At 63.4% G+C, this 230,686-nt stretch carries 179 protein-coding genes, 1 tRNA gene, 3 pseudogenes and 1 riboswitch (1 of these 184 cut by a window edge); of the genes and pseudogenes, 119 read left to right on the top strand and 64 right to left on the bottom strand.

All coding sequences use genetic code 11. From position 1 onward, the window contains the following. On the bottom strand, positions 1–530 hold the 5' portion of the coding sequence (locus tag GC162_02060) for a TetR family transcriptional regulator (GenBank protein MBI1367417.1). It extends 409 nt beyond the left edge of the window; the window shows 530 of its 939 coding nt (coding positions 1–530); it begins with the start codon at positions 528–530; the stop codon falls past the left edge of the window. Between GC162_02060 and GC162_02055 the strand changes: the two genes are divergently transcribed. From GC162_02055 to GC162_02015, 9 genes are all read left to right on the top strand, one after another. Then, positions 442–828, top strand: coding sequence for an aminoacyl-tRNA hydrolase (locus tag GC162_02055; GenBank protein MBI1367416.1), 387 nt, complete (start codon positions 442–444; stop codon positions 826–828). The two genes, GC162_02060 and GC162_02055, sit on opposite strands and share 89 nt — an antisense overlap. Further along, entirely contained in the window at positions 825–2,012 is a 1,188-nt protein-coding gene (locus GC162_02050; GenBank protein MBI1367415.1) for a hypothetical protein, read from the top strand. The genes GC162_02055 and GC162_02050 overlap by 4 nt, the downstream gene beginning before the upstream one ends. A gap of 35 nt (positions 2,013–2,047) precedes the next feature. Continuing rightward, positions 2,048–2,755: a ComF family protein gene (locus GC162_02045; GenBank protein ID MBI1367414.1), complete on the top strand. Its 708-nt coding sequence runs from the start codon at positions 2,048–2,050 to the stop codon at positions 2,753–2,755. A gap of 124 nt (positions 2,756–2,879) precedes the next feature. Then, on the top strand, positions 2,880–4,706 hold the full coding sequence (locus GC162_02040) for a hypothetical protein (GenBank protein MBI1367413.1): 1,827 nt from the start codon (positions 2,880–2,882) through the stop codon (positions 4,704–4,706). 21 nt (positions 4,707–4,727) lie between these two features. Then, positions 4,728–5,342: a sigma-70 family RNA polymerase sigma factor gene (locus tag GC162_02035; GenBank protein ID MBI1367412.1), complete on the top strand. Its 615-nt coding sequence runs from the start codon at positions 4,728–4,730 to the stop codon at positions 5,340–5,342. Then, positions 5,335–6,765, top strand: a complete 1,431-nt coding sequence (locus GC162_02030; protein MBI1367411.1) for a hypothetical protein — start codon at positions 5,335–5,337, stop codon at positions 6,763–6,765. The genes GC162_02035 and GC162_02030 overlap by 8 nt, the downstream gene beginning before the upstream one ends. A 29-nt stretch (positions 6,766–6,794) precedes the next feature. After that, on the top strand, positions 6,795–7,922 hold the full coding sequence (locus GC162_02025) for a hypothetical protein (GenBank protein ID MBI1367410.1): 1,128 nt from the start codon (positions 6,795–6,797) through the stop codon (positions 7,920–7,922). Positions 7,923–8,125: 203 nt separating this feature from the next. Next, positions 8,126–9,049, top strand: coding sequence for a prepilin-type N-terminal cleavage/methylation domain-containing protein (locus tag GC162_02020; protein MBI1367409.1), 924 nt, complete (start codon positions 8,126–8,128; stop codon positions 9,047–9,049). Positions 9,050–9,291: 242 nt separating this feature from the next. After that, complete coding sequence (locus tag GC162_02015) at positions 9,292–10,479, top strand: hypothetical protein (protein ID MBI1367408.1); 1,188 nt, start codon at positions 9,292–9,294, stop codon at positions 10,477–10,479. A gap of 524 nt (positions 10,480–11,003) precedes the next feature. Here GC162_02015 and GC162_02010 read toward each other — a convergent pair. After that, on the bottom strand, positions 11,004–11,951 hold the full coding sequence (locus GC162_02010; GenBank protein MBI1367407.1) for a phosphoribosylaminoimidazolesuccinocarboxamide synthase: 948 nt from the start codon (positions 11,949–11,951) through the stop codon (positions 11,004–11,006). Positions 11,952–12,073: 122 nt separating this feature from the next. Here GC162_02010 and GC162_02005 point away from each other — a divergent pair, with 122 nt between their 5' ends. Continuing rightward, positions 12,074–13,714: a hypothetical protein gene (locus GC162_02005; GenBank protein MBI1367406.1), complete on the top strand. Its 1,641-nt coding sequence runs from the start codon at positions 12,074–12,076 to the stop codon at positions 13,712–13,714. A gap of 67 nt (positions 13,715–13,781) precedes the next feature. Next, on the top strand, positions 13,782–14,174 hold the full coding sequence (locus tag GC162_02000; GenBank protein ID MBI1367405.1) for a hypothetical protein: 393 nt from the start codon (positions 13,782–13,784) through the stop codon (positions 14,172–14,174). Positions 14,175–14,184: 10 nt separating this feature from the next. Here GC162_02000 and GC162_01995 read toward each other — a convergent pair whose 3' ends face one another. After that, positions 14,185–14,637 (bottom strand): Rrf2 family transcriptional regulator, encoded by a 453-nt coding sequence (locus tag GC162_01995; GenBank protein MBI1367404.1) that lies wholly within the window; start codon positions 14,635–14,637, stop codon positions 14,185–14,187. A 219-nt stretch (positions 14,638–14,856) separates the two neighbouring features. Between GC162_01995 and GC162_01990 the strand changes: the two genes are divergently transcribed. Then, positions 14,857–16,305 carry a DEAD/DEAH box helicase gene (locus GC162_01990; GenBank protein MBI1367403.1) on the top strand — a complete coding sequence of 483 codons (1,449 nt, stop codon included), beginning with the start codon at positions 14,857–14,859 and terminating at the stop codon, positions 16,303–16,305. A 186-nt stretch (positions 16,306–16,491) separates the two neighbouring features. Further along, positions 16,492–18,069 (top strand): sulfatase-like hydrolase/transferase, encoded by a 1,578-nt coding sequence (locus GC162_01985; protein MBI1367402.1) that lies wholly within the window; start codon positions 16,492–16,494, stop codon positions 18,067–18,069. Between the two features lie 46 nt (positions 18,070–18,115). Here the strand turns inward: GC162_01985 and GC162_01980 are convergent, their stop codons facing one another. Together GC162_01980 and GC162_01975 are read right to left on the bottom strand one after the other, a co-directional pair. After that, positions 18,116–19,567: a DUF1501 domain-containing protein gene (locus tag GC162_01980; protein MBI1367401.1), complete on the bottom strand. Its 1,452-nt coding sequence runs from the start codon at positions 19,565–19,567 to the stop codon at positions 18,116–18,118. Between the two features lie 1,939 nt (positions 19,568–21,506). Next, positions 21,507–22,655: pseudogene (locus GC162_01975) on the bottom strand (DUF1549 domain-containing protein). Between the two features lie 204 nt (positions 22,656–22,859). On the opposite strand from GC162_01975, the gene GC162_01970 reads away from it, so the two are divergent. Further along, a tRNA-Ser gene (locus GC162_01970) sits at positions 22,860–22,947 on the top strand. A gap of 114 nt (positions 22,948–23,061) precedes the next feature. Here GC162_01970 and GC162_01965 read toward each other — a convergent pair. From GC162_01965 to GC162_01955, 3 genes are all read right to left on the bottom strand, one after another. Beyond that, on the bottom strand, positions 23,062–23,754 hold the full coding sequence (locus tag GC162_01965; protein ID MBI1367400.1) for a tyrosine-type recombinase/integrase: 693 nt from the start codon (positions 23,752–23,754) through the stop codon (positions 23,062–23,064). A 520-nt stretch (positions 23,755–24,274) separates the two neighbouring features. Then, complete coding sequence (locus GC162_01960; GenBank protein ID MBI1367399.1) at positions 24,275–25,873, bottom strand: diguanylate cyclase; 1,599 nt, start codon at positions 25,871–25,873, stop codon at positions 24,275–24,277. Between the two features lie 91 nt (positions 25,874–25,964). Then, positions 25,965–27,137, bottom strand: a complete 1,173-nt coding sequence (locus GC162_01955) for a response regulator (GenBank protein MBI1367398.1) — start codon at positions 27,135–27,137, stop codon at positions 25,965–25,967. A 161-nt stretch (positions 27,138–27,298) separates the two neighbouring features. Here GC162_01955 and GC162_01950 point away from each other — a divergent pair, with 161 nt between their 5' ends. From GC162_01950 to GC162_01855, 20 genes are all read left to right on the top strand, one after another. Beyond that, a complete protein-coding gene (locus GC162_01950; protein ID MBI1367397.1) occupies positions 27,299–30,592 on the top strand; it encodes a response regulator in 3,294 nt (1,097 codons plus the stop codon). A 189-nt stretch (positions 30,593–30,781) separates the two neighbouring features. Further along, positions 30,782–31,459, top strand: coding sequence for a response regulator (locus tag GC162_01945; protein ID MBI1367396.1), 678 nt, complete (start codon positions 30,782–30,784; stop codon positions 31,457–31,459). Then, entirely contained in the window at positions 31,460–31,936 is a 477-nt protein-coding gene (locus GC162_01940; GenBank protein ID MBI1367395.1) for a response regulator, read from the top strand. It begins immediately after the preceding gene. Between the two features lie 341 nt (positions 31,937–32,277). Further along, entirely contained in the window at positions 32,278–33,621 is a 1,344-nt protein-coding gene (locus tag GC162_01935) for a PAS domain-containing protein (GenBank protein ID MBI1367394.1), read from the top strand. Between the two features lie 191 nt (positions 33,622–33,812). Next, a complete protein-coding gene (locus tag GC162_01930; GenBank protein MBI1367393.1) occupies positions 33,813–34,313 on the top strand; it encodes a hypothetical protein in 501 nt (166 codons plus the stop codon). Then, on the top strand, positions 34,310–35,761 hold the full coding sequence (locus tag GC162_01925; GenBank protein MBI1367392.1) for a hypothetical protein: 1,452 nt from the start codon (positions 34,310–34,312) through the stop codon (positions 35,759–35,761). The genes GC162_01930 and GC162_01925 overlap by 4 nt, the downstream gene beginning before the upstream one ends. Then, complete coding sequence (locus tag GC162_01920; protein MBI1367391.1) at positions 35,752–36,399, top strand: hypothetical protein; 648 nt, start codon at positions 35,752–35,754, stop codon at positions 36,397–36,399. The genes GC162_01925 and GC162_01920 overlap by 10 nt, the downstream gene beginning before the upstream one ends. A gap of 28 nt (positions 36,400–36,427) precedes the next feature. Then, positions 36,428–38,038, top strand: a complete 1,611-nt coding sequence (locus tag GC162_01915) for a HAMP domain-containing protein (protein MBI1367390.1) — start codon at positions 36,428–36,430, stop codon at positions 38,036–38,038. After that, positions 38,038–40,626, top strand: coding sequence for a response regulator (locus GC162_01910; GenBank protein ID MBI1367389.1), 2,589 nt, complete (start codon positions 38,038–38,040; stop codon positions 40,624–40,626). Before GC162_01915 ends, GC162_01910 begins: the two co-directional genes overlap by 1 nt. 55 nt (positions 40,627–40,681) lie before the next feature. Continuing rightward, a complete protein-coding gene (gene cheB, locus GC162_01905) occupies positions 40,682–41,740 on the top strand; it encodes a chemotaxis-specific protein-glutamate methyltransferase CheB (GenBank protein MBI1367388.1) in 1,059 nt (352 codons plus the stop codon). Continuing rightward, positions 41,737–44,712 (top strand): response regulator, encoded by a 2,976-nt coding sequence (locus GC162_01900; GenBank protein ID MBI1367387.1) that lies wholly within the window; start codon positions 41,737–41,739, stop codon positions 44,710–44,712. Before cheB ends, GC162_01900 begins: the two co-directional genes overlap by 4 nt. Positions 44,713–44,781: 69 nt before the next feature. Beyond that, positions 44,782–46,467, top strand: coding sequence for a response regulator (locus GC162_01895; GenBank protein ID MBI1367386.1), 1,686 nt, complete (start codon positions 44,782–44,784; stop codon positions 46,465–46,467). Next, entirely contained in the window at positions 46,464–46,853 is a 390-nt protein-coding gene (locus tag GC162_01890; GenBank protein ID MBI1367385.1) for a response regulator, read from the top strand. The genes GC162_01895 and GC162_01890 overlap by 4 nt, the downstream gene beginning before the upstream one ends. Then, the gene (locus tag GC162_01885; GenBank protein ID MBI1367384.1) at positions 46,853–47,953 is read left to right on the top strand and encodes a response regulator; all 1,101 of its coding nucleotides are present in this window, start codon (positions 46,853–46,855) and stop codon (positions 47,951–47,953) included. The genes GC162_01890 and GC162_01885 overlap by 1 nt, the downstream gene beginning before the upstream one ends. Continuing rightward, entirely contained in the window at positions 47,950–48,990 is a 1,041-nt protein-coding gene (locus tag GC162_01880) for a diguanylate cyclase (protein MBI1367383.1), read from the top strand. Before GC162_01885 ends, GC162_01880 begins: the two co-directional genes overlap by 4 nt. After that, positions 48,987–50,780 carry an HDOD domain-containing protein gene (locus GC162_01875; protein MBI1367382.1) on the top strand — a complete coding sequence of 598 codons (1,794 nt, stop codon included), beginning with the start codon at positions 48,987–48,989 and terminating at the stop codon, positions 50,778–50,780. The genes GC162_01880 and GC162_01875 overlap by 4 nt, the downstream gene beginning before the upstream one ends. Positions 50,781–51,003: 223 nt before the next feature. Then, complete coding sequence (locus GC162_01870) at positions 51,004–51,738, top strand: hypothetical protein (GenBank protein ID MBI1367381.1); 735 nt, start codon at positions 51,004–51,006, stop codon at positions 51,736–51,738. A gap of 54 nt (positions 51,739–51,792) precedes the next feature. After that, the gene (locus tag GC162_01865; GenBank protein MBI1367380.1) at positions 51,793–52,263 is read left to right on the top strand and encodes a hypothetical protein; all 471 of its coding nucleotides are present in this window, start codon (positions 51,793–51,795) and stop codon (positions 52,261–52,263) included. Between the two features lie 45 nt (positions 52,264–52,308). Continuing rightward, complete coding sequence (locus GC162_01860; protein ID MBI1367379.1) at positions 52,309–55,302, top strand: protein kinase; 2,994 nt, start codon at positions 52,309–52,311, stop codon at positions 55,300–55,302. After that, positions 55,299–55,976 carry a prepilin-type N-terminal cleavage/methylation domain-containing protein gene (locus GC162_01855; protein MBI1367378.1) on the top strand — a complete coding sequence of 226 codons (678 nt, stop codon included), beginning with the start codon at positions 55,299–55,301 and terminating at the stop codon, positions 55,974–55,976. The genes GC162_01860 and GC162_01855 overlap by 4 nt, the downstream gene beginning before the upstream one ends. Here the strand turns inward: GC162_01855 and GC162_01850 are convergent, their stop codons facing one another. After that, positions 55,977–56,693, bottom strand: a complete 717-nt coding sequence (locus GC162_01850) for a PEP-CTERM sorting domain-containing protein (protein ID MBI1367377.1) — start codon at positions 56,691–56,693, stop codon at positions 55,977–55,979. A 107-nt stretch (positions 56,694–56,800) separates the two neighbouring features. After that, entirely contained in the window at positions 56,801–58,225 is a 1,425-nt protein-coding gene (locus GC162_01845) for an MBL fold metallo-hydrolase (GenBank protein ID MBI1367376.1), read from the bottom strand. Between the two features lie 67 nt (positions 58,226–58,292). On the opposite strand from GC162_01845, the gene GC162_01840 reads away from it, so the two are divergent. Both GC162_01840 and GC162_01835 read left to right on the top strand, forming a co-directional pair. Next, entirely contained in the window at positions 58,293–59,729 is a 1,437-nt protein-coding gene (locus tag GC162_01840; protein ID MBI1367375.1) for an aldehyde dehydrogenase family protein, read from the top strand. Between the two features lie 68 nt (positions 59,730–59,797). Further along, entirely contained in the window at positions 59,798–61,153 is a 1,356-nt protein-coding gene (locus tag GC162_01835; GenBank protein ID MBI1367374.1) for a hypothetical protein, read from the top strand. A gap of 18 nt (positions 61,154–61,171) precedes the next feature. On the opposite strand, the gene GC162_01830 is transcribed toward GC162_01835, so the two are convergent. After that, entirely contained in the window at positions 61,172–62,026 is an 855-nt protein-coding gene (locus GC162_01830; protein MBI1367373.1) for a hypothetical protein, read from the bottom strand. Positions 62,027–62,326: 300 nt separating this feature from the next. Between GC162_01830 and GC162_01825 the strand changes: the two genes are divergently transcribed. Further along, positions 62,327–63,061 carry a hypothetical protein gene (locus GC162_01825; GenBank protein ID MBI1367372.1) on the top strand — a complete coding sequence of 245 codons (735 nt, stop codon included), beginning with the start codon at positions 62,327–62,329 and terminating at the stop codon, positions 63,059–63,061. Positions 63,062–63,155: 94 nt separating this feature from the next. Here GC162_01825 and GC162_01820 read toward each other — a convergent pair whose 3' ends face one another. From GC162_01820 to rnr, 6 genes are all read right to left on the bottom strand, one after another. After that, positions 63,156–63,872: a PEP-CTERM sorting domain-containing protein gene (locus GC162_01820; GenBank protein MBI1367371.1), complete on the bottom strand. Its 717-nt coding sequence runs from the start codon at positions 63,870–63,872 to the stop codon at positions 63,156–63,158. 116 nt (positions 63,873–63,988) lie between these two features. Then, a complete protein-coding gene (locus GC162_01815) occupies positions 63,989–65,380 on the bottom strand; it encodes a glycine--tRNA ligase (protein MBI1367370.1) in 1,392 nt (463 codons plus the stop codon). 104 nt (positions 65,381–65,484) lie between these two features. After that, the gene (locus tag GC162_01810; GenBank protein ID MBI1367369.1) at positions 65,485–67,665 is read right to left on the bottom strand and encodes an ATP-binding cassette domain-containing protein; all 2,181 of its coding nucleotides are present in this window, start codon (positions 67,663–67,665) and stop codon (positions 65,485–65,487) included. Beyond that, entirely contained in the window at positions 67,662–68,693 is a 1,032-nt protein-coding gene (locus tag GC162_01805; protein ID MBI1367368.1) for an HlyD family efflux transporter periplasmic adaptor subunit, read from the bottom strand. Before GC162_01805 ends, GC162_01810 begins: the two co-directional genes overlap by 4 nt. Before the next feature lie 129 nt (positions 68,694–68,822). Further along, positions 68,823–69,383 carry an NUDIX domain-containing protein gene (locus GC162_01800; protein ID MBI1367367.1) on the bottom strand — a complete coding sequence of 187 codons (561 nt, stop codon included), beginning with the start codon at positions 69,381–69,383 and terminating at the stop codon, positions 68,823–68,825. Next, a complete protein-coding gene (gene rnr / locus GC162_01795; protein ID MBI1367366.1) occupies positions 69,380–71,740 on the bottom strand; it encodes a ribonuclease R in 2,361 nt (786 codons plus the stop codon). Before rnr ends, GC162_01800 begins: the two co-directional genes overlap by 4 nt. Positions 71,741–71,799: 59 nt before the next feature. On the opposite strand from rnr, the pseudogene GC162_01790 reads away from it, so the two are divergent. Further along, positions 71,800–72,271: pseudogene (locus GC162_01790) on the top strand (pirin family protein). Next, positions 72,268–72,495 carry a hypothetical protein gene (locus GC162_01785; protein ID MBI1367365.1) on the top strand — a complete coding sequence of 76 codons (228 nt, stop codon included), beginning with the start codon at positions 72,268–72,270 and terminating at the stop codon, positions 72,493–72,495. Before GC162_01790 ends, GC162_01785 begins: the two are co-directional and overlap by 4 nt. 59 nt (positions 72,496–72,554) lie before the next feature. On the opposite strand, the gene GC162_01780 is transcribed toward GC162_01785, so the two are convergent. The 3 genes from GC162_01780 to erpA all read right to left on the bottom strand — a co-directional run bounded on the left by GC162_01780 (position 72,555) and on the right by erpA (position 75,400). Then, positions 72,555–73,871 carry a hypothetical protein gene (locus tag GC162_01780; GenBank protein MBI1367364.1) on the bottom strand — a complete coding sequence of 439 codons (1,317 nt, stop codon included), beginning with the start codon at positions 73,869–73,871 and terminating at the stop codon, positions 72,555–72,557. Further along, the gene (locus tag GC162_01775; GenBank protein MBI1367363.1) at positions 73,858–74,817 is read right to left on the bottom strand and encodes an NAD-dependent epimerase/dehydratase family protein; all 960 of its coding nucleotides are present in this window, start codon (positions 74,815–74,817) and stop codon (positions 73,858–73,860) included. Before GC162_01775 ends, GC162_01780 begins: the two co-directional genes overlap by 14 nt. A gap of 250 nt (positions 74,818–75,067) precedes the next feature. Further along, on the bottom strand, positions 75,068–75,400 hold the full coding sequence (gene erpA, locus GC162_01770; protein ID MBI1367362.1) for an iron-sulfur cluster insertion protein ErpA: 333 nt from the start codon (positions 75,398–75,400) through the stop codon (positions 75,068–75,070). A 159-nt stretch (positions 75,401–75,559) separates the two neighbouring features. Here erpA and GC162_01765 point away from each other — a divergent pair, with 159 nt between their 5' ends. Both GC162_01765 and GC162_01760 read left to right on the top strand, forming a co-directional pair. Continuing rightward, positions 75,560–76,087 (top strand): hypothetical protein, encoded by a 528-nt coding sequence (locus tag GC162_01765; protein MBI1367361.1) that lies wholly within the window; start codon positions 75,560–75,562, stop codon positions 76,085–76,087. Positions 76,088–76,151: 64 nt separating this feature from the next. After that, positions 76,152–78,050, top strand: coding sequence for a hypothetical protein (locus GC162_01760; protein MBI1367360.1), 1,899 nt, complete (start codon positions 76,152–76,154; stop codon positions 78,048–78,050). A 382-nt stretch (positions 78,051–78,432) separates the two neighbouring features. Here the strand turns inward: GC162_01760 and GC162_01755 are convergent, their stop codons facing one another. The 5 genes from GC162_01755 to GC162_01735 all read right to left on the bottom strand — a co-directional run bounded on the left by GC162_01755 (position 78,433) and on the right by GC162_01735 (position 82,620). Continuing rightward, positions 78,433–79,179, bottom strand: coding sequence for a hypothetical protein (locus GC162_01755; protein MBI1367359.1), 747 nt, complete (start codon positions 79,177–79,179; stop codon positions 78,433–78,435). Positions 79,180–79,448: 269 nt separating this feature from the next. Beyond that, positions 79,449–79,871 (bottom strand): PIN domain-containing protein, encoded by a 423-nt coding sequence (locus GC162_01750; protein MBI1367358.1) that lies wholly within the window; start codon positions 79,869–79,871, stop codon positions 79,449–79,451. Then, on the bottom strand, positions 79,868–80,098 hold the full coding sequence (locus GC162_01745; protein ID MBI1367357.1) for a hypothetical protein: 231 nt from the start codon (positions 80,096–80,098) through the stop codon (positions 79,868–79,870). The genes GC162_01750 and GC162_01745 overlap by 4 nt, the downstream gene beginning before the upstream one ends. Before the next feature lie 270 nt (positions 80,099–80,368). Continuing rightward, positions 80,369–81,511, bottom strand: a complete 1,143-nt coding sequence (locus GC162_01740; GenBank protein ID MBI1367356.1) for a helix-turn-helix domain-containing protein — start codon at positions 81,509–81,511, stop codon at positions 80,369–80,371. Positions 81,512–81,699: 188 nt separating this feature from the next. Beyond that, on the bottom strand, positions 81,700–82,620 hold the full coding sequence (locus GC162_01735) for an N-acetylglucosamine-6-phosphate deacetylase (protein MBI1367355.1): 921 nt from the start codon (positions 82,618–82,620) through the stop codon (positions 81,700–81,702). A 54-nt stretch (positions 82,621–82,674) separates the two neighbouring features. On the opposite strand from GC162_01735, the gene GC162_01730 reads away from it, so the two are divergent. Beyond that, complete coding sequence (locus tag GC162_01730; protein MBI1367354.1) at positions 82,675–83,718, top strand: LacI family DNA-binding transcriptional regulator; 1,044 nt, start codon at positions 82,675–82,677, stop codon at positions 83,716–83,718. Positions 83,719–83,943: 225 nt separating this feature from the next. Here the strand turns inward: GC162_01730 and GC162_01725 are convergent, their stop codons facing one another. Next, complete coding sequence (locus tag GC162_01725; GenBank protein ID MBI1367353.1) at positions 83,944–88,713, bottom strand: hypothetical protein; 4,770 nt, start codon at positions 88,711–88,713, stop codon at positions 83,944–83,946. 298 nt (positions 88,714–89,011) lie between these two features. Between GC162_01725 and GC162_01720 the strand changes: the two genes are divergently transcribed. The 7 genes from GC162_01720 (at position 89,012) to GC162_01690 (ending at position 103,478) form a co-directional block, all read left to right on the top strand. Continuing rightward, positions 89,012–89,611 carry a sigma-70 family RNA polymerase sigma factor gene (locus tag GC162_01720; protein MBI1367352.1) on the top strand — a complete coding sequence of 200 codons (600 nt, stop codon included), beginning with the start codon at positions 89,012–89,014 and terminating at the stop codon, positions 89,609–89,611. Positions 89,612–89,663: 52 nt separating this feature from the next. Beyond that, complete coding sequence (locus tag GC162_01715; protein ID MBI1367351.1) at positions 89,664–93,074, top strand: DUF3520 domain-containing protein; 3,411 nt, start codon at positions 89,664–89,666, stop codon at positions 93,072–93,074. Between the two features lie 226 nt (positions 93,075–93,300). Then, complete coding sequence (locus GC162_01710) at positions 93,301–99,765, top strand: hypothetical protein (GenBank protein ID MBI1367350.1); 6,465 nt, start codon at positions 93,301–93,303, stop codon at positions 99,763–99,765. Between the two features lie 54 nt (positions 99,766–99,819). After that, the gene (locus GC162_01705) at positions 99,820–100,407 is read left to right on the top strand and encodes a hypothetical protein (GenBank protein MBI1367349.1); all 588 of its coding nucleotides are present in this window, start codon (positions 99,820–99,822) and stop codon (positions 100,405–100,407) included. After that, a complete protein-coding gene (gene cax / locus GC162_01700) occupies positions 100,404–101,501 on the top strand; it encodes a calcium/proton exchanger (protein ID MBI1367348.1) in 1,098 nt (365 codons plus the stop codon). Before GC162_01705 ends, cax begins: the two co-directional genes overlap by 4 nt. Beyond that, positions 101,498–102,097 carry a paraquat-inducible protein A gene (locus GC162_01695; protein MBI1367347.1) on the top strand — a complete coding sequence of 200 codons (600 nt, stop codon included), beginning with the start codon at positions 101,498–101,500 and terminating at the stop codon, positions 102,095–102,097. The genes cax and GC162_01695 overlap by 4 nt, the downstream gene beginning before the upstream one ends. Beyond that, positions 102,069–103,478, top strand: coding sequence for an MCE family protein (locus tag GC162_01690; GenBank protein ID MBI1367346.1), 1,410 nt, complete (start codon positions 102,069–102,071; stop codon positions 103,476–103,478). The genes GC162_01695 and GC162_01690 overlap by 29 nt, the downstream gene beginning before the upstream one ends. An 86-nt stretch (positions 103,479–103,564) precedes the next feature. Here GC162_01690 and GC162_01685 read toward each other — a convergent pair whose 3' ends face one another. The 9 genes from GC162_01685 to GC162_01645 all read right to left on the bottom strand — a co-directional run bounded on the left by GC162_01685 (position 103,565) and on the right by GC162_01645 (position 117,005). Continuing rightward, positions 103,565–105,139, bottom strand: a complete 1,575-nt coding sequence (locus tag GC162_01685; GenBank protein MBI1367345.1) for a flotillin family protein — start codon at positions 105,137–105,139, stop codon at positions 103,565–103,567. Positions 105,140–105,203: 64 nt separating this feature from the next. Continuing rightward, positions 105,204–105,818, bottom strand: coding sequence for a hypothetical protein (locus GC162_01680; protein ID MBI1367344.1), 615 nt, complete (start codon positions 105,816–105,818; stop codon positions 105,204–105,206). Positions 105,819–105,984: 166 nt separating this feature from the next. Continuing rightward, positions 105,985–107,397 carry a hypothetical protein gene (locus tag GC162_01675; protein ID MBI1367343.1) on the bottom strand — a complete coding sequence of 471 codons (1,413 nt, stop codon included), beginning with the start codon at positions 107,395–107,397 and terminating at the stop codon, positions 105,985–105,987. Position 107,398: 1 nt separating this feature from the next. Further along, entirely contained in the window at positions 107,399–110,830 is a 3,432-nt protein-coding gene (locus GC162_01670) for an MFS transporter (protein ID MBI1367342.1), read from the bottom strand. Positions 110,831–110,846: 16 nt separating this feature from the next. Continuing rightward, positions 110,847–114,050: a DUF2339 domain-containing protein gene (locus GC162_01665; protein ID MBI1367341.1), complete on the bottom strand. Its 3,204-nt coding sequence runs from the start codon at positions 114,048–114,050 to the stop codon at positions 110,847–110,849. Positions 114,051–114,062: 12 nt separating this feature from the next. After that, positions 114,063–115,394, bottom strand: coding sequence for a radical SAM protein (locus tag GC162_01660; protein MBI1367340.1), 1,332 nt, complete (start codon positions 115,392–115,394; stop codon positions 114,063–114,065). Further along, the gene (locus GC162_01655; protein MBI1367339.1) at positions 115,391–115,783 is read right to left on the bottom strand and encodes a hypothetical protein; all 393 of its coding nucleotides are present in this window, start codon (positions 115,781–115,783) and stop codon (positions 115,391–115,393) included. Before GC162_01655 ends, GC162_01660 begins: the two co-directional genes overlap by 4 nt. A gap of 447 nt (positions 115,784–116,230) precedes the next feature. Further along, positions 116,231–116,602 (bottom strand): hypothetical protein, encoded by a 372-nt coding sequence (locus tag GC162_01650; GenBank protein MBI1367338.1) that lies wholly within the window; start codon positions 116,600–116,602, stop codon positions 116,231–116,233. Positions 116,603–116,642: 40 nt separating this feature from the next. Further along, a complete protein-coding gene (locus GC162_01645) occupies positions 116,643–117,005 on the bottom strand; it encodes a hypothetical protein (GenBank protein MBI1367337.1) in 363 nt (120 codons plus the stop codon). A 183-nt stretch (positions 117,006–117,188) separates the two neighbouring features. Here GC162_01645 and GC162_01640 point away from each other — a divergent pair, with 183 nt between their 5' ends. Then, entirely contained in the window at positions 117,189–118,751 is a 1,563-nt protein-coding gene (locus tag GC162_01640) for a sigma-54-dependent Fis family transcriptional regulator (GenBank protein MBI1367336.1), read from the top strand. 20 nt (positions 118,752–118,771) lie between these two features. Here GC162_01640 and GC162_01635 read toward each other — a convergent pair whose 3' ends face one another. After that, positions 118,772–119,197: a hypothetical protein gene (locus tag GC162_01635; GenBank protein MBI1367335.1), complete on the bottom strand. Its 426-nt coding sequence runs from the start codon at positions 119,195–119,197 to the stop codon at positions 118,772–118,774. 22 nt (positions 119,198–119,219) lie between these two features. Further along, on the bottom strand, positions 119,220–120,377 hold the full coding sequence (gene dusB / locus GC162_01630) for a tRNA dihydrouridine synthase DusB (GenBank protein ID MBI1367334.1): 1,158 nt from the start codon (positions 120,375–120,377) through the stop codon (positions 119,220–119,222). Between the two features lie 73 nt (positions 120,378–120,450). On the opposite strand from dusB, the gene recQ reads away from it, so the two are divergent. Continuing rightward, positions 120,451–122,280, top strand: coding sequence for a DNA helicase RecQ (gene recQ / locus GC162_01625; protein ID MBI1367333.1), 1,830 nt, complete (start codon positions 120,451–120,453; stop codon positions 122,278–122,280). Continuing rightward, positions 122,277–123,050 carry a hypothetical protein gene (locus GC162_01620; GenBank protein ID MBI1367332.1) on the top strand — a complete coding sequence of 258 codons (774 nt, stop codon included), beginning with the start codon at positions 122,277–122,279 and terminating at the stop codon, positions 123,048–123,050. The genes recQ and GC162_01620 overlap by 4 nt, the downstream gene beginning before the upstream one ends. A 141-nt stretch (positions 123,051–123,191) precedes the next feature. On the opposite strand, the gene GC162_01615 is transcribed toward GC162_01620, so the two are convergent. Both GC162_01615 and GC162_01610 read right to left on the bottom strand, forming a co-directional pair. After that, positions 123,192–124,526: a hypothetical protein gene (locus GC162_01615; protein MBI1367331.1), complete on the bottom strand. Its 1,335-nt coding sequence runs from the start codon at positions 124,524–124,526 to the stop codon at positions 123,192–123,194. A gap of 33 nt (positions 124,527–124,559) precedes the next feature. Beyond that, entirely contained in the window at positions 124,560–125,441 is an 882-nt protein-coding gene (locus tag GC162_01610; protein ID MBI1367330.1) for an ATP-binding cassette domain-containing protein, read from the bottom strand. Between the two features lie 168 nt (positions 125,442–125,609). Here GC162_01610 and GC162_01605 point away from each other — a divergent pair, with 168 nt between their 5' ends. The 11 genes from GC162_01605 to GC162_01555 all read left to right on the top strand — a co-directional run bounded on the left by GC162_01605 (position 125,610) and on the right by GC162_01555 (position 137,771). Beyond that, positions 125,610–126,575 carry a 3-phosphoglycerate dehydrogenase gene (locus GC162_01605; GenBank protein ID MBI1367329.1) on the top strand — a complete coding sequence of 322 codons (966 nt, stop codon included), beginning with the start codon at positions 125,610–125,612 and terminating at the stop codon, positions 126,573–126,575. A 50-nt stretch (positions 126,576–126,625) separates the two neighbouring features. Beyond that, the gene (locus GC162_01600; protein ID MBI1367328.1) at positions 126,626–126,976 is read left to right on the top strand and encodes a four helix bundle protein; all 351 of its coding nucleotides are present in this window, start codon (positions 126,626–126,628) and stop codon (positions 126,974–126,976) included. A 66-nt stretch (positions 126,977–127,042) separates the two neighbouring features. Then, positions 127,043–128,560, top strand: coding sequence for an NADP-dependent phosphogluconate dehydrogenase (gene gndA / locus GC162_01595; protein MBI1367327.1), 1,518 nt, complete (start codon positions 127,043–127,045; stop codon positions 128,558–128,560). Between the two features lie 48 nt (positions 128,561–128,608). Then, a complete protein-coding gene (locus GC162_01590; GenBank protein ID MBI1367326.1) occupies positions 128,609–129,883 on the top strand; it encodes an amino acid permease in 1,275 nt (424 codons plus the stop codon). A gap of 102 nt (positions 129,884–129,985) precedes the next feature. Next, entirely contained in the window at positions 129,986–131,071 is a 1,086-nt protein-coding gene (locus tag GC162_01585; protein ID MBI1367325.1) for a lactate dehydrogenase, read from the top strand. A 33-nt stretch (positions 131,072–131,104) separates the two neighbouring features. Continuing rightward, positions 131,105–132,685 carry a hypothetical protein gene (locus GC162_01580; GenBank protein ID MBI1367324.1) on the top strand — a complete coding sequence of 527 codons (1,581 nt, stop codon included), beginning with the start codon at positions 131,105–131,107 and terminating at the stop codon, positions 132,683–132,685. 48 nt (positions 132,686–132,733) lie between these two features. Beyond that, entirely contained in the window at positions 132,734–133,873 is a 1,140-nt protein-coding gene (locus GC162_01575; GenBank protein MBI1367323.1) for a serine hydrolase, read from the top strand. A 52-nt stretch (positions 133,874–133,925) separates the two neighbouring features. Then, positions 133,926–134,759: an alpha/beta hydrolase gene (locus GC162_01570; protein MBI1367322.1), complete on the top strand. Its 834-nt coding sequence runs from the start codon at positions 133,926–133,928 to the stop codon at positions 134,757–134,759. A 181-nt stretch (positions 134,760–134,940) separates the two neighbouring features. Next, positions 134,941–136,026: a sugar kinase gene (locus tag GC162_01565; GenBank protein ID MBI1367321.1), complete on the top strand. Its 1,086-nt coding sequence runs from the start codon at positions 134,941–134,943 to the stop codon at positions 136,024–136,026. Positions 136,027–136,205: 179 nt separating this feature from the next. Beyond that, the gene (locus GC162_01560) at positions 136,206–136,910 is read left to right on the top strand and encodes an SGNH/GDSL hydrolase family protein (protein MBI1367320.1); all 705 of its coding nucleotides are present in this window, start codon (positions 136,206–136,208) and stop codon (positions 136,908–136,910) included. A gap of 18 nt (positions 136,911–136,928) precedes the next feature. Next, positions 136,929–137,771 carry a TIM barrel protein gene (locus GC162_01555; protein ID MBI1367319.1) on the top strand — a complete coding sequence of 281 codons (843 nt, stop codon included), beginning with the start codon at positions 136,929–136,931 and terminating at the stop codon, positions 137,769–137,771. A gap of 362 nt (positions 137,772–138,133) precedes the next feature. Here GC162_01555 and GC162_01550 read toward each other — a convergent pair whose 3' ends face one another. Continuing rightward, the gene (locus GC162_01550) at positions 138,134–139,267 is read right to left on the bottom strand and encodes a glycosyltransferase (GenBank protein MBI1367318.1); all 1,134 of its coding nucleotides are present in this window, start codon (positions 139,265–139,267) and stop codon (positions 138,134–138,136) included. Positions 139,268–139,664: 397 nt separating this feature from the next. After that, positions 139,665–141,515 (bottom strand): glutamine--fructose-6-phosphate transaminase (isomerizing), encoded by a 1,851-nt coding sequence (glmS, locus tag GC162_01545; protein MBI1367317.1) that lies wholly within the window; start codon positions 141,513–141,515, stop codon positions 139,665–139,667. Between the two features lie 274 nt (positions 141,516–141,789). Here glmS and GC162_01540 point away from each other — a divergent pair, with 274 nt between their 5' ends. The 4 genes from GC162_01540 to cysN all read left to right on the top strand — a co-directional run bounded on the left by GC162_01540 (position 141,790) and on the right by cysN (position 147,199). Then, a complete protein-coding gene (locus GC162_01540) occupies positions 141,790–142,776 on the top strand; it encodes an NAD-dependent epimerase/dehydratase family protein (GenBank protein ID MBI1367316.1) in 987 nt (328 codons plus the stop codon). Positions 142,777–142,892: 116 nt separating this feature from the next. Next, positions 142,893–144,269, top strand: coding sequence for a nucleotide sugar dehydrogenase (locus GC162_01535; protein ID MBI1367315.1), 1,377 nt, complete (start codon positions 142,893–142,895; stop codon positions 144,267–144,269). Between the two features lie 80 nt (positions 144,270–144,349). Further along, on the top strand, positions 144,350–145,261 hold the full coding sequence (cysD, locus tag GC162_01530) for a sulfate adenylyltransferase subunit CysD (GenBank protein ID MBI1367314.1): 912 nt from the start codon (positions 144,350–144,352) through the stop codon (positions 145,259–145,261). Positions 145,262–145,264: 3 nt separating this feature from the next. After that, on the top strand, positions 145,265–147,199 hold the full coding sequence (gene cysN, locus GC162_01525) for a sulfate adenylyltransferase subunit CysN (GenBank protein MBI1367313.1): 1,935 nt from the start codon (positions 145,265–145,267) through the stop codon (positions 147,197–147,199). A gap of 69 nt (positions 147,200–147,268) precedes the next feature. On the opposite strand, the gene GC162_01520 is transcribed toward cysN, so the two are convergent. Then, positions 147,269–149,569 (bottom strand): hypothetical protein, encoded by a 2,301-nt coding sequence (locus tag GC162_01520; GenBank protein ID MBI1367312.1) that lies wholly within the window; start codon positions 149,567–149,569, stop codon positions 147,269–147,271. Between the two features lie 143 nt (positions 149,570–149,712). Between GC162_01520 and GC162_01515 the strand changes: the two genes are divergently transcribed. The 3 genes from GC162_01515 (at position 149,713) to GC162_01505 (ending at position 152,794) form a co-directional block, all read left to right on the top strand. Next, the gene (locus GC162_01515; GenBank protein ID MBI1367311.1) at positions 149,713–150,384 is read left to right on the top strand and encodes a hypothetical protein; all 672 of its coding nucleotides are present in this window, start codon (positions 149,713–149,715) and stop codon (positions 150,382–150,384) included. A 104-nt stretch (positions 150,385–150,488) separates the two neighbouring features. Further along, positions 150,489–151,745, top strand: a complete 1,257-nt coding sequence (locus GC162_01510) for a nucleotide sugar dehydrogenase (protein MBI1367310.1) — start codon at positions 150,489–150,491, stop codon at positions 151,743–151,745. Positions 151,746–151,792: 47 nt separating this feature from the next. Continuing rightward, a complete protein-coding gene (locus GC162_01505; protein ID MBI1367309.1) occupies positions 151,793–152,794 on the top strand; it encodes an NAD-dependent epimerase/dehydratase family protein in 1,002 nt (333 codons plus the stop codon). Here the strand turns inward: GC162_01505 and GC162_01500 are convergent. Continuing rightward, on the bottom strand, positions 152,769–154,661 hold the full coding sequence (locus GC162_01500) for a hypothetical protein (GenBank protein ID MBI1367308.1): 1,893 nt from the start codon (positions 154,659–154,661) through the stop codon (positions 152,769–152,771). The two genes, GC162_01505 and GC162_01500, sit on opposite strands and share 26 nt — an antisense overlap. Positions 154,662–155,712: 1,051 nt before the next feature. Here GC162_01500 and GC162_01495 point away from each other — a divergent pair. Beyond that, a pseudogene (locus GC162_01495) lies at positions 155,713–155,802 on the top strand (thiopurine S-methyltransferase). Between the two features lie 861 nt (positions 155,803–156,663). Then, positions 156,664–157,773 (top strand): prepilin-type N-terminal cleavage/methylation domain-containing protein, encoded by a 1,110-nt coding sequence (locus GC162_01490; protein MBI1367307.1) that lies wholly within the window; start codon positions 156,664–156,666, stop codon positions 157,771–157,773. A 12-nt stretch (positions 157,774–157,785) separates the two neighbouring features. Here GC162_01490 and GC162_01485 read toward each other — a convergent pair whose 3' ends face one another. From GC162_01485 to GC162_01470, 4 genes are all read right to left on the bottom strand, one after another. Continuing rightward, positions 157,786–158,895, bottom strand: coding sequence for a GNAT family N-acetyltransferase (locus GC162_01485; GenBank protein ID MBI1367306.1), 1,110 nt, complete (start codon positions 158,893–158,895; stop codon positions 157,786–157,788). Further along, positions 158,844–159,962 (bottom strand): glycosyltransferase, encoded by a 1,119-nt coding sequence (locus GC162_01480; GenBank protein ID MBI1367305.1) that lies wholly within the window; start codon positions 159,960–159,962, stop codon positions 158,844–158,846. Before GC162_01480 ends, GC162_01485 begins: the two co-directional genes overlap by 52 nt. Then, the gene (locus GC162_01475; protein ID MBI1367304.1) at positions 159,761–160,822 is read right to left on the bottom strand and encodes a polysaccharide deacetylase family protein; all 1,062 of its coding nucleotides are present in this window, start codon (positions 160,820–160,822) and stop codon (positions 159,761–159,763) included. The genes GC162_01480 and GC162_01475 overlap by 202 nt, the downstream gene beginning before the upstream one ends. 127 nt (positions 160,823–160,949) lie before the next feature. After that, positions 160,950–162,446, bottom strand: coding sequence for an oligosaccharide flippase family protein (locus GC162_01470; GenBank protein MBI1367303.1), 1,497 nt, complete (start codon positions 162,444–162,446; stop codon positions 160,950–160,952). 644 nt (positions 162,447–163,090) lie between these two features. Here GC162_01470 and GC162_01465 point away from each other — a divergent pair. From GC162_01465 to rfbC, 28 genes are all read left to right on the top strand, one after another. Beyond that, positions 163,091–164,452, top strand: a complete 1,362-nt coding sequence (locus GC162_01465) for an O-antigen ligase domain-containing protein (GenBank protein ID MBI1367302.1) — start codon at positions 163,091–163,093, stop codon at positions 164,450–164,452. Between the two features lie 78 nt (positions 164,453–164,530). Next, the gene (locus GC162_01460) at positions 164,531–165,577 is read left to right on the top strand and encodes a hypothetical protein (GenBank protein ID MBI1367301.1); all 1,047 of its coding nucleotides are present in this window, start codon (positions 164,531–164,533) and stop codon (positions 165,575–165,577) included. Positions 165,578–165,622: 45 nt separating this feature from the next. Next, positions 165,623–166,615, top strand: a complete 993-nt coding sequence (locus GC162_01455; GenBank protein ID MBI1367300.1) for a sulfotransferase — start codon at positions 165,623–165,625, stop codon at positions 166,613–166,615. Between the two features lie 52 nt (positions 166,616–166,667). Continuing rightward, positions 166,668–167,714 (top strand): glycosyltransferase, encoded by a 1,047-nt coding sequence (locus tag GC162_01450; GenBank protein ID MBI1367299.1) that lies wholly within the window; start codon positions 166,668–166,670, stop codon positions 167,712–167,714. A gap of 26 nt (positions 167,715–167,740) precedes the next feature. Then, on the top strand, positions 167,741–168,895 hold the full coding sequence (locus GC162_01445; GenBank protein ID MBI1367298.1) for a gfo/Idh/MocA family oxidoreductase: 1,155 nt from the start codon (positions 167,741–167,743) through the stop codon (positions 168,893–168,895). Further along, the gene (locus GC162_01440) at positions 168,892–169,911 is read left to right on the top strand and encodes an NAD(P)H-binding protein (GenBank protein MBI1367297.1); all 1,020 of its coding nucleotides are present in this window, start codon (positions 168,892–168,894) and stop codon (positions 169,909–169,911) included. Before GC162_01445 ends, GC162_01440 begins: the two co-directional genes overlap by 4 nt. Continuing rightward, on the top strand, positions 169,911–171,182 hold the full coding sequence (locus GC162_01435) for a glycosyltransferase (GenBank protein MBI1367296.1): 1,272 nt from the start codon (positions 169,911–169,913) through the stop codon (positions 171,180–171,182). Before GC162_01440 ends, GC162_01435 begins: the two co-directional genes overlap by 1 nt. Beyond that, complete coding sequence (locus tag GC162_01430) at positions 171,179–172,177, top strand: GHMP kinase (GenBank protein MBI1367295.1); 999 nt, start codon at positions 171,179–171,181, stop codon at positions 172,175–172,177. The genes GC162_01435 and GC162_01430 overlap by 4 nt, the downstream gene beginning before the upstream one ends. Before the next feature lie 51 nt (positions 172,178–172,228). Beyond that, positions 172,229–172,816, top strand: coding sequence for an SIS domain-containing protein (locus GC162_01425; protein ID MBI1367294.1), 588 nt, complete (start codon positions 172,229–172,231; stop codon positions 172,814–172,816). A gap of 48 nt (positions 172,817–172,864) precedes the next feature. Next, positions 172,865–173,677: an FkbM family methyltransferase gene (locus GC162_01420; protein MBI1367293.1), complete on the top strand. Its 813-nt coding sequence runs from the start codon at positions 172,865–172,867 to the stop codon at positions 173,675–173,677. A 23-nt stretch (positions 173,678–173,700) separates the two neighbouring features. After that, entirely contained in the window at positions 173,701–174,822 is a 1,122-nt protein-coding gene (locus GC162_01415; GenBank protein ID MBI1367292.1) for an SDR family NAD(P)-dependent oxidoreductase, read from the top strand. A gap of 32 nt (positions 174,823–174,854) precedes the next feature. Next, positions 174,855–175,646: an FkbM family methyltransferase gene (locus tag GC162_01410; protein ID MBI1367291.1), complete on the top strand. Its 792-nt coding sequence runs from the start codon at positions 174,855–174,857 to the stop codon at positions 175,644–175,646. 29 nt (positions 175,647–175,675) lie between these two features. Continuing rightward, the gene (locus GC162_01405; protein MBI1367290.1) at positions 175,676–176,410 is read left to right on the top strand and encodes an NTP transferase domain-containing protein; all 735 of its coding nucleotides are present in this window, start codon (positions 175,676–175,678) and stop codon (positions 176,408–176,410) included. After that, complete coding sequence (locus GC162_01400; GenBank protein MBI1367289.1) at positions 176,386–176,970, top strand: HAD-IIIA family hydrolase; 585 nt, start codon at positions 176,386–176,388, stop codon at positions 176,968–176,970. The genes GC162_01405 and GC162_01400 overlap by 25 nt, the downstream gene beginning before the upstream one ends. Before the next feature lie 30 nt (positions 176,971–177,000). Then, a complete protein-coding gene (galE, locus tag GC162_01395; GenBank protein ID MBI1367288.1) occupies positions 177,001–177,993 on the top strand; it encodes a UDP-glucose 4-epimerase GalE in 993 nt (330 codons plus the stop codon). Continuing rightward, a complete protein-coding gene (locus GC162_01390) occupies positions 177,990–178,559 on the top strand; it encodes an SIS domain-containing protein (protein MBI1367287.1) in 570 nt (189 codons plus the stop codon). The genes galE and GC162_01390 overlap by 4 nt, the downstream gene beginning before the upstream one ends. Positions 178,560–178,567: 8 nt before the next feature. After that, positions 178,568–179,320, top strand: coding sequence for an NTP transferase domain-containing protein (locus GC162_01385; protein MBI1367286.1), 753 nt, complete (start codon positions 178,568–178,570; stop codon positions 179,318–179,320). Beyond that, positions 179,317–180,342 carry a GHMP kinase gene (locus GC162_01380; GenBank protein ID MBI1367285.1) on the top strand — a complete coding sequence of 342 codons (1,026 nt, stop codon included), beginning with the start codon at positions 179,317–179,319 and terminating at the stop codon, positions 180,340–180,342. Before GC162_01385 ends, GC162_01380 begins: the two co-directional genes overlap by 4 nt. A 6-nt stretch (positions 180,343–180,348) precedes the next feature. Then, on the top strand, positions 180,349–181,275 hold the full coding sequence (locus GC162_01375; protein ID MBI1367284.1) for a glycosyltransferase: 927 nt from the start codon (positions 180,349–180,351) through the stop codon (positions 181,273–181,275). Between the two features lie 131 nt (positions 181,276–181,406). Continuing rightward, positions 181,407–182,060, top strand: coding sequence for a WecB/TagA/CpsF family glycosyltransferase (locus tag GC162_01370; protein MBI1367283.1), 654 nt, complete (start codon positions 181,407–181,409; stop codon positions 182,058–182,060). A gap of 74 nt (positions 182,061–182,134) precedes the next feature. Further along, entirely contained in the window at positions 182,135–183,370 is a 1,236-nt protein-coding gene (locus GC162_01365) for an acyltransferase family protein (GenBank protein MBI1367282.1), read from the top strand. 500 nt (positions 183,371–183,870) lie between these two features. After that, positions 183,871–184,773: a hypothetical protein gene (locus tag GC162_01360; GenBank protein ID MBI1367281.1), complete on the top strand. Its 903-nt coding sequence runs from the start codon at positions 183,871–183,873 to the stop codon at positions 184,771–184,773. Beyond that, positions 184,770–185,684, top strand: a complete 915-nt coding sequence (xrt, locus tag GC162_01355; protein ID MBI1367280.1) for an exosortase — start codon at positions 184,770–184,772, stop codon at positions 185,682–185,684. The genes GC162_01360 and xrt overlap by 4 nt, the downstream gene beginning before the upstream one ends. A 16-nt stretch (positions 185,685–185,700) precedes the next feature. Next, positions 185,701–186,381, top strand: a complete 681-nt coding sequence (locus tag GC162_01350) for an exosortase-associated EpsI family protein (protein ID MBI1367279.1) — start codon at positions 185,701–185,703, stop codon at positions 186,379–186,381. After that, complete coding sequence (locus GC162_01345; protein MBI1367278.1) at positions 186,378–188,996, top strand: AAA family ATPase; 2,619 nt, start codon at positions 186,378–186,380, stop codon at positions 188,994–188,996. Before GC162_01350 ends, GC162_01345 begins: the two co-directional genes overlap by 4 nt. 9 nt (positions 188,997–189,005) lie before the next feature. Next, on the top strand, positions 189,006–190,439 hold the full coding sequence (locus tag GC162_01340; GenBank protein ID MBI1367277.1) for a hypothetical protein: 1,434 nt from the start codon (positions 189,006–189,008) through the stop codon (positions 190,437–190,439). A 3-nt stretch (positions 190,440–190,442) separates the two neighbouring features. Next, positions 190,443–194,615, top strand: a complete 4,173-nt coding sequence (locus tag GC162_01335) for a tetratricopeptide repeat protein (GenBank protein ID MBI1367276.1) — start codon at positions 190,443–190,445, stop codon at positions 194,613–194,615. Positions 194,616–194,673: 58 nt separating this feature from the next. Further along, positions 194,674–195,228, top strand: coding sequence for a dTDP-4-dehydrorhamnose 3,5-epimerase (gene rfbC / locus GC162_01330; protein ID MBI1367275.1), 555 nt, complete (start codon positions 194,674–194,676; stop codon positions 195,226–195,228). A gap of 222 nt (positions 195,229–195,450) precedes the next feature. On the opposite strand, the gene GC162_01325 is transcribed toward rfbC, so the two are convergent. Continuing rightward, positions 195,451–195,918 (bottom strand): PTS sugar transporter subunit IIA, encoded by a 468-nt coding sequence (locus GC162_01325; protein MBI1367274.1) that lies wholly within the window; start codon positions 195,916–195,918, stop codon positions 195,451–195,453. Between the two features lie 100 nt (positions 195,919–196,018). Between GC162_01325 and GC162_01320 the strand changes: the two genes are divergently transcribed. Further along, complete coding sequence (locus GC162_01320; GenBank protein ID MBI1367273.1) at positions 196,019–197,017, top strand: hypothetical protein; 999 nt, start codon at positions 196,019–196,021, stop codon at positions 197,015–197,017. Here the strand turns inward: GC162_01320 and GC162_01315 are convergent. From GC162_01315 to GC162_01300, 4 genes are read right to left on the bottom strand one after another with little or no spacing between them, the layout of a single operon-like run. Beyond that, a complete protein-coding gene (locus tag GC162_01315) occupies positions 196,996–197,832 on the bottom strand; it encodes an ABC transporter permease (protein MBI1367272.1) in 837 nt (278 codons plus the stop codon). The two genes, GC162_01320 and GC162_01315, sit on opposite strands and share 22 nt — an antisense overlap. 55 nt (positions 197,833–197,887) lie before the next feature. Continuing rightward, a complete protein-coding gene (locus tag GC162_01310) occupies positions 197,888–198,232 on the bottom strand; it encodes an anti-sigma factor antagonist (GenBank protein ID MBI1367271.1) in 345 nt (114 codons plus the stop codon). Beyond that, positions 198,229–198,750, bottom strand: coding sequence for an ATP-binding protein (locus GC162_01305; protein MBI1367270.1), 522 nt, complete (start codon positions 198,748–198,750; stop codon positions 198,229–198,231). Before GC162_01305 ends, GC162_01310 begins: the two co-directional genes overlap by 4 nt. Then, complete coding sequence (locus GC162_01300) at positions 198,696–199,046, bottom strand: hypothetical protein (GenBank protein ID MBI1367269.1); 351 nt, start codon at positions 199,044–199,046, stop codon at positions 198,696–198,698. The genes GC162_01305 and GC162_01300 overlap by 55 nt, the downstream gene beginning before the upstream one ends. A gap of 97 nt (positions 199,047–199,143) precedes the next feature. Here GC162_01300 and GC162_01295 point away from each other — a divergent pair, with 97 nt between their 5' ends. The 15 genes from GC162_01295 (at position 199,144) to GC162_01225 (ending at position 211,410) form a co-directional block, all read left to right on the top strand. Continuing rightward, complete coding sequence (locus GC162_01295) at positions 199,144–199,782, top strand: 16S rRNA methyltransferase (GenBank protein MBI1367268.1); 639 nt, start codon at positions 199,144–199,146, stop codon at positions 199,780–199,782. Positions 199,783–199,945: 163 nt separating this feature from the next. Continuing rightward, the gene (locus GC162_01290) at positions 199,946–200,521 is read left to right on the top strand and encodes a sigma-70 family RNA polymerase sigma factor (protein ID MBI1367267.1); all 576 of its coding nucleotides are present in this window, start codon (positions 199,946–199,948) and stop codon (positions 200,519–200,521) included. A gap of 3 nt (positions 200,522–200,524) precedes the next feature. Then, positions 200,525–200,998, top strand: coding sequence for a hypothetical protein (locus tag GC162_01285; GenBank protein ID MBI1367266.1), 474 nt, complete (start codon positions 200,525–200,527; stop codon positions 200,996–200,998). Then, complete coding sequence (locus GC162_01280) at positions 200,995–201,543, top strand: hypothetical protein (protein ID MBI1367265.1); 549 nt, start codon at positions 200,995–200,997, stop codon at positions 201,541–201,543. Before GC162_01285 ends, GC162_01280 begins: the two co-directional genes overlap by 4 nt. Before the next feature lie 49 nt (positions 201,544–201,592). Then, positions 201,593–202,210 (top strand): hypothetical protein, encoded by a 618-nt coding sequence (locus tag GC162_01275; GenBank protein MBI1367264.1) that lies wholly within the window; start codon positions 201,593–201,595, stop codon positions 202,208–202,210. Between the two features lie 36 nt (positions 202,211–202,246). Next, entirely contained in the window at positions 202,247–203,980 is a 1,734-nt protein-coding gene (locus GC162_01270) for a type II/IV secretion system protein (protein MBI1367263.1), read from the top strand. After that, entirely contained in the window at positions 203,980–205,191 is a 1,212-nt protein-coding gene (locus GC162_01265) for a hypothetical protein (protein MBI1367262.1), read from the top strand. Before GC162_01270 ends, GC162_01265 begins: the two co-directional genes overlap by 1 nt. Before the next feature lie 11 nt (positions 205,192–205,202). Beyond that, positions 205,203–205,646 (top strand): type II secretion system protein GspG, encoded by a 444-nt coding sequence (gene gspG, locus GC162_01260; GenBank protein MBI1367261.1) that lies wholly within the window; start codon positions 205,203–205,205, stop codon positions 205,644–205,646. A gap of 4 nt (positions 205,647–205,650) precedes the next feature. Further along, entirely contained in the window at positions 205,651–206,160 is a 510-nt protein-coding gene (gspH, locus tag GC162_01255) for a type II secretion system protein GspH (GenBank protein ID MBI1367260.1), read from the top strand. Then, entirely contained in the window at positions 206,157–206,555 is a 399-nt protein-coding gene (locus GC162_01250; GenBank protein ID MBI1367259.1) for a prepilin-type N-terminal cleavage/methylation domain-containing protein, read from the top strand. Before gspH ends, GC162_01250 begins: the two co-directional genes overlap by 4 nt. After that, positions 206,552–207,262: a prepilin-type N-terminal cleavage/methylation domain-containing protein gene (locus tag GC162_01245; protein ID MBI1367258.1), complete on the top strand. Its 711-nt coding sequence runs from the start codon at positions 206,552–206,554 to the stop codon at positions 207,260–207,262. Before GC162_01250 ends, GC162_01245 begins: the two co-directional genes overlap by 4 nt. After that, positions 207,259–208,647 (top strand): hypothetical protein, encoded by a 1,389-nt coding sequence (locus tag GC162_01240; GenBank protein ID MBI1367257.1) that lies wholly within the window; start codon positions 207,259–207,261, stop codon positions 208,645–208,647. The genes GC162_01245 and GC162_01240 overlap by 4 nt, the downstream gene beginning before the upstream one ends. Next, on the top strand, positions 208,647–210,140 hold the full coding sequence (locus tag GC162_01235) for a hypothetical protein (protein ID MBI1367256.1): 1,494 nt from the start codon (positions 208,647–208,649) through the stop codon (positions 210,138–210,140). Before GC162_01240 ends, GC162_01235 begins: the two co-directional genes overlap by 1 nt. After that, complete coding sequence (locus GC162_01230) at positions 210,137–210,706, top strand: hypothetical protein (GenBank protein MBI1367255.1); 570 nt, start codon at positions 210,137–210,139, stop codon at positions 210,704–210,706. The genes GC162_01235 and GC162_01230 overlap by 4 nt, the downstream gene beginning before the upstream one ends. Beyond that, positions 210,703–211,410, top strand: coding sequence for a hypothetical protein (locus GC162_01225; protein MBI1367254.1), 708 nt, complete (start codon positions 210,703–210,705; stop codon positions 211,408–211,410). Before GC162_01230 ends, GC162_01225 begins: the two co-directional genes overlap by 4 nt. On the opposite strand, the gene GC162_01220 is transcribed toward GC162_01225, so the two are convergent. Continuing rightward, on the bottom strand, positions 211,400–211,666 hold the full coding sequence (locus GC162_01220; GenBank protein MBI1367253.1) for a hypothetical protein: 267 nt from the start codon (positions 211,664–211,666) through the stop codon (positions 211,400–211,402). The genes GC162_01225 and GC162_01220 overlap by 11 nt on opposite strands. Between GC162_01220 and gspD the strand changes: the two genes are divergently transcribed. Both gspD and GC162_01210 read left to right on the top strand, forming a co-directional pair. Next, complete coding sequence (gene gspD, locus GC162_01215; protein MBI1367252.1) at positions 211,653–213,848, top strand: type II secretion system protein GspD; 2,196 nt, start codon at positions 211,653–211,655, stop codon at positions 213,846–213,848. The two genes, GC162_01220 and gspD, sit on opposite strands and share 14 nt — an antisense overlap. A 162-nt stretch (positions 213,849–214,010) precedes the next feature. Then, positions 214,011–215,588 carry an NCS2 family permease gene (locus GC162_01210; protein MBI1367251.1) on the top strand — a complete coding sequence of 526 codons (1,578 nt, stop codon included), beginning with the start codon at positions 214,011–214,013 and terminating at the stop codon, positions 215,586–215,588. A gap of 43 nt (positions 215,589–215,631) precedes the next feature. On the opposite strand, the gene GC162_01205 is transcribed toward GC162_01210, so the two are convergent. From GC162_01205 to GC162_01165, 9 genes are all read right to left on the bottom strand, one after another. Further along, complete coding sequence (locus GC162_01205) at positions 215,632–216,408, bottom strand: phosphoadenylyl-sulfate reductase (protein ID MBI1367250.1); 777 nt, start codon at positions 216,406–216,408, stop codon at positions 215,632–215,634. Positions 216,409–216,470: 62 nt separating this feature from the next. Further along, positions 216,471–216,746, bottom strand: a complete 276-nt coding sequence (locus GC162_01200) for a MoaD family protein (GenBank protein MBI1367249.1) — start codon at positions 216,744–216,746, stop codon at positions 216,471–216,473. Beyond that, entirely contained in the window at positions 216,737–218,020 is a 1,284-nt protein-coding gene (locus GC162_01195) for a threonine synthase (protein ID MBI1367248.1), read from the bottom strand. Before GC162_01195 ends, GC162_01200 begins: the two co-directional genes overlap by 10 nt. Before the next feature lie 90 nt (positions 218,021–218,110). Continuing rightward, positions 218,111–218,243, bottom strand: a riboswitch (SAM riboswitch). A 95-nt stretch (positions 218,244–218,338) separates the two neighbouring features. Then, positions 218,339–218,968: a peroxiredoxin gene (locus GC162_01190; protein ID MBI1367247.1), complete on the bottom strand. Its 630-nt coding sequence runs from the start codon at positions 218,966–218,968 to the stop codon at positions 218,339–218,341. A gap of 127 nt (positions 218,969–219,095) precedes the next feature. Beyond that, entirely contained in the window at positions 219,096–220,550 is a 1,455-nt protein-coding gene (gene moeB / locus GC162_01185) for a molybdopterin-synthase adenylyltransferase MoeB (GenBank protein ID MBI1367246.1), read from the bottom strand. A 2-nt stretch (positions 220,551–220,552) separates the two neighbouring features. Next, on the bottom strand, positions 220,553–220,987 hold the full coding sequence (locus GC162_01180; GenBank protein ID MBI1367245.1) for a hypothetical protein: 435 nt from the start codon (positions 220,985–220,987) through the stop codon (positions 220,553–220,555). A 54-nt stretch (positions 220,988–221,041) separates the two neighbouring features. Next, positions 221,042–221,989: a pyridoxal-phosphate dependent enzyme gene (locus tag GC162_01175; protein MBI1367244.1), complete on the bottom strand. Its 948-nt coding sequence runs from the start codon at positions 221,987–221,989 to the stop codon at positions 221,042–221,044. Between the two features lie 8 nt (positions 221,990–221,997). After that, positions 221,998–222,579, bottom strand: a complete 582-nt coding sequence (locus GC162_01170) for a hypothetical protein (GenBank protein MBI1367243.1) — start codon at positions 222,577–222,579, stop codon at positions 221,998–222,000. Positions 222,580–222,616: 37 nt separating this feature from the next. Next, positions 222,617–224,881 (bottom strand): nitrite/sulfite reductase, encoded by a 2,265-nt coding sequence (locus GC162_01165; GenBank protein ID MBI1367242.1) that lies wholly within the window; start codon positions 224,879–224,881, stop codon positions 222,617–222,619. A 400-nt stretch (positions 224,882–225,281) separates the two neighbouring features. Here GC162_01165 and GC162_01160 point away from each other — a divergent pair, with 400 nt between their 5' ends. Then, entirely contained in the window at positions 225,282–225,635 is a 354-nt protein-coding gene (locus GC162_01160) for a hypothetical protein (protein MBI1367241.1), read from the top strand. Here GC162_01160 and GC162_01155 read toward each other — a convergent pair. Further along, entirely contained in the window at positions 225,619–227,343 is a 1,725-nt protein-coding gene (locus tag GC162_01155; protein ID MBI1367240.1) for a DUF1570 domain-containing protein, read from the bottom strand. The two genes, GC162_01160 and GC162_01155, sit on opposite strands and share 17 nt — an antisense overlap. Positions 227,344–229,266: 1,923 nt before the next feature. Beyond that, the gene (locus GC162_01150) at positions 229,267–230,394 is read right to left on the bottom strand and encodes a tyrosine-type recombinase/integrase (GenBank protein MBI1367239.1); all 1,128 of its coding nucleotides are present in this window, start codon (positions 230,392–230,394) and stop codon (positions 229,267–229,269) included. Positions 230,395–230,686: the final 292 nt, after the last annotated feature.

The following is a 230,686-nucleotide window of genomic DNA, read 5'->3' as shown; positions in this document are numbered from 1 at the left end:
CGCAAGAGATCGCGCTTGTCGGTGAAGTAGCGGTAGATCGACCCGACGGAGCAGCCAAGCTGTTTGGCGATCGCCCGGATCGTCACGCCGTCGTAGCCCGTCTGATCGAAGCAGAACTCGACGGCTTCGAGAATCTGCTCCCGGCTCAGGAACCCGGTGACGGGGCTGTTGGGCGCGGGCGTTTGGGCGGGCGCGTCGGTCACCTCCGCGACGACGGGGCGCACCGGCATCGGGGCAAGCTCATCGGTCGAGCGGGTGTGAATTTCGAGGGGGACGCTGGGAGTCGAATCCGTTTCGTTTGCGTGCATGATGTTCACCTCCTTGTGAACGAGCGTCATTTTGCGACAATCGCTCGCAAAATACAAGGGGTTGTGGGAAACTTTGCGCATGGAATTTTCAGTCGGTCCATCCACGCTCGACGTCGGCGCGCTGCGCCTGCCGATGAACCTCATGACCTTCACCTTCGCGCGGAGCCGGGGACCGGGCGGGCAGAACGTCAATAAGATCAACTCCAAAGCGCAGTTGAGCATCGGGCTCGACGACCTGGCGGCGCATCTGGAACCTTGGATGCTGCGCCGACTTGTGCGCCTGGCCTGCCGGAGCGTCACCGAAGACAGCCGCCTGATCCTCAGCGCCGACGCGTCGCGCTCGCAGCGGGCGAATCGACAGGCGTGCATCGACAAGCTGCGCGAGCTGTTGGTGCAGGCCACGACGCGCCCGAAGGTCCGACGCAAGACCAGGCCCACGAAGGGATCGGTCGAGCGTCGCCTCACTGAAAAAAAACGCCGCTCGGATATCAAACGCCGGCGGTCAGGAGAGTCATCATGAAGAAGTTCATATGCATCGTCGCCGGTGGATTGTTCGTTTCGAGCGCCTTGGCCGACCCCCCGCAGCCCAAGTTCGAGCCGCAGACGATCGACCCGGCGATCAGCATCGGGTACGGGCTGGCGATCGGGGATGTGGACGGCGACGGGAAGCCGGATGTGCTGCTGGCGGATGCGAAGCAGATCGTGTGGTATCACAATCCGGACTGGAAGAAGTCGGTGATGGCGGAGAATCTCACCGAGCGCGACAACGTGTGCATCGCGGCGCGCGACATCAACGGCGACGGCAAGGTCGAAGTCGCCGTCGGGGCGCAGTGGAACCCCGGGGAGACAAGCGATCGCGACAAGAGCGGGGCGATCTTCTACCTGATTCGCCCGGAGGACCCGACGCAGAAGTGGCAATCCGTGCGGATCGAGCCGCACGATCCGACGACGCATCGGATGCATTGGGTGAACATCGGCGATCGGTACGTTCTGGTGGTGCTGCCGCTGCATGGCGTGGGCAACAAGGGGGGCGAGGGGAAGCCGGTGCGATTGGAGGTGCTCACGCCGCCGGCGGATTTGAGTGATCCGACGGCCCAGTGGTCCAGCGCGTTTTACGATACGGCGTCACACATGACGCATAACTTCGACGTGGTGCATCCGCCGGCGGGACCGGAGGCGATTTTCGTGGCGGGCAAGGAGGGCTTGTCGCCGGGGGCGATGGAGAACGGGGGATTCGCGCTGGATCATCTGCCGGGGATGTCGGACGCGGCGGGGGAGGTTCGGTTGAGCTTGACGCCGGGTTGGGCGGTGCTCGCGACGATCGAGCCGATGCACGGCAATCGCGTGGCGGTGCAGGCGGGGCCGGACAATGCCGCGTCGCCGCCGCCGCGGCGCGTGCTCGACGAGACGCTGGCGGAGGGTCATGCGCTGGCGGCGGCGGATTTGCTGGGCATGAAAGTGCCGCAGGTGATTGTCGGATGGCGCAATCCCAACGCGGACGACAAGGTCGGCATCCGCATGTACATTCCCGACGAAAACGCCGGGAAATGGACGCCTTTTACGATCGACGACAACACGATGGCGTGCGAAGATCTGAAAGTCGCTGACCTGGACGGCGACGGGAAGACGGACATCATCGCGGCGGGGCGGGGGACGAAGAATGTGGTGATCTATTGGAACAAGACGGCGATGCAGAAGCCGTGAGAGACACACGCCGCAAGCGGCGTCGCTAAACGGGTATGGCGATATTGGCGCGCATGATGGATGCGATGTTGTCGACGACGCGGCGTGCGGGGGACGCGGCGGCGGCGGCGACGGACTGGCGCGCCGATGCACCGGGCACGTACTGCCGGCGATGCGGGGCGACGTGTCACGAAGCGGCGCTGACGGCGAGCGGCTGTCCCTATTGCCGGGGCGAGCGCGTGGCGTGGCAGGGCGTCTGGCGGCTCGGGGCGTATGAGGAGCCGCTCTCGCGGTGGATCGTCGAGCTGAAGTTTCATGGCCAATGGACATGGGCGACATGGTTCGGGCGCGAGCTGGCGCGGATCACCGCCGACGTGCCGGCGGACCTCGCCGAGGGCTCCGCCGTCGTGCCGATTGCATTGCATTGGCGTCGCCGCATCGGGCGCGGCTTCGATCAGACGATGCTCGTCGCGCGGGCCTTCGCCCAGGCGAGCGGGCGCGACTTTGCGCCGCTGCTGACCCGCCGCCGCGCGACGACGCCGCAGTCGCACATTCACGAACACGCCGCGCGACTGCGCAATATCCAAGGGGCGTTCGTCATGCCCGACGTCGATCTGGCCGGGCGGACGATCTGGCTCGTCGATGATGTGAAGACGACGGGGGCGACGGCTCGTGTGGCGTCGCATCTGTTGCGACGGGCGGGGGCGAAGCGCGTGCATCTGGTGGTGCTGGCGGTGGCGGACCCGGGCAAGGGGCGGGCGTGACGCGATAAAAAGGCGATCAATTCCGGGATTTTTACGTGCATCGCCCGGCGGATCGTGGTAGATTACCGCCGGTTCCCCGCCAGAGAAAAAGGCCTCGCAGAACGAAACGCGGAAAAATCAGGAGATGCTTCGGATGAGTCGATCACCTCGACGTTATGGCATGGCGCGATCGGTAGGGATGCTCGCGATCATGATCGCCGCCGCCGCCGCCCCGGTCCGGGCGCAGAACCTCAATCGCTTCTTCGACGCCGCCAGCAGCGGGTCCACCTGGGACAGCACGTCGACCGCCAACTGGGCCTCCGCCTCTGGCGGTCCGTACAACATCGTCTTTGGCGGATCCTACAACCGCGCGATCTTCGAAGGTACCGCCGGAACCGTCAACATCGCCGCCTCCGTCAGCGTCAACGCCTTCACCTTCAACACCACCGGCTACACCATCACCGGCGGAACCATCAGCAAGGGCTCCCCCTCCGGCGGAACCTACTTCTTCGCCGGCTCCGGCGTCACCGGAACCATCAACTCCAACATCACCACCACGACCGCCGGCATTCAGAAATACGGCCTCGGCACCGTCCAACTCGGCGGCAATGTCACTTACGGCACCGGCACCACCAATGCCGACTACTGGCTCAAGGTCGACGCCGGAACGCTCCGCATCACCGCCGGCACGCACGCCAGCCCGACCTTCCTCGTCCTCGGCAACGACTCCGCCGACGCCAATGCGCAGACCTTCGCTCAAACCGGCGGAACCTTCACCCAGTCCAACAGCATCTACCTCGGCAACGCCTCCGGCTCCGGCGCGTCCACCTTCGACCTCTCCGGCGGAACCTTCATGCAGACCGCCGGATCCGTCGCCTTCGCCAATCGAAACTCCGCCACCATCAACATCTCCAACACCGCCGACGTCACTTTCGCCGCCGTCACCGCCGGCGCCAACGCCTCCAACGCACAGGCCGCTACCCTCAATCTCGACGGCGGATCCCTCACCGCCCCGAGCTTCACCAAAGCCGCCACCAACGCAACCTTCGCCTTCAATTTCAACGGCGGAACCCTGCACGCCAGCGCCTCCTCCGCCACCTACATCTCCGCACTCAACCGCCTCAACGTCCGCAACGGCGGCGCCATCATCGACACCGCCGCCTTCAACGACACCATCGTCAACGCACTCGATCACTCCAACATCGGCGGCGACGCGATCACCGACGGCGGACTCACCAAGCGCGGCTCCGGAACGCTGACCCTCTCCAATAACAACACCTACACCGGCGCGACAACCGTCTCCAACGGCTTGCTCAACGTCACCGGCTCGCTCGCCAACAACGGGTCCGACAAAATCTTCATCGCCGCCGACGCCAACGGTGACTTTTCCTCCGGGACCGACACGAAGCTCGCCCGAGCCGTCGCCGCCGCCGCGTCGTACGCCGGGTATGGATCAGCGATCAATTCGAGCTTGATGAGCGAAGCCGACCTGCTCGGCGGAACCAACACCACCGGCTCGACGAAAACCCTCGCCATGCAGTGGCGCACGCTCGCCAGCACCGCCGGCGAAATCAACGCCTCCGATCTGGCCTCCGATGTCCTGAACCTGACCGGCATCGACACCACCAAATTCGTCCTTCAGATGAGCTACGACCCCATCGACGGCGAAGCCGCCGCCGCGGCCGCCGGGCACATCTATCTCGCCTGGCTCAATACGAACACCGACACCTGGCTCAACGCCATCGCCGGGAACCACGGCTCGAACGTCGGCTCGACGAACATCCTCGGCAGTTGGGCCGGCGCCGGCGGCTCGACCCTCGCACTGGGAAGCTGGGGCGTCGACACGACCAACCACGTCGTCTGGGCCGTCCTCGATCACAACAGCCAGTTCGCCGTCGTCGCCGTCCCGACCCCCCTCGCGCTCCCCGCCGGCCTCCTCCTGCTGACGCTGGCCCCCTCACGCCGACGCTGAGCCGGCTCTGCGGCGAAGCGTCTGGTACCGCCCCCTCGAAATTATTTTCCATCCGCTGTACAGAACATCGCCCCCGCTGCGGAACAGGGTGTAGCCGGAGCACGCCCATTGAGCATTTCGCATGAACAGCTTGTCCTGATCCTCGTCCGTGACCGGGCGCGCTTCCTCTCGTACATCTGGGCGATCGTCCGCGATGAGGAACTCGCCGAGGACGTCTATCAGGAACTGTGCGTCGAAGCCGTCCGCAAGTCCAGCGACATCAAGGACGAAACCCATCTGACCAACTGGCTCCGCCGCGGGTGTCGCCACCGTTCGATCGACGCCCTGCGTCGTCAGCAGACCACCCCGCTGATCTTCGACGACCGGATTCTCGACGGCCTCGAGGACGACATGGCCGCCGACACCGCCCCGACGCCCGATGTGCAGCACGCCCTGCGTCACTGCCTTTCCGAGCTCGCCCCCAACGCCCGTCAGCTCATCGACCTGCGCTACACCGAGAACCTGACCGGCCAAGCCCTCGCCTCCCGCCTCGGCCGCCCGGTCAATACGATCTACGTCACATTGAGCCGCGCCCACCGCGTCCTCGCCGACTGCATCCGCCGCCGCCTCGCCGAAAGTGAGGCGTCTCATGGATAATCTTGACACGGTCGCCGACCTCGCCGCCCGCTACTTCGACAAGCTCATCACCCCCGATGACTTCGCCGCCCTGTGCGAACACCTCGCGACCGACCCCGCCGCCCGCCGCCACTTCAACCGCATGTCGCTCCATTCGCGCCTCCTGCGTGCCGCGGTGAAGGATCAGGGATCGGGGATCGGGGGTCAGGGATCAGGGATCCGCCTTAACGCCGACGCTGAGCCCGCCTTGGGGCGAAGCGTCTGGTACGAAAAAGGGTTCAGAGTTCAGGGGTCAGGGGTCAGCTTCAAGCCGGCAGGCGCACTCGCCGCGCTGCTCGCCCTCGCCGCCGCGCTCCTGTTTGTCTTTCTGCCTTCCACTCCGCATTCCCCACTCCCCGCTCCCCACGCCGCCGCCCCGGCATCTTTCGCGATTCTCAGCGACCTCTCCGATGACGCCGCCTTCGCCGACGGCGATCTTTCCCTCGGCGAAGGCCTCACCGCCCCGATCAAACTCACCGCCGGCAAAGCCCAGCTCATGTTCCAATCCACCGCCGTGGTCGACCTGACTGGTCCGTGCGAGTTGGAGATGACCGGACCCAACCGGGGCCGGCTCATGCGCGGGTCGCTCGATGCCTTCGTCCCCAAAGATGCTCACGGTTTTACGGTGGACCTGCCCGGCGCGGTACAGGTGGTGGATCTGGGGACCGCGTTCAACATTCATGTGGATGACCATCATCGCTCGACGATCCATGTGACGCAGGGCCGGGTCGCCGTCGAGTATCCCGACGCGTCGGGGATGCGCCCGTTGAATCTCGCCGCCGCCGATCGCCTGGTCGTCGTGACCGATGCGTCCGACCGGATCGTCACGATCGCCCGACAGCGCGTGGTGATTGACGATCCGGTGGAGCCCAACAGCGGCTGGTCCGACAACAGCCAGTTCAATGCGGGATTCGGTCTGACCCGGCCGATCAAGGGCGCGAGCGTGCTGAATATGACGCGGATCGAAGCCGAGCAGGTCCGCAAGACATTTGACGATGTTCACCTCTCGCCGGGCGTCTACACCGTCACGTTCCAGGTGCACAACTACCGCAATCACCCGTCGATGCCGCCGGGCTTGACCGCCGCGCTGCAGGCGGGACCGATGAATCTGGACGATCGGCTCGTGACTTCCGACACGCCGACGCCGGCGCCGGGACAGTGGGTCGCCTGGACGCTGACTTACGACATTGCCGCAGACGATGCGCGGCTGGGCATGCCGCTGAGCTTCGTCATCACCGATCGCGCCGGGCAGGGCAACGGCGCGATCGACCATCTTGAAGTTCTGCTCGAGCAACCTGTCAATCATTCGCCGAGGACGCCCGGTACCAGCGCCCTCGGTGATGCGGAGTCGCCAAGCGGCTCGGCGAACCGATCGGCCCGCGATGTGCGCGTCGGCGGAGAATAGGGAAACCGTTTGCGCAAGGAGCAAAGCACATGAACCGACACATCCTTCGTACCCTTCTCGTCGCCGTCACGGTCGGCGCGGGCACGGCTCAGGCCGCCGTCGTCTGGGACAACGGCGCCACGACCCTCAACTGGAAGGACGCCGCCAACTGGAACCCCGACGGCGTCCCCGCCGCCAACAGCATCATCCAGTTCAACGGCTCCGGCGTCGGCAGCGCCCAGGTCCCCGCCAGCTCCACCGTCACCATGGCCGGCGACACCACCGCCTACAACTTCGGCAATACCACCGAAATCGACTTGAACAACGGCGCGGGCTTCACCCTCGATGTCGGCGCCAAGTCCGGCTTCATCTACTTCAAAACCTTCAAAGTGCAGGACGCATTCGACTACAAGGTTCTCGCCGCGTCCACGGGGTTCATGACCATCAGCAACACGCAGGGCATGCCGGTGGATGTCGTCTCCGGCGGGTCGCTGACGATCGACGGCTGGCTGACCGTCAACGCCTTCGGCGCCGCAACGCTGACCAAAACCGGCACGGGCAATCTGATCCTCAAAGGTCCCGCCTCCGCACCCAACACCAGCACCGTCAGCGTCATCGCCAACGGCGGTACTCTCACCATCGACACCAAGGTCAACTACAAAGGCACGACCACCATCAACTCGACCGCGACGCTCGCGGGCTCCGGCGACGTCCTCGGCGCGGTCACGATCGCCAACGGCGGCAAGCTCGCCCCCGGCAATTCCGCCGGCGTCCTGACCCTCGCCAGCACGCTCAATATCTCCGGCGCCCTCGCCAATGCCGCCCCGTCCATGCTCTTTGAACTGGGTTCCAGCAGCGACAAGGTCGTACTTACTTCCGGCGTGCTGACCATCGGGTCGGGCCTGATGAATTTCGACGACTTCACCTTCACGCCCATCGCCGGGTTCGGCGCGGGCGTCTACACGCTCTTTGACACTGCGCAGACCCTCAGCGGCTCGCTCGGTTCGAGTCTCACCGGGTCGATCGGCGGCGGATATCAGGGCACGATTTCCCTGGCCAACGCCAATCAGGATGTCATCCTGACCGTCGTCGCGATCGTCCCCGCGCCCGCCGCGCTGCCGGCGGGATTGTCGCTGCTGACGCTCAGCTGCCTGCGCCGCCGCGGGGTCCGGCGCTGAATCGATTGTCGACCTGCTTGTGATGCGTCGGTGAGAGCCGGCGTATCGCATTGGACGGAACATACGGATGTCCCCGCCGCGCCGTGAAAACAAAACTCTGGCGGGTTTGGGTTCGACGGTTCGAGCCCGCGGCCGGTCGGGCACAGGCGTTCAATTCGCGAAAGCGGGTTGGGCGTTTTGATTCGACGGTGATGGAAAGCGTCATGACGCGAAACGACCACGCATCCATTTGTCATTTAGCGGCAGGGCTCGCCCCGCGCGGCGGATCCGTTTGGCCACGCGGGGCGAGCCCCGCCGCTAAATGTCGCGCCCGTCGACAACATGGTTTCTCGCTGATCGAACTGCTCGTCGTGATGACGATCATCGCGCTGTTGATCGCCATTTTGTTGCCGTCACTGAAAGCGGCGCGGGCGGTGGCGCGGTCGGCGGTCTGCATGAGCGTGCTGCATCAGTATCAGTTGACGCAGATGAACTTCAGTCTCGACAACGACTGGATGCTCTTCCGTCACATGCAGGGCAACGTCGCCACCGGCGGGAATCCGAATCTTCGATGGGCCGGTCAATTCGCCACGCAGATGTTTCCGCAGGCACAGCTTTACACGGCTCAGCGGCGCGGGATCGATCTGCCCGCCTGCCCGGAAGCGACGCAGTTGCGTCCGTCGCCGCCGTACGCGGGCTTCGGCGCGGTGCCGTATCTCTGGGGCCAGCCGGGCGTCTGGACCGATACATGGCTCGGCGACTACACCGGGTCATACGCGTTCAACGCATGGATGTACGAAATGTCGCAGTTTCCATCGGGAACGACGGGGACGCACGGCCCGGTGTCGCGCTACTACCAGCGCGTGCCCAACATTCCGCAGCCGGCGATTGCGCCGGTGTTTGTTGACGGCGCCTGGTGCGAGACATGGCCGATGCACACCGACGGCACCAACGGCAATCTGGAGGACCCGTACACGCCGTGGACCGGCATCGAGATGAGCCGCGTCACCATGACGCGTCATCCCAACGGCACGGTCAACGGCGTCTTCGCCGACGGGTCGAGCCGCAGTCTGCGGATGAAGGACCTGTGGACGCTCAAGTGGAACCAGCTTTTCAATACGAACACCGGGTTCGATCCGGGGGGGTAATACCGATCCCATGTCATCCTCGTGTGTGCGCCACTTTGTTTTGATGATCGACATCAGGCATGCAGGCGTGCGTCTATTCCAGCTTTCGGCGCAGGCCCGGTCGATCTCGGCTGCGTCCTTGAACACCCGGTTGCTCAGGTCGTACTGGCGCATCCACGCCCGCACACGCTGCCGGCGGGGGTGAATCGCCGTTCGACGGCACGCATGATCATCAACACATACACGCGAACAAAAAGGATGTCATGAAAATTCATCGTCGACACGTTCTGGGAACGATCGCCGCCACAGCGGGGGTTGCGGTTTTCGACACGCAAGCCCCCGCCCGCGCCGATGAAACCTCCGCCGCCGAGCCGTCCGCGGTGGGCAATCCCTGCCTGTTCAACCCCGACACGAACATCATCAGCGTCGTCTGGCGGGTGCATCAGCACAGCGCCGGCGCCGTCGAGTACGGCACGACCGAACAACTGGGCCAGACGGCCACCGTGATTCGGCACGGCCTCTGTCAGCGCGACGACGACGTCCTGATGGTGCATCTTCAAGACCTCGAGCCCGACACGACGTACCACTACCGCACCGTCACGATGCCGATGGACTTCGCGTCCGGACGCTACCTCAACACGCCCGCGCGAGGTCCGATTCAACGCAGCGACATCCGCCAGTTCCGCACGCTTTCGGCCAAGTCGGACGCCGCCTCCTTCGCGGTCATCAACGACACGCACGAGAACACGCCGATCATCCACGGCCTGTTCGAGCGCCTCGCGGCCGACCCGGCGGATTCGATCATCTGGAACGGCGATCTGTTCAACAACGTCCAGACGAAGGAGATCGTCACCGAGCAGACGATCGACCTGCTCGGGTCCGGGGAGTACGCCAGCCGCACGCCGATCACCTTCGTCTACGGCAATCACGACATCCGGGCCAAGTACGCGCCGGACCTCGAAAAGATTTTTCCCACGCGTGACGGTCGCCGGTACTTCACCTGGCGCAACGGGCCGATCCAGTTCATGGCGCTCGACACCGGCGAGGTCGTCGATGTGCCGGACGTGACCTCGTTCCCCGATTACCGCAGCGAGCAGATTCCCTGGATCGCCGAGCAGATCAAGCGCCCCCAATGGAAAGCCGCGCCGTTCCGCGTGGTGTTCTGCCACATCCCGCTCCACGGACCGTACAGCAGCGCCGATGCGCGTGCGAAGTGGGACGGATTGCTCAACGAGGGCAAGGTCGATCTGGTGATCAGCGGCCACACGCACAAGCGTGCGTACTACCCGCCCGCCAACGGCCGCACCTACGCGCTGCTCGTCGGCGGCGGGCCGACGGCCAACAACGCGACGCTCATCCAGGGTCGCGCCAAAGGGCGCCAGTTGGACCTGAGCATTGAAACCTACACGGGCAGACCGGCGGGCAAATGGACCTTCGAATCGCGCACCTGAGCCGCCGCCGCAAGCAGGAGCCGAAGCGCCTTGCCAATCATCACCGCCTCAGGGGTCCGAAAAGGTGTCGGGTCCGAAAAGGTGTCTGGAACCATTTTTTTGTCTGGATACCAGCCCGGAGCTGACGCGGTCGGCGGCCGGTCGTGCCTGTTGCAATCCGATCTTCCCTCGCTCGAGGTGGGTCATTTCACCCACGCTTCCCACAGCCAGCGACAACTTCCTGCGCACCGGCGATGCAAAAATCGCACGGGCGCGTCGTCGTGTTGATATAAGTCCCGCAAAAGCGCGCACGGGGTTGGCGACGCCCACCGCGCCGATGCGCACCGGGCGCGCAGCGTCGCGCCGGGGGACAATGCGGTGCGCGAAAAGTTGCGATATTGAGCGGGGAACGAGGGCGCACGAAAGTGGTGAAAATGGCGGGGTGTGCCGCGCCGGTGTGAATGGGGAATGAGGCGCAAATGAAGCCCGCCCCGCTGAAGCGGGGCGGGCCGGGGGGGCGATGGTGATCGACGATCGTGGGGGGGTCAGAGGACGTCGTCGATGGATTTGCCGGTGAGGCGGTGGTAGGCGTCCTTGTACTTGGCGAGGGTGTTCTCGATGACGTCATCGGGCAGGGCGGGGCCGGGCGGGGTCTTGTCCCATCCGCCGCTCTTGACGAGTCCTTCGAGGTAGTTGCGAACGTACTGTTTGTCGAGACTGTTCTGCTCGCGTCCGGCGGCGTACTCGTCGGCGGGCCAGAATCGGGAGGAGTCGGGGGTGAGGACTTCATCGATGAGGATCGGGCCGGCGCCTGAGCTTGGGTCGATGGGGAGGCCGAATTCGAACTTGGTGTCGGCGATGATGATCCCGCGTTTTGCGGCGTAATTTCGGGCTTCGGAGTAGATTTGCAGGGAGAGGTCACGGAGCTTGGCAGCGGTGTTTTCGCCGACGGTGGCGGCGGCGGTGTCGAAGCTGATGTTCTCGTCGTGTCCGGTTTCGGCTTTGGTGGAAGGGGTGAAGATGGGGTTCTCGATTTTGGAGGAATTGACCATGCCGGCGGGCAGGGGGATGCCGCAAACTTTGCCGGTTTTGGTGTAGTCCTTGAAGCCGGACCCGGTGAGGTATCCGCGGACGATGCACTCGACGGGGATGACGTTGGTTTTGCGGCCGATCATGACGCGGCCTTTGAGCGAGGCGGCCTGCTCGGCGGAGATGCCGGGGATGTCGGCGGGGTCGGTGGAGACGAGATGATGCGGCACGAGGTCCTTGAACATGTCGAACCAGAAGACGCTGATCTGCGTGAGGACGACGCCCTTGCCGGGGACGCCGTTGGACATGACCACATCGAACGCGCTGATGCGGTCGGTGGCGACGATCAGCAGGCCGGGCGAGCCGTCGGGGAGGGTCATGTCGTAGATGTCGCGGACTTTGCCCTGTCGGCGGTTGGGCAGGGGCAGGTCGGTCCGCATGAGGGCGTCAGTGGTGTTGACCATGGCGTTGGCTCCAGATCGGGGTGGAATCGTTGGGCGGGGAAAGGGGCTAGTGTAGCGGAGGCGGGGTTGGATGGCGAGCTTGCCGAACGTGGAAAAGTTGTCAGAATGGGGGGGCGGCGTCGATGGGGACGCCGCCGATATGGCGGAAGCTGCCAAGGGGCCACGACTCCACGGCTTGGGCGTCTCGCCCAGCCCATTGCCGCACTCATCCATACCTTTATCACAAGGGGATGTGGCCCCGCGGCCGGTTGGACATGCTCAAGTTTCACGTGTACGAGAATGGTCGGTTGGCGACCCAGTGGTCCCTGCGCAACGCTCACCTCGTGGGTGCGGAGGATCTGGGCGTGCGCTCTACTATTACCATCGAAAAGGGCGAAATCCTCTGCGAAAAGACCGCCATCGGTCCCGCCGCCCTGTGCCTTCAATTCGAGGTCGAGGGCGTCGGCGAACTGATGCTTCAGACGTGCCTGCTTCCCGAGCGCGAGGAGCCGTACCATCTGACGCTCGAGCTGGCCCGGCATCGGATCATGAAGATGATCGCCAAGCAGGAGGATTGGAATCTGTTCGATCTGCCGGACGATCACGCCGCGTCCAAACGGCTGCTCATCGCCAAGAAAAAATTCTTCGAAGCGCTCAGTGCCGTCGACGACCCCGGCGAGGCGGACAAGCTGGCGCGGATGAGTCTCGTCGCCTCCATTGACGCCTCCGAAGAGATGGCGCTGAGCCATGCCGATACGCTGCTGAAGCGCCGGCTCGAACACGGGGCGGTGTCGCGCCATGTGTTCGGGTGCGGCGTGGCGCTGGATCAGAATCTCGAACGCCTCGCCCCGACGCTGCTGGCGAATTTCGACTACGTCCGTTTCGCCACTTCGTGGCGTCACCTTGAACCCGCCGAGCAGGAATACAACTGGGGCCCGCTCGATGGATGGTGCGAGTGGGCGTTCAAGAATCGCCTGCCGATTCTCGCCGGCCCGGTCGTGAGCTTTACGCCCGATGTCGTGCCGGATTGGCTCTACATCTGGGAGCACGATTACGACACCGTCCGCGATCTGCTCTACGAACACGTCGAGCGGGTCGTGACGCGCTACCGCAGCGTGGTGAGTTTGTGGAACGTGGTCAGCGGCATTCATGTCAACGACCACTTCTCCTTCAACTTCGAGCAGCTCATGGACCTGACCCGCATGGCCATGCTGCTCGTCAAGAAGGTGCAGCCCAACGCCAAGACGCTCATCGAAATCACGCATCCGTTCGGCGAGTATTACGCCGCCAATCAGCGGTCGATCCCGCCGATGATGTACGCGGAGATGGTCTTGCAGAGCGGCATCCCGGTCGACGGGTTCGGCGTGAAACTGCTGATGGGCCAGCCCACCGAAGGCCAGTTCACGCGCGACCTGTTGCAGGTCAGTTCGCTGCTCGACCGTTTCAGCGGGCTGGGCAAGCCCATGCATGTGACCGCCGTCGCCGTGCCGTCGGAGCCGGGCGCTCAAGCGAGCGGCGACCAACCACGCGCCGGGTTCTGGCGACAACCCTGGTCGGCCCATGTGCAAAGCCACTGGCTCGAGGCCTTCTACAACATCACGCTTTCCAAGAATTTCGTCGAGTCCGTCGCCTGGCTCGATCTGGCCGATCACGACCAATCCGTCATGCCCCACGGCGCCCTGATCAAAAACAATCTCCAGCCCAAAAACGCCTTTCGCCGCCTCGTCACGCTCCGCAAGAGTTTTCAGGAGCATGGCTCGCCGACGAGCCCCGGCGCGGCGTGAGCAGGGGCATCCCCGCTCGTGCATCTTCTCCGTTTAGCGACGCCGCTCGCGGCGTGCTCCTCCCGGCATGACGTCCTCGCCGCCCCAACCCGCTGACCCGCTGCCGCATCGCCTCTTTGTCGCGCTCGCCGCCGCGCTACTGCTGACGGCGTGTCTCTACTTCGCACGCAACGGGCGCTCGACCGTTGACGCACCGATCAATTACACCATCAACCTCAACACCGCCGACGCCCCCACGCTCCAGCTCCTCCCCGGCGTCGGCCCCGCGCTCGCCCAACGCATCATCGCCGACCGCGCCGAACATGGCCCCTATCGCTCCATCGCCGACCTCGCCCGCGTCAGCGGCATCGGGCCGAAATTAACCGAACGCATTCGACCGTATGTGAGCTTCGGGGAGCAGGGATCAGGGGCTGAAGATCAGGGGGCGATCGTTCCCCGATCTCCGACCCCCGATCCCTGACCCCTGATCTTCATCTTCCCCGCACCGTGACCGTCGCCGTCTTCGCCGATTCGCACAGCGGCGTGCTGGCGGTTTTCTCCGTGAGCAGTTCGTCGATGGTCGTCGTGCCGAACGCTTTTTCGATCAGCGCGATCGCGTCGTCGAGGCGGCGGTGCAGGGGGCAGAGCTTGATGTGGCTTTTGAGATCGAGCGGGCAATGCTCGATGCGGCGAATCGGTTCGATCGCATCGACGACGTCGAGCATCGTGATCTTCTTGGGCGAGCGCGTGAGCACCGAGCCGCCGTGCAGCCCGCGCTGCGAACGGATCAGTCCCGCCCGGTTGAGCTGTTTGAGCACCTTCGCCAGATAGCCCGCCGGGACCTTGGTGAGCTTGGCCAGTTGCTGCCCCGTCTTGGGCTCCTCCGGGCTCGACGCCAGACAGACAATCGCGCGAAGGGCGTATTCGGTCGTGGTGGAAAGCACTATTTTCCGCTCCATCAGAAGGACACATGTCGATCCATCCGCTTAAATCCGCTTTTTGGATATGGACATTCTATTATCAACCCGCGACCGGTCCATCCGGGAGGCATCACCTTTCTTCAATGCAGCAATGGATATCTTGTCGATACAGCCCTAAACTGGATGCTCGACAGATACCTCCCTTTTCCGTTGGGGCTTCCCCACCGAAAGTTGAAATCGATCATGGCATTTGAAAAGCTCATGCTAATTGAGCCGCTGCTGCGGGCGATCCGCGGCAAGGGCTACGCCGCTCCCACACCCATTCAGGCCCAGGCGCTGCCGCCGATCCTCGAAGGCCACGACCTGCTCGGCTGCGCTCAGACGGGCACGGGCAAGACCGCGGCGTTCGCGCTGCCGATCCTGCAGCGCCTCCATCACCACGTCGGTTCGCACGCCCCGCAAGAGCCGCACGCGCCGCGCGGCGGGGGCAAACACTATCACCCCCGCGCCCGCCACGAGCGCGGTCCCGTCCGGCCGATCCGCGCCCTGATCCTCAGCCCGACCCGCGAACTGGCCGCCCAGATCGGCGACAGCTTCACCAATTACGGTCGCCACACCGGCCTGCGTCACACCGTCATCTTCGGCGGCGTCAAGCAAGGCAGCCAGGTCGCCGCGCTCCGCAAAGGCGTGGACATCCTCGTCGCCACGCCCGGCCGACTCCTTGATCTCATCAATCAGGGTTTCGTCAAGCTCGACCAGATCGAAATCTTCGTCCTCGACGAAGCGGACCGCATGCTCGACATGGGCTTCATTCACGACATCCGCAAGGTCGTCGCGATGGTGCCTGCCGAGCGTCAGACGCTGCTGTTCTCCGCCACGATGCCGCGCGAGATTCGATCCCTCGCCGATTCGATTCTTCGCAAACCGGTGACGATCACGATCGCCGCGCAGTCGGCGGCGGCGGACACCGTGCATCAGGTCGTCTATCGCGTCGAGCAGCCCAACAAGCCCGCCTTGCTCGAACATCTGCTGGCCGACCCCGCCATGTCGCGCACGATCATCTTCGCCCGCACCAAGCGCGGCGCCGACCGCATCGTTCGCCGCCTCAACTACCCGAACTTCGTCGCCGAGGCGATCCACTCCGACAAGTCGCAGGCCGCCCGGCTCAAGGCCCTGCACAACTTCAAGAAGGGCATGACACGCGTGCTGGTCGCCAGCGACATCGCCGCCCGCGGGCTCGACGTTGATCAGATCAGCCATGTCATCAATTACGACATGCCCAACGACGCCGAGACGTATGTGCACCGCATCGGCCGGACCGGCCGCGCGGGTCAGCAGGGCCACGCCATCTCGTTCTGCTCCGAAGAGGAGCGGGGGAGTCTGCGCGATGTGGAGCGCATGCTCAAGCGCCCGTTGGAGGTCATCGTGCATGGATTCAACGGCGGCGGCGGTTCGCCGGCGCCAGTGAAGAAAGAGCGCGTGCCGCACCCGCTGCATCAGGGTCAGGGACAGGGCCAGGGCCAGGGTCAGAATCGGGGCCACAAGAATAAGTCCGGACGCAAGCCCCGGCCCGAAGGGCACCCCGATCAGAAGAAGGCGGCGTTCTGGAAAGGCCGCCCCAAGAAAAAAGGCCGCCGTCCGAGTGGTGGTAAAGACCGCTCGACCGGCGCGGGCCGGCGCCGGGGGGCGTGAGGACAGAGGTCAGAGATCAGATTCAAAAGCCGCCGATTTCGGCGGCTTTTTTATGGGGTGATACAATCGAACCTGAGGCGTGAACGTTCAGACATCGATGGGACATCAACCGTGCATGCGCATTGCGCATGTGCACGTTTTGAAGACACCTGTGCTGACGGATATTGATCTTACGAGGAACACGATATGCTCAAGCCACGACTTACCCGGTTCGCGTTTGCCTGTGTCGCGATGCTGATCGCACGCGCGTCCGTTGGCGCTGCCGACCGGCCCAACATTTTGTTCGCCATCGCCGACGATGCGTCGTATCCGTACATGGGGGCGTACGGGTGCTCGTGGGTCAAGTCGCCGGGGTTCGATCGCGTGGCCAAGGAAGGGCTCCTCTTCACGCATGCGTACACGCCCAACGCCAAGTGCGCCCCGTCGCGCGCGTGCATCATCACCGGCCGCAACTCGTGGCAGCTCGAAGCGGCGGCGAACCACTGGTGCTACTTCCCCGAGAAGTTCAAGTCGTACGTCGAAGCGCTGGGCGAACACGGATACTTCGTGGGTAAGACGGGCAAGGGGTGGGCGCCGGGCGTGGCGGAGATCGACGGCAAGCCGCGCCAGTTGGTGGGTACGCCCTTCGAGAAGCAGCGCGCCAAGCCGCCGACGACGGGAATCAACAGTGATGATTATGCGGCGAATTTCAACGATTTTCTCGACGCCGCACCGAAGGATCAGCCCTGGTGCTTCTGGTACGGATCGACGGAGCCGCACCGCGGGTATGAGTACGGGTCAGGCATCGCCAAGGGCGGCATGAAGACGAGCGACATCGATCACGTCCCCGCCTTCTGGCCCGACAACGAAACCGTCCGCACGGACATGCTCGACTACGCCTTCGAACTCGAACACTTCGACAAGCATCTCGTCCGCATGCTCGACGAACTCGACAAGCGGGGCCTGCTGGCGAACACGATCGTCGTCGTCACGGCTGACAACGGCATGCCGTTCCCGCGCGTCAAGGGGCAGGAATACGAGATGAGCAATCATCTGCCGCTGGCGATCATGTGGCCCAAGGGCATCGCCAAGCCCGGGCGGGTCATCGATGACTACGTGAGCTTCATCGACTTCGCACCGACGTTCATCGAGGCGGCGGGATTGTCATGGGCGCAGACGGGCATGGCCGACTCGCCGGGACGTAGTCTTTTCGACATCTTCCGATCCGAGTCGGCGGGGATCGTCAATCCGTCCCGCGATCATGTGCTCATCGGCAAGGAGCGGCACGATGTCGGTCGCCCGCACGATGTGGGCTACCCCATCCGCGGCATCGTCAAGGGCGGCGTGCTGTACATCCAGAACTTCGAAACCGACCGCTGGCCCGCGGGCAATCCCGAAACCGGTTACCTCAACTGCGACGGCAGTCCAACGAAAACCGTCATTCTCGAGGGCCGCACCAACCCCCAGACGCACAAGTATTGGGAATGGTCCTTCGGCAAGCGGCAGAATGAAGAGATGTTCAAGGTCGACACCGATCGCGAATGTCAGCTCAACGTGTCGAGCGACCCGGGCGCGAAGGCGGTCAAAGAGGCGCTGTCATCGCAGATGATGACGGAGCTCAAGGCCCAGGGCGACCCGCGCATGTTCGGACAGGGCTACGTGTTCGACCAGTACCCGTGCGCGAGCAAGGGCGAGAAGGACTTCTACGAGCGATACATGAGCGGCGAGAAGATCCGTGCGGGATGGGTGAACCCGAGCGATTTTGAGAAGACGCCGATTCAGTGACGTGTATCAATTGGGCGGGGGGACTGAAGTCCCCCCGCCTCGAAATTTATGCCAGCACATCGTGCACGACGTTGCCGTGCACGTCGGTGAGTCGATAGTCGCGGCCCTGGAAGCGGAAGGTCAGCTTGGTGTGATCGACACCCATGTTGTAGAGAATCGTGGCGTGCAGGTCGTGAATATCGACGGGGTTTTCGGTGATGTTGTAGGAGTAGTCGTCGGTCGCGCCATAGGTCAGACCTCCCTTGATGCCGCCGCCGGTCATGAAGATGGTGAAGCAGCGGGGGTGGTGATCGCGGCCGTAGTTGGTGGCGGTGAGCTGGCCCTGGGAGTAAACGGTTCGGCCGAATTCGCCGCCCCAGATGATGAGTGTGTCATCGAGGAGCCCGCGCTGATCGAGATCGCGGATCAGCGCGGCGGTGGCTTGGTCGACGTCGGAGCACTGGCCGTGGATCTGCTGCGGCAGACTGCCGTGCTGGTCCCACCCCATGTGAAATAGCTGGATGAATCGCACATCGCGCTCGGCGAGGCGACGGGCGAGCAGGGCGTTGGCGGCGTACGTGCCGGGCTTGCGAACGTTCGGGCCGTACATATCGAGTACAGACTGCGGCTCATTGGAAATGTCCGTCAGATCCGGCACGGACATCTGCATGCGATACGCCATCTCGTACTGCCCGATGCGCGTGTTGATCTCGGCGTCCTGTTTGCTTTCGAAAGCGCGCTCGTTGAGGGCGGCCAGTTCATCGAGCATCTGCCGGCGCATGTCGCGCTCGATGCCGCTGGGGTTGGAGAGGTAGAGCACGGGATCGGAGGCGGAACGCAGTTTCACGCCGGCGTGCGAAGTCGGCAAAAATCCGCTGCCCCAAAGTCGATCATACAGCGGCTGGCAACTCGGGCGACCGGTGCCCCGCGAGATGAGCACGACGTACGCGGGCATGTTCTGATTGTGACTGCCCAGCCCGTAGCTCATCCACGCCCCGATGCTCGGCCGACCGGCGAGCTGGAAGCCCGTCTGAAAAAACGTGATCGCCGGGTCGTGGTTGATCTGCTGCGTCTGCATCGACTTGATGAAGCAGAGGCGATCCGCCTGCCCCGCGATGTGCGGCAGGAGTTCGCTGACCCACGCCCCGCCCTGTCCGTGCTGCGCGAATTTGAAGATCGAATTGGCAATGGGAAAGCTCTTCTGTCCGCTGGTCATGCCGGTCAGGCGCTGCCCGCGGCGGACCGAGTCGGGCAGGTCCTTGCCGCGCTCGCTGACCATCTGCGGCTTGTAATCGAACAGGTCCATCTGCGACGGGCCTCCCGACTGAAACAGATAGATGACGCGCTTGGCGCGCGGCACGAATTCGATCGTCGCCTGCGGGATGTGCTGCTTTGCCGTCGAGCCGAACGCGGACGGAGCGAGCAGCGAACCGAGCGCGATCGATCCGATGCCGGCGGCAGAGCGGCCGAGCAGTTGGCGGCGGGTCAGGAAAAGGCGACGGTGCATGGCGGGGTCCATGTGCATGGCGTTACTCCCGGTTGATCGTTTCGTCAAGGTTGAGGATGTTCAGCGCGACCGTCGTGTACGCCGCCAGATCGACGGGATCGACGTCCTTCGCCGCCGGCTTCTCGCCTTCGGCGATCAGACTCGCGGCGTCGGAGGGTTTGGACGCGAAGGTCGCCCGCCGCTGATCGAAACCGCGCCGCAGCACGGCCAGTTCCGCCGCTGCCGGCTGACGCGCCAGCAACGCGGCGAACATGAAACCGATACGCTCATCGGGTGTTTTCGCCGACTTGATCGCCCGCGTCGCCAATTCGCGCATCGCCTCGACATACGTGACGTCATTCATCAACGCCAACGCCTGCAACGGCGTGTCCGTCCGCGAGCGGCGGATCGTGCATGTCTCCCGCGTCGGCGCATCGAATGTCGCCAGCGCCGGCGGCGGCACCGAGCGCTTCCAGAACGTGTACAGACTCCGCCGGTAAAGCGCCTCGCCGTGATCCTGCACGTAAAAGTCCGTGCTGCGCTTGCGGTCCTTGAACGACACTTCCTCCCAAAGTCCCTCGGGCTGATACGGCTTGACCGACGCCCCGCCGATCTTCTCCACAAGCAGCCCGCCGGCGAACAGCGCCTGATCGCGGATCGTCTCGGCCGGCAGACGCACGCGCGTCATGTGCGAGAGCAGCCGGTTCTCCGGATCGCGCTCGATCGTTTCGGGCCGGCCCAGCGACGACTGCCGATACGTGGCGCTCATGACCATCATCTTGAGCATGCCTTTGATGTCCCACCCCGCCCGCGGCAGTTCCGTCGCCAGATAATCGAGCAGTTCGGGATGCGAGGGCCATTCGCCCTGCGTGCCGAAGTCCTCGCTGGTCTTGACGAGCCCCGTGCCGAAGAGCATTTCCCAGAGCCGATTCACCTCCACGCGAGCCGTCAGCGGGTGATGTCCGCTGACAAGCCACTGTGCCAGCGCCAGCCGATCGTGCGCCATTCCCTCGGGCAATGCGGGCAGCGCGCCGGGCACGTTCGCCGTCACCTTCTCGCGCTTCTGATCGTACTGCCCGCGATTGAGCACGAACGAATCGCGCGGCTTGTCCATCTCCTTCATGACCATCACGTACGTCGTCGATTCCTTCTCGAACTCCGTCTGCGCCTTGCCCGCGGCGGCGCGGTCGGCGACCGCCTGCTTCATGTCCGCAAGCGTTGAGAGGAAATACGCATCCAGCCGCTTGTTCTGATCCGCCGAACGCTTCTTCGCCGCTGTCGTCAACGCCGCGAACACATCCTGCGGCAGCCCGCCGTGATTGTTCAGCTCGATCTTCGGCAGGTTCGTCACACTCAGCACAAATCGCCCGATACCCTCACGCGGATAGCGCGATTCGTGCTTCATCGTGACAATCAACTGCGTGCCGGCCCGGCCCATGACCGGCGTCTTGAAGGTGAACACCGCCGATCGGTTTTCGGCGCGTGTATTGCCGTCCACCGCCCAGCCCGTGCCGGGCTTGCCGTCCAGCGTGTTCTTGATGGGCCAGCCCTTCTGCTCGTAATCCGCTTCGGCGTCGGCGATCGAAACCGGCCTGGGCTCCGCATCGCCGGGATTGCGCACCGACACTTCGAAGCCGGTCAACACGAAATTGCCGCCGGCGCTGATGCCCAGACTGCCTTTGCCCAACGACGGATGCGTCAGCGCGTCGAGCCGCAGGCCTGTGACCTTCCGCTGACCCAGATCGATCGTCACGGTGTACACCGGCTTGTCGTCCGCGTTGTCTCCCGAGGCGAGGTACGAACCGTCATCGAGCTTCGTGAAGCTCACGCCGCCCGTCGCTTCGACCTCGACCGGATCGACCGCGTCCCATCCCTTTCCGTCCGCCTTGAGCGACGCGAGCGTGTCCGATTCCCATTTCTTGCGCTCTTGAGAATGCTTGCTCGCGATCTCGTCCAGCCGCTTTTCCGCAGCCGCGACCTGTTCCTTGACCTTCTCGTACGCCGCTTCCTCGCCGCGCACCGCCACGCGCATGTACGGCGTGGCGACACCGGCCCGTCCGTCCTTGCCGTTCTCCGGCACGTTGTTGAAAAACGCGAAGAACGAATAAAAGTCCTTCTGCGAAATCGGGTCGAACTTGTGATCGTGACACCGCGCACAACCCATCGTCAGCCCCATCCAGACTTCCGACGTCGTGTCCACGCGGTCGATGACATACTCCGCCGCGAACTCGGCGGGGATGATCCCGCCTTCGTCATTGATGCGGTGATTGCGGTTGAATCCCGTCGCAATGATCTGCTCGGTCGTGGCGTTCGGTACCAGGTCGCCGGCGAGCTGGTCGATGGTGAACTGGTCATAGGGTTCATTGCGGTTGAATGCATCGATGACCCATTCGCGCCAGCGCCATTGAAACCGCTCCCAGTCCGCCTGATAGCCCATCGTGTCCGCATAGCGCGACACATCAAGCCAGACCTGCGCCATGCGCTCACCGTACCGCGGCGAAGCCAGCAGCCGATCGACCGCCTTTTCGTAAGCATTGGGCGATTGATCCGTGACGAACGCCGCGACTTGCTCCGGCGTCGGCGGCAGCCCCGTCAAATCCAACGTCACGCGCCGAATCAACGTCACACGATCCGCCGGCTCAGACGGTGTCCAACCCTCACGCTCCAACCGCGCAAGCACGAAGTTGTCGATCGCATTGACGGGCCAATCCGCATGCTCAACCTTCGGCACCTCCGGCCGCACTGGCGCGATGAATGACCAATGCGGCTCGTACTCCGCCCCTTGATTGATCCATGCCTTGAGCAACTCAATCTGCTTCGCCGTCAGCGACTTGCCCGAGTCGGCTGGGGGCATGCGGTCTTTCGGGTTCGCATTCGTGATCCGCGCGATGAGTTCGCTCTGATCCGCATGCCCGGGCACGATGGCGTGACGACCCTTATCGAGTTCAGCAATGGCCCCCTCGCGATGATCGAGTCGCAGATCCGCCTCGCGCGACGCCGAATCGGGGCCGTGGCACTTGAAGCAGTTGTCGGAAAGGATGTGCTGAATGTCGCGATTGAACCCGATTTTCCGGGCAGGTTCCGCCGCTTCGATCGGCATCGACAACTGAGCGATCAACATCAGCGCCGCCATCGGGCGGAGCACGATTGAAAGACGATGCATCATCATGTTGATTCCATCAACCGCGGCGGGTTCCAGATAATAACGTCCTCTGGCGTTCATTTATTGTACCCGCGCCGGCGGGGGCGGGCATCTTTTGATTTCGATGCCAGAGGGGTTTATCATATCGCTCCACAGGGCCGCCCAGCGCCGCCCGATCCACCCGGAGAGGTGTCCGAGCGGCTGAAGGAGCCGGTCTCGAAAACCGGTGTGGCGCACTGCGTCACCGTGGGTTCGAATCCCACCCTCTCCGCTTTCTTTTTGACGCCCTTGCAAGCGACTGATCTGACAGTCACTTACAAGGGCGTCTTTCGTAGGCACACTCAACTGTGCCTAAATTGTGCCTTTTGAGCTCTCGGATCATCATTCATGATGCCTTCTGTTCCTTTCGCGCGACTCGTTCCGTCATGTCGATCGACGTGCACTGCTCGGCGCCGAGGATGTTTTCGATGACGCTCTCTCTGGCGTGGTAGTCGTGGGCGACCATCGCCGAGTCCTGATGTCCGACCATCTGCATGACCATCTCACGCGGGATTCCTTTGTCAGAGCAGTTGCTGCAGAAGTAGTGGCGGAAGCTATGCACGCGACCGTCAGCGAATCCGAGTTCACCGTCGGATGAGGGGAACCGAGATGCCAGAGGTTTGATTACTTTCTTGATGAGCGTGTTGAGCACGGTGTTCTTACTGAGCCGGCCGCCGCAGGGACCTTGGAACACCCGCCCGTTGGCGGGCCGCGTGATGGTCTGCAGCAATTCGCGGAGCGACTGCATGATGTAGATGCATCGGCTTTGATGTGATTTGGTGGTTCGCTTCTCCTGACCAACCTTCGTGCCGCCGCGCGATGTGTCCGTGAGATGAATGTTCTTCAGGTTCGCGTCGATGTCCGACCACTTGAGGGAGCAAAGCTCGCCGATCCGCATGCCCGTGTGGCAGAGCGCGAGGATGACGTCGCCGAGCCAGTGAAGTCTGGTATCCGCGTAGCAATGCTCGAGCATGGCGTCGACCTCATTTTGCGTGTAGCAGTAGGTGGTCGTACCGGTCGGCTTCGCCGTATCGAGCATCGTGACGAACAACTACTTTGAGCAGCCGCCGCGGCTTGGTTTGGGACTGATGCTTCTGCCACATGAGAATCTCCGATCAATATAGAAGGCGTGGCCAGCGGCCACGCCGAGTCCGTGCGATCGCCCCAGCCGAAACGCTCGGCGGGTTGCGGCCGCTGATTTTGTCGGTGAAATCAAATGTCCCCGACCCCCCGGGCTGCATCGCTTCACGTCATCCAAGCGGTAAGGCACCCCAGGGGAGTGTGACGCATCGGAGGGGATTATTCAGCCCGGAGGCGTCACCGGAGCGAATCAGCAATGAAAGGAATACCTAACTGCCAACAGGCGTCCGGCATGTTCAAGTCCCCGCCCATATCCACGTCCGTCTAGTACTTGAGTTACGCATCATGTTTTATCGATGTGAATCCCTTTGCTAGGGATTGTCGCCCAGTTGTAATCTCTTACCTCGACTTGACCAGTTCTCGGGGATTTGATCAATCTACCCACAGATCCTACGTCCACCACACCTGCCTCTTGTGCGCTATGCGGCAAGATTTCGGCGCGGCAGGAAGCTTGCGGTGATCAACTCAATTACGGACGATGGCGGCAGATCATGACATTCGCGACGCAGTTCACGAATCGCGGCATCCAGGGACAGTGCCGCCCGATGCGGGCGATCAGCGACCATTGCGGCCAGCCGTTCCGCATAGAGGACAATTTGTCCGCCGAGCAGCGTATCGTTGATTTGGCATTCCCCGTCGACAAATGTCGCCGAGGTGGTGCCGGCCCATTGGGTAGTCAGACTGTCGGCGCCCAATCGTTCGGCCAGGTGAGCCGCGAAACCCGAAATGTCGCGCTTGATGGATCGCTCAACGGGTGAGAGGCCGCTCGGTTTGACCAACATGCAATCCGGGATCATCGCCTTGCCCACCGCACGAATCAACGCCGCCGCCTCCAGCCGGGAGCGGTCCGCCGGATCGAAGTCCAGCCGATCCGCAAGTTCAAGCGCAATGTGTCGAACACGCTCGCCATGCAGCACGATCTGCGACCACTGGTCATTGCTCATCGTTTGAATAATGTCGCACACCAGCGCGTCGCGCCGCCGACAGACATCCCACTGCATGTTCGCACCGGCACGCGTCGCCGCGTTGGAGATTTCGACCATCTGAGCGTGACAGACTCTGTTGCGGCCGATGCTCTTGGCCAGATACAACGCCTCATCCGCGCGGGCGATGGTGGTGTGATGAAAGCGATTGGTGCGTACGTGCGCCACCCCGACGCTTGCCGTCGGGCGAAGCGCCTGTCCGCAAACCTCCATCTGTATCTGCGCGATGGAGCGCCGAATGGCGTCGCCGACGCCCCACGCTTCCGTCAGCGTCGGCGCATCGGCGACGACCAGAAATTCCTCGCCGCCCCAGCGGACAACGGTATCGCTCAACCCGACGCTCTGGCGGATCGCCGTCGAGACGGTGCGGAGCAGACGATCCCCGACGTCGTGCCCGTAACGATCGTTGACCTGCTTGAAGTGATCCAGATCGACCATGATGCACGCGATCCAGCCGCGCCGGTCGGTTTCCCATCGCTGTTCGCTCAGGCATCGCTCAAGATGTCGCCGATTGCCCAATCCGGTCAGCGAATCGGTTTCCGCCAGGCGCACGAGAAATCGTTCACGACGCTCCGCGCGACGCCGGTTGGCCCGTCGCTGACGCGCCGCCTGAATCGCGCCTTCGATGCAGTGCCACAAGGTGTCGCCCGCCACCGCCTCCTGTTTCGGGATGAAATCGACAATGCCCGCACGGAAGCTTTCGATGGCGATCCGCTGATCGTCCCGACTCGACACGATAATGAACGGGCAGCCGTTGCGCAGAGGTTCGGCCGACTGAAGGAGCGCCGCGGCGGAAGTGTCCGGCAACATGAAGTCCATCACCACGCAGTCGTATTGATAATTCGCCAGCGCAGCCAGAAGCTCGCGCCCGCGCGACACCACGGAAATCCGCACATCCGGAGCCGCCGAACGAACCGCTCGCACCAAAAGATCCTGATGGTCGGGTTCGTCCTCGGCCAGAAGCAGGTGAACCGGTCGTTTCATTCCCATACTCTTCTCCAAAACAATGCTTACGGAATCATGCAAAATCCACATCGGAACAATGTTGAGAAAATGCGCCCGTGACAAATTGAATCGGTAGCCGCAATCTCCGGGTCCATACGCAATAGCGCGTAGCCGTGCCGATCTAAGTCGGATCCGCCAGGTCGATCTGCACCTCAATGATCTGAGGAACACAGCCGAGAAATGCGTCGAGCACCTGTCCGTCGAAATGGCGATACCGTTGTTCGTTCATGATCTCAAAGCAATGCTCCCTCGGAATCGCCGGCTTGTACGGCCGCCGCGAGCTCAGCGCATCAAAGACGTCCGCCACCGCGACAATCCGTCCCGCCAACGGAATGTCCTCACCCGCCAGCCCCAGCGGATAGCCGGTTCCGTCCCATCGCTCGTGATGTGTCAGAGAAATCTGACGCGCCAATTCCAAAAGGTCGAATCCTGTATCGCCGATGATGTCCGCCCCCAGTTCCGTATGACGTTGAACACGCTGCATTTCGGAAGGCGACATCTGCTCGAACACGCGCGACCCGCGCACCGCATGCTGCTTCATTAAATCGAACTCCTCTTCCGTGAGTTTGTCCGGCTTGAGCAGAATCGCATCGGGAATACCGATCTTGCCGACGTCATGAAGCTGCGCCGCCAATTCAATGGATTCAATAAAGTTCCGATCGCAACACATCGCTTCGGCGATAATCGTCGAGTAGCGGCCCACGCGCAGTACGTGGCGGCCGGTGTCGTTGTCCCGGAATTCACCCGCACGGGCAAGACATTCCACCACCTGCCGCCGCGTCAACGTCAACAGCTTCGTCCGGGAACGCACTTCGGATTCGAGGCGCCGCGCGCGGCGCGCCAGTCGATCATGATACAGCCGGATGGTCGCGGCATTGCGCGTACGAGCCGTCAGCTCGACGGGGTCGCACGGCTTGGTTAGAAAGTCCGTCACTCCCAATCGCAATGCCTTGGTCCGATTGGAGTGCGATCCCGACGCGGTGAGCATTAGCACCGGAATGGATGCGGTGCGTTCCTTGGCCTTAAGCTGTTGAATGATCTGCAGACCCGTGATGTCCGGCATTAGAAGGTCCACCAGAACGACGCACAGCGGATCCGCTTCGATGTCCCGCAGGCCGTCCAGCGGGTCGGTGTATCCGACGACATTGATGAATCCGCTTTCCCGCAATTGACCTGTCACGACCGAGAGCGAAATGCGATCGTCGTCAATGACGACGATGCGCAATTCATTTGCCCGGTCATCAAAACTGAAGGTCGTCGCCCGGCTTGCGGTAGACGTGTCGGCCTCACTCATGTGGCGGCTCCCGCGATATCCAATCCATCGTCATCGAGGCGATGAGTCTGTGTACGTAGTTGTGCGCTCCGTACGGTTTATCACTCAAGCGCGTTCGATCATGCGTCGAAGCACATGCGGGCCGCACGCCATGGTCATCGCGGCGTCTGTGTCGACGGAGAATGGCATTGCTTGACCTTCATGCCACATCCACGAGAACGCATGCTGAACGTCATGGACGCCATCGACGACTCTGGTCGTGGCTGTTCATCGTATTGACATTGCTGATCGGCTCAGCGGCGGCAACGGCGGCGCAACAATATGCCGGCGAAGCAGCGTCAGATCGCACATGGCGCGGCGGTTGGGACTACTTCATGAACTACGGTCGATATCTGCCGCACACGCGCAGCATACCCGGCGCTGACGGCAACCGCGACTGGACATGGATTGCCATTATCATTGGATTGAACATCTGCGTGCTTGCCGGATGCCTTCGCATATTTCTCTTCTGGCGCCGCAACTATCTGGCGGAAGCGCCACAGGACCGCAATCGGAAGATGATGGACCTGGCGTATGTGTTTCTGCTTTGCGCACTGAGTGGATGCGGCATGTCGCTGTTGATGGTCGCACAGCCGGAATATCGGCTTCAAGCCGTGTTGCTGCTCTTGCTCTGCGTGTACACATGGCGATTCAACTATCGACTCAACGAGCTGGGCGTGTCGCTTTCCGCGCTGCGCATCAACCGGCAACTCGAATACATGCAGCGGATCGCTCGGGTCGATCTCGATGCGCTCGCCAGGCATCGGCGGCAGTGGATATCCCAGACGGTGCGCTTCCGACAACCGATCGGCGTCGTGCATGTGATCGCCGTGGTGCTGAGCGTCGGAACGGCGATCGGTCTGTCGCAACTGGTGCTGGAGGACCATCTTCATAGCAATCTGCCCAGTTGGATACGTGAGCTGACCATCGCCATTTATGCGACGGCTGTGATCGGGGTGGCCATGTGGTGGTTCATGGTTCAACCGCTGCGGCGCGGTCTGGCCGAACGCAACAATTCGTTATGCGAATCACTCGTGGAGGCGGAGGAACTGAATACTCGACTGCGCCGCCTGTCGCTGGTCGCGTCCCGAACCGACAATGCAGTGGTCATGCTCTCCACCGAGGGCCGGATCGAATGGGTCAACGCCGGTTTCACCCGCCATTCCGGTTACATGCCGGAAGAAGCCATCGGCCAGTTGCCGCATCATCTGCTCCGATGCATCACGGCGGGAACGGAGCCAGAGACGATCAACGCCATTCTGGAAATGATCGAGAAGCACGAACCGGTGCAGGCGGAAGTCTGCAATTTGCGCAAGGATGGGAGGCCGTACTGGATCGCACTTGAGATTCAGCCGGTCTATGACGAGGTCGAAAAACTCGAAGGATTCGTGGCGATCGAGTTGGATATCACCGAGCGCAAATGCTACACGGCTGAACTCATTGAAGCACGTCGCGCCGCCGAGGAGGCATCCGCCGCCAAGAGCCGATTCCTCGCCAATATGAGCCACGAAATTCGTACACCCATCAACGGTGTGCTCGGGGCACTGCAACTGCTTCGACGCGGCGACTACGATCAGCGCGAGCGACGCTATTACGATGCGGCGGAAACATCGGCTCAGGCGCTACTGACACTGATCAACGACATTCTCGATTTCTCCAAGATCGAAGCTGGGCAACTCGAACTTCACGAGCATGACTGCGATCTGTCGCAATTACTCGAGAGTATCATGACGATATTCTCAATCAAGGTTCGGGAAAAAGGCATCGAACTCATCCATCGGATTGCCCCGGATGTCCCGCGGCGCTTGCGCGGCGATGAGCAGCGGCTTCGTCAGATCATCATCAACCTCGTCAACAATGCAGTCAAGTTCACCGATTCGGGTGAAATCGAAGTCGTCATCGATCTGGAGCCGAGGCTGACGGACAAACATCATGTGGGCCTGCATATGAGCGTGCGCGATACGGGTATGGGCATCAGCCCCGAAGGTCAAAAGCGGCTCTTCCGATCGTTCACGCAGGTGGACGGATCGATGGCGCGCAAGCATGGCGGAACCGGGTTGGGTCTGGCCATCTGCAAACAGCTTATTGAAATGATGGGCGGCGAGATTCATGTCGATTCCGAGACGGGTCGCGGGTCCACATTCCAATTCTGTATTCGTATGAAGCGCCGCAACGGCGACGCCGGTCTTCCCTGCGACGCCCTCACCTTCTCTGATCTGAACGTACTGGTCGTTGAGGATCGCGATACGGTGGCGACGGCGCTCCGAACGATGCTCGAATCATGGCGGTGTCGCGTCTTCGTGGCTTCGACGCTTTGCGGCGCTCGCGATGCGCTCTTGTATTCCAAAGAAGCCAACGCGCGTTACGACCTGATTCTGCTCGATGTGATGCTTGGCGACGAGGACGGCCTCACGCTGCTTCGCGAGATCCGTTCAGACGCCCATGTTCATCAGCCCCGCGTGATCGTGTGTTCGATGCGCGATCCGTCGGAACTCGGCGATCTGAGAGCCCTCGGCGCCGATGCGTTCATCGATAAGCCCATCGGCAGCTCTCGCCTGTTCGACACGATCCGTTCCGTGCTTTATGGAGACAATGCATCCGTCCACGCCGTATCGACGGACGCGTTTGCGGTAATTGATGACGCGGATGCGACGCCCGTCGGAGGCGACCTGCCGGTGCTCGTTGCCGAGGATAATCCGATCAATCAATTGGTGACGGCTGAACTTCTGCGGGAGGCCGGTTACAAACCGACAGTGGTCGAGAATGGTCAGAAGGCAATCGAGGCCATCAAGACCTCTGCATTCGCCATTGTGCTGATGGATTGTCAGATGCCCGAGATCGATGGCTTCGAAGCCACCGCCCGCGTGCGCGCCATGGAGCTGTCGGGTGAGATCAATCATCATCCGACCATCATTGCGCTAACGGCCAATGCCATCGAAGGCGATCGCGAACGGTGCATCTCCGCGGGAATGGACGACTATCTGAGCAAGCCCATCGATAAAAAGGACCTGGTCATGACGATCGAACGAGCCCGGACCGAACGAGCAAACGCGGACATCTCCATCGAGGACTTGCCGATTGACCTAGGGCAACTACTCAAGCGCATGAGCGGAAATGTGAAACTCGTACGGCTTGTCCTTGACGAGTCGTTTCGACAGATCCCGGAGGATGCGACGAAGTTGAAGGAGGCCATGTCGGCAGGCGACAGGGAACAGATCAAGAGCATCGCACACCGCATCAAAGGGGGCACGAGCCAATTGTGCGCCGGCGCGATTCAACAATGTGCCGCATCGTTGGAGGACGCAGCGCTGACGGCGGAAATCGATGCGCTCGCATCGCAATCTTCGGAATTGGTTCAACACGTGGCTGCATGCATCTCCGCCCGTTCAGAGGTGTATGCCGCGCTAGACAAAGTTGCGAGTGTGCCACAAAGCTGACACCTGTCGAGTGGACTTGTGGTCCAGGTCGTGCCGATAGATCATATGGAACAACAAGTGTCGCCCGGCAAGTCCATACGGTAAGTATTACTGCTCAGCATCATCGAAGATGTATTCGCATAAGTGCGTATTGCAAAAAACGCAACGTATTGCGGGAATGAGTCGATGTAGCAGGTATGGAAATGAAGCATGCAAAAGCAAGGGGTATTCATGGCAGTTCCTGAACAAACAACTTGCAATGTCGTGACCGTAGCCATTGTTGATGACGAACGCGAATCCAGAGAGACGTTACAGGCGATGGTGGTTGGATGGGGCTACCGTGTTGATGCCTACTCAAACGCGTGCGACTTTCTGGAATACGCGGATCCTCAGGAGGTGCAGTGTCTGATCTTCGATGTGCGTATGCCCGGGATGGATGGGATCGAACTGTATCACCGAATTGAAGAAATGGGCTGGTACAAGCCGGTGCTGTTCATTACGGCTAATGCAAATGTCGCGATGGCGGTTGAAGCGATTGAACGTGGAGCGGCAGGTTTCTTCGAGAAGCCGGTCAACCCTGAAGACCTCAAGGCCCACTTGCATACGGCGATAGAAGCCAAGCTCGCGGCCGAGCACCGCCAAAAAAAGTATGAACAGGTCGAACGACGATACAAGCGACTGACCTCGCGCGAGCGGGAGATCATGGCGTATATCGTACGGGGTCTATTGTCCAAGCAAATCGCCGCGGAACTCCAGTTGAGTGTTCGCACCGTGGAGGTGCATCGACTTCGGCTCATGCACAAGATGGAGGCGTTGACGGTGGCGGATCTGGTTCGCGATGCGGTGAAATATCAGTTGTGTAATCAACTTGATACAAGTGTTGCCTGAATGCTCTTTGTTGCATGCGTGAGGAGTCGTATCATGCAACCGACGGGGTCTCCCACGATCGTTATTGTTGAAGATGATCCTGATCATGCATTCTTTCTGCTTGAAGCGGTGAAACAGCATGACGCCGCAATAGAGGCGATCCATTTGTCGTCCAGTCGTGAAGCCATCCGATTTCTGCGTCATGAAGGCGGCTACGCTCGGGCGCCGCGCCCGTCACTCGTTACGCTCAATATTGATCCGCTTCACCACGACGGTCTGGAAGTGCTGCGAATGATCAAAACCGACGACGATCTATGCGATATCCCTGTCGTTATGATCTGCACATCTCAATCGCCCGAAGATCATCACGCGGCACGTTTGCTTCATGCCAACAGCGTGCTTATCAAACCGATCGACTACGGAGAGTTCCGTCAGATGATCGAACAATGCCTGACCTATTGGGTGCGCTGGGAGGCAAGCGAAAACCTCGCGGCATGAGCGCGAAGGGTACAGTCGTAATCCATCTCACCGCGATTGACTATGACCGAACCATGATGATGAAAAAATAAGTGTTTGTACTCATCCTGCCCAAATCCGGTCGCCTCATGTTATCAGCGGTCATATATTGACACCGAAGTGTCAAGGCGTGTTGCATCTTAAGCAATCCTGGTCAGGAAAATACAAGCGGAAAATGTCCTTGTGTGGATTGCTGATGAAATCATTGATGGTGTTTCAGATCGAGGATCACTCCGACGACACGCAGATGATGAAATGGCACCGGGTGCACTGCGCGCAGATATGCGCTCTGCGAAGGTGCCGAATATCTGAACGACGGGACCATGAACTATGACCAGGAAAGCAGCGGCCGCGATCAAGATTCTCCGAACCGGAAACTGCGATCCGGTACGGATCGTCATGGGTGGCGCGCCAACCGACCGATTCGTGCTGATCAACGGCACATCCGGAACCGCAGAGAGGGCACTCTGCTCGGTGCGTTGCGCCCGATCGTGTCAAGCGACATGCATGGGCTTAACACGCATTCTAAGGAACATGTATCGCGCAGCTGGCGCACGGGGGCTGAATATATGACTGACGAAAATCCCTCTGGGAAATTGGAGTCTACACCCGAAGCCACTGTCCCGTCCGTGGGGTCGAGTGTTGACGCCGCCGATCTTCGCCGAATTCTGCAGTTGAGTCCGGCGAGCATTTTCATCGTTGATTGCCACGGCCGCACTCGCTTCGCGAATCGTGCGGCCTCGGAGTTGTTCGGCCGGCCGATCGAGCAGTTGCATGATCATCCATTCGGCCTCGCCCTGAATGCTTCGGGCGCGACGGAAATGGATATTGTCCGTCCCGACGGCAAGACGCGTATCGGTGAAGTGCATGTCGCGCGGATCGTCTGGAACGGACTGTCCGCCAGTCTGGTGACGATTTTCGATGTCACGCAACGAATGATGGACGAACTGACGATTCGTCAGATCAATGAAGAACTGACGCAAAGGACGCGCGACATGGAACGGTTCGTCTTTGCCGCATCCCACGATCTTAAAGCTCCGCTGGTGACGATCGGCGGGTATACGGCCCACATCTGTGAGGCGCTCCAAAAGACAGACATGGAACTGGTGGGCAAATTTGTCGAACGCGTCAAGGATGCGGCGAGCCGAATGAGACGGCACGTGGATGATCTTCTGGAGGTGTGCCGCGCCGGTCACCCGGTAGAGGCGCGGTCGCAGGTTGATCTCGGTGAGGCGGCGCGGCAGGTTGTGCGTGAACGGCAGGATGAGATTTGTCGGCGTCAGGCGAGTGTGATCATCCATGAACCGATGCCGACGGTGGACGCTGTTCCGAGCCAGATGCTTCAGGTGTTCGATAATCTGCTTGGTAACGCGCTGCGGTACGGCTGCAAGGGACCGGACCGCCGGATTGAAATTCGGGGTGAGAGGCAAGCGTACCAGGTCAGTTTCTGCGTGCGTGATTACGGTCCGGGCATTGATCCGCAGCACGCTCAGACGGTGTTCGAGTTGTTCAAGAAGTTGGGGGACGATCGCGAGGGTTCGGGCGTGGGCTTGACGATTGTGCAGCGTATTGCGGAGTGGCATGGCGGTAAGGTCTGGCTCGAATCACCAACAGACCACGGCGCCGCGTTCTGGGTATCCTTACCTTGCCGCGCGCCGATGGCCTGAACGTGCGCCAGCTCCGATGCGGTGTTGAAGAGGCCTTTACGCAAAAGAACGATATGGAACTTGTCAACACGACTGCGTGAAAATGCGTATGTCGCGCGATCAGTTTCACGTCGATCTATTGATCACAAAGGATGGTCTCCCGGCGGCAGTGAGCCGCGGAGCCGGTGGAATCTGTTACCAGCGGGTGAGCGATGCAAGTGCGCAACGAAGAACGGGTGTTGTTGATCGATGTCTCGGATCGTCGGTTGGCGATCAACAGCCGGGCCGTCGTTGAGCTTCTCCTATTACCTCATCTATCCCGTCCTCCGCGGACGCCTTCGGCGCTCGCCGGATTCATGAACCTAAGTGGCGTGCCGGTGCCAGTCTTGCGCCTGCGCACGTTATTGTCATTCGATGCCAGTGACGACGGCTTGTACACCCCCGTCGTTGTTGTCGGAGACAAGTCCCGACCACTCGGGCTCATCGTTGATCGCATCAATCGTCTTGTTGCCGTGGAAGTCGACGCCCGGGCCGAACTGGAGCCGGACAGCACATTCAATCGTTGTGCGGATCATGCGATTCGAATCGGCGAAGAGATCATCGCCGTCCTCTCGCTGGATCGGTTGCTGCTTGACGCGGAGCAGTCGCGTATCCGTGAGTTCGCCCGTATCGAAGCGGAACGTCTCGCGGCGTTGGAGGCGACCACCTCGTGATTACACACCCTGCCAAAAGCATCAGCGCATTGGCGGACCCGATGTGGCAAGACCTCAAAGCGTTCGTACTCGAACGCTCCGGCCTGGAATACTACGCCGATCGGGATCAGGAACTCGCCGCGAAGATCAACGATCGCATCATCTCAGAGGGACTATCGGGCGTTGAAGCATATCTCGCCACGCTTCAATGTGCCGCTCATGGCGATCTCGAATTTGATCAGCTCGTGCAGGAGCTGACGGTGGGCGAAACATACTTCTTCCGCCATCAGGAAGTCTTTGAAGCGCTGCGTCAGACGGTGATTCCCGAAATCATGAATCGCAATCACGTTCGCCGTACGCTTCGCATCTGGTCCGCGGGCTGCTCCATCGGAGCCGAACCTTACTCCATCGCCATCCTTCTGGACCGTCACTTCCAAGATGAACTGCGGGATTGGGATGTGACGATTATCGCGACGGACATCAATCGGCGCTGTCTTGTCAACGCACGTCGCGGCGTCTTTCATGACTGGGCGATGCGTGGCGTCGAACCTTCAGTGATCCGCGATTATTTCGACATCGACGGCTCGCGGTACGAGTTGACGCCGATGATTCGTGATCGCGTTCAGTTTCAGTATCACAATCTCGCGCACGATCCGTTTCCATCGCTTCTGAGCGGATTGCACACGTTTGATCTGATCCTCTGCCGCAATGTCACCATCTACTTCAATCAAGCGCTGGTTCACTGCTGCGCCGCAAATTTTCATGCCTCTCTCGTGCCGGACGGGTGGATGGTCACCGGACCTGCGGAGCCGAATGACGATACGTATCGACAGTTTCGCTCCACCACGCTCTCCGGGGCGGTGTTCTACCAGCGTTCCAACACGATCAAGCCCTCCATACCCATGTGCTCGGCCAACCCTCCAGTTCGCCCAGGGCTGGCTGGGTTGGCCGGCACGAGGGATTCGGCGCATCGCGGCCGGGCCGATACGGCACCTTCAATACGGAAGCGCCCCGGTCTTGAGCCGATGGTTCCCCGTGATGTCGCTCCGGCACGCACCATGGAGGCGCGCTTCGGCATACATGGCCGTGCCGACGACCTGGCGCGACGGGGTGATCTGCGGACGGCTTTGGAACTGGTGCAGCGCCAACTCGACAAGGATCGATTGAACGCGGCCCATCATCTCAGCGCTTCGCTTCTGTACAGCGGCATCGGTGAGGAAGCGGCGGCGGAACATTCTCTGCGGCGCGCCATCTACCTCGATCGCAAAAATGCCGCCGCACACTACCTGCTGGGTCTGCGCCAACAGGCGATCGGCGACATGCGGGCCGCCGTGCGCTGCTATCACACCGCCATCGGCATAGCCATCGGCCTGGCGCCCGAAAAGCTCGTGCTCGAAATCGAACCCATGACGGCGGCCGAACTCATCGGCCTCGTCGAAAAGCAACTGGAAGTGGCGCAATGCTCATGAGCGAGATCACTGAACGTATTGACTGGGAAGACGTCAAGGCACGTCTGGCTGCCACCCGGGAAAACCTCGAGCGCATCGGAACGGTGGATGGCAAGGTGCTTGACAAGGTCTACCGCGAGCGCGCCCGACGGTTGGCAGCCCGTTCTGATGATGATGAGCAGCGCGCCAATCAGGCGAGACCGATGCTTCGATTTATGGTTTGCGGGCAGATGTTCGCCATCAGCTCCGCGGCGGTCGTCGAAGCGCGGTCTGTTCCTGTGATGACGATCGTTCCCGCCGCATCCGGCGATCTCGCAGGCCTCGTGGGTATCCGCGGTGAGATATGGACGATGCGCGACGCCGCGGTGCTGTTGGACCTGACACGCTCCGAGTCCCCCTCGCGCGCTTTATTGCTACATCCGATGGAACGAAGGATGGGCCTGCTGATCGATAACTACGATCGGCTTGAAATGATCGATCCGACCCGACTCATCCCGATGCCCGACCACGCGAAGCCCAAGCTTCAGACGCTGGGCGTGACGGAAGACGGCGTCGTGGTGCTTGATGAAATTGCCTTGGCGGGATGGCTCGGCCAGGCCGCACTTGCGGATCAGGCAACGCTCGCAACAGAGGTATCCTCAAGGGCCATTGCTGACTGATGCTCACACCGAAAGGAGCGATTGAGATATGAAGTGGACCGTTGGAACCAAGATCGGCGGAGGGTTTACGATCGCCCTGGCGATCCTGATCGTGATCGGGGCACTCTCATACCGCAGCATCAATAAGCTCACCGACACATCGGACTGGGTCACACATACCCATCAGGTGCTTGAGCAATTCTCTGGCCTTCTTCAGGCCATGACGGACTGCGAAACCGGTGTGCGGGGCTACATGGTGGCGGACGACGACAAGTTTCTCGAGCCCTATCGAGCGGGCATGTCGCGCGCTATCGAGCATATCCGGCAAATCCGTGAGTTGACCGCTGACAACCCGCAGCAGCAGCAGCGGCTGGACGTCCTGGAGCAGCACGTCAATGAGAAGCTCGCCTGGTTCGCCAGCGCCATCGAACTGCAAAAAAGCAAGGGCATCGAGGCGTCGCGGGAGTTGGGCGCCTCCGGTGTCGGTAAGAAGACAATGGATGAAATCCGTGACCAGATCGCCATCATGGGTAATGCAGAGCGCAGCTTGCTAGCCGTTCGTGCCGAGGAAGCCGCCGCGACCGCCGCGGGCACACGCCTGCTGATCATTGCAGGCACCGGCTGCGCCATGACCATCGTGATCGTTCTCGCCATCCTCATCACACGCAACATCTGCAATCGCCTTCGTGAAATTACCGAGGCTGCACGCAAAGTGGCGGACGGTGATTTATCCGGTGCGGCGATCAAGGCGACGGAGGAAGACGAGATCGGCGATCTGACCGCTGTCTTCAACACCATGCGTATGGGGCTGACCGACCTGAGCACCCAGATCCGTCAGGCGACGAACAACGTCGACTCGGCGGCGAACGAAATTCTTGCTTCGACGCGCCAGCAGGCCTCGAGCACCCGCGAGCAGGCGGCCACGGTGCAGCAGGTTTCGACCACGATGCAGGAGATCACTCAGTCGGGCAATCAGATTTCCGACAAGGCCAAGGAAGTCTCCAACTCCGCCGAAGCCACCAGTTCGTCGACCGACGAGGGCGTGCGGGCCGTCAAGGACACCGTCTCGTTGATGGAGTCGATTCGCGGACAGGTCGAGGAAGTCGCCGAAAACATCGTCACGCTTTCCGAAAGCACGCAGGCGGTCGGCGAGATCATCGCCACCGTCTCCGATATCGCCGAGCAGGCCAATCTGCTGGCCCTTAACGCCGGGATCGAAGCGGTCTCGGCGGATGAGCACGGCGGGCGATTCTCCGTCGTTGCCAGCGAGATGAAGAACCTGGCGGATCAGGCCAAGCAGTGCACCGTTCAGGTCCGCTCGATCCTCAGTGACATCCAGAAGGGCATCAACACCTCCGTCATGCTTACCGAAGAAGCCGTCAAGCGCGTCGAATCCGGCAAGCGACAGGCCGATCTCACTGAGCGGGCGATCGCGATGATGCAGGATTCGACTGAACAAAGCGTCGTCGCATTTCAGCAGATTCTCGGCGCCACCAGCCAGCAGCAGGTCGGCTTCGAGCAGGTCGCGCAAGGCATGCAGGATATCCGCGTCGCCGCCGAGCAGACCGCCGTCGGCACAAGCCAGCTCGAGAAGTCCGCCGCGACGCTCACCGCCCTCAGCAAGCAGCTTCAGACCGCTGTCGGGAGGTATCGGATCTGATGGACTCGATCACCGAAAAAATACTCGAGGCCTTTCAGATCGAGCATCGCGAGCATCTGACGGGCATCCGAGGCGCCTTGGACGAACTGGCGACCAATGCCGGCGCGTCCAAGGCGCTGGATGAAGCGTTCCGCATGGCGCACAGTCTCAAAGGCGGCGCTCGAGTGTGCGGACTCGATCCGATCGAACGCGTGGGACATCAGATCGAGGCCGTATTTGGACAGGTGCGCGATGGCACGCGCAAGCTCGACCGACCCGCCATCGACGCCATCAATGAAGCGCTTGATAAGGTTGAGGATTGGATGTCCTGCCTGGTCGCCGGCGACACGCCGTCGCTTGAGCCGGCCGCGAATATGATCACGTCTCTTTTGGCCGCGGAGGTCGCGACCACGAACAAACCCGGCGTCATGCCCGTGAACAAGACGGACTCTCGCGTCAAATTGCGGGCGGCATTCGAAGCTGAATGGCGGGGTCATCTGACCGTTCTCAGGCAGTTGACCGAGCGAGCGGAGCGCGATGTCCTGTCGGTCACGCCCGAACAGGTCAGTGCCGGCCATCGGGCCGCACACAGTCTTAAAGGCGCCGCGCATATCGTCGAACTCGATCATGTCGCGGACTTGAGCAAGTCGCTTGAAAAGCTTCTGGCCCAGGTCCGCGACGGAGTCGAACGTCTTGAGGAAAGCACGATCGAGCTGGCCCGGTCGCTAGTGGAGCAGATCAGCCGGGCAGTCGAGGCGGCGACGGGTGCTGACTGCACACCGAAGGCCGGCGACACGAATGAATCCGATCCGCAGAATTCTCCGGAGGGAGCGTCCCTGCGACCGCGTCCGGGGCGCGAGGATGCTGCGGCAACGGTGCGCGTCTCCGCCGACAGTCTCGATCGTCTGCTTCGCTCCGCGCATGACATCCTCAGCGAGAGCTCCCGTCAGCGGGAGATCGAGAACCGCCTAGATCAAATGCGGGAACTGGCGGCCACGGCGCTGCGTGGATCACGACGGACACGCGGCACATGGCATGCCGTGCTGCGCCGTCTCGAAACGGATCGCACCTTCGCGCCCCTCATTGCGCAGATGCGCCTTTGGGAGAGCCAACTCAGGCAGATGGACTCACTTGCCCGATCCGTGCGGTCCGCACAGAAACGATCGAGCTGGTCTTTGCGGGCGATCGGGTCCGAATTGCAGGGCAACATTCGCGAAGCGCGCATGATCAATGCCGACAGCGTGCTGGGGGGCTTCGGCAAAATGGTCCGCGATCTGGCCGACGCCCACGGCGTCAAGGTGCGCTTCAAGTCGATGGGCATGGAATCACTTGCGGACAGGGTCGTCCTTCAGATGCTCAAGGATCCTGTGATGCACATTTTGCGCAATGCGGTCAGCCACGGGCTCGAAACGCCACCGGCGCGCCTCGCCGCAGGCAAACCCGACACCTGCGTGATCGAACTGCGCGTCACTGCCACAGGCAATCGCCTCGAAATTGATGTCGTTGACGATGGACAGGGACTGGACATCGAGCGGATCGTGAAGCGCGCCAAAGCACGGGATCTTCTGCCCGACGAGCCGCTGGGCACGATGACGATCGAGCGAATTGCACCACTCATCTTCGCGCCCGGATTCTCCACGTGCGAACAGGTCAATGACGTGTCCGGACGCGGCATGGGGTTGTCCGTCGTGCAGGAAGCGGTCGATCAACTTCAAGGATTCGTCCGCGTCAAGCCCGCCGAGCCGTATGGCACGCATTTCGTCCTTTCCGTGCCTGTCTCGATCGCCACGCAGCGTCTGCTTCTCGTGCGCAGCGCCGAACTGTATCTGGGCATCCCGGTGGCGTCGATCGATCGGCTCTTGCGTGTGCCGATGGACGGGATGGAGGTACTTGCCGGTTCGCCCAGCCTGAGGGTCGATGGTGCGATCGTACCGATTGTAGCGCTGTCGACACTGATCGGTCGGTCCGCGGAGATCAACACCCCCGGCAACATCGCAGCCGTTGTTGTGCTGCGCCTTGGCGACAAGCGACTAGGCGTCGTGGTGGATCAACTGCTCAATGAGCGCGACGCGGTGGTGAAGCCGATCATGTGGCGTCCGCCGGGCGCCGATTGGCTCACCGGCGGCATTTTGCTCGAAGACGAGTCGATCGCGCTGGTGGTCAATCCACACCAGCTCGTCGACAACCAGGCTGTCGGCGCCTCCTTCCGCGCACGAGAAACATCGACGGAAGCAGCCATGCAGCGGACAACAACGATTCTTGTCGTCGATGACTCGTTCACAACGCGAACCCTCGAGAAGAGCGTTCTCGAATCGTACGGTTATCGCGTGCGGCTGGCGACGAACGGCACTGAAGCGATCAGCGTATTGCGCGGCGGCGACATCGATCTGGTGATCAGCGATGTGGAAATGCCGCAGATCAACGGGTTCGATCTCACCACATGGATCCGGAAAAATGATACCGACCGACGCATGCCGATCATTCTTGTCACGTCGCTCGAATCAGACGAACATAAGGAGCGCGGAATGAACTGCGGCGCCGATGCCTACATCGTCAAAAAGCGATTCGATCACGAGCGGCTCATCGAAGCCATTCAACAGCTTGTCTAACCCGAATTGCTATTTGCCGATCATGGATCTTCACACAAACAATCCGATTCGCGTGATGATCGTTGAGGATTCCATCACGGCACGCGAACTGCTGACGCATCTCATCAATCGAGATCGGCGGCTGCGGCTCGTGGCGCAAGTCGCCAGCGCGGAGCAGGCGATGCGGACCCTTCCTCGCGTGCGACCCGACATCATCACTATGGACATCCGCCTGCCGGGGATGGACGGTTATGAAACGACGCGATTGATCATGGAAACTCACCCGACGCCAATCATCGTCGTTGCGGCAGGCATGAACGAGCCCGATGGGGCGGCGTCGATTCTGGCGCTGCGGGCCGGTGCGTTGACGGTCATGGAAAAGCCCTCGCTCTCATCCAAGGAAGACGGTGGGATTTTCGGCGAACGCCTATGCAACAAGCTGGTGGTGATGAGCCAGGTGCGTGTGATCCGGCAGCGATTCAATGGACCGCGCCGAGCGGCGCGGATCATCCAACCGTGCGCCAGTGCGCCGGTCATTCCATGTCAGTCCGAGGGACAGGTGGACGGCATCGGAATCGTGGCGTCGACCGGCGGGCCTGCGGCACTGGAGACCATCCTGTCGTCCCTGCCGGCGGATCTGCCGGCTCCAATTCTGCTTGTGCAACACATTTCACCCAGTTTCCTCGAAAGTTTCGCGTTATGGCTCAAAACCATCTGCCCAATGCCGGTGCACATTGCGCTGAACGGCGCGCGAATCGAGCGCGGTTGTGTCTACATCGCGCCGCAGGATCGTCATCTGACGGTGGTCAATCGCCGGGCGAATCTGACCTGCGCGCCCGCCGAGCACAATGAACGTCCATCCGGATCCGTGTTGCTGCGTTCGATCGCAGAGGCCTATGGGCCGCGCGGCGTCGGCGTGGTGCTCACGGGAATGGGGCGCGACGGAGCCGATGGGTTGCTCGCCGTTCGAGAGGCGGGCGGACACACCATTGCGCAGGACGAAGAAACATCCGTGGTGTACGGCATGCCAGGCGAGTCCATTGCCATCGGAGCGGCCGCCGAATCGCTGCCGATTCATGAGATCGCCGATAGATTGGCGGTTCTGGCTGGCACCGCACCAGTGGAGAATTCATGATGCAATCCATGCCTCAGATTCTGCTTGTCGAGGACTCGCCTTCCCAGGCGATTCGGATGGAGCACGAACTGAAGTCCCAGGGTTGGAACGTCGCCGTCGCATCGACCGCACAGGACGCCATGAACGAAATCCGCACAGCCCCGCCCGATCTCATCCTGATGGACTATTACCTGCCTGGAATGCGCGGCGACGAGCTATGCAGAACGGTTCGCATGAACATCGCCACACGCGGCATCCCGATCATCATTCTCACAGGCGAAGATTCCGACAGCGTCGAACTGCTGGGCCTCGAATCCGGCGCCGACGATATTGTCGCGAAATCCAGCGACACTGAGGTGCTCTTCGCCAAGATACGTTCCGCACTGAGTCGATCGACCCATCGGCACGGGCTGCTGTTGGGAAATGATGATGCCTTGCGCGCCGCTCGCCTGCTGGCGATCGACGACAGCCAGACATACCTGCAGTTTCTGACTACCAAACTGCAGGATGAAGGGTTTCACGTGGATACGGCCACGAGCGGACCGGAGGGGCTGGAAGCGCTGGAAAGCCGGAGTTTCGATTGCGTGCTGCTGGATCTGGTGATGCCCGAGACGGATGGGATCGCGATCTGTCAGCAGATTGTGACAATGATGGCCAATCGTGGCGACTCGATCCCGATCCTGATGCTCACGGCGAGCGAAGAAAAGGAGGATTTGACGCGGGCGTTGAGCGCCGGAGCTGACGACTTCGTCGGTAAGGCGGCGGATTGGGCGGTGCTGCACGGACGTATCCGCGCCTTGTTGCGACGCAAGGCGTATCAGGACGAGAACCGGCGGATTCTCGAACGGTTCAAGGACAAGGAACTCGAGGCCATCCGTGCCAATACCGAGAAGGAGGCCGCGGAGGCACGTGCCTCGCTTGTTGATGAGCTTGAAGCGGCGCGGGACCGGCTCGAGTCTTCACAGATCGAGCTTCGCGCCGCCAAGGAAGTCGCCGAGGAAGCCAATCGCGCAAAAAGCGAATTCCTCGCCAACATGAGTCACGAAATCCGCACGCCGATGAACGGCATCATCGGTGTGACCGAGTTGTTGGCACAGACGGATCTTGCCCAGACGCAGCGAAGCTATGTCGACATGATCAACCAATCCGCCGACTCGCTATTGCGCCTGCTCAACGACATCCTCGACTTCTCGAAGATTGAAGCCGGCAAGCTCGACCTGGACTTCGCTCCTTTTGATCTACGCGACACGATCGGCAGTGTCCTTCAATCGCTGGCACTTCGTGCCGTGCAGAAAAATCTTGAACTTGCGTATCACATCACCAGGGAGGTTCCCGACCGTTTGATCGGCGACCCCGGTCGATTCTGTCAGATCATCACCAATCTCGTGGGCAACGCCATCAAATTTACCGACATTGGCGAAGTTGTCGTGAACATCGCCGTCGAGCGGCTCGACATGAAAGCCGCACACCTTCGCATCGCCGTGACTGATACTGGACCGGGCATTCCTCTCGAACACCAGGCCCACATCTTCGATGCATTCTGCCAGGCGGATAGCTCAACGACGCGCCGGTTCGGCGGGACGGGGCTGGGCCTGTCGATTTCGTCGCAGCTCGTGGCGATCATGGGCGGGAAGCTCGAGCTTCACAGCACGGCGGGCAACGGGAGCACGTTCTATTTCTCGCTCGAATTCGAGCGGTCGAGCGAATCCGCGTTGGCGCGTCGAATACCCGCGGAGCTCAATGATGTGGAAGTGCTGATCGTCGAAGATAACGCCACCAACCGCACCATTCTTGGCGAGATGGTTCAGGAATTGGGTATGAAATCCACAGCCGTCAACGATGCGGCGGAGGCGCTGCGGTATCTGGAGCAAGCCAGCCGGGAAAATCGCCCGACGCGCATCGCCATCGTCGACTACATGATGCCCGGCATGGATGGCATCGCGTTGGCCAAGTCCATTCACCACATACCCTCATTCAGCGAACTGCCGATCATCCTGTTGTCGTCGGCCGGAAATCTGCGAGATGACGGTCGCATGAAAGAGGGACGAATCACGCAGCTTCTCTCCAAACCGGTTCGACATACCGAACTGCTTGCATCGGTGATTGAGTGCCTTGGGTCGCACTCCTCTCGCCGGCGGTCCGCGGAATCGGTCGCGCGAACTGAAGATCACCGCCCGATGCGCATTCTGCTCGTCGAAGACGGCAAGATCAATCAAAAGATCGTCATCGATCTGCTGTCGGGCGTCGGACACACCGTAGTGATCGCGAACAACGGTCTGGAAGGCATCGAAGCGATTGCGCGCGAAAGTTTCGATCTGGTGCTCATGGATATGCAGATGCCGGAGATGGATGGACTGACGGCGACGCGCAAGATTCGTGAGCGTGAGGCGCGGGAGGGTGGGCATATTCCGATCATCGCGATGACAGCCAATGCGATGACAGGGGATCGTGAACGCTGTCTTGAAGCGGGGATGGATAAGTACCTGTCCAAACCGATTCGAGCCGCCACTCTGTTCGACGCCATCTCCGCGATGGCTGAGGAATTGGCGAAACCCGCTGCGGCGACCGCTGATGCACAGAGGTCATGTGATTCGGCTGATTCAGGCGGCTACGACGATCATGTTCTTTGCATCGCGGAGGCAATGAAGGAATTCGGTTACACGCATGAGGTCTATGAAGATTTGCTGCGCTTGTTCTTTGACGAATGGACCGCGCTCCACGGCGGCGTGCGTGACGCCCTCCGGTCCGGTGACGCCGCTCGCCTCCGATCCGACGCGCATGCCATCAAAGGCAACGCCGCGGCAATCGCCGCAAAGGGCATCACCGCCGTGGCGGGCGAAATGGAGGAGATGGGACGCGGCGGGGATCTGTCCGGCGCAGGTCCGGTGTATGATCGGCTGATGGAAGAGTTCGAAAAGTTGTGCCGCGTCTCGAGTCGTATGATCGGACAGCATCATGCGCTGGCCCCCCATCACACCATCCGGTACGCATAAGCCCGTATGGATGCCGCGGTCCGGGGCGTCGAATGTAGTCAATGACGAAGCTACGCACGCCTGCCGGAAATGGAAGCGGGAAGGGACATGTTGTCGAAGGCGATTCATCTGCTCCTGGTGGACGACTGCGAGTGTGACGCCGACCTCATACGCGATGCACTCGATGCGGCTTCGGACCACTATGACCTGACCCATGCGGTCTCATTGTCGAATGCCGCGGCGCATCTCCGCAGCGCCCGTATTGATGCCGTGCTTCTTGACCTGGGACTCGCAGAATCGAGTGGACTCGATACGCTTCGCCGCTTTCAACACATCGCCGGCGACATCCCCGTGGTCGTCATCACCGACCACAACGACTTGTCCGTCAGCCAGGTCATTGAGGCGGGTGGCCATGACATTCTCGCCAGAGAACATGTGCAATCGGAGACGATCGCGCGTTGCGTTCGGCACGCCATTGAACGCCAGCATTCCGCGGACACGATTCGCAGGGCGGATGAGTTGCTTGAGCGGCGTGCGGCCGAACTGGAGCATTTCAATCAGCAACTGCAGACCGAGATCAGCGAACGCCGTCGCATCGAACAAGGGATGGAGGCGGCCCGCATCGAAGCCGAGGCGGCGAATCATGCCAAGACGGAGTTCCTGGCGTGCATGAGCCACGAACTCCGCACGCCGCTCAATGCGATCATTGGCTTCTCCGACGGGCTTCTGGGCCGCATTGATACGCATCCGCTGACAGAACATCAGATTGACCGGATCAAAAAGATTCTCGCTTCGGGGCATCACCTGCTGACGCTTATCAACGACATCCTTGATATCGCCAAGATCGAAGCGGGGGAAATGAAGACAGTGATTTCCAGGTTCACGATTGCCTCACTGATTGGCGAAGTGTCCGACATGGTCGAAGCCCTCGGCAAAGACAATCAGCACGTCAAATTCGTGCGTGCGGTCCCTCCGCAGGCGATCGAGCTGACCAGCGATCGGAGAATGCTCAAGCAGATATTGATCAATCTGATCGGCAATGCCTTCAAATTCACTGCCAAAGGCACGATTACGCTTCGTGTTCTGACGGACGGGGAGGCCGTATGTTTCACCGTCCAAGACACCGGTGTCGGGATCGCCAGCGGCCGGCTGCACACGATCTTCGATAAGTTCAGCCAACTGGATGCTTCGACGACGCGCGAGAAGGGCGGTACGGGGCTGGGCCTTGCGATCTGCCACAGCTTCGCCGAACTGCTGCACGGACAACTGTCGGTACGCAGCGAAGTGGAGAAAGGATCATGCTTCAAGCTCACGATTCCCTTGACGCCGCCCACCGATGTGGACGTTCCCGTAGCGACAACGCCGAATGCAGCGATGCCATGCACCGGCCCCGATACGATCGAGTTGCCGACTGTGCTCTGCATCGACGACAGCCCTGTCAGTCAGCGGATGATGCGACATTTTCTGGTCGACGGCGGGTACGGATTCCTGCCGGCGTTCTGTGGAGAGGACGGCTTGCGGCTGGCGCGAACGATGGCGCCGACGGTGGTCACGCTTGATGTCATGATGCCGGACGTGGACGGATGGAAAGTCCTGCGTGAACTGAAGCAGGATCCCGTCACGCGGAATATCCCGGTTCTGTTGATCACATCTCTGGAGAGCACGGATCCGATGTTGAGCCGGGGTGCCGCGGAATGTCTTGCTAAGCCGATCAGGAAGGAACCACTGCTTGCGAAGCTGCGACAGCTTGTTGAACGGAAGGAGTGTGCCGCATGAGCCGAAAGATGATGCTGATCGAAGACAATCCGGAGAATCGGCTCGTCATTTGCGACATTATCGACTTTGACCGCGTGGATGTGGAACTGGAGCAGTTCGGCACGGCCGAACAGGCGCTGGCGCGGATTGCGGATATTCAGCCAATTCTCGTGATGATGGATATCGCGCTTCCCGGCATGAACGGGATCGAAGCGGCGCGTGTGCTCAAGAGCAATCCTCAGACGCGGTCGATTCCAATCTGGGTGGTGTCGGCGCATGCGATGCCTGACGATCGCGAGTTGGCGATGCGGGTCGGTTGTGATGCCTATTTCACAAAGCCGATTGATACCCGCGCATTCGCCTGCCGACTTCGCGCGCTTGTTGAGACACGGAAGGAGGCCGCCTGATGTCGCGCGTACTGATTGTAGACGACACGGCGTCGAACCGCGAGGTGCTGACGGATGCGTTGGCCGACGAAGGGCACCACCTCGATGAAGCCAGCGACGGGGATGAAGCGATCGGGCGCGTCCTGGCCGAGCCGCCGGATGTGATTCTTCTGGATGTGATGATGCCGAACCTCGATGGGTTCGAGTGCTGTCGCCGGTTGAAGGCCGATGGCGCCACGGCGTGCATCCCGATCATCATGATCACGGCGCTGACGGACGATGCGCAGATCGTTCGCGGGCTCGATGTGGGCGCGACGGACTTCATTTCCAAGCCGTTCTCGTTTCCGGTCGTCCGGGCGCGCGTCCGTGCGGCGCTGCGCACGAAGTCGGCGATCGATCAGCTTGAGCATCGCAATCAGGAGATTCTCTATCTGGCGTACGCCATGACGCATGACCTTCAGACGCCGTTGGCCAGCGTGTCCGGCGCCGCACAGATGCTCACCAGCCATCTTGCCGCCGACACGGACCCGAAGGTTCAAAAGTGGATTGAGCGGATTCAGAACAACGCCGGGCGCATGGTCGACATGCTCGAAGACCTGATGACCTACGCGAAGGCGGGGCGCGAGCAAATCGAGCTTGACAAAGTGGACCTTGTTCTTGCGGTGCGTCAGGCGATGGATCTTGTGCAGGGCGATCGAGGAGGCTCATCCGTGTCTCTCGATATCGATCAGGAGTCGGTATGGGTGCGCGCGAATGCCAAAGCGCTTGTGCGCGTGATGGCGAATCTAGTTGGCAACGCGGTCAAGTACTCAGCCGATCGTCCGTCGCCGTGGGTGAACATCCGTATTGAATCGGCCAACGGTTTGGCGCGATGCACGATCCGAGACAACGGCTCGGGCATCCCGCCTTCGCAGATCAACCGGGTGTTCCTGCCGTTTCGCCGCGGCAGCGCGAAGACGCCGGGCACGGGACTGGGCCTGGCGATCGTCAAGCGGTTTATCGAAGGGTTCAACGGACGCGTCTGGCTTGAATCGGACGGCGAGTCCGGCGTCACGGCTTACGTCGAATTGAAACTGGCGGCGGTCGACAGCGCGCGCCGGAGAAAAGGGCATGCCGCGTGAACGAACAGCAGGGGAAAACCAATGATGCCGATGCGAAGTTCGCAGGCAACCCGACGACGCAAGTGACGGGTGGCGATCCGTTCGGCGCCGATGCGCGGGGACCAGCGATGCTTTCGAGCCGCGGGATGCGCTTGCTGGCGGTCGAGGATGATGAAGACCATCGCGAATTGATTCTGAGCGGATTGAACGCGCCGGGGCGAGAGAGCATCGACTTGTCCTTCGCGTGCAGCGTGGCTGACGCGTGTGCGCGACTTGCGGTCGATCGCTTCGATTGCGTGATCATCGATCAGAACCTGCCTGATGGGTGCGGGCTGGACATCCTTGATCGTGCGAAGGAGCATCTTCTCGCTACGCCGGTGGTCGGGTTGTCGACTAGCGGTCGGCAAGCCGTGACGCGGGGTGATGTGCGTGCCGAGGGTATCGAATTCATACAAAAGCACTCCGCCTTCGCCGACGGGTCGCTTCGCCGCCGACTCTTTGCCGCTCTGGCGCGATATCACCGGCGCGCCGCCGGCATGGTTCATGGCGATGAAACGCTTGCTGCGTCGGGAATCCTGGATCGCACGGCCTTCAAGGAGCATCACGCCCGGTTGCACCATCGCGCACTGCGGGAGCACGTTGTCTACGCACTGATGCTCGCGGATGTCGACCAGATCGCACAGGACTGCGATCAATCCTGCGGCGTTGCCGGCGACGAAGTCATTGAGAAAGTCGCCAGAGCGATCAGAAGTGATCTTCGCGAGCACGATGTGATCGGGCGATATGGGGAACGGGAGCTTGCAGTGCTTTGCGAGCACAATCGCCAAGTCGATCACACGCCTGTCGCGACCCGGCTTTGCAAGCACATCAGCAAGCTCGAAATCGAGCAGAAGCATCACTTCGAGCACGGCCTCGTCACGATCAGCATGGGCGTCGCGATGTACGATCCGGCGGCGCCGGAGACGGAGGAGCAGATTGTCCGGCGTGCCGGTGGCGCGCTGGAGGAGGCACGGGGTGCGGGTCAAAGCCGTGTCATCAGGGCATTGAGGTCGACATGAGCCGCGTACTGATTGCCGACGACATGGCCGTCTATCGAGAGCCGATCGCTGAGGCGTTGCGATCGGCTGGCTTTGACGTCGAGATGGCGCCGGATGGCGAAGCGGCGCTGCGTCAGGTCAAGTCGTTCGATCCGGACCTGATCCTGTTGGATCTTCATATGCCCGGTCTGGACGGGCTGGGCGTGCTTTCGGAGTTGCGACGCCATGAAGTATCTGCCAAGTTGCCGGTGATCATTCTCAGCTCTGTGGCCGAGCGCGATCTGATCCGCCAGGCCGCCGTGATGGGCATCTCCGGTTACATGCTCAAAAGCAGCTTCTCGCTCGCGGACCTGACCGATCGCATCCGTCGCGCTATCGAATCCGAGTCGGGACAGCAACCGACTTCGACGCCCGCAACGCCGGCCACGTCGACCGGCTCAGTTCAAGAACAGGGATTACCCATCGGCGAAGTCGCCACGATCGACAACACCAATGCACTCGAGGCGCTCAAATCGATCAAGCCGATCATCACGCGCACGGCGATCAACGAGCATCTTGAATCGTGCGGTGAGCTGAAGGCGATGTCGCCGACCGTCGCGCAGCTCCTGAAGGCGACGCAGTCGGCGGGCGTGTCGATCGAACGCATCTCCAACATGATCAAGCAGGATCAGGCGATCGCGCTGCAAGTGCTCAAGATGGCCAACTCCGTGGTCTATACGCATGGCGAGCCGGTGGAGAGCGTGCAAAAGGCGGTCATGCGCATCGGGCTCACGCAGATCCGTCAGCTTGTCATGAATATCGCCGTCATCGAGCGATTCGCCATCACGAGCCATCCGCGCCTGAGCACCGAACAGTTCTGGGAGCACTCGATTTCGACCGGTCTTATCGCCGCCGCCCTCACCCGTCAGCGCGGCGAAGGCGAAAACGAGATCGACGCAGCGTTCACGATGGGACTACTGCACGACGTCGGCCGCATGATCCTCATCGAGCGCATGCCCGATCTATACACGCAGGTGCTCGATGCATGCGAGGAGCTTGAGTTGCCGCTGGAGCAGGTCGAGAGCCGCATGCTGCTGGTGAATCATGCGGACCTGATGGACAAGACGCTTCGGCAATGGCGTTTCCCCAAGCCGCTCATCGACCCGATCGCGCTGCATCATCTGGGCATCGGTAATATCCGTTCGCTCGCCCCGCGCATGGTCACGGAAGTCGCCACACTCGCCCTGGCCAACCGGCTCAGTCACGCGATGCTGCTCGGCTCAAGCGGGAATCAGGCGCTGTATCCAATCGACCCGTTCGTGCGTGCGCTCAAACTCAAGCACGATGTACTCGATGAGATTTGTCGCACGATTCCCGATCAGACCGCCGACGTGAAGTTCGCCATGCTCAGTCAGAGCGGCGCCGGCGGCGGGGGATGGGTCGATCTGAGTCAGAAGATCAGGGATCGCATTGGCGTTCCGATCCGGCCCATCTGTGTTTCCGCCGAGCCGGACACGGACGCGTATCGCATCGTTTGCGACCGGATCGGCGATCCGATCACCGACGATCAGAAACCCAATCTTGTCGTCGCTCATTTGACAAGCTCAGCCGAGCGCGACGTCGTCGCCGACAAACTTCAGGCAGCGGAAAGCCAGCATGGCGTCCATCATCTGCCGATGGTCATCCTGTCGGCGAACGCCAATTTGTCGCTCCCGGACAAGGCGATCGCCGGGCGTAATGTGCGATTGCTCCCGAGCCCCATCGATCTGACGCGCTGGGTCACCGCAGTGAAAAGTCTGGTGGGTGACGCCGATCCGCCGACGCAAGTCTGATGTAGGCGAGCAGGCGAAATAGCCGTCAAATCAGCATGTCATCGTGTGCAAGTCGTCTTGCCGTCAAGCTCATCAGGCCAGCGATAGCCGCCGTGGCGCGGTCGTGGAGCCAGGGCGGCCCCCGGAACGCTGGCACCTTTCATACCCGTTCGCAAAGCGACCTTGCGCCATTGTTTGAAAATTTGTGGTCGGGTAAGCTGGCCATGGGATGGGAGTCCGTTCAATGTCGCCACAAGGTCCGATTGATCCGATGCTTCCGTCGACGCACGCGTCGGAGATATCCCACGCTCGTGACGCCGAGCCCGAAGCGCGGCGAGCAGGGCTTGACCAGTTGCTCAAGCGATATCGGCCGGCGCTGCTGGCCTATGTCTGTTCGGTGAAGAGGATCTCGCGCGAGCAGGCGGAGGATATGGTGCATGGCTTTGTGCTGGACAAAATGCTCAAGGGCGACCTGCTGGCTCGGTATAACGCAAGTCGAGGGCGATTCCGAACTTTTCTGCTTCATGCGTTCGACAACTACGCGGCGAACGTATTTCGGGCAGCGGGGCGGCTCAAACGGGGCGGGCATCTGAAGCAGTGCGAATGGGAAGCGGTCGAGCCGGCTGCTCAGGACGAAAGGATCGATGAGTTCGATCTGACGTGGGTGCGGCAAGTGCTGGACACGACGCTCGCCCGCATGGAGCAGGACTGTCATGCCTCCGGCCGCAGCCATATCTGGGGCGTCTTCGACGCCCGGGTGGTCGGTCCGATGCTCCACGGGGCCGAGCCCGCTTCGTACGCCGACCTAATCCGAAAATTCGCTTTCGCCTCCCCGACCCAGGCGTTCAACGCCCTTGCGACAGCCAAGCGCACGTTCGACCGTCATCTGCGCCAGACCATCGCGGAATTCGCCCCCGGAGCGGACGTCGAGACGGAATTGGACTGGCTGCGGGCGGTTCTCGATGGGCGGCGCGCATGATCGGCGGGCCGACGGGGTATGCATGTGACGTTGCACTGGCTGGATGAGGTGTCGATGGACCCTGTCGACCGAAAACGGCTCGCCGATCTGCTGGAGTCGATCGAGGACATCGATCGTGTCTGGTCGGATGCCGATCTTGCGGACATTTTCGCGCATCTGCTGGCGACGTGCATCAGTTCGCTTCACCCCGACCTAGGCTCCGACTTGTCCAGTTCCGACGACACGCGCACCATCAGTACGCTGCTCACCGAATCGGACCCGAATCTCGCATATCTTCAATTACTCAAGAATTTCGCCAAAGCCAATCGCATCGAGCACAGCGACTTTCTGCCCAAAGAGGTGGCGACGGGTGTGTATTATCTTGCGATCGCCGCGGCCATTGTGCGCTGCGGCGATCGCATCAGTCTGCTCGACGACGACCAACTCGCCGAGGGACTCGTCTGGCTCCGTCGGCAGCCGTGGATCGATGACGCCTGGCGCCGGCACATCCAATCGCTGCTTGCCATGATGAATCGATCCGTTTAACCGTCCCGCCTCGTCGTGGTATCATCCGCAGGTCGGATCACGCCCATGCCTGACTCATCCGAAAGCACGCTGCCGCCGATTTCCTCCGGCGGCGTCTCCGAACTCTTCGCCGGCTCCGTCGCCGACACCGCTCATGTCAGCGTCGATGGCTATGAGGTGCTGCGCCTGCTGGGCGAAGGCGGGATGGGCACGGTCTGGCGGGCGGTGCAGATTTCGACCCGTCGCCAGGTCGCCCTCAAGCTCATGCGCGATCGTGCCTTCACCTCCACGCGCGCCCGCGCTCGCTTTGAGCGCGAAGTCGCCCTCGCCGCCAGTCTTCAGCATCCCAACATCGCGCGCGTCTATCACAGCGGGCTCCACAACGGCGTGTACTTCTACGCCATGGAGCTCATCGATGGCGTTCGGCTCGATCAATACGTCCGTGAACGTCAGCCGTCGCGACGACATCGCGTCGCCCTCGTGGCCCGCATCGCTCATGCCGTCGCCGCGCTGCATGACAAGGGCATTGTCCATCGTGATCTCAAACCTTCCAACATCCTCATTACCGCCGACGGGCAACCGCACATCATCGACTTCGGTCTGGCGCGAAGTCTAGACAATGAATCGCTCCCGCCCATTTCGATGGATGGCGAGGTTCACGGCACGACGCGCTACATGTCTCCTGAGCAGGCCGCGGGACGCAGCGAAGAGGTCGGTTTCCGCTCCGACGTGTACACGCTCGGCGTCATTCTTTATCAACTGGTCTGCGGCGAGCTTCCGCATGGTCGCTCCGACAACGACTTCGAACTGCGCCGCAGCATCATCGAACACGAAGTCCGTCGCCCGCGTCACATTCAGCCGGACATTGACGCGGATATCGATGCCGTCCTCACCACGGCACTGGCGCTCGAACCGAGTCGGCGGTACCCCTCCATGGCCGACTTCGCCGCCGACCTCAATCGATATCTCGCCGGTGAGATCGTGCGGGCGCGCCCGCTGACGCTCGGTTATCTGCTGGCCAAGCGCATCCGCCGACATCGCGTGCGCTTCGCGCTGATGCTCTGCGTACTCTTGACGCTCGTCGCGACATTCGTCGTCTCCTATCTCCATGTCTCCGCCGCACGCCGCCGCGCCGAGGACAGCGCCGAGGCCTCCCGCGGGGCCCATTATCTGACGCGCATCGCGCTGGCGAACATCGAGTTGGAGCGCCATCAGACTCATCAGGTTCGCGCGCTGCTTGACGACTGCCCCCAGGAGCTGCGCCAATGGGAGTGGTATCGCCTTGACGCGGTGTCCGATCAGAGCATCCATGCCGTGCGCGACGAACACACCGTGCTGGACGCGGTGATCGTGGACGGTGGCGCCCGTGTGATGACATTCACCGACGACCGCATGGTTCGCACACGTGACCTCGGTACCGGTGCGGTTCTTTCGGAATTGTCGCTGGAGATTGATCCTCCGAATCGCGCTGCATTTTCGCCCGACGGATCGTTTCTGGCCGTTAACCAGGCGGAAGTGTCCGTGGATCTCATCGACACGCGGACCGGCCGGCGGGTCTGGACGCTTCCCGTCAACGGCCATGTCATCCGGCCGAAATTCAGCGCCGACGGTCGATGCCTTCTCATCGCATTCGGAGGCGATCAGATGATCGTCTGTCGTACCGATTCGGGACAAATCCTCGGGAAATTCAGTGTTCCTGGCTCGCGCATCAATGTCACCGCCATTGGAGCGACGGGTCGGATCGTCGCATGCACCGGCGGCCGCACCGAGGTCTGGGACGTCGCGACCGGCCGATCACTGATGAACTCCGCCGGCGAAATCGAGTCCGGCTTGGCGATCGCCATCGACCCCAATGAATCGCGCATCGCCGTGATCAATGGCAAGGGCGAACTTCTGCTTTGGAACCTGGCGGACACGGCGCGCCCTGTCCATATGACCACCGGGCTCGGGCGGGTGTGCGACGCTAGTTTCATGCTGGACGACTTGCATCTCGTGGCGGCTTTCGATGTCAACGCGGCGGTCGTCGTGCGGGTTTCCGACGGCGCCGTTGTTGAGCGGCTCGAAGGCGTGCCTGACTTTCTCCGCGGCGTGCACGTTGTGTCCGGCGACCGTGTCATGACGCTCAGCGGCAATGCGGTCAACGTCTGGGATCTGTCGCTGCCGGTCAATGGATGCCGTCGTATCGGACGCGAAGTGATCGGCGCCGACAACCGCAATGTGGAACTTAACGCCCGCGACGGCGCCTTATTCTCGTCCGATCGATCGCCCTGTCTGATGAACCTCGTCGACGGCACGGTGCGCCGCGCGCCGTTCATGCTTTCCGGTCAGTTCGCGGGCTCCGCGCAAGCCGCCGACGGATCATGCTTCGCCGTCATGACATTCGATGACGAACTGTGCGTGATTGATCGCGCGACGCTTGAGCGACGAATGCTCGTGAGTTCGGAGCACGGTTTCATCTGGCATTGTCTTTCCGACGACGGTGCGCTGTTGGCGGCGGCTGCACTGTCGAACAGCGGCGTACGGGTGTGGCGCGTTGCGGACGGGAAGGAAGTTGGCGCCGTCGCTGGTGAATTTCCCATGACGTTTCTTCGCCATTCGCACACGCTCGTCTGCCGCGATCCGTCGTCAGCGGAAATGTCGCTCGTCGATGTCGATCGCGCGATGCACATCACGCGCTCGGCCGTCGATCTCAAGGGCTGTCAATTGGCCGTCGTCGATCCGACCGGGGCGTCGATCGCGCTGGTGCGATCCGACGGCGTCGAAGTGCTGTCGACGACCACATGGAAGCGCACCGCCCAACTACACGGCGACGTACTGCATCAGGTCTCCGACCTGGCTTTCGATCCCTCCGGCGCCCGTATCGTCACCGCAGACCAGAAGGTGCGGTTGTGGGATTCGGCGTCGGGTACGGAGATCATGACCCTTGACGACCGATCGGGCGATGTCTTCGATCGCGTGACATTCACCGAGGACGGGCGATCGATCGCCGCATATACGAGGTTCGGCGACGTCGTGATCTGGTCATCGGCCCCCAATGACAAGCATCGGATCAAGCCATGACGCGTCGACATGGTTTCACGCTCATCGAACTGCTGGTCGTCGTCACGATCATCGTGACGCTTGTGGCGATTCTGCTGCCTTCGCTCGCGCGGGCGCAGTCGAACGCGCGCGCCCTGGTCTGCACCGCCAATTTACATCAGATGCAGATCGGCTGGCAGATGTGTGTCAATGCTAACGCCGGCAAGATTCCTTACACGCGCCAGATCCGCGAGCCGCATTGGACGACGCTAATGATCAGGACGCTTGGTGCCGCGCTGCCTTCGTTCTACGGCACGAACGCCCGGTCGGTGGCGGCCTGCCCCGAGGTGCATCACGCTTACCATCCGATGTACTACGCCAATCCGCAGCTTGGCTACGCGGTCAATACATGGTGGCGCGACGGGCTGTCCGATTCGAATAACGACCTTCAGCCATGGTCCGCTGTGCGCCATCCCTCGACATATCCGTGGTTCGTGGACCCGCAGATTTATGCGTGGGGCGATGGCTTCAATGCGGCGCACCGCGTGCCGTACACGCCTCAGGGGCCGCCCGACTGGGGCGTCGGAGCCAACCATGACGACGGCAATCTTTCGAATATGTCCTTCGCCGACGGCAGTGCCCGCGCTGTACCGATGACGGACATTCGGCTGCGCCTCTTCGGGCCGGCGAGTTTTCCGTTTTTTGAAAACCGCTGATCAGCGGCGACGATGCAGCATCATCAGTCCGCTCGCAAGCAGCACGAGCGTCGTCGGCTCGGGCGTCGTCGGCCCCGGATCACGCGTCAGAAGCGCGATCGGCTCGACGCGCAACACGAACTGGTATCCATCCGTCGTCCGCGGTGCGTAGTCGGGAACGTCATTCAACCCGGGCACGTCAATCGAGTAGAGCAGATTGACAAAATTGTCATTGAACAAGTCCGGTCCGGTGACCACCAGATCATCGATGTTTCGCACCGGGATGAAAAAGTCGCCGTCGACGAATGTATTGGGGTCCGGATCGTCAAAATCAAGCCCGCTGGCGCCGCCCGGCCGAAACGTGGAGCCGTCCATGAATCCGAGCACCATGTGCAGGCCCGTCCATGTCGTCATCGTCTGGTTCTTAGCCGTCGGGAAAATGAGGTCATATTCGCTGACGGACGCGTCGCCGGGCGCTGATGCAGCGTTGATGGTGATATCGATGAACTGATTGCTGGTGAAGACCAGGTCATAACGGAAGAAGTTGCTGGACAGGCCGTTGTCCTCCAGGTCGTCATTGCCTTCGAAGCCGTTGATGATGTCGGAATCGACGAGCATGAAAGACCCGAGCCCCGGACCTGACGCGCCGGCGAAACTCTTGATAAGCACACCTTTGCTGCTGGTCGCAAGACACAGTGCAATTCCCAGCGCCGCCGCGGCAGATTGATATCGACCCATGGCATTTCTCCTTCAAGTCGAACTTGATCAAGACCGGGAACCTACGAGCAAGGGTGAGTCTAATGCACGGATGCGTTGCTGACAACATCTTTCCGGGGAACGCCCGATCAGATTTCGACCGTGCCTGATTCGCCCAGCTCGACCGTTTGCCGGTAGTTCGGCACTGTGACGGGCCAGTTCATCCTCTGCCGGATTTCCTGGGCAAAATGCAGCGAAACCTGCTCTTCGCCATGCGTGAGGAAGAGCTGTTTGGGCGGCTTCTTGAAGTGACTGAGCCAATTGAGCAGGTCGCCCCGGTCGCCGTGGGCACTGAAGCCCTCGAGCGACGCGATCTGAGCGTGCACCGGCAGGGTGCGTCCATGAATGCGGACTTCCTTGGCGCCGTCGCGGATGATGCGGCCGAGCGTGCCGACGGATTGGTACCCGACGAACAGAATCGTGCACTTGGGGTCGCCGATGTGCTGGGCCAGGTGATGCTTGATGCGCCCGCCGGTGCACATGCCGCTGGACGCGAGAATGATCGCCGGCTCCTTGAGCGAGTTGAGTTTCTTGGATTCCTCCGCGGTCTTGGTCATCGTCAGCCCGTCGAACTTGAGCGGGGGCGTCCCGCCTTCGATCATCTTTCGCATCGGCTCATCGAACCAGTCGCGATATCGCCGAAACACATCCGTCACATCGACCGCCATCGGGCTGTCGAGAAACACCATGACCTTCGGAATGCGATTGGCCCGGACGAGATTGCCGATGTGGTAGATCAGATCCTGCGCCCGCTCCAGCGCAAAGGTCGGGATCAGCAGGTGGCCCCGCTGCGTGACGATCGTTTGCGCGATGATCTTTTCAAGCTGATCTTCGATGTTGGCGAAGTCGGGATGGTCGCGGTCGCCGTAGGTGGACTCCATGATGATGTAGTCCGCTTCCTCCATCACGCTCGGGTCGTCGAGAAAGGGGCGATGCGGCTGACCGACGTCACCGGAGAAGACGATGCGCGTCGACCGGCCGTTTTCCTTGACGAGCACATCCAGCATGGCGGACCCGAGGATGTGTCCGGCATCATGCCAGGTCACGCTCAAATGATCATTGATCTTCGCGGGCTCGTTATACATCACGCCTTCAAAGAGCGGCAGCGTGTGCTCGACGTCTTCGGTTGTGTAGAGCGGGACTTCGGGATGCGCGCTCTTGCGCTTTTCCTTGAGGTGTCGCTTCTTCTTGTAGGCCGCGTCCTCCATCTGAATTTTCGCGGCGTCGCGCATGACGATCTCGGCGAGCTCGACGGTGGGCTTGGTGGCGTAGATGGGGCTGTCGTACCCTTCAAGGGTCAGTCGAGGAAGCAGCCCGCAGTGATCGAGATGCGCGTGGGTGAGGAGCACGGCGTCGAGGCCCTTGGCGCAGACGGGACAGTCGTCCCAGTTGCGAGATTGAAAGGCCCGCTCCTGAAACATGCCGCAGTCAATGAGCACGCGCACGTCTTCGGTTTCGATGGCGTAGCGCGAGCCGGTGACCTGACGATTGGCGCCGAGAAAGTGCAACTTCATGAACGTGTTATCCCGCATCCGGTGTGTCCTTGCAACCGTGCGGTAGTAAAATGCAGGGAGGTGTTGCATGTTCAAGCTCAAAGAAAGCTATCCGTACTATCTGGCGAATGAACCGGTCGGGGCGAACCGCGATCTTGTGGTCAAGGACAAATACTCGGGCGAAATCGCCACACGTGTCGCGATGGCCGATACGAAGGCGATCGACCGAGCGATCGGCGCGGCGGCGAGAGCGACGGAGTCGATGCGGACGATGAAGGCGTATGAGCGGCAGGCGGTGCTGATGCATTGCGTGGAGCGCTTCAAGGGACTCGCGGACGATCTGGCGGTGAGTCTGTGCATCGAGGCAGGCAAGCCGATTCGCGATGCGCGCGGCGAAGTGACGCGGCTGATCGATACGTTTCGCATCGCGGCGGAGGAGTCGGTGCGGATCGGCGGCGAGGTGATGCCGCTGGACATCAGCGCGCGGGCGAAGCAGTACAGCGGCATGTTCAAGCGCGTGCCGATCGGGCCATGCTCGTTCATTTCGCCCTTCAATTTTCCATTGAATCTGGCGGCTCACAAGGTCGCGCCGGCGATTGCGTGCGGGTGTCCGTTCGTGCTCAAGCCGGCAAGTCTGACGCCGATCGGGGCCCTGATCATCGGCGAAGTGCTGGCGGAGACTGACTTGCCCAAGGGGGCGTTTTCGATCCTTCCCTGCCGGCGCGACGGGGCGGACCTGTTCACGATCGACGAACGGCTCAAATTGTTGAGCTTCACGGGTTCGCCGGCGGTGGGGTGGGACCTCAAAGCCCGCGCGGGAAAGAAGAAGGTCGTGCTCGAACTGGGCGGCAACGCCGCGGCGATCGTCGATGAGACATGGACTGACCTCGACGATGCGGTGAACCGGCTCGTCGTCGGGACGTTCTACCAGTCGGGTCAGTCGTGCATCGGCGTGCAGCGCGTGCTGATCCATGCTTCGATCTATGAAGCGGTGCGCGACAGGTTTGTCGCAGCGGCGAAGCAACTGAAGATGGGCGACCCCCGGAAGGAAGAGACCTTCATCGGCCCGATGATCAGCGAAGAGGAGGCGATGCGGCTACACAACTGGATCGAATCGGCGAAGCGGCGCGGGGCGAAACTGCTATGCGGCGGCGGGCGCGCGGGGGCGATGCTCGAGGCGACCCTTTTGGAGAACGTGCCGGAGGATGAGGACGTTTCATGCAAGGAGGCGTTTGGACCGGTCGCACTGCTCTCGAAGTTCGACGACTTTGATGCGGCTCTGGCGAACGTGAACCGCAGCGTATTCGGCCTGCAGGCGGGCGTGTTCACGCGCGACCTGTATCGGGCGAACAAAGCGTGGGACACGCTCGAAGTCGGCGGCGTCATCATCGGCGACGTGCCCAGCTACCGCGTCGACAACATGCCCTATGGCGGCGTCAAGGACTCGGGCCTCGGCCGGGAGGGCATCCGCTTCGCCATCGAGGATATGACCGAAATCCGCCTGTTGGTGCTGCGCACGCCGTAATGGGTCGCCGCCGGGGCGCGGCTATGATATACGGCGGGATTCACGGCGAGCTATTCCGGAGCATGAACATGCAATTGATGCGAGCGGCGGGTGTATTGGTGTGGCTGTGCCTGACGGGAGTCACTGTGCACGGCGAGCGTATTGAACTGGCCAAGCCGCTGCCGGTGCTGACGTACAAGACCGACGGCACGAAGCTGGGTGGGAAGTTGATCGCGTACAGCGAAGACGGCTTCGAGCTTCAGACGCCGCAGGGCGAGACGCTCACGACGGCATGGACGGATCTGGAAGCGCGCAACGTGTATCTGCTGCACACGCGCGTGTTCGACAAATCAACGGGCGGGCAGGCGTGGTTCGAACTGGGCCAACTGTTGTGGGGCTTCAAGGAAGGTCAGAAGTGGAGCGAGCAAGCGTTCGCCACGGCGGCGCGGCTCGATCCGTCGCTCAGTGACGCCATCGAGAAAGCCAAACAGGCGCCGGCCGGTCCCGCCGAGCCGGAGAAGCCGGCGGCGCCTGATAAGCCGGTGGACGGCGCGGCGGCGGGGGGCGCGATGGTGCAAGCGGGCGCGGGCGGGGCTGGACCGCAGGTCGTCGGCAATGTGGACAGCAAGTTCTGGGGTCCGATGGGCGACGCGGAGCAGGCCGAGTCGGTCAAGGTGCTAAAGGAGTTCGCCGACCAGACGACGACGCAGATCGACCCGAACCTCAAGCTCTACGAAACCGAGTACTTCCTGTTCTACACGGACCTGGATGCGCGCGAGGCGCATAACTGGGAAGGGCTGCTGGACAAGATGTACAGCCGGCTGCTGCGCATGTTCAATCTGCCGGCGAATTCGAATATCTGGCGCGGCAAGGCGCTGGTGTTCGTGTTCAGGGAGGAGGCCAAGTACCACCAGTTCCAGGCCCAGATGCACGGCACGAACTCGATCGGGACCGCGGGGATGTGCCACAGCTTCGGCAACGGGTTCGTGCACATCGCGTTCTATCGTCAGCCGGACGATTTGAAATTCGCGCACGTGCTCGTGCACGAATCAGTGCATGGATTCGTGCATCGGTATCGTTCGCCGGTGAATGTGGTGTCGTGGATCAATGAAGGGTTGGCGGAGTGGATCGCGTACGATTTGGTGCCGGTGCCGAAGGCGGAAGCGAAGATGGACTCGCAGCTTGGCGCGGCGACGCTGCGCGACACGCACAGCTTCCGCGGCATGTTCGAAGCCGAGCATATCGCCGGCTGGCAGTACCCCGTGACGCTGGATTTCACGCGTTTCATGATCAACTACAAGCGGACTGGCTACGTCGATTTCATCAACACGATCAAGGAAGGCACGCCGTGGGATCAGTCGTTTGAGAAGTCTTTCGGCATGCCGCTCAATCGCTTCATCGGCGGTTACGCCAAGGCGATCAATGTGCCGGAGCTGACGCGCTGATCCTCGCGGGGCGGTGCATCACTTACGCAAATCTTCGAGGAACTGGCGTGTGACGAGCCACCATGGCGCGTTTTCATCCCACGCGCCCGGGCCCGGTCGATCCCACAGCACGATCCCGTCCGCCGCCTCGTGACAAACCTTCAGTTGCCGCGACCAGAACGCCGCGTCGAGGTAGGTGTTCTTCAGGTCGCTCGATTCGTGATACTGCGGCCAGAGGAAGACGACGACCGGCTTGTTGTAGCGGCGGGCGACGGTGATCGTGTTCCGAGCGTAGGTCTCCCATGCATCGGGCTTGTCGTAGAACGTGTAGAGAGAAGGGAAGAGCACGTCGACATGATCGACGAGCCGGCGCACCGCATCGCATTGTGCGACCCAATCCTGATACTGTTTGGATTCCGTCGGCGCGACAGCCCCCCAATAGCTTCGCAGCGGCAGCACGCCGTAGAAACCGAGCGTCACGGTCGGAGCTGCCTCGTGCGCCGCGTCGGCCATGGCGATGAGCTTGTCGACGGATCGTTCGACCACTTCGCGATCTCCCGTGAGCGGCCAGTGCTCCACGTCCAGACAAACGAGCGTTGAACCTTTGAGCCGACTGACAAGCCGACGAACCTGCGGGAGATTCGGCTGATCCGGATCGGACCCGGCGGGCCAGAGGGCGCTGCGGTAGAAGATCGCGATCGGCCGCATGCCGTAGTGATCGACCGGTCGATCGGTCGGCGTGTCGCGTCGTGAATGCAGCGCATCGAACACCGGAAAGCGCACGATCGGTGTGTCGTCCGCGCCCGTCGGACTCGTCATGATGAACAGCATCAATAGCGCGGCGAACGAGTCTCCCCATTGTCGCCGTCGCCCATGTGGCTTCTCGCGCATCATGAGGGAGTATAGCGAGCGTCGATGCGCGGGGCGGTTGGGGCCGCTCTGGTACTGGATTGGTACCACATTGGCCCATGGCAAAGGTTTCGAACGCATGCCATCACCGTGGAAATCGCTGATTTTAACGCGCTGAACGCGATTCATGGGTCTGGCATCAGATTTGTTAGCTGCAACATGTGGAAGAGCGATCTGCGGTTGGACACCGTGGATCGGATGAAGTTCTTGATCTGAGGTAAATCCTCGGAAAGGTTGAGTGAGATGATGTTGTCTATTGCACCGTCTGCAAAGCATATTTTGTCCGTGTGCGCGAAGATCACACTGGCCCTGGCCATGTTGATCGGTTCGACGCGCGCCGCATCCGCCGCGACGATCTACATGCCCGGCGACGTCAACAATGACCGCCTCAGCAACATCGCAGACCTGGTCATCCTCAGCTCCAACTTCGGTCTCTCCGGCAAGACGCGCGAGCAGGGCGATCTCGACGGCGATGGCTCCGTGAGCATCGCTGACCTTGTCCAGCTCAGCGCCAACTTCGGCAAATCCGCCCAGCCGCTTTTCGCCAGCATCGTCGCACCCAACGGCGTCCTTGACTTCGGTTACGCCACCCTCGGCACCGCGCCCACCGTCGATCTGATCGTCTTCAACAACTCCCCCAACAACTATGACAACATCCCAGGCCTGACCAATCTGACCATCCTCTCCGCCGCCATCACCGGACTCGACGCCTCCAAATACTCCCTCATCAACTTCACCCCTGGCATGACCGTCGCCCGCGGCCTGTCCTTCAATCTCACCATCGCGCTCGACGCCTCCGCCGAGGGCGATTTCGACAATGCCCTCCTCACGCTGCTCACCGATCAGGGCGCCGGCCTCGGACTGCCCGGACAGTCGTACAGCTACACGCTGCACGGCGGTGTCGGCGCGGTCGACGATGTGCCCACCACCGTCGTCATCCCCACGCCCGTCGCCTCCGTGTCCGGCATCGTCCTCCTGCTCACCGCCGGCATGAGCCGACCCCGCCGCTGCAACTACTGATCTCTCTCCGCCGCAAGGCACGCTCAATCTCATAAAGAAAGCTCAGGGATCGCCATCCCTGAGCTTTTTTGCTGCGTTGATGTTGTCGCGTGTCCTACCGACGCCGCATCATCGCCGCGCCGACGCCGAGGAGCAGCATCAATCCCGCCGTCGGCTCGGGGATCGCCGACAGCGATACCTGCGTGAGCTGCCAGCTTGCCGCCGCGCTCGTCGTGTCGTCACCGAGGAAAATGAAATTCGGCGTCTCATACGGATCGGGGAAACCCGCGAACGCCGAATAGTCCCGCATCAGCCCGCTCAGGATTGACGCCCCATTGGCCGAAAGCTCATACGAACCGTTGTGCAGCGTCAGGGCGTAGTTCACGTACGCCGCGGTGGTGTCGAAGCTATGATTGACCTCGCCGCGCACGAACAGCGGGCTGTCATCCTGCGACCACACTTCGTCGGCCCAGAACCCGATCTCGATACCTTTCTTGTTTGAGTCGAGGAAAATCACGCTCAACCCCGCGCGGTTGCTCGAACCATTGTGCGTCTCGCTCAGCAGCTTCACATTGAACGACAGCGTCATGCCAGTCGTCGAATCGATCGGCGTGCTCGAGCGGCTGAATCCGCCCTGCACACTCTCCGATGAAAGCGTGTTGACGCTTTCGATCCCGCCCGCCGCCGAATGGGTTCCGCCGACAAAAAACTGAGTCCATCCCTGCGCGCCCGGCTCCGTGTTCAGCGATCCGTCATAGATCACCGTCGCCCGCGCCGACGCCGACAACATCCCCAGCCCCATCAGGGCCGCCGCACATATCCGCTTGTTCATGAAATCGCTCTCCCAAAGGGTTCTCTCGCTTCCAATATACTCCGCAATCGCCGACCCGCCAATGAAAAAAGCTCAGGGATGGCCATCCCTGAGCTTTCCGTGGTGAAATGCCGCGCTTATCCGCCGATTTTCTCCGCGAGGAACGCATGGACCTTGTCGATGGCGATACGCTCCTGATGGGCGGTGTCGCGGTGGCGGACGGTGACGGTCTGATCGGTCAGCGAGTCGCCGTCGATGGTGAAGCAGAAGGGCGTGCCCGCTTCGTCCATGCGGGCGTAGCGCTTGCCGATCGACTGCTTGGCGTCGATCTGACACACGTACTTCTTCTTGAGCGACTGGTACAGCTTGTCCGCCACCTCCGGCATCCCGTCCTTGTTGACCAGCGGGAAGATCGCCGCCTTGATCGGCGCCATGCGCGGGTGGAAGTTCATCACGAACTTGCTGCCCGACCGCTCCGGCGTCGGTGTGAACGCTTCGCAGATCAGGGCGAGCGTCCCGCGATCCGCCCCCGCGCTCGGTTCGATCACATGCGGGAAGTACCGCTCATTGCGCTCCTGATCGAAGTACATGAGCTTGTCCCCCTTGCCGCACGCGTTGGCATGCGCCCGCAGATCGAAATCGCTCCGGTGCGCCACGCCTTCCAGTTCCCCGTACCCCGGCGAAGTGAACGGAAACCGATACTCCACATCGCACACCCCCGCCCCTTCCTTGGCGTAGTGCGAAAGCTCATCCTTGTCATGCTCGCGCAATTGAAGATTGTCGCTCGTGAGCCCGATCGACTGCCACCACTTGTACCGCGAATCGCGCCAATACTGATACCACTCCACCGCCGTTTCGGGCCGAATGAAGAACTCAATCTCCATCTGCTCAAACTCGCGGCTGCGAAACGTAAAATTCCGCGGCGTCACCTCATTGCGAAACGCCTTGCCCTGTTGGCCGATGCCGAAAGGCACTTTCACGCGCGAAGTGTCCACGACATTCCAGAACTGCGTGAAAATCCCCTGCGCCGTCTCGGGACGGAGGTATGTCAGCGATTCCTCATTCTGAACGGCGCCAGTATGCGTCTGAAACATTAGATTGAACTGGCGCGGTTCGGTGAGCTGACACTTGTCATGTGCGCCCGGGCATTTACTCGGCTTGAGCGGGCATTGAAGCTCCTTGATGTGATCCGCGCGGAAACGGCCCTTGCAGCCCTCCGTCTTGCAGTCCACCATCGGATCATTGAAACCACCAACATGACCCGATGCCTCCCACACTTTCGGATGCATGATGATGGTGCAGTCGACCGGGACGATTTCAAAGCCGTGGCCGTCGGGGCCGGTGTGGTCGGTTTGGATGATGTCCTGGTACCAGGCGTCCTTGAGGTTGCGCTTCAGTTGGGCGCCCAGCGGGCCGTAGTCCCAGAAACCGTTGATCCCGCCGTAGATTTCCGACGATTGAAAGATGAATCCGCGCCGCCGGCAGAGGGCGACGATTTCGTCCATGGATTTGGTCGTTTGTTCGCTCATGATGCGTGCAATTCCCTAATGGTGAAGGCCGAAATCGTAGACGATTCACGTCTCGATTGCCACATTTAGCGGCGGGGCTTGCCCCGCGCGGCCCTCACCGCCCGCTAACCCAACTGCTTCCTGAACCGCGTGATCGACAGCGTCAGAATCACCACCATGCAGATCGCCAGTCCCGTCATCGCCGGGACAAGATCGATGACCTCCGCACCGCGCAGGACGATGCCCCGCAGAATCTCGATGAAATACGTCACGGGGATGGCAAACGTGATCAGGTAAATCGGCAGCGGCATCTCGGCCCGGGGAAACATGAAGCCCGACAGGAGCACGCTCGGCAGCATGATCATGAACGAGAACTGCATCGCCTGCATCTGCGTCCGCGCCAAGGTCGAAATGAGCAGGCCCAGCCCCAGGGCGCAGACGATGAACAGCGCCGCCATCGCCATCAGCAGGAACAGGTTTCCGTGGATCGGCACGCCGAAGAGGTAGACCATCGCGGTCAGGACGATGAGCGATTCGACGAAGCCGGTGATGGAGTAGGGCAGGAGTTTGCCGAGCATCAGCCCGGCGCGTCCGACGGGCGTGACGAAAAGCTGTTCGAGCGTGCCGACCTCGCGTTCGCGGACGATGGCGAAGCTGGTCAGAAAGAGCGTGACAAGCTGGAGGATGATCGCGACAAGGCCGGGCACGAAAAAGTGCGAGCTTTCGAGCGCCGGGTTGTACAGGAGCCGCGGGCGCACATCGACGGGGATCGCCAGTTCGCCGAACGGATCGCGTGCCGGGCTGAACTGCGCCGCTTCGCCCTTGGCCTTGGCGAGACGCAACGACGTGGCGAAGCCGAGCAGGCGCGTGGCGGTCATGGCGGTGGTGGCGACCTGCGAGTCGGACCCGTCGATGAGCACCTGCACCTGCGTCTGCTCGCCGTGGAGCAGTTGATCGGAGTAATCGGGCGGAATGATGACGCCGACCTGGGCGCGCCCGCTGGTCAGCGCGTGCCGGAAATCATCACGATCGTGGACCCGGTCGATGATGCGGAATGTGCGCGTGTTGGCGAAGGTGTCCGCCATCTCGCGCGCGGCGGGCCGGCCGTCCAGGTCGTACACGATCGTCGGAATATGCTCGATCTGCGTATTGATGGCGTAGCCGAAGATCGTCAATTGCAGGAGCGGGACGACGAGCATGAAAAAGATCGTCGTGGGCTGGCGGCGGATGTGGAAGAACTCCTTGATCATCACGGCGCCAAGCCCGTTGAGCGCGCGGGGCTTCACCTTCTTGTGATGCTCTTTGGGTTTGGAGGCGGGGGGACTTAAGTCCCCCCGCCTTGTGGAATCGTCCATTTCGCCACGATCCGCGTTCTTCGTCAGCGTGACGAACACATCCTCGAGCGTCGGCGTCACGACCCGGATGTTGATCTGATCATCGGGCAAATCAATCGCGCGGGCGATTTCCGCTTCGTCGACGCGCTCCTCGGCGAGCACGTGAATCGTCTGCCCGAACAAGGTCGCATCACGGATGCCTTCATGCTCGCGCAGCTCCGAAAGATGCTGCACGGGATGGGGCAGGTCGATTTCGAGCCGCCGCGTGCCCGGCGGGGTCACCTGCGGTAGTTGTTTCAACTCGTCCGGCTCGCCGAGCACGAGCAGTTTGGACTGATAGATGTAGCCCACATCCGTGCAGCGCTCCGCTTCGTCCATGTAGTGCGTCGTGACCAGCATCGTCACGCCGCGCCCGGACAGTTCGAAGAGCAGGTCCCAGAGCTGTCGCCGCGCCACCGGGTCAATGCCGGCGGTCGGCTCATCGAGAAAAAGCACCTGCGGTTCATGCACCAGCGCACACGCCAGCGCGAGCCGCTGCTTCCATCCGCCCGATAGGTTGCCCGCCAGTTGCTCGACCGGCTGACTTTGCAGGCCCGTCAGCTCCAATACGTCCTTGCGGCGCTGGTGCAGACGCTCGGGGGAAAGTCCGTAGATTCGCCCGTAAAAGTCGATGTTTTCCTGAATGGAGAGGTCGGGGTAGAGACTGAATTTCTGGGACATGTAGCCGATGTGGCGTTTGACGGCCTCGGCTTCGTCGGTGGCGTCGCGGTCGAGGACGGTGGCGCTGCCGGCGGAGGGACTCAGCACGCCGCAGAGCATGCGGATGATCGTCGACTTGCCGGCGCCGTTGGGCCCGAGCAGGCCGAAGATCGCGCCGCGCTTGACCTGGAAGCTGACCTGGTCGACAGCGACATGCTCGCCGAACGAACGGCTCAGACCGCGCACGTCGATGACGATTTGCTTGTCAGTCATGGCGTGGCAGGCGCAGCGGGGGCGGCGTTTCGATCGCGCGAATGATCAACTTCCGGGGTCGGAGGCGGAGGCAACCATACGTCGGCGTTCATGCCGGGTCGCAGAAGATCGATGCCCTCCTCGAGCACGACCTTGATGCGGAAGACCTGCTTGGAGCGATCTTCGGGCGTCTGCACGTTACCCGGCGTGAACTCGGCCTGCTGGGCGACGAAGCTGATATGCGCTTTGAACTTGCGACCGGGGAACGAATCGACCGTCACATCGACCTTGTCGCCCGGCTCCAATCGCATCAGATTCTCCGGCAAATACGCCCGGATCCACAGATGGGACAGGTCCAAGAGCGACAGCACGGGCGCGTTGGGCGTCACCATGTCGCCGGGCTGAAGATCGACCGCTTCAATCTCGCCCGGCACCGGTGAGGCCACTTCCAGTTCGCAGATCTGCGCATCGATGGCCGCGAGGTTGGCGTCGGCGGCGTCGAGAGCCGCGCGGGCTTCGGTGAGGTCCTCCTTGCGCGTACCCTCTTCAAGCTGCGCCAACTGCTGACGACGGACTTCGACCATGGCGCTGGCGCTTTTCAGGTTCTCCGTCGCCTTGTCGAGTTCATCCGGCGAGGCCGCCTTGGCGTCGAACGATTTTTTGATGCGCTCGAAATTGAGCTGCGCCAGATCGCGCTCGGCCTCGGCGGATTGGACGTAGGCGCGGGCGGCTTCGATGTCCTGCTTGCGCGGACCGGCGACGAGCTTGTCGAGATTGGCGGCGAGCTGGGCGCGCTGGGCGCGGAGGGCGTCGCGCTTGTGAAGCAGGTCGTAGGGCTCGAGTTCGATGAGCACGTCGCCGGGCTTGACACGATGACCTTCCACGGCGTCGACCCGCTTGACCCGCCCGCCGACGCGGGAGCCGAGGCGGATTTCATCGGCTTCGATGAACCCGGAGACTTTGAGCGGCTCGGCGCGGTGTTGGGCGTAGTAAAGCGCTCCGATAAGCGCGGCGGCGATAACGGCGAGAGCGATCAGGCGTGGGAACATGATGGCTGTATGGTCAGAGTGCGCGGTGGGGTTGTCAATAGGGGGACGTTTGAAACGAAAGGCGAAGCAGAGCACGCCGCCCGTTCGACATGCTCACGGCAAGAAGCGGCATCGCTAATCTGTGCCGATTCATAAGCGCAGGCGGCGAAGCTTTTCCAGGGCGCGCATCACGGAGGCGTCGGTGAACTCTTGGGTGATTTGACGCAGGTCGACCCAGCGGGCGTCGTGCGCATCGTCGGCGGCGACCAGTTCAGTGGTTTTGGCGCGGAAGAGGAAGCGGAGGTCGAAGTGCTCGTGGGCCGGTTCATCCTTTTTGGGATTGGCGGGGATGGGGTGAATGTCCAGATCGAAAAGCTGCACACGATTGAGGGGGACGGCGTCCATATCGACGACGCCGGTTTCCTCGCGGGTTTCACGGCGGGCGGCCTCGAGGATGTTCGTGTCGGCGGCGTCGATGTGCCCGCCGGGCTGGAGCCAGCGATGGAGTTTGCTGTGAAGAATCAACAGAAGCGACCGGGCGTCGGGCGAGACGATGAAGGCGCTGGCGGTGAAGTGGCCGGGCTCAAAGAGCTTTCGGCTGAAGGGGTCGGCGGCGTCCTGCGCGAGCTTGATCATGCGGCGAAAGTGATGGCGCTCGCGCGCATCGTACGCTTCATAGCGGTTGAGCAACTCCAGGACGTGGGCGTTCATCTTCTTCTCTTTTTGGATCGGCGCGGCTTGTGAGCGGCGGGGCGGGCGGGGGAATGCTTGGCTTTCTCCTTGCGGCGTTTGCGGAAGGGCGACACGGGCGCGGCGGCGGCCCGACCGGAGGGCGTGTCGAGCAGCATGAGGTTCAATTCGCGCTTGGCCAGATCGACGCCCATGACGCGCACGCGGTACTGGTCGCCGATGGCGATGGCGCGGCCGGAGCGCTGAGCCACGAGCGAGCCGGTGTATGGATTGAGCTGCCATCGTTCGGCGGGCGCGCCGGGCAGGGCGTCGGTGCGGATGAGTCCTTCGACGAGATACTTGTCGATCTGGCAGAAGACGCCGAAGTTCGTCGCGCCGGTGACAGTGCTGGCGAATTCGTCGCCGATGTGCTTTTCGAGCAGATGCAGGACGAGCAGCGTGCGCAGCTCGCGCTCGGCTGCTTCGCTGTTGCGCTCGGTGGCGGAGCAGTGGTTGCCCATCTGCCTCAGCCAGTCAGCGTCGGGCACGCGCTCGTCGGAGCGAAGCTGATTGCTCAGGCGTTTGCGCTTCTGAGGCGAACGGGGGACGCGGCCGACTTCGTCGAGCTTCTGCGTGAGCACATCCAGCGCCCGGTGCACGGTCAGATCGGGATATCGCCGAATCGGACTGGTGAAGTGCGTGTAATGCTCGGAGGCGAGAGCGAAGTGGCCGATCAGATCGGGGGTGTACTCGGCCTTGGTGAGCGTGCGGAGCACGGCGAAGTGGACGGCTCGAGCGGCGGGCGTGTCACGCGTCGCTTCGAGAAGTCGCTGAAGGTCTTTGCGGGTCGGCCGCATCGGAATGTCGAACCCGGCGACACGGGCGAAGGTCCGCAGCTCGGTGATGTCATGCGCGCCCGGCTCGGGGTGAATGCGGCGAATGAGCGGGACATTCAGATCGGCGAACACGCGGGCGACGGCTTCGTTGGCCTCGACCATGAACGCTTCGATGAGCTTGTGCGTGTACGAATCGTCCTCGGGCTGGGCGTCTTTGACGTGGCCGTCCTCACCGTAGACAAGCTCGACTTCCGGCAGGGCCAGCACGATCATGCCCTGCTTCATGCGCCGGGCGCGGATGATCTGCGACAGCTCATTCATCTTCGAAAGCGCCTCGATCAGCTCGGCGGTGTACGGCGCATCATACTTGGCGTGCTCGCGCGCGAGCTTTTGATCGCCGTCGATGAGCGCCTGGGCTTCGATGTAGGTGAGGCGATGGGCCGAGTGAATGACGGAGCGGGCGAAGCGGCTGGACTGCGGGTAGCCGTCGTCGTCATACGTGATGAACACGCTGCGGGCGAGTCGCGGGACGTTGGGCTGAAGACTGCACAGCCCGTTGCTGAGGACTTCGGGGAGCATGGGCACGACGCGCTGCGGCAGATACGTCGAGTTGCCGCGCTGATACGCTTCTTCGTCGAGGGCCGAACCGGGCGTCACGAAGGCGGCGACGTCAGCGATATGCACGCCCAGTTCCCACCCATTGTCCGTCCGGCTGATGCTGATCGCGTCGTCGAAATCCTGCGCGGTGGGCGGGTCGATGGTGATGATGTACGTGTCGCGCAGGTCGGTGCGATTTTCGAAAAACGACTCGGGGTTGTTGTTGTACCGGTTCACGACCTGCCGGGCGTTGTCGATGACTTTGTCGGGGAAATGCTCCGCCAGGTCATAGGCGCGGCAGACGGCGACGGTTTCGACATCGGCTTCGCCGGTCTTGCCGATCACTTCGGTGATGACGCCTTCGGGCAGGGCGTTGTCCTCGGGGTAGCGCGTCAGTTCGATGACGACCTTGTCGCCGACGGCGGCGTGCTTGGCGCCGGGGTCGCGCACGACGACGGGCTGCGCCAGGGCCGTGCCGTCGACGATGACGAGGAACGTGTTGCCTTTGCGCTGAAGCGTGCCGACGAAGTGCGACTCGCCGCGTTTGAGGATTTCGACGATGACGCCGATGTAGGGGGATTTGCCGCCGCCGGAGCCCCCGCCGAAACCGCCGCGGCGTCGGACGTCGGCCCGGACCATGTCGCCGGTCAGGGCGCCATTGGTCGCGCCGGCGGGGACGAACAGATCGCCATGCGCGTTGGGCGTATCGGGAATGACGAAACCGAATCCGCGCTGGTTGAGGCGGAAGCGCCCCGTCATGGTGCGCCCCGGCGGCGGCAGCGCGATCGTGCCCGCCGAGCCGAGGATCACCTGATTTTCGGAAACCAGTTCATCGAGCGCGGCCTTGAATGCGTCGCGATCCTGATCGGCGACGCCGAGCTGGTCCGCGAGGGCCTTGAAGCTCTGCGGTTGGTACGCACGGTGTTTGACGTGCTGGAGAATCTGATGCTTGTAACTGTGTGACATGAAAACTCATCAATTAGTAGGAAGAACAGGAAAAATTATACACGAAAGGCCCGAACACAATGATCCAGACCACCAAATCCAATCAACGCGGCCGGACGAAAATCGGCTGGCTCGACAGCTTTCATTCGTTCAGTTTCGGTGAGTGGCACGACCCGAACCATATGCACTGGGGCACGCTTCGCGTCATCAACGACGACCGCGTCGCCCCCGGCGCCGGGTTCCCGACGCACCCGCATCACGACATGGAGATCATCACCTATGTGCTCGCCGGCCAACTCGAGCATCGCGACTCGATGGGCAACGGGTCGGTCATCAAGGCGGGGGATGTGCAGATGATGAGCGCCGGCTCGGGCGTGACGCACAGCGAGTTCAACCCGTCGAAGGACGACGAGGTGCATCTGCTGCAAATCTGGATCTATCCGCGTCTGCGGGGTGATCGGCCGCGCTATGACCAGCGGAACTACCCCGCGGCCGAAAAACACAATCGCCTGCGGGCGCTGGTCAGCGGCGACGGGCGCGACGACTCGATGACGATCGGGCAGGACGCGGCGATTTACGCTTCGATCATCGACCCGGGCAAATCGGTCTCGCTGCCGACGCCTGATGGTCGCCGCGTGTGGGTCCATGTCGTGCGCGGCTCGGTGAAGGTCAACGGCGACTCGCTTTCGAGCGGCGACGGAGCCGGCGCGGTCGATGAAGATCACGTGACGATCGAGGCCGTCAAGGATTCGGAAGTGCTGGTGTTTGAGGTTTAAGGGGGGATGCAACGGAGCGGACTTACCTCGGAGCGACGCGTGTCGCTCCGATTTTCATTTCAGGAGGCGTTGGACTCGCCGGTCTTGAGGGGCGGAGCGGATTCGGCGGCGGTGGAAGTGACGGCGGGGGGGGCGTCGGGCGCGGCGGCCGCAGCGGCGGCGGCGCGGCTGGCTTCCTCGGCCTTGACGGAGGCGTACTGGCGCACGGCGACCTTGTAGGCGATGACGACGATGAACCCGAGGACGACGAGGAAGATGGCCACGACGTAACGCAGACGCGTGAAGATCAGCGTGCAGCCGAGCGTGCCGAAGCACAGGGCCATCAGGTACAGGATCACCACCGACTGCCGCACGGTGAAGCCGGAGCGGATGAGCTGATGGTGCAGGTGGTAATTGTCGGCGGAGAAGATCGGCTGGCCGCGCGATTTTCGGCGGACGATCGCCATGGCCGTATCAATGATCGGCACGGCGAAGACGATCAGGGCGGCCATGACCAGCCGCGAGTCCCCGTTCTCGGCGAACAGGAGCATGATGCTCACGCACAGGTAGCCCAGCAGCATCGACCCGGTGTCGCCCATGAAGATGCTCGCGGGGTGGAAGTTGTAGGGGAGGAACCCGAGGACCGCGCCGAGGAGGGCCAGGCACATGACGACGCGGACGGGATCGTAGAGCATCGAGTACATGCCGCCGTTGCCGTAGACGCCCATGGCCAGTGCGACGGAGATGAACGTGAACCCGGCGGCGACGATGGCGATGATGCCGCCGGCCAGACCGTCGAGTCCGTCCATGAGATTGGCGGCGTTGCAACCGCTGACGACGAACATCATGACGAGGATCGCCCCGCCCCAATAGATGATCTGCCCGTAGCCGGGGATGTGCGTCGGGTCGAAGTTGAAGGTGTCGCCCAGCGACGCGAGCAGTCCGCCGGCGAGCTTGGTGCCCACGTCCTGCACGGCGAGCATGCCCGCCGCGACGATCTGCCCGCCGAGTTTCATGAACGGGCTGACGCCGAACACGTCGTCGAGCAGCCCCATGATGGCGATGAGCAGGGCGCCGAGGATGATGGACATCGGGAACGAGACGCTGGAGAAAGTCAGGGCGGGGGTCGAGGTGTGCGGGGTGATGTAAAACGAGAGCAGCGTGCCGGCGGCCCAACCGAGGAACACCGCCACGCCGCCGAGATAGGCGACGGGTTCGCGGTGCTGTTTGCGCTTCATGTCGGGCCAGTCGACGATGCCGTTGCGCAGGGCGAGGACGCGCATGATCGGCGTGGCGATGAAGGCGACGGCCCATGCGAGGATGAACACGAAGACGTAGGGCGAGAGCACCTGGTCGACGGTGAAGGTGATCTGTTTGGCTGCTTCAGCGGCGGGCATGGCGGGCCTGCTCGATCCACTCGGTAAGTATCTGGTCCAGTTTCCTGCGGGGCTCAAAGCCGATCGCTTCGCGGATACGCTTCAGGTCCGGCACGCGACGACGCAAATCATCGAAGGCCTGCCCGTACGCTTTCTCGTAGGGGATGTAACGCTTGCCCGCGGTCGAGCCGGTCAGCGCGATCACCCGATCCGCCAGGGCGTCGATCGTGACTTCCTGGTCCGATCCGAGATTGTAGACCCGACCGTGACAGGCCGGCTCCGCCAGCAGCTTCGGGAATGCCTCGACCACGTCCTGCACGTGGCTGAAGCATCGGCTCTGTCTCCCGTCGCCGTAGATGTCTATCGGCTTGTTATCAATCGCCCATTCGATAAATCGCGGCAAAACCATGCCGTATTGCCCGAGCTGGCCCGGCCCGACCGTGTTGAAAAGCCGCACGATCACCACGCCCAGCCCGTATTCCTTGGCGTAGGCGAGCCCCAGATATTCGTCCAGCGCCTTGGTGGCGGCGTAGGACCAGCGGCTGTAGATCGTGGCCCCATAAGTCACATCGTCGTCTTCGGAGAAGGGGACCTTGGCGCTCTTGCCGTAAACTTCGGAACTGGAGGTGATGAGCACGGGGATGCCGAAGGCCGCGGCGCCCTGAAGAACGCGGGCGGTTTCGAGCACGTTCGTCTCGATCGTGCGGACCGGGTCGTCGACGATAAGCTGTACGCCCACCGCCGCCGCAAGGTGATAGATCACATCGAATTCGCGGAGCCACGCCAGATGCTCAAACGCCTCGCCGACGGACTGAACCTGAAGCGTGCATTGGTCATTGAGCAGGGGGGCGACGTTGGCCCGCCGGCCGGTCGAGAGGTTGTCCAGCAGATGCACGCGATGACCCTGCGACAGAAGATGCCGCGTCAGATGCGAACCGATAAAGCCCGCGCCGCCGGTGATCAGAATGTTGCTCAAAACGAAGACTCCCTCACATGGACCCGGTTCCCACCGGCCCGTCCATCACAGCCCACCATGTTAGCCGCCGCATCGGCCCTGACCAATCGGGACGATTTTCTGACCGATAACTGACGCGATGCTGACACGGACGATCGGTGGTCAAACACTCCCCCAACCCCTCCCTGAAAGGGAGGGGGGTAAGAAAAAACTCGGCGACGTGTATCGCCGAGCGTGAGGTTCGATTTCATCAAAGTGCAGTTCAGGCGGAGAACGATGACCCGCAGCCGCACGTGGTCGTGGCGTTGGGGTTCTTGAAAACGAAACCGCGGCCCATGATTTCGTCTTTGAAGTCGATCTCGGTGCCGTTGAGGTACAGATAGCTCTTGGGGTCGCAGACGACCTGCACGCCGTGACGGTCGAAGTGTTCGTCGGTTTCGTTGGTCTGCTCGGTCAGGTCCAGAAGGTACGAGAACCCGCTGCACCCGCCGCCCTTGACGCCGACGCGGAGGTAGACTTTTTCCGCTTCGAGCTTCTGCTGGACGCAGATGTTCTTGATCTCGCGAGCGGCGGTTTCGGAAAGTTCGATGCCCATATTCATTCGCTCCTGCGGCCAAACCGCATGGTTCTTACGGGCGATGACGCCCATTTGTTCAGACCATTATAGCATCGGTCGGCACAAGTCCATGCTTTGAATGAAGGGGGATGGGCCACGAAGGCGCGAAGACGCGAAGGAGGACCAGCGCGTTGAAATATGCGATTGAGCCATCCGCCGCGACATCCTTCTTGTTTTCCTTCGCGTCTTCGCGCCTTCGTGGCCCATCTTTCTTTCGCCCTCGGTTATAATTCCCCCATGCGCCGATACGCCCCCAGTGCATCGCTTGAACCGCGGATGGAGATGACGCCGCTTTTGGACGTCATCTTTTTGCTGCTGACGTTTTTCATTTACAGCTTGGTGCTCACGGTGCGGGCGCAGGTCGTGCCGGTGAAGCTGCCGAGTCTGGCCAGCGGGCAGGTCGCGGAAGGCACGAAGATCGCCGCCATCAGCGTGGACGCCTCCGGCGACTTTTTCTTCAATCGCGACAAGCTCGACTACGAAGCGCTGCGGGCCCGGCTCGCCGAGATGGCCAAGCAGCCCAATCCGCCGACGCTGTTTTTGGCGCTCGATGCGCGACCGGGGTCGGTCGATCGCGGGCCGGCGCTGGTGAACCTTATTGATACGCTCCGCTCGCTGGGGCTCAAGGACTTCTACATCGTCGGCCAACCCGAGAAAAAGCCCTGATTTCCCGATGATTTGAGGCATCAAGCCGCTCGCGGCGCAGCACTCCTACCATAATCAAAGTCCGATGGTTCATCGCTCTTCCATCCTCCCGCTGCTTGTGGGCCTGCTCGTCGCCGTCGTGGTGCATCTGGGCGGGGCGTGGGCGTTTGCGCATTATCAGCAGCAGTTGGACAAGCCCAAGGTCGAGGAAAAGCCCAAGCCCGAGCCGGCCAAGCCCAAGGCCGACCCCAAGCCGCCCGAACCGCCCAAGCCCATCGAGAAAAAGCCGTCCGCCCCATCGCCGTCGCTGCCGTCGCGACCGGGTGAGCCGCTCGATCCGGATGCAGGTGTGACGGGATTGGCGGTGCCGGATCCGCGTGTGGCGGGCAAGCCGGCGACGGTCAACGGCCGCATCACCCTGTTCAGCGGGACGATCGCCGACGGGCTCGATGTGGCGATCGTCATCGACGGTCAGCGCATCGCCACCGGACACATCCCCGGCCCGCTCACCGCAGGGCAGAGCGTCCAGTTCACGCAGAAAGTGACGCTCGACAAGCCGGGCGAACACCAGGTCGCGCTCGTCGTCGACCCCGATGACCTCCTCAGCGAGAGTGACAAGACGAACAATCGGCGCACCGGCCAGTTCGTCTGGGTCAGCCCCGACAAGGAGATCGAAGTGGGGCAGACGGACATCTCGCCCGTCGCCATCAACTGGATCAGCTACGACGACTTCCGCAAGCTTCAGGGCCAGCGCGAGAAGTTCGATCAACCGGCGGTGCAGTCGGCGGTGACGCCGGACCCGAAGATCGAGCAGGCCCCGCTGGATCCGACGCCGCCGATGCCCAAGCCGGCGCCCAAGCAGCCCCAGACCGTCGCCGCCGCACCGCCGTCGCCGCAGCAGGTCGCCGCACCGCAGCAGCCCAAGTCGACGCCCGCCCCCGATGCCGCCGCCCCCCTTAGCGGTAGCCGCGAAGCGGCCCAAACGCCCGATACGCCCGCCCGTCCCATCAAGCCCCTCCAAGTCGCCGAAAACCCCGCCGCGCCCCCGCGTGGTCTGCCCGATGCCAAGCCCGTCGCCAAGCCCGAGCCGACCTCGAAGATGACCCAGCCCTCGCCGCCGAGCGCCATCGCCGCCGCCGGTGACAAGCCCGACATGCATCATCCGATCACCGACGCCTCGCCCGCCGACAAATCCGTCGATGCCCCCCCGATCGCCGGCGAACCCGCCCGCCAAGTCGCCTTGCTCACCCCCGCCATCAAGCCCCCGACCGGCGTCAACCCCGTCCTGCCCACGCCCATCGACGCTCCCATCTCCGACATCGCCCAGCGCAAGACCCCGCCCATCGCCCCCGATGTGAAGTCCGATCCCACCGATCGCTCCATGAAACTCGATGGTCCCGGCCTCCCGCGCCCCGCAACGCCGGCACCGCGCGGCGTCCCCGACGCCCCCGATGAAAAACCCCAGCCCGACAAACCCGTCGACACCGTCGCGAAAACCGCCGACGCCGCCCCGCAGTCCGACCCCAAACCCATGCTCGACCCCCTTAGCGGGAGCCGCGAAGCGGCCCCTTCCCCCGCCCCGACCTTGACCCCCACACCCCCCGCACCCCAACCCAGCGACGAACCCAAACCCACCAACGCCCCCAAGGACGAACGTGAAGCCCCGCCCGTCTCACGCATCGAAAACCTCGTCGTCCGCCCCGGCGCCGTCATCGCCCGACACGGCATCCAGATCAACACCGTCGCCCCTCGCTTCAGCCCCGTCGCCCTCCATTCCTCCATCCCCGCAAACCCCGACCTCGTCCTGACCTTCGACAAGGCCGGCAAAGTCATCCACGTCCGATTCGCCAAAGCGACCGGCTACGACAACATCGACGGCCCCCTCCTCACCGCCACCTACAAGTGGACCGCCAAAGGCCCCGAACTCGACAAAGTCCCCCAAAACCTCATCGTCACCGTCCACATCCTCCTCACCCCCGAATAACCCCCACCCCGCATCCCCCGCGCCCCCTCCGGCACGCCCCGCTTCAGCGGGGCGTGTCCCCCCATTGCCCATTCCGCGCACCGGCGCGCTCGCGCCCCCGATGCTCCACCACCCCGCCTGCCCCCCGTTTTCCTCATCAACAACCCGGATTTACGGCACATCCCCGCGCGCACGGGCGCGCCCGTGCGCACAGTCATGAAGCCAAACGTCAATCCGATGCGCTCCATCACTCCACTTACAAACACCCTTGCCATCCCCATGCGCGCTTTTGCCACGCCCGTGCGCGATTCGCGCAACGATCATGCGCCCTTCCACGCAAACCCATAACCCCACATCAACTTTAAGCGGGACGCAAACTGCCCCATCTCCGCGCGAGGCCGAGTTACTTCACCGGCTCCGCGTTCCAGACCTTGATGTCGTCGAACAGCCCTGACTTGCCGGAGACGCCGACTTCGATTTTCGACTTGGTCGGATGCCCGATGCCCGAACTGGTCAGCACCGCGGCGGGCGTGCCGTCGACTGTGACGCGCATCGTTTGGCCGACGGTTTCGACGACGACCGTGTGCCATTTTTCCGGATCGAGCTTCATCGGATACACCGCGATCTTGCCCGCCATGCGCTTGGCGACTTCCGCCTTCTTGCTCGGGTCTTCGCGCATCGCCTTGATCTCTTCGTTCTGCGTCCCGTCGCGTTCGTCGAGGATGCGCACGCCGGTGAGCGTCACCTGCGCCCGGCAAAGATGCCCGTAGTGCGAGCCGGTGTAGTTGCGGTCGTCGAATTCGACGTCCATGTTCGTCGCCCCGTCGAACTTCATGCGGACTTCGACGACGCTGTCCTTGGTGGGAATCGAAAGCCCGTGCACCGCCGGGTGGGCCTTCACTTCGGGCTTCCCGTCCGCGGCCGGAATGTTCTGATCGCGCGTCTGCGTGCCTTTCAAAACGCCGTCCACAAACTCAAACGTCGGCACCACTTTGTGCCACTGCGGCTTCGGCGTCGCACTCGAAAAATCATCCTCAAAAAGCAATTCCTTCTTTACCGCGATCGACTCCGCCGGCACCGGCGGCAAGTCGGCGGCGAACGCGGGCAGCGACATCAGACACACGAAGAGCAGCGCTTGGCGGGTTTTCATGGCGGGCTTCTTTATGGACAGGGTGACGGATCACGCCGCCGCGAAGACGATCTTCGCGGGCGATGAAGATTCTAACGGATGCGGCCGGTATTGATTGCCAGACCCTCCGATCCCCTCTCCCTCCGGGAGAGGGTCAGGGTGAGGGTTGCCCCGAAGTATGGCGCGTTTCGTAACGGAAGCGGTTGGTGATTGAGCGCACCCTCACCCCAGCCCTCTCCCGGAGGGAGAGGGGGTAAAGACAGCGCGTGCGCGGCGATCGGATGCCTTGCTCACTCCGCCGCGCTGAGATGCCGGATGTGGTTCGCCAGCGGCGTGGACGCCAGAGCGTTGACGAGCCGTTTATCGACCGTGACCAGCACCGCCTTCTGATGAAGGGCCGCGGCGAGGTAGAGGCAGTCGTATACCGTCCGCCGTGTGCGAAGCGCGATCTGCAAGGCGGACGCGATCAACTCCATCGACGGCAGGACGATCAGCGGCAGGCGGAGCACGTCCGCCAGCAGGTCCGTCGCCTCGGTCGCATCGATTTCGCGGCGGGAGAAGCGCTTCCAGATGACATTGCCCAGCTCAGCGTGCAGCAGATCGAGGACGAACAACTCGGAGCCGCGGGTCAGCAGCGCTCGGGCCCGGTCGGCGTGCGTCTCGTCGAAGAGCGCCGCGGCGATGACGCTGGCGTCCATCACGAACGCGCTCACCGGGCGCGATCCTCGCGCAGCAGTTTGGCGCTGGAGGCGAGCTTGCGGCCGGCGAACGTCTTCTTCCACCGGTCGAGCATCTGGTGCGTCGCCTCCGCATCCGCGCCCGCCGCCTGCTCGATCATCAGCTTGACTTCCTTCTGAAGCGAGCGTCCGTTGCGCTCAGCCCGCTTCTTGAGCCGCGCCAGCGCCCGATCGTCCACATCACGGATCAACAGGTCCGACATGAGGGGCCTCCATCAGGGGTGATATCGGAATGATAGCAGTCGGAACGTGACGCGGCAATGGACAATCATTTGCCATTGGTCATTTTCCAGTTTCCATTGGGATGCTGCTTAGCCGCCAGCGGAGTGAGCGGTTTCAAGAGATGCTTAGCCGCGCGTCTTCAACGAGCCGCGCGCGTCAGCAAGCGGTCGAGCCCGCGTCCAATCACGTTCCTTGACCGCTCCCTCACGGTCGCGGCTCGTTGAGAACGCGATTTGATTTGTGAATCCGCTCTATCGGCCGGATTGGGCGCGGTATTGGCTGGGGGGCACGCCCAGGTGTTTTTTGAAGACGACGGACAGGTACTCGGCGTGTTTGAAGCCGGCGCGGTCGGCGATGGTGGTCAGGGGGAGGTTCGTCTCGCGCAAGAGTTCCTGCACGCGGGCTAGCTGGGTGCGGAGAATCTGCTCATGCGGCGTGCGGCCGACGAGTTTTTTGAACCGTGCCTCCAGCACGCGACGCGACAATGGCACGGCGGCGAGCACATCGTTGACGCCGATGCCTTCGCAGGCGTGCTCGCGGATGTATCGTACGGCGGCGGACACGTCGCGGTCGTCGATGGCCAACACGTCCGTCGATTGGCGCGTCACGAGGCCGACGGGGTCGATGAGCGTCGCCTCGGCCTTGACCTTTGAGCCGGACATCATGCGATCGAGCAATGACGCGGCGGCGTAACCGGTGCGATGGGCATCGGGGATCACGCTCGAAAGCGGCGGGTCGGCCAGATCGCAGAGCAGTTCGTCATTGTCGACGCCGACGACGGCGACTTCATCGGGCACGGCGACGCCGAGCCGGCGGCAGGCGTCGAGTACCTGCTGACCCCGAATGTCAAAGCACGCCATGACGCCGACGGGTTTGGGTAAGCGCCGCATCCAGCGCGCCAGCGCGGCGTCCTGCTGTTTGGGCGCGGCGTCCACGTCGATGGTGTGCACATCGCAGGTTCCACCGGCGTTTTTGATGCACTCGACAAAATGCTCGCAGCGCCAGCGCGACCAGTTGAAGCGATCATCGCCGCAGAAGGCGAAGTGCTTGAACCCGCGCTCGAGCAGATGATCGGCAGCGAGGCGCGCGATTTTCTGATCATTCGTTTCGACCCACGGCAACTGCGGCACGAGCCGGGCGGCGCTGACATCGACCGCGGGCAGGCCGGATCGCAACACCGCCTGCGCGATGCGGCGATTTTCGATGCGGGCGATGATGCCATGCCCCGACCACCCCTCAAACCACGACGGCGGGCGATCCCCGCGACCGAGTTCGGGCAGATGAATCGACCACGGCCGATGCTCGCGGATGTAACGGACGATGCCGTGCAGCAGCCCGCGCGCGTAGGCGTTGGAAGTCTCGACAAGCAGCGCGATCTGCGGGCGACGGGTCATGGGGACATGATAACGCTTGTGGGGAGTCCCACGCTCAAAGAGCGTGGGCTTCGGGGTCTTTGACCCCTCCCCCGCGAGGGGGAGGTTGGGAGGGGGTGAATCGTATCAGTCTGGATGGGTCACAAAACGTGGCGCGCTTCGACTGATGCGCTTCACCCGCCCCCAGCCCCCGCCCTCAAGGGCGGGGGTCAGAGGGCGAGGGCGGCGCGGGGGTTGGTATGCATGAGTTGTCGGATGCGTTCGTCGGGGAGGTGGAGTTGCGTGGCGAGGAGGTGGGCCATGCGGGGCATGGTGGCGGCGGAGCCGATGAAGTGGGAGCGGTCGGGGGAGCGGGGGACGCCGTCGTCGTCGATTTGGACGGATTGGGAGGCGAGGGTGTAGCGGCCGGGGCCGAGGGAGGCGGCGGCGATGGCGTCGGTGACGATGATCGCGCGGTCGGGGGGGATCATGCGGAGGAAGTTTTCGAGGACGAAAGTCGGAAGGTGATGACCATCGGCGATGAGCGTGATGTAAAGTCGGTCGGCGAGGTGGAGGACGCGCTGGATGATGTTGTCATGGCGCGGGAGCTGGGCGGGGCAGCCGTTGCCCAGGTGTGTGAAGATCGACAGGCCGGCGTCGATGGCGGCGCGAAGCTGATCGAGGGACGCATCGGTGTGACCGGCGGCGATGCGGATGTTGTGCGAAGCGAGATAGCGCGTCACGGTCAGATTGGGATCGCACTCGGGGGCGAGTGTGACGAGCTTGGCGAGTCCGCGGGCGGATTCCAGGAGGCGCTTGATCGTGTCGAGGTTCGCGGGCTGGGCGTGCTGAGCGGGGTGAGCGCCGATGAAGCCGGGCGCGGGATTGAGGAAGGGGCCTTCGATGTGCAGACCGGGGACGAGTTTTTGCGCGATGGGCGAGCGGTCGCGGAGGTCGACGAGGCGGGCGAGTCGGGCGGCCATGCGATCGGGGGCGTCGGTGATGATCGTGGGGAAAAAGGATTGAACATGATGGGCTTCGAGAGCGGCGCAGGCGCGGTCGAAGTCATCGGGGCGGAGGTCGTCGGCGTTGAAATCGACGCCGGCGTAGCCATTGATCTGTAAATCGACGAACGGGCCGGGGTAGGACATGAAGGACGAGTTCCGCTATAATGGGGGCTTATCTTACTCCAGGGCTGACGAATCATGAAATCGCAAAATCGCAAGACGGTGAGACTGATCGACGTGGCGCAGGCGGCGGGGGTTTCGCGCGTGGCGGTGGGACAGGTGCTCAACCGGAGCGGGGGGTCGAACGTGCGCGTCAGCGAGGAGACGCGGCGGCGCGTGCTGGACATCGCCCGCAAGCTCAACTACCGGCCCAACCGGATCGCGCAGCAGCTTCGCGGCGGGCGGACGAAGATGCTCGGCGTGATCCTGGACACGATGCACATGCCCGTCATGTACAACCGCCTTTCCGCGCTGGAGCGGGCGGCGAGCGCTCGCGGGTATCGGCTCGTCATCGGTCAGGTCCACGCCGACCCGGCCGGCGTCGGGGAGTACTTGGAGGACTTTGAGGGCCGGGGCGTCGATGGCGTGATCTGCCTGTTCGATCTGATGCGCGGTCGGGACAAGGCGGTGGCGCCGTTGTTCGACGGCGTGGAGCACGTCGTGTTTCACGGCCGACCGGTCTACGAAGGCGCGAGCGTCGTGCGCGTGGACACGACCGACGCGATCCGTCAGGCGATGGCGCATCTGTTTGAGCGCGGGCGCAAGCGGCCGGGGCTGGTGCTGTGGAACCTGGACGATGAGCTGTGCGACTACCGCCGCGCGGGGTTCACGGAAGGTTACGCCGCGGCGGGCGTCACGCTCGATGAGGGCATGATCTGGGAAGGTCGGCACACGTCGCAGACGCCTTCGCAGGAGGTGCTTGACGATGTGATCGACAAGTTGATCGTGGGGAAGAAGGCGGATGCGATCGTGGCGCCGAATGATGAATGGGCGGTGCGGCTGATGCAGAAGCTCAAGAGCCGCGGGTTCAAGGTGCCGGGGGATGTGGCGCTGGTGGGGTATGACAATCTGGAGATCGCGGACGTGATCGAGCCGGGGCTGACGACGATCGATCAGCAGCACGACCTGTACGCCGCCGCCGCGCTCGATCTGCTCATCGGGGGGATCGAAGAGGGCAAGAAGAAGGGCGAGTCGCGTCGCGTGACGATCAAGCCGAAGTTGATCGTGCGGCAGTCGACGTGATTTGGGGATCGGGGGTCGGGGATCGGATTCCGGGGGTCGGATTCCGGGGATCGGATTCCGGGGGTCGGATTCCGGGGGTTCAGGGTTCAGATGAAGATGGAATGTTGGGGAACTGTTCCATCCTGCGCGGAATCTCCACTACGGGAGCCCCGCCGGCGCGATGCCGTTTTCTCCTGTCTGAACCCTGAACCGCCGAAGCCCAACGCTCGATCCCCGATCCCTGATTCACGCCGCTCGCGTGTTTTTCACCGCCGGGTGCGTCAGATGGAAGGGGGACGTTTCGCCCTCCGGTGACGCATTGCCATTGGCCCGAGCGGTCCGCACCGCGTCCGCCAGTTCGCGCGTCACCTGACGCGCCTCGCCGAGCATGCGGTTGAGTTCGGCAAACACCTGCATCGGATCCTTCACATCCGCGCCGGTCGCGTCGGCCAGCGCGGCGATCTTCGCCCGGGCCGCCTCGATCTTCTTCATCGACGCATCGACCACGCTCTGCCCCCGCTGCGACAATTCATCGAAGCGGAGGGCCAGGCGCTGCTGCAGAGGCGCCGCGGCGGACTCGATGCGCGTCTGCAACTGATTCAAATGCTCGGCAATCTGCTGCTCCGCCCCGGCGATCGCCGCCCGCGTCTGCGGACGCAGCGATTCGAGCTTCGCGGCAAGCTGCTCTTCGCTGACGGCGATCGAGCGGGCGATCTGCTCGTGCAGTTCGGCGAGCCGCTCGCGCATCGCCTGCTCGGCCTGGCTCATCGTCGCCGCCGCCTGCGGACCCATCGCGCCGATCCGACGCGAAAGCTGCTGCTCCACCTGATCGATCATCGACTCGCCGCTGTCGCGCAGCTCCGAGAGCCGGGCGCTGATCGTCTGACCCAGTTCCCTCAGCACGTCGCCCGCCTGCTCCTGCGCATCGCGCCGGCGGGAATCGAGCCGGGCCAGCGCCGGTGCGATCGACGCCTCGGCGTCGGCGGCGATCTGATGCAGCCGGACGGTCACCATCTTTTCGACCTGCGCGAACGCCGCATGCACACGTTCGTCAAACCGCTCGCTCATCTGGGCGAGTCGTTCGCAGTTCGCCCCCGCATCGCTTTCAAGCTGCGATCCGAACGCGTCGTACTGCTGCTTGAGCTGCGAAGCGATGTGCCCGAGCATCTCGCTGACGCGCTGCTGATGGCGGGCCTGCCGCTGCTCGATTTCGATTTCGACGGGGTTCATCCGCTCGATCGCCTCGTGCTTGAACGCCTCGACGCGCTCGTGCATCTTCCGGGCGATTTCCTCGGTGAATTCGGTCGTTTCGCCGTCGATCGTCGTCATGCGCTGACGCATCCGCTGATGGAGCGTATCGGCGGCCTCGGCGACGTCGCGCTGGTAGCCGGCGAGCAGTTCGCGGCAGGCCGTGATCTTCTGACGCAGCGGCTCGTCGATCGAATCCGCGGCATGATGGGCATGATCGGACGCCTCGTTGAGCGTCTGCTCCATCGACTGCCGCAGCGTCGCCGCCTCGTGCTCGAACTGGGCCAGTCGCCGTTCAAACGGCTCGGCCAGTTCGTCACACACCGCGTTGGCGTGCGCGATCTGCTGCGAAAGCCGCTCATCGATCTGCGACGACAGCGCCTCGGCGTCCCGGCGATGCGCGGCCAGACGATCGGCGAACGGCTGCTTGAGCGCGTCGGCTTCGCCCTCCGCCCGCTGGAGCGAACGGCTGATTTCGGCGTCGATCGACTCGGCGAGGTGACCGGCCTTGTCCTGAAGCGCGGCGAGGCGCTCGGTGACGGGGCGATCGATGTGCAGCGCATGACGCTGCGCCGCTTCGAGTCCCTGAGCGAGTCGCGATTCGATCTGCCGGCCGAGCTGGTCGGCTTCGCGCTCGAATTTCTCGAGCGTCGCCTCGATCGGGCCGTCCATGGCGGCGGCGCGATCGCGTGCGGCGGCAAGCTGCTCTTCAAGCTGGCGGGCCAGTTCCTGCTGGGCCACTCGGCCGCGCTCGCGCAGCTCGGCGAGCTTGGCGGCGAAGGGTTCATCGAGCGCCGCCGCCTGCTGCGTCGCACGCTGCGCGGCGGTTTGGACATGCTTGTCGATCTCGCCGGCGACCGTGCGGGCGCGGGCGGAGGCGTCGTCGATCTGCCCGCCGATCGCGCCGGCGATCTCCTTCGCCCGGTCGGCGAAGGCGTCGGTGCGGCGCTGGGCCTGCTCGACGCACGACTCGGCATGCGCGACGGTCTGATCGACATGGTCGGCGGTCTGGCGGATCGTTTCGCGAAGCTGCTCGGCCATCTGATGCGCCGCCGCCGCCGCGTCGGATTCGAAGCCGGCGAGTTTGGCGGCGAAGGGCTTGGTCAGCGACTCGGCCCGCGCCTGTGCGTCAAGCTCGAGGCCGTCGAGCTGGCGCTCGGCGGCGCTGACGGCGTCGCGCGTCCGCTGGCCGGCGTCGGCGACGATCTGATGCAGCGGGGCGGCGAGGGATTCGAGGCGTTCTTGGGTCTGCGCGGTCAGTCGATCGACCTGCTCGCCTGCCGTGCGGGCGGCGGCGTCGAGCTTCGACTGCGCTTCGGAGATCATCTTCGTAAACGGCTGGGCGATGGCTTCGGCGCGGCCGGCCGCTTCGCGCGTCGCCGTCTCCAGATGACGCGCCATCGCGTCGGCGGCTTCATTCGCCCGCGCTTCGGTCTTGTCCGCAAGCTGCGCAAGTTTCCCGCAGGCGGCGTCGGTCTTCTCGATCGCCGCACGGGCGGTTTCCTCGACGCGCTGATGCACCCGCTGCGTGATCTCGCCGGCCTGAGACTCGGCGGTTTCGAGCGTATGACGCATCGCGGCGGCGACGGCCTGCGTGCGCTGGGCGGCCTCGTCGTCGGCCTGCTCAAGCTGACGGTTCATCACGCGCACCGCTTCGGCGGCCTGATCGCGTGAGCTGTCGACGGCGTCGCGCAGCGGCTGGGCGATCGTCTGCGCCCGCTGCTCGGCCTCGCGCGTCACGCGCTCAAGCTGCTGCTCCATCGCCCGCTGAGCCGCGGCGGAGCGCTCGGCGGCTTCGCCGATCAACCGGTCGACCGGCTGCGTGATCGCGTTGACCTTGTGCGTCGCCGACTCGACGACTGAGCGGACCTGATCGCGCAGATGTTCGATCTGCTCGAAGGACGGCGCGACGGCCGCGGAAGCCCGGCGCGCGGCGTCTTCGACATGTCCGTCGATTTCGCCCGACAATTCGCGCACGACTTCCTGGGCATGTTCCTTAAGCTGCTCGATCCGCCGGCCGGTCTGCTCGTCGATCGACTGGGCCTGCGACGTGACGGTTTCGAGGCGCTGCTGAAGGTGCAGATCGGCGGCATCGACGGCTTCGTCGACGCGGTAGCGGACGTGATCGGCCTGATTGGCCAGGCGCTGCGCCGCCTTCGCCAGATCGGCATCGGCCTCGCGGACCTGCTGACGCCAGCGGTGCTCGGAAGCGGCGATGGCGGTATTGGACTGCTCGGCAACCTCTTCAAGGCGCTCGGTCATCGAGCGCGACAGGTCATTGACTTCAGTGCGGGCTTCGTCGAGGCGCTGCTCAAGAAGGCGCGTCGCGCCGGCGGCGGCTTCGTCGGCCTGCTGACGCAGCGCCGCCATTTTCTGCATGAACGGTGCATCCAAATCGTCCGCCCGGCGGGCGGCCTTCTCAAGCTGCTCCGACAGACGCGATTCGATCTTCGCGGCGACGGCCTCGCTTTCATCACGGAACCGATCGAGAAGCTGCTTGATGGGCTGATTGATTTCCTGCGCGTCGCGCTTGGCTTTTTCGAGGGCGGTCTGAAGCTGGTGATTGGCGGTGTCGGTCATCGACTCGGTCTGCTTGCGGAACGCCTCAAGCTGGGCGGCGAGGGACTGGGCGACCTCCTCGGCGGCGGCGCGGGCGCGGGCGAGGGTCGCGTCGGCCTGTTGCGCCACGCCGGCGTGGAGTTTTTCGGCTTCGCCGCGGGCGGCGTCGAGCTTGGCGTGCACCGGCGCGATCGCCACGTCGATCCGCTGCTCCGCCTCATCGAGGCGCGTGTCGATGCGCTGCTCGGCTTCGCTGAGCCGCTTGTCGATCCGGCTGGTCGTGTCCGAAAGCTGCTGATCGATGCGGCGCTGGGCGGTGGTGGAGATGGCGTCGGCCTTGCCGGAGAGGGCTTCGATGCGCTCGTGGATGGCGGACTGGACCTGATCGAAGAGCGCTTCGGTCTTGGCCTGAGCGGCGGCGACGTGCTCGGCGAGGCGCTGCTGATTGCGCTCGTCGATGGGCGTCAGACTGGCGCTGGCGCGTTCGATGGCCTTGCTCACCTGCTGCTGAATCTGATCGCGGAGCTGACGGACGAGCTGCTCGCCTTCGTGCTTGAGATCGGGAAGCTGACTGGTCAGAATCGTCGCGGTTTCCTCGGCGGCGCGGGCGCAGCGGGCGCGGAACTCGGCGACCTGCGATTCGACCTGCGCATGAAGCGGGGCGGTCACGGCCGTCACCTTCTCGCGGACCTGCGAGAGGGCCTGCGTGAGCGTGTGCTGAATCGGCTCGACGCGCTGGCGGATCTGATCATCGAAGGATTCGAGATGCTCGGCGAGACGGACCTCGGCATCGCGCAGCGCGGCCAGACGATCGTCGACGGGATTGATCAGATCGGACGCCTGCGTTCGGGCGACGTCGACGGCCTGCTCGATCTGCTCATCAAGCTGTTTGCGAATGGCGGCGAACTGTTCGGGGCCGGGCTGAAGCTGGGAAATCTGCGTGCCCAGCGCCTTGGAGAGATTGCGCACGGTGGCTTCGACGCGATTGAGGGTCGTGAGCCGTTCCTCGATGCGCGTGTCGATCGTGCGCAGGTCGCCAATGCGGCGGGCGATGCTCTTGTCCAGTTCGGAAAACTGCTGATGGATGTCCGCCCCCGCTCCCGGAAGCTTTCCGGGATGGCTGGGCCTGGGCACGGCGGGCGTGGTGGTGGTCGGTGTGAGGTTGACGGCCTGTTCGGCCTTGACGATACGCGTTGGCTGATGAGACATCGGCGTCACTCCATGAATGGAACAGTTCCCGCGTTGGGTATCGGCGGTTTGTAGGGGTGAGTTAACCTGGGGGGAGTGTGCGGGATGTGACGGTAGAATGTTATTGGACCGGACGTTCGGAAATGACCAATGTCCAAGCACCAATGACCAAGGGAATGTTCAAAAGCCAATGTCAAAATAGAAGACCGCAGGCCGTTCCTTCCTTGGGCATTGGTGCTTGGACATTGATCATTTTTCTTTTGAACGCCTTCCCCGGTCCCGCGTCTATGTCACTGTGTACGCCAGCAAGGGCAATGTCATGAGCCCACCGCAGTTCAGCGAACTGGCCATCGAGGCCGATCAACCCGCGCGGGCGGAGGCGGCTGTGGCGTTCGACTTCGCGACGGTGGTGGAGCGATACGAATCGCCGCTGCTCAGGTACGTCGTGACGGTGCTGGGGCGGGCGATGCACGAAGCAGAGGATGTCGTGCAGGACACGTTCCTGCGGCTCCATCGCCAGGTGCAAGCACAAGGCCCGGCGAGCATCGGCGACATGAGCGTCTGGCTCTACCGCGTGGCGCACAACGTCGCGATGGACGTCGGCCGAAAACGACGCGTCCGCAAGCAGGGCCAGCAGGCCGTCGTTGAGCAGGCCCGCGAGGATCAGAAGGCCCGACAAGCGGACGGCGACGAAGCGCTGGCGGACATGATCCGCACCGAAGCGTACGGCAAGGCGCTGGCGGCGGTCAGCGAACTGCCCGAAGCGATGAGACAAGTGGTCATGCTCAAAGTGATTCAAGGATTGACGATGAAACAGATCGGCGAAGTGCTCAACACGACGCCGTCGAACGTGCATTACCGCCTGCATCAGGCAATGGACCTACTGGCCACGCGACTCAAACAGCAGGGAGTGATTTAGAGCCGCTAACACAGCGGAGTAACCGACCATGCAATGCGAACAGGCAGAAATCTTGCTCTCTTCCCTCGCGTTCGGCGAACTGGATGCGGACGCCGCCGAAACGCAGGCGCTTCACGCCCACATTGCCGGCTGCGAAGTCTGCCGCGAAAAACTCGGCGACCTGCGTCTGACCGCGAACCTGCTCAAGCAGTCGATCGACGCCCAGCCGGTGCTCAAGCTCAGCTCGACGAAACGGGCGAAGCTGATGATGCAGGCAGCGGACGATGAACTGCGTCAGCGGGGTCGCATGGCCATCGGGCCGTTCACGATTCCGATCCGCCCACTGGGCATCGCGGCGTCGTTGGGATTGCTGGCGTTTGCGGGGTGGGGGTTGTTCGGGCCGGGTGGAATGATGCGCGAGAACCCGCGGTACGGGATGATTGATATTGGTGGGCAGCCCTCGCCGGCCCGCTCGGCTGCTGCGGAAGTTGATCGCTACAACAGATTAGAGCGCAATTCAACGGTCGAAGCTCAGGCGATGGATTTGTCTTCCGGTCGCTCGCGCGAACTTGGCGAATCGGATCGCGCTTGGGCGTATAACGATGCGGAGCATCGCCGCAGCGGGCAGTCGTCGGAGTCGTTCTTCGCGCGGGGGTCGCAGACGACGGCGGGGCCGGTGGTGAACTCGCCCGAGCCGGCAGCGGAGATGGCGCCCGCGCCGACTAGCGGGCCGATGCCGCAGGGGAAAGTCGCCGAGGGTTACATTGCCGCCGATCGCGCGGCGGATGCGTCGGGGTCGGGCGCTGTGGCGACGACCGAAAAGATGAAGCGGTTCGATGATGAGTTGGGTCGTCAGGCCTTCGGAGCGACGGAGGGGCGCAACGGCGCTCGCGCGTACGATCAGTCCGCCGACAACAAGCCCGGCAGCGCGACGTTCGAAGCCAAAGGCGAAGGCGCCGCCGTCGCCACGGAAAGTCGCGGGCGGCAGATGGAAGACAAGTCCAAGACGCTGGCGGTGCGCGGCACCACCTTCTCGGCTGACACGCCGAGTGATTTCAGCGGCAAGTTTGGCCTCGACGCCGGACTCGCCGCCAAACCCGCCGAAGAGCCGGCCCGGCCGATGAGCGGCGAGGCGGATGCGGCGGGCAACAAGAATGCCGTCGCGCACGGCGGGCCCGGCGGCGCCGGGGCGGGCGGCAAAGGTCAGGTCGCGCTCGGCGGCGAAGTCGCCGCCGGCGAGCGGTTCAAGTCGGACGATGTCGGCCAGGTCGCGGCGGATGGGGCGGACGTGCGTTCCAATCGCCGCCTCGCCGAAGGCAAGAAGTCGACGAGCGTCACCTCCGGCAAGGAAGTCGAGGAACTCGCCAAGGCGCAGGAACCCTTGATGAAATTCGGCGACACGACGGGCGCCCCGGTTCCCGCCAAGCCCGCCGCGCCCCCGCCGCCCCCGGCGGCGTCCGCTCCCGCGGCGCGCCCGCCGATGACGCCCAAGCCCGTCGCCGCCGCCGCCGCGCCGGTCCTCGCGCCGCAGGGCGGTCAGTCCATCGACACACTTCGCGCCGCCACCAAATCGGAACTCGCCGACGCCGCCCCCAAAGCTCCCGCCGCCGAAAAAGACATGAGCGACAAGACGATCATCGGCGGCGCGATCGCCGGTCGCACCGAATCGCTCAAACGAACCGATGCCAACGAAGACGCCCAGCGCGACTTGGACCGCAGCGAAGTCGCCGTCGCGCCGCGTCAGATGAAGCAGCTTCAGGAAGCCGAGCGGCAGATCGAGTCCAACAAGAAACTCGCCGCCAAGTACCGCGACCAGGCCGAAGCCCTGCACGAAGAAGTCGCCACCAAATCCGGCCCCGCCCTTCAGCCCGCCGCCGATCAGCCCGCCTCGACCGAGCGCCTCGAAAATACACTCCAGTCCGCCGTCGCCATGCAACAGGCCCAGCAGGAATCGGCACGCAAGGCGGGCGTCGATGAAAAGAACCTCGCGCAGTATGAGCAGAAGCTCAAGCAGGATCCCAATGCCTTGCCGGTGATCGTGTCAGGCAAGCTGGGCGAACTGAACGCGCAGTCGCTCGAGTTGGGTCAGGTCCAGGCCGAACCCGTCGATGACACGCTGCCCCCGTCGTCCTCGTTTAATCAACTTCCCGTCAACCCGTTTGTCATGACGGACAAGGACCGCTTCTCGACGTTCGCGATGGACGTGGACACGGCTTCGTATGCCCTGTGCCGGCGTTACATTCGCGCGGGGTATCGGCCGCCGGCGGGGGCGGTGCGGATGGAGGAGTTCGTCAATGCGTTCGACTACAACTATGACAATCAGTCGCCGCGCACTTTCGCGATTCACACGCAGGCCGCCGCCGCGCCGTTTGGCGAGCATCTGACGCTCCTGAAGATCGGCGTCAAGGCCAAAACGATCGGACGCGAAGGACGCAAGCCCGCCAATCTCGTTTTCGTCATTGATGCGTCCGGCTCCATGGAGAAGCCCGATCGGATGCCGCTCGTGCAGTCCGCCCTGCGCATGCTCGTCGATGAACTGGGCCCCGGCGATCATGTGTCGATCGTGACCTACGGCTCGCAGGCCACGCTCGCCCTCGAAGCCGCGCCCGCCGAAAACGCCGGCGATATCCGCCGCTCCATCGACGCCATTCAGACCGGCGGGTCGACCAACATGACCGAAGGCCTCAAGCTCGGCTACGACATCGCCCGCCGCCACTTCGTCAGCGGCGCGATCAATCAGATCATCCTCTGCTCCGACGGCGTGGCGAACGTCGGCGAAACCGATGCACAGGCCATGCTCGACAAGGTCGTCGATTCCCGCAAGCAGGGCATCGCGCTGACGAGCGTCGGGTTCGGCCTCGGCGCGTACAACGATGCGATCATGGAAAAGCTCGCCGACTCGGGCGATGGGCAGTACATTTTCGTCGACACGCCCGCCGAGGCGCAGCGCGTCTTCGTCGACCAGATGGCCGCGACGCTTCAGACCGTGGCGAAGGACGCCAAGATTCAGGTCGAGTTCAATCCGCAGCGCGTCCGCCGCTACCGGCTCGTCGGATATGAGAATCGCGACATCGCCGACAAGGACTTCCGCAACGACGCCGTCGACGCCGGCGAAGTCGGATCGGGGCAGTCGGTGACGGCGCTGTACGAAGTCGAACTGCTCGACGGCGAGGCGGACCTGGGCACCGTGTTCGTCCGCTACAAGAACGTCGACACCGATCAGGTCGAGGAGATCAGCCGGCGGCTGCGCAGCGATGACGTCATGCGTGACGCCACGCCGACCGCGCAGCCGCGCTTCTATCTGGCGGCCTCGGCGGCGGAATTCGCGGAGATTCTGCGGAATTCGGAGCATGCCCGCGGCGGCAGTCTCGAAGCCGTCGAACGCACGCTCATCGACGTGACCAACGCGCTGCCCCTCGATCAGCAGGCCGCGGAACTGCTCGAGCTCGTGCAGTCCGCCAAGGGACTTCCCCCGGCCCCGTAGGCCGGTTGTTGGACACCTCCCCCTTGAAGGGGGAGGCGCGGGAGGGGGATTGGCAAGCCGGCGACGCGCTCGTGCAATCGAACGCCGCGCCGCCTGCCAATCCCTCCCCAACCCCTCCCTTCGAGGGAGGGGGTCGGAACTTGAGAAGTTGTTACAGACCCGTGACAAACCGACGCGATGCGCCGGACTTGGATCGTACGTCCGCATCTTTGCAGGAGCGACTTTCATGAAACCGATCTTCACTCTTCTGCTCCTCACGCTCGCCGCAACGGCGGCTCACGCCGATGAACCCGCCGCCGATCCGATCGATCAGATGAAGATCATCGGGCAGATCGACGGCGCCAACATCGCCTTCGGTCTGAGCTTCGATGTGAATCACGCAAGCCGTGACAAAACCTATGCGCTCATCACCGGCGACGTCGTCCTCGCGCAGATCAGCACGAACGGCCGGGATCGCGTCACCTATGACGCCGATCAGAAAACCTATCGCCTTGCCTGGCCCGAGCGCGGGCAGTATCACGTCGATGCGACCTTCGCCGCCCGGCCGGCGGTCATCGAAGGCGGGGCGTGGCGCGAGGCGACGTTCACCGTGCCCGCCTCGCGCGTGCGCGAACTGAAAGTCATCGCCGACCGCACCGATCTGGAAGTCCGCTTCGACGGGGCGCTGCGGCAGGAGCGGACGGTCGAGGACGGCCATCTGGTGGTGACGGCGATTCTCGGGCCGGGCAAGCCGTTCACGGTCCGGTGGAAGCCGCAGGTGCAGGCGCTCGATGCCGCGCTGATGCTTTCGAGCCGGGCCAACACGATCGCGCGCATCACGCCCGCCGCGCTCCGCCTCGACACGATCTTCACCTTCGACATCGCCCAGGGCCGGCTCAGCGAACTGGCCTTCGACGTGCCGGCGGGCGTGAGCGTGACGCAGGTGCGCGGCGGACATATCCGTGACTGGAAGCTGACGCCGACGGCGACCGGTCAGCGGCTCGATGTGACCCTCAACGCGGCGCAGACGAATCGCTACGACCTCCAGCTCATCGCCGAGATGGTGCTGCCCAAGTTCCCCGCACAGGTCGCCCTGCCGGTGATCGCCGTCACGGGCGATGCGCGGACGAGCGGGCATCTGGCGATCGGCACCGACTCGGCGATCGCGCTGGTGGTCAAGCAGACCTCGGGTCTGTCGCAGATCGACGCCGGGGCGTTTCCGCGCTCCGGCGGCGACGCCAAACAGGCGCGCCCGCTGCCGACGGGCAATGCGTTTTTCTACACATTCGCCGGGGGAAATTATCAATTGGCGCTTTCGCTGGACGAGATCGTGCCGGCCTACGACGCGGCGCAGCGCCTGACCGCGACGGTGCGCGAGGACGATCTGATCATCGAAGCGCAGGTGGAGCTGGACGTGCGCGATGCGCCGCTGCGCTCGGTCAATCTCGATGTGCCCAAGGGGTATTCGGTGACGAACGTCGGCGGACCGGGCGTCGATGACTATCGCGCACAGACCGGCGCGGACGGGGCGACGGTCGTGGCGGTCCACTTCAGGGAACCGATCGTCGGGCGCACGCTCATCGACCTGCGTCTCGAACTCGGTCACGGGCCGCTCGATAAGACGCAGACGCTCGCCGGCCTGCGCGTCGAAGGCGCCAAGAACGAGCGCGGCTACGTCGTCATCGCCGCCGAGGAAGGCGTGCAGCTTGAGCGCCCGCAAGTGAAGGAGCTGCGCGAGGTGCACACCGGGTCGGTCCCGATGCGCGTCGCGGCGGCGCAGTTCGCCTACCGCTTCCGCGAGAGCAACTGGTCGCTGACGCTCGATGCGAAGAAGAAGGCGTCGGGCATGCGCGTCGAGTCGTTCCACCTGATCGCGCTGGGCGAGGGACTGGCGTACGGGTCGGTCGTGGTCAACTATTTCATTTCGGGCGCGCCGGTCGATGAGCTGAAGTTCACCGTGCCGGCGGGGCTCGAAAACGTCGAATTCGTCGGGCGGGACGTGCGGCGGTGGGACCACGACGGCGAGCTTTACACCGTCAAACTCAGCCGAAAGGTCATCGGCGACTACAACCTCGGCGTCGTGTTCCGCCAGCGCTATGCCGACGGCGGCGCGGTGCTGATCGGCGGCGTCGAAGTCCTCGGCGCTGAAACGCAGACCGGCTTCATCGCCCTGACGAGTCATCTGAACCTCCAGCTTGAAACGCCCAAGGACGACGCGGCGGGACTGCTGGAGATCGCGCGCGAGGAAGTACCGGCGAACTACCGGCTGCTGCTCAGCGCGCCGGTGCTCAAGACCTACAAGTACGTGCGGACGCCGCATCGTGTGGCGCTGTCGGTTAAGGCGTACGAGCGCGGCGAGCTGCTGCCGGTCGTGATCGAGGTCACGCAGATGGCCACCGACATCGCCGTCGACGATCAGGGCCGGGCCGAGTCGGTGACGCGCGTCCGGTACAAAATCAAGAACACCTCCAGCCAGTTTCTGACGCTTTCGATGCCCGCGGGGGCGAATGTGTGGTCGACGCACATGGTCGAAATGGAAAACGGACAGGAGAAGCGCATTCGCGTCACCGCTTCGTTCGACGCGGGCAAGGGGCAACTATTGATCCCGCTCAAGCGGCCGCGCAATCCCAATGATCCGATGACGGTCGAGCTCGAATACGGGCAGTCGCATGATCCGGTCGGCTGGGGCGGACGGCTGAACCTCGAAGCGCCGCGCAGTCTGGTTCGTTCGACGTATGCGCAGTGGTCGGTGAGCACGCCGGACGATTGGTCGATTCATGCGGCGGGGGGCAACATGCTGGCGGAGGAGCGGGCGATGGGCCTCGGTGATCTGTCGTTGGTGCTCGGTCACGTGGGCGAAGCGTGGGGCGAGGCGATCGAGCGCGTAACGGACGGGTTGACATGGCTGTTTCTATTGGCGGGGGCGTGCGGGCTGGTGCTGCTGGTGCGCGTGATCAATCGCCCGCTGGCCGGCGCGGCAATGCTGACGGCGGCGGCGCTGCTCGTGCTCATCGTCGGCCTCATGGCGGGATTGACCACGGACATGACAAGCACGATGTCGACGGCCGACGATCTGCGGAGCTTGTCGTTCACGCAGCCGGTCAATCTCAGCGATAAGGATCCGTTGACGATCGAGGCGCGGGTGGTGCCGGCGTGGCGTCAGCACGCGACGTTCATCGGCGCGGTCGCGGCGCCGATCGCGGCGATCGGGCTGCTCGTGCTGGGCGCGGTCTGGCGGAAGGCCCGGGCGCTGTGCTGGTCGCTGGGCGTCACCGGGCTGATCTATGCGGCGGCGCAGTTCGATGTGATCACGATCAACCAGATGCGGATTCCCGTGGCGATGATGCTGGGGCACGTGCTCACATGGGGCGTCGCGGCGGTGCTGGTGGTGTATGTCATTTGGCGCACGGGCATGATTCGGATCATGCAGTTGTCGACCCGGCCGGTCGGAGAGGCGGGGATGACGGCGATGGCGCTGGCGGCGCTGATGCTCCTGAGCGGCGGTCGCGCATCGGCGGCGAACCTCGCGACGGACAGCACGATGAAGCGCGTCATTGTTGAGTTGAACGCCGAGCCGGACAGCATGAAGATCGACTATCACGTGTGGATCGACGCGAAGGAGCCGGCGACGTTCCGGCTGCTCGACGACGGGGCGATCCTCATGTCCGACGCGAAGATCAGCGAACGGGCCCGCGTGTATGCGGAGGACGGGTCGTACTGGCTGCGGGTCGAGCGGGCGGGGGCGTACGAGGTGCGCATGACGTTTCTGTCACCATTGGGCGCGGCGGCGGACGACGGATCACGCGCGTTCGCCATGCCGATGCCGGCGTCGCTGACGAATCAGGTGCAGCTCACGATTCCGCGCAACGGGCTCGTCGTCGAGTCGCCTGGGGCGATGCGGTTCGTGCAGCATGAGACGGCGCAGCAGACGATCGCGGTGATGATGGCGGGGCCTGGCGAAGGAGTGCGGTTCGCATGGCGCCCCCGGCTGCGGCAGACGAGCATGGAAAAGTCGGTGGTGTTCGCGGAGGTGACGAGTCTGTTGCGTTTCGACACGGCGATCGCGACGGGGCATCACCAGGTGCAGCTTCAGATCGCGCAGGGCGAATTGAGCGGCGTGCAGATGAAGCTGCCGGACAACATGACCGTCAGCGCGGTCGAAGGGGAGCGCGTCGGCGCGTGGCGATTCGATCCGGCGACGCACATGCTCGAAGCCCGGCTCACGCAGCCGGTCAGCGGCGAGTACACGCTGAGCGTCACCACGCAGATCACCGGCGGGGCGATGCCCTGGTCGGCGACCGTGCGGAACCCGCAGGTCATCGGGGCGACCGAGCAGCGCGGGTCCGTGGGCGTCGTCGGCAGCGGGGCGGTGTACGTGCAGATCGGCAAGCACCCGCAGGCGATGAACGCGGAGGACTTCACGCGCGCCGCGGCGAAACTCATGCAGTGCGACAACACGATCAAACCCGCCGACCTGCGCTATGCGTATCGCACGGTGCGCGATGCGGACGAGATCGAGGTGACGGCGTTCGAGATCAAGCCCGAGCTGCGCAGCGCCATGAACGGAAGCTTCAGCGTCGGAGACGAACGGCTGGTGCTCAACGGCGAACTGGCGATCGAAGTGGCGAAGGCGGGCGTGTTCTCGGTCGAGCTAAGGATGCCGGCGGCGTATGACATCGACGCACTGACGGCGCCGCAGATCAGTCATTGGGACGAGTCGGTGGAGGACGGAGTGCGCATCGTGCAGGTCCACTTTGTGGCCAAGACGCTGGGCGTGGTGACGGCGAAGCTCGCGCTGAGCCGGCCGGTGACGGATTTGCCGGCGAAGCTCGACGTGCCGCGCGTGGAGGTGGCGGGGTCGATGAAGCACAGCGGGCAGGTCGTGGTGCAGGCGGTGCGCGGGGTGCGGCTCTCGATCGCGCAGCGGAACGGGATCAGCGAATTGAACCCGGCGGACTTGGGGATTCGCGAGGCGGGCGTGCTGGCGTTCCGGTTGCTCAAGCCGGATTGGGAAGTGGGGCTCGCCACCGAAGTCGTCGAGCCGCGCATCACGGTGGACTACCTGCACGCCGCGGCGGTGAGCGAAGGGCTGGTGCGGCATACGCATTACCTGCGGTATCGGCTGGCGCATGCGGGGGCGAAGGTGTTCGAGGTGCGCGTGCCGGCGGGGGCGCTGGGGCTTCTGATCACCGGGCCGGAGATTGCGAACATGAAGCCCGACAAGGACGACCCGACGCTCTGGCGCATCGAATTGGCGCGGAAGTGGTTCGATCGCCCGTACCCGCTGACGCTGCGCTACGAGACGCAGTTCAAACTCGAGACCGGGCAGGTCACGCTCGAACCCGTCGAAGCGATCGGCGGCGACCTGTACCACGGCGACATCGTCGTGCGGACGAGCGACAAGGTGGAACTGAAAGCACTGACGGTCGGCCCGACGCTTACCAGCGCCGAGCCGCGCAATATCGATCGGCAGTTCGGCGCCGGCGATCTGTCGGATGCGGCGCTGACCTACTCGACGAACGCGCCGACGTACGCATTGACGCTCAGCGTGCAGCGGCATGACGCGGCGAAGCTGCTGGAAGCGGACGTGGAGCACACGTCGATCACGACCGTCGTCAACGAGCGCGGGCAGAGCATCAATCACGTCGAGCTTCAGATGCGCGTGGGGGCGAAGCGTCATCTGGCGACGCGGCTCCCCGAAGGCGCGTCGATCTGGTCGCTCATGGTCAATAATCGATCGACGCTGCCATCGCTGACGCACGATGCCAAGGGCGAGCCGGTGACGCTGATCCCGCTGGGTCATGCGGGTGTGGGCGAATTGCCGGTGACGGTTGAGTTGATTTACATCGTGCCGGCGCCGGGCGATTGGCGGACGGCGATGCAGCACTACGAAGGCCCGCGATTCGATCTGCCGCTCAAGGATGTGACGTGGCGGTTCTTCGTGCCGGAGGACATGAACTACGAGAGCTTCGAGGGGACGCTGAGCGTCAATGATCAGGTGCTGCGTGCGATGCCGGTCAGCGGGTACGGCGTGGACGCATATGAGCAGCAGCAGCAGCAGATGGTCGAGCAGGACAATCGGCTGGCGCTGGAACTGCAGTCGCGCGGTCAGCAGTGGGCGCAGCAGGGCGAGCAGTACAAGGCGAAGCAGGCGCTGGAGTCGGCGTACAACTATTCGTTCAACGATGCGGCACTCAATGAGGATGCGCGGGTGCAGCTGCATCAACTGAGCCGGCAGCAGGCGATGGTGGGCTTGAAGGGCCGGCGGGCCTATCTGCGGCCGCGCGATGGGAGCGCCGAGGCGGCGAACGCGCCGGCAGCGGTGCAGGACCTTGGCGACCAGTTCAGCGCGGAGCAGGCGGATCGCGAGCTGGGAGCGTTGGATCGATTTGACTCGGAGAATCTGGAGCGGATCACGGACCGGATCATCGACATTCAGGAAGCGGCTGCGGGCGAGGTCGCGCCGCTGTCGATTCATATGCCCACGCGCGGGCGGCTGCTTGAATTCGACCGCCCGCTTCAGGTCAAGGCGGACAGCCCGATGACCGTCAGCTTCGCCGCCACGCCGATGACTCCGCCGCGCACACGCTTCGGGTACTACGCGGCGGTCGGACTGTTCGCGGGGCTGTGCCTTTTGATGCTCGCGGCCCCGCGCGTGACGGGTCGGGCCCGCGCGGCCGGCGAGGTCTCGGAGGCAAATGAGGCCGAATAAATTTGTGGGCGAATTGGCGCTTGGCGAGGCGCGGGGCGATGTTACAATGCGGCCATGACAAGCCCATTCGCCCATCACGAGGACGCGGTCTGGAAGAAGCTCAGCGATGAGCTGGACGGAAACTTCGACGATCAGGAGGGCTGGCGGCAGGACAGGATCGTCGCCCATGTCGAAGGATGGACCGTCATCATCGATCTGCACTCCGAAGCGGGGTACAAGTCCGAGACGATCTACACGCGCTTGCGCGCCGCGTTCCGGAACCCGACCGGTTTCCGGTTCAACATTTTCCAACAGACGATCTTCGGCGACGTGGCGAAGCTGCTGGGCACGCAGGACGTCGCCACCGGTCACGCCGACATCGACAAGGCGTTCATGATCAAGGCGACCGACGAAGCGATAGTCAAGACAATGCTCGAAAGCGCCAAGCTGCGGGCGATGCTCCTGGGCGAGCCGGAGTGTCATCTGTTCGTGCGCGCTTCGCCCGATGACGATGCGCCGGAAGGTACGTTCGAAGTCGTGCTCGAAGTCGAGGGCGAGGTCCTTGACGTGGATCGGCTCAAGAATCTGTACGTGCTGTTCGCGCAGGCGCTGCATCGGCTGGGCGAAATCGGCGTGTCGGCGGGGGCGGCCAAACCGTCGTGAAGATCGGACGCTTCGAGTTTGAGGCGTTACAACTGCTGCTGGTTTTCGTCCCTGTCAGCATCATTCTCCATTTTGCACACGCCCCCGCCCTGTGGATCTTCGCCACTGCGGCGCTGGCGATCGTCCCGCTCGCCGGGCTCATGGGCAAGTCCACCGAACATCTTTCCGAACACGTCGGCCCGGCGGTCGGCGGACTGCTCAATGCGACGTTCGGCAACGCGGCCGAACTGATCATCGCCCTCATGGCCCTGCACGCCGGGCTGCACGACGTCGTCAAAGCATCATTGACGGGGTCGATCATCGGCAACGCGCTGCTCGTTCTGGGCCTGTCCTTTCTCGCGGGCGGGCTGAAGTTCGAGAAGCAGACCTTCCGCGCCCCCGCGGCGGCGACGAGCACGACGCTCATGGCGCTGGCGGCGATCGGACTGCTCATCCCCGCCGTGTTTCACGCCATCGTCGGCCCGACCGCCCCGATTCAGGAGCACGAACTGTCCGTCGCCATCAGCATCGTGCTCATCATTACCTATGCCCTCGGCCTCGTCTTTCAGCTTGTCACCCACAAGCAGCTTTACGCCGCCGGCGAGGAGCATGGCGCCGCCGACCCGGAGGCATGGTCCGTTGGCAAATCCGTCGGCGTACTCGTCGCCGCGACCGTCGGCGTGGCGATCGCCAGCGAACTGCTCGTCGGAAGCGTCGAAGAAACGGCCAAGCATATGGGCATGACGCAGGTGTTCATCGGCGTGATCGTCGTCGCCATCATCGGCAACGCGGCCGAGCATTCGACCGCCGTGCTCATGGCGATGAAGAACAAGATGGACCTGTCGATCGGCGTGGCGGTCGGGTCGAGCATTCAGATCGCCTTGTTCGTCGCGCCCGTGTTGGTCTTCGCCAGCTATGCCTTCGGCACGCCGCTCGATCTGGTGTTCACACCCTTCGAAGTCGTCGCGGTGATCATGACCGTCGGCGTGATGGCGCTGGTGGCGATGGATGGCGAGTCCAACTGGCTCGAAGGGGTGATGCTGCTGGCGGTTTACCTCATGCTCGGCATCGCGTTCTATTTTCTGCCGGCGCATCCGGCGGGGGGGCATCCATGAGCGCGGCGCTGCGAGGTTGTCCGCGATGCGGTCTGGTGCAGCGCGTGCCGGCGATCGAGCCGGGGCACGAAGCGCGATGCGCCCGGTGCGGGCATCGCATTCAGCGGGCCGGCGATCCGTCGAGCAATCGGCTCTGCGCCGCCATCGCGCTGGCGGCCCTGCTGTTTTACCCATTGGGCATTTCGCTGCCGGTGATTCGGCTTGAGCAGTTGGGTCATATTCACGAATCCAACATCTGGTCCGGCTGCATCAGTCTGATGACGCACGGCCAATTGGGCATCGGGCTGGTCGTGCTGGTGTGCTCGATCATCATTCCGGTGCTCAAGCTGGTGGGGCTTTTGGTCTTGTCGACGCGCCCGCGCACGATCGGCGCGGAGCATCAGGCGCGGATGTATCGGTGGATCGAGATCGCGGGGCGATGGGGCATGATCGACGTACTGCTCGTCGCCGTGTTGATCGCGGCGGTGAAGCTCGGCGATCTGGCGACGGTTTCGCCGGGGCCGGGCGTGCTGGCGTTCGGGGCGTGCGTGCTGCTGAGTCTGATTGCGTCGGCGGTGTTCAATCCGCATGCCATCTGGGAGGACCCTCATGAGTGAATCACAGGACACGCCGGTGGCGCAGGTCGTGCCGCGGCGCGTTTGGCGCTGGGTGTGGCTCATCCCGATCGCGGCGGCGCTGATCGTGATCGGGCTGGGCGTGTATTACGTGATGAAGATCGGGCCGAGCATTACGGTGACGTTCTCGGAAGGCGCGGGGATCAAGCCGGGCGATCTGTTGCGCTGCCGTGGGATCGTCGTCGGGTCGGTGACGGACGTGGCGCTGATCAATGATTCGACGGGCGTGGCGGTGACATTGCGCTTGGACCCGGAGGCGCAGCGGATCGCGCGGGCGGGTAGTCAGTTCTGGGTGGAGCGGCCTCGGCTGAGTGTGTCGGGGATCGCGGGGCTGGAGACGATCGCCGGGCCGCGCTACATGGTGGTCATTCCCGGCGAAGGGGCGGAGCAGGATCGCTTCGTCGGTCTCGACGAGCCGCCGGCGATCGAGGTGATGGACCCCAACGGTCTGGAGATCATTCTGCTGGCGGACCGGCGCGGAAGTCTGCGGCCGGGCGCGCCGCTGCTGTATCGCGGATCGCAGATCGGCGCGGTCATCGCCGTCGGTCTGGCAAGCGATGCGGCGTCGGTGGAGGTGCGGTCGTATATTCGGCCGGAGTTCACGGCGCTGGTGCGCGACAATTCGCGCTTCTGGAATGTGAGCGGGGCGGAGTTCAATCTGGGGCTGACGGGGTTGAGCATCGAGGTGGAGTCGCTGGCGGCGATGGTCGAAGGGGGCATCGCGATGGCGACGCCGGACCATCCCGGTCAGCCGGTCGCCACGGGTCATCGCTTCAATCTGTCGCAGAAGGCGGAGGACGAATGGACGCACTGGCGGCCGGCGCTGCCGGTGGGCGCGGAGCTGTTGCCGGTCGGCACGCCGCGGCCGCAGATGCTGCGCGCGACGCGGAGCGTGAAGTCGACGGGGTTCTTCGGCTCGTCGGATCAGACGCGCGGATGGGTGCTGCCGACGGCGGGGGGACTGTTGGGTCCGGCGGACCTGCTCAAGCCCGCCGACAGCGCCACGCTCGAAGTCGCCGGTCAGCAGTACGCGCTCGCCGCCGACAAGGTGACGGTGTTGGGCGAACTGGCGATGGCGGCGGTCAATGTGACGGACGCGTCGGCCTGGCCGGCCCAGCGCATGCGCCGCATGAACGAAGCGGAGGACTGCATCATTGTCACCGACGCCGCCGTCCGACTGATCCCGCTCTCGGCGAGCCGCTTCCGGCGCGACGGCGAGCGATGGACCATCGACCCGATCGTCTCGTTCGACCCCTGGCTCCACGGGGCGGCGATCCTCTCGCGCAAGGACGGAGCGCTGGTGGGCCTGCTCATGATCGACAAGCGTCTGGGCTCCGTCGCGCTGCTGCCGAACGTCAAGTAGGCGCTGAACACCGAAAGCTCAGGCATGGCCATGCCTGAGCTTTCCATGTGGGAGCGGGGCGCGGGATCACGCATCGCGCATCAGATTCATTTACCCTGCGGTTTCCCGCTGGGTTTGTCGCCTTTTTCGCTCACATGCCCAAGCACCTGCGGGAGTTCGACGCCCGCCTGAGCCGCCAGCTCGTGCATCGGGGGCAGCGAGCCGATCAGACTCTTGAGGAAGTTGGCGGTCGATCCGTCGCTGGCGCCGTTCGCGCCCGAGTCCCAGACGGTGATCTTGTCGATCTTGAGGTTCTGGATGGCCTTGACCTGCTCGCGCACCAGTTCGGGCATCTTTTCGACCATCAGCAGCGTCGGCGCCAGGTCCACGCGCTCGCCGCAGATCTTCAGGAGGTTCTGGTAGCCCATCGCCTTGGCTTCGAGCACCGCACGCACGCCCTCGGCCTCCGCCTGGTACTTGGCCAGAATGCCGTCCGCCTCACCTTTGGCGAGTCGACGGGTCTTTTCGGCCTGGGCTTCCGCTTCGATCTCGATCTGCTTGCGCTGGATCATCTGTTTGGCGATGACTTCCTTCTCCAGCCGCGCCATCTCCTCTTCCTTCTCGGCGAGCAGCACGTCGCGCGACGCGTTGGCCAGCGCCACATCGCCGCGCCTTCGCGCGTCGGCCTGACGCTCGGCGAGCGTCGCTTCGTAGGCCGCGATCGACGCCTTCGAGTCGTTTTCACCCTTGACGGCGTTGGCTTCGAGTTCCGCCACCTTGATGCGCTGCTCGGCTTCGGCTTCCTTCGTGCCCTCGGCCGTGCGGGCCTTCTGCTCGGCGATGGCGATTTCCTGCGAACGCTTCGCCGACGCTTCGCCCGTCACGCCTTCGGATTCGAGCTTCGCCACGGCGATGCGCTGATCACGCTCCGCCTGCTTGCGCCCGGCTTCCGCCTGCGCCTGCTGCTCCGCCACGCGCACCGTCATCTCGCGATGAGCCCCCGCTTCGCCGATCGAACCGGTGCGGTTCGCCTCGGCGACTTCGATCTTCGCCTGGTTGATCGCTTCGGCCGCGGCCTTCTTGCCGATCGCCTCGATGTAGCCCGATTCGTCGGTGATGTCGCGGATGTTGACGTTGATGACGTCCAGGCCGATCTTGTTCAGTTCAGCCCCGCAGTATTTGTTGACCAGATCAAGGAAGCGCTCGCGGTCCGTGTTGATCTCTTCGATGCTCAGCGTGGCGATCACCAGACGCGTCTGGCCCAGAATGATGTCGCGGGCCTGAGCGGCGACATCGCGCTCGGGCAGACCCAAGAGTCGCTCGGCGGCGTTGTTCATGATCTCCGGCTGCGTCGAGATGCCGATCGTGAACGTCGAAGGGACGTTGACGCGGATGTTCTTCTTCGACAGGGCGCTGGTCAGATCAATCTCGATCGTCATGGGCTCCAGCGACAGGTACATGTAGTCCTGAATGACGGGCCAGACCATGATGCCGCCGCCGTGGATGCACTTGGCGGCCCTCTGCCCGCCGGTCTTGCCGTACACGACGAGAATCCGGTTCGACGGGCAGCGCCGATAGCGCTGCAGGAAGAACATCGTCAAAAACAGAATGATGGCGACCGGGATGCCGATCCAGAGCATGATCCCCAGCGGCAGGTCGGCGAGTGTCAGTGTGTGGAGCATGACCGATGTCCTTTCCGTGCACGCGGCACGAAGAAAAGTAACTCACCCGAAAAACGAACCGGCGTCACACCGGCTCGACGATCAACACGTTGTCGGCGCGGACCTCGATGACCTTGACGGAGGCGAAGGACTCGATCCGCCCGCCGGCGCTGATGGCGGGGAGAATCTTGTTGCGTCCGTCGAAGTTGATTTCGATCTGCCCGGCGCCTTCGCCCTTGGCGGGGATCGTCAGGTACACGCGGCCGATCTGGTTCATGCACTGCTTGACGTCGTATCCGCCGAACTGTTGAAGGCGTTTCATGGCGTACATGCCGCCGGACGACATGAGCATGAGCCCGAACCCGAAGAGCGCGGCGAACATCGCCGAGGTGAACGGGCCGAGGTTCCACTGCGTCCGGCACATGAGGCCCATCCACCCCGCGCCCATCATGAACGAAAGGATCGACAGCATCGAGATGAGCGAAAAGCCCGTGCCGTGCGCCTCCATGCCGCCGTCGGCGTGCATGTCCACGGAGAACTCGGCCGAGTCGCCATGCCCGAAGGCGAGCATGAGGATCGCCTTGATCATGAACAGCAGCGTGCCCACGCTACCCATGATGAAGTAGATGGTCTTGTCGCTGTAGTCGGTGAATAGATCGTTGAACATGGCGGTGCTCCGACCGGTGAGTTGAATGCTCACGGTTAAAGCTAAGTCGCCCTTGAGGCACGGTCAAGCAGCGAAGCGCCAAACGTGGCGGCGGCGGGACAGGGGGGATGGGTTGTGGCGAAAATGAAAGAAAAAAGTAAACCGCCCGGACGCGAAGCATCCCCAGCGAATCCGTTCGCGACGCCGCTTGCGGCGTGCTCTAATTCTTCTCCAACCGATCGAGTACGATCGGCAGCGCCGGCGGGATGCGCTCGGAGCCGGGCAGGACGTTGCGGATGATCGACAGGTGATTGCCATCGACGATGGTGTAATCGGTCACGCCGTCGAGCCGGGAGCTTTCGAGCGTGACAGCCCCGTCGCCGATGTTGTCGGCCAATGAGTCGAGCGCACGCCGCACAGCGTCGACATCGCCTTCAGGCGGATGCACGCTCAAATGTTCGCGCAGTTCGACGAGTTTCTCATCGCTGATGCCGCTGGCGCGTCCGGCGATGATCGTCAGCTTCGTGTGCGCCGGGAGCGGGCGGGCATTGAGCGCGGTCAGGAAATCGCTGCCCGGCAATAGATCGACCTCCGCTTCGCCGGCCCCGTCGAAGATGCCGCCCAGCGGCGTCGCCTGACCGGCGATGGCGCGGGCGAACTGGTCACGCCACTCCGCGGCGAAACGAAAACGGGCCAGCTCCGATCCATGCTGCGGCGTGCCCACCATGATGAGTCGCGCGATGTCCGGCAAGTCCGCCTGACTCGCCCCGTCGCCGGCGTACCACCGCGCATCGGTGAGCACCTGCCGCGCGACCAGCCCGCCCATCGAATGCGCCACCATGTCGATGCGTGTCACGCCCCCCGCGCGGAGCAGCTTCAACTGCTCCGCCAGCAGCGCGGCCGATTCGTCGATGGGCTGATCATTGGGATACTCGAACTGACCGACCGTTTCATGTCGCGCCAGCAGCGTCGGGCGAAGCACGGACCAGACTTCGCCGGGATCGTCCAGGCCATGGATCAGCACGACGACATGCGCGGGCAGCGCGGCGGCGACATGATCAAGCCGCACGGGCGGCGAGTCATTGCCGGCATAGATGAACAGACCGTACTGCGCCTTCGCCTCGGCGGCGGATTCGGGGAAAAGCTGCTCCATCTTGTGCCGAAAATCCGTGCGGACCTGCTTGTCCTGTCGCCAGAACTGTTTTTCATCGAACTTGAGCGTGAGGTTGTCGCCGGTGTTTTGGACATGGAGGATGCCGTGCGTGGCACTCTGAAGCTGCTCGAGCCAGACGGGGGCGGCGGCGGGCGCGTTCGCATCGGCGGGTTTGTCAGCGGACTTGCTCAAGCCGAGCCAATCGCTGACGCGCGACTTGACCTTGGTCATATCGACGCGGCCGTCGGTGAGCGGGATCGTGAGCGTGTGCGATTCATCCTCGGCGGGCGTCTGGGCGACGGCGGTGCTGATGCTCGTGATCGGAGCGGCCGGCGGCTTGGCCTGCGTGTTGACCCATCGCACGAGCAGTGGCACGGCCAGCACCATCATGGCGCCGACGATCACGATCATGCGCCGCCGATGAAACGACCACCACGGCCTCGGGGGATCGTAATCGGGATCATGATGCGGCTTGACCATGTCATGCTCCGGCGGGGGGGAACGCTTCGGCGGCGCGCCGCTTCAGTTCACGCAGATCGAGCTTGCCCGTGCCCAGCAGCGGCAAGGCGTCGACTTTAAGAAACTGGTCCGCTCGCGGGATGAACAAATTGGGCAGACCGGCGGCGACGAGCTTCTCGACAAGCTCGGGAATCTTCGCGGGGTCATACGTGTGCAGCACGGCGAGGCGCTCGCCTTTTTTGGCATCGGGGATGGCGGTGACGGCGAAGGTCTGCATGGTCAGATTCGCCGCATCATGCAGGGCGTCTTCGACTTTGCCATGCGGGACCATCTCGCCGCCGATCTTGCTGAAGCGCGAGAGGCGGTCGGTGATGAAGACGAACCCGTCGTCATCGATGCGGGCCATGTCGCCGGTGACGTACCAGCCGTCGCGCATGACTTTCTCGGTCAGGTCGGGACGGTTGAGATAGCCCTTCATGATGTTGGGCCCGCGCACCAGGAGCATGCCCGGCGTCTGGCCATCGGCGGGCAGCGGGGCCAGCGACTCGGGATCGACCAGCTTGACGGACACGCCCGGCAGCGGCAGGCCGACGCTCCCGCGGCGCGAACCGGCCTGAAACACGCCCTCGTAACGGACATCGAGCGTGCTGGCGGTGATGACGGGCGAACACTCGGTCGCGCCGTAGCCCTCGATGGGACGAATGCCGAACGTCTCTTCGAATGCCTCGCTCACGCGGGCAGGCAACTTCTCCGCGCCGGTGAGCACGACACGCAGCGACCCGAACGCGTGCGGCGAAACGCGCCGGAGATAGAGCTGCAAAAACGTCGGCGTGGCGATCAGCACCGTGATGCGATGCTTCTCGACAAGTCGTCCCACCGTATCGGCGTCGAGGGGATTGGGATGGAAGACGATCGCCATGTCATGATTGATCGCCAGCCACATCGTCATGTAGCCGAACGAGTGAAAGAGCGGGAGGATGCCGAGCATGTGGTCGCCGTGCCGGGACGGGAAGATCTGCGCGACGGCTTCGACGTTCGAGTCGATGTTGAAATGCGTGAGGACGACGCCCTTGGGATCGCCGGTCGATCCGCTGGAGAAGATGATCGTCGCTTCGTCATCGAGCGTCACGGGCTTGTCCGCGCCGCAGAGGCGCTCGATCGTTTTGACGCGGGCGAACCAAGCGAGCAGGAGACACCCGATGCGGCGCGAATTACTGATTTTCGTGACGAGGTCTTCGATGAAAAGCGGATGCACGCCCTTGGGGATGGTCAGTTTGGCCTTTTCGATGAACGCGCGGCTGGTGAGGACGGTGGTGAGTTCGGCTTGTTGGGCGGCGCTGGTCATGGCGGCGGGGCCGGCGGTGTAGTTGAGGTTGACGCTGGTTCGGCCGGCGAGGGCGGCGGCGAGGTTGGCGGTGGCGGCGGCGATGCTGGGCGGGAGCAGGAGTCCGACGCGTTTTTGATTGGCCCAGTGGGTCCGCATCGCGCGGGCAAGCGCGATCGCGCCGGCGAGGGCTTTGATGCGAGACACGCGCGGGCGGGTCGCTTCGGCGAAAGCGGGGCCGAAGGGGCGATGACGCGCCATGCGGATGAACGTGCGTTGCAGCGGGCGGCGATCGGCGCGGCGATGCTGCCAGGCATCGGTGCCGAGGCGCTGAATGACCTGCCGCACTTCCTGCACGGGCGTACTGGACGGCAGCGGCTCGCCGAATGAGACGGTCACGGGATAGGGCAACTGCTGCGGGAGTTTCGTGACGAAACGCCCGCCGATGTAGCTGAAGATGCTGCCCCAGATGCGGTCCAGGTGCATCGGAATGATCGGCACGTCGCGGCCCTTGACGATGCGCTCCATGCCGCGGCGGAAAGGCATCAGCGTGCCGGTGCGCGTGAGCTGGCCCTCGGCGAAGATGCACACGAGATGGCCTTCATCGAGGTACTGCCCGGCGAGCCGCAAGGCGCGCATCACCGCGCGGGGTCCGCCGCTCGTCGTGATCGGAATCGCGCCCAGCGCCTGCATGAACGGTCGGGCCCACCACTTGTTGTAGTACGTCGCGTCGACGATGAATCGCACGGGGCGATCGAGACTCGCGAGGATGAACAGGCCGTCGAGAAACGTCACGTGATTGGGCACGAGCAGGGCGCCGCCTTCTTCGGGGGCGTGCTGTCGATTGATGACCTTGAGGCGGTAGAAGGTGTGCGTGAGCAGGACGAGGAGGACGCGGAGGAGCGCATCGGGGAGGAGCCACAATGCCCAGAGCGTGCAGGCGATGACGATGCCGGCGCTGACGAGCAGGAGCCCGCCGGAGTCGAGGCCGGTTTCGGCGAGTCCGCTGGCGCCGAGCGAACCGGCGATGACGCCGGCGAGCGTGACGACGTTGGTGACGGCGATGACGGCTCCGCGTCGATCGGCGGGGCTGCGCCATTGAATGAGGGCGTGAATCGGGACGACCATGAAACCCGCGCCGAGTCCCATGACCAGCATCAGCCCCAGCGTGCCGGGCAGCCGCGGCTCGATGAGCCCCAGCAGCAGGCCCATGATCGAAAAGATGACCGCGCCCAGCGGGATCAGTCCGACTTCGACCTTCGCCGCCGAGAGCCGCCCGGCCAGAACCGCGCCGACGCCGATACCGACGCCGAAGAGCGCCGGCGGCAACCCCGAGTAGATCTCTGCGTGCGCCATCGCCAGCGTGATCTGGCGCGCGTACACATAGAGGTTCTGCCCCATCAGACTCAGAATCGACCAGTAGAGCACGGAGCCGACGACGGCGAGCATGAGCACGCGATCGGCGAACATGGCGGAGAAAGCGGCGCGCGTCGTCTGACTCATGCTGCGCGGCGAGCCCATCGAACGCACCGGCGGGATCGCGCGCGTCGCCGAAAGCCCGACGACGGCGAGCACGACGAGCACGGCGGGAGCGAGAAACGTGTACTGCGGCAGCGTGCCGTCGCGATCGAAAGCGAGCATCAGCGGCCCGAGTCCCGTGCCGGCGATGATGGCGAGCATGGTCCACATCTCCAGCAGCCCGTTGCCGATCGACAGTTTGGAATGGGGGAGAATCTCCGGCAAAATCCCGTATTTCGCCGGGCTGAAGATCGCCGACTGAAGGCCCATCATCGCCAGCACGACCATCGCCGCGATCATGTTCCCCGGCACGAGCAGGATCACGGCCGTGGCGGCGATCATCAGGATGAGCTCGAGAATCTTCATGGACACGATCACGGTGCGTTTGCTGATGCGGTCGGCCAGGACGCCGGCGGGGAGACTGAAGATCATCATCGGAAGCGTGAAGACCAATAGGGCGAGCGAGGTCTGCCACTGTGAGGCCTCGAGGAAATCATTGCCGCTGGACCCGTGCTCGGCGACGATCGGGCGCATGGCGAGGGTGAGGATGATGTACTTCCATGCGTTGTCATTGAACGCTCCGAAGAACTGCGCGACGAGCAGACCGCGCAGCGGGTGCGCCGGTTCGTCAGGGGACCGAAGGTTCGTCGAGGCCGTCTGATTCATGAGACTGTTCATCCGTTTCGCGCGTTCGTGCGCCGCTGCGGAACACGAACCGCTGATACACCCAAGCCAAGAGCAGCAGACTCACGCCCAAACCCAGGAACGAGAGCACGCGCCACAGGTCCGACAGATGGCGCGTGTCGAAGATGAACACCTTCACCACCGACACGAGCATCACCGCCAGCGACGCATATCGTATCATCTGCAGATTCCCCAGCACGCCCACCGTCAGCAGCACCGCCGCATACGCCAGCCACGCCGCCGAATACGCGTACCACTCGCCCATCGTCGGCGCCTGCCCGCGCAGAATCAGGTGCGCTCCCCAGAAGGACTGCCGCACCTGGAGCGACACCAGCGCGAAGATCAGCACCAGCGCGCCCAGCGCCATCGCCCGCGCCGGCATCAGATACCCGCGCTGCTTCCACCGGTATGCGATCGTGCCTGCGATCAGCGCGGGCAGGGCGAAGATGTACAAAAGGCCATTGAACACCGGCATATTGCCGATGTTCGCATCGACATGCAGCGGATTGGCGGCGAAGGCCCCGCCGACGATCACCGCGACGACCGACATCAGCGCCAGTCCGTCGCCGAAGCGTTCGACCAGTTCGTGCTTGACGCGCCCGCCGATCGTCATCAGGCCCAGGCCCATCACGCCCCATGCCAATCCGTACGTCGCGTACTCGTAGAGACTCGCGCCGCGTTCGGTCATGTCGGCGGGGTGATAGCCGTGATGGATGAGCATGCCGGCGGTGACGACCAGCAGGGCGATCGATCCGAAGAGCGAAATGTGGCTCGCCGGCTCGTCCTTCTGTTTCGCGAACACCCAGGCCGTCAGGCCCAGTAGGATCGCCGGCATGCCATAGACATACCAGAGCACATTGATCAACACGCCTTCGCCGATCGGCGCCGGCGAGCTGAGCGGATTGCGGAACAGCCCCGCCCCGATCACAAGCACCAGCACGCCCAGCACGAGCACCACGCGCGCCCCGATCCGCACCGCCGGTTGTTTCCACCGCGCCGAAGCGATCAACAGCGCGATCCCCAGCGCCAGCCAGCTTGTCGTATACGTGCTGAACTCGATCAGGTCGATGGCGTGATGCGTCATATGTGGATCGAAACCGTGACGGATCAACAGCGACACCAATGCGAAGCCGAACGCGATCGCCCCGGCTTCGAGGCCCGTCGCGCGGGGTTCATCGCCGAAGCGCCGCATCAGCTTGGACGCCCCGATGAACGACAGCAGCGGCAGACCGTACAGGATCCAAAGTCCGTTGAAGATGACGTGCTCGCTGAGCGGGTAGTCGACGATCATCGGATTGATCAGCAGCCGGACCGCCACCACACCTGCGAGCACAGTCACGACGCGCTTGAGTTCCGGCAGCTTGAGCCGGTACATCACCGCCGCGACGATGAAGACTTCGATCGCCAGCGCGATGGTGAGCGGGCGCTGTTCGTAACGGATGGCCAGGGCCGTGGCGGCCATCGCGCTGATGCCGATGATCAATCCGCCCATCGGGCTGTCCCATGTGTCGCCTTCGCAGCGCTCGCGCACGACGCCGACGGGGATCGCGCCGAGCGTGTAGAGACCGGCGAGGAGGGCGAAGACGCTCCACCACGGCAGGGCGGTCAGCGAAAAGTCCGGATCGTCCGCCAGATAGGCGGTGAACGTAAACGTCATCGCGCTGACGATGCTCATGTACGCCCACACCGCCGGCCGATGAGTGCGGATCATCGCCGCGTACGCGCCGATGCCGTAGAGCAGCCCGTGTGCGAGGACGACTTTCTTGAAGAGCAGCCCGTCGTGCGCCCCGCCGTCATTCGCCCAAAGGATCAGCAGCGCCGTCCCCGTCGCCGCCGAAAGCCACGGCATCGCCAGATACTCGTCCCGCGCCCGGCCCAGCACGATGCATCCCGCGCCCAGCAGCATCAGATATGACCATTCGCTGGGCGTGAAGCTCGATGCATGCACAAGCTGTCCGATCAGTCCGAGCCCCGCGATGACCGACAGGTACGGCATCACGATGAACACCGGCATCTCGCCATACAGTTTCGTGCAGTTGAACGAGGCGATGACGAATGACGCCACTGACGCCATCACGAACAACGCCACCATGCTCGCGTCGTCGGCGTTGAACCAGAAGTTGATCCAGAACACCGCCCATCCGAACCCGCCGATCATCGTCAAGAGCGTCAGCCACCACCAACCCCGCCCGCGCGTCAGCAGCGTCAGTCCGATTTCCAATAGCAGCAGGTAGCTGAACAGATGAAGCGTCGAGACATGATGGGCGCCGAGAATGGCGGGCATGACGAACCCGCCGACGAGTCCGAGCACCGCGACGAACGGTCCGTGCCGCAGACTCAGCGCCACCGCCAACGCCGTCACGCTCGCCATCAGCGCAAAGCCCGTCGTCGGCTCCATCAGATGATGCAGATTCACCGCCGACACCAGCGATGCATACAACACCGCCACACCCGCCGCCGTCAAACCCTGCGCGATCTGCGACAGATTCCGCCGCACGAACTCGCCGATGCCGATCAGTGCCGCACCGAAACCGACGGTGAGCCAGACGCGCACGATCGGCGTGAGCATCCCGTGCTGTACCATCAATCGCACCATGAAAATCCCCGCCAGCGCCAGCGCGATCGCCCCGATCCACACCGGCAATTTCGCCCCCAGCTTCTCTTCCCAACCGACGCGCGGCGTGTCCTTCTCTTTCGCGGGTGGCCGGACCGCGGCCCCGCCTTCCGTCTTTTTCACCACCGTCTCCGTCAACGGCTTGATCGTCACCGGCGCCGCCGCCTCCGCCGCGCTCAACGTCGCCACCAGCTTCTCTACCTCGCTTCGCTCCTTCATCGGCGCTTCCGGCACCGGCGTCAGTTCGATGACCTCCGCCGGCGGCGCGGGCGTCTCGATCACCGGCGATTTGGACGGCGCAGCCGGCGGCTCGGGCGTCGCCGCCGCCGCCTCCCGCTTCGTCTCCATGGGTGCAGGCGGAGCTGCATGACCCGGCTGCATCAGCGACTGCTCGAGCCGCATAAGCCGCTTGTGCAGCGCTTTGTTCTGCTCCTCGAGTCGCTCCGCATGATTCCGTGCCGCCACCGCCAACCCCAGCGCCACGAACGGCACCGCCAGAAGGAGCAGCCCCAGTAAGACGAAGAAACCTTCCATGCGTGAACCCCCTTAAGCCACGTCAACGCGCGGCAGACTCGGCATCGGTTCCACATCGCGCCAGTGCTCCCGCCGCCAGCGCGAAAAATCGTCGTTGTAAAGCCGCTGGGCCAGATCGAAGAAGCCCGCCCGCAGCTCGCCCGCCGACATGGGGCGCGGTTCGTAGTTGATGTCAAAGAGCGTGCAGCGGTTCCATTGCCCGTCGTGCGTGAGTCGACCTTCCCGCTTGAGCTGCGCGTACAGCGGCGTGCCGGGGAAGGGCGTCTGATACGTGATCTGCACATCGAACGGCTTGGCGTCCGCCACGAATTCGTAAATCGCATCGAAAACTTCCGAGGGTTGCCCGTCGAGGCCGAGCACGAAGCAGGCGTTGACGAGAATGCCCATCGACTGGAGCCGGGCGATCGCCTGTTTGTAGATGCGCCACTTGTCGCTCTTGAAGTTGCGGCGCAGCTCCAGCCCGTCGAGCCCCGCGGCGATGGGGCTTTCCATGCCGATGAGCACCTGCCGACAACCCGCCTCGCGCAGCGCGTCGATGAATGCGTCGTCCGCGTCGGCGATCGTGATGTCCGTTTCTGTGAACCAGCGCACGTGACGATCCGCCAGCTCCGGCAGCAGATGCGACCAGTACCGCCGATTCACGAAGGCGTTGTCGTCCGCGAATTCGATGTACGGCCGCCTCCATCGTGCGCCGATCGCATCGACCTCCGCCAACACGCGCTCGATGGGCTTTTGCTTGTAACGCTGCGTCAGCAGAATCGAGCTGGCGCAGAACGAACACTTCCACGGACATCCCCGGCTCGTCTGCACCGTGATGCGGTTGTATCGGCTCATGTCGAGCAGTTCGTACGCCGGCATCGGCGACGCCCCGAGATCAAACTCGACCCCCCGCGCTTCGTAGACGTCCTCCAGCTTACCATGCTTCGCGTCTTCGAGAATATCGCCCCATGCGATCTCGCCCTCCCCGAGCATCGCCGACAGACCGTACTCCGCCGGTTCGCCGGGCACGCTCGTCACATGCAATCCGCCCGTCACGACGGGTACGCCCCTCGCCGCGTATCGCTGCCCCAGCTTGTACCCTTCGAGAATCTGCGCGCTGAAGCTGCTGATCGCCACCAGATCAAAATCCATCGGAAGTGCGTCGGCGTCGTTGAGATCCGCGACTTCCATGTACCGCACTTCATGTTCCGCCGGCGTCATGCCCGCAAGCGTCAAAAGCCCCAGCGACGGCAGCGACGCGATCGCCTTGCTGCGCTCGACGAAGCCCGGCAGCGTCAGGCCCAGCTCCAACAGTTCCGGATCGCACGCGCGGATGCCGCTCATGGCGATGAGGCCGATTTTCATTTCAGTGCTCCGAGAAGGGATACGATCGTCAGCCAGACGCCGCCGATCAGACACACGACGGGGATGAAAAAGAGGTGACGCCACGGCTTCCGCCATGCGCTCAGATAGCACATCGCCGGCATCGTGACCGCGCCGGCGATGAGCAATAGGGAAGGAACCCAAAGGCGATCGCCCGGAAGGGCTCGCGTCGTTTGGTAGAACATGAAATTGACGATCGCCAGTCCGAAGAAGCTGATGTGCCCGAGCCGCATGAGCCGCCGGGGCCACGAGGCGTATCCCCCCGCGAACTCCTCCCGCGCAAACCGCAACCCGACCATCGCCCCGGTGCTCATGCCCATCGCCGTGCCGACCCACGCGGCGAGAAGGTTCCAGGTTGGTGCATCGTGCATGAGCATGCGATCACATTTGCGCAAGGATGGCGATGAGGTAGAGGACCACCACGAATAAAACCGGCGTGCTATGGACGGCCATGTGCATCAGCGGCTGCTTCTGGCTCGTTCGACACGGCCAGATGCGCGCAGATTCGAGAATGATGCCCAGACATCCGGCGGCAGCCATCGCCAGCAGCATGAAGGCCAGCGTCACGATATAGCCGAGTCCGGCACACCCGGAAGGTGCGGGGATGAATATCCAAAAGCCCGCTGCTCCCACACTCGTGAGTATCCACAGCGCCCCGAAACCCAGCGACGCGCGATTCAACCACCGCGACGCCCTCGGATACCGCCCGCCGCCGGGCTCGATGAAGAATCGCTGCCAAGACGATGATCTGTCTGATTCAGGCAGTGGGAGTGACATGGAGCAGCTCTGTTGATAGGGGTGCATCGGTACAATGGGAGTTAAAAGTGCATCGCGCAAGTGATTTCGTAAAACGCGAAACAGACGATGGCGACGATCGGGGCGACGTGCATGAACAGTCGCGGCAGGATCGTCGCGGCGTCACCGGTTTTGACAAGGCGTGTGATTTCGACGACGACGCCGGCGAGGGCTGAGCCGATTGCGGTCAGGGAGCCGATCACGAACGCCATGACGAGGGCGTCCTGCGAAGTCATGGGCACGTTCATGATGATCGCCCACAGCGCGACGAGGCCGACACATGCGGACGCCCAGATCGCCATCAGGATGTTCGAGGTCCGTCGCAGCGGATCGTGTGCGTCGTTACCGCCGGTTCGGTTTGTCGGATGGCTGGAGTCGGCGAGGGCGGCGTTCATAATTGGGCTCCTGTGTGCGGAGGGTTGATGTTGCGTGGCGTCAACAATGCGGAAAGTTCTGCATCACGTAGATCACGTAGCTGATCACCGCGATGACGGGGGCGGCATGCACGGTCATGCGGATCAGCGCAGACTTGATGTACAGGGCGCAGTCAACGAGACGCGCCACTTCGGCGAGGAAGCCGGCGGCTCCGAGCACGACGATCAAGCCCAGATCGAGCAGGCACAGGCCGAGGGACATTCCGAAGTTGAGACTGGTAAGGTGGTACAAGCCGACGAACCCGATCAGCCCAATCCCCCACAGCACCATCATCGTGTTGGAGAAGAGGCGACACGACCGGTCGAACGCTGCGTTCGCTGCGTCCTTCAGTTCGTCGTTCAGTTTGATCGGGGCGGCGTTCATGGTTCGGCTCCTGTGTGTTGGCGTTCTTCCTATGGCGAGATACATGCCGATGGGGACAAAAACCATAAATTACGATTGGACAAATAGATGTGGCGATCGTCGAAGCGGGGGAACCGATGTGTGGGTGGCCTGTTTGTGCATGTGGCGTACATCACGTGTACAATCAATGATCGGAGGTTGCCTATGTCGATCTTCAGCCCGGCGGATCGGAAGTTCGCGGATGCGGTGTCGAAGTTGGCGTATTGCAATCCGTTCTTGCCGGAGCGGATCGCTTTCGAGCGGGCGGCGCTGGGGGCGGGGTTTGTCGAGGAGAAGGCGGACTGGAACCTGCGGCCGGATTTGACAGAGGCGTATCCGAATGTGGTGAGCATTCTCAATCGCTGCCAGTCCGTGCTCACTGAAGCGCAGAAGAAGGCGGCGAAGGCGGGGGACATCACCGAGGCCGAGCGCGGGCTTTATGAAGACCTCGTGCTCTTCGTGCTTTATCACCGCTATCGCGAGGCGTTCGATCGGCTCATCGACGAGGGCATGGCGGCGAAAGGCCCGCGTCGCAAGATCGCCATGTACGAACAGTTCGCCGACGAAGTCATGGACTACACGAACTTCGAGGGGCTGACGATCGAACCGGGGCAGGTCGCGCACGTGTTCGCATGTTTCTTTCAGGTCCGCCGCGCCTTCGGCAATATTTTCAATTACCTCATCGGCGCGTCCGAGCCGATGGTGCGATTGCGGGCGGCGGTGTGGCAGTCGATCTTCACGCATGACATGCGCCGCTATCGCCGCGTGCTTTTCGATCGCATGGCTGACTACACCACGCTCGTGACCGGCCCGAGCGGAACCGGCAAGGAACTCGTCGCCCGAGCCGTCGGCCTGTCGCGCTACATTCCCTTCGATGACTTTTCGCAGAGCTTCACCGCCGACTTCGCCGGCACGTTCTACCCGCTGAATCTGTCGGCCTTGTCGGCGACGCTCATCGAGTCGGAACTGTTCGGGCACACACGCGGGGCGTTCACCGGCGCCGTCGCCGATCGCGCCGGGTGGCTGGAGGTCTGTCCGCCATTAGGGACGGTTTTTCTCGATGAAATCGGCGAACTGGACCCGACGATTCAGGTGAAGCTTCTGCGCGTGATTCAGTCGCGCACGTTCAATCGCCTCGGCGACACGGCCGAGCGACGCTTCGAGGGCAAACTCATCGCCGCCACGAACCGCCATCTGGGCGAGCAGATGAACCGCGGCGTGTTCCGCGAGGATCTGTACTACCGGCTGTGCAGCGACATCATCATCACGCCGTCGCTGCGCGAGCGGCTCGTCGCCGACCCGACCGAGCGGCGGCGGCTCGTCGAGTTCATCGCCGGCCGGCTCGTCGGCGACGTGTCGGGCGAAGTGGCGGACGAAGTGGAACGATGGATCGACGAGCATCTCGGACCGGGCTATGCCTGGCCGGGCAATGTGCGCGAGCTCGAGCAGTGCGTGCGCAACGTGGTGATCCGCAAATCGTATCACCCGCCGGGTCGCGCGATGAGAAGCGACGATCCGCGCGCGGCGATCGCCGAGGCGATGTTAAGCGGCGAGTTGACGGCTGACGAATTGCTGCGCCGGTACTGCACGATCGTCTATGCGCAGACCGGAAGCTACGAAGGCGCGGCGGCGAAACTCGAGATCGACCGGCGAACGGTGAAGGCGAAAATCGACGAAAACCTGCTCGCACGGCTGCGGCCGGGCTGCGGCGCATCCGCGAATGGCTGAAGACGACGGCGGCGCGAAGCTCACGGCCGCTTCATCGTGTACGTTCCCTCGTCGTACTTCGAGCGATACAGCGAGAAGAACTCCGTCGGCGTGGCGTGACCGTTGTACTTGTACACGCCCCCGGCGAGCCAGCCCAGGTCCTCTTCGCCCGCCAGATCAATCTGATCCGTCGCGGGTTTGGCGTTGAGCGTCGCGGTGTATTCGAAGGTCATCATGCCGCCGTAGACGGCGTGAAACTTCGCCTGGTAATGCGTGTCATCGATGCGCGTCACGATCGCCCGCAATGCTCCGCTGTGGTCGTCCACTTTCGACTGCCACGTCCCGCTCCATCGCCCCGTGATCGCATCCGCCGGCGGCGCGGTCTTGCCCGCCATCTCCCAATCGTGCTCGAAGCTCGAGCACCCGCTGATGAGCATCATCGCCGCGATGAGAATCCATGTCTTCATGAACGTGACCTCCGCTATTGCTTCAGTGAACCACCGACAACGCGCTGGCGGCAAGCTGATCCGCCCGCTGCGACCATGACACCGGCACGCATTCCGCCGCTTGGCCGGAAGTTTCGATGAACGTGTCGACCATCTCGTCGAATCGCCCTGCGTCTTGGGGTTTCATCGACTGAATGGCCGCCTTGAGCGGTTTGCACGGGCCCAAATGCACGGCGTACCCGCTGATGCATTGGCGCATGCGCGACACGGTCCGCCGATCGCCGCGCATCGCGCGCATCAGGTGAAACTGCATCTTCACCAGTTCGAGCCGCTGACGCAGGGTCAATTCGTGCGTGATGGCGCCGGTCGTGATGAGTTCATGCGTGTCGCGGAAGATCCATGGCGCCCCCAGCGCCGCCCGCGCGATCATCACCCCGTCGCAACCGGTGTGACGAAGCATGCGCTGGACGTCGAAGGGCGTGCGGATGTCGCCGTTGCCGATGCACGGCACGCGCCCGCCGCCGGCCGTGTGCACCGCTTCGACGACGCGCGCGATGCCGTCGAGGCAGGCGCTGCCCTTGAAGCGCTGAGCCGCCGTGCGGCCGTGGATCGTGATCGCCGCGACGCCGACGCCGATGAGCCGCTTCGCCAGTTCCGGTGCGGTCAGCTCGCCCTGTTCGTACCCGAGACGGAGTTTTGCGGTGACGGGCAGGTTGACCGTTTTGACGAGGCGTTCCGCCACGCCGACGGTGTGATCGGGCGTGCAGAGCATCATCGAACCGGCGAAGGTTTTGGTGACCTTGTCGACGGGGCAGCCCATGTTGATGTCGATCGTCGTCGCGCCGTTGGCCGCCGACCACTGTGCCGCCGCCGCCATCATGTCCGGGTCGGACCCGTAAAGCTGCATACCCAGCGGCTGATCGAGCGGGTCCGTGGCGGCGAGCCACTGCGTCTGCTCATTCTGCTTGAGGATGCCGTGCGGGCAGAGCAGATCGGTGAACGCCAGCCCGACGCTCCCGGCCTCGCGCGCCACCCGTCGAAACGGTAAATCGCAATGCCCGGCGATCGGCGCCAGCAGCAGATTCGTCGCGAGTTGGACATTGCCGATTTTGAGCATGATGCATTTCACTCCTCCCCCTCGAAGGGGAAGGTTGGGAGGGGGATTCATTCGCCGGCGACGCGCTCGCGCATCGAGCGACATTCGCTACGTCGAATCCCTCCTCTGCCCCCTCCCTTCGAGGGAGGGGGAAGTTAGAGTATAGTGTAGCTGCGTCATGGATGATCCCGCCCTCAACATCCTCAAATCCATCTACGGATACGACTCTTTCCGCGGACCGCAGCGGGCGATTATCGACCATGTCGTCGCCGGCGGGGACGCCCTGGTGCTCATGCCGACCGGCGGGGGCAAAAGTCTCTGCTACCAGATCCCCGCCATCCTCCGCGACGGCACCGGCATCATCGTCTCGCCGCTCATCGCCCTGATGCAGGATCAGGTCACGGCGATGCGCGAGCTGGGCGTCCGCGCGACGTTCATCAATTCCTCGTTGCCCGCCTACGCCGCTGAGCAGATCGAGCAGGAGATGATCGCCGGCGAATACGACCTCGTGTACGTCGCGCCGGAACGGCTCGTCACGCCGCGGTTTCTTCAGCGGCTGGCGCAGACGAAGCTGGCGCTGTTCGCCATTGATGAAGCGCACTGCGTTTCGCAGTGGGGTCACGACTTTCGCCCAGAGTACCGGCAGCTCACGGTATTGCATGAGAAGTTTCCGCAGGTGCCGCGCCTGGCCTTGACAGCGACGGCCGACGAACCGACGCGTCGCGACATCATCGAGCGGCTTCAGCTTGAGGAGGCCGAGCGGTTCATCAGCGGATTCGATCGGCCGAACATTCAATACCGGGTCACGCTCAAGAAGAACGCCAAACAGCAGGTGCTCGAGTTCATCGAAGCCGAGCATGCCGGCGATGCGGGGATCGTCTACTGCATGTCGCGGCGGAAGGTGGAGGATACGGCGGCGTTTCTCGTCGAACATGGTCACGCGGCTCTGCCGTATCACGCCGGGCTCGATGCGGTCACGCGCCAGCGGAATCAGGATCGGTTTCTGCGTGAAGAGGGATTGATCGTCGTGGCGACGATCGCGTTCGGGATGGGCATCGACAAGCCGAATGTGCGGTTCGTGGCGCATCTGGATTTGCCCAAGAGTCTCGAAGCGTATTACCAGGAGACGGGTCGAGCGGGGCGCGACGGGCTGGCGTCGCATGCGTGGATGGCCTACGGGCTTTCGGATGCGACGACCGTGCGCGGGTTCATCGATCAGTCCGAGGCCTCCGAGCAGCAGAAGCGCGTCGAACATCAGAAGCTCACCGCGCTATTGGGCTACTGCGAGACGACGACCTGCCGGCGGATCACGCTGCTCAAATACTTCGGCGACGCGATGGACGAGCCCTGCGGCAACTGCGATACGTGCCTGACGCCTGTTGAAACATGGGACGGAACCGTCGCGGCGCAGAAGGCCCTGTCGTGCGCGTACCGCACGGATCAGGTGTTCGGCGCGGGATACCTCGCCGACGTGCTCATCGGCGCGGACCAGGAACGCATCGGACGCAACGGCCACGAAAGCATCAGCACGTTCGGCATCGGCAAGGAGCTGACGCGGGCGCAGTGGATGAGCGTGTATCGCCAGCTTGTGGCGATGGGCCTGCTGCGCGTCGATCCGGCGCACGGTTCGCTGCGGCTCACGGAAAAAGCCCGCCCCGTGCTCAAGGGCGAACAGGCCGTGCAGCTTCGCAAGGACGACCGCCCCCGGAAACGGGAAAGACAACGTGCCGGTCGATCGGGCGCGGCGCGTGTCGAACTCAAGGACGCCGCGTCGTCGCGCCTTTTCGATGCGCTCCGCGCCAAGCGGCTGCAACTGGCCAAGGCGCAGGGCGTGCCGCCGTATATCGTTTTCGGCGACCGTACGCTCATCGAAATGGCCCACGCACGCCCCGCCCGCATGGACGAGATGGTCAACATCAGCGGCGTCGGCCAGCGCAAACTCGCCCAGTACGGGCAGGCCTTTCTGGAGGTCATCACCATGCACGCCCACGAGGAGCCGCAATCATGATGACGCGCCGCACACTGCTGGCGGGGCTTGTGTCGCTGTGCTGCATCGTGTCGGCACATGCGGCGGATGCGGCGAAGGTGAAGTTGATGATCATCGTGTCGGAGCCGGAATACAACACGGCCGAGTCGCTACCGAAGTTCGCCGCCGACCGGCTGAGCAAAGACTTTGACATGACTTGGGTCAAGAGCGCCGCCGAGGATGAGAACGATCTGTCGGGGATGGAGAAGCTCGACGACATGGACATGGTGCTCATCAGCGTGCGTCGCCGCACGCCGACGCTCGAGCAGATGGCGGCGTTGAAGCGATTTGTCGCGGCGGGCAAGCCGGTGGTGGGCATCCGCACCGCTTCGCACGCCTTCGCCCTGCGCAAGGGCGACCCGCCCGCCGGTCACGCCGTCTGGCCCACGTTTGACGCCGACGTGCTCGGATGCCACTACGACAATCACTACGCCAACGCCGAGCACCCGGTGATCCGCGCCGCCGCCGGCGCTGATGACAATCCGCTCCTGCGCGGCGTGAAACTCCCGTTCACCGCCGGCTGGTCCATGTACAAATCCCACCCATTGGTTGCGACGGCCACGCCGCTACTAATGGGCACGATCCCCGATCACGATCCCGAGCCCGTCGCGTGGACGAACAGGCGTGCCGACGGCGGCCGCGTGTTCTACACCTCGCTCGGCCACGTGGACGACTTCGCCAACGAATCGTTCGATGTGCTCCTGCGCAACGGCATCTACTGGGCCGCCGGCCGCGAGATTCCGGATAAGTGAGCAAGAAGGCGGGGAGACTTAAGTCTCCCCGCCTCGGGCGCGCTGCGAACAAAGAAAAAGCCCCAGGGAAACGTGGCGCGTTTTTCCTGGGGCCTCGGGTCGGGGTTGCAGCTTGTGCGCCCCGACGTTGCGAGCATCATATCACTGAGAAGCGGGTTTGTCGTCGGGCGGCGGCGCGGGCTTGCCGTCGACCGCATCCCAGAAGAGCTTCTCGGCCTTGGAGTATTTTTCGAACGTCGCGCGCAGGTTGTCAAGGATGTGCGTGAGGTTTTCATCGTTGGGCGCGAGCGCGCCGTTGCTCTCCTTGACGAGCGCGGTCAATGCATCGGCCGTCTCATTGAGCGACGCGGCGGCGAGCGCGAAGCTGCGCGCGGCGTCGTACATGTTGTCCGTTTCGAGCTCTTTTTCCGTGGGTTTATAGAGCAGACGCCACGGCGAGCGGCGCACTTCGATGGCGGCGAGCTTGAGCTGGTCGCTGGTGATGCGCATGTTCGCCACCGTGCGCTCCAGCGACGGGCGCTGCGTCACGGCGAAACCCTTGAGCTGCTCGGTTGATTTCTTGATGTCGTCGGCGAAGGCGTTGGCCTTGTCCAGCAGCGTGTGCACCTTCGTGATCGTCTCCTTGCGGACGCGGTCGGAGATGTCCTGCGCGTTGGCGAGGGTGGTCTTGATGGCGGGGCGATTCTCTTCGATGGTGCCGCGCAGCTCGGACATCAGCTTGTCGGTGTTGGTCATGACGCTGTTGATCTTGGGCCGGTTGTCATCGAGGACGGTCTTGGCGGTCGTCAACGCTTCCTCGCCTTTGGTGAACATGGCCTTGGCCTTGTCGGTCAGCTCGGGGACGGTCTTCTTGAGATGCGCGGTGATGTCGCGAACGTTGGTGATCGTCTCGGTGACGGGCTTGGGGTCGGAGCCGACGGCGGCGACAAGCTGGTCGACGTTCTTGATGATGTTCTGAATGCGGCGGCGCTGCTCGTCCTCGATGCCCATTTCCTTGACGAAGTTCTTGACCATCTCGCTGACGGCCAGCCCGCCGGGGATCGGCGGATCGACGCCGTCTTCGTACTGCCAGCCGGTCCCGTTGGGCTTGCCGGTGGGCAGGGGTCCGCCGAAGGAGCGGATGTTGAGTTTGGTGTTGGACCCGATGGTGGGGACGTCGAGCTCGAGATGGGCGTTTTCGAAGATTTTGTAGTCGGCGGGGATGGTGAACTCGACGATCTTCCCGACCGCCACGCCGTCGGCGTTCAGTTCATCGTGGATATGCGTGACGGACCCTTCCGGGACACCGCCGATGGTGACGGCGGCGCCGGTCTTGAGGCCCTTGAGGCCGTCGGAGAGGGCGAAGCGCGTCTGAATCTTCTGCGTGGGGCGGAAGAGCGTGCCGAAGTCGGCGAGGATGACGATGGCGGCGAAGGCCAGGACGATGCCGGCGAGGACGAACAGGCCGGCCTTGAGGTTGTTGCGTTCACGTGCCATGGCGGTCTTTGTACCCCCAACAGGTGCGGATCATCAAGTGGTGCGCGAGGCGACGATGGACGGGACGGCCTTGCGCGGCACGGGGACTTCGCCGAGCAGGTCCTCGGCGTATCCGGTCGTCTGCTTGCGCTGCGTGATCGGGCCCACGGGATCGCCGCGCAAAAACTGGCGGATCAGCGCCTGATCCTCCGGCAGTTCGCCCTTCGTGTCCCGCAGCTTCTCGAACCACTGCCGGTCCTCAACCGCGAGCACCCGGCCCTTGTCGAGCATCACCATGCGGTCAGCGATCGTGAACGCCGAGTCCATCTCGTGCGTCACCACCACGCTCGTCACATGCAGCTTGCGCGACAGGTCAATGATGAGCTGATCGATCTCGGCGCTGGTCACCGGGTCGAGCCCCGCGCTGGGTTCGTCGTAAAAAAGAATCTGCGGATCGAGAGCGAGCGCACGGGCGAGCCCGGCGCGCTTTTTCATCCCGCCGCTGATCTGCGCGGGGAATTTGTCAGCGTGTTCGCGCAGTCCGACGAGTTCGAGCTTGATCTTGACCATGATCTCGATGGTCAGCGGGTCGAGTTCGGTATGTTCCTGCAAGGGGAGCGCGACGTTCTGCGCGATGGTCATCGAATTGAACAGGGCGCCGGACTGGAAGAGGATGCCGAACTTTTTGCGGAGGTTGTTGAGCTGGGCTTCGTCGGCGCTGGTGACGTCCTGTCCGTAGAGCTTGATCGAGCCGGAGTCGGGTTTGAAGGAGCCGATGATCATGCGGAGCGTGGTGGATTTGCCGCAGCCGGACCCGCCCATGATGACGATGGTCTGTCCGCGCATGACATCGAACGTCACATCATCGAGCACGACGCGGCCGTCGAAACTCTTGCGGACGTTCTGTAGCGAAATGACGGGCTCCGACTCGGACATATGCGTGCTACTGTACACGCCGGACCGCCGGTCGGTAAAGCACGATGGCGGGAAATATCGGGATCAGGCGCGCGAAAGATCGGGATTGATCCGTCTTGCACCGGGGCCAAAAATCGTTACCGTTGATCGCTCTTAATTTCCCTTTGGAACATACGGAGATCGCCCGCCATGCGCGTGCTTTTGACCACGACCAGCTATCAGGACACCCCCGGCGCCCATCACGACCTGCTCGCCAAGTCCGGCTTCGAAATCGTCCGCGCCCGCGGACCGCTTTCCGAACAGCAGATGCTCGACGTCATCGCCAAGGAAGGCCCCTTCGACGGGACGCTCAACGGCGATGACATCTTCAGCCCCAAAGTCATCGACGCCATGCTCCCCCAGCTCAAGGTCATCGCCAAGTACGGCATCGGCCTGGACTCCATCGACGTCAATCACGCCACCAGCAAAAAAATTCCGGTGCTCTTCACGCCCGGCGTGAACCACACGACCGTCGCCGAGCACGCCATCGGTCTGATGATCGCGCTGGCCAAACACTTCTGGCCTCACATGCGCGCGGTCAAGGCGGGGCAATGGAAGCGCGTCACGGGGTCGGAGCTGATGGGCAAGACGGTGGGCATTCTCGGCATGGGCCGCATCGGCAAGGAGGTCATCGTCCGAGCCGCGGCGTTCGGGATGAAGCCCATTGCGTTCGACGAATACTGGGACGGGGCGTTCGCGTGGAAGTACAAGGTGGAGAAGGCGGCGAGCGCGGATGAGGTGCTGGCGAAGGCGGATGTGGTCAGCTTGCACATGCCGATGACGCCGGCAACCGCCGGGCTGATCAATGCTGAGCGGATCGCCAGGATGAAGGACGGGGCGATGATCGTCAACACCGCCCGCGGCGGTCTGGTCGTCGACGACGCCATCGTCGCGGCGTGCAAGAGCGGGAAGCTGACGGGGTACGCGACGGACGTATTGGAAGTCGAGCCGATGAAGACGCCGCATGTGTTTCAGGAGGTCGACAACATCGTGGTGACGCCGCATGTGGGCAGCCGGACGTTCGAGAGCGTGGAGCGGCAGGCGGTTCGGGCGACGCTGAATGTGGTGAACTTTTTGAAGGGGAACTCGGACTATATTCAAGCCAATAAATGGTGAAGTGGTGATATGGTGATATGGCGATGTGGATGCGGCCGGGAACATGCGTCATGACGCCGGAAGAATTACAGAATCGGGCGACGAAGTTTGGTATAAGAGTGCTGAAACTGGTGGATGCGCTGCCGAAAAGGCGGTCGGCGGATGTCGTGGCCCGGCAACTGGCCCGGTCGGCGACCTCGATCGCCGCCAACTACCGGGCGGCCCGGCGTTCGCGCAGCAAGAAGGAGTTCCGGGCCAAGCTCTGCGTGGTGGTGGAGGAAGCGGATGAATCGGCCCACTGGCTGAGCGTGATCGAAGAAGTTGGTATGATCAAGGCCGAACGGATCGCGGATTTGACCCGCGAAGCGACGGAACTGTTGAAAATATTTTCCCGGATGCGAAAGACTTCCTTCGGAGACTGACTTTACATCACCACTTCACCAGATCACCATATCGCCACATGGCCGGGTGATATCAAAGGAACAGATATGTCCACAAACAACACTGCGGAAGTCGGGCTGATCGGTTTGGCGGTGATGGGGCAGAACCTCGCGCTGAATATCGCGGATCACGGGTACACGATCGCCGTGTACAACCGGACCGCTCAGGTGACGCACGACTGGGTCGCCAAGTGCAAGGCCAGCGAGCCGGCGGCGGATCGGCTCGTCGGCTGCGCCGACCTGCGCGAGTTCGTCGCCGCCATCAAGAAGCCGCGCAAGATCATCATCCTCGTCAAGGCCGGCCCGGCCGTCGACGCGGTCGTCGATCAGCTCATCGAAGCGGGCGTCGAGAAGGATGACATCGTCATCGACACGGGCAACTCGCTGTGGACCGATACGATCCGGCGCGAGAAGACCTATGCCGACAAGTGCAAGTTCTTCGGCTCCGGCGTCTCCGGCGGCGAGCTGGGCGCACGCTTCGGCCCGTCGCTGATGCCCGGCGGGGACAAGGATGCTTGGAAGCATCTGGAACCGATCTGGAAGGCCATCGCCGCCAAGGTCGATGACAAGAGCGGCAAGCCCATCGAAGGTGCCGAGCCCGGCAAACCCGTCAGCGGCGGCGTGCCCTGCACGACCTACATCGGCTCCGACGGCGCCGGCCACTACGTCAAGATGGTCCACAACGGCATCGAATACATCGACATGCAGCTCATCTGCGAAGCGTATGACATCCTCACGCGCTTGGGCGGCTTCAAGCCCGATCAGCTCAGTGAAGTCTTCACCGATTGGAACAAGAGCGAGCTGGCCAGCTACCTGATCGAAATCACCGCCGACATCCTTCAGCAGAAGGACCCGACCAACAAGCGCAAGTTCCTCGTCGACGTCGTGCTCGACACGGCCGGCCAGAAGGGCACGGGCAAGTGGACGTCCGTCAACGCGCTGGACATGGGCATCCCCGCCAACGCGATCGCCGAGGCGGTCTTCGCGCGGTGCCTTTCCGCGCTGAAGGAGGAACGCGTGGCGGCGAGCAAGAAGCTCAAGGGCCCCAAGCCCACGACGAAGGTCAAGAAGAAGAAGCTCGTCGAGATGGTCAAGCAGGCGCTGTACTGCTCGAAGATTTGCGCCTACGCCCAGGGCTTCCAGCTCATGGCCGAGGCGCAGAAGGAATACAAGTGGACTCTCGACTTCGGGCAGATCGCCAAGATCTTCCGCGGCGGGTGCATCATCCGCGCCAAATTCCTTCAGAAGATCACTGATGCCTACGGCAAGGACGCGAAGCTGACCAATCTCCTGCTCGACCCCTACTTCAAGAAGGCGGTCAACAACGGGCAGGACGACTGGCGCGCGATCGTCGCGCTGTGCGCCGAAAAGGGCATCCCCGCCCCGGCGTTCATGAGCGCCCTGTCCTACTACGACGGCTACCGATCCGCCCGCCTCCCGGCGAACCTGCTACAGGCCCAGCGCGACTACTTCGGCGCCCACACCTACGAGCGCGTCGACCAGAAGCGCGGCCAGTTCTTCCACGTCGACTGGCCCGAACCCGGCCGCCCGCAGATCAAGATCTGACCGTTTCGCGAGCGGGCTTGCCCGCTCTTTTTTATTGGTGCCCGTACCATGAGCGACGCCCAGGAAAAAATGGGGTTCAACGCCACATGGTCCATGGCCGTCGGCGGCATGGTCGGCGGGGGGATTTTCTCCGTGCTCGGCGTCGTCATCACCATGGCCGGTCAATGGGCCTGGCTCAGCTTCGTCCTCGCCGGGCTCATCGCGCTGGCGACCGGATTCAGCTACGTCGCCCTCGCCTCCAAATTCGGCGAAGGCGGCGGGGCGTTCACCTTCCTGCGCCAAGTCAACCGTAACAACATCGCCGGGTCGCTCTCGTGGATCCTCATCCTCGGCTACGTCCTGACGCTCTCCGTCTACGCCTTCACCTTCGGTCACTACCTCGGCGCGATGTTCAACCTTTCCGGCTGGTTCGACCGCGTCGCGGCGGTCGTCATCGTGGGCCTGCTGGCGGGCGTGAACCTGCTGGGCGTCGGCGAGGCGTCGTGGCTGGAGATCATCACGGTCTGGGGCAAACTCGCCATTCTCATCGGCCTCGCCGTCATCGGCCTCTGGGCCTTCAAACCCGCCAACCTCCAATACGATCAGGCCAGCCCCGGCGGGTTCCTCGGCGCCCTCGTCGGCGGTGCGTCGATCTTCATGGCCTACGAGGGCTTTCAACTGCTCACATACGACTACGAGGACATCGAGAATCCGAAAAAGACGCTGCACCGGGCGGTGCTCTGGGCGATCGTGGCGGTCATCTTCGTCTACATCGTCGTGAGTCTGGGCGCGGCCTCACTCGTCGGGGCGGGCAAGCTCATCGAACACAAGGAAATCGCCCTCGCGCAGGCGGGCCAGAAAGCGCTGGGCATGACCGGCAAGATTCTCGTCTCGATCGCCGCCGCGTTTTCGACCGCCTCGGCGATCAACGCGACGCTCTTCGCCACCGCCCGCCTGACGCGCATCGTCGCTGACGATGGCGAGCTGCCCAAGTGGTTCGCCCATACGAACAAGTCGCGCATCCCCGGTCGCAGCGTGCTGATGCTCGCGGGCTTCGGAGCGCTGCTGGCGGCGATCGGGGCGCTGGACCAGCTTGTCGAAGCGGCGAGTCTGGCCTTCCTGTTCACCTTCGCCACGGTCAACGTCATCGCCGCCCGCCGCATCGAGCAGCACCGCTGGGCGTCGTGGGCCGGGGCGATCGGTGCGGGGGCGGCGGGTGTGACCCTGCTGGGGCGATTGGCCATCAAGGAGCCGATCATTCTCGCGGCGCTGGTGGTGATCGTGCTGATCTGCATCTTCGGCCGGCCGGTGATTCTGCGTCGATTCAAAACCGAGGAAGGTTGAATCGACCCGTTTAGCGATGCCGCTCGCGGCCTGCTCTCGCTTTTGGTTTGCCGCCCTCAAATGCAGTAAACTACCCTACCCTAAATTCCACAGGAAACAACCATGAACGCTCAGTATGTCATGCCGGTGTCCGTTCACAACGACCTCGTCGCCGCCGCGTATCGCAAGCGGGGCTACACCGCCGCCGAGGCCGATCAGGGCGCGCGCTTCTGCGAGCTGGCCGCGTGGCACGGCATCAAGACGCACAACGCCATCAAGGCCCTGCATCTCGATGAGCTTTTCGGCTCCAAAAAAGGCGGCTGCGTCCCCGATGCGAAGATCGAAAAGCTGCCCACGAAGTTCAAAGCCGTTCAGCGATGGAACGCCAACAAGAAGCTCGGACAGGCCGTGGCGTTCGAAGCGATGGACACGGCGATGAAGCTCGCGGACGAATTCGGCGTCGGCGTCGTGAGTGTCGACAATGCGTTTCACTATCTCTGGGGCGGCGGGTACGTGATCGACGCCGCGAAGAAGGGCTACATCGCCTACACCAACTGCACCGCCGCCCTCGCCGAGGTCGTGCCTTTTATGGGCAAATTCCCGACGCTCGGCACCAATCCGCATAGTTGGGGCTTCCCCACGACCGACGCGATCGGCTACCCCATCTGCGTCGACTGGGCCACCAGCACCGTCGCCATGGGTCGCGTTCAACAGTTCAAGCGCGAAGGCAAGACCCTTCCGCCCGGTGCCGGCGTCGACAAGAACGGCAAGGAAACCACCAACCCCAACGATGTCGTCGCGCTCATGCCCTTCGGTCAGCACAAGGGCTACGGCCTCGCCCTCATCAACGAACTCTGGGGCGCCTACATCGGCGGATCGCTCCCGACGCTGCGCAACCGCTGGGGCGTCGGCGACGCGGACGAGAAACGCACCGCCAACTTCTACTTCGAAGTGATCCACCCCGAAGCGATCGGCGTCAGCTTCGCCAAGGGCCGCTCGCAGGCCGACAACGTCAAAGCCGTCATCGCCGACGTGCTCGGCCACGGCAACGAGTCCTGCATCCTCCCTGGTCAGATCGAGGCCCGCGCCGCCGCCGAGTCGCAAAAACACGGCGGCCTCCTCTTCACCGCCGCCGAACTCGACGAATTCAAACACATCGCCGAAGAAGCCGGCGTGGCGTTTGATGCGACAACGTTCAAGACCGTGTAAGATCAGAGCACGACATTCAGCCGGGGGTGCGCCTTGTCGACTTTCACGCTTTTCGTGATCATTGCGATTTCAGTGGTTGTTCCCATTGGTATGACGGGGACGATCTTCTGGCTGATCATGCAGCGGCGAAACTTCGTCGCGTGTCAATTGATCACCGCTTCATTGATATTCGTAGGGCTCATCAATCTGCTCACCCTGTATGTGCTGTCGCGGATATCCGACAATGGAACGAAGTCGGTTGAAGACGCTAGGAGTGTCATCAGTGCCGGAGTATTGATCGTGAGTCTGAGCATTCCGTATCTGCTGATGCGGCGGATGCTCGGCGTATCGTCAAATCGGGCGTTCCTGATGACCATCGTCCTGATCGTCGTCAATAGCGTTTTTAACCTTGTGATCGCCTTGGGCCAGAGGCCTTTTCTCATCCACGCATTTGTGATGCCAACGGGCGGTATGGCGCCGACACTTTATGGCGTCCACCTGCAGGCGACGTGCGACAACTGCGGCTTCCCGATCGCCGCCGCGCCGGTTCACTACACGCTCGATCGGACCGCCGCTTCACCGATTCCCGAAGCGGTTTCGCTGTTATGTCCGAATTGCGGACGTCAGGTTACGGTGCCGCGAGGGGCGGCGGTTTTCAGCGGCGATCGCTTTCTGGCCGACAAGACGCGATCGCCCAAGCGGTGGAACCTTGTTATCTACAACAATCCTCAAGTGCCTTCCGTTCGATTTGTGCAACGCTTGATCGGACTGCCGGGCGAGCGCGTCGCGATCGTTGGCGGCGAAATCGTGATTGACGGAAAGCTCATCTCCAAGACGCCCGCCGAGCCCGGTCAGTCGCCTGTCTGTGACGATCTGTGGTTCCCGCTCCACGACACCGCTTTTACTGCGAAGCAGGCGATCGATGAGGGGCCGTGCTGGCATGCTGATGATCCGTCGCAGTGGAAACATGTTGGCGTTGGTTGGTCGTGTGACGCGACGGAAAAGCCAACTGCGGAAGTCCTGCGGTATAAAGGAACGATCGATTCGGGGCTTTCCTACGATCAAACCACGCAGAATTTTCCAGGGCGGACCTATCCAGTGGGCGACGTCCGAATTGATCTGGACGTGGCATCACTGACGGGACCGGAGATGTCGGCTCTCGAAGTGACGCGTGTATTTGGGAGTCAGACCGTCAAGTTCATCGTTTATCCCAATGGAGCATCGGGCATTCAGATCAACGCTGCGCCGTGGACATCCGTCCCGTTGCCGCGCCCGCCCGCCGGCAGTGTCCTGCGCTTGGCGACGCGCGATGGCAAGGCGCTCATCTATCAAAATAATCGGCTGGTAACGGCGAATGATCTTGCCACCGATACCAGCGCCGACGAGCTCTGTACTGTGGAGATCGATGTACGCGGTTGTGCGGTTGCGCTGCGCCGAATCGCGCTCTGGAGGGATGTGTACTACACACGAATCGGCGAAACAAGCGAATTTCCGGCAGCGGAAGGGTGGGTCATGCTCGGTGATAATACAGATCAGAGTATGGATTCTCGCATGTTCGGCCGCGTGCCGGTCGAGAATTTCGTCGGTGTTGTTGGCTGGCGCTATTTGCCGGTGGATCGCTGGCGGAGATTTTGAGTATTCTGATAGCCGTTCGCATCACCCGTTCTCACGAGGATCACCATCATGAAGACCCGCATCACGTTGCTGTGTCTATTAGCCCTATTGAGCGCGGGCGCCGGCCCGCTGGCGGAGAAGATTCAGCCGTTTGTTGATCGGGAGGAATTGGCGGGGGCGGTGATGGTTGTGGCGGATGGCGAAAAGGTCATCGACGCGGAGACGGTCGGGTGGGCGGATATTGCGGGCCGCAAGCCGATGGCGATGGACGCGATGTTCTGGATCGCTTCGCAGAGCAAGGGCATGACGGCGGCGGCGCTGATGATGCTCGTGGACGAGGGGAAAGTGTCGCTGGATGATCCGGTGGGCAAGTACATTCCGCTCTTCAATGAGCAGCGCGTCATGGCGGGGACGGACGGCGATGTGACGAAGCTGGTCAAGCCGGTGCGGGCGGTCACGGTGCGGGATGTGCTTTCGCACATGAGCGGGATGGGGTTCCGGTCGGCGATTGAGGAGCCGACGCTGGATGTGCTGCCGCTGCGGACGCGCGTGATCAGCTATGCGATGACGCCGCTCATGACGCAGCCGGGCGAGAAGTACAGCTATTCCAACGAAGGGATCAACACGGCCGGCCGCATCATCGAGATCGTCAGCGGCGAGCCGTACGAGACGTTCATGCAGAAGCGGCTGTTTGATCCGTTGGGCATGACAGACACGACGTTCTGGCCGACGGAGTCGCAGGTCGCGCGGATTGCCGGTTCGTACAAGCCGGGGCCGGGCAAGAAAGGGCTCGTCGCCATCGACATCGAGCAGTTGCGTTATCCGCTGACGGATCGCGTCAATCGCACGCCCATGCCGGCGGGCGGATTGTTTTCGACGGCTCATGATGTGATGCGATTCTTTCAGATGCTCGTCAACGGCGGCGAACTCGACGGTAATCGCGTGTTGTCGGCTGAAGCGGTCAAACAATTGACGATGCGTCAGACGCCGACGAACGTCCCGCAGAGTTACGGCCTCGGGCTCGCGGTCGGCCCCGACTGGTTCGCACACGGCGGGGCGTATGCGACGGACGCCGCCGCCAAGCGCGGCCTGATCTATATCTGGCTCGTCCAACACGCCGGTTTCCCCGGCGACGGCGCCCAAGCGAAGAACGTATTTCAACAGGCGGCGGAGGAGCGCTACAAGGCGATGGAGTCGCAGGGCCGATAGAATGTCCCTCGTTCCCGCCATGTGTTTTTCAACGCGATTTGTGGAGGCTCTCATGCAAAAGTTATGGACGCTGATCGTCCTTCTGGTTTTTGTTCCGATCGTTTCGGCGGCGGAGCCTTGGCCGGGGGCTGTGAAGAAGTGGGAGGGGTTTGACAAGCATGAATTCAAGTTCGAAGGGCGGACCGCCTTCGTGATCGAGCCGAGCAAGGCGGCGGCGGGTTCGCCGTGGATGTGGCGGGCGCGGTTTCCGGGCGTGGCGACGAATGATGATCTGGAGCTGGTCAAGCAGGGGTGGCACATCGCCTACGTCGACACGGGCAACATGTACGGCAATGATGCGTCGATGGTGGTGTGGGATCACTTCTATGACGAACTGACGACGAAACACGGGCTCTCGAAGAAGCCGGTGCTCAAGGGGCTGAGCCGGGGCGGACTGTTCATCATCAACTGGGGCGCGCGGCATCCGGATCGCGTGCTGGCGATTTACGGCGATGCGCCGGTGTGCGATCTGAAAAGCTGGCCCGGCGGGAAGGGCAAGGGGAAGGGTTCGCCCGCCGACTGGCAGCGCGCGATCGCGGCTTACGGCATGAAGAGCGAACAGGAGATGCTCGACTACAAGCAGCAGCCGTTCGACCGGCTCGAAGGGTTGGCAAAAGCGCATGTGCCGATTCTGATTGTTGCCGGCGACTCGGATACGGTTGTGCCGTTCATTGAGAATGGTGAGATTGTGCAGAAGCGGTATCAGGAACTGGGCGGGTCCATCAAGGTGATCCTCAAGCCCGGCGGCGATCATCACCCGCACGGTCTGACCGACCCCAAGCCGCTCGTCGATTTTGAGCTGTTCGCGCTCAAATACAACAACGGCGAGTGCGACTGCGATTTTTGATCGCCGCTTGCTTTTCACTCCGCACTCCCCATTCCCCGCTCCACACTCGGCCTGACGCAAATTCAGGTACGCAGGGGCGCGAAAGTGGGATTGACGGCGGGGCGGTTTGGGTCTAAAAACATCGACCCCATCGGGGAAACTCGAAACCAGAAACCAGAAACCAGAAACCAGGAACTTCGCCATGTCTTTGAAGATTCGTCCCGCGTCCGAGTGCCAGCTTGACCAGGTGAGTCTGGGTGAGTGCATGGTGCGGTTGAGCCCGCCGGGGCACGGCCGCATCGAGTTCGCCAATCTCATGGAAGTCTGCGTCGGCGGCGGCGAGTACAACGTCTCGTACGCGCTGGCCCGGCTCGGACTCCGCACCGGATGGGTCGGCGGGCTGGTCGATAATCCCGTCGGCAAGATCGTCCTCAATCACGCGCGTTCGGCGGGCATGGATATCGCGCATGTCGTGAACATGAAGTACGACGGCGTCGGACGCGAAGCACGCATCGGACTCAACTTCACCGAAGTCGGCTCCGGCCCGCGCGCTTCGGTGACGCTCTACGACCGCGGTCACTCCGCGACTTCCAAGATGAAGCCCGGCGACGTCGATTGGAAGACGCTCTTCGCCAAGCGCGGCGTGCGATGGCTCCACACCGGCGGCATCATGGCGTCGCTGTCGACCTCGACCCGGCAGGTCGTCGCGGAGGCGGTCAAGGCAGCGCACGAAGCGGGGACGATCGTCTCGTATGACCTGAATTTCCGCTCCAAACTCTGGTCGAGCAAGGACGCCATCGAAACGACCAAGCCGCTCGTGAAGTACATCGACTGCCTCATCGGCAACGAAGAGGACTTTCAGAAAGTGCTCGGCTACGAGGTCGAAGGCGTCGACGTCGAAGCGGGCGAAATCGACACGACCGCGTTCAAGAAGATGGTCGAGAAAGTCGTCAATGACTACCCGAACATCAAGGTCGTCGGCACCACGCTGCGCGGCGTCAAGTCCGCGGGCATCAATGACTGGTCCGCCATCATGTGGCACGAAGGCACTTTTTACGACGGCATCCAGTACCCCGGCCTGGAGATCGAGGACCGCGTCGGCGGCGGCGACGGGTTCGCGTCGGGCTTCACGTACGGGTTCCTCACGGGCATGGGGCCGCAGGAATGCGTCGACCTGGGCGTGGCGCATGGCGCGCTGCTGATGACGACGCGCGGTGACACGAGCCAGATCACGCTCAGCGAACTCAAGCACACCGCCGCCGGCGGATCGGCCCGCATCGTGCGGTGAACTTCGGTGGATTTGCGATCACAACCCGTGGCACGGCCCCCCTCGGCCGTGCTTTTTTTACGCGCGGCGATCGGCGGTGCGGGGCGGGGCGCTGTGCAGCATGCAATGAATCGGTATAATCGGCGTTTTGCCCGGACACTGATTGGAGGCATCCCATGCTGTATGTTCATCGCTCAATCATGTTGTCGCTCCTGTGCGGACTGTTGATCGGCTCGTCGGTGCGGGCGGCGGGGACGGACGAGCCGGGCGACGGGGGCAAGGCGTCGAAGGATTCGGCGATGAAGCCGGTGAAGGATGACCCGAAACTGCCGCGGGTTCTGATCATCGGCGATTCGATTTCGATCGGGTACACCGTGCCGGTGCGGGCGCTTTTGCAGGGGAAGGCGAACGTGCATCGCCCGCTGACCAACTGCGGGCCGACGACGAACGGGCTCAAGCACATCGACGAATGGCTCGGCGACGGGAAGTGGGATGTGATCCATTTCAACTGGGGCCTGCACGATCTGAAATTCATCGGCGACAAGGGCGACAAGATCGTCCCCGTCAACAGCCCGGGGGCGCATTATCAGGTGCCCATCGACGAGTACGAAGCGAATCTCGACAAGCTCGTCGCCCGCCTCAAGCAGACGGGCGCGAAGCTCATCTGGCGCAACACGACGCCCGTCCCGGAAGGGACCGTCGGCCGCATCGTCGGCGACTCGGCCAAGTACAACGAAGCGGCGGCGCGCGTCATGAAAAAGTATGATGTGCCGACGCAGGACATGTTCACCTTCGTCAAGGATCATCCCGACACCCAGCTCAAAGCCAATGTGCATTTCACGCCCGACGGATACAAAGCGCTGGCCCAGACCGTCGTGACGGAAATCGAAAAATACCTCAAGTAACGCCTCGCGAGGACCTCTATGAAAATCGGATTCAACCTGCTTCTGTGGACCGGCTTCGTCGAACAAGAGCATCATCCGCTGCTGGAGAAGCTCAAGGCGGCGGGCTACGACGGTGTGGAAATCCCGCTTTTCGCCGGGGATGTCGAGCATTACACGAAGCTGGGCCGCGTGCTCAAGAACAACGGGCTTCAGTGCACGGCCGTGACGGTCATGCCCGATGAGCAGCACAGTTGCGTGAGCCCCGATGCGGCGAGCCGGGCGGGGGCGTTCGATCATCTCAAGTGGGCGATCGACTGCTGTCACGCGATGGAGGCGCAGACGCTGCTCGGGCCTTTCCATCAGCCGCTGGGCATTTTCACCGGTGAAGGCGGCACCGCGACCGAAAAGGCCCATGCCGCCGAGGTGCACCGCAAGGCCGCCGACTACGCCCAGAACGCCGGCGTCGTGCTCGCGCTCGAGTACCTCAACCGCTTCGAGTGCTACTTCCTGAACACGATGGCCGACGCCGCCAAGTACGTGAAACAGGTCAATCATCCCAACTTCGGCACGATGTACGACACGTTCCACGCCAACATCGAAGAAAAAGACCCCGTTGGGATCATCAAGCCCAACGTCGGCGTGATTCGACACGTGCACATCTCCGAAAACGACCGCGGTACGCCGGGATTCGGGCATATCGACATGGCCGCCGCCATCGGCGGACTCAAGGCGGCGGGTTATGACGGCTGGCTGACGATCGAGGCCTTCGGCCGGGCGCTGCCCGCGCTCGCCGCCGCCACACGCGTCTGGCGCGACTTTTTCCCGAGCCCCGAGCACGTCTACACCGAAGGCATCAAGACGATCAAAAAGCACTGGAAGTGATCACCCCTTTGACGCGACCCAAGGCGGGGAGACTTGAGTCTCCCCGCCTTTTCATTGCGCCATATTTCCAACGCGCACCGACCTGGCAATGGGTTCGCGACGCGCCGGTCGGGGTAAATCAGGGACGTGGAAGCGCATGGAACGGGCGCTGCGCGCTCCATGCGCATCGTGAAGGCAATAATTCGCGTCGCGATCCCGCATGGCGCAACGATATCGCGGGTGCGGCCGAGTGCTTGTCGCGCCGGTGCGCGTTTTGGTCATGCCGGTGCGCCGATCGCGACGCGCCGGTGCGATCGGGTGGGTGAAATGACCCAATTGCCGATCGTCGAATGACGTTCGCAGCGGAATCCGCAGCTCGCGGGTTATTCGGAGGTGTTGCAGGAGATTCGGGTGCTTTCCCGCATCTCGATGACGGGTTGGGGAATGGACGTGGACGTGTCGGCGTGGCGGAACTGGTCGACGACGTACTGCATGTGCGACAGCGCGGCGGTGAGATTGTCCGGCAGGGGCAGGTTCATCTTCGTGAACATGGCGGCGAGCCGGTGCCGCCAATCGTGACGCGCCAGCGCCTGGATGAAGTTGTTGTGATGCATGCGGTCGAGGCGCGGTTTGTCCGAAAGCAATTCATGAATCTCGTCCAGCGCCCGCTCGGGCGATTCGGACAATTCGATCGTCGCATCGGGCCAGTCCATCAACTCGTCCGCATCCGCGCATCTCGGGCGCCAACCCACGATCGCGCACCCGCACGCCAGACACTCGAACCACCGCTGCCCCAGCATCGGCGCGCTGAACTTGCGCACCGAAGGCGTGCGAAGATGATCGTACGCCAACGCGAGTTTCGACTGCCGAAGAATCTGCCAGAACAGCCGGCGATGCGCCTCGAACGACGGAATCTGCAGATTGTCGATCGTCGTGTGATAGTACGTCCCGCCGGACCCGCGGCGGTTGAACTCCTTGGCGAAGTAGTCGCTGTGCGGCTGATACTGTCGCCCGTAGCCGAGCAGGTCGATGTAGCGGTCCGGCCGATTCTCCCCGAAATTGAGCACGTCCGCCGCCAGCGGCACGTAGTCCACGGGCACACGGTACGCACTGCGGAACCGATCGAGCGTTCCCGTGAGCGGGATGAAGATATGGTCGAACAGCGCCGCGTACTTCTGAAAGTGCGGCTCCCACGCATCGAAGATATACGCGCACACCTTGCCGTAGACCGACCGCAAATCGGAGATCGCCCCCATCGCCTCCATCGACCGCGGGCTCAAGCCCACGAGCACGAGCAGACGCTCGGATTTGGGCACGTTGTTGTCGAAGGCGTGTTCGAGTTTGTAGCCCGCGACGAGCCGGCGGATCGGGCGCGGAAGCTTGTCGCGCAGCGTGCGGTATTCGGGCGTGATCAGCACCGCGTCGCATGTCTGCTGAATGACATTTTCAAATTCGACCACGCAGCCCCATGCGGGCTCCGTGCTGCAATTTCTGAGCGATAACACATGAACCTGCATGATCCATCCCCGAATTCGTCCCGCTCAACAAGCGATCGCCCGCACCGATTTCAGGCCCTCGATGCCACGCGACACACACAGGCATCACGGCCATTTCCATCCGGGCGACTGACCTTGGGCACCCCGCGGAATGGGGAACACCTCTAAGTCAGAAGATACTCGCAATTGATATGAAGTCAATTCAAATCCATCCACCGTGCACATAATAATTTGCGATGGATTTCGAACAATCCGCACAAAGTCGGCTGGGGGGTGAGCGGGGGCAAAGTAGGTTGTTTGATATTTGCGGGTTATAGACGCTTGGCGGTGAAATTACGAAACTCGAAACACGAACCAGGCGATGTGGGGTGGGGCGGAGGGATCGGGGCTTGGCGGCGCTGAGTCCTCGCCTTGGGGGTTACTCGACCGTGACGCTCTTGGCGAGATTGCGCGGCTTGTCGACGTCGTGGCCGCGCAGGACGGCGGCGTGGTAGGCGAGGAGCTGAAGCGGCACGACGCTCAAGAGCGGCTGGAGCGGTTCGGGAACCGACGGGATGCGCAGGACCGTGTGGGCGTACTTTTCGATATGCGTATCGCCTTCATCGGCGACGGCGATGATGCGCCCGCCGCGGGCTTTGACTTCTTCGATGTTGCTGATCGCCTTCTCGTACTGCGAGCCGGAGGGGACGACGAAGACGACGGGCATGCCCTGATCGATCAGCGCGATCGGGCCATGCTTCATCTCGGCGGCGGGCATGCCCTCGGCGTGAATGTAGCTGATTTCCTTGAGTTTCAAGGCGCCTTCGAGCGCGACGGGGTAGTTGTAGCCGCGCCCGAGGAAGAGCCAGTTCTCGCGATCGATCACCTTGGCGACTTCCTCGCGGATGTAGTCGGATTGCTGGAGCACCTGGGTGACATGCTCGGGCAGCTTCTCGAGTTCTTCGAGATAATGGTCCATCGCATCGGCGCTGAGGAATTTGCGACGGCCCATGAACAGCGCCAGCAACGTCAGCACGGCGACCTGGCCCATGAAGGCCTTGGTGGACGCCACGCCGATTTCGGGTCCCACGTGCAGGTACACGCCCGCATCGGTTTCGCGCGCGATCGACGAGCCGACGGCGTTGACCGCGCCCAGCGCCAGCGCCCCGCGCTCCTTCGCTTCGCGCAGGGCGGCGAGCGTGTCGGCGGTTTCGCCCGACTGGCTGACGGCGATGACGACCGTGCCGTCCTCGATGATCGGATTGCGGTAGCGGAATTCGCTGGCGTACTCGGTCTCGGCGGGGATTTTCGCCAGATCCTCGATGAGGTATTCGCCGAGCAGACACGCGTGCCATGCGGTGCCCTGACCGGTGAGGATCACGCGGCGGGCGCGCACCAGTTCGCGCGCGAAGCTGTTGATCCCGCCGAGGACGACCCGGCCCTCGCGCCGGTCGATGCGGCCGCGCAGGGCATTGGTCAGCGACTGCGGCTGCTCCATGATCTCCTTGATCATGAAGTGCGGATACCCGCCCAGTTCGATCTGCTCGAGGTTCATCTCCAGCTCTTCGACGTCGCGCGTCACGGGGACGTTGTCGACGGTCGTGGTGCGGACGTCGCAGCCGTCGGCGGTCAGACGGAGCCGCGCGACCTGATAATCGTCGAGGGTCATGACCTGCGCGGTGTGGGCGATGATGGCGGAGGCGTCGGAGGCGGCGACGAAGCAGTTGTCGCCGAGGCCGATGATCATCGGCGAACCCTTGCGGGCGACGACGAGGGTGTCGGGTTCATCGGCGCAGATGACGGCGATGGCGTACGCGCCGGTGACTTCGCGCAGGGCGGCCTGGACGGCGGCTTCGAGGTCGAACTTGCCGGTGGCGTAGAGGTAGCCGACCATCTTGGCGAGCACTTCCGTGTCGGTGTCGGAGACGCAGGCGACGCCCTTGTCGGCGAGGTACTGTCGCAGGGCGGTGTAGTTTTCGATGATGCCGTTGTGGACGAGTGCGATGCGGCCGGCGGCGTCGGTGTGCGGGTGGGCGTTGTTTTCGGTGGGCGGACCGTGGGTGGCCCAGCGGGTATGGGCGATGCCGATGCGGCCGGTCAGAGCGCCGGACTGCTTGAGGCGGTCTTCCAGGACGCTGATGCGGCCGGCGGAGCGGACGACGCGCAGGCCGTCGGTTTCGACGCAGGCGATGCCGGCCGAGTCATAGCCGCGGTATTCGAGGCGCTTGAGGCCTTCGAGCAGGGTGGACTGGGCGGATTTGCAACCGAGATAACCGACGATTCCGCACATGGTCCGACTCCGACGGATGAAAAAGCGCGACCGCGTCACGCGCGATGCATTTGATCATCGGCCAGACCGGTCGCAAGGTTTATAGCCCGCTGGTCCGGGAAAGTCTAGAATCGCCCCGCGATCGTGTTGCAAGGGTTATGTTTGCGGCTAGACTGGCCGATTGCTTATTCGCGGGCGGTGCGATCAGGGGTCCGGGGCGTCGGGGGGATCCGCACTTGTCGCCGCTGACTCGACGGACGCGCATGCCCCGCATGCACAAGGGATTTCCGCACGCATGAGCACGCTCAAACGCATCCTCGTCACCGGCGGCGCCGGATTCATCGGCTCGCATCTGTGCGAACGCCTCGTCCGCGACGGGCACGATGTCATCTGCCTCGATAATTTCTTCACGAGCCAGAAGACGACCATCGCGCATCTGCTCGATGAACCGAACTTCGAATTGATCCGCCACGACATCACGCACCCGGTCTGGCTCGAAGTCGACGAAATCTACAACCTGGCGTGTCCCGCCTCGCCCGTGCACTATCAGCACAATCCGATCAAGACGATCAAGACGTCGGTGATCGGGGCGGCGACGGTATTGGGCATGGCCAAGCGGACGAACGCGAAAGTGCTTCAGGCCTCGACGAGCGAAGTGTACGGCGATCCGACCGTGCACCCGCAGCCCGAAAGCTACCGCGGGAACGTCAATCCGATCGGCCCCCGCGCCTGTTACGACGAAGGCAAGCGCTGCGCCGAGACGCTGTTTTTCGACTATCACCGCGCCAACAAGGTCAACATCCGCGTCGTGCGCATCTTCAACACCTACGGGCCGCGCATGCACCCCTACGACGGGCGGGTCGTGAGCAATTTCATTCTTCAGGCGCTTCGCAACGAGGACATCACGCTCTACGGCGACGGGCAGCAGACGAGGAGTTTCTGTTACGTGGACGACCTGGTGCGGGGGCTGGAACTGATGATGGCGGCGCCGGACGATCTGACGGGCCCGGTCAACATCGGCAACCCGGATGAGTTTACGATTCGTCAGCTCGCGGAGAAGGTCATCGCGCTGACGAATTCGAAGTCGAAACTGGTGTTCATGCCGCTGCCGGTGGACGATCCGATGCAGCGCAAGCCGGACATCACGCTGGCCAAGGCCCGGCTGGGTTGGGAGCCGACGGTCAAGCTCGATGCGGGGCTGACGCGGACGATCGATTATTTCAGCAAGCTGAATCTCGATGCGTATCGCCCGCCGACCAAGAGCCACAAACTGCCGCGCTGAACCCCCGGCGGATCGGCGGGGCAGCGGCCTATTATTGGGTCTATCGGTCGTGAAAGTCTCGGCTTCGATCAGCCGAAGAACTGCATACGGACCGTCCTGTATTTGGAGCTGATTCGATGCATCTGACCATGGTGGGAACCGGTTATGTGGGCCTGGTGACGGGCACGTGTCTGGCGAACGTGGGGAACCACGTGACTTGCGTGGACGTGGACCAGAAGAAGATCGACCGCCTCAACAAGGGCGAGATTCCGATCTACGAGCCGGGGCTGGAGGAGATGGTGCATCGCAACGCGGCGCATGATCGCCTGCACTTCACCACCGAGCGCGCCAAGTCGTACCAGGAAGCCGACATGATTTTCATCTGCGTGGGCACGCCCAGCGATGAGAACGGGAAGGCGGACCTGACGGCCGTGATGAAAGTCGCGGAGGAAATCGGGCAGGCGCTCGAAGACGGCGAAGGCCCCTTCGGCGGCGCGATCGACGAGGCGAAGCCGAAGATCATCATCGTCAAGTCGACCGTGCCGGTCGGCACGAACCAGCGCGTGCGCGCGGCGATCGCCGAGCGGACGAACAAGCCGTTTTACATGGGCTCCAACCCGGAGTTCCTCAAGGAAGGCGCGGCGATCAATGACTTTAACAAGCCCGACCGCGTGGTGATCGGCGTGGATCATCCGGACGCGGGCGAGCGTCTGCGCGAGCTTTACGAGCCGTTCGTGCGGCAGGGCAATCCGATTTACGTGCTCGACGTGCCGTCGGCGGAGATGGTCAAGTACGCGAGCAACTGCATGCTGGCGACGAAGATCAGCTTCATCAACGAAATCGCCTCGCTGTGCGAAGCGCTCGGGGCGGACATCGAGCAGGTGCGGCAGGGCATGTGCTCCGACAAACGCATCGGCAACCAGTTCCTGTACCCCGGGCTGGGCTTCGGCGGATCGTGCTTCCCGAAGGATGTGCTCGCGGGCGTGAGCATGGGTCAGATGTGCAACTCGCCGGCGGAACTGCTGCGTGCGGTGCATGAAGTGAACCAGCGCCAGCGCTACCGCTTCATCGCGCGCATCGACAAATGTTTCGACGGCGATCTGGCGGGCAAGAAATTCGCCATCTGGGGACTGGCGTTCAAGCCCAGCACGGACGACATGCGTCAGGCCCCGTCCGTGACGATCATCGACCATCTGCTCTCGAACCGCGCGACGGTGACGGCCTACGACCCGGTCGCTCACGAAAGCGCCGAGCACATTTTCCGCGACCGGATCACGTACGCCGCCGACGCCATGGCGGCGCTGGACGGGGCGGATGCATTGATCATCTGCACCGAGTGGGACGAGTTCCGCACGCCGGAGTTCGCGGAGATGCGTCAGCGGATGAACCGCCCGGTGATTTTCGACGGTCGGAATCTGTATCGGCCCAAGACGATGGCCGAGCAGGGATTCGCGTATCACTCGGTGGGGCGCCGCAGCGTGGCCCCGGCGACGACGGGCGCGGCTCAGGCATGACGGGGACAGTGGGCAACGACGTGACAAGCCGATATACTCCCTGACCCTGCCGCCAGGAATTGACAAAGACGAGCCGCCCCATGGCTGGATACAACATCACGCATCTGAAAGAGCTCGAGTCCGAGAGCATTCATATCATCCGTGAAGTCGCGGCTGAATTTGAACGCCCGGTGATGCTCTATTCGATCGGCAAGGACTCGGCGGTCATGCTGCACCTGGCGCGGAAGGCCTTCTTCCCCGGCCGGCTGCCGTTCCCGCTCATGCATGTCGACACCACCTGGAAATTCCGGGAAATGATCGAGTTCCGCGAGTGGTACATCCGCAAGGAGCTGGGCCTGGACCTGATCGTGCACATCAATCAGGAAGGCGTCGCGCAGGGCATCAACCCCTTCACGCACGGCTCCAAAAAGCACACGGACATCATGAAGACCGAAGCGCTCAAACAGGCGCTGACCAAGCATCAGTTCGATGCGGCCTTCGGCGGGGCGCGACGCGATGAGGAAAAGAGCCGCGCCAAGGAACGCGTCTACTCCTTCCGCGACGTCAATCACCGATGGGACCCCAAGAATCAGCGCCCCGAACTCTGGCACATCTACAACAGCCGGGTCAACAAGGGCGAGTCCATCCGCGTCTTCCCGCTCTCCAACTGGACCGAGCTGGACGTCTGGCAGTACATCCACCTTGAGAAGATTCCGATCGTCCCGCTGTATTTCGCCGCCGAGCGCCCGATTGTCATGCGCGACGGGAACATGATCATGGTGGATGACGAGCGCATGAAGCTTAAGCCGGGCGAGAAGCCGCAGATGAAGATGGTGCGTTTCCGCACGCTCGGCTGCTACCCCCTTTCCGGCGCGGTCGAGTCGAAGGCGACGACGCTGCCGGAGATTATTCAGGAAATGCTGCTCACGCGCCAGAGCGAGCGACAGGGCCGCGTCATCGACTACGATCAGGCCGGGTCGATGGAAGAGAAGAAAAAAGAAGGGTATTTCTGAGCCATGTCGCATCAGTCTGAACTCATCGCGACGGACATCGACGCTTATCTCGCGCAGCATGAGCGCAAGGAACTGTTGCGCCTTTTGACCTGCGGCAGCGTCGACGACGGCAAGAGCACGCTCATCGGCCGGCTGCTGCACGACTCGAAGATGATCTACGAGGATCAGCTCGAGGCGATCAAGAAGGACTCGGTCAAGAGCGGGACGACCGGCGGGGATGTCGATCTGGCGCTGCTCGTGGACGGGCTTCAGGCGGAGCGCGAGCAGGGCATCACGATCGACGTCGCCTACCGCTACTTCTCGACGTCCAAGCGCAAGTTCATCATCGCCGACACGCCCGGCCACGAACAGTACACGCGCAACATGGCCACCGGCGCCTCCACCTGCGATCTGGCCATCATTCTCATCGACGCCCGCCACGGCGTCCTCGCCCAGACCAAGCGCCATTCGTTCATCGTCTCCCTCCTGGGCATCAAGCACGTCATCATCGCCATCAACAAGATGGACCTCGTCGGCTTCAGCCAGGACGTCTTCGACAAAATCCGCGCCGACTATGCCAACTTCGCGTCCCGGCTCGAGATCGACGACGTCCGATTCATCCCGATCAGCGCGCTGAAGGGCGACAACGTCGTCGAGCGCTCCACGTCGATGGACTGGTACACCGGCTCGACGCTGATGCACCTTCTGGAAAACGTGCACATCGCGGCGGACCGGAACATGACCGACTTCCGCATGCCGGTGCAGTACGTCAACCGCCCGAACCTCGACTTCCGCGGATTCTGCGGGACGGTGGCGTCGGGGGTGGTGCGGCCGGGCGACGAAGTCATGGTGCTGCCGTCGCGCAAGAAATCGCGCGTCAGGAAGATCGTCACCATGGACGGCGACCTGGACGAGGGCTTCCCGCCGCTGTCGCTGACGCTGACGCTCACCGACGAAATCGACGTGAGCCGCGGCGACATGCTGGTCCACCCCGGCAATGTGCCGACCGTCGCCGACAAGTTCGATGCGATGGTCGTCTGGATGCACGAGACGCCGATGGTGCCCGGCAAGCAGTATTACATCAAGCACACGACGCGCACCGTCGTCGGCTCCGTCAGCACGCTGCGCTACCAGATCGACGTCAACACGCTGCACCGCAAGGACGCCCCGACGCTCGCCCTCAACGAGATCGGCCGCTGCCAGATCAAGCTCAATCAGGCGGTGGCGTTCGACGCCTACAAGAAAAACCGCACGACCGGCGCGTTCATCCTCATCGACCGCCTGACCAACGCGACCGTCGCGGCGGGCATGATTCTCGACCGCGCGACCGGCGACGCCACGGGCGATCACTGGGACGATGCGCCGTCGAGCGAGAAACTGCACGCCGAGCATTCGATCGTCACGCCCGACGAGCGCCGCGCCCGCTTCGGGCAGACGCCGGCGACCGTCTTGTTCACGGGCCTGTCCGGCGCCGGCAAGACGACGACGGCGTACGCGCTGGAGCGGCGGCTCTTCGAAGCCGGGCGCGCCGCGACCGTGCTCGACGGTCAGAACATGCGGCTGGGCATCAGCAGGGACCTGGGCTTCTCCGCCGAGGCGCGCAGCGAAAACCTCCGCCGCGGCGCGGAAGTCGCCAAGCTCATGAACGACGCCGGGCTTATCTGCCTCTGCGCCTTCGTCGCCCCCAGCGAAGAGGCCCGCACGAAGGCCGCCAATGTCATCGGCGCGCCGCGCTTCATCGTGGTGCATCTGGATGCGCCGCTGGACGTCTGCCGCAAACGCGATCAGGAAGGCCTCTACGGCGCCGCTGACGCGGGCGAAATCGCCCAGTTCCCCGGCGTGTCCGCGCCCTACGAAGCGCCCGCCAAGCCCGACCTGAAACTCGACACCGCCAAAACGCCCGTCGCCGAATGCGTCGACAAGGTGATGGCCCTGCTGGAGAGTCGGGGGATCCTCTAAAGCATGTTCGATCATCGACCGTTACGAGGCGGGGAGACTTCAGTCTCCCCGCCTTTCGCTTTCACGCGATTACTGAATGGGTTCGCGCTCGACGATCCGGCCCCGATGATCGTGCTCGTCTTCGTAGTGGTACGTCGCCTTCATGTCGCCGTCGGTCTGCATCAGTGATCGCACGACGCCCTTGCTGTTCGGGTCGATGGCGTAGCGCACCGTGCGGGCGTGCAGCGGGCGGCCTTGCGCATCGCGGTCGAGCACGCGCAGTCCGTCGGCGGTGAAGTCGTCCGTGTGTCCGTCGGGCCACTGACGCGTCCAACCGATCGGCTTGTCCGCGTCGCCGTCGTAGTGATACAGGTCGCACCACTGACGCTGCGTGGCGAGCATCGGGTCGAAGTAGTTGGTCCGAATGGCGAACTGCACCACGCCCTGCATCTGCATGTGCTCGAGCACATCGACGTTCAGGTCGATCGCCAGACGCCGACTCGTGCCGTTGATCGCATCGAGCGCGGCGAGCTTCTTGGCGTTGCCCTCAAACCGCGCCCGCAATTGGGGCGTCGCGGCCTTGGCGATGGCCGCCCAATGCGTCACCACGAACGAAGGATCGTTGACGCATCGATCGATCGCCCGCTCGACCCATTGCCTTGCCGAGCCCTGCAGGGCGAGCGACTTTTCGTCGATGACCGCATCGACCGCCGCCAGCGCATTGTCGTACACGCGCTTGGCCGTCTGGAGCCGCTGCTCGGCGAGCTGCTGCGTTTCGAGAGCGGCCTTGATGAAATCGGGGTCGGCCTTGTCCGACCTGGCCTTCTTGACCGCCTCCGCCGCCCCGTCGAATGTTTTTTTCGCTTCGTCCCACGCATTTTTGGCCGGCTCGACCGTGGTCATCGCCGCCCGCGACCGCTGGGCCGCGCGCGCCAGTGCGTCATGCGCCGCCGCGTCGCCCGGCTCGAAGCCGACCGGCGGCGCGTCGGCGGCGAGGCGCTCCAGCAGACCCGCCCAGTCCATGATCTTCCATCCCACATCGCGCGCGCCGTAATCGACTTCGACGATGCGCCCCTTTTGGTCATATGTGCGGCGCTCGCTGTCGAGCGAAGCGAGCGAGACGAATGCGGGAGCGGAGTAATACGCGCCGTTATTGACGAACAGGCCGACGTCGACGCGATTGGACATCATGTCCGAGTCGGGGGCGATCGGGAAACGGGCGTGATACGCGACGGTGAGTTCGACCAGCGATCCGTCGTCCTTGAGTTTCTTGATGGCGATGCGATTCGGATCGCCCTGCAGGACGACCCAGTGATAGGTCAGCGGCAGGCCGTTGGGGTCGGTCGACGCGCCGGCGGAGACGGTCATTTTGTAGTCGCGTTCGATGGGCCGGTGCAGGCGTGCGACGGCGTTGGCGGTGTTGAAGACGACGGTGCCGGGGGCGGCCTCAAAGTAATCGACGCCGAGTTCGCCGCTGGTTTCGCTCACGACGGCGACGCGCGCGACGGGCGGGAGCTTGTCGGGGGCGATGCTGTGGGCGAGGCCGATCATGGCGGGCAGGTTGAGCTTTGAGCCGTCGAAGACCGGCGGATGCGCCGCGCCGCTCAGATAATCGTTGTCGCCGCGCGCCTTGCCGTAGGTGCGCCGCAGGATCATCTGCACGGTCGGCGCGATGAGGTTTTTCTCGATGAGCTTCTTTTTCGTTTCGGGCTGGAAGGCGGCGAGCGTGGCGAGCACGGCTTTCATGAACGGCTGATCGGAACCGCTGGAGCCCTGCGAGATGATGACGTAGGGCGTATTGGCGTCGAAGACGTCGCCGTAGCCGGTGTCGCCGTTGTGACCGGGATCGTAGTCGCGGTGCTCGGGGTAGAGGTAGATGTGATTGTGACGGTACTGCTCTTCGAGGGCGCCCATATAGAGCGGATTGACGTAGCAGAGGCGCGGGTTGGATCGCCACGCTTCGCCGCCGAGGGCGGTCGAGGAATTGCCCATGACGACGCGGTCGAAGATGAGTTGGACCTGCACGCCGTAGTCGAGATTGTGCTGCTTGAGTTCGGCGTCGTAGGTGATGCGCGTCATCTGGGGGAAGTAGCCGCCGAGCTGGGAGTGGCCGCGATCGCGATTGTCGTAACAGTCGCCGATGTTTCCGGCGGCGGTTCCCTGCTGGTACCAGGCGTTGAGGGTGTTTTGAATTTCGGGCAGGGCATTGATCGGCGCGGGGGCGGGCGGACTGGTCGCCACGGCGGGGGGGACGGCGATGCGCAGCATGTGAATCGCGGGGTCGGGCGTGGCGTTGGCGCGCGTGATGAGGACGGTGGGTTCGGCGGCGACAAGGGCTGCGCACAAAAGCAGACTGACCATCGCCGCGCGGATCGAAGTGGGAAAAGTCATGCCCGATCTTAGCATGTTCGGCGCGGTCGGTGGTCCGATATCGCGGGGTTGGAAGGCCCAAGCCGGGGTGTCTACAATCACGCCTTCGACCGTGGGCGTCGACCGCGCGGACATGCGATCAGTGGCCGCGCGGCCGGGGCGTGATGAACGGATTTGTTGAACGATCAGGGGCGGCTTTGGATCAAAGTCGCCGCGCCGCGGGGCCGATACTTTGGAGTATGTGGCCCGCCCGAGCGGGGATTTTTGGGTCGAGGTCATTCATGACGAAATCCACGCACGAGCCCCTCGCCGCCTCGGCGCCGCTCCAGCTTCCGCTCCCGGCGGAGGGCGACTGGTTCGTGCTCCACACGCGCAGCCGGCAGGAAAAAGTCCTGCTGGCCGATCTGATCGCCATGCACATCGGCGTGTACCTGCCGTTGAGCCGACAGGTGAAATTCCACGGCAAGAAAAAGGTGCGGACGGCGATGCCCGTGTTCCCCGGTTACGTGTTCCTGCGCGGGTCCGTCGAGCAGGCGTATCAGGCGGACCGTACCAAGCGCGTGGTGAACATCATCAAAGTCGCCGATCAGCGGACGCTCGACGAACAGATCCGCCAGATTCATCTGGCGCTGACGCGCGAGGCGCCGCTCGATCCGTATCCGTATCTGACGAAGGGCGTGCCGGTCGAAGTCACGGGCGGACCGTTCCGCGGACTGCGCGGCGTGGTGGAGGACCGCACGACGATGGACCGGCTCATTCTCAAGATCGACATGCTCGGCCGGGCGCTGTCGCTGGAGATCGAGGGCTCGCTGCTGGAGCCGATCGGAGCCGATTGACGCGATCGGCGTTTGGCCAAACGGCTCGCCCGAGGTACATTTCCGACGTGGCATCACTGCAAAACAAGATTCAGGATCGTTCGGCCGTCGTGGCGATCGTCGGCATGGGCTACGTCGGCCTGCCGCTGTGCCGGGCGTTTTCGCTCGCCGGGTTTCCCACGATGGGCTTTGACGTCGACCCGGCGAAGATCGACGCGCTCAACGCCGGTCGCAATTACCTCAGGCATCTGGGCGAGGGCATCGTGCGCGAGATGGTCCAGACGAAGCGCTTCGAGGCCACCGCGGATTTCGCCCGGCTGGGCGAGGCCGACGCGGTCATCGTCTGCGTGCCGACGCCGCTGGGCAAGCATCTCGAACCCGATCTGAGCTACGTCGAGAACACCGCGGACGCCATCGCCAGAACGCTGCGGCCCGGTCAGCTCGTCGTGCTCGAATCGACGACGTATCCGCGGACGACGCGCGAGATCATGCTGCCGCGCTTTGAGGCGCGGGGCATGACGTGCGGGAAGGATTTTTACCTGGCGTTCTCGCCGGAGCGCGAGGACCCGGGCCGCAAGGATCATCACACGCAGACGATCCCCAAACTCGTCGGCGGCATCGACACGATCAGCGGGGACATCGCGGTCGAACTCTACCGCTGCGCGATTCAGAAGGTGATCCCCGTGTCGAACGCCGAAGTGGCGGAGGCGGCGAAGCTGCTCGAAAACATCTATCGTGCCGTGAACATCGCGCTGGTCAATGAGCTGAAGCGCGTGCTGACGGCGATGGACATCGACATCTGGGAAGTGATCGACGCCGCTTCGACCAAGCCGTTCGGGTTTCAGGCGTTTTACCCCGGGCCGGGGCTCGGCGGGCACTGCATTCCGATCGATCCGTTTTATCTGACATGGAAGGCGCACGAAGTGGGGCTGCCGACGCGGTTCATCGAACTGGCGGGCGAGGTGAATCATGCGATGCCCGACTACGTCGTGCAGCGGACGATTCTCGCGCTCAACGAGCAGGGCAAGAGCGTCAAGGGGTCGAAGATTCTGGTGATGGGGCTGGCGTACAAGCCGGATGTGGACGATGTGCGCGAGTCGCCGGCATTCGAGTTGATCGAGAAGCTGATCGGGCTGGGGGCGGCGGTCGATTACAACGATCCGCACGTGCCGCGGACGCACAAGATGCGCGAGCATGATCTGGGGATGGAAAGCGTGGCGCTCAATGCGAAATCGCTCGGCGGTTACGACTGCGTGCTGATCGCCACGAATCACGCGGCGTACGACTATCAGATGGTGGCGGATCATGCGAAGCTTGTCGTCGACACGCGCGGGGCGATGCGGAAAGTCACCGGTCGACGCGAGCATATTGTTTCGGCATGAATACAGAACAGGCCGCGAGCGGCCTCGCTAAACGGGTTGGAGAAGTTATGGATTGGGCTTCGCTGCATGGCAGTGCATTCAAGGGTCATCGCGTGCTGGTGACGGGCGCGGCGGGGTTCATCGGTTCGCATCTGACGGCGGCGCTTGTCGAGCTGGGCGCGACGGTGGCGGCGCTGGATGATCTATCCAACGGGCAATGGTCCAACCTCGACGGATTCGACGCGACTGTCGAGAAGCACACGGCTTCGATCCTCGATCCGGCGGCGCTGGCGAAGGCGACGGCGGGGTGCCGGTACGTGTTTCACGAAGCGGCGCTGGGGTCGGTGCCGCGCAGCGTCGAGCAGCCGGATTTGTATTACAACGTCAACGTGCTGGGGACGGTCAACGTGCTCAAGGCGGCGAAGGAAGCGGGGGCGACACGCGTGATCTTCGCCGGTTCGTCCAGCGCGTACGGCGATCCGCCGACGGTCGGGCTCAAGGTCGAGACGCAGCCGCCCTTGCCGCGCAGTCCGTATGCGGCGACGAAACTCGCCGGCGAACATTCGATGCGGGCATGGGCCCACAGCTACGGGCTCGACACGGCGGTGACGCGCTATTTCAACATCTTCGGCCCGCGGCAGAACCCCAACTCGGCGTACGCCGCCGTCATCGCCGCCTTCGCCAAGGCGATGCACCACGGACAGCGCGGCCTGATCTTCGGCGACGGCGAACAAAGCCGGGACTTCACGCATGTCGCCAACGCGGTGCATGCGAATCTGCTGGCGGCGCGTCATGACAAGCCGCTCTTGGGCGAAGTGTTCAATGTCGCCTGCGGCACGCGCATCAGCGTGAACCTGCTGCACGAAAAGATGGCGGAGCTTTACGGGCTCGGCGATGCGATGCCGACGTACAAGCCGGGGCGCAAGGGCGACGTCGCCGAATCGCAGGCGGACATCGGCAAGGCGAAGCGTGTGCTCGGTTACGAGCCGATTGTCGATTTTGAAGCGGGATTGGCGCAGACGGTGGCGTGGTATCGCGAGCATTTCACCCGCGCCGATAGCACCGCCTGATGCGACGAATCGGCAGACCGGCCAGGGCGATCAGCAGCACGGTCGCAGCGGAGGGTTCCGGGGCGGATTGCAAAAGCACCTGATCGAGCGAAGCGGTGAAGTCGGATGAGACGCTCAACGACGGGAAGTTGATGAGCAACTGATCCGGCGGGACTTCCGACAGATCGAAATTCTGTGCGAGCACGACCAGGTCGCCGATATCGACTTTGCCGTCGCCGTTGAAGTCGCCGTTCGCCCATCCGCCGTTCAGGCCGAAGTTGCCTGCGAGGACGACCAGATCGCTGACATCGACCACGCCGTCGAAATTCGCGTCGCCCCGCAGCGTGCCGACGACGTTGCTGATCATGAAATCGAAGTCGGAACTGTTCACGAGGCCATCGTTGTTCAGGTCGAAGGCCTTGCTGGTGGTGCCGAGCTTTTTACCCATCAGGTCGACGTCGGCCGCGTCGATATCGCCGTCGTGATCGAAGTCGCCGTAATCGGGCACGAGGCGCCAGGCCAGCCCGTAGTCCCAGTTGAAGTTTCCGCCGGAGGTGTCGGCGGTGACGCGAAGCTGATAGGTGTGGTTGTTGGCGAGGCGCGTCTGAATGTTCTGCGTGTTGTCGAGGTCGGAAGCGGAGAAGACGATCGGCGTGTTGAGGTTGGTCAGGTCATACACCGCCAGGTCCATGTGATAGAGCGTGCCGGTGGTGTTGAAGGCGATGCCGGACCCACCGGCGATCATGGCGTTCCAGACCAGCGTCGTCGTCAGCAGGTTCTGCCCGGGTTTGGTGGTGAAGGTGTAGGTGGCGACGCTGTTGGCGCCCGACGCGCCGCCGAAGGCGTTGTCGTAGTCCCATCCATAGGCGCCCATGACGCCCGTGCCGCCGTCCTGCGTGCTGTCTTTTTCGCCGGCGGCTTCGATCATGTAGCTGTGAAACGCGTCGACCTGCCCCGCGCCGTACCGCGAATCCAGACCGTTGGTCGTCTGATGCGCCGTGGTGTCGCGATAAGCGGTGATGTCGGCGGTGTTGCCATCGTAGACCTTGTTGAACGTGCGCCGATCCGCACCGGCCATCAAAACCGCTTTGACCACTTCCGACGTCTCGCCGTCGTAGATCACGGCGTTGAGGCGATTGCGGTGAAAACGGCTCTGCGACAGCGAGGGATTGTCGTGCGCCATGCCCACGAGCATCGCGGCGGTGGAGGAGACCATCGGCGTCGCGAAGCTGGTCGCGCTGCTGGGGCCGACGAGGTCGGGGCGCGTGCGGCCGGCGGTGTAGAAGCTGTTGACGGCCGTGGTGCCGGCGGCGTGACTGGCGTTGGTGCATCCGACGAGGATCGCGTTGTAGGAGTCGGCGAGGAGGTCGGCCTGTGCGCCGCCGTTGTTCATGCCGGCGACCTGGATGTAGTCGTCGACCTGCACGATCCAGTCGACGCGGCTGAGCACGGCGGCGAGGGTGTCGGCGGAAGCGCCGGAGCCGCCGACCCAACTATGGTTGGCGATGCGGGCGTCGGTGGTCAGGGGTTTGAGGCCGAAGGAGGTGCGGAGGAATGACGCGTCGAGCCAGTTGTTGGCGTTGAAGGCGTCGATGAGGGTGATGCCGGAGGCGACGGCGCTGCCGTTGCCGTAGAAGATCGACGCGACGTTGGCGGCGTGGCTGGAGACGCCGGCGGAGCCGTCCTTGAGCGTGAGCGTCTTGCCGGTGAAGGCGGCGGGGACGGAGGCGGGATCGTAGGGGGCGTAAGCGCCGCTGGAGACGGGGGCTTCGACCTGCGCGACTTTGACGCCGGCGCCGTTGGGCGTCGCGGGCCCGAGCAGGGCCTTCAGATCCGTGAACCCGGTGAAATCCAGATACGACACCGCATGCACCGGCGGGGTCAGCACGAATGACAACCCCAGTGCCGTGAAAACAGCCCGACCCAAAACCCCTCGCGAAAACATCGCAAACCTCTCGTGATAACAGGCGACTCTGTCGCCCATCCCATTGCGGCCAGCGGCGCGGAATCCGGGCAATTATCGGAACTTTGGCCGGAATTGCAAGATAAAAATGGAATTGGTCCGACCGGGGCGGTCGAATCTGTCATGGCGCACGCCTGTCCGCACGGACTGCATCAATCGAACTTGCGGGCGCTGCCGTGGATCATGGTCAGCTTGAGCGTCGAGACGGCGATCTGCGTGCCGTTGGTGATCAGGCGGAAAGTGATCGGGGCCTCGGCCTTCCAGACCGGCGGTAAGGACAGGGCGTCGACTGGACCGGCCCATTGGACGAACGGCTGGCCATTGATGGTCGACTCGATCGTGACGTTCTTGCCGGAGATACGGACCTGCACGCTGATGTGAAGCGGTTGATCGCGATTGGGAACCTGGCGGAAGCCGAAGGTCTTGTTGCGTTCCCATCCTTCGTTGGCGATCAGGTCCAGTCCCGCCCGTTCGCCCTTGCGATTCATGAACAGGATCACCGCCGTGTCCCCGACGGGCATCATCAGTCCGAACGCCGGATTATCCGCCGGCTGTACTTCCCAATCGACGCGGTAGTCGCCGCGCGGCTGCACGGGGATGCGGAGCACGGCCTGGCCGGCGGTCTTGCTCATGAGCACCTTGCCATCTTTGCTCCATTGACCGAGCAGGGCATGGCGATTGGGATCGACGAGCGTGAGCATGTCGATCGTCGAAGCCGGCCCGGAGTTGTCGCCGCCGGGGGTCGCCGTCGCCTGCTCCAGCGCTTTGGTCGCCGCGCCAAGCGCGAGCGTGGCCCGGCTCGTCTGAATGTCCTGCGCGGTGTGCACTTTCAGAAACTGCTGGTAATACGCCACCGCATGACGCAGCATCGGCGCCTGCGACGACGGCGCCGCCGCCTTCGCCAGATCGCGATACCAGTCGCCCATGGTGAGCATCTGGTCCGTCTCGATGGCGTCGACGGGTTTGCCCGCCATGGCGACCGCGTCCTTCAGCGCCGCGTCCTGCGTCAGGAACGTGTACTTGCGCGCTTCCTGCGGATCGTCCAGATCGACGATGCACAAGGTGATGAGGTCTTTGGCCAGCGCCTCGTTCGGGCCGTCCTTGAGCTTGTCCTTGAGCTGCGCGATCTGGGCGAGGGTGCGCTGCCGCTGCGCGAGCGAAAGCAGATGCGATTTGAGCGCGTCCGCCTGCGCCGATCCGATCGCCGAGGCCACGGCCGAGGCGCGACGCAGCGATGAGCTGGCCGCGTCCAGATTCTCTTCCTTCTCCTGTCCGTCCGCCATGCTGACCAGGGCGCTGACGAGCGCTTCGCCCGCCGCCTTGCGTTCGTCGCCGCGCGCCTGCGAATACTGGCGCTGGCGAAGATTGATGAGCTTGTCGTAGCAGTCGGCTTTGCGGTCGGGCTGCTGCTCGGCGAGTTTCTCCAATGCGCTCGCCGCCGCGTCGTAACCGGCGGGGGACCGGCTCGCCAGCGTGTAGGCCTTGTCGTACATGATCGCGGTCAGGCCGGGCGAACCGTTGACCGACCCGGCGCTGGCGATCAACTCCTGCGCCAGTTCCAGATCGTCGGCGAAGTCCGTCGTCGACAGCGCCTGCTTGAGGCGCGGGCCGTAAAGCTCATCGAAGACCGCCTGCGGCTTGTCCGCATCCGCTCCGCGCGCCGCCCCGACGCCCAGCAGCAACACCGTCAGCACCGTCAACCTGTGCATGGCAAACCCTCTAAGTGCATGAAACAGGGGATCATAGCAGTTAGGTGCGGCACCAGCAATGAAAAATTGAAGATCGCTTTGCGCGCCTTGCGATGCCGTGGGCGGACGTGGCGCACCGCGATTGTGATTGACTGATCTTTATGCGGGCACTACACTAACGATAGCTCGTGTGTGGGAACGCGGGCTGCGACAATTGAGGGATTCCCTTCTCTTCTCCGATGCAGGAGGCGTCTATGCCGTTCAGCAAGAGCGCTCGTCGTGGCGGGTTCGCTGGTTTTACGCTGGTCGAATTGCTTGTGGTCATCATCATCATCCTGATGCTGGTGGGGATTCTTCTGCCGGCGCTGAGCGCGGCCCGCGCCCGGGCGCGCAAGACGGCGAGCCAGATGCAGCTCCGCGGCATCTCGCAGGCCTGCGAAAGCTACCAGCTCGCGCTGGGCGCGTATCCGGGGTTCTTCAGTCAGTTTTACGAAACGCAGTCACCGCGATATCTGCTTTGCATGACGGATACGGAGAACCTGACGCTGAGTCTGATGGGCGGTATCGTCAACGATTACACCAGTACGCTGTATCCGACCGGGCCCGATACGATCCGGCACAACTATCTGGGTCTGCGGTTCTCGAGCGGTACGTACGCCATTTACGTTCCCAACATCGGACAGGGGCCGCGCTCGGCTTCCGGCGAGGTGTACGCGCCGTTCTACTCCGCCAAGCCCAACGAGCTGGCGAAGATTCAGGGCGTGAACTTCAACGGATATCCGAACCTGGGCGACAGCATTCCTGAATTGATTGACCCGATTTCGAACATGCCGCTGCTTTACTACCGCGCGATCGACGCAGCCAATTACCCGGTGGTGTATCAGCAGTGCGACCCGCTTTCCGCGGACCCGGTGACCGGTACGGCCTCAGTAACATCAAACGGCGTCAAGCAGGGGTACTACGGCACGGCCAACAACGAAATGTACACCCGCTGCACCGCGCTGAAGCATCCGGAAGGCACGGTGCGGAATCAAACGACCTCAAGTCTACTCAATCGTTCGGACGCCAGTCAGACGACGGACATGAGCGCGCGGACACTTTCGTGGCTCGTGACCGATCCGCGCCTGAGCATCGTGGCGTCCAACAACACGAGCCCCGATGCGGCGAACAATCCCGCTTCGAGCCCGGCGACGCAGGACGTCATCAAGGGCAAGTACCTGCTGCTCGCGCCGGGACCCGATGGCATCTACATGGGACGGGACGATCGTGACTCGCTCGGCGCGCTGACGCCCATCACTAAGTACAGCGAGTTGGACAGCTTCGACGACGTATGGCTCAACGGCGGCTAATCCGCCGGCGGGTTACGAGTCGGAGCGCCGCGGCTTGAGGTAGCGGCGAAGCTGCCGGGCCGGGGCGGCGATCGGGCTGTGTCGCGCCCATTCGGTCAGTCGCTCGCTGGCGACGCGCCAACCGGTCTTGAGCGAAGGCAGCGCCACGCGGCCGTCCGCCACGCCGATCGCGCTGCTCATCACCCGGCTCTTGTAAAAGTCATCGCCCTTGCCCAGGTCGATCGCGACCAATCCGCGCGACGGCGCTTCCTCCGCCATCTTGAACAGCAGAATCAGCCCCGGCGAGAACTTCGAATACGACTCCTCGTAGCCGGGGAACCAGTAGTGCCAGATCGTGCGCGAGTACATGCCCATGTGCGCCGCGATGAGCTGATCGTTGACCCAGAGCGCCGAGAGGATGCCGCCGAATTCCTCGGTGCGCGTGTCGTGAAGCTGATCGACGAGCTTGACGGTCCAGTCCAGTCCGAAGAAGTCGGCGGAGCCGGTCGCCTGACACTGCTGCCGCTTCCATTCGATGACCTTCGCGAGCACCTGCTTGTCGGCGCACTGCCCGTCGTAGCGCAGCTCGCCGACTTCACGTTCGAGTTTGCGGCGGAGCGTGCCGGTCTTGTTGATCTGCTTGGACCCGGCGTCGCGGCGCTGCTGCGCATACGCTTCGAATCCATCGTGCAGATCCATGCGCGGCGAGTCGGCGACGTTCTTGAAATACGGCTCGCAAATCTTCTGCGACGCGAGCACATGATCGAACTCCCACATCACCACGCCGCACGCGCGCAGCATCTGCGGCAGATCGAGCGCGACGTTCGCTTCGAGAATCAGGCCCTGAAAGTCGCACAGTCGCCCGCCCACCGGATGCGCCTCGCCGTTCTCTTTCTGGAACGGGAAGAACCCGACGACTTTCGATCCGTCTTCGATGACGCCGACGTAAATGTCATCGCGCACGGAGCCGACGGCCTGCGTGTACTGCGGCAGAAAGTACGGACTGGCGAGCGTCGGGTCGGTCTGCTGAATGGCGCGCCAACGCTCGATCAGGTCGCTACTCAACTCACTGGCCTTGATCACCCGCGTCTTCATGGCGTCTCCGACACCGGTTTGGGCAGCTTCAGGATCGGACCGGCCCATCGCTGGCGAAACCCGCTGTCCGGCCGACCCATGCACCGGCGCGCCGCCGACCGCAGCCACAAGAGGGCGACTTCGCCCAGTTCGGCCATCGCGGCGGCGGCGTAACCGTGGAATTTACACATATAGTAGAATCGGCTCTGGAAGTAGTACTCCATAATGCAATTCGAGAATAGCGCCTTGTCGCTTTCCTTGGCGCTGTGCCCGCCGATGTGACGGGCCCTGGCTTCGCCGACCGCCCAAAGCTCCGCACCCGCCGCCGCGGCCCGGCGGCACAGGTCTGTTTCGTCAAAATAAAGGAAGTACCGCGGGTCAAACCCATTGATCTGTTTGAAAGTGGCGGAGCGAATCATCAAGAGGGCGCCGCAAAGCCAATCGGTCTGAAAGGGCGGGGCGTCGGGCTCGATGATCCGCCGCCCCGGATGGGCCGCTCGCCCGCCGGCGGCCGCGCGAACGATGCGCCAGGGCGTGGGCAGCGAACCGGCGTGCTGAAGCGAGCCGTCGGCTTCTTCGATCGACGGGGCGCACAGGCCCGCGGCGGGGTGAGCGTCCATGAACGCTTCGAGCGTCCGCACCGCTTCGGTCGGCACGACGGCATCGGGATTGACAAGCATGAAATACGGCGTCGTCACGGACTCGAAGCCCAGATTGCATCCGCGGGCGAACCCGAGATTCCCGCCGCTGTCGACGACCGTCACGAAGGGATACTGCTCGCGGACGAGCGCGGCCGTGCCGTCGGCGGAGGCGTTGTCAACGACGACGACGTTCATGACGCCCGCTTCGTGGGCGCGGCGCAGTTCGTCCAGCGCCCGGCCGATCGTCTGGCGGGAGTTGTAGGTGACGATGACAGCGGTGGTGCGTGGTGTGCTCATGCTCTTCCAAACAGGGCGCGCGGCAGGCCGGGGTAGGCGCCGCTGGTGAACAGGCCGAACAGTTCGAGCAGTTGCGTCGGATCGATCCGCGCCATGGTGTATCGGTCGGTATGCCGGTCGATCAGAAAAGCGTTCCCCGCCGCCACCGCCGACGCGAACCCCGCCTCGATCGCCGCCGCGCGCGTCTCGGGCACGCATCGCCCGTAGGGGAACGAAAAATGCCGCACCGGCTGATCCAACTCCGCCTCGATTTTCCGGGCGCTCTGCGTCAATTCCGCCATGGCGCGCTCGCCGGTGTGCGTGGACAGGTCCAGGTGATCGAGCGTGTGGGCGCCGATTTCGAAGCCGGGATGAACTTCAAGCAGGCGCCGCACGCCAGTCCAGTCGAGCGTCATCGTCGGCGGCTTTTCGCCTGGGTCAAGCTGATCAGCGAGGAATGACAATTGTTCCTCCCGCTGCGGGCGATCCGCGCGAATCAGCGCCTCGCAGAGTTTTTCATAGGCGTCAATCCGCTGTTCGGGCGCGCTCAGATCGAGCGTCGCCGCATCACCGGGCGCGAGGCGAAGCTCGTTGCGCCGGCGGTAGCGGAAGATCGAGTAAAGCTCGTCGACCCACTGCGTCCGTGCGTCGTCGATGTAGCGGGTCGGGAGGAACAGCGTGGCGGGCAGGTTGTATTGCGCGAGGATCGGGGCGGCGACGTCGAGGTTGTCGATGTAGCCGTCGTCGAAGGTGAGGACCACCGTGCCGACGGGCGGTTCGTCGCCGCGCTGAAGCAGTTCGACGAGGTCGGTGAGGCGGATGACGTGTCGATGCCCGGCGAGAAAGCGCATCTGCCGCTCGAACGCGTCGGGGGTCATGCGGACGCGCGGATCGATGAAGCGGGCATGCGCTTCGGCGGCGACGCTGTGGTACATGAGGATGATCGCCCCACGCAGGCCGCGCGCTTTGCAGTACACGCCCGGCAAACCGGCGTAATGAAGCATCGCTTCAAGCCGGTGCAGCACGCGCGTTTTGAAGCGCGGCTCCCGGCGCGTCGGCATGTCCCTGATCGCGCTCATGTGTGTCGCCGGCGGATGTGATGCGGGCACGATGAATCATACCGCAGCCCGGCGGTCGGACGGAGCATCATCTGAAGATTGAGGTCGCAGTCGCGCATGATTCATCCCTGTTCCGCGGCGCGTCGGTTCACGACGGCATGAGCCACCAGCCGAGCCCCGCCACCAGGAACGTCAGCGCGAACGCCGGCAGGTCCAGAAGCGGCAGCCACACGCCGTGCTTGTTCACCGCCCACGCCATGCACACATACTGCACGATCGGAATCAGCGCCAGACTGATGACGAAGCCCTGCAAGTCGTCGAAGTGGTAGCCCAGAAGCATGCCGCCGATGAGACAGGTTCCGCAGACAAGCTGGTAGACCATCTGTCGGAACGAGTCGCCGACGGAGAGAATGACATTGGCGCCGGTGAAGACGATGATCTGCCCGCCGACGCCGACGGCGAGAATGCGCAGGATCCATCCCGCTTCGTGGTAGCGTTCGTCGTACATGAAGCTGATGAAGTGATCGCCGAAGAGGACGAAGAACCAGGTGACGGGGAGGGCGACGGCGAGGATGACGAGGCGGGCCTTGAAGACCTGACTGCGCAGGCGGTCGCGCGAGTGATTGGCGAGGTGGGAGTAGAGCGGGAAGAGGACCTGGTTGCCGAGTTTGTTGATGAGTTCGAGCACGCCGCGCGACCAGGTGACGGCGACGGTGTAGATGCCAAGCATGGCGGGGTCGACGAGTTTGCCGAGGACCATGGCGTCGCCGCGCTGGAAGAGGAAGGTCACGCCGGTGCTGATGAAAAGCCATCTTCCGAAGAGGAAGATTTCGCGCGCGACGGACTTGTCCCATGCCAGATGGGGTTTGGACCCGGGGGTGAGCCAGAAGGACATGGCGGTGTTGGCGAGGGCCGCCGCGATGCCGCCGCCGATGAGCACCCAGACGCTCGGCGCCAGGTAGGCCCAGGGAATCATGACCGCCAGGCCGACCATCTGCGAGACCAGATCCCGGATGACGATGGGTCGAATGGAGACTTGTCGGTGCAGGCGGAGCATGCCGGTGGAGCTGAATCCGCCGATGATCGTGCTGACGCCGGCGACGATGATGAGCACGGTCAGCGGGGGCTGCTCGTAGATGAGCGCCATGGGATAGGCGAGGACGACGAGGATGGCGTAGAGGAAGAAGCTTCGGACGACCTGGATGGTCCATGCGGTGTTGATGAATTCGTCGGTGCCGCCGCGTTTGTTTTGAATGATGGCGGCGTTGACCCCGGTGTCGGAGAACATCTGCACGCCGCTCATGATGAACCCGACGATGGCGACGAGACCGTACGCTTCGGGGAAGAGGAGTCGTGTGAGGACGAGACTGCTGATGATGCGGACGCCCTGGCGGCCGACCTGACCGAGCATGGTCCAGATGGTGCCGCTCATGGCGGCGCGTCGAAGCGAGACGGTGGGGCGATAGTCCGAGGCGGACACGTCCGGTGAGGATTCATTGATCGCCGTCGGTGCTTCGTGAGGCATCGATGTGGCGTTGTCGACCGGTCCTTGAGTCATTGCGTGGCTCGGAACATCCCTGAATTGCTTCTGGTCCGACCGGATATCTTTGGAGAGCGATTCCTCTGGGGCAAGTGTCCGGGTCATAATTCGCACCGTCGGTGGGTCACATGCCGTTCGTGTTGAATCCGCCGTCCAAATCCCTCGCTTGCCGCCAAGTCGTGAGCCACTCAAACATCGGTCCGTTGGGGGGGATTCTTAATGCCGCACGGCCGGCGACGGAAGGCACGATGCGAACGGTCGGGACTGGATTGAACAGTCTTATTAACAAAGCGGCAATGCGGGTCCGATACGGACTTTGCGGTCGCCGGGGCGGCGGGCGGGCCTAATGTTGGCCATACAAACCTACGATATAATGACCACGCAGGGTGACGGTAGGCCGATCCAGGACTACTGATAATATTGGCCGTGGCTGCGTCGTGGCCGCCTCAAGCGGCGGTCAGGCGGCGTTGTATCCGGAAGGCACGCCCGTACCGGGGTGCCGAGGGGGGCGGAGCCCGCGCTGATTTGCCTTGACGATTTTGCCGGCGTTGGATGCATTGACGCCCCGCAAGTGCAACGGCGAACGGTCTGAGCCGATAGCCCATCAGGGGACGGCACGACGCCGAATGCACCCGCCCGCGGAATCGGCGGACCGATGTGCCTTTTCGCGCTGCCTGATTCGGCGCGCAAGCCCGTGAACTTCCCGTGACGTCGCACTCAACGACGTCGTACGGGCCAAGCGAGTGTTCATGAACGCAAGCGTCTCAATCGCATTGTACGGCTGGCTGCCGCTGACGCTGGTGCTGTTCCAGTTCTTTACGCCGCGACGCGCCGTGCTGATTTCGATGATCGGCGGATGGCTGTTCCTGCCCATCGCGGGTTTCCATTTTGAAGGTCTGCCCGACTATTCCAAGAGCACGGTCATCGGCGTCGTGCCGCTCATTGCAGCCATTCTCTTCGACACCTCCACCGTGCTGAATCTGCGTCCGCGATGGATCGACATCCCGATTCTGTTCGTGTGCTGCGTTCCCATGGCGTCGTCGCTGTTCAACGGGCTGGGGCCGTACGACGGCATGTCCGCGGTGCTCGGATCGTCGATGGATCTGCTGGTGCCCTGGATACTGGGGCGGATGTATTTCGCGGATCTGCGCGGCATGCGGGAACTGGCGATCGCGATCATGATCGGCGGTCTGATCTATGTGCCGTTTTGCCTCTTTGAAGTGCGCATGAGTCCGCAGCTCCATTACTGGGTCTACGGGTTTCATCAGTCGGCGCCGCAGATGGACCATCGCTTGGGCGGCTATCGTCCGAAGGTGTTCATGCAGCACGGCATCGCGCTGGGCCTGTGGATGTCGATCGCGACGTCGGTGTGCCTGGTGCTGTGGCGCAGCCGTGCGGTCAAGCAGGTGATGGGCATCCCGATGTCATATGCTTTCTGGGCCCTGTTGGTGACCACGGTCCTCTGTCGCGCATCCAACGCCTACACATTGCTGTTGCTCGTTTTTATGGTCTTTTACGTACTGCTGCGACTGCGTATACGATGGGTGATGGTCCTTGTACTGATCAGTCCGATGATCTACATCGCCGATCGAATGACGACTGACGTGATTGCCCCAGAAATGATCGATATTGCCGAAGTATTCTCACAAAATCGCGCCGATTCTTTGGGGACCCGTATCGATCAGGAAAACCAGCAGCGCGACCACATCATGCAGCAGATATGGTTCGGCTGGGGCGGATGGAACCGCAACGTCGTGATCACGACCAAAGGCCGATGGATCACCGACAGTCTCTGGATCATCACCATCAGCAAGAACGGTTGGATCGCGACGGTGATGATGTGGCTCGTGTTCTGTCTGCCGGGCATCCTGCTGGCGCGGCGCTTGCCGCTCGAATACCTCGTCCATCCGATGTTCGCCCCGGCGACGGCGCTGGCGCTGACGGCGATGATGGTGTCTTTCGACTCGGTGTTCAATGCCATGATCGGTCCGCCGTATTTCGTGGTCTGCGGGGCGCTGGGGGGATTGGTCACCACATTGCGCCGTCCGGCCCGACGGGCCGTCCCCGCGCGACGGGCGTCAGTTCAGGGTCGTCCCGTCGGGCAGATCTAAACTCAACTTCCTTTCAATGCAATGGCCGCACCGCGCGACGGATGGGTGCGGCAACGTGCGAATGGTCGGGAATCTGCGATGAGTGCGATCGGCACCGTGTATGTCGTCTGTCCGGATGCGAACAAGCCCGTGGGCGGGATGAAAACCATTTACCGGCAGGTCGACATTCTCAACGAGATCGGTATCAAAGCATTCGTCGTGCACGGCCGCCGCGAGCACCGCACGAAGTTCTTCGACAACGCCACGCCCATTCGCACGTTCAGCGAAGTCCAGATGACGTCCGACGACGTCCTGCTGCTGCCTGAAGCGTACTGCCGACTGTTTTCCCCGATGCGCAAACCCACGCTCCGTTCGACTCTCCGCCGCGCAATCTTCGGCGCCCAGTCGATCCAGTCGCAGGAAACGCGCAAGCTCATCGATCAGGCCAAACGCATCGTGATCCTGAATCTCAATGGGTACGACACGCTGCGCGGGTTCACGCTCGACGGCCCGCCGACGGATGTGCCGCACTATCACCCGAACATCGTCGCCATGATCGCCGTCTCGCGCGACAATGAAGAGTATCTCCGCTACGCGTTTCCCAATCTGTGGATTCACCGCTTCGCCAAATGTCCGGGTGAACTGAGCATGTTCAAGGCGGACATGCCCAAGAAGCGCCAAGTCTGCTACATGCCGCGTAAACGCCTCGACGAGGTGATTCAGGTGCTGGGGCTGCTTCGGCTTCGCGGCGCGCTGGAGGGCTTCGGGCTTGTGCCCATCGAGGACAAGACCGAAAAGCAGGTGGCGGACATCATGGGCGAATCGGCGCTGTTCCTGAGCTTCAGCATCCGCGAAGGTCTGCCGCGCCCGCCCATGGAGGCCATGCTCAGCCGCTGTCTCGTCGTCGGGTACCACGGGCAGGGCGGGCGCGAATTGTTCGATCCATCCTTCAGTTTCCCGATCGAAGACGGCAACATTCTCGAATTCGTCAAGACAACCGAACGGATTCTCGCCCGACTGCGCGAGGATCTTCACGCCTACCGCGACGAAACGGACCGGGCCCGCGCGTTCATCATTGAAAACTATTCGCGCGAGCAGGAAGTGGCGGATATCACGGCGTTCTGGACCGCTTTTGAAAAGGCGTAAGACCCGCGCGACGCGACGGCCCGCCGCCGGAGGCGCTCTTCATTTATGACCCAGCTTCGCAAATACGCCATCATCGTCGGACAGGGCCGCTCGGGTTCGAACTGGCTACTCAACTTGTTCGACAAGAGTCCGCTGACGTTCTGCCGCGACGAGCCGGACCTGATTCCCGGCTCGCCATTGGGCAAGCTTACCGAGGACCAGTTCATTCTCCATCGCGATCAGCCGGCGATGCACGCGCAGTGGGACGATGCGGTGGCGTGGACGATCGATCACATGGGTTCGCACGACAACCCGATCGAAGTCCCCAAGCGATTTCTCTACGAGCCGGCGCGCCGGTTGGGCATCTATCGTCTCGTGCGCGGGCCGCGCTATCGCGCGGTGCTCAGCAAGGTGCTTCCATCGTTGCGTCATGGCGAATGGCTCCCGCCATGGTTCATTATCAGCCGTTCGCGCTTCAAGGAAGCGCTGCCCATTCTTAAGTTCGTCTCGCCGCCCGGCTGGGCGTCGTTCGTCTTGAAACATCGCCCGCAGGTCGCGGTGATTCACATCGTCCGGCATCCCGGCGGGTTCCTCAATTCATGGGCCTCGCGCTATCTGGCGACCCGCGTCAAGGACGAAGTCGATCAGGCCAATCGCGATCGCCTCCACAAGATCGTCCGCGAAGCCCCCTGCTGGGGCGAGCGCTTCGGCGACATTGAAGCGATGAACGTGCAGACGTCGGAACTGTGGTACTGGCTCTACCTCAATGAGGAAATCGATCGGGCCGGTCGCGACTCGGCGATGTATACGCGCATCACGTACGAACAGCTCGTCGCCGACCCGGTCGGCCAGATGCGCCACTTGTTCGCACGCCTCGACCTGCCCTTCACCGACGAAGTGAGCCGGGCCATCGAAGCCGACGCCGAGGACTCCGGCAAGATCGCCACGCAATGGCGCAACAAGCTCACCGCCGAGGATCAGGCGCTTGTCGAGCGCATCCTCGATTCGACGTTCATGCGGGACTGGTGGACGCAAACGCCCCTTACGTCGACCCGCTGAGGAACCGCACCGCGACAAGGAGAACACGCTGACCGCATCGACCGCATCCACCGTGGGCATCATCGTCATCGGCCGCAATGAAGGCGAGCGTCTCGTGCGCTGCCTCAAGTCGGTGCTCGATGTCGCTGCGCACGTGGTGTACGTCGATTCGGGCTCGACGGACGCGAGCGTCGTCAGTGCCCGCGCGCTGGGCGTCGAAGTCGTGTCATTGGACATGTCGATACCCTTCAGCGCCGCCCGCGCCCGCAACGAAGGCGTCGCACGCCTGATGCGGATCGCTCCAGCCACGACCTACGTGCAGTTCGTCGACGGCGATTGCGAAATTATCGACGGTTGGATCGCCGCCGCCGTCGCGGCCCTCGACAGCGAACCGCAAATCGCCGCCGTGGCCGGCCGGCTCTACGAACGATTCCCCGAAGCGTCGATCTACAATCGGCTCTGCGACATGGAATGGGATACGCCGATCGGCCTCGTTCCCGCGTGCGGCGGCCTCTGCATGGTGCGCGCGAACGCGTTGGCGCAGGTCGGGGGATTCAACCCGTCCGTCGTCGCCGGCGAGGAGCCGGAGATGTGCCTGCGCCTGCGGCGCGAAGGATGGAGCATCCGCCGCATCGACGCGAAGATGGCGCTGCACGATGCGGCGATGACGCGCTTCGGACAATGGTGGAAACGATCCGTGCGCGGCGGGCACGCCTACGCGCAGGCCATGGCCATGCACGGGCGCTCTCCCGATCGCTTCGGCGTGCGGTCGTCGATGCGGCTGTGGCTCTGGGGGGCGGGCATCCCGCTGATCGCGCTGGGGCTGGCCTGGCCCACATACGGTTTGAGTCTGCTGGTGCTGCTGGTGTATCCGCTGCAAGTTTGGCGCATCGCGCGTCGCCGCCGGCGTGATCATCAGCATCCGCAATTCGCCGGGCTCTACGCGTTTTTCTGCGTGCTGGCGAATTTCCCCGGCTGCATCGGGCAGTTCAAATACTGGTCGCGCCGCTGGCTGGGCGCCGGCCCGCGCATCATCGAATACAAGACCGCCGCCGCGCCCAACGACGCGCCCGACGGTCATGATCATCCGCCCGTCGGCGGCGCGGTCAACGACCGTTGAATCGACGAAGGCCTCTGGAGCGAGCGATGAAGTTGGCGATCGTCGGCTGTGGCTACGTGGCGAATATGTACCGGCTCACGCTGCCGCTGCATCCGCAGTTGACGCTCGTCGGCGTCTTTGACCGCGATGCCGATCGCTCGCGCAAAATGGCCGAGCTGTGCGGCTGCGAGGATTACGCCTCGTTCGACAAATTGCTCGCGGACGAGCGCGTCGAGCTGGTGCTGAACCTGACGAACCCGTCGAGCCATTACGCCGTGACGCGCGCGTGTCTCGAAGCGGGCAAACATGTCTACACGGAAAAGCCGCTGGCCATGGACCTCGGCGAAGCGCGCCAGCTTGTCGAACTCGCCAAAGCGCGCGGCCTCGCATTGTCCTCCGCGCCCTGCACGCTGCTCAACGAAGCGGCGCAGACGCTCTGGAAAGCCCTGCGCGAGCGGCAGGTCGGCGATGTCAAACTCGCGTACGCCGAGATGGACGACGGCATGACGCACCTGATGCCGTATCAACGATGGATCAACGAAGCCGGCGTCGCCTGGCCCGCCGTCGATGAATTCGCCACCGGCTGCACCGTCGAGCATGCCGGTTATGTGCTGACCTGGCTCTGCGCCTACTTCGGACCGGCCAAGTCAGTCACCGCTTTTTCGAGTCGCCTGTATCCCGACAAGGTGGCGGGCGAGTCGCCGGACAACTCCGCCCCTGACTTTTCCGTCGGGTGCATCCAGTTCGTCAGCGGCGTCGTCGCCCGGCTGACCTGCGGCATCGTCGCGCCGCGCAATCACACGATGACGATCGTCGGCGACGAGGGCGTGTTGAGCGTCGATGATCCGCGCAGCGATCGCTCGCCGGTGCGCGTCCAGAAATACCTGCGAATCCGCCGGAAAATGCTGCTCAATCCGTGGCGCAGGCGTTACCCGATGGTCGGACTGCATCACAAGCAGGTCAAATACCGCGGATCGCAGCGGCGCGACTTCTGCCGAGGCATCGCCGAGATGGCCGAGGCGATCGCCCAGCACCGCGAACCGCGCTTAAACGCCCTCTTCTGCCTGCATGTCAACGAACTGACACTGCAGCTTAATAACGCCATGGAAAACGCCGGGACGTATCAGATGACCACGACCTTCGACCCGGTCGAGCCGATGCCCTGGGCTCAGTCGCCCGCAGAGGCGGGGGCCGCGCGATGAAACTGCTTATTACGGGCGCGACCGGATTCCTCGGGCGATACGTTGTCGCCGAAGCGCTGCGGCGGGGGCATCAGGTGATCGCCCTGACACGCCGCGATGTCGCCGAAACGCCTGCGAATGTCACGTTCGTGCGGGCGGATCTTCACACGCCCGGTGATCTGTCCGCCGCGCTGGCGGGTGTGGACACGGTGATCCATCTCGCGTCCGCCAAATCGGGCGACTTGAAATCGCAGATGGCCGTCACGGTGGATGGGACGCGGCACCTGATGACGGCGATGCACGAAGCGAAAGTCGATCGGCTGATCGTGATCAGTTCTTTCAGCGTCTTCGACTATCAGCATATTCCGACGGGCAGCATCGTCGATGAAGCTTCGCCGCTCGTCGCCGTACCGGCCGAACGCGACGCGTATTGCCAGGCCAAGCTCGCGCAGGAACAGCTTGTCACACGGAGCACCGGCTTCCGCTGGACCGTGTTGCGGCCGGGCGTGATCTTCGGGCCGGGCAATGAGTACACCTCGCGATTGGGCATGAAACTCGGCGCGAACCTCTGGCTCCGCATCGGCGCCGGCGCGATATTGCCGCTGACGTATGTCGAAAATTGCGCACAGGCGATCGTCCTCGCCGCCGAGTCGGATGCGGCGATCGGCAAAGTGCTCAACATCGTCGATGACCAGACGCTCACGCAGCAGCAGTATGCACGGCTGCTCCAGCAGCGCCTGCGTCCGCGCCCGCGGGTGATCCCGGTGGCGTACACGCTGATGCGGATATTGGCGGGGTTGGCGACGGGGACGAATCGGCGGATCTTCCGCGGGAAGGCGAAATTGCCGCAGATTCTGCGGACGCCGAGTCTGATGGCGCGATGCAAGCCGCTGCGCTACACGAACGTCGCGGCGAAAAAGACGCTCGGATGGCAACCGCGTTTCGATGTCGAGCAGGGATTGGACCGATGTTTTAATGGCGAGGCGGCGGCGGCGATGACCCCGACCGACGCGCGAGCGATGGCTGGACACGCCTGATGATTCATTACATGACAACGCAGGGGCTCGGTCAGCCATGGGTCGGCAACGAGCTGAACATCGTGCAGCGGTCGGGCATTCCCTTTCGACTCCACGCCATGCGCCGCCCCGAGCAGAAGCTATTTGAATCGCCGTGGGCCGCCGAACTCAATCGCCGGACGAACGTGCTCTATCCGCTGCCGCCGATCGGATTGATCCTCTCGATGCTCGCGGCGCCGTTCCTGTTCGGCGGCCGGTTCTTCGCGGCGCTGGGCGAAGCGCTCTTCGGGCCGCGCGAGTCGATGCGGGCGCGGCTCGCGACGCTGGCGCACCTGATCGTGGCTTGTCACTGGGCCCGCACGATCCGTCACGAAAAAGTCAGCCATATTCACAGCCAATGGGCCCACTCGTCGGGTTCGATCGGGATGTACGGTGCGTGGCTGCTCGGCAAATCGTTCAGTTTCACGGGTCACGCCGCGGATCTTTTCCGCAATCGGGCGGCCCTGAAGACGAAGATCAGGCGCGCGGAGTTCATCATCTGCATCAGCTCGTTCCACCGCGACTTTTTCCTCAAGGAAGGCGCCCGGCCGGAGCAGCTTGAGATCGCCTACTGCGGCATCGACACGTCGCTGTTTTCACCGATGCAGCGCCAGCGTGCGGCGGGCGAACGCTATCGCATCCTTTCCGCGGGGCGACTCGTTGGAAAGAAGGGCTTTGAGTATCTCATCGACGCGTGCAAGGTGCTGGCCGATCGCGGGCGGGACTTTGAATGCGTCATCGCCGGCAGCGGGCCGCTCGAGACGGAGCTTAAGCAGCGCGTCACGGATCGCGCGCTCGACGACCGCATCAGCGTCACGGGCAAGCCGCTCACACAGGAAGGCATCCCCGCCTTCATGCGGACCGGCGATGTCTTCGTCCTCGCATGCGTCTGGGCCAAGGACGACGACGTCGACGGCCTGCCGCAGCTCACGATGGAAGGCATGGCCTGCGGCATTCCGGCGATCACCACACGGCTCGTCGGCAACCCCGACCTCGTCATCGACGGCAAAACCGGCCTGCTGGTCGAGCCCGAGCAGGTCGAACCGCTCGCCAATGCGATCGAACGCATGATGGATGATGAACCGCTGGCGCGTCAGTATGCGGCGGCGGGGCGCGAGTGGGTATGTGAACGCTTTGACATCACGCGCTCGCTCGAACCGCTGATGCGCCGCTATCGCGCGAAGCTGGGCATGGGCGACGCGCCGGTGATGATTGACCTCAAGGAGCCGCTCGCGGCTGGGAGAAACGGATGATTATTTCGCAGACGCCGTATCGAGTGAGCTTCGCGGGCGGGGGCACGGACCTGCCGGCGTTCTATAAACAGGAATACGGGGCGGTCTTGTCGATGGCGATCGACAAGCACATGTACGTCACCGTCAGCCCGCGATTCGAACCGACGACGCGCGTCGCCTATTCCAAGACCGAAGTCGCCGACGGCGTGAGCAACATTCAGCACACCATTGTGCGCGAAGTCCTGCGCATGACCGGACTCGGGCGTCACCTGGAGATCACCACCATCGGCGACGTCCCCGCAGGCACCGGGATGGGCTCCTCCAGTTCGCTGACCGTCGGCCTGCTCTCGGCGCTCTACGCCTACAAGGGCCAGATCGTCAGCGCCAAGAATCTGGCGGAGCAGGCATGTAAGATCGAGATCGACATCCTCGGCAAACCTATCGGTAAGCAGGATCAGTACGCCGCCGCATTCGGCGGGCTCAATTACATCCGTTTCAACTGCGATGACACCGTCGACGTCGAACCCGTGCCCGCCCGGCCCGAAACGATGGACGAACTCAAACGCCGCATCATCCTGCTCTATACCAACCAGCAGCGCGATGCGGACAAGATTCTTCAACAGCAGTCCGACGGCACGAAGGACCGCATGTCCGTGCTGCGGCAGATGCGCGATCTGGCCGGCGAAATGCGCGGCGCGCTGGGCGGCGAGGGAAACCTCGATGAATTCGCCCGCATTCTGCATGAAGGTTGGGAGCTGAAGCGCTCGCTCGGATTCGGCATCGCGGTGCAGATGGTCGACGAATGGTATCAGCAGGCCCGCAAACTCGGCGCACAGGGCGGCAAACTGCTCGGCGCCGGCGGCGGCGGATTCCTTCTGCTCATGGCCCCGCCCGAGCGTCACGAACTGATCCGCGATGCGCTGGGCCGCCCGCGCGAGCTGACGTTCGGCATGGACCGGCGCGGCGGCCGCGTGATCTACATCAGCGATCATCAGCGCCTTCTCCACAACCAGTAAATAGATAAAATCGCATCGAAACCGGCTACTACTGACGAGAGGATTCATGACATGGCTGGCAACATTTGCACTGACGCGGCTCAATACTTCAAGGAACTGGCGACGCTCTCCGCTCGCGTCGATCCGGCGCAGGTCGACGCGCTGACCGAGGCGCTCTATCAGGCATGGGACGCGGACCAGCAGGTCATCGTCTTCGGCAACGGCGGCTCCGCCTACACCGCCAGCCACTTCATCACCGATATGGTCAAGACCGCCACCGTGCCCGGCCACCGTCGCCTTCGTGCGATCTCCCTTTGCGACAACTACGGGCTGACCACCGCGATCGGCAATGACATCACCTATGACGACACCTTCGTCTACCCGCTGCAAGCTTATGGCAGACCTGGTGATCTGGCGATCGCCATCAGCGGCTCCGGCAATTCCCCCAATGTCGTCCGCGCCTGTCAATACGCCCGCGACAACGGTCTGACGCTCGCCTGCCTGACCGGTTTCAAAGGCGGAAAGATCGGGCCGATGGGACACATTCACATCAACGTCCCGACCGAAAACTACGGCATCCTCGAAGACCTGCACTTGTCCGTCGGGCACATCATCACCCAGGCGTTCAAGAGCCGCCTGCTTGCCATGCCTGTGTCCTGACAACCATCAAATTGTTCAACGGATCGTCCGCTTACGAGCGAGGTCGACATGGCCGGCTCCTTATTCCAAAAAATCAACAATCTGCGCCAGTTCGATAATTTCGGACAACTGCTCCTTGAGCGGCTGTTTTGCCGCCGCACTAAGGTGCAGGTGTATCGCTTTGGAAAATTCGAAGCGATCGTCGATCATCGCGCCGCCGACGCAGGTTCCATTGTCGGCTGCATCGCCGGCGACATGTACAAGCGGTTTCTAAGCCGCGTGAGAATACCCGCAAGGGCGGCCATCGCCGATCTCGGGGCCAACGTCGGCGGGTTTTCGCTGCTCCTTCTGTCGCAGGGTTACGACATCGCGAAACTGCTCTGCGTCGAGATGAACCCGCGCACATATGAACGGCTTCGATTCAATGTTCGCAACAACTTCGCCATCGACGCGGCGGTCATCAACGCGGCCGTCTGTGCGGACGAACGCGTCATTGAATGCGACTTCGGCCCCGGATCAACTGGCGACAACATCTATGGCGATATCGACAAGGCCGACACCCGCTATCGTCGAAGTGTGCAGGGACGGACGCTCGATGCGCTGATCGACGAGCATCTGGGCGATGGCATCATCGACCTATGCAAAATCGATATCGAAGGCGCGGAGTCAGAGGTGCTTCTGAGTGGAAAGCCGGCCATCGATGCGCTGACCCGCTGCAGATACCTGTTCATGGAAATGCACCGACAGGCGGACTATCAGCCGATGCTCCGCGTACTGGCCGAGCATGGGTTGCGGCCGATCGCCGATGAAGGCAAAGTGGACTGTGGCGTGCATCTTTTTGAAAATCAGAAACTGACCTCGACCAGTTCAGCGGCGAGCTGAGCGGTCGGAACGAGCATGCGAATATGAAAGCATTGATCACCGGCGGCGCGGGTTTCATTGGTTCACACACGGCGGATGCCTTACTGGCGCGCGGCTACAAGGTCCGCGTGCTCGATTCACTCGAAGAGCCCGTGCACCCAGGCCACCGCGTGCCCGACTATCTCGATCCGCGTATCGAACTGGTGCGCGGCGATGTGCGCGATGCGAATCTGATGCTCGAAGCACTGCGCGGCGTCGATGTGGTGTACCATCTTGCGGCGTTTCAGGATTACCTGCCGATCTTCAGTCGATTCTTCGATGTGAACGTGACGTCCACCGCCCTGATCTTCGAATTGATCGTGCGAAAGAAACTGCCGGTCAAGAAGGTCGTCGTCGCGTCCAGTCAGGCGGCGCTGGGCGAAGGCCTGTACCACGACGCGGGCGGCAAGCCGCTGCTCCCGGACATTCGGCCTGAGAGTCAGCTTCGCAAAGGCATCTGGGAGATTCAGGCCCCGGCGGGCTTCCGCGGGCCGATCCAGTGGCAGCCCACCGATGAGACGGTCGCCAATCCGCAGAACCAGTATGGCCTGAGCAAGATCGCGGAGGAAAGCGTCGCGCTGAATCTGGGCAAACGCTATGACATACCGACCGTGGCGATGCGCTATTCGATCGTGCAGGGACCGCGTCAAAGTTTCTATAACGCCTACAGCGGCGCCTGCCGTGTGTTTTGTCTAAGTTTTCATCAGGGCTCGGACCCGATGATTTACGAAGATGGGAAGCAAATTCGCGACTTTGTGAATATTCACGATGTGGTCGCTGCGAATCTTTGCGTACTCGACAGCGACAAGGCCAACTACGAAATGTTCAACGTCGGCGGTGATCACGCGATGACCGTCTCGCAATTCGCGAGCGTGGTCGCGGAAGTGTTCGGACGCAAGGATTACGAACCCAAACCATGCGGAAAGTATCGTTTTGGCGACACACGCCACATTCGCTCGGATGTGAGCAAGCTCAAGGCGCTGGGCTGGAAACCGCAGCGGACGGTGATCGACAGCGTCGAGGCGTACAAGGGCTGGCTCGATCAGGCGAGCAATCTTGATCAGATTCTCGATTACTGCAACAAACAGATGGCGAAGATGAACGTCGTGCGCGACGTGACGAAATAGATACCGTTCGCGCTTTGCTGAGGAAAAGATGCATGTTTCACCGTCTTGAAAGAATGGTTCGGATGATGACCGATGCGCAATACCGCGAAGATCAGCGGCTTCGCGCGCTGCCGCCCAAACAGGACGGACAGACAAGCTTGTTCGGCCCGACGTTTCGGTTCGTCGACGGTCGCTCGGCGGCGCTTCAGCATCTGGTGATCATGCAGCGTGAGATGTATGCGTTCAGTTGCGGGACGGACAAGCCGCGCATTCTGGATGTGGGAGCCAACATCGGAGTGTCGGTGCTGTATTTCAAGCAGCAGTATCCCGGAGCCCGGATCACCGCCATCGAGGCGGATCGCAATATCGCGGAAGTGCTCCGTCACAATGTGGCCTCGGCCGGACTCAACGATGTGGAAGTCGTTCACGCGGCCGTGACGGTGGAGGGGGATTCGGTGACCTTCGTGAATGAAGGTATCGAAGGCGGTCACATTTCGTATGGCGGCGTCGGCAACGGCGGCGGCATGACCGTGCCGGCCGTTCGCCTCCAAAGCTACTTGGAAGAGCCGGTCGACCTGCTGAAACTGGATATCGAAGGCGCGGAAATCGACGTGATGCCGGCGTGCAAGCATCTGATGGGGAATGTGAAGCGTCTGTTCGTCGAATTCCATTCCCCGGCGAAGGAGCCGCAGCGGTTGGCGGAGTTCATGAATCTGCTGGCGGAATGCGGATTCCGCATGTACGTCCAGACGGACTACTGTCCGAAGCACCCGCTGCGCGAGCGGCCGACGGATCGGCGGAATGATCTTCAGTTGAATATCTTTGGTCTGCGTGAAAGCACCTGAACCGGCGAGGAATCATCGGCAAACAGCGTATGACCAAGACAAAAGCATTGCTGTTGGCGGGCGGATTGGGGACGCGGCTGCGTCCGGTGACGGACACGGTGCCCAAGTGCCTTGTGCCCATCGCGGGGCGGCCGCTGTTGGACTATTGGTTCGATGCGCTGGGGCCGGCGGGCGCGACAGAGGTGCGGATCAATACGCATCACCTCCCCGATGCAGTCCGTCGTTACATCGCGCAAAAGAATGTCGAAGGGCAATTTCATCTGACCGAATCTTACGAGCCGAAACTGCTCGGCTCCGCGGGGACGATTCACGCCAATCGGGATTTCGCCGACGATGCGACGGATGTATTAATCATCTACGCGGACAATCTGTCGAATGTCGACCTGGCGGCGATGCTGGCGTTTCATCATGAGCATGGCGACCCGATGACGATGCTGCTGTTTCATCATCCCTTGCCCAAACAGGCGGGGATCGTCGAGCTGGACGACGCATCGCGCGTGATCAGCTTTGTGGAAAAGCCCGCTGAGCCCAAGTCGGATCTGGCGAATGCCGGGATCTACGCGGTGACGGCGGAGGCCTATCGCGAGATGGCGGACATGAATGCTTTCGATCTCGGATTTGACGTGCTGCCGAAGTTCGTTGGCCGGATGCGGGGGTACACGTTTGACGGATATCACCGGGACATCGGCACGCTGGGCGCGCTGGCTGCGGCGGAAGCGGATGCGCCGCGCGTGTTCGGATGTCAGAGCGAGGTGGAGCGGTGAGCCCGGCGATCTTCCTTGATAGAGACGGCACGGTGATCGAGCATGTACATCACCTGATCGACCCGTCGCTTGTCAAATTGATTGACGGCGCCGCGGAGGCGATCAAGGTGTTTCAGCGGGCAGGTTATGCCTGCGTGATCGTGACGAATCAGTCGGTCATCGGGCGCGGCTTGCTGACGCTCGAGGGGCTTGATCGCATTCATGAGGAAATGAATCGCCAGCTTGCCGAGCATGGTGTCACGATCGACGGCATCTATTTCAGTCCGCACGCGCCCAAGTGCGACGACATGGAGACGATCGATCATCCTGATCGTAAACCCGGGCCGGGCATGCTTCTGAGAGCGGCGGACGAGCTCAATCTGGACGTGTCGCGCTCGTGGATGATCGGTGATTCGCTGAGCGATGTGCTGGCGGGTCGGAATGCCGGTTGCCGTGGCACGATGCTGGTGCGGACGGGGTGCGGTGCGAAGGTCGATGCGGATCACCCGGCGATCGACGAAGTGGTGAACGATCTGGGCGCGGCGCCGGAGCGGATACTCAATCATCAAACTCAGCGGTGAAGGCGCGCTGATCATCAGGAGTTTTCGAATATGCGGATATTTATCACGGGCGGTGCGGGCTACGTCGGAAGCGCAGCTTTACGGCATGTCGTGGCGAACGGTCATGAGGCGATGGCGTATGACAATCTGTGCGAAGGTCATGAAGCGGCGGCGGTCGGGCGGCTGATCGTCGGGGACATCGCGGATACGAAGACGCTCTCGCAGGCAATGAAGGATTTCAAGGCGGATGCGGTGATGCATTTCGCGGCGGCAACGTACGTCGGCGAGTCGGTGACGAATCCCGATTATCATTACAGCAACAATATCGCCGGCACGCTGAGTCTCTTGCGGGCGATGCGTGAGGCGGACGTAAAGCGGATGCTCTTTTCGAGCACGTGTGCGACGTATGGCGAGAACCCCAAGCCGCCGATGAACGAGGAGGCGCAGCAGATTCCGTGCAGTCCGTACGCGCGGACGAAGCTGGCGGTCGAGTGGATGATTCGCGATTTCGCCCATGCGTACGGACTGGGCTTCACGCTGCTGCGGTACTTCAATGCTTCCGGGGCGGACGAGAGCGGGGAGTTCGGCGAGGACCATCAGCCCGAGACGCACATCATTCCGCTGGTGCTTCAGGTACCGCTGGGTCAGCGCGACAAGATCATGATCTTCGGCACGGACTATCCGACGCCGGACGGGACATGCGTGCGGGACTACGTGCATACGAGCGACCTGGCGAGCGCGCATCTATTGGCGATCGAAGCAACGACGCCGACGACGGCGGAGGTGTTCAACATCGGCACGGGCAACGGTCAGAGCGTGATGGATATTCACCGCGCATGCGAGCAAGTGACGGGTAAGAAGATTCCGTACGAAGTCACGAAGCGTCGCCCCGGCGATGCACCGGCCCTGGTGGCGGACCCGACGAAACTCAAGTCGAAACTCGGGTGGAAGCCCAAATATCCGAACATCAAGGACGTCGTCGCGACGGCGTGGGCGTGGCATCAGAAGCATCCGCAGGGCTACAACGACAGGAAGAACAAATGAAGGCGGCGCGTCAGATCATCGAGTCCATCGAAAACAGCGGGCGCGTGATTCTGTCGCTGCGCGATCAGGCGGCGACGATCGAGAAGATCAGCGGCGTCGTGATCGACGCGCTGAAACGCGGCAACAAGATCATGACGGCGGGCAACGGGGGCAGCGCCGCCGATGCGCTGCACATGTCCGAGGAGTTGGTCGGGCGGTTCAAGAGCAATCGCCGGTCGCTGCCGGGCGTGTCGCTTGTGGCGGACCCGACGCTCATTACGTGCATCGCCAATGATTACGGCTACGAGCGGCTCTTCAGCCGGCAGGTCGAAGGGCTCGGCCAGAAGGGCGATGTGCTGGTGTTCTTCACGACGAGCGGCAACGGCGCGATGTTCCAACACGCGGTCGAAGCGGCGAAGGCGAAGGGCGTCCTCACGGCGGCGCTTCTGGGCAAAGGCGGGGGGCCATTGGCGGGCAAGTGCGATCATGAACTGATCGTGGCGGACAGCGAGACGGCGCGGATTCAGGAAGCGCACACGCTGGTGATGCACATCATTCTCGAAGCGGTCGAGCGGGAGTTCGCGTAAGCGCGGTCATGGCGATCCGACAAGCGGTGATTTTGGCGGGGGGATTGGGGACGCGGCTGCGTTCGATCGTCAGCGATCGGCCCAAGCCGATGGCGGCGGTGGCGGAGCGTCCGCTGCTGGAGTACCAGATCGAGGCGCTGCGCGATGCGGGGATCGGGACGGTGGTGCTGGCGATCGGGCATCTGGCGCAGGTGGTAATGGATCATTTTCAGGACGGATCGCGGCTGGGCGTGAGGATCGAGTATGCGATTGAGAAGGAGCTGCTCGGCACGGCGGGGGCGATCCGCAATGCGATGGACAAGTTGGCGGTCGGGCCGCTGATTGCGATGAACGGCGACTCGATCATGCCGGACCTGGATTATCGGGCGCTGATCGCGGCGCACGAGCGGCATGTCGCGGCGGACGATCGCACGGTCGGCACGCTGGTGACGATCCGCCCGCCGAACGCGGGGGAGTACGGCGTGCTGGAACTGGACGAAAGCGACGAGCGCATCATCGGGTTCAAGGAAAAGGCCCCGGTGGACCCGGCGACGGCGCGGATCAACGGCGGGGTGTACGCACTTGAGTGGGATGTGTTCGAGTACATCGCGGCGGGACGGCCGGTGTCGATCGAGTATGAAACTTATCCGGGCGTTCTGTCGGACGGGCGGACGCTCTGGGCCCAACATTACAGCGGATTTTTCGGCGATATCGGGACGCCTGAAGGATACGAGCGGGTTGCCCGATATATGCAACAACGCCAAAGAGGGGATGGAACATGATTATTCGCAGTCGAGCGCCGTTGCGATTGAGCTTCGGCGGGGGCGGGACGGACGTGTCGCCATATATGGACGAGCGCGGCGGGGCAGTGCTGAGCGTGACGATCGACAAGTACGCTTATGCATCGATGCGCGTCAGCGGGGGCGAGCCGGGCATGTCGGTGCATTCGCTGGATTATGACGTGGTCGCCAAGTACGCCGGCGAAGACGATCTGAAATTCGACGGATCGCTGGACCTGGTCAAGGCGGTGCTCAAGCGGATGAAGAGCAACGGGGAGGACAAGAAGAGTCTGGAATTCTTTTTACACTCGGACGCGCCGCCGGGGTCGGGACTCGGATCGAGTTCGACGATGGCGGTGGCGATGCTCGGACTGTTCCGGCACTGGAAGAATCTGCCGCTGACGGATTACGACATGGCGGAACTGGCGTGGGAGATCGAGCGGATCGATCTGGGGATCGCCGGCGGACGTCAGGACCAGTACGCGGCGGTGTTCGGGGGCGTGAACTTCATCGAGTTCAGCAAGCAGGCGGTGGTGGTCAACGCGCTGCGGGTGAAGCCGGAAGTGCTTAATGAGCTTCAATACACGTGCCTGCTGTGCTACACCGGCCGGACGCGCATGGGCGACAACATCATCCGTCAGCAGGCGGACAATTTCCGCAAGGGGAATGTCGATGCGGTGGCGGCGATGGATGAGATCAAGCGGATCGCGGTGGAGATGAAGGCGGCGCTGTTGCAGGGTCGGCTGCGGGATTTCGCGGCGCTCTTGCATGAAGGTTGGGAATCGAAAAAGCGCATGGCGGGCAAGATCAGCACTTCGCACATCGACGAGATGTACACGGAGGCGCGGAAGGTCGGCGCGCTGGGCGGGAAGGTGACGGGCGCCGGCGGGGGGGGGTACATGCTCTTCATCTGCGAATTCGACAAGAAGCACAAGGTGGCGGAGAAGCTGGAGCAGATGGGCGGGCAGATCGTGGAGTTCGCGTTCGACTACAACGGGCTTCAGACCTGGTCGACGGACGGATAAGTCGGGATGAGTGAAGGACGCAAGTACGCATTGATCACGCCTTGCCGGGACGAGGCGCAGTATGCCCGCCGCACGCTCGAGAGTGTGGTTCGGCAGACGGTGCCGCCGGCGCTTTGGCTCATCGTCGACGACGGATCGACGGATGAGACGCCGGCAATTCTGGCCGAATATGCGGCGAAATATCCGTATATCCGGATCGTCCGCCGGGAGGACCGCGGCAAGCGCAGCGTCGGTCCGGGCGTCGTCGAGGCGTTCTATTTCGGCTACGAGAAGATCAATCCGGACGAATTCGATTATGTATGCAAGTTCGATCTCGATCTGGATATGCCCGAGCGGTACTTTGAGACATTGATCGAGCGCATGGAGGCGGAGCCGCGCATGGGGACATGCAGCGGCAAGCCGTTCATCGAGGTGCCCGATGGGGAACTCGAACCGGAGCCATGCGGCAGTGAGATGTCGGTGGGGATGAGCAAGTTCTATCGCGTGGCGTGCTTCAAGGAGATCGGCGGGTTCGTGCATCAGGTGATGTGGGACGGGATCGACTGTCATCATTGCCGCATGCACGGGTGGATCGCGGCGAGTTGGGACGATGTGCCGGCGCTGCGGTTCATTCATCTGCGACCGATGGGTTCGAGTCAGAAGGGCATCATCACGGGGCGGATGCGTCACGGATTCGGCCAGTATTTCATGGGCACGGGGCTGGCGTACATCACGGTCAGCGCGCTGTACCGTTCGCTGCACCCGCCGATTCTCATCGGGGGATTGATGCTCTGGTGGGGCTACGTCAAGAGCATGCTCAAGCGCCTGCCGCGCTACGAGAACCCGGAGTTCCGCAAGTTTCTGAGACGGTATCAATGGATGTGCCTGTTTGAAGGCAAGACGCGCGCGACGGCACGGATCAACCAGGAGACGGCGAGCCGGTGGCGACATTGACTCACACCATTGAGCGGAACACGCCGACGATCGATCTGGCCGGGGCGAAGTTTCATGTCGTCACGGAGGCGGAGGCGGTGCGTTTCGTGATCGACGGACTGAAGGCGGGGCGCGGCGGGTGGGTCGTGCCGATGAATCTGGATGTGCTGCGTCAGTGGGCGCAGAAGCCGGAGGTGCCGGCGCTGTGCGGGAAGGCGGATTTGTTTTTGGCGGACGGGATGCCGCTGATCTGGGCGAGCCGCCTTGCGGGGACGCCGCTGCCTCAGCGCGTGGCGGGGTCGACGATGATCAGCACGCTCAGCGGCGCCGCGGCGGAAGCGGGTCGGTCGGTGTATCTGCTCGGCGGCGACGCAGGCGCGGCGGAAGGCGCGGCGAAGGTGCTCATGGAACGCTACCCCAAGCTGCGCATCGCCGGCACGTACTACCCGCCGTTCGGATTTGACAAGGATGAAAAGCAGATGGCGGCGATCCGAGCGTCGTTGCGAGAGACGAAGCCGGACATTGTTTATGTCGCGCTGGGTTTTCCCAAGCAGGAGCGCGTGATCGATATGCTTCGGGCGGAGGCGCCGGGGGCATGGTGGATGGGCGTGGGCATCAGCTTGAGCTTTCTGTGCGGGCAGGTGCACCGAGCGCCGATCTGGATGCAGAAGTGCGGACTGGAATGGGTGCATCGCATGTTTCAGGAGCCCGGCCGGCTGCTGCGGCGTTATCTCATCGATGATATCCCCTTTGCGATACGCCTCCTGAGCCAGAGTGTGGCGCGGCGGATGCGCGGCCGCAAGTGACTTGAATCCGATGATCGTCCCGCATCCGGTATAATTCGCCGGGGATCGCGCGAGGCGGACGTCCGCGCGGCGGGATGTGCCGATCGGGTTCTCCGCTTCAAATGAGTCTTATGTCTGAAGCCAGCTCCATGACAAACACCGCGGGCGCGCCGATCGCTGCGGCGCGGGCGCGCGATGCGTATCTGGCCTTTCGGTCGCATTCGTACTTCGGCTCCCTCGACGGCCTGCGCTGCCTGAGCATCCTCGCCGTGCTCTGGCATCACACCAAGCCCGGCGCCTACCTGCACATCCCGCTCTTTGAGCGCGGCTACATGGGCGTCAATCTGTTCTTCGTCATCAGCGGATTTCTCATCACAACCCTGCTCCTGCGCGAACGCGAACGCTATGGCTATCTGTCCCTGTCGGCGTTCTACTGGCGGCGATCGCTGCGTATTTTTCCGCTCTATTACCTGATGCTGCTGGTGTACACGCTGGCGGTCGTCGTCATCGAGAAGAACCCGGTCGACAAGGCGACGTTCTTCGACAATCTGCCCGCCTTCCTGACCTACACCACCAACTGGCTCGTCCCCTCGAAGGCGGACACGGAGACGCAGCGCGTCATCTTTTACTTCGCCTGGTCGCTGGCGGTGGAAGAGCAGTTCTATCTGGTCTGGCCATCGATCGAGAAGGTGCTCAGGGGCATGTGGGCGGTGCTGGCGATGATCGGGTTGATCATCGTGGTGTACCTGCATCGGCAGGGGACGTTCATCTCGATCTTTCCGGTCGACTCGACGGGGTATCAGGTTCTGTGGTACATCGAGCCGGCGATCTGCTTCGGCGTGCTGATGGCGCATGCGCTGCACTCGCCGAAGGTGTACGGGTGGTTGTACCGCGTCGTGGGCAAGCCGTGGGTCAGTCCGCTGGCATTGGCGCTGGTGGTCGGCGTGTGTGCGCTGCCGACGCGATCGATCGACTGGGACTACGGCGTGTGCGGCGCGCTGACGCTTCTGGTGCTCAGTTGCGTGATCATCGAGGACCACTGGCTCGCCCGGTTCCTGTCGCTCAAGCCCGTGCGGACCATCGGGATCATCAGCTATGGTGTCTACATGATGCACATGCTGTGCCTGAACGTGCTGCGTCAGGTGCTCGGGCATCTGGGGATCAACTCGCCGACGCTCAATTTCCTATTGCTGATTCCGATCAGCGCGGGGGTGGCGTGGTTTGTATATCGGTATTACGAGACGATTTTTTTGCGGGTCAAGACGCGTTTCAGCCGCCAGCCCACGACGCATCGGGTCACCGCCGGTTCGGGCCCGGCCCAGGCGGCCTGAACGGGCTACGGGGGGACGATCACGAAAGTTTCCCGTACCATCTCGAACACGACGCCGGGATTTGCGTAATAGGGCCGGTAGGATGACGGATCAGGATGAGACCCCGTCATGTGCGTCCGGTAAGGGTTCAACGAGGACGCGGCGTCGTCGCCGGGCGAATCGCGCATCGGCAAAGCCAGCCATGTGCGGCGATTCGGACTTATTTTCGGCGATCCGATGGACGATAATTGCCTTCAGCGGCCGGTCCGCACCGGCCGCGGAGGTTCGTGGACGGACAGCGTTTTGGACGGGAGGGAGCGACGAATCGCACCCCGCCAAAGCGTGTCATTGAATTGTTTGGTTCAGGGCGAAACGGTAGAATACTTTGCTCGTCCTCAGATTCGATCAGGCCAGGGGTTCTGAGGGTGGAGAGAGGCACGATGGCGATGTTGCAGCAGCCTGCGGGAAATGAACAGGGGCCCGTTGCAGGGGTGCGCTCGCACGAACAGGCGGTGGACGATTTGTCCGCGCTTCGTGCGGTCGTCCTGATGGCGGGATCCGTGCGCCCCAGCAAGCTCGATGAAAGCATCGGCCGGTCGATCATGGAACTGCCCATGGGCGACGGCGAGACGATCATCGGCCACTGGCATCGCCACACGACCGACCTGGCCCATTGTCTGACCCGCGATCGCCTGCCGGTGCAGGTGATGCTCGACCATAGCTCCACGATGCCCAAGCCCATGACCGTCAACGGAGCCGCACAGTTCAGCATCGAGCGCGACCCGATGGATTACCGCGGGACCGGCGGCGTGCTGCGCGATCTGAGCGAGCATTACGAACCCGACGACTACCTGCTGGTGGCCAACGGGCTTCAGGTCATGTTCCGGCCGCTCAGCGAAATGGCGCTGCTGCTGGCGTCGCGCGGGGCTCATGTCTGCATCGTCGCGCACGAAGACGGCACGCCCAGCGGGCTCATGCTCGTGCAGTGCCAGGTGCTTGAAAAGATTTCGCGGGCTGGTTTCGTCGACATGAAGGAACAGGCCCTGCCCGCCATCGCCAGGGACTTTCGCGTGGGCGTCGTTGAGTTGGATCAGCCCTGCGGTCTGCCCGTGCGGACGCTCGCCGACTACATGTCCGCGCTGCGCCTGCGTCATCTGCAGCTCGCCAACAAGCCCGTCGTCAACGATCCGTTCGCCGAGAACATCGAGTCGACGTTTTCGGTCATCGAAGACGGCGCCGAGGTGGACAGCTCCGCCCGGATTCACGACTCGGTCGTGCTGGCGGGGAGCCGGGTGGACGCGGGCGCGATCGTGGTGCGGTCGCTGGTGTGTCCGGGCGCGGTGGTGGGGCGGAACCAGCGCGTGATCGACCGGCTGATGGCGGCCCCGCGCCGACTGCGCGAACGAGGAGTGCAAACATCATGATCGCATTGACCACGCCCCGCTCGTGGGCACGCAATGGATGGAGCCCCTGGCACATCGTCGCGGCGATCTTCATGGTCACGCTCGGCGTGCTGCTGACGTTCAACGCATGGGCCGACATCTTCAACATCGCCGCCAAGGACGAGGAAGCGAGCCACATCTTCCTCGTGCCCATCATCGCCGGCTGGCTCGTCTGGGTCCGCCGCGAGCGGCTGAGGTTCTGCTACCCGACCGGCACGCTGATCGGGCCGGTGTTCGTCGTGATCGGCTGGGCGACGACGTATTACGGTTACTATCACGCCATTCAGGCGGCCTGGCATTTCGGCGCGGTGCTCGTCGTCGTGGGCTGCCTGCTGTCGGTGATCGGCAAGGACGTGTTCATGCGCTTCCTGCCGGCGTTCGCCGTGCTCGTGTTTCTCGTGCCCGTGCCCGGCAGCATCCGGCTGGGCATCGCGATTCCGCTTCAGGGCATCCTCGCCCACATCACGCAGACGATCTTCGACGTGATGGGCGTCGACGTCGAACGCGCCGGCAACATGCTGACGATCAACGGGCAGGAAGTCGCCATCGCCGAAGCGTGCAACGGTCTTCGCATGGTCTTCGCCCTGATGCTCGTGTCGTTCGCCTTCGCCTTCGGCACGCCGCTGCGCACGTTCGTCCGCACACTGATCATCGCCGCCAGCCCCGTCTCCGCGCTGGTCTGCAACATCATCCGTATGGTGCCGACGGTGTGGCTCTACGGCTTGTCCGGACGGAAGCTCGCCGGTTTCGACGCCACCGCCATCGCCAATCACTTTCACGATTATGCCGGCTGGGTGATGCTTATCGCGGCGTTCCTGCTGCTCATGAGCATCATCAAGGTTTTGCAATGGGCCCTGATCCCCGTCACGCCCTACATGTTGGCATACGACTGAACCGGAAGGCGACGCCATGACCCGCAAAAGCAAACAATTCCTGATCGCCCCGCTAATCACGCTGCTTGTGATGGCGGCGCTGGCGGCCGAGTCATACTCGCGCCCCTCGCCCGGCGATGCCGAGCCCTATCATGCCGCCATCACCGCCGCCGCCGCGCAGCTCCCCACGCGCATCGGCGATTGGGTCGGCGTCAATGAACCCATCCAGAAGGAAGCCATCCGCCTTCTCAAACCCAACGTCATCTACAACCGCGTCTTCACCAATCCCGTCATCGGCCAGCGCGTCACCGTGCTGCTCGTGCAGTGCAAGGACGCCCGCGACATCTACGGGCACTACCCGCCGGTGTGTTATCCGGCCCACGGACTCGCTCAGCGCTCCGCCAAACCCTTCGATCGCTATATCGAAGGCGAGCCGATTCACGGCATGGAATACGTCTTTGCGTCCGATACCTTCGGCGCGCAGGAGCTGACGGTCGATAACTTCATCCTTCTGCCCGGCGGGGAGACCGCACGGGACATGAAATCCGTCCGAAGCCAGGCCTGGGACTATCAGCGTCGATTCCTTGGGGCCGGGCAGGTTCAGGTCGTGTACCAGGACTCGAAATTGACCGATGAACAACGAGCGGAAATCTTTAACGAGCTGGTGACCGCGCACATGCCGGTCATCAAAGCCATTCTTCATGGAGCGCCGCAATGAGCGAAAAGCATCCACTGGTCCCGATCGAAGGCGCCTCCGAGCGTACGGAACCGATGATGTACATGCCGTCGGAGCCGGAGCGCCAGTCCGCCCCGATGCGCCGGGTTCATTCGATCATGCGCGGCCGGTACAAGTGGGCGGCGCTTTTGGGCGTGCTTTTCGCCGTCGCCGGCGGACTGCTCGGCTGGCGTCTGACCGTGCCGATCTATCGCTGCTACGGCACGATCCGCGTGCAGCCGATTCTGCCCAAGGTGCTCTATTCGACCGATCAGTCGAACCTGCTGCCGATGTTCGACGCCTACGTCGGGGCGCAGGTCGTGATGATCCAGAGCAGCCGCGTCATCGCCAAGGCGATGGAGCGACCCACCTGGAAGCAGGTCAACTGGAAGCCCGACGGCGATCCGATGGAGACGTTCAGCGAAAACCTCCAGGTCGATCACCCGCACGGCTCGGAAGTCATCTTCGTCAACTTCTATGACCCCGATCCCAAGGCCGCTCAGAAAGCCGTCGAAGCAATTGTCGATTCCTATGCGGAAATCTACGGTGAGTCGGACCAGTCCGTGACGAACCGCACACTCGAAACCCTCGAACAGCGCAAGACCGGTCTGCGCAATGATCTGGCCAGCCAGCAGCGCCTCGAACAGTCGATCACCAACGAATTCGGCTCCAAGGATCTGGACCAGATTCACCAGCTCAAGCTTGTCGAAGTTTCGCGACTCGAACAGCAGGTCAAAGACCTTCAGATTCAGATCCGCCTCGCCGAGTCGTACATCGAAGCTCAGAAGAACGCCCGCAAGGGCGTCGATGGCGCCGCCGGGAAGCCCGATGCATCGGCGCCCGGCGCCGCACCGGCCCCGGATGCGGCTCCCGCGCCTGCCCCGGCGGCGGACGCGCCCGCCGTCGCCGAAGCGCCCAAGCCCGCGCCGGCCGATGCCCCCGCTCCGGATGCGACCGCCAGCGCGGCCAATCCGGCGGGGCCGCCCCAGTTGTCCCCCGAAGAGATCGGCCTGCGCGATGTGAACATGCGCGAGCTGCTCAATGAGCGTGACGGCGTGGACCGGCAGTTGAAGCAGATGAGTCTGACCCTCGGTGAGAATCACCGTCAGGTGGTGCAGGTCCGCACGCTGCTTGACGCCATCAACCGCAAGATCGTCGAGTACGCCGCGAAAGTCAACGAGCAGATCGCTCTTTCGCCCGAAGGCGCCGGCCCCGGCGTGGCGGCCCTGCCGCAGCTTCACGAACGCCTTGACGCTCTTCAGGAGCTTTACAACAAGACCAAGGCCGAGGCCGTCGACCTGGGCCAGAAGAATCTGCGCCTCGCCGCCCTCAAGGCCGAAGAAGAAACGATTCGCGAACGCTTCGACGAGACCGAGCACCGCATCGAGCAGCTTCGTGTCGAACAGGCGGTCAGCGGCCGCGTGAGCGTCATCAACAAGGGTGACGTGCCCCAGCGTCCGTTCCGCGATCGCCGGCAGGGGCTGGCGGCGGTGGGGGCCTTGATGGGCGGAGCGTTCGGGTTCGGCATCGTGCTGCTCATCGGTTCGATGGATCGTCGCCTGCGCAGTCTCGATGACGCCGCCGACACGCTCGGCCGGCTCACCATGCTCGGCATCCTCCCGCGTCTGCCCGATGATCTGGCCGAGCCCGAGCACGCCGCCGTCGCCGCACATTGCGTACACCAGGTGCGCACGCTCCTTCAGATCGGCTCCGATTCGCAGGGCCGACGCGTTTTCGCCATCACCAGCCCCGGCGCTCAGGACGGCAAAACCAGTCTCGCGCTGGCCCTGGGCGTCTCCTTCGCCGCGGCCGGCTCCAAAACCCTCATCGTCGACTGCGACCTGATCGGCGGCGGACTGACGCTCCGCGTCGACGCCATCATCCGTCGCAAAATCGGCCAGGTCCTCCAACGCGAGCAGCTCGTCACCGAGCAGCAGATCGATGAAGCCCTGCAGATCGCGCAGGAGTCCAACCGACGCCTCGGCGAAACGCTCATCGAACTGGGCTACCTCCAGCAGGAGGACCTGGAGCAGGCGCTGAGTTTGCAGGAGCATACGCCCGTCGGCCTGCTCGACGCGCTGGAAGGCGAACCGCTCGAACACTGCGTCGCCGACACCGGCATCAACAACATGGCCATCCTGCCCGTCGGCGCCGCCGAGGCGTATGACGTGTGCAAGGTTTCTCCCACGTCCGTCCGCCGCCTGCTCGAAGAGGCGCGGGCGCAGTACGACGTGATCGTTATCGACACGGGGCCCGTCCCCGGCAGTCTCGAAGCATCGCACATCTGTGCCGAAGCCGACGGCGTCGTGATGGTCGTCGCGCGCGGCGAACAGCGCGATCTGGCCGAAAAGTCCGTCAATCACCTGTACTCGATCGGCGCCCGCGTGCTGGGCCTTGTGTTCAACCGGGCCGAGGGGACGGATGTCCAGGTCCTGTCCGCCTCGCTCTCCGATGCGCTGTCGGAAGTGCAGGTCCCCGACGAGGACGGCGGACCGGGGCGTCGCCTGCCGACCCGGCTCAACCTCACGCCGACCAACAGCGAAGAGGCCGCTCGCTTCGACCCGGTCGCTCGTGCGGTCGCAAGCTCGGCCAATTCGACGCGCAACGGCTCCAAATAAGCTCGCATTATGATCAGTGCCAACGAGACAGAAAACGCATCGCGGCTACAGCTCCCGACCGTCTGGGGACTGGACCCGATTCAACTGCACGACCGCTTCTGGGCGGCGCGCGGCGTGCAGGTCGTGCGCCAAGGCGAACGCAGCGCCATCGTCAAGGACGCGGAACTCTTTCTCCTGACCGAAGCCGACTCCCTGACCATCTTCAAGATCGGCCGCCTCGTCCATCAGCTCAGTTGGCTCGCCCCCGATCTGATGTTCATCCGCCTTCACGAGACGCGCGATCACGGGTATCGCGAACTGGTCGTCACCGACAATGACGGCGGCTTCAAGCGCTTCAACCGCATCTACGGCGGGTCCGACTCGCGACTCGCCCGCGTCGCGCTCACGCCCAGCCGCCGCATCGCCGAAATCTGGCAGGCCGCGTCCGATCCCCGCACCGGCTGGCGCCAGCTTCGCCGCCGCATCCCCTCCGGTCGCCGCACCACCGTCTCCGTCGACGGCAACGTCTACGACATGCAGATCCCGCAGGAGATCATGCAGTGCGTCCGCGACCTGATTCAGTTCTGGCAATCGCCTGACGCGACCATCCATCGCGCCCGACGCATCATGCCCGGCGTCTGGGGCGATGCGCAGACCCGACTTGATCCGGCCATCCGCTTCATCGGCCCCGCCTGGGTCGGCGTCGGACGCGAACGCCTGCCCGACAACAGCATCGTCGGCCCGGCCGTGCTCTGGGACGATCCGGCGCATCGGCCCCCGCCCGAGGATCTGGAATGGCTCGAAATCGAGCCGTCCCCCGTGTTCGAGCGCCCCGTGCAGGTGCCGCAGACTTCGACCCTGCACCGCAGCACCAAACGCATCTTTGATGTGATCTTCTCGCTGTTCATTCTGGCGCTGACGCTGCCGCTGTACCCGATCATCATGCTCGCCATCTGGATCGAAGACGGCCGGCCGTTCTTCTTCGCCCACCGCCGCGAAACACTCGGCGGGCGCGAGTTCCCGTGCATCAAGTTCCGCTCCATGCGCAACGACTCGGACAAGATCAAGGCCGCCCTCCTGCTTCAGAACAAGGCCGACGGCCCGCAGTTCTTCATCGATCCCGAAAACGACCCGCGACTCACGCGCGTCGGCTGGCTCATCCGCAAACTCAACATCGATGAGCTTCCGCAGTTCTTCAACGTCCTCATCGGCGACATGTCCGTCGTCGGCCCGCGCCCCAGCCCCCGCGCGGAAAACCAATGCTGTCCGCCCTGGCGCGAAGCGCGACTGAGCGTCCGCCCCGGCATCACCGGCCTCTGGCAGGTCATGCGCACCCGGCAGACCGGCATGGACTTCCAGGAGTGGATCAAGTTCGACATCGAGTACGTCGAACAGGGCTCCTGGAAGATGGATCTGTTCATCATCTGGAAAACCATTCTTGTCATCCTGCGATTGAGCGATTAGCAAATGAGCATTCGAACCAAGACGAAAAAGCGGCTCCTTATCCTCCTTGCCATCGTGGTCGTGGCCACGGGCATGGGCGTCGCGCTGGTGGTCTACACCAAGCAGCGCAACGAAGCTCAGGCGGCGGTGGACCGCGCCGAAGGCATGGCCGCCGTCAAGGCCGAGGACTGGGACAAGGCCCTGGATCATCTGGGCCACTACTGGCGGCGGAACAAGGACGACGCGGAGGCGATGTACAATTTCGCGCTGGCGCGCCTGCACGTGGAGCTGCCCAACGGCAAGCACATCCAGCAGGCCATTCAGATTCTCCAGCGCGTCGTGCAACTCGATGACAACAACGTCGAGGCGATGCACAAGCTTCTGGAAATCTACGTCGCGGTCGGTTTCGAGACGGAAGTGAGCGACCTGTCGGACAAACTGCTGGCGATCAAGCCCGACGACATCGACGCGCTTCGCTCCAAGGTGATCGCGCTGATGCGCGGCCGCAAGTTCAAGGAGGCGATGCAGTTTAATGATCGCGCCGCCAAGGTGCAGCCGGAGGACTTGCAGACACAGACGAACGCCATCCTGATCATGTCCAAGCTCGATCAGCCGCCGCTGGACCTCATCAAGCGGGCGCAGGGCGTGCGCGAGAAGTTCCCGGACAATCCGCGCATGGATGTGCTGATGGCCTTCGCCTACGCGCTGACCAACGATCGGACGAACGCCGTGGAGTGGATCAAGAAGGCCGCCGCCGCCGCGCCGCCCGACGCCGACTATGTCCGCATCGTGTCGGATCAGCTTGACGCGATGGGCCTGTTCCCCGATTCGCTGGCGATGCTCCAGAAGAACGCCGCGGAACTCAAGGACGTCAACATCATCCGCAAGTACGCGCGGCGTCTGTGGCAGAACAACCGCTATCAGGACATCCTCACGCTGCTCAAGGACTACAAGGCCGAAGACCGCGATTCGGCGAGCGATCTGCTGGCGCTCAAGGCCATGTCGCTCATTCGCGACGATAAGAAGGATGAGGCGATGGCGATCGTCGATGCGCTGGCCAAGCGCACCGGCGACAACGGCGCTCTGGCGTGGGTCCCCGTGCTGCGCGACGTGTTCATCGAGAAGCCCAAGGACATTCAGCAGGTCGTGAAGATTTGCCGCGACGGCATCTCGGCGAGCCCGGGCGATCCGTTCATCCGCATGTTCCTCGCCGAGGCGTATGCCCAGCTCGGCGAGAACGAGCAGGCGATCGAGCAGTGGGAGGCGGCCGCGCAGTACGCCACCGCCTGGGCTCAGCCGCATATCCGCATGGCCATGGTCTACTCCTCGACGAACCGCGCCCGGCAGGCGCTTCAGGAAGCGCAGCAGGCGCTTCTCCGCGCGCCCGACAACGTCGGAGCGGTGGTGAGTCTGGCCAACGCATGGTCGCAGCTCATCGACGCCGGCGTGGGCGATGACACCAAGGACAAGCTGTTGGAACTGCTCACGCAGGTTCAGAAGGCCGCGCCCGGCGAGCCCAACACGATCGGGCTCTATGTGCAGATGCTCGCCCGAACCGGCAAGGTCGATCAGGCCAAAAAGGTCATCACCGACGCGCTGGCCGCCAAGGACAAGCCGCTGCCCGAGCAGACGCTCCTGCAACTGGCTTCCATCAGCCGCGACTTCAAACTCGGCCTCGAAGAGCAGCTTTTCGCCATGAGCGCCGACAAGAACGGCACGACGGCGAACCTGGCTTACGGCGAGGCGGTCTTCAAGCTGACCAATGAATCCAAGGAAGCGGCGCTGGCCTATCTTCAGCCGCTCGTCGAGAAAAACGGCAAGGACGATGTGTCGTGGCAGATTGCGTGGGCGCGCTTCCTGGACCAGGTCGGCGACGATCGGGCGAAGGCGGCGTGGATCGCCATCGGCGACGCCAATCCCAACAATCTGCACATTCAGCGCATGATCCTCGGCATGGGCGCTGTCCAGTCCGACCGGGCTTTCATGGACCGCACCATCGAGCGCGTCAAGTCTCAGAGCACCGATGAGGGACTCACGTGGCAGCTCGCCCGCGCCCGCTGGTACCTGACGGGCGAGGATTCGCAGCGCGATCCGACGAAGGCGGTGACGATGCTCAATGACATCGTCAAGCGCTCGCCGGACCTCATCGAGCCGCGCATTCTGCTGGCGACCGCCATGCAGCAGCTCGACAACACGGGCGCGGCGATCGACCAGCTCAAGGCGGCGTCGGACCTTCAGCCGCAGAACGTGGCGATCAAGCTCGAACTCGCCCGGCTCAACATCCTTCAGGGCGACTTTACCGCCGCGCAGAATCTCGTCGATCTGGCCATGAAGGACAAGGACCTGTCGGACGTGCAGCGTCAGCAGGTCGCCGCGATGCTGGCGCAGATGGGCCAGAGCGACCGGGCGATCACGCTGCTGGGCGCCGAGGGCGAGAAGCCCACGCTGATGCGGGCGGAACTGCTTTTCCGCCGCAGCCAGCTCAAGGAAGCCGACGAGGAGTATCAGAAACTGCTCAAGTCGGCACCGTCGCCGCAGGTGGTGCAGTCGTATGCGAATTTCCTGGGCGCGACGGGGCGTGTGGACGACGCGATGCAGGTGATGGCGCTGTTCAAGAAGATGAAGCTGACGCCCGGCACGCTGGAGATGCTCAACGGCGAGTTCTACCGCCGCTTCGGCAGCAGCGATCTGGCCGCGGAGAATTTCGAGGCGGCGCTGAAGATCATCCCCGACAAGCCGCTGGCCTGGCGCACGCTCATCGACTTCTACGCTTCGCTGGGCGAGGCGGACAAGGCGATGGACGCCAACGATCGGGCCCTGAAGGCCAATGCCGGCGACAAGCTCTTCTCGCTCATCAAGAACCAGTCCGCCGTCATTAAGCCCGCCATCGCCGTCGAGTCCCTGCGGCCGATGGTCTCGGCGCTCGTCAAGGACGACGACAATCGCGAAGCGGCGATGGCCGTGCTCCGCACGATGCAGGACAAGACTACCGATTCGCAGTCGCTGACGGCCCACCTGCTGGCGCTGCGCAAACTCGCGGACAAGAACCCGCGTTTCATGGCGCTTCAGATGCTGCTCATCGACGAAAACGCCCGCTACGGCAAGTTCGAAGACGCGCTCTCGCTGGCGAGCCGCGCGATGGAGGCCTTCCCGACCGAGGCCGACCCGGCCGAGCGCGCCACGCGCCTCCTCGAGCGTCTGGGTCGATGGAACGAAGTCATCTCGACCGGTCAGCAGTGGCGCGAGCGCACGCTCAATCAACCGCTGCTCGCCGACGCCGAGATCGCCAACGCGTATCTGAATACGAACCAGCCCGCCAAGGCGATCGCACAGGTCGAGCGCTACCGCGCCTTTGCGATGGCACAGCCGACCCGCCTGCCGGGGATCATCGCCGTGTACGCCCGCGGGCTCATCGGGCTCAACCAGACGGAGGAGGCGGCCAAGCTGCTCAAGCCGCTGCTGCCGACCGCGCCGCAGTGGCGCGCCCTCTGGACGCAGCTTGCCGCACAGGCGATCAAGGACACGCCGACGGTCGCCACCTGGTTCGAGCGCGTCGAAGCCGTCACCCCGGCCGACGCCATCGCCGAGCGCGTCGTCATCGCCAACGACTGGTACATCCTCGGCGCCCGCACGAACAATGACGCTTACAAGAAGAAGGGCATGGAGCAGCTTCGCGGTCTGGCGACTCTCAAGGACGCCGACGTCGGCGCGATCATCAGCTACGCCATGCTTCTCTATCAGGCCGGCGACATCAACGGCGCCGAAGCCGAGTATCGCCGGGCGCTGGAGGTCAAGCCCGACCTGAGCACCGCGCAGAACAACCTCGCCGTCCTCATCGCCGACAAGAACGGCAATCTCGACGAGGCGCTGACGCTGGCGAAGATGGCGGTCGAGTCGAATCCGACGGTGGCGACGTTCCATGACACGCTCGCGCACGTCTACTCCGCCCGCAAGAATTACGAGCAGGCGGTGGCGAGTCTACGCTCGGCCCTGAAAATCGAACCCGAGAGCATCGAGTGGCGCGTCAACCTGATCGCCGCGCTGATCAACAAGGGCGACAAGGACGAAGCCAAGCGCATGCTCAACGATCTGGATGCGCTGAATCCGGATGTGAAGTCGATGCCGACGGATCTGCGCAAGCGCATCGACGACGCGCGGACCGCCTTGCAGGACAAGCAGGCGCAGGCCGCCAACTGAGGCGCGATCGGAACAAGACGCTGTTGAACGAGGGGCGCGCCCGCGGGAGGGGTTTGCTGTGAATATCGAATCGCTGGCCTTGCCGGAGGTGAAGTTGCTGACGCCGCGTAAATTCGGCGATTCACGCGGGTTTTTCTCCGAAACATGGAACCGTAAGACGCTGCGCGAGGCGGGCATCGATCTGGACTTCGTGCAGGACAATCATTCGCTCTCGGCGTCAAAAGGCGTCGTGCGCGGGCTTCATTTTCAGATTCCCCCGCACGCGCAGGACAAGCTTGTCCGCTGCACGAAGGGGGCGATTCTCGACGTGGCGGTCGATATCCGCCGCTCGAGTCCGAACTTCGGCAAGCACGTCAGCGCGGTGATCAGCGCCGCGAACTGGACGCAGATCCTCATCCCGCGCGGGTTCGCCCACGGGTTCGTCACGCTCGAGCCCGATACGGAAGTGCTTTACAAGGTCACGGACCTCTACGCCCCCGAGTGCGATCGCGGGCTGCGATGGAACGATCCGGCGCTGGGCATCGACTGGCCCATCAGCGCGGACGCGGCGCTTCTTTCGGATAAGGACAAAAAACTGCCGCTGTTCAAGGACGCGGCCGATCTGTTCGATTGATAGAGCATCGACAAGCTGAAACCTGAGCCACCGGGCAATCGCTGCGAGATCGCGGCAGTTGCCCGGTGATTTTTTTTAGAGCGGTTTCACAAATCAAATCGCGTTCCCAACGAGCCGCGACCGTGAGGGAGCGGTCAAGGAACCTGATTGGATGCGGGCTCGACCGCTTGCTGACGCGCGCGGCTCGTTAGGATGCGTGGCGATACATTTACTGAAACCGCTCTAGCGGGTTTCGACGGCTTCGGCCTGCGTGATGAGTTCGTGGATGCGGGCGGCGTCGGGGGCGGTGAGCATGGCGGCGCGGAATTCGTCCTTGGTCATGAGCCGGCTGATAGCGGCCAAGGCCTGAATGTGCGCGCCGGTCTGGGCGGGGGGGCTGGCCAGCAGGAAGATCAGGCGGACGGGCCGATGATCGATGGCGTTGAACTCGATGGGCTCAGCGGTCTTGCCGATGGCCATGACCAGCCGATCGCAGCACTCGGCCTTGCCGTGTGGGATAGCCAGGCCGTGACCGATGCCGGTCGTGCGGGTCACTTCGCGCTCCCAGACGGCTTTCTTGAGGGCCTCGGGGTCGGCGATGCGGCCCTGTTTGGCGAGCAGTTCGACGAGCTCGAAGATCGCGCCCTGCTTGTCGGTGGCCGACAGCGGCACGGCGATGCAGTCAAGCTTGATGATGTCCGTAAGACGCATGGCGGTCCTTTTAGCGTTGAGCGGGTGCGAAAAGGTCCAGTTTATTCATCGACCGTCGCCGGATCAACATTGAGCCGCGGGGCCGTGCTACGATAGGCCAATGGGCCCACGCCTCAAAAGACTGACCGCCGCCCTGCAATTGATGCGGATCGCCTTGGTTTTTACGGCGATTTCCAACATCTGGCTCGTCGTCTTCATCAGCCGGGCGCATCTGGATCCGGTCATCGGCGCCGAGGCGATCCGGTCGCTGCCGCTGTGGGCGCTGCTTTTGTGCACGGGAGCGGTGGCGACGGGGATGTACGTCTTCGGGATGGCGCTGAACGATGTGATGGACGCGCGGCGGGACCGGGTGTTCGCGCCGCAGCGGCCGATTCCTTCGGGCCAGTTCAGCCAGCGCGGCGGCATCGCGATCTCCGTCGGTGCGCTCCTGCTGGCGATCGCCGGGTCGGTTCCGTTGGGGCCCATGAGCACGATGCTCTGCCTGATCTGCGCGGCGCTGGCGCTCTTCTACAACGGGCTGGGCAAGCATCTGGGCGGCGTGGGGATCGTGACGCTGGGGCTCATCCGCGGCGTGCACATGTTCATCGCCAATCCGGGCCTCGCCTATGTCTGGCCGGTGTGGCTGACGATGACGCATGTGATCGGGATCAGCGCGGCGGCGCATCGGCTCGAGGGCAAGCGGCCAATGCTCGTCGGGCCGCAGGTCTGGATCACGGTCGGCGGTTGGGCGTTCGTGACGGTGGCGATGATCGCATGGATGAACGGGCATCACACGCTGGGCGCGCCGGGGCGGCCTTGGATGTGGGTCGGGCCGACTGCGGCGGCGGGCGTGTTCGTACTGATGGCGCTGCGCCTCGGTCGGCAAAGCGACACGCCGGCGGCGGCGGGGCGGACGCTGATGCGGCGTGGGCTGCTGTGGCTGATGGTTTATGACGCGGCGTGGCTGCTCAGTGACGGACTGTGGTGGCAGGCGGGGGTGATGGTCGGACTGCTGATCGCGGCGGTGCTGAGCATGCGGGCGATGGTGCAGCTCAAGGCGCTCGTCGAGCCGGTGAAGATTCGCAGCGGGCGAAAGGATCAGGTCCAGCCCAGTGCGTAGAACAGCGCGGTGAAGAGCAGGTCGGCGATGATGATCGAGACGATGGCGTGCACGACGGTGATGGTGGTCGCGCGGCCGACGCCGGCGGCGCCGCCGGTGACCTGAAGCCCGTTGTAACAGGCGATGAGTCCGATGAGCATGCCGAAGACGCCGGCCTTGAGCAGGCCGGTGATGAAGTCGATGAGCTTGGCCTGTTCGAGCGTGTTGGCCTGAAAGACGCCGGCGGGGATGTCGAGCAGGACGATGCCGACGAATGCCCCGGCGCCGATGGCGACGAGGTCGGCGAAGACGGCCAGGACGGTGAGGCCGACGATCGTCGCCAGCACGCGCGGCACGACGAGGAAGCGCACGGGATTGAGCGCCATCGATTCGAGCGCCTCGATTTCTTCGCCGACGACCATCGTGCCCAATTCCGCCGCCATCGACGCGCCGGCGAAACCGGTGAGCACGATGGCGGAAATCAGCGGGCCCAGTTCACGGATGATCGCGACGGCGTTGACGTTGGCCACCTTGTCGACCTGCCCGAAATCCTTGAGCGGGGGGGCCATCTGCAAAACGAGAATCAGACCGATGCACATGCTCACGAGGACGATGATGCCGATGGATCGGACGCCGACGCGGACTAGCTGAATGTACAGGGCTTCGCGGCCGAATCGGATTTTGCGTGTCAGAAGCGCCCGCGCGACCCAGACGATCAGATCGAGGGCCAGGTACGTGATGCCGCCGATGTAGGCGAGGGTGTCGATCACCGTCGCGCCCATGTAGCCGACGGCGGCGGCGATGCGGTTGGGTCGTGTTTGGGCGGAGGTGGACATGAGGAGGAAGGGGATCGGGGGTTAGGGGTTGGGGAGCGGGGGGTGACCGCTCGCCTTACTTTGTCTTGGCGTTTTCGACGGTGTCGACGATGGTGAAGACCATGTCGAGTCGGGCGATTTCGAAGATGGAGCGGACTTTGGGTTGCAATCCGCAGAGGATCATTTTGCCCTGGTTTTTGCGCTGGCGCTGGAGGGTTTCGACGAGGGTGGCGACGCCGGAGCTGTCCATGTACGGGACGGCGGTCATGTCGACGACGAGCCGGGCGGGCTTGGCGCCGACGATCTCAATGAGTCCGGTGCGCAGCTCGGGGGAGCGGCTCAGGTCGATTTCACCCGACAGAGCGACGCAGACGCCGTCCGGCAGGGGTTCTTTTTTGGTGATGATTTCGGATGTGCTCATGAGGATGTGTTTCCCTGCGTGGGGGGGTGGTTGAGGGGGGAAGGATGTTTGGTCATCGTCAGTCGCATGCCGCCCTCGCGGCGGGGGGCGTATTCGACTTCGTCCATGACCTGATGAATGATGTGCACGCCGAGCCCGCCGGGGCGAATGTCCTCCAGGTCGCGGCTCTTGATGGCGGCGGGATCGACTTGTTTGGCTTCGTCTTCAATGACCATGATGAATCCCGCGCGGTCGCCGTTGGAGACGGTCGGGTTGAAGCGCAGCCAGATGGGTCCATCGGGGCGATTGTCGTAGCCATGCCGGATCACATTGGCGAGGGCTTCGTCGATGGCGAGGATCACCTTACCGGTGTCCGCCTCGTCATAGCCGAGGCGTTCGAGCAGGGCGGAGACGGCCGCACGCGCGACGCACAGATAGCACGGCTGGCTGAGGATGCGAAGCTCGATGTCCCACTTCGTGTCGCTCATGGTTGCGCCGCCGCCGTCGTCAACTGCCCGCCTTTGTACGCCTTGATCCATTGCTCGATCGCCGCGGCCCGCTTGTCCGGCGATTCATAATACACATAACCGAGCGTTTTGCCCGTGATCTTGTCCAGCGCGGTGATGGCGTACATGCGCACAAGCTGATCGTCGCTGCCGAGCTGTTCGATGAGGTGCGGGATCGCCGACGCATCCCTGGTTTCGCCGGCCCGGTGAATGGCGTAGAGCTTCGATTGCGGATCACGGGCGTTGAACCCGCCTTCGCTGACCGGCTGATCGGCACAGCCGCACAACAGCGCGAGCAGGCCGAGGAATGTAAGACGCATCATCCCCATGCTCGCCCATCATAATCGCAATGTCGGTTTGGACCAAAGTGAGGCGGGGGGACTGAAGTCCCCCCGCCTCGGGGGCGGGATGTGATACGCTCATGTCGTGAACCGGATGCGTGAAAGTCAGGGCGGGGGGATCGAGCCGGCGGACTGGCTTGCGGTTGATGTGCGGAGCGGTCCGGGGCGTTCGCTCAAGGCACCGTTGTTTGCCGCGCTGGGGATCAAGCGGGGTCAGCGGCCGCGCGTGCTCGACGGGACGGCGGGGTACGGACTGGACACATGGCTGATCGCGGCGGCGGGGTGTCAGGTCACGGCGGTGGAGCGGTCGCCGGTTGTATTTGCGGCGCTGCTGGCGTCATGGTCACGGGCTCGCGCGGCCGAGCCGGACATCGCCGATCGGATCGAACTGGTCGAGGGCGAGACGGCGGCGGTGCTTGCGGGGCGGACGGATATCGAGGCGGTGTACCTGGACCCGATGTTCGCCGCGGAGCGCAAGGCGGCTCAGAAGAAGGCGATGAAGCTGCTTCGAGAGGTCGTCGGGGACGATGCCGATGCGGACGAGCTTTTTGAGCCGGCGATGCGGGCGGCGACGCGGCGGGTCGTGGTCAAACGGGCACGTCGAGCACCGGTGCTGGGGGGGCGTGCACCCGATCTGACGTTCGAGGGTAAGGGATTGCGGTTCGATGTCTATTTGAAGAAGGGGTCAGGTGTCAGCGGTCAGGCGTCAGAGGCCGCCCCATGAGCGCCGCAAGCAGCGGGCAGGGCAGGGATGTGCAGAAATGGCGATCCGGCGAACGTGATGTAAAAGCATGGGGCGGCGGGCGATCGGTGCGCGCCGATGGCGGGCTCGAAAATATTTTTGGAAATGATGGAAGAAACCCACGAGCAGTTTCGACCAATATCGGGTGACGCAGGGACGTGCGACTGATGCCGACGGGCACCGGGCGGCGGACGAGGCGGCGGTGCGGCGGGCGCAGGGGCGTGACCCCGCGGCGCTGCACGAGCTGGTCGTTCGCTACGCCGATGCCCTTTTGAGCACGGCCGCATATCTGCTCGGCTCCGAAGCCGACGCTCAGGAAGTCACGCAGGAGACGCTGCTGGCCATGGTCTCAAGCATCCGACAGTTTCAGTTTCGCTCGTCGTTCCGCACATGGTTGTGGGCGATTCTGATTCGCCTGGCGCAGCAGCGTCTGCGCGAGCGTCACCGCCGCCGAGGCGAATCGGCGGCGGCCGAGTTTCCGGGGTCGGCTGCCGCCGATCCGCGCGATGGGATCGATGTTCGACTCGATGTGGCGGATGCGATGATGCATCTGAACGCCGAGCACCGCGAAGTGCTCGTCCTGCGGGAAATGGAGGGCATGAGCTACGAGCAGATCGCGGTCGTGCTCGAGGTGCCCCGCGGCACCGTCGAGTCCCGCCTGCACCGGGCGCGGCAGGCGATGCGCACACTGTTAAGCGACTACGCCTCACGGGAGGTTTGAACCATGATCATCGATGAAACCACAGCCCGGCTCATCGGCGCCTACGTCGACGGCGAACTGACTGACGCCCAGCGCGAACGGGCGCGACAGCTCATCGCCTCCGATCCGGCGGCGTCGGCGTACGCGGCGTCGCTGATGGAGATCGGCATGGCGATCGAAGGGTTGCCCCGGCTTTCGATGTCGCCGCAGGCGTTGGAAATGGTGTACGACCGCATCGACCGTCTCGGTGATGTGGTCATCGCCCGCATCAATCGCTGGGCCGTCGGCATCGCCGCGTCGATTCTTGTGCTCTGCTCGGTCGCACTGGTGAGTCAGTCGCAGGGCAGCGCCGTCACGCCCGCCGCCGCCGTCGAAAGCTACGCCCTGATTCCCGCCGGCTCCGACGCCGCCGCCGAAACCGATGCGGGGGCAGGCAATCCCGAAGCGCGCATGACGCAGTGGATGGTCAGCGAGCTGAGCGAGGAGGGGGAGCCATGAAAAAGCGCTGGGCGGTCATCATCTGCTACCTCGTGACGTTCGCCGCCGGCACCGCGATGGGCCTCGTCGCCCAGCGCCGCGCGCCGCAATTCCCCGATCGCCATTCTTTCGTCGAGTCGCTGGGTCTCTCCGACGAGCAGCAGCAGAAGATGCACGACATCTGGGAAACGACGATGCGCGACTCGTTTCATTCACTCGACGACCGCCGCCGCGCCGCCTCCAAGCAGCGCAACGACGCTGTCCGCGCCCTGCTCACGCCCGAGCAGCAGACCCAGTACGACGCGATCTACAAGGCCTACGACGAACAGACCGCCGAGATTTCCAAGGCGCGCCGCGAGGCATTTGAATCCGCGCAGGCGCAGACGCGCGAATTGCTCACGCCGGATCAGCAGGTCAAGTACGACGCGCTGATGGCTGAGCGACGCAAGATGTTTGAAAACCGCGGCGGACCCGGTCGCCACGGTCACGAAGAGGATGATCACCGTAACCCGCCGCCCTCCGCGCCGACGCCGTCTCCGTCCCCGTCCACGACCCCGAATTCCTGATCCGCTCCGCACCACCCCATACTCGCCCCATCTGGGCAAAGGATCGAACATGAACCGGCTCCGTCAAGTTCTCCCCGTCCTCGGCATCAGTCTCTTCATCGGCATCGCCGCGCTGTCGGTCATCGCGGCCGACGAACAGCCCGCGCCCAAGCCCGCCGCAGGCCAGAGCGCCGAAGGCGATCGCGGTAATCGCGGCGATCGTCGCCGTGAATTCAGCCCCGAAGACCGCGAGAAGTTCATGCAGCAGATGCGCGAGCGCATGAGCGCCGCCATGAAAGAACGCCTCAACGCCACCGACGACGAGTGGGCCGTCATCGAGCCCCGCCTTCAGAAGGTCATGGAGACCCGCGTGCGCAGCGCCATGGGCGGCATGCGCGGCATGTTCGGCGGCCGCGGCCCCGGCGGTCCCGGCGGCGACAATGCCGATCGTCAGCCCTCGCAGGCCCAGCCCGGCGAATCGACCGAGATGGCGCTGCGCTCCCGCGAGCTGGCCGACCTGCTCAAGGACGAGAACGCCGCTCCCGAAGCCATCAAGGCCGCCATGCAGAAGCTGCGCGAGGCCAAGGCCAAGCAGGAGGAAGACGCCAAGAAGGCCCGCGAGGATCTGCGCGGCGTGCTCTCGCTTCGCCAGGAAGCCACGCTCGTGACCATGGGCATTCTGGACTGATCGACCGCGCCATTCGCCTAACGGAGTTTTATCACCGTGGCATTGGATGCACTGCTCTCGAAGATGGTGGCGCGCGGGCTCCTTGACGAGCCCGCCGCCACCCGCGCGCAGGCCGTCTGGAAAGACGGCCGCGTGCTTGATGATGCGCTGGCCGAACTGTGCAGCGCCGATGAACCCACACGCCTCAAGTTCCTCGCCGACGAATTCGACCTTCCGCTCGCCGATCTGGATCGGCAACCGCCCGACAAGGCGCTCGTCGAAAAGTATCCCGCCCGGCTCCTCGTGCAGCATCGACTTCTGCCATGGCGCGAAGTCAACGGGCATCTTTCCGTTGCGACCTCGCGCCCCTTCGACGCCGCGGGGCTCGACGAGCTGCGCATGGTCAGCGGCAAGGACATCGCCCTCGCTCTCGCCCCCGCGCAGGACATCGACCGACTCCTCAAGCAGCTCATCGGCGTCGGCGCGGACACCATCCAGTCGATGGAATCCGACCGCGCCAATCAAGGCATCGAAGTCATCGACGCCATGCCCGGCGACGACCTCGATCTGGAAAGCGCCGCCGAGGACGCGTCGATCGTCCGCTTCGTCAATCAGGTGCTCGGCGAAGCGGTCACCGCCCGGGCGACCGACGTGCACTTCGAACCATTCGAAAACGAGCTGCGCGTCCGCTACCGCATCGACGGCGTGCTCGTCGAAGCGAACATCCCGCCGGGCGTCGCTCGCTTCCGTGCGGCGATCGTGTCACGCCTGAAGATTCTCAGCCACTTGGACATCGCCGAAAAGCGCCTGCCGCAGGACGGGCGCATCCGCCTCAAGATCGCCGGGCGCGAAATCGACGTGCGCGTGTCCGTTATTCCGATGCTGCACGGCGAAGCGGTCGTGCTGCGCATCCTCGACCGCGGGGCGACGCTTTTGGGTATCGAACACCTGGGCATGAGCGAGCGCGATCATCGACTCTTCTCGCGCGTGCTCAATCTCCCGCACGGCATCTGCCTCGTCACCGGCCCGACCGGCTCCGGCAAAACCACTTCGCTCTACGCCGGCCTGTCGCAGATCAACACGACCGACCTGAAAATCGTCACTATCGAAGACCCCATCGAATACCAGCTCCGCGGCGTCAATCAGATCCAGGTCTCCGAAAAAACCGGCCTGACGTTCGCCACCGGTTTGCGAGCGATTCTGCGTCACGACCCCGATGTCGTGCTCGTCGGTGAAATCCGCGACCGGGAAACCGCCTCGATCGCCGTGCAGGCCTCGCTCACGGGTCACCTGGTTTTTTCGACGTTGCATACCAATGACGCCCCCGGCGCACTGACCCGACTGGTCGACATGGGCATCGAGCCGTTCCTCGTTGCCTCGTCGCTCGAACTGGTCATCGCGCAGCGGCTCGTGCGGCTGATCTGCTCATCGTGCAAACGCGCCATGCCCGTCGACGATGTGACGCGCCTGCGCGGCGAACTGAACATCGACCTGCCCGACAAGCTCTATGTCGGCGAAGGTTGCCGCGAGTGTCAGGGCACCGGCTACCGCGGCCGGGCGGGCATCTTCGAGATGATGCCCGTCACCGATACGATCCAGCGTCTGCTGCTCGAACGCGCCAGTTCCAATCAGATACGCAAGGCGGCGATGCGCGAAGGCATGCGCGGCCTGCGTGAAGACGGCTGGCGGTTGATCCTCGAAGGCCGCACCACGCTTGAGGAAGTCCTCCGCGTTACGAAGGACGAAGCCGCCGCCGACATGCGCGGCCCCGTCGTGCAGGAGGAAGCGTGATGCCGATCTTCGCCTACACCGCGCTTGATACCGCCGGCAAATCGACGACCGGGTCGATCGTCGCCGCTGGTCACGCCGCCGCGATGGAGCAGGTGCTTGGGCTCGGTCTGCATCCGGTGAAACTCGAAGAGCGCGGCGACGGCGGGGGGGCGGGCTTCTCGTTCGCCCGCAATAAAGTCGCCCCGCGCGATGTCGAAGGATTCACGCGTGAACTGTCGAATCTTCTGGCGGCGGGCGTGTCATTGACGCGGGCGCTGCACATCCTCGCCAAGGAAGCGGCGTCGCCGGCGGCGCGCAAACAATGGGACCAGATCCGCGAGGAAGTCAGCGGCGGCGCGGCCTTGGCCGACGCGATGGCCATGCAGGCCGGCACGTTCACCACAATTCAGATCGCCATGGTCCGCGCCGGCGAGCAGGGCGGGTTCCTGCACATCGTCCTCGCACAGATCGCCGAACTGCGCAGCCGTGAGCGCGACCTGATGGATCGCGTCAAGGCCGCCATGATCTACCCGATCATTCTCTCGGTCCTGATGATCGGCGTCGTCGTGTTCCTGCTGACGTTCTTCATCCCGCTGTTCATGAAAATCTTCAGCGACTTCGGCGCGGCGCTGCCCCTGCTGACCCGCGCCCTGCTCTACATCAGCGCCATCGCCCGGCAGGACGGCCTGTTCGTGCTCATCGGCGTGATCTTCGTCGCGATCCTCTTCCGTCGCGCGGTGCAGACCGAGACCGGACGCCGCCGGCTTCAGCTCATCCTGCTTAAAACCCCCGCGCTCGGCGCGGTCATCTCGCGCTTCGCCCTCGTGCGATTCTGCCGACTGCTCGGCACGCTCATCGGCGCCGGCGTCCCCCTCGTCGCCGCGCTCCGAACCGCCCGCGACGCCCTCGGCAACCAGGTCCTCTACGACGCCGTCGGTTACGCCATCGAGCAGGTCCAACAGGGCGAATCGCTGGCGCGCAGTCTTGGTCAATGTCAGTCGCTTTTCCCCGCGTCGGTCGCCGAGGTGATTGCCGTCGCCGAGGAGACCGGCCGACTCGACGCCGAACTGCAGCGCGTCGCTGAGATGAACGAACAGGAACTCGACCGACGGCTCCGCATGCTCGTGTCGCTGCTGGAGCCGCTGCTTTTGCTCGTGATGGCGTCGCTGGTGGGCACGATCGTCGTCGGCATGCTCCTGCCCGTGCTCACCATGCAGGACCTGATCAAATGACTGGAGGTTTCATGACTCGTCGTCAACATGCACACATCCGCCCCGGCTTCTCGCTCATCGAGCTGATGCTGGTGCTCGTCATTCTCGCCGTGCTCGCCGCCGTCGTCGCCACGCGCTTCACCGGCACGTCGGAGCGCGCCCGCGTCACCGCCGCCAAGACCGACATCGCCTCGCTCGAAACCGCACTCGACGCCTTCGAGGTCGACGCCGGACGATTCCCCTCGTCCGAAGAAGGCCTGCTCGCCCTTGTCGAAGTCCCCGCGGGCATGACCGAGGACAACTGGCACGGCCCCTACATCAAGCGCGGCGTGCCGAAGGACCCCTGGGGCAACGAATACGTCTACCAGTTCCCCGGCCGCGTCAACACACGCAGCTTCGACCTCTCGAGCAACGGCCCCGACGGACAGGCGGGTTCTGAAGACGACATCGTCAACTGGGACAAGGACACCAAGTAACCGCATGACCCCGCGCCCGCGAAAGTACGCATTCACGCTCCTTGAGCTCATCCTCGTGATGGTGCTCATGGCGGTCGTATTGGCGATGGCCGCCCCGTCGCTGTCCAACTTCGGGCAGGCGCGGATCATCGACGACACCGCCGCACACATGCTCGCGACGATCAAATACGCCCGGCTCATGTCCGCCAGCGAGGGCCGCACCTATCGCTTCGAGGTCGATCCGGTCCGCCGCACGTTCGGCCTGACCGCGCAGGAGGGCTCGGCCTATGTCGCCATCGCCGACAACGCCGCGCGGTCGATCCCGCTGCCCGAAAACATCGACGCCAAATTCATGAGCTCCGAAGCCGCCACGCGCTCGCACTTCAACATCAACCCCGACGGCACGGTCGAGCCGACAACGATCCGACTCACCGGCCCGGGCGGACAGATGATGGAAGTCTTCTGCAAGACCGCCTCCGACGAATACGCGATCCGCACCGTCACCGACGCATCCGCGACGGAGCAAACGCCATGAACCGACGCGGATTCACGCTCATCGAAGCGCTGGCGACGGTCGTGCTCGTGGCGATCGTTTTGCCCGTGGCGATGCGCGGCGTGTCGGCGGCGCTGGCGCTGGGCGAGTCGGCGGCGATGCGCCAGCAGGCCACCGTCCTCGCGGAAGGGAAACTCGCGGAAATGGTGACGACCGGCTTGTGGCGCGGCGGCGATCTGAGCGGCGACTTTTCGACGTCGGCGCTCGGCGAATCGCTGAGCGTCGACGAAACGCGCTCGCTGACGTGGTCGGTGACGAGCACGGACGCCCCGTGGGACCAGCTTCGCCAGATCAGCGTCAAGGTCATGTGGATGAGCCGGGGGTATGAGCGGAACGTGACGCTCACGACGCTCGTCGACGAGGAGAACGCGCCATGAACCAGCGGGCATTTACGCTCATCGAAGTGCTGGTGGCGACGCTGATTCTCGCGGCGGTCGCGCTGGCGCTGGGCTCGACGCTGAGCACGGGCATGGCGGCGCGGCGCACGGCGGTCAAGGCGCTGGAGCGGTCGCGGCCGATGACGGTCGTGGCGAAGATCATGCGCGGCGACATCGAAGCGGCCGTGCGACCGACGGGCGTGCTCACCGGCTCCTTTCTTGGCACGCAGGCCGTCAACGTCGGCGACACCGGCCCGACGATGCGCTTCACGACCAACAACGCGCTGAGCGAAGTCAACTACACCGGGCTCGACATCAACATGCGCGGTCAGATGAACGTCGCGCTCAATTCGAGCGGCGCGACCGCCCGGCCGATCCGCGCCGACGTCGTCGAAGTCGAGTATGCGATGACCGAAGGCGAAGCGGCGACGTACAACTTCGTCCGCCGCACGCGCTACAACCTGACCGCCGAGACGGTGGACATGACCGGCGAGCAGGTCTTGCTGAGGGGCGTCAGCGATGTCCAGATGCACTATTACGACGGGACGGAGTGGCTCGATGCGTGGGACTCGGGCGCGCAGAACAATCAGCTTCCGCAGGCGGTCGAAGTCGAAGTCACGCTCGACGGCGGCAAGCCCATCGCGCTGACGTTCCAGCCGCACATGGCCACCGTACTGACCAGCGACACGGGGAGCAGCACACAATGACGCACACGATCGGACATCGTGATCGCGGGGCGGCGCTGATCGTGACGCTGCTCATCGTCATCGTGCTGGCGAGTCTGGTGCTGTCGATGAGTCACACGATGCGCGTCGAGGCGCTGGCCGCTTCGCAGGCCGAGGCGCAGGCGCAGGCCCGCGCGATCGCAAACGGCGCCGCCGCGGCGATCATCCGATGGGGCGACAATCTGCCGACCGACGCCGTCGAAATCGGCGGGGGGGCGGTGTGGTTCCTCCGTGTCGATCCCGAGGACGACAAGCAGTACGCCTACGGCATGACCGACGAGGCGGCGAAGGTGAACATCAACACGGCGACGGTCGACATGCTCGAAAAGCTGCCGAACATGACGCCCGAGCTTGCCGCCGCGATCGTCGATTGGCGCGACCGCGACGAGGACACGACGGACGACGGGGCAGAGAGCGATTACTACCGCTCGCTCGACGATCCGTATCTTGCCAAGAATGCGCCGTTCGACACGATCGACGAACTATTGATGGTGCGCGGGTTCACGCCACTGGAACTCTACGGCGAGGACGCCAATCGCAACGGCGTACTCGACGCCAACGAAAATGACGGTGACGAGTCGTCCCCGCCGGACGACGGCGACGGCAAGCTCGACCGCGGCATCTATCCGTTCATCACGGTCTACAGCACCGAGCCGGCCGCGCGCGGCGGACTGAACGTCAATAGCCAGGGCAACCAGACGCGACAGGCCCTCGTGCAGCGGCTCTCGCAGTCGATGGCGTCGGACCGCGCTTCGGTGATCGCCGACAACATCATGAACAATCGCCCGCTCAAGAACATGGTCGACGTCTACATCAAATCGCAGATGACGCTCGAGGAGTTCGGTCAAGTGGCGAGCGGCCTGACGACCGAGCAGCGCGCCCGTCGCAAGGTCGGGCTTATCAACGTCAACAAGGCGCCGCTCGAAGTGCTCATGGCCCTGCCGGGCATCGAAGAGGGCGAAGCGCAGGCGCTGATCGCCTATCGCTCCGGCCAGCAGGACACGACCAACACCGCCGCCGCCGGCGACACCTCCGAGGAAACCGCCTTCGCCGCGCCGACCGGCGACCTGTCGAGCATCGCATGGGTCGCCGAGGCGATCGATCATGAAAAAGCCATCGACATCGGCAGCTTGATCACGGTCACCAGCGTGCAGCGCAGCGTGGACATTGTGGCGGTGAGCCCGGGCGGTCGGGCGTTTGAGCGGTACCGCATGGTGTTCGACCCGACGACGAGCCCGCCGACGATTCTGCTCTGGCAGCGGCTCACGCATCTGGGTTGGCCGCTCGATCGTTCGCTGCTCGATCAGCTTCGGGCCGGCGGGAAAGTCAGCGATCTGGCGCAGAGTACGGATCGAGGGAGTTTTTAATGCGACTGGGTTCACGCACACGACTGGGTCTGGCGCTTTCGGAGCAGCGATTGCTGCTGGCGGAGGTGCGCCTCAACGGGCGCGCGAAGGTCATCGCCGTCGACGCCATCGACCTGACGCCCGAGCTTGCTGACGACGCGGCGGCGCTGGGCAAGGCGCTGCGTCAGCGGCTCAAGGAGTGCAACGTCCGCTCGCGGCACGCCGTCGTCGGCCTGCCCGCCAAGTGGCTCGCCGCGCGCTCGCGCCCCGTTCCTCCGGCGGACGCCGACGCTGTGCGTCAGATGCTCCGCCTCACCGCCGACCGCGCGTTCACCGTCGACGCCGACGAACTGGTCATCGACTACGTCCCACCGGCCGCCGGGTCGGCGGAGCCCGTGCTGCTCGTGGCGGCGCTGCGCAAGCATGTGAAGTTCGCAAAGGACCTCGCCGCGGCCGCGGGCTTGAGCGTCGACGCCGTCGTCAGCACGGCCGCCGCGATGCCCGCCCTGACGGACCCGGTCGATGCGGCGTGCGTGCTGCGCATGGACGACACCGCCGCGGAAATCGCCGTGATGCGCGACGGCCGACTCGCCGGGGTGCATCATCTGAGCCGCACCGACAATCTCGATGAACTGGCCGGCGCGCTCAAGCGCCGTCTGGCGACGGAGCCGGCGCTGGCGCAGACGTTGCGCACGACGTCCGTCGGCGTCAGCTCATGGAACAATCATTTCGCCACGGTGCGGGCGGCCCTCGCCGGCGTGTGCGAAGGCGGGATCGAACCGCTTTCCATGACGCGCGTCAACGGCGATGTCGGCGAGACGGATCGGCAGATGTACGCCCCGGCGATCGCGGCGGCGATGCACGAAGCCGGCGCGGATATGGCGGTCGACTTCCTGCACTCGCGCCTCGCCGAGGCGGGCAAGGCGAGCGTGCTGGTGCGATGGCGCGGCGCGATCGGAGCGGCGGCGGTCGTGCTGCTGGCCGTGCTGATTTTCGCATGGAGCGCTTACGCACAGCAATCGGAACTTAACGATCTGAAGCAGCAGCTTGCCGCGACGAAGGACGATGCCGCCGCCGCGCGCGACCTGATCGGCAAGGTGCGCCGGGCCGAGGGATGGTTCGCGGATCGGCCCCGTGCGATGGAGATGCTGCGCGATCTGACGATGGCGTTCCCGGACCGCGGCGCGATCTGGCTCACCGAGCTTTCGGTGCGCGAGGACAACACCGGGCTGCTGAGCGGCCGATCGGAGGAAGATCGCACAGTGCTGGACCTGCGCGATCGACTGGCCAAGGCGCCGGGCGTGTCGCAGGTGAAACTGCTTTACATGCGTGAAGCGGGCCGCACGAAAAAGGAAATCAGCTTCTCACTGTCGATGAAGCTCGCCGGGGCGACCTGGCCGATCGCCGACAAGACCGAGCCGCCGACGAAGCCCGCCGACAAGACGGCCGAGCCGGCGACGAAACCGGCGCCCGAGCCGGTGGCCGTCCGCGATGAAGGAGAGGCGCAGCCATGATGTCCCGTCGTGAGAGGATCATCGCCATCGTCGCCGCCACGGCCGTGCTCCTGCTGGGCCTCGACCGCTTCGTGCTCTCGCCGCTACAGCAGTGGCGCGACGAACTGTCGCAGCAGACTTCGCATGTCGTCGACGAACTGGAATCCAACAATCGCATGATTCGCACCCGCCGCGAACTGTCCCCGCGCTGGCGTGATCTCGTCGCGGCGCATCTGCCGACCGACCCCGCCGCGGCGGAAAGTCAGTTGCTCTACGCACTGCGCGACGCCGCCAAAAATGCGCGGCTGAACGTGACGACGCTCCAGCCCGAACGGCCGGCGGGCAAGGAGGAACTGCGCGAAGTGGTCGTGTCGGCCGTAGGCGTCGGGTCGATGGATGCGATCGCGCACTTCCTGTATCAGCTTGACAACGCGAGCATGGCGGTGCGCGTGCGGCGCATGCGCATCGGGGCCTCGGAAGGCAAGGACGATCTGACCATCGAGCTGCGCGTCTCGACGCTCTATCGTGTTCCGGTGCAGAACGCCGCCGCTGCGGCGACGCGGCCGGCGACAGGGGGTGCGTCATGAACACGTTGGTCATGGTCATGCTGACCCTGCTCGCCGCCGCGACCGGGCCGAGCGCGACGCCGGGCGTCAAGTCGACGGCCATCACGCCGCCGTCGGACAAGCCGGCCTGGACGCGCTACTCGGTCGTCGTCGAGCGCAGCATGTTCGCCAAGAAGCGCCCGCCGATCCGCACCGAGCATGACCCGGCCCCGAAACCCGAAGTCAAGGTCGACGACGCCGCGCCGCCGCCGCCGCCGCCTCCCGCCAAGCCCGGCTCGCATCACGTCCTCGTCGGTATCAGCGTCGTCGGCGAACGCGCCTACGCCTTCATCGAAAACCAGCGCGATCACCAGGTCGCCCGTGTCAAAGTCGGCGAAACCGTCGACGGCCTGACCGTCCGCGACATCACCATCGACGGCATCGTCCGCGCCGACGGTGACAACAAGCTCGACATCCCCGTCGGCTATCTGCTCTCCGGCGAGCAGCCGCCCGCGCCGCTTGCGTCCAGCTCGACCAGCTCGTCCAGCGGACGCGCCATGGCTTCGACCGCTTCCACCGACGCCGGCAAGCCCGGCGCGACCGCCGGTGATGCGTCCAAACCCGCCGGCGCTGCTGATGCCGGCACGTCTCCCGCCGCCGGCGCTGCCGGGGGCGCCGGTGATGATGCGAATCTTTCCATTCTTGAGCGGCTCCGACGCCGCCGTGAGCAGGAGCTCAACAAATGAGCCGACTGAACGTGTTGCGATGGGTGCTTAACGCCATGCTCGTCATGCTGATCGCGGGCTTCGCATGGGCCGATGACGCGGAGACGCAGACACCTGTACCCGCGCCGGCCGCAGCGCCTGCCGATGCGCCCGCCGCTGAGTCCGCGCCGAAACCCGACGCGCCCAAGGCCGATGCGCCCGCGACCGAAGCGGCGCCCAAACCCGACGCACCCGCCGCCGACGCTCCGGCCGCGGAGCCCGGCGTGCAGATCGGCAAGAAGCCCGACCCGGCACTTCTGGCCGCGCCGTCCGACAAGATCATGCTCAACTTCCGTGACGCGTCGATTGATGCCGTGCTCGATTACCTCTCCGCCGTCGCCGGGCTCATCGTGGTCAAGCCCACCGAAGTCTCCGGCCGAATCACCATCATCAGCAAGCAGCCGATGACCATCGACGAAGCCGTCCAGGTCTTCAACACCGTCCTGCGCGAAAAGGGCTATGCCGCTGTCCGCATGGACCGCACGCTCAAGATCATGTCCGTCTCCTCCGCCACCAAGTCCAGCGTCCCCGTCCGCGTCGGCGCCAATCCCGAAAAAATCCCCGCCACCGATGAAATCATCACGCAGGTCGTCCCCGTTTCCAGCGCCGAGTCGACGCAGCTTCTCAAGGACCTGCGCCCGATCCTTTCCGAAACCGCCGCCGTGACCGCCAACGCCGGCTCCAACACGATCATCATCACCGACACCTCCGCCAATATCCGCCGCCTCGTGCAGGTCATCTCGGCGATGGACTCCGCTCTGACGAGCGTCTCGGAAGTCAAGGTCTTCCCGCTCCAGTACGCCCGCGCCACCGACACCGCCCGTCTCATCAACGACACCTTCGGCGAAAACGCCCGCAGCCGCAGCAGCAGCCGCAATCAGCGCGACCCCCGCGCCGAATTCTTCCGCAACATGATGCGCGGCGGACGCGGCGGTGAGGACAACAACGACTCCGAATCCCCCGGCCGCGTCGATGCTCCCCTGACCGCCTCCGCCGACGACCGCACCAACACCGTCGTCGTCGCCGGTCCCCCCTCGACCCTGAAGGTCGTCGAAGATGTCATCAAGGAACTCGACGCCAACCCCGTCGCCACGCAGGGCGTCTTCGTCTACGCCATCGAACACGCCCAGAGCAAGAACCTCGAAACCGTCCTCAATACGCTCTTCGGCGCGACCGGCTCGGCCCGCAATAGCAGCACCAGCGCCACCGGAACCAACACTAACCGCCAGCGCGGCAACAATACCTCCCGATTCCCCGAAACCCCCATCGGCGGGCCGAACACAGGCGGCTCGACCCCCGGCGGGCCCAGCGAAGCACGCAACGCCCTCCTTCAGGCCGCCAACCTCTCGCCCGCTTCCATGGAAGCCCTCGGCGAACTCGTCGGCAATGTGCAGATCGTCGCTGACCCCGACACCAATTCGCTGCTGGTCATGACCGCTCCCGGCAACTTCGAGCGTGTCCGCACCATCATCAAGGAACTCGATCGCCCCGTCCCGCAGGTCCTCATCAAGGTGCTCATCGCCGAAGTGACCCACTCCGACTCCGTCGACCTCGGGGCCGAATTCTCCGTCGTCAACGCCCCCAACAACTCGACCCTGTTCACCGACTTCGGCGTCGAAGCGGCGGGCATGGCCAGCGGCGGTCTCGTCTATAAACTCGTCGCCGGCGACATGTCCGCAACGCTCCGCGCCCTCGAGGAAGTCGGCAAGCTCGAAGTCCTCTCCCGTCCCTACATCCTCGCCTCCGACAATCAGCTCGCCACCATCACCGTCGGCTCCGAAGTCCCCTTCATCCGAAACACCCGGATCACCGATAACGGCGACACCATCAACACCATCCAGTACGACGACGTCGGCATCATCCTCAACGTCACCCCCCACATCAGCCCCGACAAACTCGTCACGATGGACGTCGCGCCGGAGATTTCCTCGATCAGCGGCGAGTCCGTCCCCATCTCCGAAACCGTCAACGCCCCAGTCATCGAAAAGCGCTCCGCCTCGACCCGCGTCGCCATTCAGACCGGCAAGACCATCGTCATCGGCGGCCTCATGCAGGACCAGAAGACCGCCACCATCAAGAAAGTCCCGCTCCTCGGCGACATCCCGCTTGTGGGCCTCCTCTTCCAGCGCCAGGAAAACGAAAAGCGCAAGACCGAACTCTTGATTTTCCTGACGCCGCATGTCGCTTCCGAAGCCGACCGTCTTGAGAAGATCACCGAGGACGAGAAGAAGGGCACGCAGATCGTCCCCGATGCCGTCCAGCCCGGCGAATTCGACCGCCACCTGCGCGGCCTTCAGCGCGGCGACGGCGTCGACCGCCCCGAACCTCACTACGACCCCAACGCCCCCAACCCCACCAACGGCCCCAACGAAATCGACCCCAAACTCCGCCTCTCCCATCCGGAGGAAAAGAAAAAGTAGCGCCGCACGACCGTCCCTCTCGATGGGTGGCCGGGAGGGGGATGGCAAAGCGATGAAGCGCTTTGTATTTTGAGCGAAGCAAACGATGTGTGAACCCCTTCCTTCGAGGCAGGGGTGAGAACACAGTCGAGGCGGACAGGATTGGGTATGACCGGTCGTTCGATGAAATGGTTCGTGCGCGGGGATGTCGATGGGTTCTTCGGGCTGGCGCTGGACAATCTGGTGCAGCTTCTGGTGATCCTGTCGCTGTGCCGCTTCGTGCTGGGATTCGACGATGACCTTTTGCTGGGGCGCGTGCTGCCGGGCGTGGCGGTGTCGCTGATCATCGGGAATGTGTTTTACGCGTGGCAGGCCAAGCGGCTCGGCGACAAGCTTGGCCGCGATGACATCTGCGCCCTGCCTTACGGCATCAACACGCCCAGCGTCTTCGCCTACATCTTTCTCGTGATGCTGCCGGCGAAGCTGACGGCGATGGGCAACGGGGCAGGCGCCCGCGCCGCCGCGATCACCGCCTGGCACGCCGGACTCATCGCCTGTCTCGCCAGCGGCGTGATCGAATTCGCCGGCTCCTTCATCGCCGAGCACATCCGCCGCCTCACCCCGCGCGCCGCTCTCTTGTCCACCCTCGCCGGCATCGCCATCGTTTTCATCAGCGGCGCGTTTCTGCTCGACACGTATGCTCATCCGATCGTCGGGCTCACCACGCTGGCCGTCATCCTCATCGCCTACTTCGGCCGGGTGAAGTTCCGCTTCGGTTTGCCCGCCGGGCTCATCGCCGTCGCCATCGGCATCGCGCTGTGCTGGGCGACGGGACTGGCGCCGGGCCCTGAACCGACGACATCATTGTCGCTGCGCGTGCCCGTGCCGGTCATCGGCGATCTCATCGAAGCGCTGCGGAGCGACTACCTGCTGACGTATCTGTCGGTCATCATTCCGATGGGGATTTTCAACGTCGTCGGTTCGATGCAGAACATCGAATCGGCGGCGGCGGAGGGCGATCATTTTCCGACCGCGCCGTCGATGGCGGTCAACGGGATCGGCTCCATCGCCGCCGCCTTGTTCGGCTCGTGCTTCCCGACGACGATCTACATCGGGCATCCGGGATGGAAAGAGATGGGCGCACGAGCGGGGTACTCGATTCTCAACGCCGCGTTCATGACGGCGATCTGTCTGACCGGCGCGGCGGCGCATATTGCTTATGTCGCACCGGTGCAGGCGGGCATGGCGATTGTGCTATGGATCGGCATCGTGATCACCGCGCAGGCGTTCTCCGCCACGCCGCGCCAGCACGCCCCGGCCGTCGTCGTCGGATTGTTGCCGGGCATCGTCACATGGGGCGCGCTGATGGCGAAGCTCGGCCTGCGCGTCGGCGGCATGGGGCCGCCGGATGGGCCGTCGTTCATTGATAAATCCGCCGACATTCTCGCGGGTTTTTCCAATGCGGGGCAGAACCTCGGCGGCGCGCTGGCGTTGGAACAGGGGTTCATTCTGACGGCGATGATTCTCGCCGCGATGGTCGTCATGATCATCGAGCGGCGGTTTCTCGCCGCCGCGTGCTGGGCCCTGATCGCCGCCGCCATCAGCGCGACCGGCCTGATGCACGGCTACCGCTGGACCCCCGCCGACACGGCCATCGACCTGCACCCGGCATGGGCATGGGTCATCGGCTATGTGTGCATGGCGATCTGTTTGGCGGGTGCGCGATGGTTGACGGTGCCGACGAAGTATGTGGAGTCGTGAAGACAAAGCCCGCCGCTTGCGGCGGGCTTTGTCTTTGGTGCGGTTAGAGTTGTGACCCGTCGAGGGATTTGATTTGTTGGCCGTCGAGGTGGATGCCGCACTCGGTTTTGCTCATGCCGGCCCAGCGGCCGGCGCGGGGGTCTTCGCCGGGGGCGACGGGGCGGGTGCAGACGGGGGTGTTGCAGCCGATGGACGGGTAGCCCTGATCGTAGAGCGGGTTGTAGGGGACGTTGTTGGCCTTGATGTAGCCCCAGATGGTGGCGTCGTCGATGGCGGCGACGGGGTTGATCTTGACCAGTTCATGCTTGGCGTCCCATCCGACGACGCCGACGCGCGAGCGGTTGGACGAATGGGCGCGGCGCATGCCGGTGATCCATGCTTTTTTGCCGGTGAGGTAGCGGCGTGTCGGCTCGTTCTTGCGGATTTCGCAGCACTGGTTGACGCCTTCGACGCCGCGCTCGTAGAGGTGGCCGCCGAATTTCTGCTGCTGTTCCTCCCAGCTCATGTCCGACGAGACGCGGATGGCGCGGAAGCCGTAGCGTTGCTGGATTTTGAGCCGGGTCTGATGCGTCTCGGCGAAGAGGACGCCGGTGTCGAGGTAGAAGACTTCGACGTCCTTGAGCCAGTTGCCTTGCGCGAGCATGTCGATGATGGCGACGGACTGCATGCCGAAGCTGCACGCCAGGGAGATGGCGCCGCGATAGTTTTCGACGGCCCAGCGCAGAATGTCCTGCGGCGGGGCGGCGTCGAGCCGCTGTGCCGCCTCGGCCAGCCGGGCCTGCGCTTGTTGAGCTTCGGTGGTGTATTCCACGATAGCCATTGTAGACGATGCCAATCCGCCATCACGGGCGACGCCCCACCTACATTCCGGGGGTCCGGGGGTCAGCCGCCGGCGATGGCCGGGATGATCGAAAGCTCGTCGCCGTCCTTGACCGCGGTCCGCGGTCCGTCGGCGAAACGGATGTCCTCCCCGTTAAGGAAGACGTTGACGAAGCGGCGCAGCGCGCCCTTCTCGTCGCAAAGACGCTCCTTGAGACCAGGGAACTCGGCTTGAAGCGACGCGATGACCGCCGCCACGGTCTCGCCTTCGGCGCTGACCGTCTCCTGCTCATTGGTGAGCTTGCGCAGCGGGGTGGGGATCAGAACGGTTACCGGCATGATGGGACTTCCTCTTGAGTGGTCTGATTCGATTTTTCCAAGAGCGCGTCGAACTCGGCGAGCGAGGGCTTGATCGTGTCGATCGCCTTGAACTCGCCGCTGACGGCCTCCTTCGTTTTCAGGCCGTTGCCTGTGATGCACAACACGAGCGATCCGTTACGGTCGATGCGGCCCGATTCGATGAGCCGCTTCGCTGCCGCGACGGTCGTCCCGCCGGCGGTTTCCGCGAAGATGCCCGTCGTCTCGGCCAGCAGGCGAATGCCCGCCACGACTTCCTTGTCATTGGGATTCTCGCCCCATCCGCCCGACTGACGCATCGTCGCCGCGGCGTACGGACCATCCGCCGGGTCGCCGATCGCCAGACTCTTGACGATCGTATTGGGCTTGCGGATCGGTTTGATCCAGTCCGCTTCGTCCTTGACCATGTTCACGATCGGCGCACAACCTTCCGCCTGCGCCCCGTAAATCTTCACCGGCTTGCCCTTGACGAGCCCGAGCTTCGTCAGCTCCTTGAACGCCTTGTCGAGCTTGCAGATCAGCGACCCGCCGGCCATCGGACTGACCACCTGATCCGGCAGCTCCCAGCCGAGCTGCTCCGCGATCTCATAGCCCATCGTCTTGGACCCCTCGGCGTAGTACGGCCGCATGTTCACATTCACGAACGCCCAGTTGTATCGCCCCGCGATCTCGCTGCACAGACGATTGACATTGTCATACGTGCCGTCGACGCCGACGACGTGAGCCCCGTAAATCAGCGAGCCGATGATCTTGCCGACTTCCAGATCGCTGGGGATGATCACGAACGCCTTGAGCCCGGCGGCGGCGGCGTTGGCGGCGACGGAGTTGGCGAGGTTGCCCGTCGAAGCGCAGCCGACGGTCTCGTAGCCGAATTCCTTGGCGCGGGTCAGCGCGACGGAGACGACGCGGTCCTTGAAGCTGAGCGTGGGATAGTTGACGGTGTCATTCTTGACGTAGACAGTCTTGACGCCCAGCGCCGCGGCGAGCCGATCGGCCTTGACCAGCGGCGTATAGCCCACGTCCGGGCCGACCGTCACTTCGCCGTCCACCGGGAGCAGTTCCTTGTATCGCCACATATTGTGCCCGCGCGATTCGATGAGCTGCCGCGTGAGCACTTTCTTGATCGCGTCGTAGTCGTAATCGACCTCGACGGGACCGAAGCATTCCTCGCACACGTAGCGGACATCCGCCGGGTAGGTCTTGCCGCATTCGCGACACTTGAGTCCCTTGAAAAAGCCGCTGGTCTGAGTCGTCATCGCTGATGCACCTGTCAATGAAAAAAGCCCTATCTTGCAGGCCCTTGAAGGGGCAGACAAGATGGGGCTTTGAGCGCGGAAGCTTTGAGCCGCTTATCTGCCCCCGTTTCGATTCGTCGAAACAGGGCTGGAGTTGGCACCTAGCCCCGGAGTCGTGGATGAGACGCTCCGAGCGGTTGCCGCGGCTTCACAGGGCCAGTCCCTCCGCCGCTCTTGATAAGACGATCCGTATTCGGTTGTCAGGCCCATAGTCTATGCGAAATGGGCCTCCGGGTCAATGCAAGACGGGGGGACTTAAGTCCCCCCGCCTCCGGAAATTCACGGCGTCTGCGTGAAGCGCAGATACGGTTTGACCTGCCGGAAACCCTTGGGAAAGAGCTTCGCCGCCTCGTCGTTGGACACGGCGGGGACGATGATGGCGTCCTCGCCTTGCTTCCAGTTCGCGGGGGTCGCCAGCTTATGTTTGGCGGTGAGCTGAAGCGAGTCGAGCACACGGAGGATTTCGTCAAAGTTCCGGCCGGTCGACGCCGGGTAGGTCAGCATGAGCTTGACCTTCTTGTCGGGCCCGATGATGAACACGCTGCGCACGGTCAGTGTGTCGCTCGCGTTGGGGTGAATCATGCCGTACAGATTCGCCACCTTGCGATCCGGGTCCGCCAGCAGCGGGTATTCGACTTTCGTGTCGCAGACTTCATTGATGTCATTGACCCAGCCGGCGTGCGAGTCGAGCGGATCGACGCTGACGGCAAGCACCTTCGTGTTGCGCTTGGTGAATTCGCCGGTCAGTTTGGACATCGTGCCCAGCTCAGTGGTGCAGACAGGCGTGTAGTCCTTGGGGTGCGAAAAGAGAATGCCCCATCCGTCGCCGAGCCACTTGTGAAACTCGATCGGGCCGGCGGTGGATTGAGCGGTGAAATCAGGTGCGATGTCGCCGAGTTGGAGGGACATGGTGGTTTCCTTTCAAATCAGACTAGCCACGAAAGCGCTAAGCAAGCCAGAAGGCCTTGAACTGTCTCTCGCTCATGTCTTTTGCCTTCCTTCGCGTCTTCGCACCTTCGTGGCCAAAGCTTTTGCTTCAATACTTGGGCACGTTCGGGTCGACCTGGTCGCTCCAGGCGAGGATGCCGCCGTTGACGTTCCAGACGTTCTTGAAGCCGGCGGCGCGCATGGCGTTGACGGCCTTGGCCGAGCGGCCGCCGGAGCGGCAGTGCACGACGATGTGGTCGTCCTTCTTGAGTTCGCCGATCTTGGCGTTGAGCGTCCCGAGCGGGATGAGCTTGCCGCCGAGGTGGCAGATGTCGTACTCGTGCGGCTCGCGGACGTCGATGAGCGTGAACTTCGCGCCCGAGTCGCGCAGCTTCTTGAGGTCCTGCACGGAAATGTCCCAATCGCTTTGCTTTTGCATCTGTGCTTCCTTCTCGACGCTCTTTTCCTCCTGCGGCATGCCGCAGAATTCCTTGTAGTCGATCAGTTCGGTGATGGTGGGGTTCTCGCCGCAGACAGGGCAGGCGGGGTCCTTGCGGATTTTCATCTCGCGGAACTTCATGCCCAGCGCGTCGAACATGAGCAGTCGGCCGGACAGCGTCTTGCCCTGACCGAGAATGATCTTGATCGCTTCGGTGGCCTGAATCAGACCGACGATGCCCGGCAGCACGCCCAGCACGCCGCCTTCGGCGCAGCTCGGGACCAGCCCCGGCTCCGGCGGCTCGGGGTACAGGCAGCGGTAGCACGGCCCGTCGGCATAACCGAACACGCTCGCCTGTCCGTCGAAGCGGAAGATCGCGCCATACACATTGGGCTTGCCCAGCATGACGGACACGTCATTGACGAGATAGCGTGTCGGGAAGTTGTCGGTTCCGTCGATGATGATGTCGTAGTTTTCAGCGATGCGAAAGGCGTTTTCGCTCGTGAAGGGCTCTTCGTAGAGGTCGAGCTGCACGTGCGGATTGATGTCGCGGATGCGGGCTTCGGCGGATTTGATCTTGGGCTGGCCCACGTTGGACGTGCCGTGAATCACCTGCCGCTGTAGGTTGGAGAAATCGACGACGTCGAAGTCAACGAGGCCGAGGCGTCCGACCCCGGCGGCGGCGAGGTACATGCCCAGCGGCGCGCCCAGCCCGCCGGTGCCGATGAGCAGGATGCTCGCGGCCTTGAGCTTCTTCTGCCCATCCATGCCCACTTCCGGCAGGATCAGGTGCCGGCTGTACCGCTTGATCTCGTCGGCGTTGAGCGACACGGGCGCCGCCTCAACATCCGCTCCGCCGGCGACGGCGGGCACGATCGCCAGTTCGTCGCCGTCTTTGACGCTCGTCCTGGTCTGCTGCTTGTCGCGGATGTTGTCATCATTGACGAACACGTTGACGAAGTTGCGCAGCTCGCCGGCGTCGGAGAACAGATGCGGGCGGAGGTTGGGGAATTTCTGCGCGAGCTTGGCGAGCACGTCGCCGACGGTCGCGCCGGCGATGTCGACGCTGTCGTGCCCGTCGGCGTAGGTGCGCAGGGCGGTGGGAATCATCACGGTCACGGGCATGATCAGGTCTCCTGATGCTGTTCGATTTCAATGGCCTGCGGGTCGAAGCGGCTGCGATCGGCGGCGAGCAGCCAGCTTGTCATCAGCTCCGCCCGGCCCTTCATCACCGACACGATGGCGAAGGCCGACCCGGGCCAGGTCGCATGGTCCAGATCATATTGACTGGGCCGGGCCGGGTGATTGGGGTGGGAATGATAGTGGCCGATGATGTCGAGTTTCTCTTTTCGAGCGGCTTTCTCGGCGAGGTAGCTGGCCTCGGGCGTGATGGTGAAGCGGTTGTGCTTCTCCTCCTCGCCGCGGCTGTTGGCGGCGGGCATCACCCGGGCGACGCGGTAAACGCCCTCGACGACCTTTCCCAGCAAAAACCCGCAGCATTCATGCGGAAACGCCCGCTCGCCATGGGAGCGGATCGCTTGGTCATGTTCGGGTGTGAGCATCAGGGTCATCGTCGTCTGTCCGTTTAGCGGCGGGGCAACGCCCCGCGTTCGGCTTCAAATATTCAAATGATCCAGATACTTGGACGCATTGTCCGCCATGACGGTTACCACTGTGCCGCGCTCGATCTCCTTGGCGACCTGAAGCGCGCTGTGCACCGCCGCGGCGGCGCTGGCGCTGACAAGCAGACCTTCCTCGGCGGCGAGGCGACGGATCATGACCTGCGCGTCCTCGGTCCGCACTTCGCGATTTTCATCGGCGAGCGACGGATCGTAAAAGCCCGGCTTGATCGACGTGGGCATATGCTTCCATCCTTCGAGCGCATGCAGCGGCGTGTCCGGCTGCACGCTGATGCACTTGATGGACGGCGAATAGTCTTTGAGCCGGCGGGTGATGCCGGTGAAGGTCCCGCTGGTGCCGAGGCCCGCGACGAAGTGCGTGACTTCCCCGCGTGTCTGGTTCCAGATTTCCACACCCGTCCCGTGATAATGCGCGAGCCAGTTGGCGTCGTTGTTGTACTGATCGGGGTAGAAGTAGGCGTCGGGGTCGGATTCGTAGAGGCGGATCGCCTCGCGAATCGCGCCGTCGGACGCTTCGGCCCCGGGCGTTTCGACAATCTCGGCGCCGTAGGCCCGCAGAATCCGCTTGTGCAGTTTGCCGGCGATCGACGGTAAACAAAGCTTGACGCGATAGCCCATTGCCGCGCCGAACATGGCGTAGGCGATGCCGGTGTTGCCGCTGGTGGCGTCGAGGATCGTCTTGTTCTTGTTGAGCGCGCCGCGGCGTTCGCCGTCGAGGAGCATGTTCAATGCGGGCCGATCCTTCACCGACCCGCCGGGGTTGAACCACTCGGCCTTGGCGAAGATCCGCACCGGCGCGACCTCGGCGCCGATGCGCTTCAGCTCGAACAGCGGCGTGTTGCCCACCGCGCCCAGCACGCCGCCCGCGCGCGCCGCGTCGATCGCGATCGGTCCGGCTTCAAGTTGGGCGGCGGCTTTGGTCATGGGTCCATTCAGCTCACAGTCGCCGACGCCAGCGCGGCGATCGACAGGGCCTTGGGAGCGCTGACGCGGATGCGCAGCGGCGCACTGGGCTCGCCCGCTTCGCGCTGAATCATCACATGCGTTTCGCCATAGATTTCCGACAGCACCGCCTCGATATCGCTGCGCAGCGTCTTGAACGCCGCGTCGGTGTTCGGCGCCCGCAGGCGGTCGGAAATCGTGATCAGCGCTTCGTCCGAACGGATCGGCACCGGCCCGTGCGGGTCATGGTCATCGATCATCTTCGCCGCTCCGATCAGCGCCAGCCGCAGCACCAGCCGAAGCTGATCCCGCACCGACTCCGCCCGATCGCGCTTGCGCTCGTACCGGAAGCCCGGCCGGCCTTCGCTCATGTCGATCGCGTAATCGCCTTCGTGTCCGACGAGCACGATGCCCGGCCCGTCGGGCAAATGGGCGTACGTCGCCACGTCGATGAGCATCCCCTCGACCGCCGCGGCGCGTATCCACCGGTGAAACACCGGCGTGATCTTCGCCAGATCGAGCGACCGCGGGTCGGCCAGATAAAACTTCGCACTGATGCGTTGAAGCTGCATGATGTCAACCTTATGAGATTCCGGTCCGTCGATTCCGTTACACCTTGACCTGCCCCAGCGGCGCGGCCCCGAGCCGCATCTCGCAGGCGTGACACGCCTCGATGAAAAGCTGAGCTTCCTCAATCGTGTGATGCGCATCATCCATCGAGGGGTCGGCCTTGGGGCTTTCGTGACGCGTAAAAAGCATCTCGGCGAACTTGCCCTTGGCGTACTTGTCGAAGAACAGCTCCGTGTCGAAGTACCGCTTGCGGAACTCATCGACGATCTGCTGCGGGTCGTTGGTGATGTCCTGATACTGCACGCGCACCAGCGCCTGAGCCGCCATGATCATGGCGTTGTACGCCATCTGATCCGCCTTCTTCGCGTCGCCCTCATCGAGCGCGACCTGTGCATCGAACGCCTCCGACTCGGCCTTGGAGATTTCCATCGAGAACACGCTGACGATTTCGCCGGCGCATTCGCCCACGCCCATGTCGCCGATCGTGAACTCGCGCGGGTCGCCCCAGTCGGTGTAGAACGACGGGTCCTCCGTGTAGTCGGGCACTTTCATCAGGGGCTCGATCAGGGCGCGGACCGCCTTCTTGCCCAGCCCGTCGAAGTATGTGCGGAACGTGTCCTCCGCCTTGCGGTGCGCGACGTATTCGCCGGTCAGCAGTTCGACGACCTTGGGAATCGCCTTACTCGGCACGGACCCGACGGCGAGCCCGTATGTCCCGGCGTTTTCGTCCCACTGTCCGCCGACGACCACCTGAAAATGCGGCACCGTGTAATTGCCGACCTTGCGGCTGTTGCCATAAAAGCCCAGGTCCGCCACATGATGCTGGCCGCAGCTATTGAAGCAGCCGCTGATCTTGATATGCAGCTTGGCGATTTCGTCGGCGAGCGTGTCGCGCTGGGCGATGAGCCGGCTGCGAAGCTCGGCCCCGAGGCCGCGCGAGCTGGCGATGCCCAGCTTGCACGTATCCGTCGCCGGGCATGCGACGATGTCGACAATCTGACTCGCCCCCGGCTGCGCCAGCCCGATCGCCTTCAGTTCGTCGTATACCGCGGGCAGATCGGCTTCGCTGATCCAACGGAGGACGAGGTTCTGCTCGACGGTCGTGCGGGAGTGATCGCCGCAGTATTTGCGGGCGATATTCGCCAAAGCGCGGGTCTGATCAGCAGTGATGTCGCCCAAGGGCAGCGTGATGGTCACGACGGCGTAACCGGCCTGACGCTGAGCATACGTGTTGGTCCTGGCCCAAGCTTCAAAGCCCGCCGGCAGCGACGCCGCCGAGGTCGACAACTTGACTGCATCCTTGAGGGGCTTTTCCGCGGCGCGGTCGATGTTCGCGAGGTAAGCGGTCCACCGATCATCGTGCGGCAGCGTCTTGCGTTCTTCCTCGACAAGTCGGCGGAACTCATCGATGCCGAGCTTGGCGACGAGGAATTTGATGCGCGCCTTGTTGCGGTTCTTCTTTTCACCGAGACGGGCGAACACGCGGGCGATCGCCTGCGTCTGCGGCAGAAGTTCCTCTTCGGGCGTGAACTCGCTGAGCAGTTTCGCATCATGCGGCACCGCGCCCAGCCCGCCGCCGACGTAGACGGCGAAGCCGCGCTTGCCGTCCTTGATTTTCGTGATGTAGCCCGAGTCGTGCATGTTCACGAGGCCGCACGCTTCGTGCTCGCAGCCCGAGAACGCCGGCTTGAACTTGCGGCCGAAGTCCTGCACGTCCGGGTGACCGAGCAGGAACTCCATCATCGCCTTGGCATACGGCGAGAAGTCGAACGCTTCAGTCTTGCACACGCCGGCGAGCGGGCAGCCGGTGATGTTGCGGACGCTGTTGCCGCAGGCCTCGCGCGTCGTGATGCCGACGGCCGCGAGGCGGCGCATCAGGTCGGGCGTGTCTTCGATGTGGACATAATGAAGCTGAATGTCCTGGCGGGTGGTGACGTGCAGAATGCCGTCGGAGTATTCCTCGGCGAGCGCGGCCAGCACGTCCATCTGCTCCGGCGTCCATCCGCCGTAGGGAATCTTGATCCGCTGCATCCCCGGCGCGTCCCAGACCGTTTCATGCCCCTTGGTCAGATCGCCGCAGGGGAAGTTGAGCTTCTGCGTCTTTTCGCCGTCGTGGCGCTGCCCGTTGTCATACCGCTGCCCGTAGGCCCCGCGGCGCAGGCGCGTTTCGGCGAAGACCTTGTCCTCGATCTTGCCCTGCTTTTTAAGCTGCATCTGGGCTTCGAAGATGTCGATTTCGTGGGCCATCTTCTCGGGCATTTTCGAGGCGAGGGCGTCTTTCCAAGTCGCTGTGCTCATGAGCATTAGCTCCTGTACCATCCGGCGACGCATCGGCCGCCGCAAGCATGAAACTTTGTGTTGTAGTCGGAACGTGGAGTTTTGAATCGTACCGCAGGGGTCCCATTATAGTCATTTGGCCCAAACGTCACCAGCACCCCGAAAACCGAGGCGAGGCGTCAGAGCGAGAGCGGGAAGGAGTCCGACGGACGGGAATTCACATCGCCCGACAGCCACACCGACCGCCCCCGCAGGGACACGGACAACAACAGGCGGTGTTCATGGCGAAAGCGGGCATGACGATCTCCGTGGAGGGGCAAGTCTAGGAACGCGCCGGCCGGCGGTCAAGACAATCCGGGTATTTCCGATTGCCCAAACGTGCCATCATCCTTTACAATCGCACCGACCCCTTTTCCGGGAGACGCATATGCAGGGAACGGAGCTGAAAGTCACGACGACCGCCATGGTGGGCGCTCCGCAGGCGCCGGTGCCCGAGCATGTACTCGATGCCGTGCGGCGGGCGGTCGAGGCGGTCCCGCAGATTCGCGAGGCCCATCTGCCGGAGGTGTTCATCAAGGGCATGGTTGATCCGGCGGCTCTGGTGCTGGTGGTCACGCTCGACGCCGGCGCGGATGAAGATCGCGTGCTCAGTCAGATCGATCGGGCCCTGCACGCGCAGCTTCCGGACGATTTGGATCTGGGCGTCTGGCCCCTCGCCGCCGACGACGCTTCGCTCCCCGCCATCCGTTCCACCGGTTGCCAGATCAGTCCAGCGACCTGACGAACCGCCGCCAGTCCTGCTCCACTTCATTGATCGACCCGAACGCCGCCTCGAACGCGCCGATCATGTCCTTCCCCGCCGCGCCGCCGCTCGCCAGCGTCCGCATGTAACTCCGCAGCGCGTCCCGTCGGGTCTGATACAGAAAATGAAACAGGCCCCATGCCTGCCCGTAAAGCTCGGTGCGCTTCTCGTCATCGATCTGACCGGGCTGCACGAGCGCGATGAACGCACGCAGCGGCTCGATGTGACCGCGCCGCCGGGCGGCGCTCAGCGCCACACGACGCACTCGATTGTCCTCATCCGGCCCGAACGGCACGGCCGGGTTCATCGTCTCGAAATTCGTCGCCAATCCCTCCGACAGCCAGAACGGATTGAGCACAAAACGCGACTGGATCCCGCTGTTGAACGCCAGTTGATGCGTCGCTTCGTGCAGCGTCTGCGCGATATTGTTGAGCCCGGCGATGGCCTGATACTGATTCTGCGCCGCCGTGAGCTTTTCGATCGCCCCGGCTCGCGCGGTGCGAAGATGCTGCGCCAGAGTCGTATCGCCCGCCTCGCCCGCCGCCGTCGCCCGTCGCTCCGCTTCGGCGATCTGCGACTGAAGCGCCGCCATCTGCGCCTTGAGCTGGGCGAACTGCGGGTTGTCGGCGTTGTTGAACATGGCGATGCGGTTGGTGCGCGGCGAGTAGTACCCGCTCGCGCCCGACATGTCGTCGCCGTCGACCGCCTGCCCGTACTGAAGGTACGCCGCGTGATCCTTGAACAGCACGCTGACCATGCGTTCCCCGATCGGCTGAGGCGCAAATCCCGCCGCCTTCATCTTTGAATAAAACGCCGCGTACATCCGCTCAAGGAGATCAATGCGTCCGTCCGCCGCCGGGTGCGCCGTGTCGTACACCATCAGGTAATGCTCGCTGACGCGCAGGTACGTGCCGGTGGGAAACTCCTTCGCCAGCGCCGCCATCTGCGCCGCCGTGTCCGCCCGTGCGATCGCCGGCCCGGTCGCGAGCATCAGGGTCCAAACCAACATGATCCATCGCATCGGCATCCCCCAATGTAGCGCCGCCGCCGGTGATAAACCACGTTGTTTTCGCGTAAATCCGGCGATGCCGGGCGTGAGAGGTCTATACTCTCTTTGAAATTCGCCTCGAATAAGCCCGGGCTTCAAACGTCTATCATTCCGGTACCCGCCATGCTTCAACAATCCGCACATCCTCCCCGAGCCCGTCATCGCCACGCGCGCATCGCGCCGCTGATGATGCTCTGCCTTTGCGTCATCAGCGCCATGCTCCGCGCCGCCGACGCCCCCAAGGTCGGCCCCTTCAAACTGGCGGTCGATCGTCTGCCCGCGCCGCTGGCCGGTCACGTCCTCGATCGCTACGGGATCAACGTGCGCGGCGACGATCTGGACACGCTCATGAGCCCCGCCGGCGATGGCAAACTCCCGCCCGGCACGCACGCCCCGCAGCATCCGCTCACCTGGTCCGTGCACGTCCCCGACGACTACACGCCCGATCAGCTCTATGGCGTCGTCGTCTTCGTCACCAGCACCGCTTCCGCCGACCCCCCGCGCAACTTCGCACTTCCGCTCGCTGATAAACGCCTCATCTGGATCAGCCCCGACGACGCCGGCGACGCCGCCCCGCCCCTCTGGCGTCACGCCCTGGCCCTCGAAGCCCTGACCCTTATCAAAAACGCCGGCTACCATCTGGACCCCGACCGCATCTACATCGCCGGTCACCTCGGCGGGGCGCGCATCGCTTCGCAGGTCGCCTTCCTCGAACCCGAGCAGCTTGCCGGATGCCTCTGCCTCGGCGACGCCGCCAGCTATCTGGCCTACCGCATTCCCTGGCAAAACACCGAGCAGCTTGAGCCCTCCTTCCTCCACAACTTCGATGGCCTGACCGTCAAGCGCGCCCGGCGAAACCGGTGGGTCTTCGTCGCCGGCGCCGCCGACCCGCGTCACACCAACATCCAGTACATCTCCAGTCTCTACCAGCAGCAGGCCTTCTCCAGCGTGACCTACATCGAGCGCCCCGGCTCCGCCGCGCAGACGCTCGACCCCGACTACCTTCGACGCGGGATCGACGCCCTGGACATGCCCCTCGCCTCGCAGGCCAAACCCGACTACATCACCGCCCGTGAAATCAGCCGTCAGGGTCAGCCCGGTGAAGCGCTGCGTCTGCTTGAGCGTTCGCTGCGGCACGCCCCGCGCGAACCCTTCGCCGCAGATCTGCCGCGCCTCATTGATGAGCTGCGCGATCAGTACGCCAGGGATGTAGCTTCGATCGAATCGCTCATCGCGGATCGCAATTACGATGACGCCGGGCCGCTGCTCAAGCTTTTGCTCACGGAATGGGGCGATTTCGCCGAGGCGGACGCGGTGCGGTTGACGCATCGCATGCCCGCCGCCGCCGTTCAGGTCGCCGACATTTCCACGCCCAAACACCCTGAACCGGATGCGCCGCAGGTCAAACCGCACCCCGTGCCCCCGCGTGACAACCCCAGGCCCGTCACCTTATCGCCGCCCGCATCCGAGCCCAAACCCGAGCCCAAGTCCGAGCCCAAACCCGAGCCCAAGCCCGAGCCCAAGCCCGAGCCCAAGTCCGAGCCCAAACCCGAGCCCGCCAAACCGCTGAGGCCCGAACCGCCGGTCGCCCAAGCCGCCTCGCCCATCGGGCAGACCATCGAACTCCTCCCGCTCATCAACCTCGAAAAGGACGTCATCGCCGCCACGATGGCGAACGTCTCCGACGCCGGCCTGCACCTCAAGTCCATCAACGGCGCCAAGTCCGCCGTGCAGATTCCCCTCTTAATTCAGGGCAATTACGAGCTGGACGTGCGCGTCCGGCACGCCGCCGGCATCGTCCAGCTTGTCCTGCCCGTCGGTCAGGCCGACGTCGCCCTCGTGATTCAACCGGACCTGCGCTACGCCGCGCTCGCCGAGATCGACGGCCGACCCGCCGCCCGCTCTCCCGCCAAGGGCGACCTCCCCCCGGCCCCCGATCACCTCTACCGCATCCACGCCGCCGTGAGCACCATCGGCGAACTCGCCGACGTCGCCGTCCTCATCAACGATCAGCCCGTCCTCCACTGGAAGGGCTCCCAAACCGCCATCACCGGCATCTACCACGACCGCATCAACACCACCCTCGCCCTCGCCGGCGAAGCACTCGACGCCGTCTACGAATCCGTCGAGCTCCGTCCCGCCGACGACAAACTCCTCCTCGTCCGCACCCCCGGCCAGGACGACAAGCCGGGCAAACCCTCGAGCTTCTTCGGCATCCCCCTCAAGTAATCCCCCCGCAAGCGGCGTCGCGCAAAAATCACCCCTTCCCAATCCCCCCGCGCACCGGCCCATCCGCGCCGCGTACTTGCCCCTGCGCCATCAATTGCCCGCTCAACCCGCACTTGCTGCGCGCATCGGCGCGCCGGTGCGCACCGCCGCGGCAACACGCGCCACCCCCATGCGCGATTTTTAAGAACTTATGATCACTCCGCGTCACCTCCATGCGCAATCCGCCGCGCCCGTGCGCTTCTCGCCACGCCGGTGCGCGAAAAACGAAACTCCTGTGCGCCGACTTTTGCCATGTCCCGCTTTACCCGCCGACCCGCACCCCGCCCGCGCCCTTCACAACCGCATCATCTCCCCCGCCCGATCCAGCGGGCTCCGCACGCCCATCACACCCCGCGGCCCGCTGCCCATCACGTGCAGATAAATCTGCGTCGTCTTCACATCCCGATGCCCCATCAATTCCTGCACCGTCCGAATGTCGTACCCATCCTCGAGCAGATGCGTCGCAAACGAATGACGCAAGGTGTGACAACTCGCCCGCTGCGCAAAATCCAAACCCAACAGCGCCCGTCGCACCGCCCCCTGCAGCGCCGCCTCGTGGACGTGCCGCCGCACGCGCACCGTGGCGATCCCCGCCAATCCCAAGCGCGCAAGCTGATCCGCATCGAGCGTAAACTCCCTCGCCTCCCGTTCGCCCTCCATCAACAGCCGCTCGACCGGCCAGTCCGTCAACCGCGCCGCCGCAAATACATATTGCCACGCCAGCCCCCGCATCGCGCCCGGCTCCTTGATCGCCTGCGCAAACGGCAGCGGCACATATCCATCGCCTCGCCGCATGTCGCTCTCGTGCTGCATCCGCCGCGCCTCGATCTGCCGCGCCATCGCCTCCGCACATCGCTCCGGCAGCATCACCACCCGATCCTTCGCCCCTTTCCCATCCCGCACCGTCAACCGCCGCGCCTCCACGTCAATGTCCTTGACCCGCAACCGGCACGCCTCCATCAATCGCAACCCCGCCCCGTACATCAGCTCCACCATCAGCGCATACGACGCGCTCACGCTTGCGGGCGCGCCCGCCGCCTGATCCATCGCCCCCATCAATTGCCCGACCTGCCGGCGTGACAAAACCTCCGGCACGCGCGCCGGCCGCTTGGCCCGCTCCGTCTCGAACCGGCCCAATTCCGTTTCGAGCACCTGCTTGTAGAGGAACACCAGCGCATTGAGCGCCTGATTCTGCGTCGAAGCCGATACGCACCGCCGCGTCGCCAGATAGGTCAAAAACGCCTCGATCCCCGCCTCGCCGCCGTCCGGCGGCGGGGCCGTCGGATGCACCCACTGCTTTTGCGGATGTCGCTCCTTGAGGAATCGCAAATACCGCTCAACCCACTTGCGATACGCCTGCTCCGTCCGAAACGAATAATGCAGCACGCGCAGCCGCTCCCCGAGTTGATCCAGCAGCTTCATTTGTTTGGATTATGGTTTTGGCAATTACATTTGTCAATATGAATCTCCACCCCGCCGCCGTGCGATTTTCTCTATATCCAAACAACGATTCGTCTTGACATCCCCATCAAGCCACTTTACTCTACTATCTGATCGATTCACGTACAATCACTGTTAGGCGACTTTGGACGCTCAACTTGTCATCCAACGGGTAGACAACGCATGGCGTGAGGTTCCGCAGCCGCACGATGACGCTATCTTCACGCCCGATTCGTACGACGACGAGGACATCGTCAATTACTTCGGTGGCACG

This window comes from Planctomycetota bacterium (assembly GCA_016125255.1).
Lineage (GTDB): Bacteria > Planctomycetota > Phycisphaerae > Phycisphaerales > Zrk34 > RI-421.
Note: the sequence above shows the minus strand (reverse complement) of the source record. Positions and strands in the feature narration are given on the sequence as shown.

Coding starts and splice junctions, on each gene's coding strand:
- GC162_01475 (MBI1367304.1), bottom strand. CDS start 160,822: ATGAGCGCGATCAGGGACATGCCGACGCGCCGGGAGCCGCGCTTCAAA.
- GC162_01980 (MBI1367401.1), bottom strand. CDS start 19,567: ATGGACCCCGCCATGCACCGTCGCCTTTTCCTGACCCGCCGCCAACTG.
- GC162_01440 (MBI1367297.1), top strand. CDS start 168,892: ATGAAACTGCTTATTACGGGCGCGACCGGATTCCTCGGGCGATACGTT.
- GC162_01610 (MBI1367330.1), bottom strand. CDS start 125,441: ATGTCCGAGTCGGAGCCCGTCATTTCGCTACAGAACGTCCGCAAGAGT.
- GC162_01885 (MBI1367384.1), top strand. CDS start 46,853: ATGTCGCGCGTACTGATTGTAGACGACACGGCGTCGAACCGCGAGGTG.
- GC162_01410 (MBI1367291.1), top strand. CDS start 174,855: ATGTTTCACCGTCTTGAAAGAATGGTTCGGATGATGACCGATGCGCAA.
- GC162_02045 (MBI1367414.1), top strand. CDS start 2,048: ATGGCGATATTGGCGCGCATGATGGATGCGATGTTGTCGACGACGCGG.
- GC162_01865 (MBI1367380.1), top strand. CDS start 51,793: ATGGACCCTGTCGACCGAAAACGGCTCGCCGATCTGCTGGAGTCGATC.
- GC162_01340 (MBI1367277.1), top strand. CDS start 189,006: ATGATCAGTGCCAACGAGACAGAAAACGCATCGCGGCTACAGCTCCCG.
- GC162_01435 (MBI1367296.1), top strand. CDS start 169,911: ATGATTCATTACATGACAACGCAGGGGCTCGGTCAGCCATGGGTCGGC.
- GC162_01590 (MBI1367326.1), top strand. CDS start 128,609: ATGAGCGACGCCCAGGAAAAAATGGGGTTCAACGCCACATGGTCCATG.
- GC162_01785 (MBI1367365.1), top strand. CDS start 72,268: ATGACGATCGGGCAGGACGCGGCGATTTACGCTTCGATCATCGACCCG.
- GC162_01560 (MBI1367320.1), top strand. CDS start 136,206: ATGTTGTCGCTCCTGTGCGGACTGTTGATCGGCTCGTCGGTGCGGGCG.
- GC162_01200 (MBI1367249.1), bottom strand. CDS start 216,746: ATGCCGGTAACCGTTCTGATCCCCACCCCGCTGCGCAAGCTCACCAAT.
- gndA (MBI1367327.1), top strand. CDS start 127,043: ATGTCCACAAACAACACTGCGGAAGTCGGGCTGATCGGTTTGGCGGTG.
- GC162_01165 (MBI1367242.1), bottom strand. CDS start 224,881: ATGCTCATGAGCACAGCGACTTGGAAAGACGCCCTCGCCTCGAAAATG.
- GC162_01800 (MBI1367367.1), bottom strand. CDS start 69,383: ATGAACGCCCACGTCCTGGAGTTGCTCAACCGCTATGAAGCGTACGAT.
- GC162_01690 (MBI1367346.1), top strand. CDS start 102,069: ATGCCATCTGGGAGGACCCTCATGAGTGAATCACAGGACACGCCGGTG.
- GC162_01555 (MBI1367319.1), top strand. CDS start 136,929: ATGAAAATCGGATTCAACCTGCTTCTGTGGACCGGCTTCGTCGAACAA.
- GC162_01265 (MBI1367262.1), top strand. CDS start 203,980: ATGCCGATCTTCGCCTACACCGCGCTTGATACCGCCGGCAAATCGACG.
- cysN (MBI1367313.1), top strand. CDS start 145,265: ATGTCGCATCAGTCTGAACTCATCGCGACGGACATCGACGCTTATCTC.
- GC162_01385 (MBI1367286.1), top strand. CDS start 178,568: ATGGCGATCCGACAAGCGGTGATTTTGGCGGGGGGATTGGGGACGCGG.
- GC162_01155 (MBI1367240.1), bottom strand. CDS start 227,343: ATGGTAGCCGGCGTTTTTGATAAGGGTCAGGGCTTCGAGGGCCAGGGC.
- GC162_01175 (MBI1367244.1), bottom strand. CDS start 221,989: ATGACCAAAGCCGCCGCCCAACTTGAAGCCGGACCGATCGCGATCGAC.
- GC162_01840 (MBI1367375.1), top strand. CDS start 58,293: ATGTTCAAGCTCAAAGAAAGCTATCCGTACTATCTGGCGAATGAACCG.
- GC162_01235 (MBI1367256.1), top strand. CDS start 208,647: ATGCGACTGGGTTCACGCACACGACTGGGTCTGGCGCTTTCGGAGCAG.
- GC162_01170 (MBI1367243.1), bottom strand. CDS start 222,579: ATGCAGCTTCAACGCATCAGTGCGAAGTTTTATCTGGCCGACCCGCGG.
- GC162_01565 (MBI1367321.1), top strand. CDS start 134,941: ATGTCTTTGAAGATTCGTCCCGCGTCCGAGTGCCAGCTTGACCAGGTG.
- GC162_01710 (MBI1367350.1), top strand. CDS start 93,301: ATGAAACCGATCTTCACTCTTCTGCTCCTCACGCTCGCCGCAACGGCG.
- GC162_01320 (MBI1367273.1), top strand. CDS start 196,019: ATGGGCCCACGCCTCAAAAGACTGACCGCCGCCCTGCAATTGATGCGG.
- GC162_01870 (MBI1367381.1), top strand. CDS start 51,004: ATGTCGCCACAAGGTCCGATTGATCCGATGCTTCCGTCGACGCACGCG.
- GC162_01415 (MBI1367292.1), top strand. CDS start 173,701: ATGAAAGCATTGATCACCGGCGGCGCGGGTTTCATTGGTTCACACACG.
- GC162_01300 (MBI1367269.1), bottom strand. CDS start 199,046: ATGGGGATGATGCGTCTTACATTCCTCGGCCTGCTCGCGCTGTTGTGC.
- GC162_01335 (MBI1367276.1), top strand. CDS start 190,443: ATGAGCATTCGAACCAAGACGAAAAAGCGGCTCCTTATCCTCCTTGCC.
- GC162_01875 (MBI1367382.1), top strand. CDS start 48,987: ATGAGCCGCGTACTGATTGCCGACGACATGGCCGTCTATCGAGAGCCG.
- GC162_01705 (MBI1367349.1), top strand. CDS start 99,820: ATGACAAGCCCATTCGCCCATCACGAGGACGCGGTCTGGAAGAAGCTC.
- GC162_01210 (MBI1367251.1), top strand. CDS start 214,011: ATGAAATGGTTCGTGCGCGGGGATGTCGATGGGTTCTTCGGGCTGGCG.
- GC162_01985 (MBI1367402.1), top strand. CDS start 16,492: ATGCTCAAGCCACGACTTACCCGGTTCGCGTTTGCCTGTGTCGCGATG.
- GC162_01850 (MBI1367377.1), bottom strand. CDS start 56,693: ATGGGTCGATATCAATCTGCCGCGGCGGCGCTGGGAATTGCACTGTGT.
- GC162_01960 (MBI1367399.1), bottom strand. CDS start 25,873: ATGTGGATTTTGCATGATTCCGTAAGCATTGTTTTGGAGAAGAGTATG.
- GC162_01805 (MBI1367368.1), bottom strand. CDS start 68,693: ATGTTCCCACGCCTGATCGCTCTCGCCGTTATCGCCGCCGCGCTTATC.
- rnr (MBI1367366.1), bottom strand. CDS start 71,740: ATGTCACACAGTTACAAGCATCAGATTCTCCAGCACGTCAAACACCGT.
- GC162_01550 (MBI1367318.1), bottom strand. CDS start 139,267: ATGCAGGTTCATGTGTTATCGCTCAGAAATTGCAGCACGGAGCCCGCA.
- GC162_01250 (MBI1367259.1), top strand. CDS start 206,157: ATGAACCGACGCGGATTCACGCTCATCGAAGCGCTGGCGACGGTCGTG.
- moeB (MBI1367246.1), bottom strand. CDS start 220,550: ATGCCCGTGACCGTGATGATTCCCACCGCCCTGCGCACCTACGCCGAC.
- GC162_01365 (MBI1367282.1), top strand. CDS start 182,135: ATGTGCCGATCGGGTTCTCCGCTTCAAATGAGTCTTATGTCTGAAGCC.
- GC162_01375 (MBI1367284.1), top strand. CDS start 180,349: ATGAGTGAAGGACGCAAGTACGCATTGATCACGCCTTGCCGGGACGAG.
- GC162_01900 (MBI1367387.1), top strand. CDS start 41,737: ATGATGCAATCCATGCCTCAGATTCTGCTTGTCGAGGACTCGCCTTCC.
- GC162_01930 (MBI1367393.1), top strand. CDS start 33,813: ATGCAAGTGCGCAACGAAGAACGGGTGTTGTTGATCGATGTCTCGGAT.
- erpA (MBI1367362.1), bottom strand. CDS start 75,400: ATGGGCATCGAACTTTCCGAAACCGCCGCTCGCGAGATCAAGAACATC.
- GC162_01820 (MBI1367371.1), bottom strand. CDS start 63,872: ATGAACAAGCGGATATGTGCGGCGGCCCTGATGGGGCTGGGGATGTTG.
- GC162_02055 (MBI1367416.1), top strand. CDS start 442: ATGAACCTCATGACCTTCACCTTCGCGCGGAGCCGGGGACCGGGCGGG.
- GC162_01955 (MBI1367398.1), bottom strand. CDS start 27,137: ATGAGTGAGGCCGACACGTCTACCGCAAGCCGGGCGACGACCTTCAGT.
- GC162_01405 (MBI1367290.1), top strand. CDS start 175,676: ATGACCAAGACAAAAGCATTGCTGTTGGCGGGCGGATTGGGGACGCGG.
- GC162_01225 (MBI1367254.1), top strand. CDS start 210,703: ATGAACACGTTGGTCATGGTCATGCTGACCCTGCTCGCCGCCGCGACC.
- GC162_01655 (MBI1367339.1), bottom strand. CDS start 115,783: ATGCACGATGCACCAACCTGGAACCTTCTCGCCGCGTGGGTCGGCACG.
- GC162_01910 (MBI1367389.1), top strand. CDS start 38,038: ATGGACTCGATCACCGAAAAAATACTCGAGGCCTTTCAGATCGAGCAT.
- GC162_01890 (MBI1367385.1), top strand. CDS start 46,464: ATGAGCCGAAAGATGATGCTGATCGAAGACAATCCGGAGAATCGGCTC.
- GC162_01160 (MBI1367241.1), top strand. CDS start 225,282: ATGCAGGGAACGGAGCTGAAAGTCACGACGACCGCCATGGTGGGCGCT.
- GC162_01460 (MBI1367301.1), top strand. CDS start 164,531: ATGAGTGCGATCGGCACCGTGTATGTCGTCTGTCCGGATGCGAACAAG.
- GC162_01420 (MBI1367293.1), top strand. CDS start 172,865: ATGGCCGGCTCCTTATTCCAAAAAATCAACAATCTGCGCCAGTTCGAT.
- GC162_01665 (MBI1367341.1), bottom strand. CDS start 114,050: ATGGAAGGTTTCTTCGTCTTACTGGGGCTGCTCCTTCTGGCGGTGCCG.
- gspG (MBI1367261.1), top strand. CDS start 205,203: ATGACTCGTCGTCAACATGCACACATCCGCCCCGGCTTCTCGCTCATC.
- GC162_01570 (MBI1367322.1), top strand. CDS start 133,926: ATGCAAAAGTTATGGACGCTGATCGTCCTTCTGGTTTTTGTTCCGATC.
- GC162_01285 (MBI1367266.1), top strand. CDS start 200,525: ATGATCATCGATGAAACCACAGCCCGGCTCATCGGCGCCTACGTCGAC.
- GC162_01895 (MBI1367386.1), top strand. CDS start 44,782: ATGGAAGCGGGAAGGGACATGTTGTCGAAGGCGATTCATCTGCTCCTG.
- GC162_01945 (MBI1367396.1), top strand. CDS start 30,782: ATGCAAAAGCAAGGGGTATTCATGGCAGTTCCTGAACAAACAACTTGC.
- GC162_01730 (MBI1367354.1), top strand. CDS start 82,675: ATGAAATCGCAAAATCGCAAGACGGTGAGACTGATCGACGTGGCGCAG.
- GC162_01445 (MBI1367298.1), top strand. CDS start 167,741: ATGAAGTTGGCGATCGTCGGCTGTGGCTACGTGGCGAATATGTACCGG.
- GC162_01400 (MBI1367289.1), top strand. CDS start 176,386: ATGTCAGAGCGAGGTGGAGCGGTGAGCCCGGCGATCTTCCTTGATAGA.
- GC162_01465 (MBI1367302.1), top strand. CDS start 163,091: ATGAACGCAAGCGTCTCAATCGCATTGTACGGCTGGCTGCCGCTGACG.
- GC162_01935 (MBI1367394.1), top strand. CDS start 32,278: ATGAACTATGACCAGGAAAGCAGCGGCCGCGATCAAGATTCTCCGAAC.
- GC162_01640 (MBI1367336.1), top strand. CDS start 117,189: ATGTCGATCTTCAGCCCGGCGGATCGGAAGTTCGCGGATGCGGTGTCG.
- GC162_01150 (MBI1367239.1), bottom strand. CDS start 230,394: ATGAAGCTGCTGGATCAACTCGGGGAGCGGCTGCGCGTGCTGCATTAT.
- GC162_02020 (MBI1367409.1), top strand. CDS start 8,126: ATGACGCGAAACGACCACGCATCCATTTGTCATTTAGCGGCAGGGCTC.
- GC162_01390 (MBI1367287.1), top strand. CDS start 177,990: ATGAAGGCGGCGCGTCAGATCATCGAGTCCATCGAAAACAGCGGGCGC.
- GC162_01380 (MBI1367285.1), top strand. CDS start 179,317: ATGATTATTCGCAGTCGAGCGCCGTTGCGATTGAGCTTCGGCGGGGGC.
- GC162_01685 (MBI1367345.1), bottom strand. CDS start 105,139: ATGCTCCACACACTGACACTCGCCGACCTGCCGCTGGGGATCATGCTC.
- GC162_01755 (MBI1367359.1), bottom strand. CDS start 79,179: ATGAAAACCCGCCAAGCGCTGCTCTTCGTGTGTCTGATGTCGCTGCCC.
- GC162_01735 (MBI1367355.1), bottom strand. CDS start 82,620: ATGTCCTACCCCGGCCCGTTCGTCGATTTACAGATCAATGGCTACGCC.
- GC162_01520 (MBI1367312.1), bottom strand. CDS start 149,569: ATGACTTTTCCCACTTCGATCCGCGCGGCGATGGTCAGTCTGCTTTTG.
- GC162_01490 (MBI1367307.1), top strand. CDS start 156,664: ATGCAGGAGGCGTCTATGCCGTTCAGCAAGAGCGCTCGTCGTGGCGGG.
- cysD (MBI1367314.1), top strand. CDS start 144,350: ATGGCTGGATACAACATCACGCATCTGAAAGAGCTCGAGTCCGAGAGC.
- GC162_01310 (MBI1367271.1), bottom strand. CDS start 198,232: ATGAGCACATCCGAAATCATCACCAAAAAAGAACCCCTGCCGGACGGC.
- xrt (MBI1367280.1), top strand. CDS start 184,770: ATGATCGCATTGACCACGCCCCGCTCGTGGGCACGCAATGGATGGAGC.
- GC162_02025 (MBI1367410.1), top strand. CDS start 6,795: ATGAACCGACACATCCTTCGTACCCTTCTCGTCGCCGTCACGGTCGGC.
- GC162_01915 (MBI1367390.1), top strand. CDS start 36,428: ATGAAGTGGACCGTTGGAACCAAGATCGGCGGAGGGTTTACGATCGCC.
- GC162_01350 (MBI1367279.1), top strand. CDS start 185,701: ATGACCCGCAAAAGCAAACAATTCCTGATCGCCCCGCTAATCACGCTG.
- GC162_01660 (MBI1367340.1), bottom strand. CDS start 115,394: ATGAAAATCGGCCTCATCGCCATGAGCGGCATCCGCGCGTGCGATCCG.
- GC162_02000 (MBI1367405.1), top strand. CDS start 13,782: ATGACGTCCTCGCCGCCCCAACCCGCTGACCCGCTGCCGCATCGCCTC.
- GC162_01605 (MBI1367329.1), top strand. CDS start 125,610: ATGCGCGTGCTTTTGACCACGACCAGCTATCAGGACACCCCCGGCGCC.
- GC162_01845 (MBI1367376.1), bottom strand. CDS start 58,225: ATGAAGTTGCACTTTCTCGGCGCCAATCGTCAGGTCACCGGCTCGCGC.
- GC162_01940 (MBI1367395.1), top strand. CDS start 31,460: ATGCTCTTTGTTGCATGCGTGAGGAGTCGTATCATGCAACCGACGGGG.
- GC162_01480 (MBI1367305.1), bottom strand. CDS start 159,962: ATGCGTGCCCGAGACGCGCGCGGCGGCGATCGAGGCGGGGTTCGCGTC.
- GC162_02005 (MBI1367406.1), top strand. CDS start 12,074: ATGGGGACGCCGCCGATATGGCGGAAGCTGCCAAGGGGCCACGACTCC.
- GC162_01455 (MBI1367300.1), top strand. CDS start 165,623: ATGACCCAGCTTCGCAAATACGCCATCATCGTCGGACAGGGCCGCTCG.
- GC162_01615 (MBI1367331.1), bottom strand. CDS start 124,526: ATGGCACGTGAACGCAACAACCTCAAGGCCGGCCTGTTCGTCCTCGCC.
- GC162_01835 (MBI1367374.1), top strand. CDS start 59,798: ATGCAATTGATGCGAGCGGCGGGTGTATTGGTGTGGCTGTGCCTGACG.
- GC162_01950 (MBI1367397.1), top strand. CDS start 27,299: ATGGCATTGCTTGACCTTCATGCCACATCCACGAGAACGCATGCTGAA.
- GC162_01195 (MBI1367248.1), bottom strand. CDS start 218,020: ATGACGACTCAGACCAGCGGCTTTTTCAAGGGACTCAAGTGTCGCGAA.
- GC162_01190 (MBI1367247.1), bottom strand. CDS start 218,968: ATGTCCCTCCAACTCGGCGACATCGCACCTGATTTCACCGCTCAATCC.
- gspH (MBI1367260.1), top strand. CDS start 205,651: ATGACCCCGCGCCCGCGAAAGTACGCATTCACGCTCCTTGAGCTCATC.
- GC162_01280 (MBI1367265.1), top strand. CDS start 200,995: ATGAAAAAGCGCTGGGCGGTCATCATCTGCTACCTCGTGACGTTCGCC.
- GC162_01425 (MBI1367294.1), top strand. CDS start 172,229: ATGGCTGGCAACATTTGCACTGACGCGGCTCAATACTTCAAGGAACTG.
- GC162_02050 (MBI1367415.1), top strand. CDS start 825: ATGAAGAAGTTCATATGCATCGTCGCCGGTGGATTGTTCGTTTCGAGC.
- glmS (MBI1367317.1), bottom strand. CDS start 141,515: ATGTGCGGAATCGTCGGTTATCTCGGTTGCAAATCCGCCCAGTCCACC.
- GC162_02010 (MBI1367407.1), bottom strand. CDS start 11,951: ATGGTCAACACCACTGACGCCCTCATGCGGACCGACCTGCCCCTGCCC.
- GC162_01470 (MBI1367303.1), bottom strand. CDS start 162,446: ATGACCCGGACACTTGCCCCAGAGGAATCGCTCTCCAAAGATATCCGG.
- GC162_01205 (MBI1367250.1), bottom strand. CDS start 216,408: ATGGCTATCGTGGAATACACCACCGAAGCTCAACAAGCGCAGGCCCGG.
- GC162_01230 (MBI1367255.1), top strand. CDS start 210,137: ATGATGTCCCGTCGTGAGAGGATCATCGCCATCGTCGCCGCCACGGCC.
- galE (MBI1367288.1), top strand. CDS start 177,001: ATGCGGATATTTATCACGGGCGGTGCGGGCTACGTCGGAAGCGCAGCT.
- GC162_01515 (MBI1367311.1), top strand. CDS start 149,713: ATGAACGGATTTGTTGAACGATCAGGGGCGGCTTTGGATCAAAGTCGC.
- GC162_01620 (MBI1367332.1), top strand. CDS start 122,277: ATGATGACGCGCCGCACACTGCTGGCGGGGCTTGTGTCGCTGTGCTGC.
- GC162_01745 (MBI1367357.1), bottom strand. CDS start 80,098: ATGTCGGACCTGTTGATCCGTGATGTGGACGATCGGGCGCTGGCGCGG.
- GC162_01830 (MBI1367373.1), bottom strand. CDS start 62,026: ATGATGCGCGAGAAGCCACATGGGCGACGGCGACAATGGGGAGACTCG.
- GC162_01275 (MBI1367264.1), top strand. CDS start 201,593: ATGAACCGGCTCCGTCAAGTTCTCCCCGTCCTCGGCATCAGTCTCTTC.
- GC162_02040 (MBI1367413.1), top strand. CDS start 2,880: ATGCTTCGGATGAGTCGATCACCTCGACGTTATGGCATGGCGCGATCG.
- GC162_01540 (MBI1367316.1), top strand. CDS start 141,790: ATGAGCACGCTCAAACGCATCCTCGTCACCGGCGGCGCCGGATTCATC.
- GC162_01575 (MBI1367323.1), top strand. CDS start 132,734: ATGAAGACCCGCATCACGTTGCTGTGTCTATTAGCCCTATTGAGCGCG.
- GC162_01965 (MBI1367400.1), bottom strand. CDS start 23,754: ATGCTCGATACGGCGAAGCCGACCGGTACGACCACCTACTGCTACACG.
- GC162_01990 (MBI1367403.1), top strand. CDS start 14,857: ATGGCATTTGAAAAGCTCATGCTAATTGAGCCGCTGCTGCGGGCGATC.
- GC162_01635 (MBI1367335.1), bottom strand. CDS start 119,197: ATGAAGACATGGATTCTCATCGCGGCGATGATGCTCATCAGCGGGTGC.
- GC162_01245 (MBI1367258.1), top strand. CDS start 206,552: ATGAACCAGCGGGCATTTACGCTCATCGAAGTGCTGGTGGCGACGCTG.
- GC162_01325 (MBI1367274.1), bottom strand. CDS start 195,918: ATGCGTCTTACGGACATCATCAAGCTTGACTGCATCGCCGTGCCGCTG.
- GC162_01780 (MBI1367364.1), bottom strand. CDS start 73,871: ATGCCCGCCGCTGAAGCAGCCAAACAGATCACCTTCACCGTCGACCAG.
- GC162_01765 (MBI1367361.1), top strand. CDS start 75,560: ATGCGATTGAGCCATCCGCCGCGACATCCTTCTTGTTTTCCTTCGCGT.
- GC162_01815 (MBI1367370.1), bottom strand. CDS start 65,380: ATGAGCGAACAAACGACCAAATCCATGGACGAAATCGTCGCCCTCTGC.
- GC162_01740 (MBI1367356.1), bottom strand. CDS start 81,511: ATGACCCGTCGCCCGCAGATCGCGCTGCTTGTCGAGACTTCCAACGCC.
- GC162_01645 (MBI1367337.1), bottom strand. CDS start 117,005: ATGAACGCCGCCCCGATCAAACTGAACGACGAACTGAAGGACGCAGCG.
- GC162_01810 (MBI1367369.1), bottom strand. CDS start 67,665: ATGACTGACAAGCAAATCGTCATCGACGTGCGCGGTCTGAGCCGTTCG.
- GC162_01585 (MBI1367325.1), top strand. CDS start 129,986: ATGAACGCTCAGTATGTCATGCCGGTGTCCGTTCACAACGACCTCGTC.
- GC162_01675 (MBI1367343.1), bottom strand. CDS start 107,397: ATGGTCAAGCCGCATCATGATCCCGATTACGATCCCCCGAGGCCGTGG.
- GC162_02015 (MBI1367408.1), top strand. CDS start 9,292: ATGAAAATTCATCGTCGACACGTTCTGGGAACGATCGCCGCCACAGCG.
- GC162_01720 (MBI1367352.1), top strand. CDS start 89,012: ATGAGCCCACCGCAGTTCAGCGAACTGGCCATCGAGGCCGATCAACCC.
- GC162_01760 (MBI1367360.1), top strand. CDS start 76,152: ATGGTTCATCGCTCTTCCATCCTCCCGCTGCTTGTGGGCCTGCTCGTC.
- GC162_01920 (MBI1367391.1), top strand. CDS start 35,752: ATGCTCATGAGCGAGATCACTGAACGTATTGACTGGGAAGACGTCAAG.
- GC162_01600 (MBI1367328.1), top strand. CDS start 126,626: ATGACGCCGGAAGAATTACAGAATCGGGCGACGAAGTTTGGTATAAGA.
- GC162_01345 (MBI1367278.1), top strand. CDS start 186,378: ATGAGCGAAAAGCATCCACTGGTCCCGATCGAAGGCGCCTCCGAGCGT.
- GC162_01725 (MBI1367353.1), bottom strand. CDS start 88,713: ATGTCTCATCAGCCAACGCGTATCGTCAAGGCCGAACAGGCCGTCAAC.
- GC162_01505 (MBI1367309.1), top strand. CDS start 151,793: ATGGATTGGGCTTCGCTGCATGGCAGTGCATTCAAGGGTCATCGCGTG.
- GC162_01240 (MBI1367257.1), top strand. CDS start 207,259: ATGACGCACACGATCGGACATCGTGATCGCGGGGCGGCGCTGATCGTG.
- GC162_01305 (MBI1367270.1), bottom strand. CDS start 198,750: ATGGATCAAGGCGTACAAAGGCGGGCAGTTGACGACGGCGGCGGCGCA.
- GC162_01860 (MBI1367379.1), top strand. CDS start 52,309: ATGCCTGACTCATCCGAAAGCACGCTGCCGCCGATTTCCTCCGGCGGC.
- GC162_01855 (MBI1367378.1), top strand. CDS start 55,299: ATGACGCGTCGACATGGTTTCACGCTCATCGAACTGCTGGTCGTCGTC.
- recQ (MBI1367333.1), top strand. CDS start 120,451: ATGGATGATCCCGCCCTCAACATCCTCAAATCCATCTACGGATACGAC.
- cheB (MBI1367388.1), top strand. CDS start 40,682: ATGATCGTTGAGGATTCCATCACGGCACGCGAACTGCTGACGCATCTC.
- GC162_02030 (MBI1367411.1), top strand. CDS start 5,335: ATGGATAATCTTGACACGGTCGCCGACCTCGCCGCCCGCTACTTCGAC.
- GC162_01315 (MBI1367272.1), bottom strand. CDS start 197,832: ATGTCCACCTCCGCCCAAACACGACCCAACCGCATCGCCGCCGCCGTC.
- dusB (MBI1367334.1), bottom strand. CDS start 120,377: ATGTCGCTCGATGCGCGAGCGCGTCGCCGGCGAATGAATCCCCCTCCC.
- GC162_01370 (MBI1367283.1), top strand. CDS start 181,407: ATGAATCTGGATGTGCTGCGTCAGTGGGCGCAGAAGCCGGAGGTGCCG.
- GC162_01180 (MBI1367245.1), bottom strand. CDS start 220,987: ATGCTCACACCCGAACATGACCAAGCGATCCGCTCCCATGGCGAGCGG.
- GC162_01510 (MBI1367310.1), top strand. CDS start 150,489: ATGGGCTACGTCGGCCTGCCGCTGTGCCGGGCGTTTTCGCTCGCCGGG.
- GC162_01695 (MBI1367347.1), top strand. CDS start 101,498: ATGAGCGCGGCGCTGCGAGGTTGTCCGCGATGCGGTCTGGTGCAGCGC.
- GC162_01650 (MBI1367338.1), bottom strand. CDS start 116,602: ATGAACGCCGCCCTCGCCGACTCCAGCCATCCGACAAACCGAACCGGC.
- GC162_01485 (MBI1367306.1), bottom strand. CDS start 158,895: ATGGGCCGGTCCGATCCTGAAGCTGCCCAAACCGGTGTCGGAGACGCC.
- GC162_01430 (MBI1367295.1), top strand. CDS start 171,179: ATGATTATTTCGCAGACGCCGTATCGAGTGAGCTTCGCGGGCGGGGGC.
- GC162_01535 (MBI1367315.1), top strand. CDS start 142,893: ATGCATCTGACCATGGTGGGAACCGGTTATGTGGGCCTGGTGACGGGC.